Source organism: Pseudomonas mucidolens (assembly GCF_900106045.1).
In the GTDB taxonomy this organism is placed as follows: domain Bacteria; phylum Pseudomonadota; class Gammaproteobacteria; order Pseudomonadales; family Pseudomonadaceae; genus Aquipseudomonas; species Aquipseudomonas mucidolens.
The window spans coordinates 225847-456532 of record NZ_LT629802.1 but is presented as its reverse complement, the minus strand read 5'-3'; the positions used below and the strand labels follow the sequence as shown (position 1 = coordinate 456532).

Genomic DNA, 230686 nt, shown 5'->3' with positions numbered 1-230686 from the left:
AGGGCACCGGCGTCACACTGCTATCCAACAACGCCACCGAGGATTTGTTCAGCCTATTGCTGCGCTATTTCCCCCAGGCGCTGGTCGCGCTCGCGGCCTTGATCCTTCTGGGCCTGTGGAAGGTGGGCATGCGCCTGGGGCCGACCCGGGCGCCCGCACCCAAGGCACGGCGGCAATTGCAGGAGCATTTGAAAGCCAGTGCCGACTTCCTGCTGCGCCGCAGTGGGCAGAACAGCTTGTTGCTGGCCCTGCAGCGCGACATTTTGCGTAGCGCCCGACGCCGGCACCCAGGATTCGAACACCTCAATATTGACGAGCAGACGCAAGCCCTCGAACGCCTGACCCACCATCCAGCCGCCATCATCAGCCAGGCCTTGGGCCCACTCCCGGCAAAACGGCTCTCCAACGTCGACTTCAGCCGTCAGGTGGCCTACCTGCAAACCCTCAGGAATGCCTTATGATCGAACATCCAATTGACCCATCCCGGACAGCCGACGACGCGTCGACAAGACAGCGCGCAAGCCACTTGGCCCAGGCTCTGCGCACCGAGTTGCGCAAAGCGGTGATCGGTCAGGACCAGGTGATTGACGACGTCTTGGTGGCGTTGATCGCCGGCGGTCATGTACTGCTCGAAGGAGTTCCCGGCCTGGGCAAGACCTTGCTGGTCCGCGCCCTGGCCCGCTGCTTTGATGGCGACTTCGCACGCATCCAGTTCACTCCGGACCTGATGCCCAGCGACGTCACCGGGCATGCGGTGTACGACTTGCACAGCGAGCAGTTCAAACTGCGCAAAGGGCCGCTGTTCACCCATCTGCTACTGGCCGACGAAATCAACCGGGCACCGGCGAAAACCCAGGCCGCATTGCTGGAGGCCATGCAGGAACGCCAGGTCACCCTGGAGGGGGAAGCCTTGCCCATCGGGCAGCCTTTCATGGTGCTGGCCACCCAGAACCCTATTGAACAGGAAGGCACCTATCCGCTACCGGAGGCCGAACTCGATCGTTTCATGCTCAAAGTGCGAATGGATTACCCCGAGGCACAGCAAGAACTCAACATGGTCCGTGAGGTGACACGCTCATCCCGCGCCGACATGCTCGATGTGCAGCCACTGCGCACCGTGCTGCAGGCCGAAGACGTGCTGCTGTTGCAACACGTCGCCAGTGAGCTGGCACTGGACGAACAAGTGCTCGACTACGCCGTGCGTCTGGCCCGCACCACACGCAGTTGGCCCGGTCTGAGCATCGGGGCCGGACCCAGGGCCTCCATCGCCCTGGTTCAAGGTGCACGTGCGCGCGCTTTGCTGCGCGGCAGCGCGTTCGTGACCCCGGACGACGTCAAGGACGGCGCCCTGGCGGTGCTACGCCATCGAGTACGTATCGCCCCTGAGCTGGACATCGACGGACTCGACGTGGATCAGGTGCTCAAACAGCTGCTGGACCAAGTACCGGCGCCACGACAATGACACGCCCATGAGACCCACTCGTCTGCTATTGACCTGGCTCGCGGTGCTGCTAGGCCTGGGCATCGTGCTCGGCACCTGTGCCGCCCTGCAGTTCCAGCTGCCGGCGGCTCTGCACTCATTAGCCTGGGGCCTGCTCCTGGCCCTGTTATTGTTGGCGCTGCTGGACGCCGGCCGCCTGAAACGCCGCCCGTCACCCCACATTCAACGGCACATACCCGGCAGCCTGGCACTGGGCCGTTGGGGCGACGTGCGAATCATTCTGAAACATGACTACCCAGATGCGTTGACCCTCAACGTGTTCGACCATGTGCCGGATGGCCTGAGCGTGGAAAACCTGCCTCAGGCCATCGTGCTGCGACCCGGTGAGCACAGTGAACTGGGCTATCGCCTGCGCCCCCTGCGGCGCGGCCACTTCAATTTCGAACGCTGCGAAATCCACCTGCCCAGCCCCCTGGGCTTGTGGTCGGCGCGCCGTCATATCCCCGTCAGCGATGTCACGCGGGTCTACCCGGACTTCGCTCGCCTGTATGGGGCGCAATTATTGGCGGTGGACAACTGGCTCAGCCAGCTTGGTGTGCGCCAGCGCCAACGGCGTGGACAAGGTCTGGAGTTTCATCAGTTGCGCGAATTTCGCGAGGGCGACAGCCTGCGACAGATTGACTGGAAAGCCACGGCTCGCCAACGCACGCCGATTGCCCGGGAATACCAGGACGAGCGTGATCAACAGATTGTATTAATGCTCGATTGCGGTCGGCGTATGCGTAGCCAGGATGGCGAGTTATCGCATTTCGATCACGCCCTCAACGCCTGCCTGCTGCTCAGCTATGTGGCCTTGCGCCAGGGCGACGCGGTAGGCCTGTGCACCTTTGCTGGCGAGCAGCCGCGCTACCTGGCGCCGGTCAAGGGCAGCGGCCAACTGAACCAGTTGCTCAACGCCGTGTATGACCTCGATACCACGCGCCGCACTGCCGACTATCAAACAGCCGCCAGTCAGTTGTTGGCACGCCAAAAGCGGCGTGCCCTGGTGATCATCGTGACCAATTTGCGCGATGAGGACGATGACGCGTTACTGACCGCCGTCAAGCAGATCAACCGTCAGCATCGGGTGCTGGTCGCCAGTCTGCGCGAAGAAGTATTCGACCACCTGCGCCAGGGCCCGGTGCAGACCCTGACAGAAGCCTTGGCCTACTGTGGGGCCGTCGATTACCTCAATGCCAGGGAAGAACTCCACGACCGTTTGAAAGCCCAGCGCCTGGCGCTGCTGGATGTCCACCCCGCGCAATTGGGCGCCGCCCTGGTGACACGTTACATGGACTGGAAAAAAGCCGGCGCCCTCTAGGCGAGAGGTATTGCACCTCTGCTGCTAGGCTGACGCCTGCAAGGGGTCAAAACTGAAGTAGTACGACAACGCCTTGATCAACTGCCGATACTCAGGGCCGGCCTGCACCACACCAAACCCCGAATCATAATGCAAGGGGTTGATATCTTCATGGCTCCACAGACATCTGGCGGTGAGATCAATGGCGAATACATCGCCCCCGGGTCCCGGGATTTTCAGGCGCAACTCAAAATCCACTTCGACCATCATCGGCAATTCGCTGATCAACATCAGCCCATCCTCCGAGACATTCCCCAAATAGCCTATGGGCTTGTCCGTGAGGCGGTTGAAAACTTGCAAAAAGCACGACAACTGGTGTCGTTCAATCCGTCGGTGGTTAAGCATGCTGAGGTCGCCATCCAATGGCCATGAATCTGGCCGTTCCAGTGGTTCGGAACAGGCCGTTGTCGCCAACAGCCCTCTCGTCCTTGGATCTCGGTGCGACAACAAAAGTGCTTTGTCACTTTACATCTGCCGAATCCGGGTTCTGCATTCGCTTGAGTGAATACTTGTACAAAGACACATCCAGAGAATAGCCCTACTGCGGCAAGAGGCCAGCACTTAATCGACAAATAATCTCATAAGGTCGTCGGCTTGGCCTGGGCGGCTCTGCCAGCAGGGTAATGCCCCAGTTGCGCGAGCGTATCCAGGCGGGCTCGGGCTCTGAACGCGTATTCACTGGCCGGGTATTGGCTGATGATGAATTGATAGGTTTGCACGGCGTCGACAAACAGTTTCTGCCGCTCCAGGCATTGCCCGCGCAACATCGAGACTTCCGGCTGCACATAGCGACGGGAGCGGCTTTGCCGGTCGACCTGCGACAGTTCAAGGGTGACCCGTGCGCAGTCGCCTACATTGTAGGCACGGTAGGCATTGTTCAAATGATGGTCCATCGACCAGCGGGTACAGCCAACAACACTCACGGCCAAAGCCGCGATAATCAAAATTCTCATGAGGGTCCTCCTGTCTTGAGCAGTGTATCGACCCCGGCGCGAAAATCTTCAAGGTTGTTCACCTGCGCAATAGAGTGAAAACAAGCGAATCGGCGATAAGTAGTGCACACGAACAATGACTACAGCCAAAGAGCATAGTAGCCTTCCTCAGCGCTAGAACTCAGGAGTCCGTGCATGTCCGTCCGTCGTACCAAAATCGTCGCCACCCTTGGCCCGGCCAGTAACTCGCCGGAAGTCCTCGAACAGCTGATTCTGGCTGGCCTGGACGTTGCCCGTCTGAACTTCTCCCATGGCACCCCGGACGAGCACAAGGCTCGCGCCAAGCTGGTGCGTGACCTCGCGGCCAAGCATGGTCGCTTCGTTGCCCTGCTGGGTGACCTGCAAGGCCCGAAGATTCGTATTGCCAAGTTCGCCAACAAACGGATCGAACTGAAGATTGGTGACAAGTTCACGTTCTCCACCAGCCACCCGCTGACCGAAGGCAACCAGCAAGTCGTGGGTATCGACTACCCGGATCTGGTCAAGGACTGCGGTGTGGGTGACGAATTGCTGCTGGACGACGGTCGTGTGGTCATGCGCGTCGACACCGCCACCGTGACCGAACTGAACTGCACCGTGATCATCGGAGGCCCGCTGTCGGATCACAAAGGTATCAACCGTCGCGGCGGTGGCCTGACCGCGCCAGCCCTGACTGAGAAAGACAAGGCCGACATCAAGCTCGCCGCCGAAATGCAAGTCGATTACCTCGCCGTGTCCTTCCCGCGCGACGCCGCCGACATGGAGTACGCCCGTCAACTGCGCGACGAAGCCGGCGGTACCGCCTGGCTGGTGGCAAAGATCGAACGCGCCGAGGCCGTGGCCGATGACGATACCCTCGATGGTCTGATCAAGGCATCCGACGCCGTGATGGTTGCCCGTGGCGATCTGGGTGTGGAAATCGGTGACGCCGAGCTGATCGGCATCCAGAAAAAAATCATTCTGCACGCTCGCCGTCACAATAAAGCGGTGATCGTGGCGACCCAGATGATGGAGTCGATGATCCAGAATCCGATGCCGACCCGCGCCGAAGTGTCCGACGTGGCCAACGCCGTGCTCGACTACACCGACGCCGTGATGCTCTCGGCTGAAAGTGCCGCAGGCCCTTACCCGCTGGAAGCCGTGCAGGCAATGGCGCGTATCTGCGTCGGTGCCGAAAAGCACCCGACCAGCAAAACCTCCAGCCACCGCATCGGCAAGGTTTTCGAAAGCTGCGACCAGAGCATCGCCCTGGCCGCCATGTACACCGCCAACCACTTCCCGGGCGTGAAGGCGATCATCGCCTTGACCGAAAGTGGCTACACGCCGTTGATCATGTCGCGCATTCGTTCCTCGATACCGATCTATGCGTTCTCCCCGCACCGCGAAACCCAGGCTCGCGCCGCCATGTTCCGCGGTGTCTACACCGTACCGTTCGACCCGGCTTCGCTGCCGCCTGAGCAAGTCAGCCAGGCTGCCATCGACGAGCTGCTCAAACGCGGCGCTGTAGAGAAAGGTGACTGGGTCATCCTGACCAAGGGCGACAGCTACCACACCATTGGTGGCACCAACGGCATGAAGATCCTGCACGTTGGCGACCCGATGGTCTGAATGATCAGCTGAAAAACCATGTGGGAGGGGGCTTTCTCCCTCCCACATTTGATTAGCGTCGGTTGATGAACCCCGACAACGCCGCAATCGCTTCCGGCGACCTCAACCGCTGGGTAAACAACGCCCCCTCCTCCTCGATCACCTGCCGCAACTGCTCGCGATCAAGGCTTTTCATCAATTGCTTGGTCACCTGCACCGCACCCGGTGCCAAGGTTTCAAAGCGCTGGGCAATTTCCCGCGCCTTGGCCAAGGCCGCTTCGCCACTACCCAGCGCCTCGGTAGCAATGCCCCACTCAGCCGCCTGCGCGCCCGAAAAACCTTCACCCAACAGCAACAATTGCGCCGCTTTTGCATGTCCGAGCAAACGAGGCAGGATCAGGCTCGAACCAAACTCCGGGCACAGCCCCAGATTCACGAACGGCATACGCAACCGCGCATTATCGCTGACATACACCAGGTCGCAATGCAGCAGCAGGGTTGTCCCAATCCCGACCGCCGCACCGGCCACGCCCGCGATCACCGGCTTGCGACAGTTGAGCAGGCTCTTCATAAAGTGAAACGGTGGGCTGTCGAGGTCCGTGGGTGGCTGTTCAAGAAAGTCGCCAATGTCGTTACCGGCGGTAAAACACTCGTTGCTGCCCTGGATCAGCACGGCATTGATAGTCGAATCGGCATCGGCCTGCTCCAGCGCCTCGGCCAGTTGACTGTACATCGCGCGGGTCAGGGCGTTTTTCTTGTCGGGGCGATTAAGTTGCAGAATCAGCAGCCCACGCTCGCGTTGCAATAGGATGACGTCGGTCATGGTCACTCTCGCAGATAAGAATCAGCGCTCAACCACGAGGCAAAAACACATCCGCCAACAGTTGATTACGCGGCAACCCAGCCAGGAACAGGCGCTTGGAAAACGCCTCGACGTGGACAGGATGCCCGCAGAGTAAGGCCAGCGTTTGCCGGGATACAAGCCGCAGTTGCGCCAAAGCCTGGGCCAGCTCCGCCGCCGTCCAAAGCTCGACAGTCAGGTGCGGATGGCTGGCGGCCAGCGCCGCCAGCGGTTCAGCCAAGTAATGCGCGGTGTCATCATGGGCCAAGTGAATCACCCGGATGGGGCCTTGGTGATCCTGGCGCAACGCCTCCCTTAATACGCCCCAAAGCGGCGCGATGCCAGTACCTGAGCCGATCAGCCACAGCGGCCGTGCCTGCCAGTCCGGGTCGTACTGCAACGCTGCGCCGCGCAATTCCCCCAGACGCAGGCTGTCGCCGGTTTTGAGCGCGCGTGCGGCATCGCTGAATTTGCCGGGCAGACGGCAATCGAGGTGAAACTCCAGGAACGCGTCGACCTGAGGCAGGCTGGCCAACGAATAGGGCCGCGCGACGTTGCCCGCCCACAGCACCAGATGCTGCCCCGCCTGATAACGCAGGCCGCGCGCTGGCTCCAGGCGCAGGCGCAATACTGAAGAAGTGAGCCAATCGGCCCGCAACACCCGTGCCGCCTGGCCATCTTTCAGCGGATCGAACGTTTCAACTCGCACGTCACCCATGACCTGGCATTGACAGGCCAGGCGCCAGCCCTCCTGACGTTGTGCCGCGCTCAACGCATCGGGTTGTTTGTCCTGAACCTCGCCCTGGCAACGCACCAGGCAGGCATGGCAACTACCGGCTCGGCAACTGGAGGGCACGGCCACCCCGGCCTGGTTCAGGGCATCCAGTAGGTTGCTGCCGGTGGATACCGGCCAATGGCGTTCGCCGACGTACAGTTCAGGCATGGAAAGTCTCGGATCAAAAAAGCCTACACAGGGAATCACGCGCGACAGAGTTTGACCATCGTCGGGTGTATCGGCCACCGCGCCGGGTTATACTGCCACGCCTTTTTAGCGTCGCGCCTGCACCACTTTGGCGTGCCTTGGAAAGGTGCCTTCAGCGACCGATACACTCATCTGAAGACACCTTTATTAAATGTTCCCGTCTTATAGAGGAGCGCGACTCATGACCGTGATCAAGCAAGACGACCTGATTCAGAGCGTTGCCGACGCCCTGCAGTTCATTTCCTATTACCACCCCGTTGACTTCATCCAAGCCATGCACGAAGCCTACCTGCGCGAAGAATCGCCAGCGGCGCGCGATTCCATGGCGCAGATCCTGATCAACTCGCGCATGTGCGCCACCGGCCATCGCCCGATCTGCCAGGACACCGGCATCGTCACCGTGTTCGTGCGTGTAGGCATGGACGTGCGCTGGGATGGCGCCACCATGGGCCTGGACGATATGATCAACGAAGGTGTGCGTCGCGCCTACAATTTGCCGGAAAACGTTCTGCGGGCCTCGATCCTCGCCGACCCGGCTGGTGCGCGCAAGAATACCAAGGACAACACCCCGGCCGTGATCCACTACTCCATCGTTCCGGGCAACACCGTGGAAGTGGACGTGGCGGCCAAGGGCGGCGGTTCCGAAAACAAGTCGAAAATGGCCATGCTCAACCCGTCCGACTCCATTGTCGATTGGGTACTCAAGACCGTTCCGACCATGGGCGCCGGCTGGTGCCCACCCGGCATGCTCGGCATCGGCATCGGCGGTACCGCCGAGAAAGCCGCCGTCATGGCCAAGGAAGTGTTGATGGAATCCATCGACATCCACGAGCTGAAAAAGCGCGGCCCGTCCAACCGTATCGAAGAGATGCGCCTGGAGCTGTTCGAAAAGGTCAACCAACTGGGCATCGGCGCCCAGGGCCTCGGTGGCCTGACCACCGTGCTCGACGTGAAGATCATGGATTACCCGACCCACGCCGCCTCGCTGCCGGTGTGCATGATCCCCAACTGCGCCGCCACCCGTCACGCCCACTTCGTGCTCGACGGTTCGGGCCCGGCATCTCTGGAAGCGCCATCGTTGGACGCCTACCCGGAAATCGTCTGGGAAGCGGGTCCATCGGCACGTCGTGTAAATCTCGACAGCCTGACGCCGGAAGACGTGCAAAGCTGGAAGCCGGGCGAAACTGTGTTGCTCAACGGCAAGATGCTCACCGGTCGCGACGCGGCGCACAAGCGCATGGTCGAAATGCTGAACAAGGGCGAAGCCTTGCCAGTGGACCTCAAGGGTCGCTTTATCTACTACGTCGGCCCGGTTGATCCGGTGCGCGAAGAAGTGGTTGGCCCGGCTGGCCCGACCACCGCGACGCGGATGGACAAATTCACCCGGCAGATCCTCGAGCAAACCGGCCTGCTGGGCATGATCGGCAAATCCGAGCGTGGTCCGACCGCTATCGAAGCGATCAAGGACAACAAGGCGGTGTACCTGATGGCGGTGGGTGGTGCGGCTTACCTGGTGGCACAAGCGATCAAGAAGTCGCGCGTTGTCGCATTCGCCGAACTGGGCATGGAAGCGATCTACGAGTTTGACGTCAAGGACATGCCTGTCACCGTGGCGGTCGACAGCCTGGGCGAATCGGTACACATCACCGGTCCTGCGATCTGGCAGAAAAAGATCAGTGAAAGCCTGGCGGTAGAAGTGCAATAAGCCGTTCTCAGTTGCACTGAGAGCGCTGAAGGGCCTCCTGTAGTAATGAGACCTCCTGTAGTGAGGGGGCTTCCTGTGGCGAGGGGGCTTGTCCCCCGTTGGAGTGCGTAGCGCTCCCGTTCTTTCGGGGCTGCTGCGCAGCCCAACGGGGGACAAGCCCCCTCGCCACAAGAAGCTCCCCCGCCACAACAGCTACTTGCCCCAACATCTCTCTGCCCACAATACGGTGGCGCGCATGCTATCGTGCTCGCCCCTTATTGCAGCTGTTCATCCTCGTATGATCGCGATCCCTCGCCCATTGCGTTTGACCTTCTACGCCCTGCTGATTATTGCCGGCGCCGTGGTGGCCGCCGCGCTTGCCACTCGCGAAGCTGAACGCCAGTCCCTGGTGAATGATGCCGGCCGCGCCAGCCAGCAACTGGCGCTGTATGCCAACTCTCTGCAAACCCTGATTGAACGTTACCGCGCCCTGCCCGCCGTGCTGGCGCTGGATTCGGAAATGATCAACGCTTTGAAAGGCCCCTTGGATCAAGCCACTCAGGACATGCTCAACCGCAAACTGGAGCGAATCAACAGCGCCGCACAGTCATCCACCCTTGAATTGTTGGACCACACCGGCCTGGCCGTGGCGGCCAGCAACTGGCGCTTGCCCAGCAGTTACGTCGGCCACAATTACGCGTTCCGCCCCTATTTCAGTCAGACCCGCAGCCAGGGCACAGGGCGCTTCTATGCGGTGGGCGTGACCACCGGGATTCCAGGTTACTTCCTGTCCAGCGCGGTACTTGACGAGCATCAGCAATTTCTCGGCGCCATGGTGGTGAAACTGGAGTTCCCGGAACTGGAGCGCGAATGGGCCCAGGGCAACGACCTGCTACTCGTCAGCGATGCGCGGGGCATCGTGTTTATTGCCAATCAGCCCGGCTGGCGCTATCGCAATTTGCGCCCGCTGTCAGCGAGTGATCACGCGGAGCTCAATGCCACCCGCCAATACGACAAAAAACCCCTGCTGGCGCTGAACACCCAAACCTTGCAACGCTTTGACCAGAACAGTCATTTGATGCAAGTCGACGGCCCTGACGGCAGCGCCAATTACATTTGGGAATCCCTGCCGCTGAAAGCCGAAGGCTGGACCTTGCACCTGTTGCGCAAACCCCAGGTTGCCGCCGAGGATCAACGGAACGCCGGTCTCGCGGCGGCGAGTCTGTGGCTGACGTTGGTGTTTCTGCTGCTGTTCCTGACCCAGCGCTGGCGCCTGGCACGCCTGCGTCAGCGCAGTCGCGAAGAACTTGAACAACTGGTGCAGGAGCGTACCCGCGCCCTGCGCACTGCCCAGGATGGTCTGGTGCAATCGGCCAAGCTGGCGGCGCTGGGGCAGATGTCCGCGGCCCTGGCCCACGAAATCAACCAACCGCTGACCGCCCAACGCATGCAACTGGCGACCTTGCGCCTGTTGCTTGATCACGGTCGCGTTGACGACGCCTACCAGGCCCTGACGCCACTGGACGAGATGCTCACGCGCATGGCGGCCCTCACCGGCCACCTCAAGACTTTCGCGCGCAAAAGCCCCAGCGGTCTGCGCGAACGCCTGGACCTGGCGACCGTGGTGGATCAAGCCCTGCAGTTGCTGGATGCGCGGTTGCGCGACGAATCCATCGCTACGGTGTTAGAGCTGACCCGCCCGGCCTGGGTACGTGGCGACGCGATCAGACTTGAACAAGTCCTGATCAACCTGCTGCGCAACGCCCTCGACGCCATGCTCGACAAGCCGCGCAAACGCCTGAGAATCCGTCTGCAAGCCGACCAGCAGCTATGGCAGCTGACCGTCAGTGACAGCGGCGGCGGCATTGCCGAGGAACACCTCGGCAGCGTGTTTGACCCGTTTTTCACCACTAAGCCGGTGGGCGACGGACTCGGCCTTGGGCTGGCGGTGTCGTACGCGATCGTGCATGAACTGGGCGGACGCCTGAGCGCTGCGAACCAGGATGACGGCGCCATTTTCACCCTGACCCTGCCCATTGCATTGGAGGCGCCAGACCTATGCTGAATGCCGTGATCATCGTCGATGACGAAGCCAGCATCCGCACCGCGGTGGAGCAGTGGTTAAGCCTGGCGGGGTTCGAGGTGCAACTGTTCAGCCGTGCCGACGACTGCCTGGCCCAACTGCCCCGGGACTTTGCCGGGGTAATTCTCAGCGATGTACGCATGCCGGGACTCAGTGGCCTGGAGCTGCTGGCCGAGGTGCAACGCCGCGATCCTGACCTGCCGGTGATCCTGCTGACCGGTCACGGTGACGTACCGATGGCCGTCGAAGCCATGCGTGACGGCGCCTATGACTTTCTGGAAAAACCCTTCAGCCCCGACGCGCTGCTCAACGGCCTGCGCCGAGCCCTGGACAAGCGCGGCCTGATCCTGGAGAACCGTCGGTTGCATCAGCAAGCCGATCATCGGGCCAAGCTGGAGTCGAGTCTGCTGGGGGTGTCGCGTGGCTTGCAGAATCTGCGCCGCCAAGTGCTGGACCTCGCGGCCTTGCCGGTCAATGTACTGATCCGTGGCGAAACCGGCAGCGGCAAGGAACTGGTCGCCCGCTGCCTGCATGACTTCGGACCGCGGGCGAAGAAGCCGTTTGTCGCGCTGAACTGTGCAGCGATTCCCGAGCAGTTGTTTGAGGCCGAGCTATTCGGCCATGAAAGCGGCGCGTTCACCGGCGCCCAGGGCAAGCGCATCGGCAAACTGGAATATGCCGACGGCGGCACCTTGTTTCTCGATGAGATCGAAAGCATGCCACTGGCCCAGCAGGTGAAATTACTGCGGGTATTGCAGGAGCAGAAACTCGAACGCCTGGGCTCCAACCAGAGCATCAAGGTGGATCTGCGGATCATTGCCGCGACCAAACCGGATCTGCTGGACGAAGCACGGGCCGGACGCTTTCGTGAGGATCTGGCTTACCGGCTGACCGTCGCGCAACTGCGCCTGCCACCGCTGCGCGAACGTCGCGAAGACATTCCGTTGTTGTTCGAGCACTTCGCCCAAAGCGCCGCCGAACGCATGGGCCGCAGTTTTGCGCCGCTTAGCGGGCCGCAACTGGGACGTCTGCTCAGTCATGACTGGCCAGGCAATGTGCGCGAACTGGCCAACGCTGCCGAACGCCAGGTACTCGGCCTGGATGACCCGGAGCCGGACGCGATCGAAGCCGGGCAATCCCTCGCGGCTCAGCAGGAAGCCTTCGAGGCACATTGCCTGAAAGCCGCGCTGAGCCGGCACAAGGGCGATATCAAGGCAGTGCTGGCCGAGCTGCAACTGCCGCGGCGCACGCTGAACGAAAAGATGCAGCGCCATGGCTTGGCGCGTGAGATGTTTCTTTAAGCAGCACCACCGCTCAGACCGGGTGCGCCCTGTGTAGGAGCGAGCGTGCTCGCGAAAAACCTGAGAACGCCTCGGGCTGCCAGATTTCCTGCGTCATCGTTAACAATCTTCGCGAGCAAGCTCGCTCCTACCGTAGACGCTTCAATGGTCGTAAGCGGATTTCCGCTCACTACCCACAAAACATCAGCGACTTTTCGCTCAGAAAAATCCCATACCCCTTCTAGACCGGGCCTTCAGCCGTTTGGCACAGCTCCTGCTATAGCTCCGGCAGGCTGCGCTCAAACGCGCTCCACAAAAACAATTAAATGAAGGATCCTTCAATGGATAACTCCAATACCTTGCCTTTGGGGTCGGCGGCCGCGCCGGCGCAAGCACGCACCACCACCAGCCGCATCAAATCGATTTTCAGCGGTTCGGTCGGCAACATGGTCGAGTGGTACGATTGGTACGTCTACGCCGCTTTCTCGCTGTACTTCGCCAAGGCCTTCTTCCCGAAAGGCGATACCACCGCGCAATTGCTCAACACCGCCGCCATCTTCGCCGTGGGTTTCCTGATGCGTCCGATCGGCGGCTGGCTGATGGGGCTCTACGCCGACCGCGTCGGCCGTAAAGCCGCGCTGATGGCCTCGGTACTGCTGATGTGCTTCGGCTCGCTGATCATCGCCCTGAGTCCCGGCTATGAAACCATTGGTGTCGGCGCGCCGATCCTGCTGGTCTTCGCCCGACTGCTGCAAGGTTTGTCGGTGGGTGGCGAATACGGCACCTCGGCCACTTACCTGAGTGAAATGGCGACCAAGGAACGTCGTGGTTTCTTCTCCAGCTTCCAGTACGTAACCCTGATCTCCGGCCAGCTCATCGCGCTGGCGGTGCTGATCGTGCTGCAACAGGTTCTAACCACCGAGCAGTTGTACGCCTGGGGCTGGCGTATCCCGTTTGCCATCGGCGCCCTGTGCGCGGTCGTAGCGTTGTATCTGCGTCGCGGCATGGAAGAAACCGCGTCGTTCACCAAAAAAGAAAAATCCAAGGAAAGCGCCATGCGCACCTTGATGCGTCACCCCAAGGAACTGATGACCGTGGTCGGCCTGACCATGGGCGGCACGCTGGCGTTCTACACCTACACCACCTACATGCAGAAATACCTGGTGAACACCGTCGGCATGAGTATTTCCGACTCCACCACTATCTCGGCCGCCACGCTGTTTCTGTTTATGTGCCTGCAGCCGATCATCGGCGGACTCTCGGACAAGGTCGGTCGCCGGCCGATCCTGATTGCCTTCGGCGTCCTCGGTACCCTGTTCACCGTGCCGATCCTGACTACCCTGCACACTATCCAGAGCTGGTGGGGCGCGTTCTTCCTGATCATGGCGGCGCTGATCATCGTCAGCGGCTACACCTCGATCAACGCGGTGGTGAAGGCCGAACTGTTCCCCACCGAAATCCGAGCCCTCGGCGTTGGCCTGCCTTATGCGCTGACGGTGTCGATCTTCGGCGGTACCGCTGAATACATCGCACTGTGGTTCAAGAGCATCGGCATGGAAACCGGCTACTACTGGTACGTCACCGCCTGTATTGCGGTGTCGCTGGTGGTTTACTTGACCATGAAGGACACCCGCAAGCATTCGCGGATCACCACAGACTGAGGCAGTTCGGGGGCACACACAAAGCGCCCCTGAAGAAGCCCGAAAACATGCACACAAGAGCGCCGGTTTGATCGAGTTTATTCGTGCAAGCGAACACACCCGACAAACCGGCGTTCTGGCTTTCAATCCCTCTTATTTCCCTTCCTGCCTGGGCAGGCTGGCTCAATAACTATGCACGCCCCCTCGGCTCGACGGGTCAAGTAAAACTGACACGTCCCGCTAGTGCCCCATACCGAGGAGCTGTCATGTTATTGCGCTACGTCACCCTAATCCTACTTCTGGCGCTGCTGTGCATTGCTGGCCAAATCCGCGCCAGGGACCTTGCAGAAGGACTGACCGATCAGTCCCCATCCGTAGCACTCCAGAACCACAATCAACGTTATGCGTTGTGGACCGGTATCGGTCGTTTGAAAAATTCTATCGGTCAAACCTGTAACGCGGTGCTGCTCGATACCCGCAACCGGCAAGACAGAGCCGTCGGTCCGGCCTACGTGCTGACCAGTGGGCATTGCGTGTTGTTCAGCTACGGCATCGCTCACATCGGCCAAGCCATAGACGCGAGCATCACCTTCAACTATTTCTACGACGCTCCTGAACAACAGCGCACTTTGCGCATTAATACCGCCCACTGGAGCAGCATGGCCGGCACTGACCTGGCGATCCTCGAGCTAGACATATCACTGGCTGGACTCATCGCCGAAGGCATCATGCCGCTCAAACTTGCCGAGCATTATCCGTATTCGGGAGCGCGCGAGGTGATCAACGTCGGATCGCCGAGCGGATTTCGCCAGAAAGGCTTGCGCATGAGTGCCTGCAAGGAGTCCACAACAGACAGTTTTGTCGAGCATCCCGGGGTCTTTCCCAACGCCATGAAAAACCGCTGTAACGACCTTCAGTTCGGCAGTTCCGGCAGCCCGATGCTGGATCGTCACACCAACGAGATCACCGGCATCGTCAGCAAGGTCGCCTCCGTCATCAAAAAGGAGATCCTTAACAACTGCAAAAACACCTCCGCGTGTGAAGCTGCCAGGTTCAACTACAGCTATCCGGCGCACACCTTGCGGCACTGTTTTGTCGACGGACTGTTCCTAAATAACACCGAGAGTTGTCAACTCAAACCCGTCGAGATAACCCTGGAAGAGCCCTGGAGCCTGCCACCCTTTGTGCACATACAACAAGGTGCGCCCGGGCAACATAGCTTGCCTACCTGGAATCTCAGGTTTTCCATCGAGGCCCCCTTTTATCGTTTCAAAACAGTGCGCAACGTCAAGGACTGTAGCGTCCCGTCTGACTACAACAGCGCGACAACATCGACCGATGCCTATATCAATCAGGCGATCGGCCCAGCTCTGGGCGCTCATGTGCTGTGCATCATCGGAGTGACCACACGCAACCAATCCCTGACCCCGGCCTTGCTGCACAATACGTTTACCCACGCTGTATTCTTGATGCCGGCAACGCCGAGACCGCAAATCAGCCTGAATTACCAGTTAGCCTGGGAAGACCAACACACAGGTTTTATCCACTATTACGCCTATGTCATACCGTCGCCCGCCGCGTCCTGCGCCGACAGCAGCGACGCCCGCTACGCCCCCATCACCGGTGTCGTTACCGTTCAGGCATCCCAGTTACCCGTCACTGTTTGCAGCTATGCACGCAACGCTGCGGGGCAACCCTCAGCCACGCGCAAGGATGTGATCGATGGATCAATCTCAGGCTCCTGAACGCAGGCATGGGTGGAAATCCGGCGCCACGGCTTGCACTATGACGCCTTCTTTTTAGCGCGCATCAGGAACCCCGGTCATGTCCGACGAGATCCACTTCTACGAACCTGCCAAAGGCCACGGCCTGCCTCACGATCCGTTCAATGCGATCGTCGGGCCACGGCCGATTGGCTGGATTTCCTCCCAGGACCGCGAGGGTCGCCTGAACCTGGCGCCTTACAGCTTCTTCAATGCGTTTAACTACATTCCGCCAATCATTGGTTTTTCCAGTGTCGGACGTAAAGACAGCCTGAATAACATCGAACAGACCGGCGAGTTTGTCTGGAACCTGGCCACGCGCCCGCTGGCCGAGCAGATGAACCAGAGCTGCGCCGCCGTTTCGCCTGAGGTCGATGAGTTTGAATTGTCCGGGCTGACGCCGGTGGCTTCCAACGTGATCGCCGTGCCTCGCGTGGGCGAAAGCCCGGTGTCATTCGAATGCAAGGTCACGCAGATCATTCAACTGCAGCGCGCCGACCAGGCGTTGGTGCCCAGCTGGCTGGTGCTCGGCGAAGTGGTCGCGGTGCACATCGCCAAATGGCTGCTCAAGGACGGCATCTACGACACTGCTGCCGCCGAACCGATTCTGCGCGGCGGCGGCCCAGCGGATTACTTCCAGCTCGGGCCTGAAGCCCTGTTCAAGATGCATCGCCCTTAGCAGCGAAGGGAGTCGCGGTCCAGGCCAACAGGCCTTCTGCGTCGATGTCGATCAAGCGTTCGAGCTGCTGCGCGGCCGCTTGATCGGCGTCGTCGGCGGTCTTGAATTTCTGGCCTTCGAGGATTTTGTGAAAGCGCGGGGCGCCCATGCCATCCAGCGCCTTGACGGCGATGGCGGCGCTGTAACCGCCTTCGTCCTCGCGAACCAGAGCGGAAACAGCTTCGTGATGGGCAAACTCTTTACGTGCCATGTTGCGGGTCCTGGCCAATGGAAAGTTGGCCATTCTAGACGTTCAGCCAGCCAGTTGCAGGTATTCGCCATCGGCATTCACGGCAGAGGTGTCAGTGAACGTCTGGAAGTCCATGCTGCGCACCACCATGTCGTTCAGCAGCTCGGTGAAGATCAGCAACGCCGGAGAATTGAAGTAGACATTCATCGCCTGCTCACTGCTCCAGAAACCCGACACCAGCCATACGTCCGGGTCGATTTGGGAACGCTGCAACGAAAACTGCAAACAACCCGGCGCCTGGCGGCCCGGCTCGATCAGACAGCTCAAACGTGCACCCAACTCGGTGCTGCACCCGGCATGGGCACGGATAAAGGCCATATGGCTTGCGGGAATGGGGGTGGACATGTTCGACTCTCCCGTTGAGAAGTGATGCTCGGCAAGTACGGTGAAAGCGTGTTGCCACGTCACCCAAGATACGGGCCCGAGCACAAAAGCGGTTAGTCGATTCCTGCAGGCTTATTGCACAATCCTGCGAAAAGCGTAAAGACAGCCATCACGCATGACGGATATTTGCCCTACGAAGGCTTTGTTTCAGGCGCGTGACTTGCCTGATTCACGCTGTTTCGCAGGATCAGGCAAGGATTGTGCAGAATTGGCGTAACACAGTTTGTCGGCCCGCCGTTAAGCTGCGCACCATCAACACAGCTTGCCGAGGTCGCCCCATGTCGTTGCCCGACTATCACGCCACGCCTCTCGATGCCGAGATGGAAAAGCAACGAGCTGAACTGGCCGGTATCGTGCGTCGCCACACCTGGGAGGACGGCTCCTACGGTACGGCGATCACGTCGCTGTTCCTCAACCGCCATAACGCTCCCCGTGACTTTATGCCGGTGCTGGTGGAGCCCGCGTTGTGCATCCTGGCCCACGGCAGCAAGGAAGTCCGCCTGGCCAACGAGACCTTCGCCTACGACCCGCTCAATTACCTGGTGTTTTCGGTAGCGATGCCAGTGGCGGGTCGGATCATCGATGCCACGCCGCAGGACCCCAACCTGTCGATCCGCATAAACATCGACCCGGCGCAACTCACCGCATTGATTGCCGAAGCCGGCCCGATGGGCGTGCCCACGCGCCCGACGTCGCGCGGGATGTATGTCGACCGTGTCGACCAACAACTGCTCGATGCCGTGTTGCGCCTGACGCGCCTGCTGGACAGCCCCAAAGACATCGCAATGCTCGCGCCGCTGATCAACCGCGAAATCCTCTACCGGCTATTGCGTAGCCCGCAGGGTTACCGGCTGTACGAAATCGCGGTCACCAACAGTCAGAGCCATCGTGTCAGCCAAGCCATCATCTGGCTCAACAGCAATTACGAACAGCCGCTGCGCATCGATGACTTGGCCAAGGAGGTGAACCTGAGCGTCTCGACCCTGCATCATCGCTTCAAGGCGATCACCGCCATGAGCCCGTTGCAGTATCAAAAGCAATTGCGCCTGCAGGAAGCGCGACGCTTGATGCTCGCCGAAGGCCTGGAAGCTTCGGCGGCAGGTTATCGGGTGGGATATGAAAGCCCCTCGCAGTTCAGCCGCGAGTACAGCCGTCTGTTTGGCGCACCGCCGTTGCGCGATCTGGCGCGCTTGCGCCAGAGTGTTTAATCCAGGCTGCGGGGCAACTGCAACGTGACCCGCAGGCCACCTTCGCGCAGATTCTGCAAACTCACTTCGCCGCCATGACTGTGGGCGATATTACGCGCGATGCCTAGGCCTAACCCGTAGCCCTGCTGCTGCCCGGCGAGTCGGAAGTGCGGTTCGAAGATTTGCTCCAGTCGCTGCTCCGGCACACCGGGACCTTCGTCATCGACGTGAAGGATGAACTCTGCGCCGTTGTCCTCAATGTGCAAATGGGCGTTCTGCCCGTACTTCAAGGCATTGTCGATCAAGTTGCCAATACAGCGCTTGAGCGCCAGCGGCTTGCCCGGGAACGCCGTCAGCGCCCGACCGTCCTGAGTGATACGCCCGTTGCCGTTGGGTGCCAGGTACGGCTCCACCAGACAGTCGAGCACGTGATTGAGGTCCACCGGCTCGATGTTCTCGTGAATATCGGTGTCTTTGACGCACTGAAGCGCGCCTTTGACCAACAGTTCCAGCTCATCCAGGTCGCGGCCAAACTTGGCTTGCAGCTTCTCATCCTCCAACAACTCCACCCGCAACCGCAGGCGCGTGATTGGAGTGCGCAAGTCGTGGGAAATAGCGCTGAACAACTGACTACGCTCGGTAAGGTAGCGACTGATGCGATCACGCATGGCATTGAACGCACGCCCCACTTCCACCACTTCGCTGCCGCCGCCTTCGGCAACCGGCTCTACATCGGCGCCCAGCGACATATCCCGCGCCGCGCGCGCCAGGCGCTTGAGCGGGCGGCTTTGCCAATGCACCAGCAGGCCGATAAACAGCAACAGGAAACCGCTGGTCAGCACGATAAACCACATCTGCTGGGACGGCAGGCCTTGCTCTTCAAGGCTGGTATAGGGCTCAGGCAACAACGATGCGATATACAACCACTCGCCGGCCGCCAACTGGATCTGTGTGACCAGCACCGGCGGGTTGACCGGTTCGAGGGTCAACGCGTAATGCGCCCAGGAACGTGGCAATTCGTCCAGTTTCAAGCCGGCATTGAAAATGCGCAGGTCTTCGGCACTGACAAACTCGATCGAAATATGCACGTCGCGACCCAACGTCTCGTGCAACACGTCTTCCACCGCTTCCAGCACCGCCGCCTTGCGCGGGGTTTGCGACAACACCTCCATGTCCAGCGGTTTGTCGTTGAGTGTCACCACAAAACGCGTGCCGCCCATGCTGCGCAACTGGTCCAGCACCAACGGGCGATAAGCCACCGGCAGAGAGCGGAAATAGCTGACGCTGGCGGTCATCGAATGGGCCAGACTGCGGGCGCTGGTGACCAGTCCTTCGAGCTGGGTAGCGCGCAACTGCGAAACCCAGATCACGCTGGACAGCGTCTGGGCAAACAATACCGCCAGCAAGGTCAGCAGCAGCATTCGCCCTAACAGCGAACGCGGTACCGGAATCCGCCGTCGCAGTTCGTTCAGCCGCTTAATGGGCATTGCTGGCAACCACATTGGCCGCCAATTGATAGCCGCTGCCGCGCACGGTGCGGATCAGCCGTGGAGGTTTTTCGGTGTCACGCAGGCGCTGTCGCAGACGACTGACGGCCATGTCGACAATCCGGTCCAACGGCATCAGGTCACGGCCACGGGTGGCATTGCCGATCGTATCGCGGTCAAGGATTTGCTGGGGATGATCGAGAAACAGTTTTAGCAAGGCAAAGTCGGCGCCGGAAAGGATGACTTCCTCGCCGTCCAGATGAAACAGCCGGTGGCTGATCATGTCCAGGCGCCACTCATCAAACACCAGGACATCGCCGCCGCGCTCCTGGCCAAACTGGCAACGACGCAACAGGGCCTTGATCCGCGCCTGCAGTTCGCGTGGGCTGAAGGGTTTGCCGATGTAATCATCCGCGCCCAGTTCCAGACCGATAACCCGGTCGGCTTCATCTGAACTGGCAGTCAGCATGATGATCGGCACCTGCGCCTGGCGCGGGTGCTGGCGCACCCAGCGACAAAGACTGAAACCGTCTTCGTCGGGCAGCATCACGTCGAGGATCACCAAATCGCACGGTGCATCGTTCATTGCCTCGCGAAACCCCGCGCCATTCGGCACGCCCCGCACCTGGAAGCCGGCGCGACTGAGGTAGGTTTGCAGCAGTTCGCGGATTTCCTCGTCGTCATCGACGAGAAGAATGGACTTACTGATTACGCTCACGGGTTCCTCCTTGTTGTTATGGGTGGAGCCGGTCAGGCAAACGCTTGCTCCAATGCCACGCCCGCACCGGTCAAGCCGGAATACGGTGCCGTCACCAGCCACACCGGGATGCCCTTGAAGTAGTCACTCATGCAGCCTTTGTCGCCAAAACTCCTGGCAAACCCACTACGCACAAAGAAGTCGGCAAATCGCGGGATAACCCCGCCGACGATGTACACACCGCCACGGGCACCGGTGGTCAACACGTTGTTGCCGGCCACGCGACCCAGCCAAATGCTGAACTGGTCCAGCACTTCGATGGCCACCGGATCCCCGGCAAGCCCCGCCGTCGTAATGGCTTCGGGGGTTTCCAGCACCGGCACATGCCCGTCGACTGCGCAAATCGCCCGGTAAAGACGCGGCAGGCCGCCACCGCTCAATACGGTTTCAGCGCTGACATGCCCGATTTCGCTGTAGATGTGCTGCCACAACTGGGTTTCCCGCGGGCTGCTCAACGGCAGGTCGACATGGCCACCCTCGCCCGGCAAGGCCGCCCAGCGTCCGGCGCCCAGGTCCAGCAGGGTGCCGACCCCCAGGCCAGTACCCGGCCCGATCACCACCGCCGGGCGCAACGGCTCCGACGTGCCTTCGCAGACCACGCGAAACTCATCGGCCTGCAAGCGCGTCATGCCCAGCGCCATGGCCGAGAAATCATTCACCAGCAACAACTCGTCCACCTGCAAGGTTTGGCAAAAAGCCGTTTTGCTCAAGCGCCAGTGGTTGTTGGTGAACTTGAATTCGTCACCGCTCACCGGCCCGGCCACCGAGAGGCAGACCGCACCGATGGCACCGATTTCCAGGCCTTGCTCCTTGAGGTAGACCTTGATTGCCTCTTCCGGGCTTTCGTGGTCCTCGGTGGCCTGTACCTGGATCGCGTGCAACTGCTGATCCCGCCACAACGCAAAACGGGCGTTGGTACCGCCGATGTCACCAACCAGCGCAAGCTTCACTTAAGTGTCTCCAAGGCAGAGGTAAAGGCGCTGGCGCCCTGCTCTGCGGAGCTTGCGGCCAGACGCATGAACGCAAACAACTCACGCCCGGCCCCCAGGTTATTGCCCAGCAGGCCCGAGGCAGGTGTGCGCGCAGCAAATTCGTCGGCGTCCACCTTAATCTGCAAGGTGCCTTCGACGCCATCCACACGAATGATATCGCCATCCTTGACCCGCGCCAGCGCACCGCCGCTATGCGCTTCGGGGTTGACATGAATCGCGGCGGGGATCTTACCCGAGGCGCCGGACATACGCCCGTCTGTCACCAGCGCCACCTTGAAGCCACGGTCCTGCAACACGCCAAGGAACGGCGTCATCTTGTGCAGCTCCGGCATGCCATTGGAGCGCGGGCCCTGGAAGCGCATCACGGCGACGAAGTCTTTCTCCAATTGACCCGCCTTGAAGGCATCGGCCAAATCCTGCTGGTCCTGGAACACCACCGCCGGCGCTTCGACGATCTGATGTTCAAGCGCCACGGCGGACACTTTCATCACGCCACGGCCGAGGTTGCCTTCCATCACGCGCAAACCGCCTTCCGGGGAGAAGGCACGGGCTACCGGGCGCAGAATGCTTTCGTCGAGGCTATCAATCGGGCCATCGCGCCAGACCAACTCGCCGTCCACCAGGAAAGGTTCCTGGATGTAGCGGCTCAAGCCGTGGCCGGCGACGGTGTTGACGTCTTCGTGCAGCAAGCCGGCGCCGAGCAGTTCGCGGATCAAGAATGACATACCGCCCGCAGCCTGGAAGTGGTTGATGTCGGCTTTACCATTCGGATAGACGTGGGACAGGGTCGGGACCACTTCGGAGAGGTCAGCCATGTCTTGCCAGGTCAAGATGATGCCCGCCGACATGGCGATGGCCGGCATGTGCAAGGTGTGGTTGGTGGAACCGCCGGTGGCGTTGAGGGCAACGATGGAGTTGACCAGGGATTTTTCGTCGACGATCTCGCCAATCGGCATGAACGCGCCGTTTTGCTTGGTCAGGCGCGTGACCTGATGCGCCGCCTCACGGGTCAACGCATCGCGCAGCGGCGTGTACGGGTTGACGAAGGACGCGCCCGGCAAGTGCAGGCCCATGACTTCCATCAGCAACTGGTTGGTGTTGGCGGTGCCGTAGAACGTGCAGGTGCCGGGGCTGTGGTAGGACTTCATTTCCGATTCCAGCAGCTCTTCGCGGGTGGCCTTGCCTTCGGCATAACGCTGGCGCACGTCGGCCTTCTGCTTGTTGGAGATACCCGACGGCATCGGCCCGCCCGGGACAAAAATCATCGGCAGGTGGCCGTAACGCAGGGCCCCCATCATCAGACCCGGGACGATCTTGTCGCAGATCCCCAGCATCAGCGCGGCGTCGAACATGTTGTGGGACAGCGCTACCGCCGTGGACATCGCAATCACTTCGCGACTCAGCAGGCTCAACTCCATGCCGGGCTCGCCCTGGGTCACACCGTCGCACATGGCTGGGGTGCCGCCCGCAAACTGACCGACCGAACCGATCTCACGCAGGGCCTTTTTGATTTGCTCGGGAAAATGTTCGTAGGGTTGGTGCGCCGAGAGCATGTCGTTATATGACGAAACAATTGCCACGTTGGCAGCGTTCATCATGCGCAGGCTGTTCTTGTCTTCGGTGCCGCAACCGGCCACGCCATGGGCGAAGTTGGCGCATTGCAGCTTGCCGCGCATCGGACCGTCGCTGGCAGCGCCGCGAATCAACGCAAGGTAAGCCTCACGGGTTGCACGGCTGCGGGCGACTAAGCGTTCGGTGACCTCAAGTACGCGGGGATGCATGTGTAGAACTCCAGGCTAACGGATGTGGCGACCTGAGTGTCTATGCTGATCAAAAGCCCGCCGCAAAGAGGTTGGCAGACAGTTACTTGATCAATCGGACCAGTTGATTCAGGTCACTCGTTGTAGATTGAACAAAATATTGCCACTAAAAAGGCTTGTTTTCTATTTTTATGCGAATAATCTTGTAATTCTTACAACAAATCGACGACAGGCGCTTTCAAATGACTCTTCGAATTGCAATCAATGGTTTTGGCCGTATCGGCCGCAACGTCCTGCGCGCACTTTATACCCAAGGTTACCGCCAGGATTTGCAGATCGTCGCCATCAACGATCTGGGCGACAGTTCAATCAATGCCCACCTGCTCAAATACGACACCGTCCACGGCACGTTCGATGCCGAGGTCGCCCACGATCAGGAAAGCCTGACCGTCAATGGTGACCGGATTGCGGTCAGTGCCATTCGCAACCCGGCCGACTTGCCTTGGGCCGCGGAAAAAATCGACGTGGTGTTTGAATGCACCGGTCTGTTCACCGACCGCGCCAAGGCCGCCGCCCATATCAGCGCCGGCGCCCGCAAGGTCATCATCTCGGCACCGGCCAAAGGCGCGGACGCCACCGTGGTGTATGGCGTGAACCATGACATTCTGCGCCAATCCCACCAGATCATCTCCAACGCTTCCTGCACCACTAACTGCCTGGCCCCGGTGGCCCAGGTGCTGCACCGCGAACTGGGCATCGAAAGCGGCCTGATGACCACGATTCATGCCTACACCAATGACCAGAATCTGACCGACGTTTACCACACCGACCCGTACCGTGCGCGCTCTGCCACTCAAAACATGATCCCGAGCAAGACCGGGGCTGCCGAAGCCGTGGGCCTGGTGTTGCCGGAATTGGCGGGCAAGCTGACGGGCATGGCCGTGCGTGTACCGGTGATCAACGTGTCGTTGGTGGATCTGACCGTACAGCTCAAGCGCGAGGCCAGTGCAGATGAGGTTAATGCCTTGCTCAAGGAGGCCAGCCAGCATTCGAAGATTCTCGGCTACAACACCCTGCCGCTGGTTTCCAGCGACTTCAACCATAACCCGTTGTCGTCGATTTTTGATGCCAATCACACCAAGTCCAGCGGCAAGCTGTTGAAGGTCCTGGCTTGGTATGACAACGAGTGGGGGTTCTCCAATCGCATGCTGGATAACTGCTTGGCGTTGTGTAACGCCGAATAAGTAGAGCTTGGTTGTCTGTGGGGTTGGGTTGGGGTACATATCCGTTTTTTTTGGGGTACGGCCACTATTGGTTTCGCTCTTACAGCGAGTCACTTTGGAAAAGCCGGAATGCCGGCCCAGCCCAAAGTAACCAAAGGGCTCTTGCCCCACCACTCGGTGCCTCGCCTAGGCTCGGCATGCCCGTAGTCCGACATTGATTCGGGGGGCCGCCGCGACGGGCCATCCATGCCGGGGATCTTTTGCGAGCGTGCCTCTTCTCTGTAGGAGCGAGCTTGCTCGCGAAGATCGTTAACGATGACGCGGAAAATCTGACACCCCGAGGCGATCTCAAGTTTTTCGCGAGCAAGCTCGCTCCTACAGAAAGCGGCTCTGTTTTTGATCTTGATCTTAGGCGCCCCGTTAACCACGCTGGCCGAACGCAGGCATTGCGCAGTGGGCATCCCGGCATGAATGCCGGGATAGCCGCGTTGGGCCATGGATGGCCCGTCGCGGCGGCCCACGGAGCAATGCCGGAGAGAGGGCACACCGAGCCTGAGCGAGGTGCCGAGTGGTGGGGCAAGAGCGTTTTGCTTACTTTTGCGCTGTTCAAAAGTGAGTCGCTGTAAGAGCGAAACCAATAGCCGCCATAACCGCAGCAACGGATATGTACCCACCCCAGCCCAACCCCAGCCCAACCCCCTTGCCATTTGCGCTTATGATAAGCATTATCATTCGCTACCAATCGGTCTGGTATCACTGTGAGCCAATCTCGCTTCAATCATGTCTTCCTCACCCAACGGGTGATTCTGCTGCGCACCTTGCAACGAATGGTGAATAACCCCAGCACCGCCGAGGACCTGTTGCAGGAAACTTATCTGCGCGTCACCCGGGCCCTTGGTGAACGACGGATTGAGCACCTAGAACCTTTCGTTTTCCAGACGGCACGCAACCTGGCGCTGGATCATCTGCGCTCGCGCAAGATTCAATCCCGTACGTTGCAGGAAGATGTCCCGATGGACGTCCTGCAAAGCGTCGCCTCCCCCGTCAGCACTCCGGAAGACGCAACCCACGCCGAGCAATTGCTGGAACACCTGAGCATCAGCCTCGGGCAGTTGAGCCCCCGCCAACAGCGCATATTCATCCTCAGTCGCTTGCATGGCTGCAGCTATCAAGAGATCGCCGATCAGCTCGAGGTATCCCTGAGCACCGTGCAAAAGGAACTGAAATTGATCATGGCAATCTGTGTGGGTGTGGCTGAACGACTCGATCCCCCTTAAGCTTTGTCAGGACAAACCGACAAAAATGTCGCAAACCTTGTAAGACCTCGAATAAAACGTGGCGAAGACCCGAGGAACACCGTGACGGACCCGAAAAAACTGCTCCCCCATGAGCTTGCTCATGAGGTGTTGCAACATACGGCCATGGACCAAGCCCTCGATTGGCTGATCGCCTTGCAATGCCCGGCGCCCGGCCAGCAAGCCGAGTTCCAGGCCTGGCTGGCCGCCGATCCGGCCCACGCCCAAGCCTTCGCCAAAGCCCAGGCCACCTGGAGCGGAGCGCCCGTCCACAGCGCCGCCGTGGCCCTCAATGCGCCCCGCAGGCCCAGCGCCTGGCGTCGGATAAAACCACACTGGAGACCCTTGGCCACCGCTGCGGTGTTGCTGCTGGGACTGTTCAGCTTCAGCAACCTCCCGGTACGGCTGCAGGCCGATCACTTGACCGTGGTCGGCGAACGCCAGCGCGTGCAGCTCGATGATGGCTCCAGGGTGTTGCTCAACACCAACTCGGCGTTCTCCAGCACCATCAATGATCATCAACGCATTGCGCGGCTGTATCAGGGAGAAGCGTTTTTCGAAATCGCCGCCAACCGTGGCCTGCCGTTGCAAATCGATGCCGGCCCGGTGCGCGCCAGCGTCAGCGACACGGCCTTCGCCGTGCGTTACCTCAACGGTGAAGCCCAGGTCCAGGTGCAACGCGGCGATGTCGACCTGAGCACCAACTCCGGCAACAACCGGGTGCGTCTGAGCGCGGGGGAAAGTATCCGCATCGGACCCAATGGCTTTGGCCCGCCGGTCCGGCTCGACGTCTCCAAGGATCTGGCTTGGGTCAAGGGCCGCCTGATCTTTGAAAACTGCCCGATGAACGAAGTGCTGGCGGAACTGCGGCGTTACTACCCTGGCTGGATCGTCAACACCAATGACCGGCTGGCCAGCGTCGCCGTCACCGGCAACTACCGCCTGGACCAACCCCTGGATGTGGTGCGCTCCCTCGCCCACATCACCTCGGCCAAGCTCTCGGAATTCCCGGCGCTGGTCATTCTCAATTGAGAATAATTATTTTTACTCGATCGTGAGCGCTGGTACGTCTCGTCTTATCTAATGCAACTGATTCGCATTTGAATCAATTTCGCAATTATAAGATTCGTACCTTCCGGAGCGCTTTCGATGCCTTCTCGTTTCAACCGCCGGTCCTCTTCGCCCAGTCGTCAGCATGGCCTTTGCCTGCTGACCGTCGCCATCCTGTTGGCGAGCAGCCCGGCCATGACGGCCGTAGCCGCCGAGCCCGCTGCGCGTAGCCACGCCAATTACACTTTCAACATCGAGCAACAGTCGTTGGTGTCGGCATTGAACGCTTTTACCACCGTGACCGGCTGGCAAGTCGGCCTGCCGGCTGAACTGGGCGAAGGCGTTTCCTCTCCCGGCGCACGCGGTTCGCTGTCCGCGGAAAAGGCTCTGGACCGGCTGTTGGTGGGGACCAACCTGGGTTACCGCAAGCTGGGCAATAACAACATCGTCCTGGAAAAACGCGCGGCGGGCAGCGCCATCACGCTGCAACAAGTCACCATCAGCGCCACCCGCCAGGCGCAGGATGTGAACAGCGTTCCCAGCACGGTCAGCGTGCATGCGCGCGAGGAGCTGGATCGCCAGAACGTCAACACTATCCGTGAGCTGGTGCGCTACGAGCCGGGTGTTTCGGTCGGCGGGGCCGGCACCCGCTCGAGCAATTCCGGCTACAACATTCGCGGCATTGATGGCGACCGCATCCTGACCCAGGTGGATGGTGTCGAAGTACCGAACAACTTCTTCAACGGCCCCTACGCCAAGACCCGCCGCAACTACGTCGACCCGGAAATCGTCAAGCGTGTGGAAATCCTCCGCGGCCCGGCTTCGGCCCTTTACGGCAGCAGCGCCATCGGTGGCGCAGTGAGCTATTTCACCCTTGATCCAGACGACATCATCAAGCCTGGTCAGGACTACGGCGCGCGCCTGAAAACCGGCTACAGTTCCGCCGACGAAAGCTGGCTGACCTCTGGCACCGTGGCCGGTCGCGTGCAGGACTTCGACGGTTTGTTGCACCTGAGCCAGCGCAACGGTCATGAAACCGAATCCTACGATGGCAACAATGCCACCGGCCTGGCCCGTACCGGCGCCAACCCGGAAGACGCCCGAACCAGCAACGTACTGGCCAAGTTGGGCTGGAATTACGGCGATGAGAACCGTCTGGGCCTCACGTATGAGAAGTACAAGGACGATCGCGACATCAATATGAAGAATGCGGTCGGTGGCCCGTTTGTCGGCGGTCAAGGCTTCAACCTCTACCGAGACCGGCGAGGGAACGACACCATCACTCGCGAACGTTTCGGCATCGAAAACCGCTTCGCGCTCGATTCGCCGATTGCCGATCACATCAAGACCAGCCTCAATTACCAGATCGCCAAGACTGATCAGTCCACCGCCGAAATCTATCAGGCAGGTCGTCGCGTACTGCGTACCCGTGACACGCTTTACGAAGAAAAACAGTGGGTCTTCGATGCGCAATTGGACAAGGCCTTCGCCATGGGCGAAACCGATCACGTGGTGACCTACGGCACCACGCTCAAGCAGCAGAAAGTCACCGGGTCCCGTGAAGGCGCCGCCACCTGCCTGGCCGTAGGCGCCGGCTGCACGGCGATCGGCGCCCCCAGCCCGTCCGCCGGAGACAGCGTGAAAAAAGCCAGTGACTTCCCCGACCCGACCATCAACAGCTACGCGCTGTTCGTGCAGGATCAGATCAGTTGGAATGATTGGACCTTTCTGCCGAGCCTGCGCTACGACTACATCCATCTCAAACCCAAGCTGACCGAAGAATTCCTCAACACCGTCGATCCTCAGCGGCAATATGACCACAGCGACAAGGAAAAAAACTGGCACCGCGTCACCCCCCAAGTTCGGCCTGACCTACGCGCTGACCGAGCAGTACACCTGGTTTGGCCAGTACGCCGAAGGCTTCCGCACGCCATCGGCCAAAGCGCTGTTCGGACGCTTTGAAAACAGTCAGCAAGGCTACATCGTCGAGCCCAACCCCAACCTCAAGCCGGAAACCAGCAAAGGCATCGAAACCGGCATTCGCGGCAACTTCGACGCAGGTTCGTTTGAAGTGGCGGTGTTCTACAACAAGTTCCGCGATTTCATTGATGAAGACGCCGCTGTCGCCGGCGGCGACTTAGCGGCCTTCCAGGCGAAAAACATCAAGCGTGCGAGCACCAAGGGGATTGAGCTCAAAGGCCGCATGAATCTGGATGCGTTAGGTGCGCCGCAAGGCCTGTATACCCAGGGTGCAATTGGCTACACCTACGGCCGTAACGACGATTCCGGCGAGCCGCTGAACAGCGTCAACCCGCTCAAGGGCGTATTTGGCCTGGGTTATGACCAGGACCGCTACGGCGCCCTGGTCAGTTGGACGCTGGTCAAGAAACAGAACCGCGTCGACCGCAATACCTTCTTTTCTCCAGACGGCAACGCCGCCAACGGGCCGTTCAAGACCCCGGGCTTCGGCATCGTCGACCTGACCGGCTTCTACAAAGTCACCGACGACCTGACCGTCAACGGCGGCCTGTACAACCTGACCGACAAGAAATACTGGAACTGGGATGACGTACGCAGCTACGACGGCGTCGGCGAAGCGGGTGTGACCTCCCCCGCCAGCCTGGACCGCCTGACCCAGCCAGGTCGCAACGTCGCGATCAACCTGATCTGGGACATCTGATCCATGCCACCTCACCCGCCCGTTTTATCACGGGAGGGGTGAGGATTTTTTACTGTGCCGCGTCTTCTTGTTCGTCTAGTCATTACAGCACTGCCACGTTCAAGCGTCACACGGCGCTTGCGCTCTTTTCAAGGACACACCATGACTGTTTCCTCCACCGCAGAACGCCCAAGCCTGCGCTCCCAGCGCCTGAACCAAATCACTCACCAGCCCCACACCAAGCTCGACGCACTGGTCAAGGCTCACGCGCCGTTTGAAACCCGCGCCAACTTTGCCCGCTTCGTGGTCGCGCAATACCTGTTCCAGTCGGAACTGGTGTCGCTGTACAACGACGCCGAACTGATCAAGATCGTTCCGGATCTGGCCCAGCGTTGCCGCGCCGACGCCGCCAAGCTGGACCTGGCCGACCTCGAGACCGAGGTTCCGGCACCGGTCGCCGGGGCCGTGAAAAACCCGAGCAAGGCCGAGGCCCTGGGCTGGCTGTTCGTCTCCGAAGGCTCCAAGTTGGGCGCGGCTTTCCTGATCAAACGTGCTGTCGGCCTGGGCCTGAGCGAGACCTTCGGGGCCCGTCACCTGGGTGAACCGGCTGGCGGTCGCGCCGAAGGCTGGAAGCGCTACACCCGCACCCTTGACGGCCTGGAGTTCAGCCCCGAAGAAGAAGCCGATGTGGAAAAAGGCGCGATTGAGGCGTTTGTGCGCTTCACCGTGCTGCTGGAACAGGCGTACGCTACGACCCCTGAACTGGCCTGAGCTTGACGTCATAAATTAACCCGTAGATGCCGTCTTGAACTTGGCCGGGCAAGCTCACATTGTGCTCCCGTAGCAGCTGGCTGCGTCAGCTGCTACGGGATGCTCAGGTCAACCTGGCGCTTGCTCGGCGAGATTCAAAACGCTATCTACCCAAGTTTGCTTCATCCTTTAATCACGCAAGCCCCTTTCATGACCGGCAAACCTCAATCCTCCTCCAAGATCGCCCGAATCCTGTTCGGCCTGCTGGCCTATGTCAGCCTGGGGATAGGTTTGATCGCCATTGTCGTGCCGGGCCTGCCCACCACCGAATTCATCCTGCTGGCCGCCTGGGCCGCCACCAAAAGCTCGCCACGCCTCAGCGCCTGGCTGGAAAACCATCGACTGTTCGGCCCCATCCTCTTCAACTGGCGCAACGGCAAGATCATCGCCCGCCGGGCCAAGATCAGCGCCACCGCGAGCATGCTGCTGTGCGCGGTGTTGATGCTGGTAATGCTGGATCACGGCTGGCCGATCTACCTGGCGATTGTCGGGATGAGCCTGGGCAATCTGTGGATCTGGTCACGGCCGGAACGCCAGGTGCAAACACCGCTGTAGCCCGCGACCACACATCACCTGCCACTCATGAGTTACCCGCCGATGCCGATGTTCGGGACATAACGCTGAATGGACTTGGCCTGTAGAGTTATCCCCCGACTCAGCTTGCCTACCACTCAGTCTAAACCTTGCCGGTAGCGCGTTTTAATGAGCAGGCCAGGCGCTGACAAAGGCTGTCAGGTCTTCTTTCGGCGCGGTGCGTGGCGGGTTTTGCGGAGCGCCCAGGTACAGGAAGCCGATCACTTCTTCGCCTGCTTTCAAGCCCAGGCCTTGAGCGACGTGGGGCGAATAGGACAGTTCCCCCGTGCGCCACACCGCACCGATCCCCTGGGCATACGCCGCCAGCAGAATAGCGTGCGCCGCACACGCCGCCGCCAGTCGTTGCTCGGATTTCGGCACCTTGAAATGCTCCTGCAGACGGGCAATCACCACCACCACCAACGGCGCGCGCAAGGGGCCGTTCTGCGCTTTGTCGATCATCGCTTGCGGCGTCTTGGGGTCCTGCAGGCGGGCCGCTTCGGCGAGCAGTGTGCCCATCTGTTCGCGGGCCGCGCCTTCCACGGTCAGGAAGCGCCAAGGTCGCAGTTGACCGTGGTCTGGCGCACGCATGGCGGCGGCAAACAGCACTTCGCGCTGTGCAACGGTCGGTGCCGGTTCCAGCAGTCGCGGTACGGATACACGGTTAAGCAAAGCGTCGAGAGCCTGCATTGGCCACCTCCAGAAAAATGTGCCGCCATTCTAACGGGAATGAAACGGATGCAAGCAAACGATAATTGCTCTTATTCAATTCGCCCTGCCCTGTTAGACTTTGCCCCCGAATTTCATCCACCCTTGCTCGTTTTCCAGGATTACCGATGCCCCGTTTGCTGCTTCGCGCGTCTGCAGTCTTGATGGCCGTGAGCCTGAGTGCCTGCGATGACGCTCCGCCTGCGGTTTTTACCCAGGCAGAGCCAGGTGAGGCGCGCTCGGGAGGCAGCGCGACGGTACGCAAGGCTGACCATAATGCTTTCTCGCTACCCTCGGCCAACCTGGCACCGACCCGACGCCTGGACTTCAGCGTGGGCAACAGTTTTTTCCGCAATCCCTGGGTGATTGCACCGGCCACCACCACCGCACGGGACGGCCTGGGGCCACTGTTCAACACCAATGCCTGCCAGAACTGCCATATCAAGGACGGCCGAGGTCATCCGCCCGCTCCCGACGCCAACAACGCCGTGTCGATGCTGGTGCGCCTGTCGATCCCCGACGCGCCGCCTTACGCCAAGCTCATCGAGCAGATTGGCGTCGTTCCCGAACCGGTCTATGGCGGACAGTTGCAGGACATGGCTGTGCCCGGCGTGGTCCCCGAAGGCAAGGTGCGCGTCGACTACACACCGGTAAACGTCAGGTTCAAGGACGGTAGCGTGGTTGAACTGCGCAAGCCGACGCTGCACATCACCCAGCTCGGCTACGGGCCCATGCACCCGGACACACGTTTTTCCGCGCGTGTAGCGCCGCCGATGATTGGTCTCGGTTTACTCGAAGCGATTGCCGATGCCGACATCCTGCAAAACGCCAGCAAGCAGCCGGATAAAAATGGTGTACTCGGACGTCCGAATTGGGTCTGGGACGACGCCCAGCAGAAAACCGTCCTCGGCCGTTTCGGCTGGAAAGCCGGGCAACCGAACCTAAATCAACAGAACGTTCACGCGTTTTCCGGCGATATGGGCCTGACCACCACGCTGCGACCTTTCGATGACTGCACCGACGCGCAAGTGGCCTGCAAGCAGGCGCCGAATGGCAATGGCGAGGATGGCGAGCAGGAAGTCAGTGAGAACATCCTGCGCCTGGTGCTGTTTTACAGCCGCAACCTCGCCGTGCCGGCCCGCCGCAATGTGAATGCGCAACAGGTGCTGGCCGGCAAGAGCTTGTTCTATCAGGCCGGCTGCCAGTCGTGTCACACCCCAAGCTTCACCACCTCGAGCACCGCCGCTGAACCTGAGCTGGCCAATCAAGTGATCCGCCCCTACAGCGACTTGCTGCTGCACGATATGGGCGAAGGCCTGGCCGACAACCGTACCGAATTCAAGGCCGGTGGCCGCGACTGGCGTACCCCGCCGCTGTGGGGCATCGGTTTGACGCAAAACGTCAGTGGACACACCCAGTTCCTGCATGACGGCCGCGCCCGCAACCTGCTCGAAGCCGTGCTGTGGCACGGCGGTGAAGCACAGGCGGCGCAGCAACAGGTGCTGTCTTTCAACGCCGAACAGCGCGCCGCGTTGCTCGCGTTCCTGAATTCTCTATAAGCTTTGCCCCAATTATTGAAGGGAGCTCGACATGTTCCGTCCCAAGTTGTTGTTCACCAGCCTGGCCGCGCTCGCCCTCGGCGCTTGCTCGCCTCAGGACCCGCAAGCCGTCACCTCGGCCGCCATCGCCAAACAAGTGATCCTGCCGACATACAGCCGCTGGGTCGAAGCTGACCGGCAATTGGCGGTCAGCGCCCTGGCCTACTGCCAGGGCAAGGAAACACTGGAGACCGCGCGTGCAGATTTCCTGCATGCACAAAAAGCCTGGGCCGAGTTGCAACCGCTGCTGATCGGTCCGCTGGCCGAAGGCAACCGTCCATGGCAGGTGCAGTTCTGGCCGGACAAGAAAAACCTGGTCGGGCGCCAGGTCGAGCAACTGGTCACCGCCCAGCCGCAGATCGATGCCGCCGCCCTGGCCAAAGCAAGCGTGGTCGTACAAGGCCTGTCGGCTTACGAGTACATCCTGTATGACGCCAAGCCCGCCCTCGCCGATGAGGCTCAGAAAGCCCGTTACTGCCCGTTGCTGATTGCCATTGGCGAACACCAGAAGCTGCTGGCAGAAGAAATCCTCGCAAACTGGAACAGCACCGACGGCATGCTGGCGCAGATGAGCAAGTTTCCTAATCAGCGCTACGCCGATTCCCACGAAGCCATCGCTGAACTGCTGCGTGTCCAGGTCACCGCCCTCGACACCTTGAAGAAAAAACTCGGCACGCCAATGGGTCGCCAGACCAAAGGCATCCCGCAGCCATTCCAGGCCGATGCGTGGCGCAGCCAGTCTTCCCTGCGCAGCCTGCACGCCAGCCTCGCGGCGGCCCAGACCGTGTGGGTCGGGGTCGACAACAAAGGCTTGCGCGGCCTGTTGCCGGCGGATCAAAAAACCCTGGCCGACAAGATCGATGCGGCCTACGCCAACTCGCTGAAGCTGTTAACCAGTAATCAGCGTTCCCTCGATGAGCTGCTGGCCGATGAAGCCGGGCGCCAGCAACTCGACGAGATCTACGCCAGCCTCAACGTCGTCCATCGCCTGCACGAAGGCGAACTGGCCAAGGCGCTCGGCATCCAACTCGGCTTTAATGCCAACGACGGTGACTGATGATGCTCAGGCGACAGGCTTTGGCCATCGGTAGTGTGCTGCTCAGTGCGATCACCCTGGGTGGCTGGACGCTGTTCAAAAACAAAGGCAACAGCCCGCTGTTGCTTTCGGCACGGGATGACGCCGACGGCAAGCATTACGCGGTTGGTTATCGCCTGGACGGCACCCTGGTGTTTGCAACCCAGGTCGGTCAGCGCTGCCACGACATCATCAACCACCCCACGTTGCCAATCGCCCTGTTCGTCGCCCGTCGCCCAGGCACCGAAAGCTATCTGCTGGACCTGCGTGACGGTGCGTTGCTGCAAACCGTTACCTCCCGGGCCAACCGGCATTTCTACGGCCACGCGGTGATCCACAAGAACGGCGACTGGCTGTACGCCACGGAAAACGACACCACCGACCCCGGTCGTGGCCTGCTCGGCGTGTATAAGTTCGAGGGTGAGCGCCTGGTACACAGCGGCGAGCTCTCGACCCATGGCATCGGCCCGCACCAAGTGTCGTGGATGCCTGATGGTGAAACCCTGATCGTGGCCAACGGCGGGATTCGCACCGAAGCCGAAAGCCGGGTCGAGATGAACCTGGAAGCCATGGAACCGAGCCTGGTATTGATGCAGCGCGACGGTACGCTGTTGAGCAAGGAAACCCTGAGCCAACAAATGAACAGCGTGCGTCACATGGGGATTGCCAGCGACGGCACCATCCTCACCGGGCAGCAGTTCATGGGGCCGTCACAGGAGCGTTCCGAACTGTTGGCAATCAAGCGTCCAGGCCAACCCTTCGTGGCGTTTCCAGTGGCTGACGAGCAGTTGCAAGCCATGGGGCACTACACCGCCAGCGTCGCTGTGCACAGCGAGCTGCGCCTGGTGGCGCTGACCGCGCCGCGGGGCAATCGGTTCTTTATCTGGGACATGGACAGCGGCGAGCTGCGCCTGGACGGACCGTTGCCGGACTGCGCCGGTGTCGGCGCGGTGGCGGATGGATTTGTCGTGAGCTCGGGCCAGGGCCGCTGCCGTTTCTATGATTGCCGGCAGAAACAATTGCTCGCTAAACCTCTGGAATTGCCCGCAGGGCTCTGGGACAACCATTTACACCTGATCTGACGGCGTGGGTCGGCTTGCCGGCCCTTGCCCGGCTTTCCCACTGTCAGGATTGGCAGTTGGAAACCTCCCGGTACTCGGAGTAATGTGCCGTTTTGTTTGTCTTCGTCTGTCCCAGATTTTCCAAGGAACCGGAATATGCTGCGTCGTCGCATGCTCATCATGTTGGCTGTTGTGCTGTCGATCATCCTGCTGCTGGGGGGCTACAAGGCCTTCTCTATCTACCAGCAGATCCAGGTCTTTTCAGCGCCCAAACCGCCGATCAGCGTGGCCGTCGCCACGGCGCTCGAACAGCCCTGGCAACAGCGCCTGCCGGCGGTGGGCACGCTCAAGGCGCTGCAAGGAGTCAGCCTGAGCCTGGAGATCGCCGGCACCGTCAAAGAGCTGCAGTTCGAGTCAGGACAGAAGGTCAAGGCCGGACAACCGCTGGTGCAACTCGACAGCGCGGTGGAAAGTGCCCTGCTGCAAACCGCCCAGGCCGACCTGGGATTGGCCCAACTCGATTATGGCCGCGGCAGCCAACTGGTGGGCAGCCGGGCCATCTCCAAAGGCGAGTTCGACCGCCTTTCGGCGCAGTTGCAAAAGAACCAGGCCACGGTCAATCAGCTCAAGGCATCCCTGGCCAAGAAACACATGGTTGCACCCTTCAGCGGCACCATCGGCATCCGCCAGGTGGACGTTGGCGATTACCTCGCCAGTGGCACGGTGATCGCCACGTTGCAGGACCTCAGTAGCCTCTACGTCGACTTCTACGTGCCAGAACAGGTGCTGCCTAAAGTCGCCGTTGGGCAAACCGTGCAGGTAGAAGTCTCGGCCTATCCCCAGCAGACCTTCCCCGGCACCATCAGCGCCATCAACCCCAAGGTCGAAGACAGCACCCGTAACGTGCTGGTACGTGCCACCCTGGCCAACCCCGATAGCCAATTGTTGCCGGGCATGTTCGCCAGCCTGCAAGTCCTGTTGCCCGACCCGGCACCCCAGGTCGTCATACCGGAAAGCGCAATTACCTACACCCTCTACGGTAACTCGGCCTACGTCGTCGCGCAGAAAAAGACGCAAGACGGCAATCTCGAAAAAGACCCCGACGGCCAGCCGATCTTGATTGCCGAACGACGCTTTATCGAGACCGGTGAACGTCGCGACGGGCTGGTGCTGGTGACCAAGGGCCTGAGCAGCGGCGAGCAAGTGGTCAGCGCCGGCCAGATCAAGCTGGACACAGGCGCCCATATCGCCATTACCCCGGACAAAAACCTGCCGGCCGCGCCTGGGCAGGCTCCGCGCACCGACGGTTCAAGGAACTGAGCCATGGCGTTCACCGACACGTTCATCCGCCGCCCGGTATTGGCCATGGTGGTCAGCCTGCTGATTGTGCTACTGGGTTTCCAGGCCTACAGCAAACTGCCGCTGCGCCAATACCCTTCCATGGAAAACGCCCTGATCACGGTCACTACCGCTTACCCCGGGGCCAATGCCGAAACCATCCAGGGCTACATCACACAGCCGTTGCAGCAAAGTCTGGCCAGCGCCGAAGGTATCGACTACATGACCTCGGTCAGTCGACAGAACTTTTCGGTGATTTCAATCTATGCCCGCATCGGCTCCAACAGCGATCGCCTGTTCACCGAACTGCTGGCCAAGGCCAATGAGGTCAAGAACAAGCTGCCACAAGATGCCGAAGACCCGGTACTGAGCAAAGAAGCCGCGGACGCCTCGGCGCTGATGTACATCAGCTTTTCCAGCCAGGAACTGAGCAACCCACAGATCACCGACTATCTGTCACGGGTCATCCAACCCAAACTGGCGACGCTACCCGGCATGGCCGAAGCCGAAATTCTCGGCAATCAGGTATTCGCCATGCGCCTGTGGCTGGACCCGGTAAAACTCGCAGGCTTCGGCCTGAGCGCCAGCGACGTCACCGATGCGGTGCGCCAGTACAACTACCTTTCCGCAGCTGGCGAGGTGAAAGGCGAGTACGTGGTCACCAGCGTTAACGCCAACACCGACCTCAAGACCGCCGAGGCCTTCGCCGCCATCACCGTGAAGACCGATGGCGACAGCCGGGTCCTGCTCGGCGATGTGGCCCGGGTCGAAATGGGCGCGGAAAATTACAACGCCATCAGTTCCTTTGGCGGCACGCCCTCGGTGTATATCGGCATCAAGGCTACACCCAGCGCCAACCCGCTGGACGTGATCAAGGAAGTGCGCAAGATCATGCCGGAGCTGGAGTCGCAGCTGCCGCCCAACCTCAAGGCGGAAATAGCCTACGACGCCACGCTGTTTATCCAGGCCTCGATCAACGAGGTAGTGAAAACCCTGTTTGAAGCGGTACTGATCGTGATCGTCGTGGTGTTCCTGTTCCTGGGGGCGCTGCGTTCGGTGGTGATCCCGGTGATCACCATCCCGCTGTCGATGATCGGCGTGCTGTTTTTCATGCAACTGATGGGCTATTCCATCAACCTGCTGACCTTGTTGGCAATGGTCCTGGCAATCGGCCTGGTGGTGGACGATGCGATTGTGGTGGTGGAGAACATCCACCGACATATCGAGGAAGGCAAGACACCTCTGGATGCCGCCCTGGAAGGCGCCCGGGAGATCGCCATGCCGGTGGTGTCGATGACCATCACCCTGGCGGCGGTCTACGCGCCCATCGGCTTCCTTGAAGGACTGACGGGCGCGCTGTTCAAGGAGTTCGCCCTGACCCTGGCCGGCGCGGTGGTGATTTCCGGCATCGTTGCGCTGACCCTGTCACCGATGATGTGCGCGCTGTTGCTGCGCCACGATGAGAACCCCACGGGCCTGGCCCATCGCCTGGACCGGATCTTCGAAGGCCTCAAGCGTCGCTACCAGACAATGTTGCACGGCACCCTGAGCACCCGGCCGGTGGTGATCGTGTTCGCGCTAATCGTACTTTGCCTGATTCCAGTGTTCCTCAAGTTCACCCAGTCACAACTGGCGCCGGACGAGGACCAGGGCATCATTTTCATGATGGCCAGCGCACCGCAGCCCACCAACCTGGACTACCTGAACAGTTACACCGACGAGTTCATCACGATCTTCAAGGACTTCCCGGAGTACTACTCTTCGTTCCAGATCAACGGTTTCAACGGCGTGCAGTCCGGCATCGGCGGGTTCCTGCTCAAACCCTGGAACGAGCGAAACCGGACTCAGATGGAGATCCTGCCCGAGGTCCAGAAACGCCTGGAGCAGATCCCGGGCCTGCAAGTGTTCGGCTTCAACCTGCCCTCCCTGCCCGGCACTGGCGAAGGCCTGCCCTTTGGTTTCGTGATCAACACGCCCAACGATTACGAGTCCCTGTTGCAAGTGGCCGACCGGGTGAAAAAGCGCGCCATGGAATCCGGCAAGTTTGCCTTTGTCGATATCGACCTGGCTTTCGACAAGCCGGAAGTGGTGGTCGACATCGACCGCGCCAAGGCAGCGCAGATGGGTGTGTCGATGCAGGACCTGGGCGGTACGCTGGCGACGCTGCTGGCGGAAGCCGAGATCAACCGTTTCACCATCGATGGCCGCAGCTACAAGGTGATCGCCCAGGTAGAACGCGCCTACCGCGACAACCCCGAGTGGCTGAACAATTACTACGTGAAAAACACCCAGGGCGAACTGTTGCCGCTGTCGACCTTGATCAGCATCACCGACCGCGCCCGCCCTCGACAACTGAACCAGTTCCAGCAACTCAACTCGGCGCTGATCTCCGGTTTCCCGATTGTCAGCATGGGCGAAGCCATCAATACCGTGCGCCAAATCGCGATTGAAGAAACCCCTGCCGGCTACGCATTCGACTACAGCGGTGCGTCACGCCAGTTTATCCAGGAAGGCAGTGCGCTGTGGGTCACGTTCGGGCTGGCGCTGGCGATTATTTTCCTGGTGCTGGCGGCGCAATTCGAGAGTTTCCGTGATCCCTTGGTGATTCTGGTGACCGTGCCGCTGTCGATCTGCGGGGCATTGATTCCGCTGTTCCTGGGTTGGTCGAGCTTGAACATCTACACCCAGGTGGGGCTGGTGACGTTGATCGGGTTGATCAGCAAGCATGGGATTCTGATCGTCGAATTTGCCAACCAGTTACGCAAGGACAAGGGCTTGACGCCGCGAGAAGCTGTGGAAGAGGCAGCGGCGATTCGTCTGCGCCCGGTGTTGATGACCACGGCGGCGATGGTGTTTGGCATGGTGCCATTGATCTTCGCCACGGGCGCTGGCGCGGTGAGTCGGTATGACATAGGGATGGTGATTGCCACCGGGATGTCGATTGGGACGCTGTTTACGTTGTTTGTGCTGCCTTGTGTTTATACGTTACTGGCGCGGGGAGAGCGGGAGTGATTTGAGGGCTGGTGGGTGTACATATCCGTTGCTGCGGTCATGGCTGATCTGGGCTTCGCGCTTACGGCGGGTCACTTTCGAAAAGCGCGAAAGTAACCAAAACGCTCTGCCCCAAGATCAAAAGCCAGAACAAAGCCGTCTTCCGTAGGCGCGAGCTTGCTCGCGAAAAACCTGAGGACGCCTCGGGGTGTCAGGCTTCCCGGGGCATCGTTAACGATTTTCGCGAGCGAGCTCGCTCCTACGATGTTCACAAAATAGATCATCCACTAAGATCAAACGCCAGAACAAAGCCATCTTCCGTAGGAGCAAGCTTGCTCGCGAAAAACCTGAGGACACCTCGGGGTGTCAGGCTTCCCGGGTCATCGTTAACGATTTTCGCGAGCGAGCTCGCTCCTACGATGTAAAATAGATCATCCACTAAGATCAAACGCCAAAACAAAGCCATCTTTCGTAGGAGCAAGCTTGCTCGCGAAAAACCTGAGGACGCCTCGGGGTGTCAGGCTTCCCGGGTCATCGTTAACGATTTTCGCGAGCGAGCTCGCTCCTACGATGTAAAATAGATCATCCACTAAGATCAAACGCCAAAACAAAGCCGTCTTCCGTAGGAGCGAGCTTGCTCGCGAAAAACCTGAGGACACCTCGGGGTGTCAGGCTTCCCGGGGCATCGTTAACGATTTTCGCGAGCGAGCTCGCGCCTACGATGTTCACAAAATAGATCATCCACTAAGATCAAACGCCAGAACAAAGCCGTCTTCCGTAGGCGCGAGCTTACTCGCGAAAAACCTGAGGACACCTCGGGGTGTCAGGCTTCCCGGGGCATCGTTAACGATTTTCGCGAGCGAGCTCGCTCCTACAATGTTCACAAAAATAGATCATCCACTAAGATCAAACGCCAGAACAAAGCCATCTTCCGTAGGAGCAAGCTTGCTCGCGAAAAACCTGAGGACACCTCGGGGTGTCAGGCTTCCCGGGTCATCGTTAACGATTTTCGCGAGCGAGCTCGCTCCTACGATGTTCACAAAATAGATCATCCACTAAGATCAAACGCCAGAACAAAGCCATCTTCCGTAGGAGCAAGCTTGCTCGCGAAAAACCTGAGGACACCTCGGGGTGTCAGGCTTCCCGGGTCATCGTTAACGATTTTCGCGAGCGAGCTCGCTCCTACGATGTTCACAAAATAGATCATCCACTAAGATCAAACGCCAGAACAAAGCCGTCTTCCGTAGGAGCGAGCTTGCTCGCGAAAAACCTGAGGACGCCTCGGGGTGTCAGGCTTCCCGGGTCATCGTTAACGATTTTCGCGAGCGAGCTCGCGCCTACAAAGCTCAAAGTCCAAGATCCAAGGTTCACAAAAAACAGGTCGGCTGTCCGGCCGCCTCGCTCTGCTTTTGATTTTGATTCTCGGCGCCCCGAATCAATGTCGGACTGTGTGCAAGCCGAGCCTAGGCGAGGCACCAAGTGGTGCGGCACGAACCCTTTGATTACTTTGGGCTCGTGATGAACCAAAAAAAAGGCCTCGCAACAACACGAGGCCTTCTAATCGATCATAAAACTATTCAACTCGCTGGCCTCATCCCTTGGGACATTCCAAACATAAACAACAAAAGTTGATGATCAGGCTGGGTCACACCCGTCACCTTCGCGATCCGTGGCAACGGACATTGCCCGCTACCCTGTACCGCACTGAGAACTTCTGTACGTGGCTGCTCCCAGGCAGCCACAGCCAAGGACGCAACGCCTAAGGCCGCCAACAGAAACAAACCTCGTGCTATTTCTAGCTTCATCAGCTTAAACCTTTGATAGCGCTGCCAAACGCCGTCTCGTAAAAGTAGCTGAGTTTTTGCCAGTCGGAAGCATTCCACGACGAATGGCGCCGCAGTTGCAGCATGTCATGGGAAGCAGCCTGACGAGCGGTCAGGCGTAGGCGGCATTTCTCGAAGTCCAGCAGAGCCACTTCAACAGTGACCGCATCGCCCTCGCCGCTGACCCTGACGAAAATGTGCTTGATGTAGAGGCAACCGTGCTGCCAGCGACCTTTGTGCATACGCGCCAGGGTTTGCGCCAACTCTTGAAGCAGACGCTCATGCACCTCTTCGCCGTATTGCTCACGGCCGCCCGCGGCGTACCAGTTTTCGATTTCATCGAAGCCGTCCAGCGACGCGGTCACCAGCAAGGCTTTCCACTGATGCTCAGGGTCGCGGCGGGCTTCGCAGAACACCAGTTCCGGCACACGCACATTCAATTGGTGCAGGCTCATCAGCGCATCACGCTCACGCAGTACGGTAGGACGACCAAAAGGGTGCAGCCAACTGCGGTAGATGTGGCCGGTCTGGCGTTTGCAATAGAGCAAGCATCCATTGGCACCGATCACGCGCTGCACGCCACTTTCACCGCCTCGGCGACGATTGGGTTCCTCGACCCACTCGCCCTTCTGGCGCCAGAAATAATCAAATCGCTCCTCGGGAGCTACCTCACTACCTACCACGCACTCAACTGCCATCCTCTTACCTCTTACGCAATACATACACTCGCCACATGGCGTACAGCGGTATGAAATCCAGGTATTCCTGAACACGGAAACCGGCCTGCTCAAATTCTGCCTCGACAGTAGCGGCCGGTAACACAAACCGATTTTGGTAACCTTCTTGCTTGCCCTTGGTGCGACGTCTTACTTCGGAACGCTTGCGTTTCCAGGCCTTGAAATTGCCATCCACCCACAACGAAATGATCACGCTATCGCGCGTAACCCGCTGAAACTCACGCAATATCGCCAGCCTGTGCGCAGGATCACCGATATGGTGCATAAGGCGCATGCAGAAGATGCTGTCGACAGCATTATCTGGCAAATCGATATCAAAGGCCGACGTCTGCAAAGGTCGTACCCGTTTCACCACTTCGGCCGGCTGAGCCACCGTGGCAACCTTGAGCATCGACTCGGAATTGTCGGCACCGATAATCACGCGGTTGGGTTTCTCTGCCAGCAACGGCCAGAAACGCCCCGCACCACAAGGTAGATCCAGCACCAGACCGGGCTCGCCGGCCATGGCCAGCGCACCTCGGGCCAATTGTTCATCACGTTTGTGGGACAACCGACGCGCCAGATTGTCCTGATGCTTGAGCAAATAACTCTGCGCATGCTCGTCGTCGTACTTTTCGGAAAATTCGAGCTTGATCGGGGTAGCCATCAACGGTCTCCTATTACTGATGCCTACAACCGTAAACAGCTACGTGTCATCCTCAGGTCAATCAATTGTGAAAAAAACATCCCGTCCAAACATAAAGCATTACAAAGCTTTACAGCTAACAGGCATAGCATGGGGCCATCTTCGGCGAACGTGCTGAGATCCACCGCCGCGCCCCACGGCAGGAAAAACCTCAGGACTTGACCTGGCTCAACTCCACATGGAACCGGCAGCCATGGGGTTCCATCGGAGTGAGACTGACCACCCAACCCTGGTTCTCGCAGATTCGTTGCACCAGTGACAACCCCAGGCCTAGGCCGTCGCCACGTTTTTCGTTACCGCGCACGAAAGGTTCGAACATGGCTTCGCGCTTGTCTTCAGGAATCCCCACGCCTGTGTCTTCCACCACAAAACCGCTGGGTTCCAGAGTCAGGCGGATAAATCCTTGTTCGGTGTAATGCAAAGCGTTGCGCAGCAGATTGCCCATTACCGCATGCACAAAGGTGGCGTTATAGCGGGTATCCAATGGATTGCCCGGCCGGTAGAACAGCTCGATACCTTTGCGCTCGATCGGATCACGCCAGATACCCAGCAAGTCCTCAGCCACTTGTGCCAGGTCGACTTGCGGCGACATCGTGGTGTCGTCGTGTTGCGCGCGAGCCAGCATCAGGAACGTTTGCACCAGTTCGCGCATTTCTTCGCAGGCCCGGGCGATACGCTCGACTTGCTTGCGCCCGCGGGAGTCGATGGCCGGATTTTCCAGCAGCAATTCGCAGGAGCTGGCCAGCACCATCAATGGCGTGCGCAGTTCATGGCTTACATCGCTGGTGAACAAACGTTCGCGGTTGAGGGCCTGGCGCAGACGGCCCAAGGTCGCGTCGAACGCCACCGCCAACTCGCCGACCTCGTCGGCCGCGTAGTCGGGGGCCAACGGTGGGGCCAGGCCGAGCAATTGATCGCGATGACGAACCTGGCGGGCCAGGCGTACCACCGGCGCCATCACTTTGCGGGCCAGGACCCAGCCGAGGAACACCGCCAGCGCCAGACTCAGGACAAAACCCACCAGCACCACCGCAAACAGTACCCGTTCACGCTCTTCGAAATCGCTCTGGTCTTGCAGCAGGACATACCGTCGACCGTCCACAATCTCGACTATCGCGTGGTAAGAAAGCTGCTCGCGAAAGACTTCGTGAAAGCCCGAATCCAAGTGCCGCAAATCCTTGGGCAACTCAAAATCCCCGTGCCCGCCACTGAAGTAGAACAATTGGTCGGGCTCGGGCCGGTGGCGCCAATCCTCGACGCTGTCCATCAACAGCAATCGTTGCAGGTCGCCGCCCAGGCCGGCCGAGATAAGTTTCTCTTCCACCAGATGCACAGTGGCGACGATACCCATGGCAAACGCCCCCGCCACCAGCGCGCTCATCAGCGCAAAGGCGATGATGATCCGCTGGGCAAGGCTTTGCTTAAACTCCATCTCGACCCTCGGCCAAGCGATATCCCACGCCATGCACCGTCTGCAACAGCGGCTTGGCAAAGGGCTTGTCGATCACCTGGCGCAATTGGTGAACGTGGCTGCGCAGACTGTCGCTGTCCGGACAGTCATCACCCCACAACGCTTCTTCGAGAATCTCGCGACGCAGCACATGCGGACTTTTCTGCATCAGCACCGCCAGCAGCTTCAGGCCCACCGGGTTGAGTTTGAGCAGGCGCCCTTCGCGGGTCACTTCCAGGGTGTCTAGGTCGTAAGTCAGGTCGCCGACTTGCAGCGCGCGACGACCGCCGCCCTGCGCACGGCGCATCACCGCCTCGATGCGTGCGGCCAGCTCCGACAGCGCGAACGGTTTGAGCAGATAGTCGTCGGCGCCGGATTTGAAGCCTTGCAGGCGGTCGTCCAATTGATCACGCGCCGTCAGCATGATGACCGGCGTATCCCGCCGCGCATCTTCGCGCAGGCGTTTGCACAGGGTGTAGCCATCGATGCCCGGCAGCATGATGTCGAGAACGATCAAGTCGTAATGTTCGGTGGCCGCCAGATGCAGCCCTGACAAACCGTCCTGCGCACAATCGACGGTATACCCCTTCATCCCCAGGTAATCGGCCAGGTTGGCCAGAATATCGCGGTTGTCTTCAACCAGTAGAATTCGCATGGGCATTGTCTCCGTACGCGGTAACGGCCGTGTTGGCTCGCGCAGCTTAAGGCCAAGTGGGGTTTGCGGCTAGGGCTGGCGCAAGACTCTATGCACTTTTTCAACCGATTGCCGTGACTCACAAGTTTTTCACTATCAGTTAACGCAACCTGCACGTTGCAGGTGTCAGGCTTGTGTACCGCTGTGTCGATAACAACGGCCACCGAATTACCAATGCCGGACATAAAAAAGCCCCGCCTGATCGCTCAGGCGGGGCTTTTTCAGTACGGGGGTAAGGCTGGCTTACATCATGCCGCCCATGCCACCCATGCCGCCCATGTCTGGCATACCGCCGCCAGCCGAGCCTTCTTTCTTCGGTGCTTCGGCAATGGCAGCCTCGGTGGTCAGGATCAGACCGCCGATGGAAGATGCCGCTTGCAGAGCCGAACGAGTCACCTTGGTTGGGTCCAGGATGCCCATTTCGATCATGTCGCCGTACACGCCAGTCGCAGCGTTGTAACCGTAGTTACCTTTGCCGTTCTTGACTTCGTTGACCACAACGCTTGGCTCGTCGCCGCTGTTGGCGGAGATTTGACGCAGTGGCGCTTCAACGGCACGACGCAGAACCGCGATACCCACGTCCTGGTCAGCGTTTTCGCCTTTCAGGTCGACAATGGCTTCCAGGGCACGAATCAGCGCCACGCCACCGCCAGGTACCACGCCTTCTTCGACGGCTGCGCGGGTTGCGTGCAGGGCGTCTTCAACGCGGGCTTTCTTCTCTTTCATTTCAACTTCGGAACCAGCGCCAACCTTGATCACCGCTACGCCGCCCGACAGCTTGGCCAGACGCTCTTGCAGTTTTTCACGGTCGTAGTCCGAGGAAGTTTCGGCAACCTGGGCACGGATCTGAGCGATACGGCTTTCGATGTCGCCTTGTACGCCAGCACCGTCAACGATGATGGTGTTTTCCTTGGAGATGGTCACGCGCTTGGCGCTACCCAGGTTTTCCAGGGTAGCGCTTTCCAGGCTCAGACCGATCTCTTCGGAAATCACGGTACCGCCGGTCAGGACAGCGATGTCCTGCAGCATGGCCTTGCGACGGTCGCCGAAGCCCGGAGCCTTGACGGCTGCGACCTTAACGATGCCGCGCATGTTGTTCACGACCAGAGTCGCCAGGGCTTCGCCTTCAACGTCTTCGGACACGATCAGCAGTGGGCGACCGGCCTTGGCCACGGCTTCCAGTACTGGCAGCATCTCGCGGATGTTCGAGATCTTTTTGTCGACCAGCAGGATCAGCGGGCTGTCGAGTTCGGCAACCATGGTTTCCGGCTTGTTGACGAAGTACGGGGACAGGTAGCCACGGTCGAACTGCATGCCTTCTACAACCGACAGTTCGTTTTCCAGGCCCGAGCCTTCTTCAACGGTGATCACGCCTTCTTTACCGACCTTTTCCATGGCTTCGGCAATGATGTCGCCGATGGAGCTGTCGGAGTTGGCGGAGATGGTGCCGACCTGAGCGATGGCCTTGGTGTCGGCGCATGGCTTGGACAGGTTCTTCAGCTCTTTGACGATGGCGATGGTCGCCTTGTCGATACCGCGCTTGATGTCCATCGGGTTCATACCGGCAGCGACGGCTTTCAGGCCTTCGTTGACGATCGACTGAGCCAGGACGGTCGCGGTGGTGGTGCCGTCGCCTGCGTCATCGTTGGCACGGGAGGCAACGTCTTTGACCAGCTGCGCGCCCATGTTCTCGAAACGGTCGTCGAGTTCGATTTCTTTAGCGACGGAAACGCCGTCCTTGGTGATGGTCGGAGCGCCGAAGCTCTTCTCGATCACTACGTTACGGCCTTTCGGGCCCAGGGTCGCTTTTACTGCATCAGCCAGAATGTTGACACCGGTGAGCATTTTCTTGCGGGCGGAATCGCCGAATTTAACTTCTTTAGCAGCCATGATCGATATTCCTTAAATACTTTGTAGTAACGGGAAAATGAGCGGGGAATCAGCCTTCCAGAACAGCGAGAATTTCGTTCTCGCTCATTACCAGCAGGTCTTCGCCGTCGACTTTCACAGTGTTGCTGCCGGAGTAAGGGCCAAATACAACCTTGTCACCCACTTTCACGGCCAGCGCACGTACTTCGCCGTTGTCCAGCACTTTACCGGTACCGACAGCGATCACTTCGCCGTGGTTGGCTTTTTCAGCAGCCGAACCTGGCAGAACGATACCGCCGGCGGTTTTCTTTTCTTCTTCGCTGCGACGGATGACGACGCGGTCATGTAGAGGACGAAGCTTCATTGTCGATCTCTCCTAATTGTGTTGTTCATCGGCCGGTATCAATTCCGGCAGGTTAAGTTCCGGCAGTGCCGGTCGCGGTTTGCCAAGCAAAACGCGGAAGTCTGTCTGGTGTCGCCACCAGAAACCTTGCGGTGACCGTTACATAAGGGCGAATAAGCTTATTACAAGGGCGCCGGATGAAAATTTTTGTGTCTGGCACCCCACGCAAAAACAACACGGCGCCTGCAGGAGGCGCCGTGTTGGTCGAGCGATTATTTGGAGTCGCGGTGTTCGAACTCGCCTTCGATCACGTCCCCCTCGCGTTCAAGCGGTTGACGAGGCGCCGGGCCGCCGCGGGGTTGCAAATCATCGGCAAACGCCCGCTGGCGGATCGCCGCTTCTTCGGCCCGTTGACGCATCTTGCCGGCCAGAAAGCGGCGGGTAACAGGCAACAGCAGAATCAGGCCGAGCACATCGCTGACGAAACCCGGCAGGATCAACAGACCGCCACCCAAGGCCATCATCAGGCCTTCGAGCATGGTCTGGGCAGGCAACTCGCCACGGTTCAAGCTTTCACGGGCGCGCAGTGCGGTGGCCAGGCCGGCGATACGCAATACGAACACGCCGAGCATCGAGCCCAGAATAACCAGCAGCAGCGCCGGGAAAAACCCGATAGCCCCGCTGACCTTGACGAATACGAACAGCTCCAACACTGGGAACAGCAGAAAGAGCAATAAAAAAGGGCGCATCAAATGGTTCCTCAACGCAAGAATGCCTTGCTACTAGACCTTAGATGACGTCGCCCTTGCATTAATTCAAGCTTAAACCGTGGCTTTTTTCGGCCATGTCTCGGCGTGAGCCAGGAAAACCAAGGCTTCTCGCACTTGTGTCGGCGTATTGCAAGTGTCGGCAAAAGGTAGCCAGTGCAGGCCTTGGCCAATGCGCAGGTGCATGCCTTCGCTGTCGATACCGACCAGCCGGGCTGGCTCGAACGTCGGTAAACCGGCCAACGCGACGTAGTGGGCGATGGCCTTGGCGTGATCGCTGTTCATGTGTTCAATCATGCTCGACTCGGCTTTACCGGCGAACGGATTGGCCAGGGTCAATTGATCGAGCCAGTGGATCGCGCCGAAGCCGCCGATATAGCGGTGACGGACTGGCTTGAGGAGCCAGAAGTCGAAATCGTGGGCCTTGTGGTAATTCGCCGACTCCGGGAAATAGCGGTAGTACCGTTCTGCAGCAGCGGCGATGGCAGCCTCACCCTCAAGTTTCTCGGCTTCGGCGAGGTAGGTCAGGCGCCCCACGGCCTGCACATCCTCGGCTTCGCGCTCACCGATCAGCAATGAGCATTTGGGGTCCTTTTGCAAGTTGTGGGTGTGCTGGGCAATCCGGCTGATCAGGATCAATGGCCGCCCTTCTTCGTCCAGGCAGTACGGCACTACCGAGCCAAAGGGAAAGCCGGGCATGGCCTTGGACAGCGTGGAGAGCGCTCCACGATACTCCTTGAGCAGTAGTTCTCGGGCATTCTTGGCAACGTGCGCGCTCAACTTATGACTCCTTCGATAAATTCCGTCAAAAAAACAGGCTTGGGCAACCGCTTAACGTTGCTCACGGGACATGCGAATGCATCTCAACGACAAAGTAATCATTATCACCGGCGGTTGCCAGGGTTTGGGCCGTTCCATGGCCGAGTATTTTGCCGGCAAAGACGCACACCTGCCGCTGATCGACCTCAATCAGGAAAGGCTCGATGCGGCCGTCGCGGCGCCACGGCACGCGCCTACGTGTGCAACGTGACCCGCGCCAGGGAGCTGGCAGGCTACGGTATCCGCGTGGCGGGCATAGCACCGGGTTTTATCGAGACCGAAATGACCTTGGGCATGAAGCCCGACGCATTGGAAAAGATGACCTCGGGAATTCCCCTCAAGCGCAGGGGGCGGCCGGAAGAGATCGCCCATTCGGCGGTGTATAGCTTCGAGAACGACTATTACACCGGGCGGATTCTGGAATTGAATGGAGGGTTACGCTCGTAACCCCGCCCGTGACCTCGCGCGCAAGCTGATTACCAGGCCACACCAAAACCTGCGGTGTAGCGGGTCTTGCTCAAATCGCTGTCCGAGCCGCCACTGACAATATCGCGCTCGGCCTTGAGGTTGAGCGAGGCCCACTCGGTGACTTTATAGCGCAAGCCCATTTCCGCATCGAGGGAGTAGTGAGCGGGGCCGTCCAGGGGTTTGCCCAATTCGCCATTGGTGAAGAACTCCACCGTCTTGCCGATCAGGTAACGGTTGTAATCCCACTTCATCGCCAGGGAATAGAAGTTGTCCTTGCCGCCATCCTGGTATTCATAGTCGGTGCGATTGAGCAGCGATCCGAGGGAGAAGGCCCCCAGTTCGTCATCCCAGAATTGATAACCCGGACCGGTACCGACCGTGCGCTGGCGACTCAGGTCCTCGACCTTGTCGCGCTTGTAGGTCAAACGACCCTGCCAGAACCATTGATCGGTGATAAAGCGGTCCAGGGCGTACTCGGCGCTCCAGTTATCGGTGGTGACCACGTCATTCTGGAACACACGGTTGTATTCGCCTTCAGCGGTATGCCGCCATTTGCCGTGACGCGCCGACGTCTTGAAGTCCACGTCGTAGTCGTCGGTGTCTTTTTCCGCACGCTTGTAGTCCAGCGCCACATCGACATTGCCCTTCCACACCAGGTCTTCGATCACCGGTTTGGGCTTGATAATCTGCTGGATGCTCGCCAACTCCACCGTTTTTGGGACCTCACCATTGGCCAGGATCACCTTGCCATCCTCGGCCGCCTGCAGCGACTTGGCTTTCTCACCGATGTAGGCGTCTTGCTTGACCAACAATTCCTGGTCGCTTTCAAGAGTTTTTACCTGTTCCCAGTCCACCGGGATGGCGCCGGCGTATTCGGTCTGGATCAGGAGTTTGCCGCCGTCGAAAACCTTGATCTTGCCGGTCAGGCGATCTCCGTTTTTCAACCAGACGGTATCAGCCAGCAAGGGTGTAGAAGCAGCGAATACAGCGACGCAAAGCAGGGTTCTGGACAACATAAGCGAATCAGGGGCTCAAGTTTAGCGGAAAAAAGGGGCATTATCGGGGCAGTTGCCGTCTTAGCAAGGACTGACTCAAGGATTTGTATTGAGTTCAATTCTCAACACCACTTTACAGACGTTTCGTACAATGAGACGACGCCTTTCAACTGGATCAACCTACAGTGAACGAACCTGCCGAAACCCCGCAAACCCCCGCCGAGATGCGTCGAACCGCGCTGTACTTGACCCTGGCCCAAGTGCCCGAGGGATGTGTGGTGAGTTATGGCGAACTGGCCCACCTGGCGGGACTTGGCCGGGCCGCCCGCTGGGTCGGGCGCACCCTCAGCCAGCTTCCCGACGGCTCGAAACTGCCCTGGCACCGGGTGGTGGCCGCCGGCGGTCGGATAAGTCTGCCAGTGGGCAGCCCGTCGGGCGATGAGCAACGTGCACGTTTACGCAGCGAAGGTGTGCGTATCCTGAACAATCGCGTTGATATTCAGCGCCATGGCTGGCGCCCGGTAGAGCACAGCGGTTAGAGTGCGCGCTTTGTTTCCGTAATCTGAGGCAGACTTCAGCCCATGCCCCGTAAAACCTGGCGCGCCGCGCTCGCTGCCTATGCCAGCCCCTCGACATTAGTGCTGCTTCTGCTCGGCTTTGCTGCCGGTCTGCCTTACATGTTGGTGTTCTCGACACTGTCGGTGTGGTTGCGCGAAGCCGGTGTGGCCCGCGAAACCATCGGCTATGCCAGCCTGATCGGCCTGGCGTATGCGTTCAAATGGGTCTGGTCACCGCTGCTTGACCAATGGCGCCTGCCGCTGCTCGGCAAGCTAGGGCGTCGCCGTTCCTGGCTGGTATTGTCCCAAGTGCTGGTGATTCTCGGATTGATCGGCATGGGCTTTTGCGACCCGCAAAAACACTTGTCCTGGTTGATTGCCATTGCCGTCGTCGTCGCCTTCGCCTCCGCCACCCAGGACATCGCGGTCGACGCCTATCGCCTGGAAATCGCCGACGACAGCCGCCAGGCTGCCCTCGCGGCCAGCTATATGTCCGGCTACCGCATCGCCGCCCTGCTGGCCACCGCCGGAGCACTGTTCTTCGCCGAAGGTTTCGGCTCCACCGGCTTCAACTATAAACACTCGGCATGGACCGGCACCTACGTGCTGTTCGGCGTCTTGATGATCCCGGCCCTGCTGACCAGCTTGTTCATGCGTGAGCCCGATGTGCCACTGCGCACCCAGTTGCAGGCGGGGCGCTACAGCTTCGCGCACCAACTGATGTCAGTGTTCGTGCTGATCATCTTGCTGGTATCGGTGCCCGCGATGTTCACCCAGCTGTACAACACCGACTTCGCCAGCGTGCTGTTCGAGGGTGTCAGCCTTCTCGACCTGCTGCTGGAGGATCGCGCATTCCTGCGGGCCATCCTCTATATCACGCTGACCGCGCTGTGCCTCTCGGCCATGGGTCGCCGCGGGCTTGCTCCGGTGCTGACACCGGTCAATGATTTTATTCTGCGCTACCGCTGGCAAGCGCTGTTGCTGCTGGGTCTGATTGCAACCTATCGCATGTCGGACACGGTAATGGGCGTGATGGCCAATGTGTTCTACATCGACCAGGGTTTTACCAAGGACCAGATCGCCAGCGTCAGCAAGATTTTCGGCCTGATCATGACGCTGGTCGGTGCCGGCATGGGCGGGCTGTTGATCGTGCGTTTCGGCATCCTACCCATCCTCTTTATCGGCGGCATCACCTCGGCCGGCACCAACCTGCTGTTCCTGATGCTCGCCGGCATGGGCGCCGACCTGCAGATGCTGATCTTCACCATTTCCCTGGACAACTTCAGCTCCGGCCTGGCGACTTCGGCCTTTGTCGCCTACCTGTCGAGCCTGACCAACCTGAAGTTCTCCGCCACCCAATACGCTTTGCTCAGCTCGATCATGTTGCTGTTGCCGCGTCTGATCGGGGGTTACTCAGGTGTGATGGTGGAGAAGTTCGGCTATCACAATTTTTTCCTGATCACGGCGTTGCTGGGCGTGCCGACCTTGCTGCTGATTGCCCTGCATTGGTATCAGGAAAGCCGGCGGCTGCGGCTGAATCCGCCCGCCTCGGACTGAAACCTATCCTGTGGGAGAAATAGGTATGTCTTGGTTGGGTTGGGTACATATCCATTGCTGCGGTAACGGCGGCTATTGGTTTCGCTTTTACAGCGAGTCACTTTTGAAAAGCCGGAATGCCGGCCCAGCCCAAAGTAACCAAAGGGCTCTTGCCCCACCACTCGGTGCCTCGCCTAGGCTCGGCATGCCCGTAGTCCGACATTGATTCGGGGGGCCGCCGCGACGGGCCATCCATGGCCCAACGCGGCTATCCCGGCATCCATGCCGGGATGCCATCGGACTCCGGCCAGCGTGGTTTAACGGGGCGCCAAGATCAAAATCAAAAACAGAGCGAGGCGGCCTAGTAGCCGACCTGATCTTTTGCGAACGTGCCTCCTCTCTGTAGGAGCGAGCTTGCTCGCGAAGATCGTTAACGATGACGCGGAAAATCTGACACCCCGAGGCGATCTCAATTTTTTCGCGAGCAAGCTCGCTCCTACAGAAAGCGGCTCTGATTTTGATCTTAGGCACCCCGTTAAACCACGCGGGCCGAATCAATGTCGGACTACGGGCATACCGAGCCTAGGCAAGACACCAAGTGGTGAGGCAAAAGCCCTTTGGTTACTTTGGGCTGGGCCGGCATTCCGGCTTTTCCAAAGTGACTTGCTGTAAGAGCGAAACCAATAGTGGCCGTACCAAAAAAACGGATATGTACCCAACCCCCGGCCCGCCTTGAGGCCCTTCGCGCGCAAGCTCGCTCCTGCAGCCTGTACTCCAGCCGCTGCCGCCCGTACAATCCCAGGTCACTCAAAGTCCAAGCAACCGACAACGGCCTACCATGCGCACCAGTCAATATTTGCTCGCCACACAGAAAGAAACGCCTTCCGATGCGGTCGTGATCAGCCACCAGCTGATGCTGCGTGCCGGCATGATCCGCAAACTGGCCTCTGGCCTGTACACCTGGCTGCCCATGGGCTTGAAGGTGATGCGCAAGGTCGAAGCGATCGTTCGTGAAGAAATGAACGCCGCCGGCTCTCTGGAAGTGTTGATGCCGAGCACTCAGCCGGCTGAGCTGTGGCAGGAATCCGGGCGCTGGGAAGAGTATGGCCCTGAGTTGCTGCGCTTCAAGGATCGTCATGGCCGCGATTTCTGCGCCGGCCCGACCCATGAAGAAGTGATCACCGATCTGATGCGCAACGAGTTGAGCAGCTACAAACAGTTGCCACTCAACCTGTACCAGATCCAGACCAAATTCCGTGACGAAATCCGCCCACGCTTCGGTTTGATGCGCGGCCGCGAATTCATCATGAAGGACGCCTATTCGTTTCACGCCGACCAACCTTCGCTGCAGATCACTTACGAGCGCATGCACCAGGCTTACTGCAACGTATTCACGCGGCTGGGCTTGAAGTTCCGTGCGGTCGAAGCCGACAACGGCTCCATCGGCGGCGCTGGCTCCCATGAGTTCCATGTACTGGCCGAGTCCGGCGAAGACGATATCGCTTTCAGCAACGGTTCCGACTACGCGGCGAATATCGAAAAAGCCGAAGCCGTGCCACGGGAAACTTCCCGTCCTGCGCCGTCTGAAGAGCTGCGCCTGGTAGACACGCCAGAAACCAAGACCATCGCGGCCCTGGTGGAAAAATTCAATCTGCCGATTGAAAAGACCATCAAGACCCTGATCGTGCACGCCGAAGAAGAAGGTAAGCTGATCGCCCTGGTGATCCGTGGCGACCACGAACTCAATGAAATCAAGGCCGCCCAACAACCGGGCGTAGCCAACCCGCTAGTCATGGCCAGCGATGCCGAACTGCGCGACGCCATTGGCGCCGGTGCTGGCTCCCTGGGCCCGCTGAATCTGCCTTTGCCAATCATCATCGACCGCTCGGTCGAACTGATGAGCGACTTCGGCATCGGCGCCAATATCGACGACAAACACTATTTCGGCGTGAACTGGGAACGCGACCTGCCAGTTCCGACCGTGGCCGACCTGCGCAACGTGGTTGCCGGTGATCCGAGCCCGGACGGCAAGGGCACCCTGGAAATCAAGCGCGGCATCGAAGTCGGGCACATTTTCCAGCTGGGCAACAAGTACAGCAAAGCGATGAAGTGCGAAGTGCTGGGCGAAAACGGCAAGCCGATCACCCTGGAAATGGGCTGCTACGGTATTGGCGTTTCCCGCGTGGTGGCTGCGGCCATCGAACAGAACAACGACGAAAAAGGCATCATCTGGAGCGACACATTGGCGCCGTTCCAGGTTGCCCTGGTACCGCTGCGCTATGAAACCGAGCTGGTTCGCGAAGCCACCGACAAACTGTATGCCGAATTGACGGCCGCGGGTTTCGAGGTGCTGCTGGATGATCGCGACAAGAAAACCAGTCCGGGTATCAAGTTTGCCGACATGGAACTGATTGGCATCCCGCACCGGATCGTGGTCAGCGACCGCGGCCTGGCCGATGGCAATCTGGAATACAAGAGCCGGACCGAAGCCGAAGCCCAACCGTTGCCGGTGGCGGACGTGCTGTCTTTCCTTCAGGCGCGTATTCGTCGCTGAAAACCAGATCAAGAGAAGTCATGTTCAAGCGAAACACCAGAGTCCTGGGGGGCGCCGCCTTGTGCGGTGCCCTGCTGGTCAGCGGCTGCGCCAATCAAATGTCGCAACGTAGCGAGCACGAGGAACGTGTCGAGCGCAAATTGCTCGACCATAGCCTGCAGATCGATGTCGGCGAACCCAAAGTCCTTGAACTGCCGCAACGTCGAGTGCGCATTCATGAGCAGCGGACCTTCGAGGTCACTGAGTTTGAAGTCACGCGCCATTACGATCGCTATACGCCTTACCAGCCATGGCGGGAAATCTATGAGATCCCGCTCGGCGCGGTGGCGGTGGTGGCAGGAGCCGGCGCCAATGTGGCCAATATCTTCGCCCTCGGCCACCTGCCGGACAGCATGACCCACGACTGGATCAATTACGGCGTGGCCGGGCTCAACCCGTTCATGAACGTGCCATCCCACGGCCGCGCGCAACAAAACCTGGCGGGTATCGATGAAGTCCAGCGCGACAGGCGCCTGGAGTATTCCAGCCTGCCGTGGAGCGAGCGACCGGTCCAGGTAAAAGCCGGCCGGCAGACTCACGAGATGACCACTGACCGCAACGGCGTATTGCGCCTGAACCTGCTGGACAGCCCGTTTGCCGAACAAGACCTGAGTCAGGTCCGCACCTTGCAGATCAGTATCGAGGATGCCCAGGACGAGGTTCACTCGGACTCATCCCTGGCCATCAGCAAGACGCTGCGCGGAAAATTGCTTGAAGCCCACGACTTGATCTACGACGACCTCGAGGATGATGAAGTCAGCCAATGGGTGCACCGGGTCAAACGCTTGTCGGAACTGGGCCTGGAAGAAGAAGCCAGCGAACTGGAACAGAGCTTGATCGAACTGACCCGCAATGATCCCGAATTGCAGCAGGAATTCCTCAAGGCCTTGACCCGGGACGGTGGGCGGCTGGTCGCGGATCCAGGCGCCAAGTGACTGTATTTCATGCTATCGGGTGAACAGCTCCAGCTGTTCATTGCCGCCGCTCAAGTCCAGCAAACGCACGCCAATTCCCAGTAACCGTACCGGTTTTGCGCCGCGATTGAATGCCTGGCTCAGCAATTGCTGATAACTCTCCAGGTCGCGCCCGGCCCCGGCCTGTTCCAGCGTGGTCTGGGTAAAATCGTGAAACTTCACTTTGACAAATGGCTTGTCGGGTCGATAGCTGCTGTCGATACGCTGCATGCGCCTGGCCAGGGTTTCCATGAGTTCGGGGAGTTTTTCCAGACAACTGGCAAGGTCCGGCAGATCAATGTCGTAGGTATTCTCGACACTGATGGATTGCCGGCGACTGTCATTCTGTACGAGCCGCTCATCAATCCCACGCGCCAGACTCCACAACCGCTCACCGAAGCTGCCGAATTCTCGCACCAGCGCCAGCTTGTTCCATTCCCGCAACTGTAAACAGTCTTCAATCCCAAGCCGCGCCAGCTTGTCAGCTGTCACCTTGCCGACACCATGCAACTTTTTCACCGGCAACCCGCAAACAAAGTCCTCCACTTGGTCCGGAGTGATCACAAACAGCCCGTTCGGCTTTTTCCAGTCACTGGCGATCTTGGCCAGGAACTTGTTCGGCGCGACCCCCGCGGAAACCGTGATGTGCAGTTGATTGGACACCCGCCGGCGAATGTCCTGGGCAATGCGTGTGGCGCTGCCGCCAAAATGCGCGCAGTCGGAGACATCCAAATAGGCCTCGTCCAGGGACAGCGGCTCAATCAGGTCAGTGTAATCACGGAAGATTGCCTGGATTTCCTTCGAGGCTTCTTTATAGGCATCCATGCGCGGCTTGACGATGGTCAAGTCAGGACACAGCTTCAAGGCGTGGCGTGAGGACATCGCCGAGCGCACACCGTAGGCCCGCGCTTCATAGTTACAGGTTGCGATCACGCCACGCCGGTCCGCCGAGCCACCCACTGCGAGGGGCTTTTGCGCCAGGGTCGGATCGTCACGCATCTCGATGGCGGCGTAGAAGCAATCACAGTCGACGTGGATGATTTTGCGCTGTGTCATAAAAAAGAAAGAGCTGGCCAGCCAACGGAAGAAACGGAATGCCAGTATCGCACTCACAACTGTATATAGCACCAGTACTTTGAATCTTCTGATAAAGCGGTAGGAAAATGCCGTACTGAATTTATTTCTTCAATCAAAGCGCAGGCCCCAATAGAGCTGGAAGCCTTGTCCTGGCTGGGCCCGAATACCCGAGGCAGGTACCGTTGACGAGCTAACCAATTGAACCACAAGCGCTTTTCTTCGAATCAACGATTGACACGGCCGCGATCCTCTGTAGAATGCCGACACACAGACGCGGGATGGAGCAGTCTGGTAGCTCGTCGGGCTCATAACCCGAAGGTCGTCGGTTCAAATCCGGCTCCCGCAACCAAACATCAAAAAAGGCTACTCGAAAGAGTGGCCTTTTTTGTGCGCGATGGTTTTTGCCCCTCCCCAAGATTGTCTGACAAAAAAACCTTCCCCTCCGGGCACTTAGCGCTCGGCGATGACAAATACCGGTTTATTTACATTTATTTGACCTAATGCCCGTTTAACGGTTGACACCTTGGCGCTGGGCTGTAGAATGCCGCCCACAGACGCGGGATGGAGCAGTCTGGTAGCTCGTCGGGCTCATAACCCGAAGGTCGTCGGTTCAAATCCGGCTCCCGCAACCAAACATCAAAAAAGGCTACTCGAAAGAGTGGCCTTTTTTGTATCCGCTGAAAAAGTTTTTGTTAAACAACGGCATGGCATCTTTCATGAAACCGCGATGGGTTTATGGAGTCCATTGCATCACACGCTGTCCCGCCTACTCAGGCACGTCTTTCGCAGCCAACGGGCGCTGTCGCCGGCCCGGTGATTCGCGCTAAAATTTGTAATTATTTTTGTCCGTAGGGATTGGTAACTTGACCGGATGCCTGCATCCTGTCGCGCACAATCCTCGAGGTGATTGATGCGCGCCACCCCACCGAAGCCACAAGACACGTCCACAACCCCACAATCGATCACACCCTCGCGCTTGCGTTGGCTGAATCTGTTAAGCAAATACCGGCAACCCATCGGGCTGGCGGTCACTTTATTGTTGTTTGCAATCGCGCTGATTGCCTGCCGGCACCTGCTGCTCGAGCTGGACCTGCATGCCCTTCATGATTCGATCCTCGAAGTGCCGATACCTTCCCTGCTGGGCGCATGCGCCGCTGCTGTCGTCGGTTTCATCATTATGCTGGGCTACGAATTTTCCGGTGCACGCTATACCGGTGTGAAACTGCCCGCCAAGACCTTGGCCTACGGCGGCTTTACCGCGTTTGCCATCGGCAATGCGATAGGCCTGTCGATGCTGTCGGGCGGCTCGGTACGCTATCGCCTGTATGCACGACAGGGTATCGGCGCCCCCGAAGTGGCCCGCATGACCGTGTTTGCCAGCCTGGCCCTGGGTTGCGCCCTGCCCCCACTGGCCGCACTGGCAACCCTGAGCAACTTGCCCGCCGCCGCCAGCGCACTGCATTTACCCGCCAGCCTGCTGGGAGGTATTGCCGGCGCGGTGCTGCTGTTGACGGTCGCGCTGTGCATCGGCATTTATCGACGTCGCCTGCCGGAGCAACCCTCCCCGGACAACCTGCTGGTCAGGGTCGGCCGCCGTACTTTGCGTCTGCCGGGCAGTCGCCTGACCTTAATCCAGTTGATCATCACCGCCCTGGACGTCGCCGCGGCCGCCACCGTGCTTTATATGTTGCTGCCCGATGCACCGCCTTTTGGCACGTTTCTGCTGGTGTACCTGCTGGCGCTCGCCGCTGGCGTGCTCAGCCATGTGCCGGGGGGCGTCGGCGTGTTTGAAGCGATCCTGCTGGCCGCCTTTGCCAACAAACTCGGGGCTGCGCCGCTGGCGGCAGCCCTCTTGTTGTACCGGATGATCTATGTGGTACTGCCATTGTTGATCGCCTGTGTTTTCCTGTTGATCCACGAAGCCCAGCGCCTGTTCCAGGCCCAGCGAAGCCTGCGGGTTGCTTCTGGCCTGGCAGCGCCAGTACTGGCGGTGCTGGTTTTTTTGTCCGGTGTGGTGCTGTTGTTTTCCGGCGCCACCCCGGAAATCGACTCCCGCCTGGAAAGCATCGGCTTCCTGATTCCCCACCGCCTGATTGACGCCTCGCACTTTGGCGCCAGCCTGATCGGCGTGCTCTGCCTGTTGCTCGCCCAAGGCCTGCGCCGTCGTTTGTCAGCCGCGTGGATGCTGACCATTGTCCTGCTGCTGGTGGGCGCACTGTTGTCACTGCTCAAGGGTTTCGACTGGGAAGAAGCCAGCTTGTTGACGGTGACCGCCACCTTGCTGGCCATCTTCCGTCGCTCGTTCTACCGCCCAAGTCGCTTGACCGAACTGCCCTTCTCACCGCTGTATCTGGTGGCCAGTCTGTGTGTACTCGGCGCGTCGATCTGGCTGTTGCTGTTCGCCTATCAGGACGTGCCCTACAGTCATGAACTATGGTGGCAGTTCACGCTCGACGCCAATGCTCCACGAGGCCTGCGCTCGCTGCTGGGAGCCGCCGTGGTGCTGGTGATTGTGTCTCTGACCTGGCTGTTGCGCACGGCTCGTCCGGTGATTCACTTGCCGACACCCGAAGAACTGGAGCGCGCCAGCAAAATCCTGATGGCTTCGGCACAACCCGATGGTGGACTGGCGCTGACCGGCGACAAGGCGCTGTTGTTCCACCCCAACGATGACGCATTTTTGATGTATGCCCGTCGCGGGCGCAGCCTGGTGGCACTGTACGATCCGATTGGTCCGATGCAGCAGCGCGCCGAAATGATCTGGCAGTTCCGTGACCTGTGTGACATCCATCACGCCCGCCCGGTGTTCTATCAGGTGCGCGCCGAAAACCTACCCTTTTATATGGACATCGGCCTGACCGCGATCAAATTGGGTGAAGAAGCCAGGGTCGACCTCAAGCGCTTTGACCTGGAGGTCAAGGGCAAGGAAATGAAGGATTTGCGCTACACCTGGAATCGTGGCACCCGGGACGGTCTGTGCCTGGAAATCCACGAACCGGGCCAGGCCCAGATGGACGAACTCAAAGTCATTTCCGATGCCTGGCTGACCGGTAAGAACGTGCGGGAAAAAGGCTTCTCCCTTGGGCGTTTCAGCCACGACTACCTCAAGCACTTTCGTATCGCGGTGATTCGCTTTGAGGGTCGCCCGGTGGCCTTCGCCAACCTGCTTGAGACCTACAGCCATGATCTGGCCAGCCTCGACCTGATGCGCGCGCACCCCGAAGCGCCCAAGTTGACCATGGAATACATGATGATCGGTCTGATTCAACACTATAAAAGTCACGGTTACGCCCGCTTCAGCCTGGGCATGGTGCCGTTGTCGGGCCTGCTGCCACGACGCGGCGCACCGTTGACTCAGCGCCTGGGCTCAATCGTGTTCCGCCGTGGCGAGCAACTGTATAACTTCCAGGGCCTGCGCCGCTTCAAAGACAAGTTCCAGCCCGACTGGGAACCTCGCTACATGGCTGTGCCCGCCGGACTTAATCCACTGGTGGCACTGGCCGATACCGCCGCCCTGATCGCGGGCGGCTTGACTGGATTGGTGAAACGCTGATGATTCGACGCGCCTGGCGGTATGTATTGGCATTGGTGCTGCTGGTCCTGATTCTGGCTGGCGGCTACTGGTACTGGAATCGCCCCGCGCCACTGCCGGTCCTGGAGCAACTGCCCCAGGCCGATGGTTCGGTGCTGACACGCGTCACTCCCGGCAACACGGTCAAAGCCCGGGTGGCCGTAGCGGTAATGCCTGACGTGCCGTTGAGCGACAATCAATTGATTGCCCTCAGCCAGGGCGCTGCCGCGCAAATCGTGCAGGTGATTCTGCCCAAGGGCGATTGCAAACTGCAGGAGCAAGCCTTGCACACCGCCCTTGGCCAACTCGAAAGTCCGGCCACCCTCGTCAGCGGTATCGGCGCCGGCGCCACGCTGGCCTGGCGCTGGCTGGCGGCGCAAACCGACGACAACGCCACCGCGATCTCGGTCGGTTTCACCCTGGCGCAGGAAGGCTGCGCGGACCCTTTGCCAAAAACCGCAGCCCACGGCCATTGGCTGGTGGCGTGGAACGATAACCCTGACGACGAAAGTGCCAGCTTCGTACGGGATACGCCGGGCGCAACCACCAGCATCAGCGACTATGACATTCACTATCCGCAGGTGCTGAACAACGAGTTGCGCAAACAATTGCTCGGTTCGGACAACGGCGGCCTGGCGATCCCGGTGGTGGAAGTGCCAGCGGGCGAAGCCAGGGACACCGTGACCCTGTTTCTTTCCGGCGACGGTGGCTGGCGTGACCTGGACCGCGACGTGGCCGGGGAAATGGCCAAGATTGGCTACCCGGTCGTCGGCATCGACACCCTGCGCTATTACTGGCAGCACAAGTCCCCGGAACAAAGCGCGAAAGACCTGACCGAACTGATGCAACACTATCGGCAGAAATGGGGCACCAAACGCTTCGTACTGACCGGTTATTCGTTCGGTGCCGACGTTCTGCCGGCCATCTACAACCGCCTGCCGGAAACCGAACAGCAGCGCGTCAATGCAATCATCCTACTGGCCTTTGCCCGCACCGGCAGCTTTGAGATCGAAGTCGAAGGCTGGCTGGGCAACGCCGGCAAGGAAGCCGCCACCGGTCCGGAAATGGCCAAGCTGCCGGCGACCAAAGTGGTGTGCATCTATGGCGCGGAAGAAGCCGACGAGAGCGGTTGCACCGACACGACTGTGGTGGGCGAAACCCTGAAGCTGCCCGGCGGCCATCACTTCGATGAAAATTACCCGGCGCTGGCCAAGCGGCTCGTGGACATTATCGAAAAAAGGCAGTGAAGCAGCGGCAAGCAGAGAAGAGCATCTCTGCGCTTGCCGCTTGAGGCTGCTCCCTACATTTCTACCTGCGTACCCAACTCGATCACCCGATTCACCGGCAACTTGAAGAAACGCAGGTTGCCGTTGGCATTCTTGAGCATGAACCCGAACAACCCTTCCCGCCAGCGCGCCATGCCTTCGAGCTTGGAAGCGATGACCGTCTCGCGGCTGAGGAAGTAGGTGGTACGCATCGGTGTGAAATCCAGCTCGTCCAGATGACACAATTTCAGCGCTTGCGGCACATCCGGCTCATCGGTAAAACCAAAGTGCAGGACCACCCGGAAGAAACCTTCACCGTACGCGTCGACCTCGAAACACCGCTCGGCGGGGACGCGCGGAATGTCTTCGTAGACCACCGTCAGCAACACGACTTGCTCGTGCAGCACCTGGTTATGCAACAAGTTGTGCAACAAGGCATGGGGCACCGCATCCGGCCGTGCGGTGAGGAATACAGCAGTACCCTGCACACGGTGCGGAGGCTGTAGACGGATGCTGCCGATAAAGACCAGCAACGGTAGGCCACCTTCATCCAGACGGTCCACCAATAACTGTTTGCCGCGCTTCCAGGTGGTCATCAATACAAACAGTACAATCCCCGCCAGCACTGGAAAGGCGCCACCCTGCACAACCTTTGGTGCGTTGGCGGCGAAAAACAGCGCATCCACCAGCAGGAAACCCAGCAGCACCGGCACCGCCAGTACCGGAGGCCATTTCCACAACAGCAACATCACGGCCGAAACCAGAATAGTCGTCATCAGCATGGTCCCGGTTACCGCCACGCCGTAGGCCGACGCCAGCGCGCCCGAGGACTCGAAACCCAGCACCAGCAGAATCACGCCGACCATCAGCGACCAGTTCACCGCGCCGATATAGATCTGGCCCTGCTCGGCACTGGAGGTGTGCTGAATGTGCATACGCGGGATGTAACCGAGCTGGATTGCCTGGCGGGTCAGCGAGAACGCACCGGAGATCACGGCCTGAGAGGCGATCACCGTCGCCAGCGTCGACAGCACCACCAATGGCAGCAGCGCCCAGCTCGGCGCCAGCAGGTAGAACGGGTTGCGCGCAGCTTGCGGGTCTCCCAGCAACAGCGCGCCCTGCCCGAAGTAATTGAGCATCAATGCCGGTAACACCAGCAGGAACCAGGCACGGGCGATCGGCTTGCGGCCGAAGTGCCCCATGTCCGCGTACAGCGCCTCGGCACCGGTCAGCGCGAGCACCACGGCACCGAGGATGGCCACGCCGATCCCCGGGTGCACCACGAAGAAACGCACCGCCCAGACCGGGTTAACCGCGCTCAACACTTCGGGATGCGCGAGGATGCCGCGAACCCCGAGCCCAGCCAGCACCAGGAACCAGATCACCATCACGGGCCCGAACAACTTGCCGATATTGTCAGTGCCGTGCTTCTGGATCAGGAACAGCGCCACCAGCACTACCAGCGCCACGGGCACCACCCAACGCTCCAGGCCGTCGAACGCCAGCTCCAGGCCTTCAATCGCCGACAACACGGAAATCGCCGGGGTGATCATGCTGTCGCCGTAAAACAGCGCCGCTCCGCACAAACCGCAGACCACCAGAAAACCCCGCAAACGCGGGTGATTGCCCGCCGCCCTGCGGGCCAGCGCTGTCAGGGCCATGATGCCGCCTTCGCCCTGGTTATCAGCACGCAGCACGAACAGCATGTATTTGATCGAGACCACCCAGATCAATGACCAGAAGATCAGCGCCAGGATCCCCAGCACGCCGTCATGGTTGACCTGAACCCCGTAACCACCGGAAAACACCTCTTTGAGGGTGTAGAGCGGGCTGGTGCCGATATCGCCGTAGACCACCCCGACGGCTGCCACCAGCATGCCGATCGGCCTTGCACTGGAATGCTCGGCACTTGTTGCCTGACTGCTTGCCTGACCCATCTACCACTCCCGCCCTTTGCCCTGAGGCCCGATATACACAACGCGTCCGCGAACGAGCGCCGGAGCGGTCCACAGCATGCACTGCTTTACTTCTAGTAACAGTTGAACTGTTGACCAATAGCATTCGCCTGGTACCGCGGCGCGAAGCATAACGCAGCATTCGTCGTTTTTCCCTGCATAAAGCTGGTCAAGTACGGCTGCCGTCGCTAGAATTGCGCACTTTTTGATCAGAGGCACGCCAAGTGCCCGTCCGCCGCCTGTTCGTGCACGACAGGCGGCGTCATTCAATACCGAGGTTAGACATGTCCACCACCATCGCAAAAGCCAACCCCAAGGTTGGCTTTGTATCCCTGGGTTGCCCGAAGGCTCTGGTCGACTCCGAACGCATCCTGACGCAACTGCGCATGGAAGGGTATGACGTCGTGTCCACCTACCAGGACGCCGATGTGGTGGTGGTCAACACCTGCGGTTTCATCGATTCGGCCAAGGCGGAGTCGCTGGAAGTGATCGGCGAAGCCATCAAGGAAAACGGCAAGGTCATCGTGACCGGCTGCATGGGCGTGGAGGAAGGCAATATCCGCAACGTACACCCCAGCGTGCTGGCCGTCACCGGCCCGCAGCAGTACGAGCAAGTGGTCAATGCCGTGCACGAAGTGGTGCCACCACGCCAGGATCACAACCCGTTGATCGATCTGGTGCCGCCACAAGGCATCAAGCTGACGCCGCGCCATTATGCGTACCTGAAGATTTCCGAAGGCTGCAACCACAGCTGCAGCTTCTGCATCATTCCGTCGATGCGCGGCAAGCTGGTCAGCCGCCCGGTGGGCGACGTGCTGGACGAGGCCCAGCGCCTGGTCAAGTCCGGCGTCAAAGAGCTGTTGGTGATTTCCCAGGACGCCAGCGCCTATGGCGTCGACGTCAAATACCGCACCGGCTTCTGGAACGGCGCGCCGGTGAAAACCCGTATGACCGAACTCTGCGAAGCCCTGAGCAGCCTCGGTGTGTGGGTACGTCTGCACTACGTTTACCCGTACCCGCACGTCGACGAACTGATCCCGTTGATGGCCGCTGGCAAGATCCTGCCGTACCTGGACATTCCGTTCCAGCATGCCAGCCCGAAAGTGCTCAAGGCGATGAAACGCCCGGCCTTCGAAGACAAAACCCTGGCGCGGATCAAGAACTGGCGCCAGATCTGCCCGGAGCTGATCATCCGTTCGACCTTCATCGTCGGCTTCCCCGGCGAAACCGAAGAAGACTTCCAGTACCTGCTGGACTGGCTGACCGAAGCCCAGTTGGACCGTGTTGGCTGCTTCCAGTACTCGCCGGTGGAAGGCGCCCCGGCCAACCTGCTGGACGCCGCGGTGGTCCCGGATGACGTCAAGCAAGAGCGTTGGGAGCGTTTCATGGCCCATCAACAAGCCATCAGCTCGGCACGCCTGCAACTGCGCATCGGCAAGGAAATCGAAGTGCTGATCGATGAAATCGATGAGCAAGGCGCGGTGGGCCGTTGCTTCTTTGATGCCCCGGAGATTGACGGTAACGTGTTTATCGACGACGCCAGCGGTCTCAAGCCCGGCGACAAGGTCTGGTGTACGGTGACTGACGCCGATGAATACGACCTCTGGGCGCAAAAACGCGATTAAGCGGTAAAAAACTGGAAAAGCCCTGCTTCCGAACAAGATGCGGGGCTTTTTTAGGTCTATCGTTTGCCCAGCAGCAGCAAGGAGCCGCGGACATGGAACAGCATTCGGTTATCCACACCCCCAAAAGCAGCGATTATCCGGAATTGACCCGCATCTGGGAGACCTCGGTCCGGGCCACCCATGACTTTTTGCCAGAAAGTTACATCGAGTTGTTGAGAAACCGGGTGCTGACCCGCTATCTGGACGCGGTGATGCTGATTTGTACCAAGGACTCACGCCAACGTATTACCGGGTTTGCCGGCGTCGCCGCGGGCAAGGTCGAAATGTTGTTCATCGACCCGCAACACCGGGGCCAGGGCCTGGGGCGGCAGTTGCTGCGTTATGCGGTTGACTGCATGAACGCCGACGAACTGGACGTCAACGAACAGAACCCGCAAGCCCTGGGTTTCTATCTCAAGCAAGGTTTTGAAGTGATCGGGCGTACGGAGCATGACGGCATGGGTCAACCTTATCCGTTATTGCACATGCGCTTGCGCCAGGAGCGGGTGCAAACGCAACGCGGCTAAACGAAATGGAGCCGGGCTTAACCGACTCCACACAGGTACAATAGCTGCCCCCTTTTTGTTACGGCCCTTGTCATGACTGACCCCATACGCCTTTCCAAACGCCTCATCGAGCTGGTCGGCTGCTCCCGTCGGGAGGCCGAGCTGTTCATCGAAGGTGGCTGGGTCTCGGTGGATGGAGAAGTGATCGACGAGCCACAGTTCAAGGTCTCGACACAAAAAGTCGAACTTGATCCAGACGCCAAGGCCACGCCTCCCGAACCTGTGACTATCCTGTTGAATGCACCCGCAGGAATGGATATCGAGAGCGCGATGCAATCCTTGAGCGCCGAAACCTTGTCGCCGGAACATCGCTTCAGCAAGCGCCCGCTCAAAGGCCATTTCCTGCGACTGACCGCCAGCGCCGACCTGCAAGCCAAGGCCAGCGGGTTGTTGGTGTTTACCCAGGACTGGAAAATCCTGCGCAAGCTGACGGCCGACGCCGCCAAGATCGAGCAGGAATACATCGTCGAAGTGTCCGGCGATGTGGCGGAACACGGCCTCAACCGTCTCGCCCACGGCCTGATGTACAAAGGCCGCGAGCTGCCGGCGGTGAAAGCCAGCTGGCAAAACGAGAACCGCCTGCGCTTTGCCTTGAAAAATCCGCAGCCGGGTGTGATTGCCCTGTTCTGTGAAGCCATTGGCTTGAAGGTCGTTGCCATTCGACGCATCCGCATTGGCGGCGTCTCCATCGGGAAAGTGCCGCTGGGCCAATGGCGTTATCTGTCCGGCAAAGAAAAGTTCTAACTCGCTCTATCTCTCGACATCGCCTCTTCGGGCGGTGTCCACAGCTGAATACCAGGATTGCCCAAATGATTCACAACGACGTACTGCGCAGCGTGCGCTACATGCTCGACATCAGTGACAACAAGATGGTCGAGATCATCAAGCTCGGCGGCATGGAAGTCACCAAGGACGACCTGCTGACCTACCTCAAGAAGGACGAGGAAGAAGGTTTTGTATTTTGCCCTGACGACGTCATGGCGCATTTCCTCGATGGCCTGGTGATCTTCAAGCGCGGCAAGGACGAAAGCCGTCCACCGCAGCCGATTGAAACGCCCGTGACCAACAACATCATCCTCAAGAAACTGCGGGTGGCCTTCGAACTCAAGGAAGACGACATGCACGCCATCCTCAAGGCAGCCGAGTTCCCGGTGTCCAAGCCTGAACTGAGCGCGCTGTTTCGAAAGTTCGGCCACACCAACTACCGCACCTGTGGCGACCAGTTGCTGCGTAACTTCCTCAAGGGGCTGACGCTGCGGGTTCGTGCGTAAGCCATGAGTTACAACGTTTCCCCCATCGGCTTCGTGCGCTCCTGCTTCAAGGAGAAGTTCGCCATCCCGCGCCAGCCGCAACTGGCGCCCGCTGCCCGTGGCGTGCTGGAACTGGTGGCACCGTTCGATCAAAGCGAGGCGGTCGAGGGCCTGGAGCAGGTCAGCCATGTGTGGCTGCTGTTTCTGTTCCATCAGGCCTTGGAAGACAAACCGCGATTGAGGGTGCGTCCGCCGCGCCTGGGCGGCAACCAGTCCATGGGTGTGTTTGCCACCCGCGCCACCCATCGCCCGAACGGCATTGGCCAATCGGTGGTGAAGCTGGACAAGGTAGAAGCCGGCCGGCTGTGGGTTTCCGGGATCGATTTGCTCGATGGCACGCCGATTCTCGATATCAAGCCGTATGTGCCGTACGCCGATATCATCGATAGCGCGACCAATCGCATTGCCAGCGCCGCGCCGACACGGATTCCCGTGCAGTGGCTGAAGACCGCCCTGAAACAGGCTCACACCCATGCTCAGCGTCTTGGCGAGCCGTTGGTGGAGCTGATTGAACAGTGCCTGGCACAGGATCCGCGGCCGGCGTACCAGACGCCCGGGCCTGAACGCGAATATGGCGCGCAGTTCTGGGATGTAGATGTGCGTTGGCATTATCCCGAGGCTGGGATGATTTGTGTGCTGGAAGTGATCGCTGCGCGGCGTTGAACTGTAGGAGCGAGCTTGCTCGCGAAAAATATCAAGTTGCCGCGTTCATCCTGGACACCCGCGTCAACGTTGGCGTTCTTCGCGAGCAAGCTCGCGCCTACAAAATACCGATGTTATTTCTCGACGAACGCTCGCTCGATCAGGTAATCACCCGGCTCACGCATCCGCGGCGAAACCTTCAGGCCGAAGCTGTTCAACACTTCACTGGTTTCATCGAGCATGCTCGGACTGCCGCACAGCATGGCGCGGTCATCCTCGGGATTGATCGGCGGCAGGCCGATATCGCTGAACAGCTTGCCGCTGCGCATCAGGTCGGTCAGCCGGCCTTCGTTCTCGAACGGTTCACGCGTCACGGTCGGGTAGTAGATCAACTTGTCACGCAGGGCCTCGCCGAAGAACTCGTTCTGCGGCAGGTGCTCGGTGATGAACTCGCGGTAGGCGACTTCGTTGACGTAACGCACGCCGTGGCACAGGATCACCTTTTCGAAACGCTCGTAGGTTTCCGGATCCTGGATCACGCTCATGAACGGCGCCAGGCCGGTACCGGTGCTGAGCAGGTACAGATGTTTGCCCGGCTTCAGATCGTCCAGCACCAGAGTACCGGTCGGTTTTTTGCTGATGATGATCTCGTCGCCTTCCTTCAAGTGCTGCAATTGGGAAGTCAGCGGGCCATCCGGCACCTTGATGCTGAAAAACTCCAGATGCTCTTCCCAGTTAGGGCTGGCAATGGAGTAGGCGCGCATGAGCGGGCGGCCGTTGGGCTGCTGCAGGCCGATCATCACGAACTGACCGTTCTCAAAGCGCAGGCCCGGATCGCGGGTGCACTTGAAGCTGAACAGAGTGTCGTTCCAGTGATGAACACTGAGGACACGCTCGTGGTTCATGTTGCTCATGTACGTGGGACTCCTGGAAATGGGTCTGCGCCAAATGATAGGTACGCAATTGCACAGCATTCTAATGGCGGAGATAATATCTGTTAACTGAATTATTAAGATAAGGGTTATCGGTTATATAGATATGCGATTTACTCTCCGTCAACTTCAAGTCTTCGTCGCCGTCGCCCAGCAGGAAAGCGTCTCGCGCGCTGCTGGTCTTCTGGCCTTATCGCAATCCGCCGCCAGCACCTCGATTACCGAGCTGGAGCGTCAATCCAGCTGCCAATTGTTCGACCGTGCCGGCAAACGCCTGAGCCTCAATGCGCTCGGTCGCCAGCTGCTGCCTCAAGCAGTGGCACTGCTGGACCAGGCCAAGGAAATCGAAGACTTGCTCAACGGCAAGTCTGGCTTCGGCTCCCTGGCGGTCGGGGCGACCTTGACCATCGGCAATTATCTGGCCACGTTGCTGATCGGCAGCTTTATGCAGCAGCATCCCGAGAGCCAGGTGAAGCTGCACGTGCAGAACACTGCGCATATCGTGCATCAGGTGGCGCACTACGAAATTGATCTGGGTCTAATCGAAGGCGACTGCAGCCACCCGGATATCGAGGTGCAAACCTGGGTCGAAGATGAATTGGTGGTGTTTTGCGCGCCGCAGCACCCGCTGGCCCAGCGTGGCCAGGCAACCATGGAAGAATTGACCCATGAAGCCTGGATCCTGCGAGAACAAGGTTCCGGCACCCGCCTGACGTTCGATCAAGCCATGCGTCATCATCGCAGCGCACTGAATATCCGCCTGGAACTGGAACACACCGAAGCGATCAAGCGCGCAGTGGAGTCCGGATTGGGGATTGGCTGCATTTCCCGGCTGGCGCTACGGGATGCATTTCGGCGTGGCAGCCTGGTGCCCGTGGAAACGCCGGACCTGGACCTGGCCCGGCAGTTTTACTTCATCTGGCACAAACAGAAATACCAGACCTCGGCCATGCGCGAATTCCTCGAGCTGTGCCGCACGTTCACCGCCGGGGTGCAGCGCAGCGACGAGATCGTGCTGCCGAACATTGCCTAGATCAGGATCACCGCCCACACCAGGGTAATCATGGTCAATGCCACAAACTGCGCGGCGCTGCCCATGTCCTTGGCGTTTTTCGACAAGGGATGACGATCCAGGGAAATGCGGTCAATTGCCGCTTCCACTGCCGAATTGAGCAACTCGACAATCAACGCCAACAGGCATACGGCAATCAGCAAGGCGCGCTCTACGCGACTGACATTCAGGAAAAAGCTCAACGGAATCAAGATTGCGTTGAGCAACACCAATTGACGAAAAGCCGCCTCGCCGGTGAAAGCCGCACGCAGGCCATCCAGAGAATAGCCCCCCGCGTTGAAAATACGTTTGATACCGGTTTGACCTTTGAAAGGCGACATAGAGTAGGCAACTGAGCAAAAAGGTGTGGGGAAACTAGAGCAATCACAGTCAAAAAAACGTGAACGAATACCGTCCTATTGCTGCGAAATTGACTCAAGCTGTTGCAGGAGCAGTGCAGCCTGGGTACGTGTACGCACCCCGAGCTTGCGGAAAATGGCTGTCACGTGAGCCTTGATAGTGGCTTCAGACACGCTCAGTTCATAGGCAATCTGCTTGTTCAACAAGCCTTCGCAGACCATGGTCAGCACCCGGAACTGCTGGGGCGTCAGGCTGGCCAGGCCGTCACGTGCAGCCTTGGCTTCATCGGAGACATTGATCTCTTCAAAGGCCTGGGGCGGCCAGGAAACATCTCCATCCAGCACCGTACGCACGGCTTTCTGGATGTCTTCCATGGCACTCGATTTTGGAATGAAACCACTCGCGCCGAATTCCCTGGAGCGCACCACCACCGACGCTTCCTCCTGAGCTGAAACCATCACCACCGGAATCTGCGGGTATTGCCCTCTCAACAGCACCAGGCCCGAGAAGCCGTAGGCGCCGGGCATATTCAGATCCAGCAAGACCAGGTCCCAATCAGGTTTTTCGGTAAGACGGGTTTCCAGTTCAGCGATGCTGGCGACTTCAACCAGTCGAACGTCCGCGCCCAGCCCCAGCGTGACGGCCTGATGCAAAGCGCTGCGAAACAGGGGATGGTCATCGGCAATCAGGATTTCGTATGTGGCCATTTATTAAATGATCCTGTTTTTATGGGAGTACCGATGGGTTCAGTACTCACCAACGCACAAGGTGTCAGCCAGGAGGTTGTCACCAAAGAGCACGTTAACTAGCAAAAGCGCAAAAAAGACGTCTCAAATCTGCGACGGCGCCCTAATCGGCGCCAAGCATGCCCACCATGACCTGGGCGGTCAAGCGCTCCACCTAAGAGCATTTTAGCGGGCTGAGGGCCTACAGTGCCATCATGCAAACGTCGTCTGGTCATAAGCGCTATAGATAAGGCGTCAGGCGGGCATGGACAGCGTCGTCCGGGTCCAAAGGCAACAGGAACTTGGCCGCCAGGTAATGAGTGCTGAAAACATCCAGATAGGCATCCAATACTTCACTGGCCGGTTGATCACTGGCCAACTCCAGACACAGGGCCGCCACTTCGGCGGTGCAGAAATGATCGTCCCGCTTCGAGCGACGCAGTTTATAACGAGACAATTGCTCGGGTGCCAGGCTCAGTACGGGCAAGTGCGCAAGGTACGGACTCTTGCGAAACATCTTGCGCGCCTCGCTCCAGGTGCCGTCCAGCAGAATAAACAGCGCCCGTTTGTCCTGTGCAAGGTTGACCTCGCTGACCACTCGTTCAGGCGCGACAAATTCTCCGGGAAAGACGATATACGGCTGCCATTGCGGGTCGGCCAGCAAGGTCAGCAACTCGGGGTCGACTTCCGTCCGCGACCAGGCAAACGCCGTGGTATCACCAATCACATCGGCAATCAGCCAGCCGGTATTGCTCGGTTTCATCGGTTCGACATCGTGCATCAGCAGACACACAGCGGATTTTGCCTGGACCTTGGGACGCCAGGCGCACAGGCAGTATTCAGGAATGACCCGGCATCCCGCGCAGCGCTCGGCGCGGGATCCGCGGGCGACAAAGGGTCTGATGGCACGCGCCAGACGCTGGGCGCGTAAACGGGAGACCGCGTGGCTCATCGGATACGCCGTTGCAAAAAGCTGGAAATCGACACGGGCAGAACTCGGGAAGGGCAAAAGTTGCGGCAGTTTACCAGAGCGGCCTGCGAGCAATCACACTGGCGGCCGATACGCCTGGCTGTACAGGCCTGGGGTCACCTATAATCTCGCGTCACTGAACGCACAGCGCAGTGACGGGTCTATGGATCAGTAACCGAATCAGGAGAGTTTCATGCTGCGTCTTATGTTGCGCCTTGCCGCCCCAACCGCCGCCTTGGCGCTGGTTTTGCCTTTGGGCGCCCAGGCAGCTTCCTTGCTGGAGCTGCAAATGAACAAGAAACTGCAAAGCGTGGCGACGGAAAGTAATAAAGACCTGCCCAGGGAAATTGACGAGAAAACCCTGGAAGTGGCCTACACCGTCGAAGGCATGCAGTTGATTGATCACTTGAGCGTGATGCCCGACCGTGCCGAGCAAATGCGCGCCAACCCCAAGGCCGTGTATTTCCAGCTGGGCCAGAGCGTTTGCCTGAACAAGGGCTACCGCGAACTGATGGCCAAGGGCGCAGTGATGCGTTATGAAATCACTGAAAACAAGACCAATCGTCCAGTGGCGTCGGTCAAGTTTCAGGAGTCTGATTGCCCGGCACCGGCGAAGAAAAAGTAACCGTTGTTTACCGCACGCCGCTGACCAGCGGCGCTACCGCCCTCCCCTTGCCAAGCTCAATAAGCGATTGCCAGGCATGAGTTTTTGGGCTCATGATCAAGTCATCCAGTAACAATTCCAGGGCAAAAGAGGCTTGCCCTCGCGTTACTTGCAGTGCAAAGGTTTTTAAACATAAGGAACATACAGAACCGGTTTCGTCGCCCTCGACTGCCAGAGGTCCGACGAACTTTCATGTCCTGTCCGACGACACGTCGAGGCAGGCAGCGACACATGAGTGTCGGGGTCCCGATGAATCTCTCGTCGTCACCCAAGGTTCTGTGAAGAAGGAGAAGTTGAATGCCTGACCAACCGAATGACCTCCTGCTCCGTCATTTTCAAGAAAACGGGACCGATCTCACTCAGCAGATCGACGCGCAACTCAACCTGATTGCCCCCGACAGCCCGAACATCCCTCTTTACCGTGACATGATCCTCACCGTGCTACGCATGGCCCGTGACGACCGTGACCACTGGAACGCCAAAATCACCTTGAAGGCCATACACGAACTGGACCATGCGTTTCGCGTGCTGGAGCAGTTCAAGGGACGCCGCAAGGTCACCGTGTTCGGCTCCGCACGCACGCCGGTGGAGAGCCCACTCTATGCCTTGGCCAGGGAAGTGGGGGCAGCCCTTGCGCGTTCAGACCTGATGGTCATTACCGGCGGCGGCGGCGGCATCATGGCGGCGGCTCACGAAGGCGCGGGTCTGGAGCACAGCCTGGGATTCAATATCACGCTGCCCTTTGAGCAACATGCCAACCCGACCATCGATGGCACGGACAACCTGCTCTCCTTTCACTTCTTCTTTACCCGCAAGCTGTTTTTCGTCAAAGAAGCCGATGGGCTGGTACTTTGCCCGGGAGGCTTCGGTACCCTGGACGAGGCGCTGGAAGTGCTGACCCTGATCCAGACCGGCAAGAGTCCGTTGGTGCCCGTGGTATTGCTGGACGCTCCCGGCGGCAGTTTCTGGCAAAGCGCCCTGGATTTTATTCGCAGCCAGTTGGAAGCCGACCGCTACATCTTGCCCACGGACCTCAAGTTGTTGCGCCTGGTGTATAGCGCGGAAGATGCGGTCAATGAAATCAATCAGTTCTATGCCAACTTCCACTCAACTCGCTGGTTGAAACGCCAGTTTGTGGTCCGCATGAATCACCCTCTCAGTGATCACGCATTGGCGCATATTCAGACGGCCTTCGCAGACCTGCGCCTCAGTGATGATTTCCATCAACTGGCCTACGCAGGGGAAGAACACGATGAACCCCACTTCAGCCATCTGACGCGGCTGGTATTCAACTTCAACGGCCGTAATCAGGGCCGACTGCGTGAGCTGGTGGATTACATCAACCTGCCGGAAAACTGGGCTGAAACCCAGGAAAAAACCCGATTACGAGCTACAGAAACGGCATGAGCCAAACGCAAAAAAGGCCCGCTATTTTCATAGCGGGCCTTTTTTGCGTGTGATGGCTAACCATATCAATCGTCCATCTCTCGGCCGCTCAACAAGCGACTGATCATCTCCATCGAGAATCCTCGATAACTCAGAAAACGTCCTTGCTTGGCACGTTCTCGAGCGTCAACAGGCAGATGGCCGGCAAACTTGCGGCGCCAGGTATCTTCCAGCTGCGCTTGCCAACTGATACCGCACTCACGCAGCGCAAGATCGATGTCGGCGCGTTGTAATCCGCGCTGGCTCAACTCTTCACGAATTCGCGCGGGGCCGTAGCCAGAGCGCGCTCGATAGGACACAAAACTTTCGAGATAGCGGGATTCTGACAGCAGTCCCTCTTCCGTCAAACGGTCGAGCGCCGTATCAATCATCTCGGGACAAGCGCCGCGCTGACGCAGTTTGCGCGTCAGCTCGACTCGACCATGCTCGCGTCGTGCGAGCAGGTCCATTGCGGTGCGCCTTACGGCGACGAGCGTATCCAGTACAACCGTCATCGTTTGACTCAGATATCAGCGTCTGCTTCTGCCATATCGTCAACCGGTTCACGATTGGCCGCAGCCTTGACGTCTGGCGCTGCAGTCAGCAGCTTGTCGCGAATCTGCTTCTCGAGAGCCGCCGCGATATCCGGGTTGTCTTGCAGGAACTTGGCCGAGTTGGCTTTGCCCTGACCGATCTTGCTGCCGTTATAGGCATACCAGGCACCGGACTTCTCGACAAAACCGTGCACCACACCCAGGTCGATCATCTCGCCATTCAGGTAGATGCCCTTGCCGTAGAGGATCTGGAATTCAGCCTGACGGAAAGGTGGAGCCACCTTGTTCTTCACAACCTTGACACGGGTCTCGCTACCCACGACCTCGTCGCCTTCCTTCACCGCGCCGGTACGACGGATGTCCAGACGGACCGAAGCGTAGAACTTCAGCGCGTTACCACCGGTGGTGGTTTCCGGGCTGCCGAACATCACGCCGATCTTCATCCGGATCTGGTTGATGAAGATCACCAGGCAGTTGGCGTTCTTGATGTTACCGGTGATTTTACGCAGCGCCTGGGACATCAGACGGGCTTGCAGGCCGACGTGCATGTCGCCCATTTCGCCTTCGATTTCAGCTTTTGGCACCAGAGCGGCCACGGAGTCGACAACGATCACGTCGATGGCGTTGGAGCGCACCAACATATCGGTGATTTCCAACGCTTGCTCACCGGTGTCCGGTTGCGAAACCAGCAGGTCGTCAACGTTGACACCCAATTTGCCGGCGTATTCAGGATCCAGGGCGTGCTCGGCATCGACGAACGCACAGGTGGCGCCCATCTTCTGTGCCTGGGCAATCACCGACAGGGTCAGGGTGGTCTTACCGGAAGATTCAGGACCGTAGATTTCAACGATACGGCCTTTTGGCAGGCCGCCAATGCCGAGTGCGATATCCAGACCCAGAGAGCCAGTGGAAATAGCCGGGATCGCCTGACGGTCATGATCGCCCATACGCATTACGGCACCCTTGCCGAATTGACGTTCGATCTGACCCAGGGCCGCAGCCAAGGCTTTCTTCTTGTTGTCGTCCATTAAAGTCCTCACGTAATCAATAAGGCCTGACGGCCAACACCTGTATAAGTAGACAGTATTGTTCCACAAACATCCGGGATCGCCTACCCCTGATTTTCTATTTCTGCTGCAGCTCGTCGCAATAACCCCTCAAGCGCGGCTTTTACCGTCTGTCGGCGGACTTCATCGCGGTCGCCCGTAAAGTGTGCCAGCTCGGCACTGACGCCATCGCCAACGCCCCAGGCCAGCCAAACCGTGCCCACCGGCTTATCCGGGGAACCACCGTCTGGACCCGCGACACCACTGACCGCCACCGAAAACCGCGCCAGGCTTTTTTCCTGGGCGCCCCTGGCCATGGCTTCGACCACTTCACGGCTCACCGCCCCGACCCTGGCAAACAACGCTTGCGGCACCTCGAGCTGGAGCGTTTTCTGTCGGTTGGAATACGTGACGTAACCCGCCTCGAACCAGGCAGAACTCCCCGGAATCCGGGTAATCGCTTCGGCGATACCGCCACCGGTACAGGACTCGGCCGTGGTGACGTGGGCATTGAGCACCTGCAAGCGCCGACCTAGTTCAGCGGCGAGTTGGGTAATTTCCTTCACGGTGGTCTCCTGGAATGGGCGGGTGTTTGCCTACCCTACAGGAGGCAGTTGCAGGCGCAAGTAACAGACTGGATCAGGACGCTAGCGAGCAATGGCACGCACATAGGCCTGGCATGCCCGCAGTGCAATCAATCCATTATCGCCACTGTCGGTGATGCCGATAATTCGTTGAGCATGCGCCGGGTCAAGTCCGGCTCTCTGGGTTCCATGAACCACGCTGCCGGAGGGGGCGGTGGCTCGCAGCGCACAGCCGCTGGCGGGAGCGGCGGCGTCGAGAAGGACTGACAAGCGCACATCAGCAGTGGCCAGGCGATCGCGCAAGCGCCCTTGATCACGTTGTGCATCACTTAACTCCCGGGCATGTTGTTGGTCGCTGGCGCTGAGTTGCCGCTCAAGGACCAGGCGTTTTTCCTGCTCGGCTTGCTGTCGCCGCAATGCCGCCTGACTGTGTTGATTAAGGGCGTCCATCTGCACCGCTGCCTGATGTTCAAGCCGCGCCGTATAGCGCCAGGCCTGGAGATGCCAGGCAAGAGCAAACGCAGCACCGAACACGCTGGCCAACAGCATCCGCCCGGCGATCAGCCGATAAACGACCGGGATCAACTCGAAGAAACGCACAGTACCGCCCTCGCCCGCGCCCACAATTGCAACCGGTGCTCCAGGCCGTTGACCCCGCCGTTGATACGGCGAGTGATCGTGGTGAACTGATCCTTGTCGGCCAGCTCATTCAGACCATTGCTTTTCCAGAACCAGGCGGCGGATTCGGCCGCCCATTGCGGCTGCTCCAGCAACTCTGGGAAAAACAGCAGGCGATCATCGCCAAACAACGCCTGGCTGCACACCCGATAATTACGCCGGCCGGTGATCTGAATCAGCCCACGACCACGATATTTCTGGCCGTCACCATCAGCTTCCGGGGTGTTGCCCAGACGCGCGGCCAAGGTCCCCGTGTCGTATTTGCTCAGGTAGCGATCGCCGCCCAGTTCACGCACATAGCGCAGCTCACCGGATTCGTGACCGATCTGGGCGACGAACGCAGCCATGCGCGGGGGCGCGGTGATCTGATAGTGCAGCATTGCCGCGTTCAGCGCGGATATGAAAACGCCCGCTTGGGAGCGGGCGTTGGGTAGAATCTGTTGCAGTTGCGCGAGTGTCATCATCCTCAATCTCCGTCTACTCAGGAAGCCAATCCCCTGGCCATGATCGAACTGCGATAGCCGGCCGTCGGGTCGCCGGAGTGCGTCACCTTGTCAATCGACCACCGCCCCTGCATATACCCCGGCCAGGTTTCATCCAGCAGCAACAGCCCTTCCGCAGACAACAACGGATTGCCAGGGCAATCAATCGCTATCGTCAGCCCTTCACGCCCCACGCGCCGCAGCTCACCCTCGGCTACGGCGCGTGCCTCGTCGGCATTCTGAGAACGCTGGCGCAAGGTCTTGAACGGCGCGATACCGACCTCGACCACCCGCTGCCGAGAAGCTGCCGCATCCCACCAACTGACACGGCAGCCCTGATATTTCGCGCGGGCTTGTTCATCGATTCTGGCGCTGATAAACGCCTGTTCGCTGGGGCGGTTATCGTCGGTTATCGACAGCCGCACATCCGGCAATTGCTGGCCCGAGAGCGACTTGACCTGACCACTTTCAGCCAGCACGTACAGCTCATTGACCGGTTTGGTCACCGCGTTGTAGCGCCTGGCGAGCCGGGTGATAAAGCCCATGTCGGTTTCGTTGGACTGGTCGATGTGAGGTATCGAAATCCCGTCCAGCGCAGGCGCTACGCGGGGCGAAAACCCGTGCCGCGTCGCCAGTTGGCGAAACAGCGCGCCCAGGGTCGTGGGCCCGTGGCTGGCGGAGCGGCGCTGCCGATAACCGCTTTGGTCAGCCACGCTGAACGGTGCTGCCGTCGCGACGATAGCGAGGCGCATGGGAAACAGGTAAGGGGTTCTTTGGGTAATGACGAATTCGCCTTTTTCCACCAGGCCCGATTCCAGGTAACCCACGCGCAAGCCGATTTTGCCACCCAGGCTGGGCAGGCCTTCGAGTCCCTCAATATTGATGGTCAATTCCAGCCGATCGGACTCGATCCCGGCCGCGTCAGTGTGCTTCCACTGCATCAATCGTGGATTGATCAACGCCCCGTTGGCCCCGTAGATTTCCACGGTCGGGGTAAATCCCATTGCCATGACGCCTCCTTAATCCCAGGCCGAAACCGGACGCGCAGCGCCGGGCCGCGCCTCCATTTCGGGCACAATCACCCAGATCCCCGCCGGCAACACCGGACCGTGCTCGGCGAGGCCAGGATTCAGCCGCCAGAGGGTTTCCTCGGCAGCGTCATCACAACGACCCAGCTCGCGGTAAAGCAGCAGGTTGACCGAATCACCGGCAATACTCCGAACTCTACGCATTGACGAACTCCTCCAGCACCAAGCTCCACTTGATCAGCATGGCGGTGCCGTCATCGATCACATTGGCCTGACTCTCTGTCACCGCGACGATGCGCCACAACCCCCAGTTACGCCCAATGCCATCCACCAGCGGCAACGGTGCCCGCGCGTCCTGCAGGGCACGCAATTCATCCAGCCGCTGCATGCCCACCGCGGCCATGGCGCCGCCACCAAAGGTCAGCTTTTCCAGTTTCTGGCCGTTCTGTCGCGACTGGGGTTTGCTGGCGACAATCTCCAGATTGGCCCAGCCCCCATCACTGCTGCGCTGGAGCGTGGAATAAGCAAAACCTCGCGACAGCCCGAAAATGAAACTGCCCAATACCATCTGCTGCCGCATTAATCACCTCCATCGGTCAGTGCTGCATTGCGCCGGACCGCCAGTGAATCGGTCAGCATCGGCATACATTGGTTCTGCAGGGTTTGAATCACCAGATTCGCCAGCTCCTGGGCGCTCGCCGGGGCCTGGCCGCTGATCTGGATAACCGGCGCGAAGTTGATCTGCCGGTTATCCGCTGGCGCGCTGGTCAGCTGTGTGCCGACCTCTTCGGGGGAGCGCAGGCGATCAACCAGGCCGCCGAGTTGGTCGCCCATCCATGCGCCGGCCTCACTGCCCAGCAGCCCGCCCAACGCGCCACCCACAGCGGTGCCGACGCCGGGGAAAATCAACGTGCCGAGCGCCGCACCGGCAGACGCGCCGGCCCAGGCGCCACCCGCCGTGCCAAGGCCGCTACTGACAGCGCGCATGTCGCCGTCGCGCACGCCCTGTACGGCCTCCATCGTCGCCGTCGCGACGCGCAACGGGGTAAACCGCCGCGTAGCGACGGATTCCAAGCGGCTCATGGCACCCGACAATCCCGTTGCCAGTCCCTTAGCCCCACGGCGGGCCACCACGTTGCTCGCAGGTGGCGCCATGGACGGCGCGAATGCACTGCCAGGCAAACCGCCCGCGGCCCGAGCGGCGGACGTTTGCGAAAACGGCGGCAACGGCTCGCCCTTGATAGTGAGCGCAGGTGCACGCTCGACTCGCTCCATGCGCGGATACAGGTTCAGGTCGGATCGTTTACCGGTGCGCGCAGGCTGTGCGGCCTGCGCAGGCAGCCGCGACTGTGCCGGCCTGTTCGGCTTGGGCAGCCCGACGCGCCGGGGTTGCAGCTTGCCAGGGGAACGCGCCTTGCCCTTCTTCCTGACGGTGTCGCCAACGCTCTCGGGCAACCGCGCAGTTGCGCTATCCAGCGCGCTACGCTTAGTGCTATCCGGGCAGCAACACGACGCATCCTTACCCTTATTCTCCTTGAGCAGCTCGCCGAGCGGCCCGCCCAGTTTGGCGGCAGCCCTGTCGATGAGGTTGCCCGAGACCCGTGATTTGATCGTGTCCCACAGCCCAGAGACGGCTTCGGAAGCGAGAAAGGTGACAGAGGGCGCCACCGCGCCAACGGTTTTGACCGCGTCAGCCGCTGCCGGCGACCGGCTTGCCAGGGTGTTGATACCTTCGACCACAGCAGTCTTCACGGTGAGCGAAGGCGCTTCCAGCCATACCGATGCAGCCCCAAGGGTGTTGGAAAGGCGTGTCTTGCTCTCGCTGTATTCGTCTCGCTTGAGCTTAATCGACGACTCGGAAGTGTTGGCCTCGCTAAGAGACAGCTTGGCGTCTGAATGCCGAAGCGCACCTGCCAGATCAAAAATCGGTCCATCACCCAGGGTCATGGCTTCGCGGGTCAGACGCAGGTCCACCGCGACGACCGGCGATTCTCCGGTGTTGTCCTTATGCTCGTCTGAAAGCCTGCTGTCGGCACGCTCTTCGGCTTTCACAGGACGGGCATCGAATGCGTTGAGCACTGACAGCCGTGTGTTGAGCGCATCCAGATGACTGCGCAGCAGCCCCAGGGACAGCGTCAATCCATTCAGTTCGAGCCCCACATTCCGCAGGTTCAGCCCCGACGGTGCTGGCTGAACCGGGTCCAAAGCCGAGACCCCGGTGAGCGGTTGTGACGAGCCAATGTGACTGATATCGGCATTCTCACCACTGCCGAGCCGGCCATCCCTGGCCGCGACATAGATGAGCGAATAGTTTTCTTGCATCCCGCTCTACTCCTGTTTGACGCCAAGGCGAGTGATCGCAATGTCGTAGCGGCGCAATGCTTTACCGGCGTCCCAATCAAGGATTTCCGTTTCGCTGACTGAATAAATCAGCGGCACGACGTCGAGGATTACGTCGATGTCGCGCTCCGAAAGAAGGCCGCCGGCTGGTTTAAAAAATCGTCGATCCGCTCCTGCAATTCGGTCCAGTCGGGCACGCTCAAGCCTGCAAGATCGGGAATCATCAGGCCGCTGCAGTGGGAGGTGATGAACTCGGCGCGTTCCTTGGCCGTGGTGAGTTTTTTCATCACTTTGGTGGCGCGCAGGGCGGGCATTTCCAGGGACAACTCGGTCAGCGTGCGGCCGGCGACTTCGAGCGGCAGCAGCAATTGCACCTGTTCGCGGGTCAGGGACTCGCGACCTTCACCCGCGTCCTCCAGGAAGAACGATGCCGGACGCGTTGACATGTCATGTACGTACTGGGCAATGCTCACGTAGTCCGGACGCTTGAGTTGGTCGAGTTCCTTTTCCGACAGACCGGTCGCGAGTTTCGCCAGCTCGAAGAACTGCTCGTCTTCATCGTCACCGGCACGGGCAAGGGCTTCTTTTTGCGGCGCGTAGAACATCGGTTTGAGTTGAATCTGCTCGATCGTGACGCCGCTGTCGGCGGTGATCGGGGACAGCAAAAGGTGAAGTGGAGGCATCCAGGCCATAAGGTCAATTCCTTGATAAACGACAATCCAAAACGTCAAAAAACCAGTGCGGGCAGCCACATTGGCGGTGCCCGCACTGGATCTTCGGCAGCCTTACGGCATCAGCACCGCACGCCGGGCATCACCAAGGATGTCGACGCCGTTGAGCATGAATTTCTGCGTGCGCACGTCGATGTCGATCACCGGCACGCCATTGTCCAGGCGGTTGTAGGTGCGGCAGGAAAGCTCCAGGGTGGTGGTGGCCTTGTCGCCCATCTTCAGCTTGGCTTCGGTCAGGGATTTGAGCTTGCCGCCGACGGTGTGATAGGTGAAGAAGGTCTTGCCATCCTGGTCCTGGCCCGCTTCACGCACGTTCAGCAGGATGTCTTCACCCAAGCGAACGCCCAGGGCCAGCATGATTTCCGGACCGGCGCCTTGCAACACCAGGGTAGCCCCGAGCACCTTGCCGCTCTTGGCCATTTCCTCGGCGATGAAACGCCCGCCGGACATGGGTTCCATGTCGAACTCGATCTTCGGTGGAGTGAATTCTTCCACCGTCGCCGACAACGGCAGGCCTTGGAGGGTGGCCGCAATGGCCTGTCTGACTCGGTTGGTAAACATTAGAGAACGTCCTCCAGGAACTGCTCGATGATTTCATCGCGGGCGTTGAGTTGATAAACCATGTGTTCGTTCGGCGCATAGCGGCCGTAGTCGATGACGATGAACCAGGTGCCGTTCTTGTACTTCTCGACGCTGTTGAGTTCCGGGTGCAAGTACACGCTGCCGCCAGGAATGGTTTCGTCGGCGACCAGGGTTTGCAGCCAGTCGTTGATACGCTTGACCTCCTGATCCATGAACGACTTGGTCAGGTTATGCGCCATGGCCTTCTGGCCGGCCTTGACCAGTTTGCGGCTGATGGCGTCTTCCAGGCCGATGTAGCTGATGAACTTACCGGTGATGGAGCGGTTGCCCAGCAGCGAGAAGCCTCCCAGGATGGTGCGGGCGTAATAGCTCACGCCGTAGCGGTTGAGCAAGTCGCCTTCGGTGGAGGTGTCGAGGATGTTGTACTCGACCACGCGGGACACATCCTCGGCGAAGGTCACTTGATTGCCCGGGCTTTCCCATTGCTTGACCTTGGCCAACGCGGCGATGGCCAGCGACGACGGCGCCAGGAACACGTTTTTCTTGGCCGCCTTGGAGTACACCGACGGCATGTTGTGCACCAGCAGGCAACGGTCGAAACCGAGGTCCGCGCCGCCCAACTCACCGCTGTAAGTCACTTGGTCGGCGACCGCGGCATCTTTGCCATCCAGTACCACACGAGCCTTGATGCGCTTGCCGAAGGACGCGAACTCACCGGCCACCGCCTTGCTGCCGGTAAAGCCTGGAGCGCCGATGATGGTCAGGTCCTCGGGGACGCTGCTCAGGGCGGCGAGGCCCAGTTTGCGGCCGGTGACCGGCTCGTTGCCGCCGATCACATTGTTGATCGTGTCGGCCGGAGTGGCGCCTTCTTCGACGATCACCACGTAAACCGGCACCTTGACCACTTTGAGGATCTGGTACACCGCCTGAAACAGTGTGCCGGCCTCGGCACCGCTCGGGTCCAGCAACGCCTGGGTGGTAAAACTGTTGATGCGGAATGGCGCATTTTTCGGGATCGACGCATGCGCATTGGGTGCGGTGCCGACCAGACCGATCACGTTGTCACCCAGGCCACCCATGGCCTCGGGGGATTCAGTGGCATTGACGGTGATGCCGTTATGCTCGAAGTTCAAAACCTCAGCCATGATTATTCAGCCTTCTCGGTGGTGGCCTGCGTGGCCGGGTGGGTGTCGTTGGCGGCATCCAGGACGCTGGTCAGCTGCAGACGACCGGCGGTGCGCAAGGCAGATGCTTCGACGTCCAGCAGATCGAGTTCCTGACCGACGGTGGACCAATGGCCACCTCCGGTGGGGAACGGGATGAGGACGGTGTAGGTTTGGCGATTGGCCATGATGGAAATTCTCCGGGTGTAAAAACGCCAAAGCCCCTGCAGGAGGGGCTTTGGGGAGGCGAAAAAAAACCGCTTTCGCGGTGGGTTTCAAATGCGCTCAGGCAACGGATAAAGAGCTTTGATTTCAGCAACCTTGTCCCGCCAAGCCTTCTCTTTTTCAGGGGACTCGTCGTACTGCCATTCGAGGAAAAGCGGATCGGCCTCGGTCACGTAAAGGGTTCGGCGCGCCGCGAGAGAATTTTCCAGCTGTGTGGTTCTTGCGGCGTCGACACAGAGTTGCGCTGCTTGCTCAGTCGAAAAGCCAAGGGTTTTGAGAATCACAGTATCCGCTGGGATATTGATCAATTGCTCACCATCAGGCGTTGTCGCCGTATGAATCAAAATTGTCATTCAGACCCCCTTCTTGGCGTAAATGTTATCGTTGTCGTAAGCGTACGCCATTCGTCTCTCCGGTAATGTTTTACCCAGCACATCATCAGCATCAGCTAAACGATAGGGTCGGACGCACCAACGAATCTCCCAATCACCTTGAGAGCTCTCCCCAATGGGAACCTCTTTATCCAAGCGGCTATGATCCACGCTCGCGGCAAAAGACTTATTAACCGTATAGCTCAATCCACCTCGAAGATAGACTCCGGAATAAGACGACGCTTGAGTAACTTGCCCATCCTTCAGACCTGAATATAAAGGTTTGACACCTGAAACAGATCGAGCAATACAGATCATACCCAAACTAACACCACGGGCCGTTTCACGGTAAGTTTGAGAGATTCGTTTCACTGTAAGGAAACTACTATCGCCACTCCATAGATGCCCACACCCTTCCATTTGCAAATTGAGACCTGCAATATGAACAATTCCTTGTCCAAACGGGGCCAAGCCAGCGTCGCGGTTGTAAACACGAGAGACCGTCACCTCTGTCTCACCATTGTCATTACCCGGCATTCTCCACCAAACAGGATAAAACGTGTCAGTGGGCAGATCAGTTAGATCGATTTCCTGGCTATATAGCGCACGACCATTAATATCCTTGGCTTGCACGCTGTTTCGCCACGTTGCGAACTGACTGAATGCGGTGTCTACACGCGCATCAATCTTACCAATCTGGTTAGTAACCGTTTCCGTCAGTTTGTTACATGCTTCCACAACTTTCGTGATAGTCGTTTCAATCCCCATCATCAACTCCCTGTCAATTTTTATTCCCGGCACTTTTGTAAGTACCACTACTTCGCTTCAAGGTCCATGACCCGCAACATCAAATCCATATGACGCGACATACTGCCAACCGATGCCGCCGCCATAATCGCGATCTCCTCCACCCACAACACATTCAAATTCTCATTCCCCACCACAATCGTCACGCTATCCGCCGGCAACGGCGAAACATCCAGCGTGAACTTTTGCAGTACCCGTGCCGCCGCCGCTTTATACGTCAGCAACTTCCCTGCAACGGAATACACCGCCAACAAGGTCCCGCTGGCGAGATAGAAACCAAACTCGCCAATTTCATATTCCCCTTCGCCATCAAACAGCGCGGCCATCCTGAGTTGTCGGTTACCCAAATCCTCGTAATCCACAATGGCTACCCGCTGGCGCTCGTTGCGCAGGGCGGTTTCGGTGCCGGTGGGGGTATAGCGACCGGTGCCGGCGCCGATGTGGGTGATTTCGCCTTTCAAGCCTTGGTTCTTTGCCTGTAGCACTTCATCCAAACCCTTGGAGGTGAAGCGCACCAGGCGCGTGATGTCATCTGTCATGGCTGCGCCCTGAGGTCGTAGTCGTTAATGGTGTAGTACTGGGCCACGCCAGCACTGTTAAGCCGAGTGCCCAGCACCAGTTCAGGCAGCGCGCCCCCAAGCGATAGCTCGCCCTCGCACAACGGGGCATGAACCGCACTGCTCAGGGAAAGACCACCTGCCAACGGATAAACGATGGTGATGGTGGCCTGATCCCGCTCGCTCTTGGCGGCGTTGATGCGGCGGATCAAACGGTTGTGGTCGCCGCTGGACCAACTGGCGCCGACGATCGCCTGCACGTCGAAGGTGTAAGGCAGGGCCTGCGGTCGTTGCTGATACCAGGCCATGATGTTGGGGGTGAACCCCAGGGATTCGACGGCATGGCTCAACGCCTTGGGTGTGCCAGCCTGACGCTGGATCTGCCAGGACAATTCCACCGTGAGACGCTTTTCGGCCTCGCTGGCGTCGGCGTTCCATTCGCTGACACCACGGTCGGCCGCCAGGTAAGGCAGGAACTCCACAGGTGTCCGCAACGGATTCATCAACCCCGGAAAGGGTGGAGCGACCCGGTCGAGCAAGCGCCCCAGACCCAGGTCCAATGCCTTTTCCAGCGGCGAACTGTTGGCCGGCAACAGGCTCGGTGCGTAGCGACTCATAGCGTGCGTACCTCGACCTCGACGTCCGTGCAATACGGAGCCTGGAAGGCCGTGGTGATAATCGGCTCCAGCGGTTCAAGAATCTCCAGTTGCACGGCGCCAGCGGTATGGATGGTGTAGTCGATCCAACTTGGATCCACGCGCCCTTCCAGACGATGACAAGACTCGGCATAGGTTTGCAGCAGTTGCTCGGCCGCCACCTGGGTCAACCCGGAATCCGGGCCAGCATTGATCTTGGCGACTACGCGAATCTTGTAAGGCAGGATTTGCGCACCCTGCACGCTCACTCGATCGGTTTCCGGTCGTACGTCCGGCCGCGCGAAATGTCGACGCACACCGTCAAGCAACGCCGTCGAGGGCTGCCCGTTGCCTTCCCGGGACAACACCGTGACCATCACTTCACCGGGCGCGGTGCGGCGACCGTTGCCATCCTTGACCTGCGCTGCGTAACCATCCGGGTCGAAGGTATAGACGACGGTCACAACACCTGGCGTCGCACTTTGCACCTTCACCACGGGTCGCTCGCCGAGGGTGAACACTTCCCGCCGATACTGCATCCGCGAACCCGCCGCCGGCGCGTGGGGCGCCAGGTAATAGCGCAGGCGTGCGTCATCGTCGCTTTCCAGGATCGGTGGCACGGGCGGAAACGCTGCTGGATCACCGGCATCCAGCACCTGGCGCTCCAAGCCCATGTCGGCCAGGCGCGCGTCGAGGTTACTGCCGGTGGCCCACCAGGCCAGCATCTGCTGGATGCGGGCGTTGTACTTGCGTTCATGGGTTTGCAGACGAACGCAAAAAGCCTCCAGGGCCAGCGTCAGCAATTCGCTCTGGTTTTCCAGGCTGACCTTGAGTTTTGCTGCATTGTGCGGCGAACGCTCGGCGACGTAACCCACGACGAATGCCTTGAACTCAGCCAGTAACAGCTCGAACTCGTCGACGGCAACCATCGCCGGAGGAGCCAACTGATTCTGCCCCGGTATCAACATGCTCATGTCACCACCTCGAAGGATTGCTTGCGGTTTTTCCAGGTACCGGCGAAACGCAACAGCAAACCGGCGCCCTGGCGATTGGCGACAATGACCTCAGGGGCAAAATCAGCAATGCCGTTGTGGGGGTTGTAGAACGCCTGGGCGGCGTGGCTTTGGGCGAGGATCAACAGATCATCCCCCAGGTTCTGTCCAAGCAATTGCGGGACCATCGAGCCGTAAAGCGGACGCTTTTGCCGGGTGCCCAATGGCGTGGTCAGCGCCCGGGTAGCGCGCTGGACGAATTGCAACCAATCGTCCACCGCGACCCCGGTATTTCTATCAATTCCGATCATGGCAAATCCTTATGCCGTGCTGATGACTCGGCCCTGGTGATCCACCACCGGGCCACTCAAGTGAACCCCGGAAGCATTCAGCAGCATGCCGACCGCGCCGACTTGCAGGCTGATGGTCTCGGGAGTCACGGTCAAACTGGCGGCGCCCAAGCTCAATACCACCTGTTCGCGCGAGCCGGTGAAAGCCGTGGGACCGTTAATCCAGTTAAGGACGTGGCCGGCGGCGTCGTAGTCGCTTTGTGTACCGTCCTGATGCCGTCGACGGGTCAGCGTCGCGACGCTGGACACCGGCGGGAAACGATCACTGTTCAGGCCAAACAGCGCCACCGACTGCGCTCCACCCTCGCCGCCGCCATAGTTGAGCAACAGGCATTGTTCACCGACCGTGGGGATGCGTGTTTCGGTCTGCGCCCCGGCGCTGGGATTGAAAAAACGAATGGCCGGGGTGAGCAGTTCGCCGTGGCTGACCTTGCAGGTATTGCTAGGCGCATCGACTTCCTGGCACACGCCGATCCGACAAAAACTCTCGGCGCGCCGGTACAGGTCTTCAAGCTGAGTTTCCATTTGCGCCAGACGCTCGATGATGGGCGTCAATTGCAGGCGTAATAATGCGTCAAACATGGGCTACCCCTGCAATGGCTGGTATTGATCGGGATCGTCGATATCCGAAACGTCCCATGTCCAGGCAAAAAGCGGCGTGCCTGTGGGGTCGTCGAGCAGCGGTGGGCCGAGATACAGGGTCTGGGTGAAGGAAACGGTCCAGGCGTCATAATCGGTTTCAGCTCCCGCCAACGTCGACGGCACGGCGACAATACCCATCGGCACGTCGCACTGGACCGGTGGCAGATTCCAACGGTTATCCAGTACCAGATCCATCAGCCGGCTCGCCAGATCACAGGCTTCAAAGGGCGGCGCCCCTCGGGCTACCACGACCTTGAGCGAGACCGACAACTCATGGGCTTTGCGTCCTTCAAGGGAGCGCACAGCCGGGCCATTGCGTTCAAGCGTGATCAACACGCCGGTTTTATCTGTCGCCAGAAAGTCCTGCGGGCTGCCCACCCACAGATCGGGGAACGCGGCGCGCAGCGTTTCACCGACAGCAATCGGCAGCTGTGAAGGTTTTTCAATCAGTGTCATGGTGTGGCTTCCTTGCAACGGTCACGGCTGGTCCGGGCGGGAACCTGGCGGCTCGTTCACCCCGATCCGCTTCGCCGCCCAACGTTCATAAAGGCCAATGGCGACGTCGGCGCCGGCCATCGCGGTCAAGCAACCGAGGGCCCCGGCGGTCCAGATCGACATGCCGGCGGCGTACAGCAACATCAGTGCCGATACCCCGCACACCATGCACGCCCCGGAACGCAAAGCCAGCCGCCGCACCAGTGACCAACCGCGAGCGCCCTCCTTGTCGGCTCGCCACATTTCGCCTGAAACCCCGCCGATCAGGGCCAATATAACGACCAGCCAGATAGGCATTTCCGCTAACGCTTGCTGCTCGTCTGTCATGTCACGCCTCCTGGAATGAGTAAAACCGGCAAGTCGCCGGTGTTGTGATGAATGGGTGGATGGTTTAGCGGTAAGCATTCCAAAAAGCCCGGTTGCCCAGGCTTTTCAGTAATGCAGTCCTCGATCTTTCGGCGCTACTGGCGCGGTACGGATCTTTCCTCGATGTTTTTCCGACCACGATCCCTGTCCGCCGGATAACTGCTTTTGGTGCTTTACGCTGCACACCCGGGTCAGTTGCCAACCCTCTGAACCGTCAAGGCCGGTTCATCGCTGCCTGTGGTAAAACCGTGAAACTAAAGAGCGTCGGCGTCCTGCCGGTATTGCTTGGCATCCTTGCCACCGCTCGGTGGCGTCCATGCCGGTATTGCGTGACATCCTTGTCTTTCCTGGCGGCATCCTTGCCGCCTCCACCAGCGTTTCCGGCTGGCTTGAGACACAGAATATGCATGTATGCATATACAGTCAATGCATAAATGCATTTATTTTTTGCGCCTCAATGCGCAAACGCATAAAGCCCTTGTCGGTCAGTCACTTATCGGGTTTCTTACAGGCGAAAAAAAGCCCGCGTGGGAGCGGGCTGATTTCTTACAGGCTGCGGTTACCGGGCGTACATGCCCCACCAGAAAACGTGACCGAGGATGCTGATCTGCTCTTCCTGGATTTCCTGGAAGCTGTAGTCCTCATCCGGGTGTTCATCGCGATTAAAACTACGCAGACGAATGCCCGTAGGCAGGCGATAGAGCTGTTTGACCCGCAACTGACCGTTGTGATTGATGGCATACAGATCACCATCGACAATGTCACCAACTCCGCTCTTGCCAGCATTGACGCCCACCGTCGCGCCATCACGCAACACTGGCAGCATGCTGTTGCCACGTACCGTTACACATTTGGCCTGATCGAACTGCACACCATTGTGACGCAGGCTGCGCTTGCCGAAACGCAAGCTGGCCTTCTCGCTTTCCTCGATGACGAATCTTCCTGATCCAGCAGCCAATTCAACCTCGCGCAGAAAGGGGATCGAGACCTCGTCATCATTGACGGGGGTATCGTCGTCCCACAGGCTTATGTCCTTGAGTTCCGAATGCATCGGATCACGCTCATCCTGCCACACCGCGGCCGCGCGCCCGCGCAATTGGTCGGTGCTGACGCGAAAATAATCGGCAATGCGCGAGATATGTTTGTCCGACGGATCAACGATCTTGCCGCTGAGGATCCGGGACAGAGTGGATTGAGGCACACCGGTGCGTCGATGCAGCTCCGTGGGGGAGATTGCGTCGCGATCCAGCAGCTCTCTTAATACGATAGAAACGTTGCGTTTTTGCATAGCGCGGATATTGAGGCCAGTTTCAGGCGATGGCAAATGCTATTTTGCATATTTAATGCATAAAAGCCGTTTTGACACTTGGCCCTCTGCGCACTGCGAAGCACTGACCTTGCGTGTTAACCTTGCGTCCATCGCAAAAAATGCTGGGCCAAGCGCCAAATGCCGGTCAGTTAAGGGAACGCCGACTACTGTAGAAGCCAGCTTGCTCGCGAAAAACGTCAACGATAACGCGTGCATTCTGGATAAACGCGGTGTCTTGGAGTTCTTCGGGAGCAAGCTCGCTCCTACTGAAAAAGGCTTAACTGATCGGCATTAGGGCCAAGCGCCCCTTTGCCCCATCACTTTCAACGAGTCCGCTAAGTATCTGATGAGTAAAAACACTTCCGATCTGTCCTCCCACACCCCGATGATGCAACAGTACTGGCGCCTGAAAAACCAGCACCCGGACCAGTTGATGTTCTATCGCATGGGCGACTTCTACGAGATCTTCTATGAGGACGCGAAGAAGGCCGCCAAGTTGCTGGACATCACCCTGACCGCGCGTGGACAGTCGGCCGGGCAGTCGATTCCGATGTGCGGGATTCCCTACCACTCGTTGGAAGGTTATCTGGTCAAGCTGGTGAAGCTGGGCGAGTCGGTGGTGATCTGCGAACAGGTCGGCGATCCGGCGACCAGCAAGGGGCCGGTGGAACGCCAGGTGGTGCGCATCATTACGCCGGGCACGGTGAGTGACGAGGCGTTGCTGGATGAACGTCGTGACAACCTGATCGCCGCGGTGCTGGGGGATGAGCGCTTGTTTGGCCTGGCGGTGCTGGATATCACCAGCGGTAACTTCAGCGTGCTGGAGACCAAGGGCTGGGAGAACCTGCTGGCGGAGCTTGAGCGTATCAATCCGGTGGAGCTGATGATTCCGGATGACTGGCCAAAGGACTTACCGGCGGAAAAACGCCGTGGGGCCAAGCGTCGTGCTCCGTGGGATTTCGAGCGTGATTCGGCGCTGAAAAGCCTGTGCCAGCATTCTCGGTGCAAGACCTCAAGGGCTTCGGCTGTGAAACACTGACCCTGGCGATTGGCGCTGCCGGTTGCCTGCTCAGTTATGCCAAAGAAACCCAACGCACCGCCCTGCCGCACTTGCGCAGCCTGCGCCATGAACGCCTGGACGACACCGTGGTGCTGGACGGCGCCAGCCGTCGCAACCTGGAACTGGACACCAACCTCGCCGGCGGCCGCGATAACACCCTGCAATCGGTGGTCGATCGCTGCCAGACCGCGATGGGCAGCCGCTTGCTGACCCGCTGGTTGAACCGCCCGCTGCGGGACCTGACGGTGCTGCAAGCACGTCAGTCGTCCATTACCTGCCTGCTGGATGGTTATCGCTTTGAAAAGCTGCAGCCGCAGCTCAAGGAAATCGGTGACATCGAGCGCATCCTGGCGCGGATCGGCTTGCGTAACGCGCGCCCCCGTGACTTGGCGCGACTGCGTGATGCCCTCGGCGCCCTGCCGCAATTGCAGATGGCGATGACCGAACTGGACACCCCGCACCTGCAGCAACTGGCCGTCACCACCGGCACCTATCCGGACCTCGCGGCCCTGCTGGAAAAAGCCATCATCGACAACCCGCCGGCGATCATCCGTGATGGCGGCGTGTTGAAAACCGGGTACGACAGCGAACTGGATGAGCTGCAATCGCTGAGCGAAAACGCCGGGCAGTTCCTGATTGACCTGGAAGCCCGCGAGAAAGCCCGCACCGGCCTGGCCAACCTGAAGGTCGGTTATAACCGCGTCCACGGTTACTTTATTGAGTTGCCAAGCAAGCAAGCCGAGCAAGCGCCTATCGATTATCAGCGACGTCAGACGCTTAAAGGTGCCGAGCGTTTTATTACGCCGGAACTGAAAGAATTCGAAGACAAGGCGCTGTCGGCCAAAAGTCGCGCCCTCGCGCGGGAAAAGATGCTCTATGAAGCCTTGCTCGAAGACTTGATCAGCCGCCTCGCGCCACTGCAAGACACCGCCGCCGCCTTGGCGGAACTGGATGTGTTGAGCAACCTCGCCGAACGTGCGCTGAACCTTGACCTGAACTGCCCGCGTTTTGTCAGCGAGCCGTGCATGCGTATCGTCCAGGGCCGCCATCCGGTGGTGGAGCAGGTGCTGACCACGCCATTCGTGGCCAACGACCTGTCGCTGGACGACGATACTCGCATGCTGGTGATTACCGGTCCGAACATGGGCGGTAAATCCACCTATATGCGTCAGACCGCCTTGATCGTGCTGCTGGCGCACATCGGCAGCTTCGTGCCGGCGGCCAGTTGCGAACTGTCGCTGGTGGACCGCATCTTCACCCGTATCGGTTCCAGCGATGACCTGGCCGGTGGCCGTTCGACCTTTATGGTGGAAATGAGCGAAACCGCCAATATCCTGCACAACGCCACCGAACGCAGCCTGGTGCTGATGGATGAAGTCGGCCGCGGCACCAGCACCTTCGACGGCCTGTCCCTGGCCTGGGCGGCGGCCGAACGCCTGGCCCAACTGCGGGCCTATACGTTGTTCGCCACCCACTACTTCGAACTGACGGTGTTGCCGGAAAACGAGCCGCTGGTAGCCAACGTGCATCTCAATGCCACCGAGCACAACGAACGCATCGTGTTCCTGCACCACGTGCTACCGGGCCCGGCCAGCCAGAGCTATGGCTTGGCCGTGGCCCAACTGGCCGGGGTCCCGACGCCCGTCATCACTCGCGCCCGCGAGCATCTGAGCCGTCTGGAAACCACCGCGCTGCCTCACGAGTCGGTGGTCGCCAGCCCTGCCAAAACCACCAGCAAACCGGGCGTGCCGCAGCAAAGCGATATGTTCGCCAGCCTGCCGCATCCGGTGCTGGATGAGTTGGCAAAGCTTGACCTGGACGACTTGACTCCGCGAAAAGCGTTGGAATTGCTATATGCACTGAAGACACGGGTCTAACGCAGACGCTTGCAAGCTGATATTATCTCGCGCGGTTTGGGATGCTGCGGGCTTTTAGCCCGGTTCGCAGACTATCGCTCCCAAACCTCGCGAGCCCTGCCATAAGGGGTTTCGCTGCCGCCGCCTGAGGAGAAAATTAGAAATGACCTTCGTCGTCACCGACAACTGCATCAAGTGCAAGTACACCGACTGCGTAGAAGTGTGTCCGGTGGACTGCTTTTACGAAGGCCCGAACTTCCTGGTCATCCACCCGGACGAGTGCATTGACTGCGCCCTGTGTGAGCCAGAATGCCCGGCCGTTGCGATCTTCTCCGAAGATGAAGTACCGGAGGATATGCAGGAGTTTATTCAGTTGAACGTCGAGCTGGCGGAAATCTGGCCGAATATCACCGAGAAGAAAGAATCGCTGCCTGACGCAGAAGAGTGGGATGGCGTGAAAGGCAAGATCAAAGACCTCGCACGTTAATTGCGTCGTTGTTCTTCAAAGGCCCCTTGCGGGCCTTTTTGCGTTTATGGTTTTCTACTTTTCTACAGGCAAAAAAAAGGGGCGGTTTGACCCGCCCACATTTTTTCCTTAGTCCCTGTGTTCCTTTTCATCATCCTGATGAATCGCATCCTGCGAGGTTCCCTGAGCCATCGTTCCTTGATGACTGTGTCAATCCGTGGACACAGGACTGATGTTAGAGACTTCCCGATTAAGTTCAAACGGAACCAATCGCAATCACTGCGTGCTGACTCACTTGAAACAGAATAAATAGTTGTTATTTTTCAAATGGATATAAAAATCAGCTAGCTCGTCGAGACGCGTCGGGAGAGCAAATAGACCGAACGCTTACGAAAAAGTAAGCGAATGCTTACACCAGCAACCGGGTAAAAGCGTAATCGACACCGTCCAGGGCTTGCGCCACACACGAAAAAGCCCCGACAACCTCGAGGCCTGGTTACTTTCAGTCCGATCAGTCGTCGCTGACAGTAATGGTCGGCATTGCCTGTGAACCCGCTTCCTGCAAGACAATCCGCGCACCCACATGACGGGCCAGTTCCTGATAGACCATGGCGATCTGGCCGTCGGGCTCGGCAATCACAGTTGGCTTGCCGCCGTCGGCCTGTTCACGAATGCCCATCGACAGCGGCAACGACGCCAGCAGTTCGACACCATATTGCGTGGCCAATTTCTCACCGCCGCCCTCACCGAACAAATGCTCGGCATGACCACAGTTGGAGCAGATGTGCACCGCCATGTTTTCCACGACACCCAGCACCGGGATGCTGACTTTACGGAACATTTCCACACCTTTGCGGGCATCCAGCAGCGCCAGGTCCTGCGGCGTGGTCACGATCACCGAGCCCGCGACCGGGACCTTTTGCGCCAGGGTCAGCTGGATATCGCCCGTGCCCGGCGGCATGTCGATCACCAGGTAGTCCAGATTGCCCCAATCGGTCTGCGTGACCAGTTGCAGCAAGGCGCCGGAGACCATCGGCCCGCGCCAGACCATCGGCGTGTTCTCGTCGGTCAGAAACGCCATGGACATCACTTCCACACCATGGGCCTCGATCGGCACGAACCATTTCTGGTCCTTGATTTTGGGGCGAGTACCTTCGGCAATACCGAACATCACGCCTTGGCTGGGACCATAAATGTCGGCGTCGAGAATCCCCACCCGCGCGCCTTCACGGGCGAGGGCCAGCGCCAGGTTGGCTGCTGTCGTGGACTTGCCCACGCCACCCTTGCCCGACGCCACGGCTACCACGTTCTTGACGTTGGCCATGCCCGGAATCTGTGCCTGCGCCTTATGTGGCGCAATCACACACTGGATATCAACCTTCGCGGCGCTGACACCGTCCAGGCCTTCAATCGCCATTTGCAGCATCTGCGCCCAGCCACTTTTGAACAGCCCCGCGGCGTAGCCCAACTCGAGCTGGACCGTGACCTGATCGCCCCGTACGTCAATGGTCCGGACACAGCCGGCGCTGACCGGGTCCTGGTTCAGATAGGGGTCGGTGTACTGGCGAAGGACGGCTTCCACCGCTGCACGATTAACGGCGCTCATGGGCTACTCCCGAAAAGACAGACTAAAACAGGCGGCTATCCTAACCGTTCCCGCGGCGAAGGGCATGTTTCACGACGTTGGAAAACGCTGAAACAGCCGCACGGGGTGAAATATATTTCCCGGCGCTTTATAGTGGCCGACCTCCGTTTCATCAAGTAGCCGAGCCCCATGTCCGAGCCACGCAAGATCCTCGTCACCAGCGCCCTGCCCTATGCCAATGGTTCGATCCACCTTGGCCATATGCTTGAGTACATCCAGACCGATATGTGGGTGCGCTTCCAGAAGCATCGCGGCAATCAGTGCATTTATGTCTGCGCGGACGACGCCCATGGTTCGGCCATCATGTTGCGCGCCGAAAAGGAAGGCATCACCCCGGAACAACTGATCGCCAACGTGCAGGCTGAACACAGCGCCGACTTTGCCGAGTTCCTGGTCGAATTCGACAACTTCCACTCGACCCACTCCGAAGAAAACCGCGAGCTGTCGAGCCAGATCTACCTGAAGCTGCGTGACGCCGGGCACATTGCCACGCGTTCGATCACCCAGTATTTCGACCCGGAAAAGAAAATGTTCCTGGCCGACCGTTTCATCAAGGGCACCTGCCCGAAATGCGGTACGGCAGACCAGTACGGCGATAACTGCGAAAAATGCGGCGCGACGTATGCACCTACCGACCTGAAGGACCCGAAGTCGGCCATCTCTGGCGCCACTCCGGTGCTCAAGGATTCCCAGCACTTTTTCTTCAAGCTCCCGGATTTCCAGCAGATGCTGCAGACCTGGACCCGCAGCGGCACCCTGCAAGATGCGGTGGCGAACAAGCTCGCCGAGTGGCTGGACGCCGGCCTGCAACAGTGGGACATTTCTCGGGACGCGCCGTACTTCGGCTTCGAAATCCCCGACGAACCGGGCAAGTATTTCTACGTATGGCTGGACGCGCCGATTGGCTACATGGCGAGTTTCAAAAACCTCTGCGCCCGCACGCCGGAGCTGGATTTCGACGCGTTCTGGGGCAAGGATTCCACGGCCGAGCTGTACCACTTCATTGGCAAGGACATCGTCAACTTCCACGCGCTGTTCTGGCCTGCGATGCTCGAAGGTTCGGGCTACCGCAAACCGACCGGCATCAACGTGCACGGTTATCTGACGGTCAACGGCCAGAAGATGTCCAAATCCCGTGGCACCTTTATCAAGGCGCGCACCTACCTGGATCACCTGTCACCGGAATACCTGCGTTATTACTACGCCTCCAAGCTGGGCCGTGGGGTCGACGACCTGGACCTGAACCTGGAAGACTTCGTACAGAAGGTCAACTCCGACCTGGTCGGCAAAGTCGTCAATATCGCCAGCCGCTGCTCCGGTTTTATCCACAAGGGCAACGCCGGCATCATGGTCCCGGTGAATGCCGCGCCAGAGCTGACCGAGGCCTTCCTGGCTGCCGCGCCAAGCATCGCCGAGGCGTATGAAGCCCGCGATTTTGCCCGCGCCATGCGCGAGATCATGGGCCTGGCCGACCGCGCCAATGCCTGGATCGCCGACAAGGCGCCGTGGTCGCTGAATAAACTCGAAGGCAAGCAGGATGAAGTCCAGGCGATTTGCGCCACCGGTATCAACCTGTTCCGCCAACTGGTGATTTTCCTCAAGCCGGTCCTGCCGTTGCTGGCGGCCGATGCCGAGGCGTTTCTGAATGTCGCGCCGTTGACCTGGAACGACCACGCCCGCCTGTTGAGCAACCATCAGCTCAACGCCTTCAAACCGCTGATGACCCGCATTGATCCAGTAAAAGTCCAGGCCATGACCGACGCGTCGAAAGAAGACCTCGCCGCCAGCCAGACCGACACCGGTGAAGCAGCACCCGCGGGCAATGGCGAACTGACCAAAGACCCGCTGTCCCCGGAAATCGAGTTTGACGCGTTCGCCGCCGTCGACTTGCGCGTCGCGCTGATCCTCAAGGCCGAAGCGGTTGAAGGGGCTGACAAACTGTTGCGCCTGACCCTGGACATCGGTGACGAGCAACGCAACGTGTTCTCCGGAATCAAGAGCGCCTACCCCGATCCGGCCAAGCTGGAAGGCCGTCTGACCATGATGATTGCCAACCTCAAGCCACGGAAGATGCGCTTCGGCATCTCCGAAGGCATGGTGATGGCCGCAGGCCCGGGCGGTGAGGAAATCTACCTGCTGAGCCCCGACAGCGGCGCCAAGCCTGGCCAGCGCATCAAGTAACACTGAAACCGCCCGATAGTCGCGACGATGACTCGCTATCGGGCGGTTTCAGCTAGTGCCCTCCCCGTGCTTGCCGGATAATCAGGCCCTGTTCGCTTAACCGGCCCCACCATGACCGATATGCTTGTCCCTCTTGCCAGCGCCGCCCTGATCAGCCACTTCGTGCTGCGCATGCCGCTGCCCGGCGATCAGGTTCTGGAGCGTCGACGGGTGCATGCCCTGGGACTCGCAACCCTGTTGCTGATGGTACTCAGCGGCGTATCGGGCTACCTGCTGCATCACTATTTGCTGCTACCGTCTACGCTGGTTTCGCTGCGACTGTTTGTGTGGCTGGCGATGACCGCGTTGCTGATTCAACCTTTGCTGCGCGCCCTGTCGAGGTGGGCACCAAGGCTGCCGTTCGACGGACTATGGCCGCTGCTACTGGGCAACGCCGGTGTACTCGGGGTAGTGCTGAGCGGTGTTCGAGACGATCAGGGCCTGGTTGACATGACACTCCTGAGTCTGGGAACCGGTCTCGGTTTCTGGCTGGCGCTCGGTCTGTTCAGCGATCTGTGCCAACGTGTCGCCGGCAACGATATTCCCCAGCCCTTCAAAGGCCTGCCGCTGGAGCTGATCGGTGCCGGGTTGATGAGCGTGGCTTTCCTGGGTTTCAACGCAATGATCAAACCATGAGCCTGATTCAACGTATCGACGCTTTGCTGCCACAAACCCAATGCGGCAAATGTGGGCATCCTGGCTGCAAACCCTATGCTGAAGGGATCGCTCAAGGCGAAGCCATCAACAAGTGCCCACCGGGCGGTCAAGAGACCCTCGCCGGCCTCGCACAGCTGTTGAACGTGGCGCTAGTGGAACTGGATACCTCACGGGGCGAAGCGCCGGCGCAAGTGGCGTTTATTCGTGAAGCCGAGTGCATCGGTTGCACCAAGTGCATCCAGGCCTGCCCGGTGGATGCCATCCTCGGCGCGGCCAAGCTGATGCACACGGTGATCGTTGATGAATGCACCGGTTGCGACCTGTGTGTCGCGCCTTGCCCGGTGGACTGCATTGAAATGCACCCGCTGTCACCGGGTAAGACGCTGCCAATTGTCGGTGGCCTGGCAACCAGCGCCCAGGAGTACCAAGCCCGCGCGACCAAACGCGAGCGTGCCCGACGTCGTTTCGAACAGCGCAATGCGCGCCTGCAGCGTGAAGAAGCGCTGCGGATTGCCGAACGCCTGGCTCGCACCCAGCGCGCCGCGCCCAGCGAAGAAGTGCAGAGCAATCCGCTGCAGGCAGCGATTGAACGCGTCCGCGCACAAAAAACCGCAGAAATGGACGCTGCGGTAAAAAAGGCCAAGATCACCCTCGCGATGAGCCGAGCCCAACTCAATAGGTCCCTGAAAGCCTTTGGCCATCCGCCGACCTTTGAGCAGCAGTCGCAGTTGATTCATCTGCAGCAGCAGTTTGAAGCTGCCGAGCAGGCGCTGGCGTTGCTCGAAGCGAATAACCCCGTCGTGCCGCCCCTCGCGGCGGATCAGGGTCCCGACCTCAAGCGTGCAAAAATCCAGCTGGCGATGCACCGTGCCGAACTGAGCAAACTGCAGCGTCAGCCGGGCACCAGCGAGGCCGAGTTGACCGTCGCCCGACAGCGGCTCGATGACGCTCAACGTCTGGTGGATAAGCATGTCAGCACTTGAGACCTTCGACCATCAGCAACAGGCAATGAAACGAGTGCTGCTGGCGACAGGTCCTGGGGTGCTCGTGCTGTTCTGGTTTTACGGTTGGGGCGTGTTGATCAATCTGATCCTGGCAGGCGCTTGCGCATGGATCGTGGAAGCCAGCATTTGTCGTCTACGCAGGCGCCAGCTGGGTTTGCCGTCCGGTGATCTCAGCGGCCTGGTCAGCGCAACTTTGCTGGCCTTGGCCCTGCCACCTTACTGCCCGTGGTGGTTATGCTTGGCCGCGGTCGCCAGTGCATTGTTGCTGGGAAAACACCTGTATGGCGGCAACCGGAATCCGTTTAACCCGGCCATGCTCGGTTATGCACTGATGCTAGTGCTCTTCCCGCAACCGATGACGCACTGGCCTGCTCCCCATGGCATGGAGCTGTTGGCGAGTCTGCAACAGGTATTGGGCATACAGGGCGACGCACCTGATGCCTGGTCCCAGGCCACGGCCCTCGATACGTTGCGAATCAATAAAAGCCTGACCATGGACGAACTGTTTGCGAATAACCCGGCTTTTGGCCACATCGCCGGCAAAAGCAGCGAATGGGTCAATCTGGCGTTTCTCGCTGGCGGTGTCTTTTTGCTTCAACAACGGGTTTTCAGTTGGCACGCTCCGGTGGGCATGCTCGCCAGCCTGTTCGTCATCAGCCTGCTGTGCTGGAACGGCTCAGGATCGGATTCCCATGGCGCCCCGCTGTTTCATCTGCTGACCGGCGCAACCATGCTCGGGGCATTTTTTATTGTTACCGAGCCGGTATCCGGAGCTAAAAACCCACGTGCGCGTTTGCTGTTTGGTATCGGCGTGGGGTTGCTCATCTACCTGATCCGCACATGGGGCAGCTACGCCGATGGCGTAGCGTTTGCGGTATTGATGATGAACCTGGCGGTGCCCGCGCTTGAACGCCTGGCAGAACCCAAGCCACAGGCGGTGGATGGATGAAGCCCACACGAGAAATAATCATCGTGATGCTGGTGGCTATCGCCGGCGCTGGCCTGACCGTGGCCCTGCAACAACTGACCACCCAGCCCATCGCCGCCCAGCAACGCGATCTGCAAAACCGTACGTTGCTGGATCTCTTGCCGCTGGCTGGCTACGACATTCAGCCATTGGCACATCCGCTGCTCGCAAGTCCCGTAGCGCTGAACCACAGTCGACTGCTCAATGGTTATCTCGCGACGCTGTCAGGGCAACCAAGTGCCGTGGTCCTGCACTCACAAACCATCGGTTACAACGACAGTATTGAATTGTTGATCGCAATCGCCGGCAATGGAAAAGTACTGGGGGTAAAAACCCTTAAGCAGTCGGAAACACCTGGTCTGGGCGGGCACATTACCGAGCCCGGTCATCCCTGGCTTGCCGCCTTCAAGGGACTGTCGCCAAACACTCCGCAAGAGCCAGCCTGGGCCCTGAGAAAAGACGGCGGGCAATTCGATCAAATGGCCGGCGCCACTGTCACCTCGCGCGCCGTGCTCAACGCAATCCATGACGCCCTAGGCTATTTTGACGAGCACCGTCAGCACTTGCTGGAGCGGCCTGTCGATGAGTAAGTCCGTCTGGCTGGCAGGTGCGTTGATACTGCCACCGGTGCTTGGCGTCAGTGACACCTTGGTGAAAGCCTTGGTTTTCTGGATGGTCTCGACAGTGATTGTGACGATCTACAGTGTGAGCATGAAGCTGATTCGTCATCACCTCAGTGGCCACCGTTTGGGTGTGGCAAGCGTGTTGCTGGCGGCGACCTGGATCAGTTGCGGCGACTTGGCGATACAGGTCCTGGTGCTGGAGATGTCCGCAGGCCTGAGCGCTTATCTGTTGTTGCTCGGAGTTCAATGTGTGTTGCTCGAACAAGGCGGGTTCTTCCAACCCGGCCAGGGTAAGCTGCGGTTTCGCCTGTTTGTCGTATTCAGTCTGCTGCTGTGGGCAATGACGCTGTCACGCATCCTGATCGATAGCCACTTCGCCACATTCGCCCCGTGGGGGTTTATCCTGCTCGGCCTGCTGCTCGCAGGATGGCAGGCCTGGGCCCACCGTTCAAAACCCCACTGACCGCTTGCAAGGAACCGTTCGCGCCATGAATGCCGCAAAACGCCTGGAAATTTTCCGTCGGCTGCACGAAGACAACCCGGAACCGAAAACCGAACTGGCTTACTCCTCAGCGTTCGAGCTACTGATCGCAGTGATTTTGTCCGCACAATCGACAGACGTCGGCGTCAACAAGGCCACCGCCAAATTGTTCCCCGTGGCCAATACACCGGCAGCGATCCATGCGCTTGGGGTTGAAGGGTTGTCGCATTACATCAAGACCATTGGCCTGTACAACAGCAAGGCAAAAAACGTCATCGAGACCTGCCGCTTGCTGGTGGAACGTCACAACGGCGAAGTACCGCAAACCCGTGAGGCACTCGAGGCCCTGCCAGGAGTAGGTCGCAAGACCGCCAACGTGGTGCTCAATACTGCGTTTCGCCAATTGACCATGGCGGTGGACACGCACATTTTCCGCGTCAGTAACCGCACCGGGCTAGCGCCTGGAAAAAATGTGGTGGAGGTGGAAAAACAGCTGATGAAGTTTGTACCCAAACCTTACCTGCTTGACTCCCACCACTGGTTGATCCTGCATGGGCGCTACGTATGCCAGGCTCGAAAGCCCCGCTGCGGCAGCTGCCGGATCGAAGATCTGTGCGAATACAAGGAAAAGACGTCCGACGATTGAGCAACCAAGGGTTTTATTGATCAGTCGATTGAAAAAATCTTTTTTACCCGGCCGACGTTTGTCGATATAAGGAGCGCCAATGGCAGTCTTAGCCTGGAGTTAACCTTATGAGCACTGGCAAAGAACAACTGGATGTGGATGTAGAGGATGACTTTGTTGCCACGGACTCGGATGAGGCGACTGAAGCACCTATAGAAGTGGCCAAGACCAATTTGAGCAAACGCCGCACAATCGACAACCTTCTGGAAGAGCGACGCTTGCAAAAACAGTTGGCCGATTACGATTTCGACCTTTAATCCAGCGGGCCACATCCAGAAGCCTCCGCCGGGAGGCTTTTTCTGTGCGGACGTCGACGGCGCCCGACACTGCACCTGACGTTTATACCAGCCCGTTACGCTGCGCGAGCTCTATCAAATCCACCAGCGATCGAGCATTGAGCTTGAGCAGCAAGCGAGTCTTGTAGGTACTCACGGTTTTGTTGCTAAGGAACATGCCATCGGCAATCTCCTTGTTGGTTTTCCCGCGTGCCAGTTGCTGTAATACCATCATCTCCCGACCCGAGAGCCGCTCGACCATGTCCGCTTCACTGGCATTCCCCTGCGTGGACCGCACCGAATTGAGCGCCTGGTTGGGGAAGTAGCTGTAACCGGACAACACGGCCTTTATCGCACTCAGCAACTCGGTAAGGTCCTGTTGCTTGCAGACGTAGCCCGCCGCCCCCGCCTGCATGCAGCGCATGGAAAAGTGGCCAGGTGCCTGGGACGTCAGCACCAGCACTTTGAACGGTTGCACCTGTTTGGTTGACGATAGCCGGCAAATAACTTCCAGACCATCGAGTTTAGGAATTCCAATATCCAGAATGACAATGTCCGGCATGTGCTCCCGAGCGAGTTGCAATGCATCGACACCGTTATCGGTCTCCGCAACAACCTCGTATCCATGACGCTCCATTAGCATCCGTACAGCAAGGCGAATGACGGGATGATCATCCACGATCAGCACTTTATTCATGGGCAAGTCCAATTTCGCTGTTCGAATTATTCAGAGCCCGCACAATAGCCTAGTCGTTTCCCTCTTGGCATAGCACTCCCCCCCAAGTAACAGCAAGCAGAGACCGGCCCCACAAAGCTATAGGAATCACCCTACAAAAAAACGCCTCTAAGGATGTGTCATATTCCATTCGAGCTTTCAGAACTTTCCGCCGGAAAACATATTTCGAATGAAAATAGCCATACTCTGCGGCCAATATAAACGCGCCGCACACAGGTTTCAGGAAATGTCCCTTGCAAAAGTTAAACCTGCAGTTATCCACGCACAGAAAAATCCCTTGGAGAAAAGTTCCCAGAAACATCTCGCCGCCAGCAGCAATTTGGCTAAAAAATACGTTAAAACCTACAGGACTCTCGACGTTTATAGCAACTCAAAGAGAAAGTACTTGCCACACTAAAAATAGCACAGCAAAAATAGATATATCGTACGCGGTCAACTTCTGCCGAATCTTCGGCAGCATCTTAAACAACTATAAACATCTTGAACGCTTACAGGTTTTCCGGACATAAAAAATGGCCCCTCGATAGAGGGACCACTTTTTATGGTCATTCAAACAGCTTAGAACAACTTACGACCTTTGTTGGCCGCGATACGCATGCGCAGTGCATTGAGCTTGATGAAACCTGCGGCATCTTCCTGATTGTAAGCGCCGCCATCTTCTTCAAAGGTGGCAATATTGGCGTCGAACAGCGACTCATCGGATTTGCGACCGGTGACGATCACATTGCCCTTGTACAGTTTCAGGCGCACAACGCCGTTCACATGGGCCTGGGAGGCGTCGATCATCTGCTGCAACATCAGGCGCTCCGGGCTCCACCAGTAGCCGGTGTAGATCAGGCTGGCGTACTTAGGCATCAGTTCGTCTTTGAGGTGAGCGACTTCACGGTCCAGGGTGATGGACTCGATCGCGCGGTGGGCGCGCAGCATGATGGTTCCGCCCGGGGTCTCGTAGCAGCCACGGGACTTCATGCCCACGTAACGGTTCTCGACGATATCCAGACGACCGATGCCGTGCTCGCCGCCGATACGGTTCAGCGTCGCCAGTACGGTAGCCGGGCTCATTTCGACGCCGTCCAACGCGACGATATCGCCGTTACGGTAGGTCAGCTCCAGATATTGCGGCTTGTCAGGCGCGTTCTCTGGAGAGACGGTCCAGCGCCACATGTCTTCTTCGTGCTCGGTCCAGGTGTCTTCCAGCACGCCGCCTTCATAGGAGATGTGCAGCAAGTTGGCATCCATCGAGTACGGGGATTTTTTCTTGCCGTGACGCTCGATCGGGATGGCATGCTTTTCAGCGTAATCCATCAGCTTCTCACGGGACAGCAGATCCCATTCACGCCAAGGGGCAATCACTTTCACGCCCGGCTTCAGCGCATAGGCGCCCAATTCGAAACGGACCTGGTCGTTGCCCTTGCCGGTGGCACCGTGGGAGATGGCGTCGGCGCCGGTTTCGTTGGCGATTTCGATCAGGCGCTTGGCGATCAGCGGACGTGCGATGGAGGTACCCAGCAGGTACTCGCCTTCGTAGACAGTGTTGGCGCGAAACATCGGGAAAACGAAATCGCGGACGAACTCTTCGCGCAGGTCGTCAATGTAGATCTCCTTCACGCCCATGGCTTGCGCCTTGGCACGTGCAGGTTCGACCTCTTCGCCCTGACCCAGGTCAGCGGTGAAGGTCACCACTTCACAGTTATAAGTATCCTGCAGCCACTTGAGGATCACCGAAGTGTCCAGGCCGCCGGAATACGCGAGAACGACCTTGTTTACGTCGGCCATGCCATCACTCCACGGGGTTTTACGGAAAGCCGATGATTCTACCGTTCAAAACCGTGAAATTACAGGGGCGCGACAGCAAATGAAGATAAAGCGACAGATTATGTCGGACTAGCGACGAATGGCCGCACCTCAGGAGGTGGCGGCCGCGTTCGCCGGGGCGGTGGCCTGGGGCGCCGGTTTCTCGGGAACAGGCACCCGGTCCAGGTGAATATTGACACGCCGGTTCTGCGCCCGGTTGGCGGGGCTGGTATTGGGCACCAGCGGATAACGTTCGCCATGGAAGCGCAGGACAATCTGCGACTCGGGAACCCCGTTGGCCTTGAGGAAATCCATCACCGCCAGGCCACGGCGACGGGAAAGGTCGCGGTTGGACAGGCGATTGCCGCTGTTGTCCGAGTGGCCGTCCAGTTCGATATGGTTGACGGTGGGGTCGGCCTTGATGAACTCCAGCATGACCATCAGCTTGGCCTTGGCGGCCGCGTCCAGATCGATGCCGCCTCCCGGAAAGCCCACTTGGGTCTGCTTGATCTGATCGAAGTTCATCGGCAGCAGTTTTGCCGTACACAGTTGATAGTCGCTGTAGGCCTTGTTGAACTTCACCGGTAACAGGCGGATTTCGGAATAGCCGCCATCCCGTGAATAGTGGCGTACCGTTGGGCTACGCCCCTCCAACAGACCATTGAACAAGCGCCCGGCCTGGGCCTGGGAACTGTTGAACAGCACATCACCACTGCCGGCGCGCACCGCACCGAGATTGATATCACCGCGTCCCGGCTGCCACGGCGCCGCGGCCGCGAGTAATGTCGCGGAACCACCGCCCAGCGAACCGTTGTAGGCTTTGAGGCGAAATGTCGCCTGCTCCCCGGCGCGGCGCAAGAACTCGCCAGAACCAAAATCGGCAATCGGCTGGCTCAAGCGGCATTCGAACTTGTCGCCTTCCACCTTCCACTCGACATTCTCCAGGCGCGTCTGGAACGTCAGGGCCATCGCGGGCAAGCTGGCGAATAGGCTGAGCAGGGCTAGATAATGCTGGCGCACGGGCGGCTCCACTGGTTTCTACAACACATCAAGGCGTCATACGTCGTTAAGGCATACCCAGGGATATCGGTAGCATTCAGCAAAACTTGATAGCGGGTGCCTGCGAGTGTCTTTTCCGGTAGCATTCCCACCAGATTGACCCGCCTGGAATCCCCAATGTCCGACCGCCTGACCCTGCTGCGTCCCGACGACTGGCATATTCATCTTCGCGATGGTGCTGCGTTGCCCCACACCGTGGCCGATGTAGCGCGCACGTTTGGCCGTGCCATCATCATGCCTAACCTGGTACCTCCGGTGCGAAATGCCGCTGAAGCCGACGCCTATCGCCAGCGCATCCTCGCTGCGCGACCCGCCGGTAGCCGCTTTGAACCGTTGATGGTGCTGTACCTGACCGACCGTACCCAGCCCGAAGAAATTCGCCAGGCCCGCGCCAGCGGTTTTGTGCATGCCGCCAAGCTGTACCCGGCCGGCGCGACCACCAACTCCGACTCCGGCGTGACCAGCATCGACAAGATCCTGCCGGCGATCGAAGCCATGGCCGAAGTCGGCATGCCGCTGCTGATCCACGGTGAAGTCACCCGTGGCGATGTCGATGTATTCGATCGCGAAAAGATCTTCATCGACGAGCACATGCGTCGCGTGGTCGAACTGTTCCCGACCTTGAAAGTGGTGTTTGAACACATCACCACCGCCGACGCCGTGCAATTCGTCACCGAAGCCTCGGCCAACGTCGCCGCGACCATTACCGCGCACCACCTGCTGTACAACCGCAACCACATGCTGGTAGGCGGGATTCGACCGCACTTCTATTGCCTGCCGATCCTCAAGCGCAATACCCACCAGGTTGCACTGCTCGATGCCGCCACCAGCGGCAGCGAAAAGTTCTTCCTCGGCACCGACTCGGCGCCCCACGCCCAGCACGCCAAGGAAGCTGCGTGCGGTTGTGCTGGTTGCTATACCGCCTATGCGGCGATCGAGCTGTATGCCGAAGCGTTCGAGCAACGTAACGCGCTGGACCAGCTTGAAGGGTTTGCCAGCCTGAACGGCCCGCGTTTCTACGGGCTGCCGGCGAACACCGAGCGCATTACCCTGGTTCGTGAAGACTGGACCGCCCCTGCCAGCCTGCCATTTGGCGAGCTGACCGTTATCCCGCTGCGCGCCGGTGAAACACTGCGCTGGCGCCTGCTGGAGGAACACGCGTGAGTGAAGACCATTTCGACGACGAACACGAAGGTCATGGCGGCGGTTCACGCCACCCGATGGCTGAACGCTTTCGTGGCTACCTGCCGGTGGTCATTGACGTAGAAACCGGCGGGTTCAACTGTGCCACTGATGCGTTGCTGGAAATCGCCGCCACCACCATCGGCATGGATGAACAGGGTTTCGTGTATCCGGAACACACCCATTTCTTCCGCGTCGAACCCTTCGAAGGCGCCAACATCGAAGCAGCGGCCCTGGAGTTTACCGGGATCAAACTCGACCACCCGCTGCGCATGGCGGTCAGTGAAGAAACGGCACTCACCGATATCTTCCGAGGTGTGCGCAAAGCCTTGAAGGCCAACGGCTGCAAACGCGCGATCCTGGTCGGTCACAACAGCAGCTTCGACCTCGGTTTCCTGAATGCCGCCGTGGCGCGACTGGACATGAAACGCAACCCGTTTCACCCCTTCTCCAGCTTCGACACCGCGACCCTGGCCGGCTTGGCCTATGGCCAGACCGTGCTGGCAAAAGCCTGCCAGGCTGCCGGTATCGACTTCGACGGACGCGAAGCCCACTCGGCCCGCTACGACACCGAGAAGACCGCCGACCTGTTCTGTGGCATCGTCAACCGCTGGAAACAAATGGGCGGCTGGGAAGACTTCAACGACTGAGGTCAAATCCCGCGCATAAAAAACCGGCCTTTTCAGGCCGGTTTTTTTGTACCTCGACGCGGGCTTACAGCTTGCCAGCGTTCTCGGTCAGGTAAGCCGCAACGCCTTCTGGCGAAGCGTTCATGCCTTTGTCGCCTTTTTTCCAGTTGGCCGGGCAGACTTCGCCGTGCTCTTCGTGGAATTGCAGGGCGTCAACCAGGCGGATCAGCTCTTCCATGTTACGGCCCAGCGGCAGGTCGTTGATGATCTGCGAGCGGACAACGCCCTTGTCGTCGATCAGGAACGCGCCACGGAAAGCCACGCCGCCTTCGGACTCTACGTCGTAGGCCTTGGCGATGTCGTGCTTCATGTCGGCAGCCATGGTGTATTTGACTTTGCCGATACCGCCATCATTGATGGCGGTGTTGCGCCAGGCGTTGTGGGTGAAGTGGGAGTCAATGGAAACAGCTACCACTTCAACGTTACGCGCCTTGAAATCGTCCATGCGGTGATCCAGGGCGATCAGCTCCGACGGGCAGACGAAGGTGAAGTCCAGCGGGTAGAAGAACACCAGGCCATATTTGCCTTTGATGGCTTCAGACAGTTTGAAGCTGTCTACGATTTCGCCGTTGCCGAGGACGGCAGGTACGTCGAAATCCGGGGCTTGTTTGCCGACGAGTACGCTCATTGGATATCTCCTGATGTAGGGGTGACGATGAAGTAAAAGGACCGACCTCAAGTCTGCCGCGTATAAACGACAGGCCTGTGACGCAGTCACGCTTCGTGAAGACCGATCATCATACACTGAAAAAACCGTTCGTCAGTGCGCAGGCGTCCAGACGCAAAGGCTTGAGAAACTACTTTGACAATCATTCTCGTTAACATTAAGATCCATCGCACTTAAGCCTAAACCGCGACGGTTCTCCCTTATGTATGTCTGCCTCTGCACTGGCGTCACCGACGGACAAATCCGCGAAGCAATCTACGAAGGTTGCTGCAGCTACAAGGAAGTGCGTGAAACCACCGGCGTTGCCAGCCAATGCGGCAAATGCGCCTGCCTGGCCAAGCAAGTGGTACGGGAAACCCTGACGCAATTGCAAACGGCTCAGGCGGCGATCCCCTACTCGGCAGAATTTACACACGCTTAAATCAACGTATTTTAAAGAACCGGACTTAGGGTCCGGTTTTTTTATGCCCGTAATTCAAACAGTTAGCGCCAAGACGCGGAACACAAACATTCTTATTCCGATTAATTTTCATTTATTATTCAATAACTTAGGTTTGACAGTAGTCAGCGTGCAGCTCAAACTCCGCCTTATATACAGCGAATACAGGGCAGGACCCCAGTCATGAAAGGCGACATCTCAGTCATCCAGCAACTCAACAAAATCCTTGCCAATGAACTGGTCGCGATCAATCAGTACTTTCTGCATGCGCGCATGTATGAAGATTGGGGCCTGGAAAAGCTCGGCAAGCATGAATACAAGGAATCGATCCAGGCCATGAAGGATGCGGACAAGCTGATCAAACGCATCCTGTTCCTCGAAGGCCTGCCGAACGTGCAGGACCTGGGTAAGTTGAACATCGGCGAGCACACCGAAGAAATGCTCAGCTGCGACCTCACCTTCGAGCGCAAGAGCCTGACCGATCTCAAGGCCGCCATCGCTCACTGCGAAAAGGCCAGTGACTTCGGCAGTCGTGAACTGCTGGAAGATATCCTCGAGGACCAGGAAGAGCATATCGACTGGCTGGAAACCCAGGTCGGCCTGATCGGCAAAGTGACGCTGGAAAACTATCTGCAATCGCAGATGGGTGAATAACCCTTAGTTCGCGCCCACTAAAAAGCCCCGCTCTCTTTAAAGAGAAGCGGGGCTTTTTATTGACCGGTTTTCTGTAGGAGCCGGCTTGCCAGCGAAAAACGCTAACGATAACGCTGCTTTCCTGGTGGAACGCGGCGCTTTCAAGTCCTTCGCTGGCAAGCCAGCACCTGCAAGATCAGGCTTCGGTCTTTGCAGCAGCTTTGTCCGCAGCTTCTTTGATCAGTGCTTGCAACGAGCCATCAGCCGCCATCTCGGTGATGATGTCGCTACCGCCGACCAGTTCACCGGCCACCCACAATTGCGGGAAGGTTGGCCAGTTGGCGTACTTCGGCAGGTTGGCGCGGATTTCCGGATTTTGCAGGATATCCACGTAAGCGAATTTCTCGCCACACGCCATGATGGCCTGGGACGCTTTCGCGGAAAAGCCGCACTGAGGAGCGTTAGGTGCGCCCTTCATGTAAAGCAGAATAGTGTTGTTGGCAATCTGCTCTTTAATCGTTTCGATGATATCCATGGAACACCTCGGCTGGAACTTTCCGACTCATGGGCCGGCACGGTGGCGCATTGTAACGCAAAGCCCGACACGACGCTCGGACTCCCCGACAGACTCGCTGCGTCACGCCGCCGCTACCTTGACCGGCACCCCATTGAGTGCCGCGTTCCCCGACAGTTCGTCCAACTGCCGCTCATCCGTCAGGTCGTTGGCACTCGCCCCGGGCTGCGCGCTGGCAATGCTCATTTGCACGCCAGGGCGACCATGGCCCCAGCCATGGGGCAAGCTGACCACGCCAGGCATCATCTCCAGGCTGGCCAGCACTTGGACTTCAATCACGCCGATCCGCGAGCTGACCCGCACACGCTGGCCGTCGCTCAACTGGCGGCTGGCAAGGTCATCGGGGTGCATCAGCAGTTGATGCCGGGGCTTGCCCTTCACCAGGCGATGATAGTTATGCATCCACGAGTTATTGCTGCGCACGTGACGGCGACCAATCAACAGCAATTCGTCCACCTGCGCCAGCGGCTGGGCGACAAAACGTGCCAAGTCCGCCAGGATCACCGCGGGCGCGGCCTGCACACGAGCATTTGCGGTTTTCAAGCGCCCTGCCAGATTGGCTTTGAGCGGGCCGAGGTCCAACCCATGGGGATAATCAGCCAAGGCCGCTACCGACAACTTGTGACTGGATGCATCCCCATAAGCCCCGGCCCGCAGGCCCAAGTCAATCATCTGCGCAGGCGGCAGCGTCGGCTTCAGCACCGCGCCGGTCTGCGCCGCGAATGCCCGCGCCAGCCCGACAAAGATCTCCCAGTCATGCAACGCACCTTCGGGCTTGGGCAGAATGGCCCGGTTGAACCGCGTGACATTCCGCACCGCGAACATATTGAAAGTGGTGTCGTAGTGATCGTTTTCCAGGGCCGAGGTCGACGGCAGGATCAAATCGGCGTAGCGCGTGGTTTCGTTGATATAGAGATCGATACTGAGCATGAACTCCAGACCATCCAGCGCCTGCTCCAATTGCCGTCCATTGGGTGTAGACAACACTGGATTACCCGCCACCGTCACCAAGGCACGGATTTGTCCCTCACCTTCGGTGAGCATTTCTTCAGCCAGAGCCGATACCGGCAACTCTCCACTGTACTCAGGGCGCCCGGAAACCCGACTCTGCCAACGATTGAAATGCCCGCCGGAGGTCGCCGCCACCAGATCCACCGCCGGCTCCGTGCATAACGCACCACCGACTCGGTCGAGATTACCCGTCACCAGATTGATCAACTGCACCAACCAGTGACACAGCGTGCCGAACACCTGGGTCGATACACCCATCCGCCCGTAACACACCGCCTTGTCCGCCGCCGCAAAATCCCGCGCAAGCTGACGTATCTGCTCGGCCGGAACCGCGCATTGGCGACTCATGGCCTCGGCGCTGAACCCGACGACGGCTTCTCGCACCTCATCCAGCCCGTCCACTGGCAAGTGACTGGCGCGGGTCAGGTTCTCACTGAATAACGTGTTGAGCAGCCCGAACAGCAATGCCGCATCGCCGCCAGGGCGCACGAACAGGTGCTGATCGGCGATGGCCGCCGTTTCGCTGCGCCGTGGATCGACCACCACCACTTTGCCGCCTCGGGCCTGAATGGCTTTCAGGCGTTTCTCCACATCCGGCACGGTCATGATGCTGCCGTTGGATGCCAGCGGGTTACCACCGAGGATCAGCATGAAATCAGTGCAGTCAATATCCGGGATCGGCAACAACAGACCATGGCCGTACATCAAGTGGCTGGTGAGGTGATGGGGCAATTGATCCACGGAGGTGGCGGAAAAGCGATTGCGCGTTTTCAACTGCCCGAGAAAATAGTTGCTGTGAGTCATCAAGCCATAGTTGTGTACGCTGGGATTGCCCTGGTAAACGGCCACCGCATTTTGTCCGTGACGCGCCTGGATACCCGCCAGCCGCTCGGCCGCCAGCGCAAAGGCCGCGTCCCAAGGGATCGGCTGCCACTCGTCGCCCACCCGTAACATGGGCTGGTGCAGCCGATCCGGATCGTTCTGGATATCTTGCAGGGCTACCGCCTTGGGGCAGATATGACCGCGACTGAAAGTGTCGAGGGGATCACCCTTGATCGACGTAATCGTCATACCCCCCTCGTCCGAGGTCGTGGTTTCCAGGGTCAGGCCGCAGATGGCTTCGCACAGATGGCAGGCACGGTGATGGAGAGTCTTGGTCATGGCCAGTCTCTTTTATGGAATGCAGCGTCATCGGAATAAGCACGTGCGCAAAACTATGGCCTGCCACCGAACAAGGCGCCAGCAATGTTCGTCGCATGAATCGGCAGGCATCAGGAGGAGCCATGGGCAAACATTAGAAAATGTTTCAGCGCTCCCCGCAGCCCCCCAAAACACCTGCTGAAACCGATACAGGCCGGCCTGCATCCGCCCTCACGCATTGCAAAGGGACTCGACGCCAGTGTACAAATGACCCGCTGCCGTTAGGAAACAGGCTTCAAAAGTGCTTTTCCCGCCCCTTTGAACACCCCAAAAAAACCGTAGCCTATTGGTAAGACGCGACATTTAATGTCAATATCGCGCCTTCCCCTATTTCGTCGCCCCGTGCGGCTTTCGCCGCAGGTCTCGCCCGTTGTCACAATAAACAAGGCTTTGAGTATCTGCGGTCTGTTGCAAAAAGGTAGTTAATGATGAGCGCAAGGCACTTTCTCTCCCTGATGGATTGCACGCCCGAAGAGCTGGTCAGCGTGATCCGTCGAGGCATTGAGCTTAAAGACCTGCGTAATCGCGGCGTACTGTTCGAGCCTCTGAAAAACCGCGTTCTCGGGATGATTTTCGAGAAATCGTCAACCCGCACCCGTTTGTCTTTCGAAGCCGGCATGATCCAGCTCGGTGGCCAAGCCATCTTTCTCTCGCCACGGGATACCCAACTGGGCCGTGGCGAACCGATCAGCGATTGCGCCATTGTCATGTCGCGTATGCTCGATGCGGTAATGATCCGTACCTTCGCCCATAGCACCCTTACCGAATTCGCCGCCAACTCCCGCGTACCGGTAATCAACGGCCTGTCCGATGACTTGCATCCCTGCCAGTTGCTCGCCGATATGCAGACATTCCTCGAACATCGCGGCTCGATCCAAGGCAAGACCGTGGCCTGGATCGGCGATGGCAACAACATGTGCAACAGCTATATAGAAGCGGCGACCCAGTTCGACTTCAACCTGCGCATTGCCTGCCCCGAGGGCTACGAGCCCAGCGCCGAATTTCTCGCCAAAGCCGGTGGTCGCGCGCAGTTGTTCCGCGACCCACGGGACGCCGTGATCGGTGCCCACCTAGTGAGCACCGACGTCTGGACCTCCATGGGCCAGGAAGACGAAAGCGCCAAGCGCCTGGCCACGTTCGCACCGTTCCAGGTCACCCGCGCCTTGCTCGATCTGGCCGCGCCGGACGTGCTGTTCATGCATTGCCTGCCCGCGCATCGCGGCGAAGAAATCAGCCTCGACTTGCTGGACGATCAACGCTCGGTGGCCTGGGATCAGGCGGAAAACCGTCTGCACGCGCAAAAAGCGCTGTTGGAGTTTCTGGTTCCGCCAGCGTACCACCACGCATGAGTCAGCCACTTCTGCTGAATCTGCGCAACCTGGCATGCGGTTATCAGGATCAACGGGTGGTGCAGAACCTCAATCTGCACCTCAATGCCGGCGACATCGGCTGCCTGCTGGGTTCCTCGGGATGTGGCAAGACCACCACCTTGCGGGCGATTGCCGGGTTTGAGCCGATACATGAAGGGGAAATCACCCTCGCCGGTGAAACCCTCTCCAGCGCAGGTTTTACCCTGGCTCCCGAGAAACGCCGAATTGGCATGGTGTTCCAGGACTACGCACTGTTCCCGCACCTCAGCGTGGTCGAAAACATTGCCTTCGGTATTCGCAAACATCCGCAAAAAGACCATGTCGTGGGTGAGTTGCTGGAACTGGTCAACCTGAAAAGCCTTGGCAAGCGCTTCCCTCATGAGCTATCGGGCGGCCAGCAACAACGTGTGGCCTTGGCCCGTGCGTTGGCACCCGAACCACAATTGCTATTGTTGGACGAGCCCTTCTCGAACCTCGACGGCGAACTGCGGCGCAAGCTGAGCCATGAGGTGCGTGACATTCTCAAGGCGCGGGGCACCAGTGCGATTCTGGTGACTCACGACCAGGAAGAAGCCTTCGCGGTAAGTGACCACGTCGGCGTCTTCAAGGAGGGTCGCCTGGAACAATGGGATACGCCCTACAACCTCTACCACGAACCGCTGACACCTTACGTCGCCAGCTTTATTGGTCAGGGTTACTTCATCCGTGGTCAGTTGAATACCCCGGAGTCGGTCAGTACCGAACTGGGTGAACTGCGCGGCAACCGCGCCTATACCTGGCCGATCGGCGGAGCGGTAGATGTATTGCTGCGTCCGGATGATATTGTCTATGCCCCGGACAGTCCCTTGAAAGCCCGGATCGTCGGCAAGACGTTCCTCGGCGCTTCGACCTTGTACCGTTTGTTGTTGCCCACCGGCGCTCAGTTGGAATCCATCTTCCCCAGCCATGCCGATCATCAGATCGATACCGAGGTTGGCATTCGCGTGGCGGCAGAACATCTGGTGCTGTTCCAGGCCTCGGGAAGTACAGCGGCACACCTTCCGCAGGTTGACTCAGGCGTGCGGCGCTACAGCACGACCCACTGACGCACCTACCCTCTGCAGGAGCCAGGTTTCTGCCTGCTCCTACCGGTTTTTTCACGCCCGCCCAATCGGCGCAAAGCGGGCTTGGGTATGCTCGGCCAATACTGACGCCGCCAACTCCACTTCCAGCCCTCTTCTCCCCGCGCTGACAAAAATTGTCGCAAAAGGCTGCGCCGTGACATCGATAAAGGTGCGCAGACGCTTTTTCTGTCCCAGCGGGCTGATCCCACCCAGCAAATAACCGGTAGCCCGTTGCGCCGCTGCCGGGTCGGCCATCTCGACTTTCTTGACCTCGGCGGCGTGCGCCAGCGCCTTCAAGTCCAGACTTCCGACGACCGGTACCACAGCCACCAATAACTCGCCCTTCTCGCTGCTGGCCAGCAAGGTCTTGAATACCTGTGCCGGATCAAGACTCAACTTTTCCGCGGCCTCCAGGCCATAGGACGGTGCTTTTGGGTCATGTTCGTAACTGTGAATGCGATGTTCGGCGCGAACTTTTTTCAACAGCTCCAATGCGGGCGTCATGCAGGCTCCAAGCTTGGGATACATGTGGAAATACCAAACCTCGATTCTAGGTCAAGCCAAAGCAAAACGCTCTATTACCGGCGCTTACGCGGCAAATACGCGCAGCCGTTTATCACGTGCAAGCCGAGGTTTTGTACGGATGCGCCGCGATCATTCACGAGACCAATAGTTGCAAAATGACCAATAGTTCACTTTCGACCTTTGACAGCGGTGTTTCTTGTCTATATTTTTTCGTTTCCGAATACCGTAGGAATTATCCTTAAGTGTCCGAGCAGTAAGCCGCGAACAGGATGGGGATCCTGGAACGCTGAAAATCGCGCATTTGCCCATTTTGGCAGAGCGCCAAACAAAAAAAAGAACTGGGGTTTTCAATGACAACTGCTTTTCAACAGCCGTCGCTTTCAAGCCAATGCATGGCCGAGTTCCTCGGCACAGCGTTGCTGATTTTCTTCGGCACCGGCTGTGTTGCCGCGCTCAAGGTCGCGGGTGCCAGCTTCGGCCTGTGGGAAATCAGCATTATCTGGGGGATCGGCGTCAGCATGGCGATCTACCTGAGCGCCGGCATTTCCGGTGCTCATCTCAACCCGGCGGTCAGCATCGCCTTGTGCATTTTTGCCGATTTCGACAAGCGCAAACTGCCGTTCTACATCATCGCCCAGATCGCTGGCGCATTCTGCTCGGCAGCATTGGTGTATACGCTGTACAGCAATCTGTTTTTCGATTACGAACAAACCCACCATATGATCCGTGGTTCAGAAGCCAGCCTGGAATTGGCGTCGGTGTTTTCCACCTATCCTCATGCATTGCTGAACACAGCCCAGGCATTCCTGGTCGAGATGGTCATCACGGCAATCCTGATGGGTGTCATCATGGCCCTGACCGACGACAACAACGGCCTGCCCCGTGGCCCGTTGGCGCCACTGCTGATCGGCCTGTTGATCGCCGTGATCGGCAGCGCCATGGGGCCGCTGACCGGATTTGCGATGAATCCGGCCCGCGACTTCGGACCCAAGCTGATGACCTTTTTTGCCGGCTGGGGTGAAATGGCTTTCACCGGCGGGCGTGACATTCCTTATTTCCTGATTCCGATCTTTGCACCGATTGTCGGTGCCTGCCTCGGCGCTGCAGCGTATCGCGGGCTGATTGCCCGTCACCTGCCCAACGCCGCACCTGCTACAACTGATGCAATTGAACCTGCCGCCAGCGGCAACCGCCGAACCTCTTGAACGCGCCAACCTGGAACCTGCTGTTTTTTTACCTCCCAGGCTACGTACCCACTCCTTTTTTCCGTCCAAGGCAATCGACATGACCGACACACAGAATAAGAACTACATCATTGCCCTCGATCAGGGCACGACCAGTTCCCGAGCGATCATCTTCGATCGCGACGCCAACGTGGTCTGTACAGCCCAGCGCGAATTCGTCCAACACTACCCGCAAGCCGGCTGGGTCGAACACGACCCGATGGAGATCTTCGCGACCCAGAGCGCCGTGATGGTCGAGGCCCTGGCACAAGCCGGCCTGCACCATGACCAGGTCGCCGCCATCGGCATCACCAACCAGCGTGAAACCACAGTGGTCTGGGACAAAGTCAGCGGCCGCCCGATCTACAACGCGATTGTCTGGCAGTGCCGACGCAGTACCGAAATCTGCCAGCAGCTCAAGCGCGACGGCCATGAGCAATACATCAGCGAAACCACCGGCCTGGTGACCGACCCGTACTTCTCGGGGACCAAGCTCAAGTGGATCCTCGATAACGTCGAAGGCAGTCGCGAACGGGCGCGCAACGGCGAACTGCTGTTCGGCACCGTAGACAGCTGGCTGATCTGGAAATTTACCGGCGGCAAGACCCACGTTACTGACTACACCAACGCCTCGCGCACCATGCTTTTCAACATCCACACCCTGGAGTGGGACGCGAAGATGCTGGATATCCTGGATATCCCGCGGGAAATGCTGCCGGAAGTGAAGTCGTCCTCGGAAATCTACGGCCGCACCAAAAGCGGCATCGCCATCGGCGGCATTGCCGGTGACCAACAGGCAGCGCTGTTCGGCCAGATGTGCGTGGAGCCAGGCCAGGCAAAAAATACCTACGGCACTGGCTGCTTCCTGCTGATGAACACCGGGGACAAGGCGGTCAAATCCCGGCACGGCATGCTCACCACCATCGCCTGCGGTCCCCGTGGCGAAGTGGCCTACGCCCTGGAAGGCGCAGTCTTCAACGGCGGCTCCACCGTGCAATGGCTGCGCGACGAACTGAAAATCATCAATGACGCCCACGACACCGAGTACTTTGCCAGCAAGGTCAAAGACAGCAACGGCGTGTACCTGGTGCCCGCCTTCACCGGCCTCGGCGCCCCGTACTGGGACCCGTACGCCCGTGGCGCGCTGTTTGGCCTGACCCGCGGCGTCCGCGTGGATCACATCATTCGTGCAGCGCTCGAGTCGATTGCCTACCAGACTCGCGACGTACTCGACGCCATGCAGCAGGATTCCGGCGAACGCCTGAAATCCCTACGGGTGGATGGCGGCGCCGTGGCCAACAACTTCCTGATGCAGTTCCAGGCCGATATCCTCGGCACCCAGGTGGAGCGCCCGCAAATGCGCGAAACCACGGCGTTGGGTGCGGCGTATCTGGCAGGCCTGGCGTGCGGCTTCTGGAGCAGCCTGGACGAGTTGCGCGGCAAGGCAGTGATCGAGCGCGAATTCGAACCGCAACTGGACGAGCCCGCCAAGGAAAAGCTCTACGCCGGCTGGAAAAAAGCGGTCAGCCGCACCCGCGACTGGGAACCCCACGAGAGCGCTGAATAAGCCAGGCGCGGGACCCACATAGGGTTGTAACTGGCAGGGAGCAGATTCCTGCGTCATTATGGGCCACTTTTTGTACGGCAGCCCAAAGGACGCCCATGAATCTGCCTCCCCGTCAGCAACAAATCCTCGAACTGGTCCGCGAACGCGGCTATGTCAGCATCGAGGAAATGGCGCAGTTGTTCGTTGTGACCCCGCAAACCATCCGCCGTGATATCAATCAACTGGCGGAAGCCAACCTGCTGCGCCGCTACCACGGCGGCGCCGCGTATGACTCCAGCGTCGAAAACACTGAGTACGCCATGCGTGCCGACCAGATGCGCGACGAAAAACAGCGCATCGGCGAAGCCATCGCCGCACAGATCCCCGATCATGCCTCGCTGTTCATCAATATCGGTACCACCACCGAATCGATCGCGCGCGCGCTGCTCAATCACAGCCACCTGAAGATCATCACCAACAACCTCAACGTCGCGATGATGCTCAGCGCCAAGGACGACTTCGACGTGCTGCTGACCGGCGGCAACGTGCGCCGCGACGGCGGCGTGGTGGGCCAGGCGAGCGTGGACTTCATCAACCAGTTCAAGGTCGACTTTGCCTTGGTGGGCATCAGCGGCATTGACGAGGACGGCAGCTTGCTCGACTTCGATTACCAGGAAGTGCGGGTTTCCCAAGCGATCATTGCCAATGCGCGCAAAGTCATTCCGGCGGCAGACTCAAGCAAATTCGGGCGCAACGCCATGATTCGCCTGGGACCGATCAGTTTGATCGATTGTTTGGTCACCGACCAGCAGCCGGTCCCGGCGCTGGCGCAATTGCTCAGTCAGCACAAAATTCGCCTGGAAGTCGTGTAACCCTGTGGCGAGCGGGCTTGCCCCGCGCTGGGCTGCGTAGCAGCCCCATCACAGACCACCGAGATTCTCCAGTCAGGCCGGGACACTCGGTTTTAGGGCGGCTTCGCCACCCAACGCGGGGCAAGCCCGCTCGCCACATAGATAGATCTATCCGCCCGAAGATGTTCACAAATTTTCCTTTCTCGCCCCTTCGATCAGTATTTTCAATCGAAGTCGACTGGCTGTACCCGCGTTTATGCGCTACCATTTTCGCAAATGAACATTAATGTTCGATTTCCAATACGAAAAGAAAATCGCGAGGCCAGCCGATGCCCCTTTCTACCTTGCCTGCTCCACCCCTTGCCGAAGTCTATGACGTCGCCGTTATCGGTGGTGGGATCAACGGCGTGGGCATCGCGGCAGATGCGGCCGGTCGCGGTCTGTCGGTATTCCTTTGCGAAAAAGACGACTTGGCCAGCCATACCTCGTCCGCCAGCAGCAAACTGATTCATGGTGGCCTGCGCTACCTTGAACACTACGAATTCCGCCTGGTGCGCGAAGCCCTGGCCGAACGCGAAGTGCTGTTGGCCAAGGCGCCGCACATCGTCAAGCAGATGCGCTTTGTCTTGCCTCATCGTCCGCACCTGCGTCCCGCCTGGATGATTCGCGCCGGATTGTTCCTCTATGACCACCTCGGCAAGCGGGAGAAACTGCAGGGCCCCAAAAGCCTCAAGTTCGGTCCGGACAGCCCGTTGAAAAGCGAAATCACCAAAGGCTTCGAATACTCCGATTGCTGGGTCGATGACGCACGCCTGGTCGTGCTCAACGCCATGGCCGCACGGGAAAACGGTGCCCACGTTCACACCCAGACCCGTTGCGTCAGCGCCCGGCGCAGCAAAGGCCTGTGGCATATGCACCTGGAACGTGCCGATGGCAGCCGGTTCTCGATCCGCGCCAAGGCGCTGGTGAATGCTGCGGGACCGTGGGTCGCCAAATTCATCAAGGACGACCTGAAGCTGGAATCGCCTTACGGCATCCGCCTGATCCAGGGCAGCCACCTGATCGTGCCGAAACTGTATGAAGGTGCCCACGCGCATATCCTGCAGAACGAAGACCAACGCATCGTCTTCACCATTCCATACCTGAACCACCTGACCATCATCGGCACCACCGACCGCGAATACACTGGCGATCCGGCGAACGTCGCGATTACCGAAGGTGAAACCGACTACATGCTCAATGTGGTCAATGCTCACTTCAAGAAACAGTTGAGCCGCGACGATATCGTCCACACTTATTCCGGTGTTCGCCCACTGTGCAACGACGAGTCCGACAACCCGTCAGCCGTGACCCGTGACTACACCCTCGCCCTGTCCGGCGCGGCCGATGAAGCGCCATTGCTCTCGGTATTCGGCGGCAAGCTGACCACGTATCGCAAACTCGCGGAATCGGCGCTGGCGCAACTCGCCCCGTACTTCAAGGACATCAAGCCAAGCTGGACCGCCAAGGCGACCCTGCCCGGCGGCGAAGACATGAGCACGCCGGAAGCGCTGGCCCAGGCCATTCGCAACACGTTCGACTGGATCCCCAGCGAAATTGCCCGGCGCTGGTCCACCACCTACGGCAGCCGCACCTGGCGCCTGCTTGAAGGCGTGCAATCGCTGGCCGACTTGGGTGACCATTTGGGCGGCGGCTTGTACACCCGCGAAGTCGACTACCTGTGCACCGAAGAATGGGCCCTGCACCCGCAAGACATTCTCTGGCGCCGCAGCAAGCTGGGTCTGTTCACCACGCCCGCCGAACAGGACAACCTGCAACGCTACCTGACCCAACTGAAGCAGGCCCGCAGCAAGATAGAAGCGGCCTGATCGACCCAAGCCCCTGCACCCGTAGGTGTCTACACAACTTTGCCTCAACGCTTAAATCCAAGCAGATAGGGCTGTTGTGGCGAGCGGGCTTGCCCCGCGTTGGGCTGCGAAGCAGCCCAGTAACCCAAATGCGGTGTATCAGATACTCCGTAGCCGCTGGTTTTGGGGCTGCTTCGCAGCCCAACGCGGGGCAAGCCCGCTCGCCACAGGGAAAGTCGTCAGCTTCTGAAAATTGTGTAAATACCTATGCCCTGCACCGAAAGGTCCAGGGGCTTTTTTTCGAATGCCGCGCCGCCGCTTCAAAGCCCGCATACAGAACAGTCGGTTTTCCGAACGCTGCGCAGCAGACGATTCGGTTTGCCGGATCTCGCTCTCACAAAAAACCCGCCACATAAACTTAATACCTTTATAAATCATATAGTTAACCTTTTATTTATGGTTTGGCACGACTCATGCTCTACACTTCGTAGCGATTGCCTGAGACGCTTTGAGCGGTTTCACAGATATCGCGGTATCAAGGGCCGTCCAGGCTTCATAAAAAAAACAAATGTCGAGGAAGTACTGATGCGCATCGTTCCCCATATTTTGGGCGCAGCTATCGCTGCCGCTCTGATTAGCACTCCAGTTTTCGCTGCCGAACTCACCGGCACACTGAAGAAAATCAAAGAGTCCGGCACCATCACCCTGGGCCACCGCGACGGTTCGATCCCGTTCTCCTACATTGCGGATGCTTCCGGCAAGCCAGTGGGTTACTCCCACGACATCCAAATGCAAGTGGTCGAGGCCCTCAAGAAGGACCTGGACATGCCTGACCTGAAGGTCCGGTACAACCTGGTGACTTCGCAGACCCGTATCCCGCTGGTGCAGAATGGCACCGTGGATCTGGAGTGCGGCTCTACCACCAACAATGCCGAGCGCGGGCAACAGGTCGACTTCTCGGTCGGCATCTTTGAAGTCGGCACACGTCTGCTGGCCAAAAAAGACTCGTCCTACAAGGATTTCGCGGACCTGAAAGGCAAGAACGTGGTGACCACCGCTGGCACCACCTCCGAGCGCATCCTCAAGTCGATGAACGCCGACAAGCAAATGGGCATGAACATCATCTCCGCCAAGGACCACGGCGAGTCCTACAACATGCTCGAGAGCGGTCGCGCAGTGGCGTTCATGATGGACGACGCACTGCTCGCCGGTGAAATGGCCAAGGCCAAGAAGCCAGGTGACTGGACCGTGACCGGCACGCCGCAATCCTTCGAGATCTACGGTTGCATGGTCCGCAAAGGCGACGCGCCGTTCAAGAAGGCCGTGGATGACGCCATCGTCGCCACCTACAAGTCCGGCGAAATCACCAAGATCTACGACAAGTGGTTCACCCAGCCAATTCCACCAAAAGGCCTGAACCTGCAATTCCCGATGAGCGATGAGCTCAAGGCGCTGATTGCCAATCCGACCGACAAGCCGGCCGAAGATAAAAAATCCTGATTCCTGACTAACCTTATCGCTTGAGGGAGCCAACCTCCCTCAAGCGTCTGTTACTACCTGCTGGCTTTATCAGGAACACTCGACCGGGCGGTTTTCGAGCCGATCGCGTGTGCCTGGCGATCAACGTCAGGCGGGAATGGATTTTCCCCAAGCGGGTGCTTGTACATCGATCGATTTCGGGGGAGACCCTAATGAATTACAACTGGGACTGGGGCGTGTTCTTCAAGTCCACCGGCGTGGGCAGCGAGACCTATCTCGACTGGTTCATCTCCGGTTTGGGCTGGACCATCGCCATCGCCATCGTGGCGTGGATCATCGCCTTGCTGCTGGGCTCGATATTGGGCGTGATGCGCACCGTACCTAACCGCATCGTATCGGGCATCGCCACTTGCTACGTGGAGCTGTTTCGCAACGTACCGCTGCTGGTTCAGCTGTTCATCTGGTACTTCCTGATACCCGACCTGCTGCCGCAAAACCTGCAAGACTGGTACAAACAAGACCTCGACCCGACCACCTCGGCCTACTTGAGCGTTGTCGTGTGTCTGGGCCTGTTCACTGCCGCGCGTGTGTGTGAACAAGTGCGTACCGGCATCCAGGCCCTGCCGCGTGGCCAGGAAGCTGCCGCGCGCGCCATGGGCTTCAAGCTGCCACAGATCTACTGGAACGTGCTGCTGCCCCAGGCCTACCGGATCATCATTCCGCCCCTTACCTCGGAATTCCTCAACGTCTTCAAGAACTCCTCGGTGGCGTCGCTGATCGGCCTGATGGAACTGCTGGCACAAACCAAGCAGACCGCAGAGTTCTCGGCGAACCTGTTCGAGGCCTTCACCCTGGCGACGCTGATCTACTTCACCCTCAACATGAGCCTCATGCTGCTGATGCGCCTGGTCGAGAAGAAAGTCGCGGTGCCCGGCCTGATCTCCGTGGGGGGTAAATAATGGAACTCGATTTCAGCGGTATCATCCCGGCCATTCCAGGCTTGTGGAACGGCATGGTCATGACCTTGAAGCTGATGGTCATGGGCGTGATCGGCGGCATCATCCTCGGCACGATCCTGGCGCTGATGCGCCTGTCCTCCAGCAAGCTGCTGTCCAGTGTGGCCGGCGCCTATGTGAACTACTTCCGCTCGATCCCGCTGCTGCTGGTGATCACCTGGTTCTACCTGGCGGTGCCGTTCGTGTTGCGCTGGATCACTGGGGAAGACACGCCGATCGGTGCCTTCACCTCCTGCGTCGTGGCCTTCATGATGTTCGAAGCCGCGTACTTCTGCGAAATCGTCCGCGCCGGCGTGCAGTCGATTCCCAAGGGCCAGATGGCCGCGGCGCAAGCCATGGGCATGACCTACGGCCAGACCATGCGCCTGATCATCCTGCCCCAGGCATTTCGCAAGATGACCCCGCTGTTGCTGCAACAGAGCATCATTCTGTTCCAGGACACCTCGCTGGTGTACACCGTGGGTCTGGTGGACTTCCTCAACTCCGCCCGTGCCAACGGCGACATCATCGGACGCTCCCACGAGTTCCTGATCTTTGCCGGTGTCGTCTACTTCATCATCAGCTTCGCCGCCTCGGTGCTGGTCAAGCGTCTGCAAAAAAGGTTTGCCGTATGATCTCTATCAAGAATATCAACAAGTGGTATGGCGACTTCCAAGTGCTGACTGACTGCAGCACCGAAGTTAAAAAGGGCGAAGTGATCGTAGTGTGCGGGCCGTCCGGTTCTGGCAAGTCCACGCTGATCAAGTGCGTCAACGCGCTGGAACCGTTTCAGAAAGGCGACGTCGTGGTCGACGGCACCTCCATCGCCGATCCGAAGACCAACCTGCCGAAACTGCGCTCGCGCGTGGGCATGGTGTTCCAGCACTTCGAGCTGTTCCCGCACCTGACCATCACCGAGAACCTGACCATCGCTCAGATCAAGGTGTTGGGGCGCAGCAAGGAAGAAGCCACCAAGAAAGGCCTGCAACTGCTCGACCGCGTAGGCCTGTCGGAACATGCCCACAAGCATCCGGGCCAGCTTTCCGGCGGCCAACAGCAGCGTGTGGCGATTGCCCGTGCGCTGGCCATGGACCCGATCGTCATGCTGTTCGACGAACCGACCTCGGCCCTCGACCCGGAAATGGTCAACGAAGTACTGGACGTCATGGTGCAACTGGCCCACGAAGGCATGACCATGATGTGCGTGACCCACGAAATGGGCTTTGCGCGCAAAGTGGCCGACCGCGTGATCTTCATGGACAAAGGCCAGATCATCGAAGACTGCGAGAAAGAAGAGTTCTTCGGCGACGTCAGCGCCCGCTCCGAACGTGCTCAGCACTTCCTCGAGAAAATCCTGCAGCACTAAAAGCGCAACTCGCTCCTCTCCCGTAGGAGCGAGCTTGCTCGCGAAGCACTCAAGGGCGCTGCGTTCATTCAGGATGCACGCGTCATCGTTGGCGTTTTTCGCGAGCAAGCTCGCTCCTACAGGAAGCAGCCGAGCTCTGGTTGACCCAAGGCATCTGTGATGAAATGCGACCCCAATCTCTATCGCGCCGCACCGCCATCACTTGCCGTGAAGCCTCGTCTGATTCGCCAATTGTTTCTGCCGCCACTGATCATTCTGTTGATGGTCGGCCTGGGCTTTATCGGCTTCTGGACCAGCGAGTACTACGGGATACGCACTCTGAGCGAAAACGGCGAGCGTCAGTTGGAACTGCATGCGCGTACCGTCGAGAGTGAGATCAGCAAATACACCTACCTGCCGAGTCTGCTAGAGCTGGAGTCCAGCGTTTCCAAACTGCTCGCCGCACCCGACGCGGAACACCGGCAGACGGTCAATGATTACCTCGAAGGCCTGAACCGGCGCAGCCGCAGTCGGGCTGTTTATGTGATGGACACCACCGGCCGCGTCCAGGCCACCAGTAACTGGCGCGACGTCGACAGCTACCTGGGTGAAGACCTGTCCTTTCGCGCCTACTTCCAGAACGCCGTGCGCGGCCAGCCCGGGCGTTTCTATGGCATCGGCAGCACCAGCGGCGAACCCGGTTATTACCTGGCCCATGGCCTGGAAGAACACGGCAAGATCATCGGCGTCGCGGTGGTCAAGGTGCGCCTGGAAGCCTTGGAAGAACGCTGGCAGCGAGCGCGCCTGGAAGCCTTCGTCAGCGACGAGAACGGCATCATCATCCTCTCCAGCGACCCCGCCCGCAGGCTCAAAGCAGTGCTGCCCCTGAGCGACGAAACCAAGGAACGCCTGGCCCGCAGCCTGCAGTATTACTGGGCAACCCTTAATGAGCTGGAACCCCTGGCTCGCGAACGGCTTAACGAAGGCACGGAAAAACTGACGTTTCCGGCCAACAGCGAAGTGGTGGCTGACGACAACGAAGTCAGCTATCTGGCCCAGACGCGCCCGCTGAACGATACACCGTGGAATTTCACCCTGCTCACCCCACTCAATGACCTGCGCCAGGCCGCCATCAATCAGGGCATCCTGGTGGCCGTGGCCTTTGCTCTGGTGGCCTTCCTGCTGATCGCCTGGAACGAGCGGCGCAAAGTCATTGCCACGCGCCTTGCCGCCCGGGAAGCCTTGCAGGAAGCCAACAACCAGTTGGAGCGACGGATTGCCGAACGCACCACCGATCTACGGGCCAGTAACGAACGGCTCAAGGCGCAGATCCGTGAACGCCGCCAGGCCGAAGAAACCCTGCGTCGGGCCCAGGACGAGTTGGTCCAGGCCGGCAAGCTGGCCGCCATCGGTCAGATGTCCACCAGCATCGCCCACGAATTGAACCAGCCGTTGGCCGCCCTGCGGACCTTGTCCGGCAACACCGTACGCTTTCTGGAACGTGGCGCCCTCGATACCGCCAGCGCCAACCTCAAGACCATCAATGAACTGATCGACCGCATGGGCCGTATCACTGCCAGCCTGCGCTCCTTCGCCCGGCGCGGCGATGATCAGGGCCAGGCCAGCCTGGACAAGGCGGTGGACGCAGCGTTCCAAATCCTGGCCGGAGGCCTCGACAGCCTGCCACTGACCCTGCATCGCAGCTTCCCGCCCGCTCACCTGCAGATCGACCAGACCCGCCTGGAGCAGATCCTGGTCAACCTGATCGGCAATGCCCTGGATGCGATGCAGGCGCAACCGGCTCCCGAGCTGTGGCTGGAAGGCGACAGCATCGATGGCAAATATCGCCTGCGGGTGCGTGACAACGGTCATGGGATCGATCCCGAGGCCCGCAAGCATTTGTTCGAACCCTTTTTCACCACCAAGCCCGGCGAGCAAGGGCTGGGCCTGGGGCTGACCCTTTCGGCCAGCCTCGCGGCGGCCACTGGCGGCAACCTCGCCGTCGAGCACCCGGCCGATGGTGGTACAGCCTTTGTCTTGAGCCTGCCGCTGACAGGCCCCTTACCCGGCGAGTCGACATGAACACCGAACCCAGAACCGACCTGACCGTCCTGATCGTAGAAGATGACCCGCATGTATTGCTCGGCTGTCAGCAGGCCCTGGCGCTGGAAGATATCCCCAGCGTTGGCGTGGGTAGCGCCGAAGAGGCCCTGAAGCAGGTCGGCGAGAATTTCGCCGGCATCGTCATCAGTGATATCCGCCTGCCCGGCATGGACGGCCTGGAGCTGCTGACCCACCTCAAGACCCTGGATAAAAGCCTGCCCGTGGTGCTGATCACCGGCCACGGCGACATTTCCATGGCGGTGAGCGCAATGCGCAACGGCGCTTATGACTTCATGGAAAAACCCTTTTCTCCCGAGCGCCTGGTAGACGCTGCCCGTCGTGCCCTGGAGCAACGCGCACTGGCCCGGGAAGTCTGGTCGCTGCGCCGGCAACTGGCCGAACGCGACTCTCTGGAAGGCCGGATCATCGGTCGTTCACCGGCCATGCAGAACCTGCGCGAACTGATCGCCAACGTTGCCGATACCTCGGCCAACGTGCTGATCGAAGGCGAAACCGGCACCGGCAAGGAACTGGTCGCGCGCTGCCTGCATGACTTCAGCCGACGCCACACCCACCAGTTTGTCGCCTTGAACTGCGGTGGCCTACCGGAAAACCTCTTCGAAAGCGAAATTTTCGGCCACGAGGCCAACGCATTCACTGGTGCCGGTAAACGGCGTATCGGCAAGATCGAGCATGCCCACGAAGGCACGCTATTTCTCGATGAAGTGGAAAGCATGCCGATGAACCTGCAGATCAAGCTGCTGCGGGTCTTGCAGGAGCGCACCCTGGAGCGCCTCGGTTCCAACCAGAGCGTGGCCGTGGATTGCCGGGTGATCGCCGCCACCAAATCCGACCTCGACGAATTGAGCCGCGCCAACCAGTTCCGCAGCGACTTGTACTACCGCTTGAACGTCGTGACCCTGGAACTGCCGCCCCTGCGCGAGCGTCGGGAAGATATCCTGCAACTCTTCGAACACTTCCTGCAGCAGTCATCCCTGCGCTTCGACCGCACCGCACCGGACCTGGACCACCAGACCCTGTCCAACCTGATGAGCCACGACTGGCCGGGCAACGTGCGCGAGCTGCGCAACGTCGCCGAACGCTTTGCCCTGGGACTGCCGGCTTTCAAGAAAAGCGGCGCCAGCAGCGGCAGTCACGGCCTGGCCTTTACCGAGGCGGTGGAAGCCTTCGAACGCAACCTGCTCAGCGACGCCCTGCAACGCAGCGGCGGCAACCTGACCCAGGCCAGCCAGGAACTGGGAATGGCCAAGACCACTTTGTTCGACAAGGTCAAGAAATACGGCTTGAGCCACTAAGGAGCGCAGCGTGGATTTAGTCTTCAAGGCCGCCCTCGGCGCGGCGGTGGTGCTGATTCTGGCGATGCTGGCCAAGACCAGAAACTATTACATCGCGGGCCTGGTGCCGCTGTTTCCGACTTTTGCGCTGATCGCCCATTACATCGTGGGCAAGGGCCGCTCGGTGGAGGATCTGAAGACCACCATCGTGTTCGGGATGTGGTCGATCATTCCGTACTTTGTGTACCTGGCGACGTTGTATGTGATGGTCGACCGGATGCGCCTGGAGGCGTCGCTGGCCGTGGCGGCGGTGGCGTGGCTGATGGCCGCGACGCTGCTAGTGAGTGTTTGGGTGCGGATGCACGCCTGAACGCGCGCCCTGTAGGAGCGAGCTTGCTCGCGAAGGTCGTCAACGATAACGCGGGAAACCTGACACTCCGTAGCGGCCTCGGTTTTTTCGCGAGCAAGCTCGCTCCTACAGGGTAACGAAAACTTGCGTCGCCGCGCGATTACCCTGCGCTACCGCGCTTCGCGGATGATCTGGCGAATCGCACCCACAAAGGCTTCGGCCGGCTGGCCGCCGCTGACCGCGTACTGATCGTTAAATACGATCGTCGGCACCGAACTTACCCCACGTGAAACCCACAACTGCTCTTGCTCGCGCACCTCGGCGGCGTATTCATCAGAAGCCAGGATCTCGGCCGCGCGCTTGAGGTCCAGGCCGACACTTTCGGCGATGATCGCCAGAGTCGCGTGATCGGACGGGTCCTGGCCGTCGCTGAAATACGCCTTGAACAACGCCTCCTTGAGGTTGTATTGCAACCCCTCGAGACCGGCCCAGTGCAACAGCCGATGAGCATCGAAGGTGTTGTAGATACGGCTCTGCCCGTCGGTGCGAAACGCAAAGCCCAGCTCGGCGCCCATGTCGCGGATGCGCGCGCGGGTGGCTTGGGATTCTTGCGCGCTGGAACCGTATTTTTCACTGATGTGTTCGGTGATGTTCTGCCCTTCGGAAGGCATGTCCGGGTTCAGCTCGAAAGGCTGGAAGTGGATCTCGGCCTGCACCTCGGCACCCAACTGGTCCAGGGCCTCGGTCAGGCCGCGCAGGCCGATGATGCACCAGGGGCAGGACACATCACTGACGAAATCGATTTTCAGGGGAGTACTCATTTAGGCAACCTCGCAGGCATCACACGCCGGAAAGTTCGCACCATACACCCCTGCCCTGCCTTCACAAAAGCTTGGAGGGCAGCACTGGATCAATCCGCGCCCAATGCGCCACATCTTCCCGGTGTGATTGCAGGTAGGGCAACACAGCTGCCAGCAACGGTGCCTTGAACGCCTCCTGAAAACGATGCGCCAGACCGGGAATCAGGCGCAACTGGCTGCCCTGGATATGCGCCGCCAGGTGTACGCCGTGCATCACCGGCAGCAACGGATCGGCCGTGCCGTGGACCACCAGCGTCGGGACACGCAACTGATTGAGCAGCGGCACTCGGCTCGGCTCAGCGAGGATTGCCATGATCTGGCGCTTCACGCCTTCGGGGTTGAAGGCGCGGTCGTAGGACAACGCCGCCTGCTGCAGCAACGCCTGGCGATCATCCTCGATCTGCGGACTGCCCAGCGCAGCCAGCAGGTCGGCCTGCTGCTCCAGCGCGATTGCACGGTTGGGCGCGCTGCGTCGCGACAACAATTGCACCAGCGCGGCATTCGGCGCCGGCAGGCCTTCGGCCCCCGAACTGGTCATGATCAGGGTCAGGCTTTCCACGCGCTGCGGCGCCATGGCCGCCATGTGCTGGGCGATCATCCCACCCATGCTCGCGCCCAATACGTGAAATTGCCGGACCTGCAACGCGTCCATCAGCCCGAGGCCATCGTCGGCCATATCGGTCAAGGTATAAGGCGCCGCCACCGGCAGGCCCAGCTTGTAGCGCAACACCTCGAACGTCAGGTTGGCGCTGGCGGGCACCTGGCGCCACGTGGACAGGCCGACATCGCGATTGTCGTAGCGAATCACCCGAAAACCTTGTTCGCACAGGGCGACCACCACGTCGTCCGGCCAGTGGATCAATTGTCCGCCCAGGCCCATCACCAGCAGTAACGCCGGATCGGAGGCACGCCCAATACTCTGGTACGCCAGGCTCACCTGGTCCAGGTCGACCCGCTCGGTCGGGACATTGACATCACATCGAGAAGCCGCAAAAGACGGCAGGCCGAACAATAAAGCGGCCAGCAAAAGCAACACACGCATGAAAACACCGAAACACAGAACCCCAGTAGAGCGCGAGTCTGATGAAGTTTGTTCAAGCGCGCTGCCACAGTTGCATGACAGTTTAATGAATGGCGCCCAGCGGTCATTTGCACCCGGTCGGGTCGACAGTTGGAGCAACATGAGACAAACTCACTCTATTCTAACTTTCCACAAATTATTTTCACGGAGACGCCGTGCTCGAAATCCGTCATCTCAAGACCCTGCACGCCCTGCGCGAAGCCGACAGCCTGGTGGAAGCCGCCGAGCGCCTGCACCTGACCCAGTCCGCGCTGTCCCATCAGTTCAAGGAACTGGAAGAACGCATGGGCATGCCGCTGTTCGTGCGCAAGACCAAACCAGTGCGTTTCACCAGCGCTGGCCTGCGTCTATTGCAACTGGCGGATGCGACGCTGCCCTTGTTGCGCGGCGCCGAACGCGACATCGCGCGCCTGGCCGGCGGCACCGCCGGGCGCCTGCACATGGCGATCGAATGCCACAGTTGTTTCCAATGGCTGATGCCGACCATCGACCAGTTCCGCGATGCGTGGCCAGAGGTTGAACTGGACCTGGCCTCGGGATTTGCTTTCGCCCCGCTGCCGGCCCTGGCCCGTGGCGACCTGGACCTGGTGGTGACCTCCGATCCGCTGGAGCTGGCGGGCATCACTTATGTGCCGCTGTTCACTTACGAAGCCATGCTCGCCGTGGCCAATCAGCATGCGCTGGCGGGCAAGCCCTACATCGTGCCCACGGATCTGCTCAACGAAACCCTGATCACCTACCCGGTGGAGCGCGATCGCCTGGACATTTTCACGCGGTTCCTGGAACCGGCTGACGTTGAACCGGCCCAGGTCCGCACCTCTGAACTGACGGTGATGATGATGCAACTGGTGGCCAGCGGCCGTGGCGTGTGCGGCATGCCCCATTGGGCGCTGCACGAGTACAGTTCACGGGGCTATGTGAAAGCCAAGCGGCTGGGGGAGAAAGGTCTGTTCGCCACGCTGTATGCCGGGATTCGCGCGGACATGCTGGATGCGCCCTATATGCGCGACTTCCTGCTGACCGCCAAGGACACCTCATTCTCGACCCTGGATGGGGTCAGCGCGGTGCGTTAGGTGTTCACTGACAGGCCGGACTTCCCTTGAGTTCGCGCCACATGTGGATTTTATCGAAATACTCCAGGCCCACACGTACCGCCAGCGGTTCCAGGCCGTACTGCACAAACCCACACCGTCGGTAAAGCGCAAGCGCTGCGTCATTACCGGCGGTGACCGTGAGTTGGATCAGCTTCACTCCGGGTTGCCCGCGCGCCTCATCCAGCGCTGCGTGTACCAACTGACGTCCCCAACCACGTTGCTGACATGCCTGGGCGACATACATGCCGAACAACGTCACCTTGTGTCGGGCCTTTTCCCGAGGTTCGTACGCCAGGCCGACAATACCTGTCAGTTGCTCCCCGGAAAACCCACCGAGCACCCGGTCCAGCGGGTTGTCCAGGCGTTTCTCCCACCAGCTCAAGGGCAGCGCGGCCCGTTCCGCAACGCTTGAGGTAAAGGCTTGGGGATAAGTGTCATAGGCTTGCAGCATCAACGCCCGATAGGCCGCCGCGTCGCTGCTGGCCAACGCCCGGATCATCATGCGCGGCGTTGCTCAAACATCAGGCGTACCGCCAGGGCCGCGAGCACAAAGCCCATGAAATAGCGCTGTACCGACAGCCACGCGGGGTTGTTGATAAACCACCCGGCGATGCTCGCAGCGAACAGTGAGATCAACAGATTGACCATAAAACTGACACTGATCTGGGTAAAACCAAGCATCAGGCTCTGGGTGAACACCGAACCGTGTTCCGGGGTGATGAACTGCGGAAAGACCGAAAGATAGAACACCGCAATTTTCGGGTTCAAGGCGCTGGTGAGAAAGCCCATCGTCACCAGCTTGCGCGTCGAGTCGACGGGCAGTTGCTGGGCCTCGAACGGCGAGCGGGCGCCAGGTTTCAGCGCCTGCCAGGCGAGCCACAGCAAGTACAGCGCACCCGCCCATTTCAGCGCCTCGTACGCCATGGGTACGGCGAGGAATACCGCCGTCAAACCGGCTGCCGCCGCAAACAGGTGGACAAAAAAACCCGCGACCACCCCCAACAATGAGGTAATTCCAGCCTTGCGCCCCTGACAAATCGAACGGGAGATCAGGTAGATCATGTTCGGGCCCGGTGTCAGCACCAGCAACAATGAGGCGGCGGCGAAGATCAATAATTCATGCACAGGGATCATGCTCAGTCCTTTGAGCCCGACAGGTCAGGCGGTGGCCAGTGATGAGCGATAAAACGGCAGGATCAGGTCGCGTGTCAAGGGTGCCAACTGCAGGCCACCGTCGCCAGCGGGGTCGATCCAGCGCACTTCTTCAATCTCGGCAGCGGGCGTCACGGCCACGTCGATGTAGACTTGAAACAACTCGGCTTGCACGGTAAACCCCGGTTCATTGGCTGCCGGTGCCGAGAAGTGCCCAAGGTAGCGAGCGTGGGCCGGATCAATCCGCAAGCCAAGCTCTTCATGCAGTTCACGGGCCAGCGCCTGCACCGGTTGCTCACCGGCATCGATCTTGCCGCCCGGTTGCATGAACGCCTGGGTGCCGCGCTTGCGCACCAGCAAAGTTTGGCCGTCGCTGCCGATTAACAATGCCGCAGCAATCCGAATAGTCGTGGACATGAAATAAACGCCTTGGATTAAAAGGCGTCAGGATCACACGCGGGTCAAAAGGAGGCAACCGAACCGCGCCGGTCAGGACGGCAGCGCTACCTCGTCAGGCTCTTTGATGAATACGCTGTATTTGGCGCCCTCCATGGCCTCGAACGCGATCAACTTGTCCACCAGCGGCAGGGTCAAGACCTTGCCGGCGTTGAGCAGCAACATGCCGTTGTCGGCGTTGAGGTTGCGCGCCAGGACCATGCCGTCGGCCAGCTCGCGGGTGGTGAGGACCTTGACGTTCGGGTCGCCCAGGGTCACGTCGCTGAGGAACGCCGCGCAGGCCTGGACGAAGTCCTCCACCATGTCCGGATCGTAAAGACGGCCGGCGTACTTGCGGATGTACAGCAGCGCCTCATCGCTGTTCATGTGCCGCTCAAGGATCAAGCCGCGCTGCAGCTCGATAAAGTCCACCGCCAGCTTCAACAAACGTGAACCAAAGGGGATGGCCTCGCCCTTGAGGTGGTCGGGGTGACCGTTGCCATCCCAGCGTTCCTGATGATGACGGATGATCCGGGCGGCATCCTTCATCGGTTCCAGGGTCATCAGCAGTGATTCGCTTTGCGTGGGGTAGGCCCGATACAACTCACGCTCAGTACTGTGCAACAGATCCGAGGGCGCCATCATCATTGCGTCGGTCCAACTCAGCTTGCCGACGTTATACAAGGCAGCGGCCATGCTCAGGTCACGCACACTGCTTTCGTCAATCGCCCGATCCCTGCAGTAGACCCGGATCAGCTCGATCAACGCTCGGTTGGTCTGCTTTTCCTTGGGTAGGCGCAGGTTAGCCAGCAGTGAAAACACCTCGGTGCTGGTCACGTAGCTGTGCTTGAGTTCATCGTAGGCCAGGTCGAGCATGTCGGCGGTCTGTTGCAGCTCACCGGTTCGCGATTCCACGCGTTTTTCCAGTGTGGCGTTGAGTGCTTTTAATTGATCATTCTGCTCACGGGTCAATTGTTCCAGGCGTAACCGTTCGCGCTCGGAATATTGGTGCGCCAGGGACTGACGCACCGTCAGGAGCATATCTTCGTCGTTCCAGGGCTTGCTGACGTAACGGTGGATCTGCCCTTCGTTGATCGCCTTGATGATCAGCGCCAGGTCGGCGTAGCCGGTCAGCAGAATGCGCGAGGTGTTTGGATACAGCCGATGGGCCTCGGCCAGCAGTGTGGCGCCATCCATGACGGGCATGCGCGCATCACTGATGATCAGGTCGATGGGCTGGGCAGCCATGATGTCCAGGGCCTGGGCGCCGCTGCCGGCCAGTACCACGTCATAGGGTTGAGCACGCAGCAGTCGACGCAGGCTGTTAAGGATCGACTCTTCATCGTCGACCAGCAAAACCGTAGGTCTGTAGGCGGAAGTCGTAGCGAGCTGCTCATCCATGGCGACACCTGCTGAAAGCCAAAACACCCTTGCCCGCCGGGGCCAATCAGACACTGTAGGGACCTCGGCGGTTGGCGCGACATAACCAAGGGGGAACTGACACTGATTTGACGTCAAGTGGCCGACTATTTCAAGGGAGACGGCTATGCTTAAGCGTAGTCGGCGACTATCCCACCACCCAAGCCAAACAACCGAGGAAAGGAAGCACTATGTGCTCATCCATGCCGCCGCCTCTGAGGCACACAGCGTGATTCCTCAGTCAGGGCAGGCGAACCGCCGGATCCTGATCGTCGACGATACAGCGTCCATCCATGAAGACTTTCGCAAGATTCTCTGCGCGCAAGCGATGGCCGATCAGACGCTGGAGGGCTTCGAGCAAGCCCTGTTCGGCACGGCGCCTGTCGCGCGTCAAACCTATACCCTGGACTCGGCCTATCAGGGCCAGGAAGCCCTGGAACTGGTGAGCCAGGCCCAGGCCGATAACGCACCGTACGCGCTGGCGTTCATCGACATGCGTATGCCGCCGGGATGGGATGGCCTGGAGACCATCGAACACCTGTGGGAGGTTGACCCCGACCTGCAGATCGCGCTGTGTACGGCGTACTCCGATTACTCCTTCGAAGCGATTGAAGCGCGCCTGAAGTACAACGATCAGTTGCTGATCCTGAAAAAACCCTTCGATAACATCGAAGTCCAGCAGATGGCCAACACCCTCGCCGCCAAATGGGACATGGCTCGTCGCGCCAGCTTGAAAACCATTCACCTGGAACAGTTGGTGGAGCAGCGCACCCAGGCACTCACCCTCGCGGGTCAGGCGCTGCAAGAGGAAATCGATGAACGCAAGCAATTGGAAAGCCAATTGGTGCAGTCGGAAAAACTTGCCTCCCTTGGACAACTGGCCGCCGGCGTCGCCCATGAAATCAACAACCCCGTGGGGTTTATCTCCTCGAACCTCGGCACCCTCGAAGGCTACGTCAAGCAGTTGCAACAGATGCTCGACGCTTATCAGCAAGCTGAAGAGGCGTTACCGAGCGGAGAGTGCCTTGAACAGTTGATCACACTGCGCAAAGGCATGGATCTGGATTTCCTCAAGGAAGACATTCCGCTGCTGATCCGCGAATCCAAGGATGGCATTGGTCGTGTGATCCAGATCGTCAAGGACCTGAAAAATTTCTCCCGGGTCGACAACAACGAAAAATGGCAATGGACGAACCTGCAGCAGGGGATCGATTCAACCCTGAACATCGTGGCCAACGAACTCAAGTACAAGGCCGATGTAATCAAGCACTACCAGCCGTTGCCGGAAATCGAATGCCTGGCCTCACAAATCAACCAAGTGGTGATGAACCTCGTGATCAACGCGACCCAGGCCATGGGCCCGGCGCGCGGCACGATTACCATCAGCAACGGGGTCGAAGGCGATCAGGTGTGGCTGGAAGTCGCCGATAACGGCTGCGGCATCGGGGCCGACAGCCTGCAGAAAATCTTCGATCCGTTCTTCACCACCAAGCCGGTAGGCGAAGGCACCGGGCTGGGACTGTCGCTGTCCTATGGCATCGTCAAGAAACACCACGGGGATATTTCGGTGCGTAGCGAACCTGGCAAGGGCAGCACCTTTCGGGTGGTGCTGCCGATACGGCAGACGGATAAACCGCAGTAGATGCCTGCGGCCCCGCGCGGTTTAACGGGGCGAGCAGTTTGTAGCAGTGAGGGGGGTTGTACTCAACCCTGTTTTTTTACTCAACCTCGACTTTTTTCCCCGAAGACCCAAACGCCGCAAACCGCTTGTTGAAGCCGGCAATCCGGCCCTCGGCCTGGGTCTTGCGCTGCTGGCCGGTGTAGATCGGATGGGATGCGCTGGACACGTCGAGGGCAAAATACGGGTAGGTATTGCCATCCGTGTGTTTATGGGTACGGTCGGTGTCGGCGGTGGAACCGATCAGGAAAAACACATCGGCGGCAGTGTCGTGAAACAGCACGGTGCGGTACTCAGGATGGATACCAGCTTTCATAAGGCCTCCGGGGCACTGGGTGAATTAATTACGTTATACCGTAACACAATAAATCCAGTCAAACGAGAACCAATTGCAATAAGCGCACTGCTCAATGCTATTGCTGTTGCCCCTGTCGAGAGTTCGCCCTTAAGCTGGATGCCTGCGTTAACCGTGAAAAACATAACAAGACACAGACGCACAACCCTGACGACCCAGGTCCTAATGAGTCCGAACCCAAGGAATACGTATGAGTTTGTCCTTGCTTAGCCGTTATGCATTTTTTGCCGTGTGCGTCATTTTCACCCTCGCCAGCCTGCCCTTTATCGAACACGAATGGTTGTGGCCCATCACGCTGATCACCGGCGTGCTGAGCCTGATTGGCCTGTTCGACTTGCTGCAGAGTCCTCACGCGGTGCGTCGCAACTATCCGGTCCTGGGCAACATCCGTTACCTGGTCGAGGGCATTCGCCCGGAAATCCGCCAATACCTGCTGGAGTCCGACAGCGACGCCCTGCCCTTCTCCCGTGCCCAACGTTCGCTGGTCTACTCCAGGGCCAAGAATGAAACCGCCGACAAGCCTTTCGGCACCCTGATCGATGTGTATCAGTCCGGTTTCGAGTTCATCGGCCACTCCATGCGCCCCGCGCCGTTGAGTGATCCGAGCGCCTTTCGGGTGATGGTCGGCGGCCCGCAGTGCACCCAGCCATATTCGGCCTCGGTGTTCAACATCTCGGCCATGAGCTTCGGCTCGCTGAGCGCCAACGCCATCCGCGCGCTCAACCACGGCGCCAAACTGGGCAACTTCGCCCATGACACCGGCGAAGGCAGCATCAGCCCCTACCACCGGGAAAACGGCGGCGACCTGACCTGGGAACTCGGCAGCGGCTATTTCGGCTGCCGGACCAGCGACGGCCGTTTCGACCCGGAGCGCTTTGCCGTGCAAGCGCAGAATCCGCAAGTGCGGATGATCGAAATCAAGATGAGCCAAGGCGCCAAGCCTGGTCATGGCGGGATCCTGCCCAAACACAAGGTCACCCAGGAAATCGCCGACACCCGCGGCATCATGATGGGCGAAGATTGCATTTCACCGTCGCGCCACAGCGCTTTTTCGACGCCGATCGAACTGATGCAGTTCATCGGCCAACTGCGCGAACTGTCCGGCGGTAAACCGGTGGGCTTCAAGTTCTGCCTGGGGCATCCGTGGGAATTCATGGGCATTGCCAAGGCCATGCTGGAGACCGGAATCCTGCCGGACTTTATCGTCGTCGATGGCAAGGAAGGCGGCACGGGCGCCGCGCCCGTAGAGTTCACCGATCATATCGGCGTGCCGTTGCGTGAAGGTTTGCTGTTTGTCCACAACACCCTGGTCGGCCTGAACCTGCGGGACAAGATCAAGCTGGGCGCCAGCGGCAAGATTGTCAGCGCCTTCGACATCGCCAGCGTCCTGGCCATCGGCGCCGACTGGGCCAACTCGGCGCGGGGCTTCATGTTCGCTATCGGCTGCATCCAGTCGCAAAGCTGCCACACCAACAAATGCCCGACCGGTGTGGCCACCCAGGATCCTTTGCGCCAACGTGCGCTGGTGGTCCCGGACAAGGCCCAGCGCGTATTCAACTTCCACCGCAACACCCTCAAGGCGCTGGCGGAAATGCTCGCCGCGGCCGGGCTCGATCATCCCTCGCAGCTGTCGGCCAAGCACTTGGTGCGACGCATGTCGGCCACCGAGATCAAGCTGTTCTCGCAGTTGCATGTGTTTCTCAAGCCTGGGGAATTGCTCACGGGTGAAGTGAACGGCGAGTTTTATTCGCGGATGTGGCAGATGGCGCGGGCCGACAGTTTCGAGCCTCACGAAGTGGCAGCGGCCTAAATACTCATGCGGCGCCGTGCAGGGCGCGCTCCAAGGACTGATCTCATGCTGAAAGTCATTGCTGAAGACTTCATCAAGCCCGAACACCTGGACACCGTACTCCCCTGGTACGCCGAACTGGTGGAAAAAACCCGGCAAGAACCGCTGTGCATTGCCTACGACCTGTATGTCGACCAGAAAGACCCCGGGCACTTTATCTTTGTCGAGCAATGGCCCGACCAGGCAGCACTGGATGCTCATTGCCAGACCGCGCACTTCACACGGTTGGTGCCACAGATCAATGCGTATCAAGCCAAGCCCAGCAGAGTGCTGTTGATGGATGCGTTCTAGGCGTCGATCCAGCGCCCTGAATGTCACAAAAAAGCCCCACCTCATAAAAAATGAGGCGGGGCTTTTTTTGTCATCGCCGCGGGTTTCAGGACGCTGAAGACGCCGATCCGTCAGTGGCGTTGGTCGGCTGCAGTTTGAACACGTAGAACAGCACCGTCAGCAACACCAGGAACGCCGGCCCGATGTACAACGCCACGCGCGTGTCCGGGAAGTACGCCATCAGGCCTACCACCAGCACCAGGAACGCCAGCGCCAGGTAAGAGCTAATCGGGTACAGCCACATCCGGTATTTCAGGGCTTTCTGTTGCGTCGGACTCAGGCTCTTACGGAACTTGAGCTGCGCCAGCAGGATCATCACCCAGGTCCAGATCGCACCGAAAGTGGCAATCGAGGTCACCCAGACAAAGACTTTTTCCGGCACCAGGTAATTGAGCAGCACACCCAGCAGCAACGCGAAAATCGACAACAACAGCGCCCGACGTGGTACGCCGTTGCTGGAGGTCTTGCCGAACTGCGCCGGGGCCTGGCCGTTTTGCGCCAGGCTGTAGAGCATGCGCCCGGTGCTGAAAATCCCGCCGTTGCAGGACGACAGTGCCGCAGTGATCACCACAAAGTTGATGATACCGGCCGCAGTCTTGATCCCCAGTCGCTCGAAGGTCATCACGAACGGGCTGCCCTGAGTGCCGATTTCATTCCACGGGTAGATCGACAGGATCACGAATAAGGCACCGACATAGAACAGCAGAATGCGCCAGAACACCGAGCCGATGGCGTTGGGAATGGTCTTCTGCGGGTTGCGTGCTTCGCCGGCGGTGAGGCCGATCATCTCGACGCCAAGGTACGCGAACATCACCATTTGCAGGGACATCAACACACCGGTCACGCCATTGGGCATGAATCCGCCATGGGTCCACAGGTTGGAAATTCCCAGGGCCACGCCGTCATTGCCAAAGCCGAACGCAATGATGCCGATGCCGCCCAACACCATCGCAATGATGGTGACGATCTTGATCAGCGCAAACCAGAACTCGAACTCGCCAAATGCCTTGACCGCGATCAGGTTGATGCTGCCCATGCTGATCAGCGCCGCCAGGGCCCAGATCCAGCGCGGCACATCGGGGAACCAGACGCCCATGTACACCGCCACGGCGGTAATTTCCGCGACACAGGTCACCAGCCACAGGAACCAGTAGTTCCAGCCAGTCAGAAACCCCGCCAACGGGCCGAGGTAATCTTGCGCATAGCGCCCGAACGACCCGGCGACCGGGTTATGCACCGCCATCTCGCCCAAGGCGCGCATGATCACCAGGATCGCCAGGCCGCCCAGGATGTACGACAGCATGATCGCCGGGCCGGCCATTTCGATGGCCTTGGCCGAGCCAAGAAACAGGCCGACACCGATACAGGCGCCAAGGGCCATGAGACGAATGTGGCGCTCGCCCAGTTCGCGTTTGAGCGGGCCGCCTTGAGCGGTCTCCTCAAGGGGCAGTGGTTTGCCGACAGGCATAGGAATACAACCTCATTTTGTTATTGGATATAGCCACCGAGTCTCAGGCATATCAGCCGATAGGCGCATATGTCGACTTGACCGGGTCAACCTTGTGGGGAGACCCGTCTGGCAAAAGCAACTGGCCAGCTCAGCGGGGCGTGCAGTGTAGAAAACTCCCGACAGGGCTTTTCACTCAATAAACAGCAAAATTTGGCGATAAGCCCCGATAAAAAGCGTTTCGACGGATGCAGCAGCAACCGTCTAAACCGGCCTTCCCGGCGCAAAACGCGGCAAGTATTACATAACATGTCCGGCACCGGGATGACTCGCTCAAACCTCTGCGACAAAGCTCGTGGCATGGGCAATCAGCGTCTACGCTTCAGACAAGTCCGATCAATCTGTACGAATGGATCAATCGACTATGGGCGCTCTGTGGCACACCGATTCTCCCCACACTGAATCAGACAGCCCGTCACCCGTGCCTTTGCCGAAAAAAACCACGCCATCCCGAGCCTGGCGGCTGTGCTGGCTGATCCTGCTGATGGTATTGATCGCCCTGGGTTGGGCCGCAAGACGAGAACTGCAGACTGCTCACTGGCAAGCGCGAACATTCAGTCAGTGGGCAGAACAACTGACCTACACCCTGGGGCCCGGCGCCAGCGATGCGATTGTCTATCCCGGCGCCGGCCCGTTTGACCAGCGCCTGGGCTACAGCGCCCTCGGAGAATTCCTGCCGCGCCTGCTGAATCGCAATTACGTGATCGAGTCGCAGGCACGTTTCTCCGATGCGCTGATGGCGTACAGCCGCCAAGGCATGTTCATTCCCTACGTCGAGAAAATCCAGGCAGGTTTGTCCATCACCGACTGCCGCGCCACGCCGTTGTATCGGTTCGACTACCCGCCCCAGCTATATACGCGCTTCAGCGACGTGCCGCCGCTGGTGGTGCACAGCCTGTTGTTTATCGAAAACCGTGAGCTGCTCGACCCGTCCCAACCCCAGGCCAACCCGGCGGTGGACTGGCCGCGCTTCGCCAAGGCTGCATGGTCACAAGTCGCACGCCAGTTGCACTTGCCGGGACAAACGGCAGGCGGCAGCACCCTGGCGACTCAGTTGGAAAAATACCGTCACTCGCCGGATGGCCTGACCCTTTCAGGCAGCGAAAAAATCCGCCAGATGCTGTCCGCCAGTGTGCGGGCTTACCAGAGCGGTCCCGACACGCTCCTCGCCCGGCAGAACGTGGTGCGCGACTATCTCAACAGCGTGCCGTTGTCGGCAGTTCCGGGGCATGGCGAAGTCCATGGCATGGCCGAAGGGTTAAGAGCGTGGTACGGCGCAGACTTCAATCAAGTCAATCAAGCCCTCGGTAGCCACGCGGACGACCCGGTCAGCCTGGCGGCGCGCGGCCTGGCGTTGCGTCAGGTGCTGTCATTGATGATCGCCCAGCGCCGCCCTTCGTACTACCTGACCAAGGGCCGCGCAGCATTGGCCAATCTGACCGACAGCCACCTGCGGCTCCTGCGACAACACGCGGTCATCGACACTACCCTCGCCGCCGCCGCCCTGGAAAGCCGCGTCACCTACCGCGACTGGCAACAGCAACCCGCCGTTCAACCGATCGACAGCAATAAAGCCATCAGTGTCGCCCGCAGCCGACTGGCGGTGTTGCTGGATCGCTCCTTGTACGACCTTGACCGTCTCGATCTTTCGGCTACCAGCACCTTGCAGGGCGAGCTGCAAAACCAGATAACCGACTACCTCAAGCAGCTGGCAGACCCGACTTTCGCCGGACAAATCGGCTTGCTGGGCCACCGCTTGCTGACCCCCGCGTCCACCGCCCAGGTGCGCTATAGCTTTACCCTGTTTGAACGAACTGCGGATGGCGCACGCGTACGGGTCCAGACCGATAACACCGACCAGCCCTTCGATATCAACCAGAGCAGCAAGCTGGAGCTGGGCTCTACCGCCAAACTGCGCGTGCTCACCACCTACCTGCAAATCGTCGCGGAACTGCATGAACGCTATGCGCCGCTGACGCCCGCTGCGTTGAAGAATGTTGAGGTCGACAGCCAGGACCGTTTGAGCCGCTGGGCCATTGATTACCTGATCCGTCACCCGGAGCAGCGCCTGGACAACATGCTCGGTGCCGCCCTCGATCGCACCTACTCGGCGAGTCCCGGCGAAGCCTTTTTCACTGGCGGCGGCCTGCACCGCTTCAATAATTTCCGTATCCAGGACAATGGCCGCACGCCGAGCCTGCGCGACGCGCTGCGCGAATCCATCAACCTGCCGTTCATTCGCCTGATGCGCGACCTGGTGCGCTACAGCATCTATTCAGGCGCCAACAACAGCGCGCAATTACTCAAGGACGACAGCGATCCGCGTCGCCAGGAATACCTGGCCCGGTTCGCGGATCGCGAAGGCAGCACGTTTTTGCTCAAGTTCTGGAAGAAGTATCAGAAAAAAGATACCCAGGCGCGCCTCGAGACATTCCTCGACGGCGTGCGCCCCACACCCGTTCGCCTCGCGGCGGTGCATCGTTACTTGCTGCCCGAGGCCAACCCGGACACCTTCAAGCGTTTTGTGCGGGCACACCTGAAAACCACCCAAGGCCAGAAAGCGCTGAGCGACGCGCGCCTGGAAACACTCTATGCGCGCTACGGTCCCGGGGCTTTTGACTTGCCCGACCAAGGCTACATCGCCAAGGTTCATCCACTGGACCTGTGGCTGATGGGCTACCTGCTCAATCACCCCGAGGCGACGTTCAGCCAAATCGTCGAGGCCAGTCAGTTCGAGCGCCAGGAAGTCTATGGCTGGCTGTTCAAGAGCCGTCATCAAAGTGCACGGGACAAGCGCATTCGCACACTGCTCGAGGTCGAGGCGTTCCTGGATATCCACCAACGCTGGCAGGCCGTGGGCTATCCCTTCGATCATCTGGTGCCCTCGCTGGCCACCGCCATCGGCAGCTCGGGCGACCGCCCCGCCGCCCTGGCCGAACTGATCGGGATCATCCTCAACGACGGCGTACGTTTGCCGGTGCTGCGCATCGACCGTCTGCGTTTTGCCGCCGACACACCTTACGAGACACGGTTGATCAACAACCCGGATCGTGCTCGACGCGTCATGCCCAGCGAAGTGGCAGCGGCGCTGCGCGAGGTGTTGTCGCAGGTGGTGGACGCCGGCACGGCAAAACGCGTGGCGGGCAGTTTCACCCTGGCCGACGGTACGCCGCTGGCAATGGGCGGCAAGACCGGCACGGGGGACAACCGCATCCAGACATTTGGTGCGGGCGGTCGCGTACTCAGCTCCAAATCGATCAACCGCACCGCCACGTTCGTGTTCTACCTCGGCGAGCAGCACTTCGGCACCTTGACAGCGTTCGTACCGGGTCATTCGGCACAGCACTTCACCTTTACCTCAGCGCTGCCGGTGCAAGTGCTCAAGGGCATGACACCGCTGTTGATGCCCTATCTGGAACAGACGGCAGCGATGCGCTGCCAGCCGGACTGAGGTGGGTCAGGGCAATGCCGTTCAGTTAAAGAAGTCGCGCGCCAACCACCACCTGTGGCGAGGGGGCTTGTCCCCCGTTGGGCTGCGCAGCAGCCCCCAAACCTGTCCCACGTTTGGACTGAAGGACCGCGGCGGCTTTTTTGGGGCTGCTGCGCAGCCCAACGGGGGACAAGCCCCCTCGCCACAGGACAAGCCACTTTCAACCACAGGACATGCCCCTCTTCAACCACAGGACATGCCCCTCTTCAGCCACAGGACATGACCCTCTTCAGCCACAGGACAAGCCCCCCTAGCCACAGGATGGTGTTTGCCTCAGGCTTTTCTCGACACACACGGACATGATCCGCCGCACGCTTCGCCCGGCGCCGCTGCTAGCGTCAAAGGTTCAGTGCGTCGTATCAAAAGGAGCCATGGATTGGCACATCATCCTCAGTCACACCTGCTGCGCCGCGGGCGATATTCCGAGTCCGGCCGTGCTTATCTGATTACTGCGGTGGTGCATGAGCGACAGCCCTTGTTCCGAGATTTCCGCCTGGGCAGGCTGTTGGTCGCCGAGTTTAAACAGGCTCATGAACTGAACCTGATCAACTCCCTGGCATGGGTCGTGATGCCTGATCACTTTCACTGGTTGTTCGAGCTCAAGGACGCCACCTTGCCCCAGGTGGTGGGGCGTACCAAGTCGTTGAGCACACGAAGCATCAACCGCGCCCGTGGCAGCAAGGAACGCTTCTGGCAACGTGGCTACCATGACCGCGCCATTCGTACTGATGAAGACCTGCGTAAAGTCGCACGCTATATCATCGCCAACCCCCTACGCGCCGGCCTGGTCGAACACATCGGCGACTACCCACTGTGGGATGCCGCCTGGCTTTGATCAATGAGAAGTGGCGAGGGGGCTTGCCCTCTGGCTGAAGAGGGGTTTGTTTTGTGGCGAGGGGGCTTGTCCCCCGTTGGGCTGCGCAGCAGCCCCAAAACCTGCCCCCCCAGTTTGGACTGAAGGACCGCGGAGGCTTTTTTTGGGGCTGCTGCGCAGCCCAACGGGGGACAAGCCCCCTCGCCACAGAACAAGCCCCCATCTCAGCTGCAGGACAAACCTCACCGCGCCCGTGGCATTCAGACTTCAGAATCCCAGATCACGGTCGCCACACCCGTGTAGGTGCTGCCGGGGTTTTTCAGCATTTGGCTGACGTGGGCCTTCTCGACTTCAAAGTGCAGGGAGGCCGGGCGGTTGTTCACATAGGACACGGGCTGGAACAGTTCGGTGCCGCTGCCGTCCAGGCGTAACGGACGTTTGGTGACGGCCTGGCCGTATTGGTCGATCAAGCTATGGGGCAAGGTGACCCCCACTTGCAACGGCACTTCATCACCCTCTTCATTGCGCAGACCGCAGGTGTTGCCAATCACCAGGCCGCACTCGAGTTGCATCTTGAAACGTGAGCTGGCGTGTAAAGTGAAGGTCTGGTCGCGAAACAGTCTGGAGGGCGGTCGCCCTTGATGCAGCCAGGCTTGCCAGCCACCCTGGGGCAGCAATTCGACGCGGTTGCCACCGGCGGGTAGCACGACGCGCAGGATATGCTCCACCGTCAGGCTGAAATTCAGGCTCAGGGCCGAGTCAAGGGGCAGCATTACATCACCGAAGTCGAAATCCTGAAGCGGCCCAAGGCCATACGTCAGGGTCCCGGAATAGAGCCCCGCCGACATCTGCAAAGGGTTGGGGGTCCGTAACTCATAAACGATATCCAGGTAATCGTAGGCCATGAAGGGAATGGGGTATTTAGGCAGCTTTACACACCGCTCCTCCACTGGGGTTTTCCACATAAACCCATAGTGGGCGTCGCCGTAGAAACCCACGCCGCTGTATTGACAGGGTTTTGGAGCGCTCACCCAACTCAGTCCCCATAGTTTATTGTGCGCGGTGACAGACGGTATTCCGCCGCCTACAAGTTCGGCAGCCGGGCGATCCAAGCGATACGTCGAGCCAATACCGCTGATGCGCATCTCCACGGTTTCCTCTTCGCCAAGCGAGTTGACCACCGTGAACGTGCGCCACTGAGCCGGGGCTTTCCAGTACGCCGCCTGACGCCAGTCGCTCGGGTTGGCGGCCATCGGGCCGTTGGCTCGTATCTCGAGAGGCAAGCGAATACTGAAGCGTCCACGGCACTGATCGGGCCAGGTCGCACAGTACCCACTCACCGGCGTGGTGTTGATGAATTGATTGTGGTCCGGCCTGACCGGATCCGGCCGGAAAACCGCCGTAACTTCCTGGACCAGCGCCATCGCCGAGCCGGCCCACAGCACACAGCCCAACGCGAGCCAGTACTTACTGAAACACTTGATGGTGACGCGCATGTTCATTGCCTCTTCAAGGAGCCAGAAAGTCAAAAACAATATGGACCGTGCCGTAGTAGTCACCGCCCTTGTAACCGCCCTCGGGCTCTATCGCGGCGATGTCCAGCTCGGCCCTGCGTCCGATGCGGGCCTCGTTGGCATTGATTACCTCGGTGCTGCTCAGGTTCAGCGGCACCTTGTTGAACAACACCTGCAAGTCGATCCGGTCCGCTCCGCTGAGCAGATAGGGTGTATCGCCCAACCGCGCGGCAACGCCGCCGTTGAGGTTTTTCACATCGAAGTCTTTGCGCAACGGGCTGAGCCGGGACTTCACCAGGTCCCACGCCAGTGTTTGCTCGCGCCCCATCCAGTCCGACTCGGAGGGCAGCACATACGCCTCGATCTCTGGAATAGTCACCGAGACGTCGAAGGCGTAACGCTCCTGAAGCGCCAGGACCTGTGGGCTCAACAGCAGCGGTGCCAACCATGCACCGAGCAGCATCAGCGGCTTGTTCATGTCGATCACCCGTTGGTATTGAATGTCATTGGTTTTTTGACCCGGCCTTCAATCATCTGAAAGCTGTATTGGCGGTCTGGTTTTTTCTCGAAGGTCACCTGGCGCCCCGGAAGAATGTGGTGCTTGGTGGTGGGTTCGCATTCGGTTTTTTTGCCCTTGGCGCAATTTCTGAACTCATCGAGTACCACCACGCTGTTACCCGCGTTGAGCAATTGGTACTGGGTGGGCGTGTCCTTGACCTGCGTGTCGAAGCGCGTGTCTTTCGGGCGTACGAAGAACACCGTGCCGTAGCCCGCCATCACGTTGACGCCCGCCGCCAAGGCACTTTTGTATTCGGCACGGTCTTCATCGGTGATGGCAAAATCATCTTCCTTTTCGGGAACCACCGGGATGAAGCGCACGCGAAAGTAGCGCTCCTTATCGCGCTCGCCCATGTACAACAGGCGAGTGCCCTGGCGTCCCTTGGCCGGGATGATCATGCGCGCGGGACTGGCCATCAGGCCGTCACGGCTGGTGGCGCTGCCCGTTTTGTCAGTCAGCGAACCCACCGCGACTTCGCGTGAAGTGCCGTCGGCGTTGTAGAGGATTTCCAGTACGTTGATCTTCACGAACGCGGTGTTGGTGCCGCCGTTGAAAACCCGTTTCAGATAGGAGCTGCGATCACCTTCCAGGTAGTCGTACACCACGCCGACGTTGATTGCCGGACCGGCCTGGGCCGTCAGCGACAAGAGGGACAAGCCGATCCATAACACTGCCTGTTTCATTTTTACCGTGCCTCAGAGGAATAAACGGGATGGGTTTGGGTTGCGGCCGTCAACCGGCGGTTTCGGCACTGGAGGTGGTGTCGGCCAGGGTGTCTGGCGTGCAGCGCAAATCACCGATCATCAGCACGTCGTTTTCGTTGGGCACATTGGCCGTGTCCAGGCGGAACTGGCAGAGCAATTGGTTGCGATAGCGCACCTCCAGGGTCGGTGCACTGGCACTCATTTCCATCGAGAAGAAACCGTCGACCTCGCTGACCCCACGGCTGGCGTGGTTGATGAGGTGATGACCGCGCAGCGGTTCGCCCTGCTCATCGAGCAAGCGACCGAGCACGGTGACCGTCTTCATCACCGTGACTTTGCGGTAGTCCACCCCGCCTTTGTTCAGGTGGTAATTGGATCGGGCCGGCTGGATGTTCGCTGCGGGCGGGTAATTGCCCTCGAAATCGAAGCTCACAGTGCTGCTCTTGTACGCCGACAGCGGCAGGTAATTACGGCCCGGGTGCAGCAGCGTGCTGCTGCCGCCGAGGTCGTCGGCCCGCAGGGTGATGGCGTCCAGGTCGGTTTCAAGGTCAACGATCATGCCCGCGCCATCGCCGTGGTATTGGCTGGTGAGGAGCATTTTGTCGGCACCGGCGACGAAGGTGCTGTTGAGGTTCAAACCGCCGGTGAGATTGCCGTTATAGGAGCTGCGCTGCACAAAGCCGTCACCGTTGACCGTGTCGGTACTGAAGCTGGCGGTGCCGGACAAGCCGACGCCGTAGGTGTCGGTAATCGCCGTCGCGGAGACGCTTTGCAGGACGTGATGACTGAGGTCCTGGCGGTAAGTGACAGAGGCATTGTTGTCGCGTCCGCCATCGCGTGCAGTACGGCTGCCGACACTGCCGGAAATCTGCCGGCCATCGCTGCCCAGTGCCAGGCTCAGGGATACATCGATACCACGGTTGCGCTGATTGTCGGTGCCGCTGGTGGCGGGCCGGTCAAAGACCGAGAAACGCCAGTTGGCGTCACTGCCGAACAACCTGTCGCGACGGCTCCAGCTCATATCAATGCCGGCCCCTTGCACATTGCCTTCGCTGTGGAAAATCCGCGTGTTCCAGGAGTTCTTCGCATCGACCCGGTGGTTGATCGACAGTGCGGTGCTGCTGTTCTGGCCGACAAAAGTATTGCGCCGCAAGCGGGTGCCGTCGGGCAGGGTTTCGTAGGTGTCGCGAGTGTCGAGCCAACTGCGGTTGTGGCTGAACACCAGGTTGGTGGCACCGAAGCTGTACAAGCCTTGCAGGTCCATACCGGTGCCGTGTTCCTTGGTTTGATAGACGTTGGCAAACACACTGGCGTTGTTCGCCACGGTCCAGTCCACCGAACCGCCGTATTGCAGTTGTTCGCGAACCTGACGCGCGGACAGGCCGAGGATCACCCTGGGGTGCACCAAGTAGTTCAACGAAGCCCCGGCGGTGATTGCCCCGGAAGCCTGGTCATCCCAGTTACTGAATAGTTTGGTTTCACGCCCGGCGAACAGGTTGTAGCGCCATGGATCCTCGGAGTTACGCCAATTACTGGGCTTGTATACCAACTCCTGAGTGGTGGCGACGGTCTGGCCGTCTTCCACCAGACGCACTTCGACTTCATAGATGCCGCCGGGCAAAGGGCGCGTGTCGAGGGTCTGCAGGCCGGCCGCCACCGCTTGAGTGTTGATCAACAAACCATTGCGGTAGATCTCGACCGCCGCCTGGCGGTTGGCGGTGACATAAATCGGGTACACGCTGGGCTTGCTGTTGTTGATCGCCAGTGTGTCGGAACTGCCGTACATGACACCCAACGCCGTATCGGGGCTGGCGCCGAAGCTGCGTAGCTGACGGGTCAGGCCATCGGAGTTGGGAGTGAAATGGCCCAGGCGCAGAAATTGCCCTTCCAGTTCACGCTGGGTATACAGCTCGTGGATCGCGTGGCGCAGTTGCTCTGCATCGCCACTCTGGCGCGCCAGTTGCAAATTCAACACCTGACTCCAGTTGCCCAGACTGGCACTGGCTTGCAGGCCGTAACGACCGCCAAGGTCTTCTTGCTGGCCACCATTGAGGTTGAGCTGATTGTTGATAATCAGGCCGCGACTGCCGCCTTCGGGTAGTTCGTGAAAGCGCGGGGCATCGCCGCCGCGTTCGACGTTTTGGGTGATGATCGACAGCTGGGAGTTTTCCAGGTTGTAGAACGCCGATACCAGCTCTTCGGGACAGGACTGCGTGCAGGCACCCAGCGCCAAGCCTTTTTCCAGCAAGGCTTGCCACGTGTCGCGGGTGGCGGCGGGGACTTTGCTGTCGCCGGTATCAGTGAATTCGATCAGGGTTACGCGATCATCCCGGGACAGGACGATCAGCGCCTCCCCCAGGGGTTGTTCGTCAAGATCCACGCGTACCGCCAGCGGTACATCGAAGAAGTGATCGGTAAACCCGGCGGGCAAACCTTTGGCTTGAGCAAGCAGATTGCTGGCGCCCGGCGCACCGGCAGTCGGCGCTGCCAGGGCACTCGTGCAAATCAACAGTGCAAGCGCAGCCGCGATGGGCGTCATCGGGAACATGAACAGATACTCTGAATGCCAAGGGACAGGGACAAAAAACAGGTCGGCGGACCTGGGATTTAATCCGGCCGACCTGTAAACACCTGCCCGCGAACACTTGGTTCAACGGGCAATGATCACCATCAAGGCTTTAGCGGTACGGGCGGCAGGACCGCGTCGAATACCAGTGGCAGGACCGCGGTGTAGCTACCACGCTGGGTCGCAGTAGGCTTGGCGGCAGCGATGACCATCTGTGCGCCAACCCCTGGAGTGGAATCGGCTTCGTTAACCACTTCCTGCGGGGTGCCGGTCAGGGTGACGCCATTGAGGGTGGTGGTCAGCGCAATGTTTTGAGCCGCGTCACCATTGAACAACGCCGCCGGGCCGCCTTCGATGTAGGCGTTGATGGAACCGTTGGTGTTTTTCATGTCGTAAATCGCGCTCAATTGGGCCAATTCACCAGAAACCAGGTTGTAGTTCATGGTTTCATCCTGGCCCCAGTTCGGGTCACGCGGCTGGACATGGAACACTTGCGTCGGGATATTTGCCTTGAGGTTTACGGTGTGGCTGGCTTCACCGGCGGCAAATGCCATCGAGGAATTCAGCGCCATAACAGCCAGTGGTGCAACAATCGCGAACTTTTTGAACATGTTAGATACCTGTTTTTTGACGTTGAATAGAGCGTCGTAAGTTGAATCAAGAGTCTTAACTCCCGATGAGTTACAACCAGACACGTTGCAGCAAGTTGTACTGCTGCAACGCCGGACAATGATCTACCGAATCAAAAAAGCCGTATGCAAGTTAGTTCGCTCTGACGTGTAGCCCTTTGGAATCAGGGGCCAACGGAAAAATATGGCATTTTGCCAAAACTTTTAAATCAGCTGTAATACACGGACTACATTCCATTAGAGTAAATAACTTAATAAGAACTGTCAGAACGGTACTACAAAAAAACAACATCTAACAGGCACAAAACGTATCAGCAAAAGTTTGAGCAACCACTCTAAATCTATTTATACCCTGCGCTTAAAAGCCCCCCCAGAAACATGTTTTCCGAGCGGGTTAATCGATCAACGGCAAGGCACGCGGGTGAAGAAAATTACACAATCTCGGCCGTCAAACGTCGTTATAAAGCAGGTGCACTGCGGGCCTGCGCAATGACTTCGTCGACGGCCCGTCCGTCCCACCTGTACAGGGGAAACCCCATGGATACGCCAGCCATTCACCGCGTCACCCACGAGATCAAACGCCGTCGCCTGGACGTACTGCGTGTTGTCGACATCACGCCACGCATGCGCCGCATCACCTTGGGCGGCGAGCAACTGGCCGGTTTTATCAGCCTGGGCAGCGATGACCATATCAAGCTGTTATTCCCGCAGAACGCCGCCGAACGGGCCGCGCTGGAGAGTCCGGCATTCAGCATCAAGGGTGACGGGCCGCAGCCGCCGATGCGCGACTACACGCCGCGCCGCTTCGACCTGGACAGCGGCGAGTTGGACATCGATTTCGTGCTGCACGGTGATGGCCCTGCGGCCACCTGGGCCGAACAGGCCCAGCCCGGCCAGCACCTGTATATCGGCGGACCACGGGGCTCGATGATCGTGCCGGACATCTTCGACAGCTACCTGCTGATCGGCGATGAAACCGCCCTGCCCGCCATCGCCCGACGCCTGGAAGAACTGCCAGCCGGACGTAAGGTACTGGCGGTGATTGAAGTGGCCGATGCGGCGGAGAAACAGACGCTGCCAAGCGCGGCGGATCTGGAGGTGAAGTGGGTGGTGCGCGGCGAGGCTGATCTGTTGACCACCGTTCAGCACCTGCGCGTACCCAGCGGATCGTTATATGCGTGGGTAGCGACCGAAACCAAAGTCTCCCGCCAGGTTCGACGGCTGCTATTGGATGTGCATAAGTTGAATGAAGAATTCGTCAAGGCCGTCGGCTACTGGCGTGCCGAGGGCAGTGATACGGAGTGAAGCGGCAGTCGCCTGGCCGTCTTGCCCCCCAAGGGACAACGCCGCTCAGTTAAGACTGAAAATTTCCCTGTGGCGAGCGGGCTCGCCCCGCGTCGGGCTGCGAAGCAGCCCCCGTAAGCCGAATACGGTGTATCAGATACTCCGTAGCGGCTGGTTTTGGGGGCTGCTTCGCAGCCCAGCGCGGGCGATGCGGCGCTCCGACAAGCCCTAATGCCGTTCAGTTAAGGTTTTTGTGGGAGCAGGAGGGCGCCTAGCTCTTGCTCGCGAAGAACTCATAGGCACCGCGTTTATCCAGAATGCACGCGTTATCGTTGACGTTTTTCGCGAGCAAGCTCGCTCCTACAGTGGACGCTATTTGCTTAACTGAACGGTATTAGGCCAAGCCCGCTCGCCACAACAGCCCGACCTGCTTGGATTTAAGCGTGGAGGCAAAGCTGTGTAGATACCTATGCCCTCCGGGAGAGGGGTAAAACCAAAACATCTGACAGTCCCAAACAGCTCTTCAATTTGCTGCGTTGATTGTGGATTCAAAGCTGAATGTCCAGGTCACCCTAAACCGCCAATATCCCCCAATCAGTCCCCTCTCCCTCCGGGAGAGGGTTAGGGTGAGGGGCGGCCCTCACGCCAAGCACCCAAAAACCATTCACCGCAAATCAAAACAGCTGTTCAATTTGCCGCATGGGCGCACCCAGCACACATCCGCCTACGAAGCCCTGGCCACTCTATCCAACCCCACAATCGCCAAGGCAATCCCCACGAATCCCGCCAGTATTCCACCGGCATTCACCAACACCTGTGGATAACCCAACGTATCAACATCTAGGAACGGGTATTGATACTGCCCCACCACATGCCCACGCAGCAGCAGGTAGACGAAGTACAGCAATGGATAAATCACCCACAGCCCGATGTGTTTAGCGCGCAAAGTGCCCTTGGGCACACACAGCCACCAGTAGCCGAAAAACAACAATGGCATCACGTCATGAAGCAGTTCATCGGCGATGAATTGAAGCCCCTGAGGGCTCCACAAATGCCGCAGTAACAGGTTGTAGGCGACGCCCACCAGCACAATGCTCACGGCAATCCCACTGCTGACCACAGGCTGCTGGAAAAACGCTCGCCCGGCGGAAGAACGCTTCACCCACGCATAGCTCAGTACTACCGCCGCCAGGGTATTGGTGAGCACCGTGAAGAAGCTGAAAAAACCCACCAACCCGCCCAGCAGGCTGGCGTCCACGCTCCAGCGCGAATAGAAAACCAGGTACTGCTGAATCACCAACCCTGCCCAACCGGCCAGCGCGGCCCCCGCGATATACGCTCGCATGCGGTCAGTCCCGAGGACGTTTGGTGCGCATCAGCTTGACGTACAGCCCCTCGACTTTCTCCCGCGCCCACGGCGTCTTGCGCAAGAACGACAGGCTCGACTTGATGCTCGGATCGCTGGAGAAACAGCGGATATTGATACGCTCGGCCAGCCCTTCCCATTGATAGTGAGCCACCAGGGCGGTAAGCACCTGTTCCAGGGTGACGCCGTGCAGTGGGTCCTGCGATTGAGTCGGGTGCTGTGGGGACATGCCAAGCCTTTTGGTCAAAATAAAAATTAAGCCGCGCACCTTAGCCGAGGGATCCGGCGGGTGGAAGCAGGGCCTTTACTATAACCGCACAGGTGCTTTAGCAGGATCGCCAGGCCCGCGTAGCGTTCACTATTACCAAATACGAAACGCTCCATCTTGCGAATGACGCTTTCTCTTGAGAAGCCGGCGCATTATCCTTGTCGTTACACCCTGAAACGTTTCACTCCTCGGCCGGCCCGATCTTGCCGCACTCCCCTTACCGCACAGACAGCGCTGTCTTGAAAAGACCTGCGCGCGGGGATTGCTCGGGCTGCCCGTAGCCGAAGCGCCTTCGCGGAAAAACAACAGTTTTAAAGCTGAACCAACGCCCGCGCCGTATCGTCATCTACAGTGAACAACGCGGACTACATTTTTTAAACGTCACGGAGAACAACACTATGAGCACTGACAGTGCTTCGAGTCCAAGCCGCCTACTGCCAAGGCTGCTGGGGATCTTGCTGCTGATCATGGGCCTTGCCCTGTTGGCCGGGGGGATCAAGCTGAGCATGCTCGGCGGGTCGCTGTACTACCTGCTAGCCGGTATTGGCATCACCCTCACCGGCATCCTGCTGCTGGCCACGCGCAGCGCGGCGCTGGGCTTGTACGCACTGGTGCTGTTCGCCAGTACCGCCTGGGCGCTGTGGGAAGTCGGCCTGGACTGGTGGCAACTGGTGCCACGCCTGGCGCTGCTGTTCGGCCTGGGCATCGTCATGCTGCTGCCGTGGTTCCGGCGTCCGTTGCTGCGTGGTCAACCCGCGCCGCTGGGCACGGGCGCACTGAGCATTGCCGTGGTGTTGGCCGGTGCAACCGCCGTCGCCAGCCAGTTCACCAACCCCGGTGAAATCAAGGGTCAACTGGATCGCGATGCGGTGCCGGGCATGACCAATACCGCCCCGGCCCAACCCGATGGCGACTGGAACTCCTACGGCCGTTCGGCGTTCGGTGACCGTTACTCGCCCCTGGCGCAGATCACCCCGGAAAACGCCCACACGCTCGAGCCGGCGTGGACCTATCGCACCGGCGACATTCCTGGTCCTGGCGATCCCGGTGAAACCACCGCGGAAAACACCCCGCTGAAAGTCAACGGCATGCTTTACGTGTGCACACCGCACAGCCAGGTGATCGCGCTTGATCCGGACACCGGCAAGGAAATCTGGCGTTTCGATCCGAAGCTCTCGACGCAAAAAGCCGAGAACTTCAAGGGTTGGGCGCACATGACGTGCCGTGGCGTGACGTATCATGATGACGCAGCCTATGCGGCCACTGAGCAGAGCCCGGTCACTGACGCTGCCGCCCCCGCGACCAACGTCTGCCCGCGCCGGATCTTCCTGCCGACCGCCGACACCCGCCTGATCGCGCTGAACGCCGACACCGGCAAGATGTGCGAGGACTTCGGTGACAAAGGTCAGGTCGACCTGAGCGCCAACATTGGTGCTTTCGCTCCCGGTGGTTACTACTCCACCTCGCCGCCAGCGGTCACCAAGAACCTGGTGGTCATCGGTGGTCACGTGACCGACAACGTCTCCGTCGACGAACCTAGCGGTGTGATCCGCGCGTTCGACGTGCACACCGGCAAGCTGGTGTGGAACTGGGACAGCGGCAACCCGGACGACACCACGCCGATCGCCGAAGGCGAGACTTACACCCGCAATTCGCCCAATATGTGGTCGATGTTCGCGGTGGATGAAAAGCTCGGCATGCTGTACCTGCCGATGGGCAACCAGACCCCGGACCAGTTCGGTGGCAACCGTACGCCTGAGTCGGAGCTGCACGCAGCCGGCCTGACCGCGCTGGACATCGACACCGGGAAAGTACGCTGGCACTACCAGTTCACTCACCATGACCTGTGGGACATGGACGTGGGTGGCCAGCCAACCCTGATCGATATCAAGACCGCCGACGGCGTGAAGCAAGCGGTGATGGCGTCGACCAAGCAAGGCAGCATCTACGTGCTGGACCGTGCGACCGGCGAGCCTGTGGTACCGATCAATGAAATCCCGGCGCCACAAGGCGCGGTGGCCGGCGATCACACTTCGCCCACCCAGCCGAAGTCCGACCTCAACTTCATGCCACCGCCCCTCAAGGAACGTGACATGTGGGGCGTGACTCCGTTCGACCAACTGCTGTGCCGGATCGACTTCAAGTCCCTGCGCTACGACGGCCCGTTCACGCCGCCATCGCTGCAAGGCTCGATTGTCTACCCAGGCAACTTCGGCGTGTTCGACTGGGGCGGCATTTCGGTTGACCCGGTGCGTCAGATTGCCTTCGTCAACCCAAGCTACATGGCGTTCAAGTCGACCATGATCCCGGCGGAAAAAATCGCCGAACAAGGTCCGCGCATCAGCGAAACCGAAGGCGTGCAGCCGAACAAAGGCGCACCGTATGGGGTGATTCTGGAAGCCATGCTGTCGCCAATGGGCTTGCCTTGCCAGGCACCGGCCTGGGGCTACGTCGCCGCAGTCGACCTGACCAACCACAAGACCATCTGGATGCACAAAAACGGTACCGTGCGTGACAGCTCGCCGGTTCCGATCCCGCTGTCCATGGGTGTGCCAAGCCTTGGTGGGCCTTTCACCACCGCCGGTGGCGTAGCGTTCCTCAGCGGCACCCTGGACCAGTACCTGCGTGCCTATGATGTGAAAAACGGCAAACAGTTGTGGGAAGGTCGCCTGCCAGCAGGCGCACAAACCACGCCAATGACCTACACCGGCAAGGACGGCAAGCAATACGTGCTAGTCATGGCGGGTGGTCATGGATCCCTGGGTACCAAGCAGGGTGACTATGTAATGGCGTTCAAACTGCCGGACTAAGCGTTCTCGGCGCAACGGTAGGAGCGAGGGGGCGCCCAGCCTTTGCTCGCTCCTACACGGGTGAACGTTCGGGGCGATCCCGGCGCATCCACCTCTCGAACGCCATGGCGCTCAACGGCCGGCTGATCAGATAGCCCTGGGCCGTATCGCAGCGCCATTGTTTGAGCAGCGCCAGGCTGGGTTCAAACTCCACGCCTTCGGCCACCACCTTCAGCCCCAGGTTGTGACTCATTTCGATGGTCGAACGCACGATCACCCCGTCGCCGCTGGTGCTATCGAGGTTGCGCACGAAAGATTGGTCGATCTTCAACTCCTGCACCGGCAGGCGTTGCAGCTGGGCCAGGGACGAGTAGCCGGTGCCGAAATCATCCACGGACAGACTGATGCCACAACCGCGCAGTTGCTCAAGGATGCGCAGGGCCTGTTCCGGGTTGTGCATGATCGCGCTTTCGGTGATTTCGAAAATCAACTGTTGCGCCGAAACCGTGTACTGCTGCAGCAACTCGGTGACGCGCAGCGCCAACCCTTCGTCGCTCAGATCATCCACCGAGATATTCACCGATAACTGCACCTCCAGGCCTTGCGCGCGCCATGCGGCGAGTTGACGGATCGCGTCTTCGATCACCCACTGCGTCAAGCTGCTCATGCTCCCGGTACGTTCGGCCAGGGGAATGAACTCAGCGGGCGAAATCAGGCCCAGTGTCGGATGCTGCCAACGCAACAACGCTTCGGCCTGACACACATGCCCATGATAGAGGTCGAGTTTGGGCTGGTAACACAGGAACAACTCGCCCTCGACGGCGGCGCGGCGCAGGTCTCGGATCAGGTTGATCTGACGCTGGTGAGCCAGGTCGCGGTCCTGCTGATAAATCTGCAAATACCCGGGCAACGCCGCCGCATCATGGCGGGCAATGGCCGCACGACTGATCAGTTCCTCGACCTGCAGGCCATCGTCGGGATAGGCGGCGATACCCATGCTCACTTCATGCTTGAGTTCATCCTCGCCCACCCGCTGCGGTTCCGTCAGCAGGCCATACAAGCGATCCGCACGAGCCACAGCACTGTCGATCGCGGTGTTTTCCAGCAACAACAGAAACTCGCTGCCGGTGATGCGCGCCGCCGTATCACCGGCCGACAGGCTCGACAGCAAGCAACGGCTGGCTTCGCGGAGCATTTGCTCCACCCCCCTGGGGACCAAAACCCTCGTTGATGGCCCGGTAGTTTTCAATCCCCACGTACAGCAATACTACCGGCCGCCGGGCGCTGATGGCGCTGCCCAGGCGCTCCATCGCCAATGCGCGGTTGGGCAGGCCGGTCAGCGCATCATGCAGGGCGTTATGGGCAAGTTGCCGTTCACGCACGGCAATGTAAAAGGCACGGGCCAGCAGGCTGAACTCATCGTTGCCGCGCACCTGCACCGGGGTGCGGTAATCACCGGCGCCGATGCGCTCGGCGGCCTGCACCAATGCATCCAGCGGGCGCGAGACCCGTCGCGCCATCAGCAGAGCGCCCAGCAGCGACACGATCAATGCCGCCAGGGCAATACCGAGAAATTGCTGGTCAAGCGGCGCGAAGGACTGCAATGCGTGGTCCAGAGGACTTTGCAACAATGCCATGACCTGTCCGCCCTCCCCGCTATTGTCCAGCGACATGGCCTGACTGAGAAAACGCTGGCCGTGGAACTCGATCATCTGGGTGCGGGTGTCTTGCAGAGCGCGGATGATCGCCGGACGATCGGTCATCGGCTGAGTGCTGAACAACGTGCCGGGGACGGCGTCGTCCACCGTCATGAACGACACTTCCAGGTTGCTCAGCGCGCGCAATTCCCCGGCAAAGGTTTCATCCATGGAAAAACCCATGACGACCCGCGCGACCAGCAGAGGATCGAGAACCTCTTTCTGGACCAGCAGGTAAGGTTCTCCCGCGAGGGCGACGATCAGCATTTGCATGGCGTTGCGCCTGGCATGCCGCAGCGCATCGGCATAGGGAAAGGCCTGGCCCGCAGGCACACCTTTCAGGGTGCTGACGATCACCTGCCCGTCCAGGCCCAGCACAAACACCTCGCTGGCGCGGATGCCCGTGCCATGGCGCTGCAGCGCCGCCTGAATCTCTGGGATGCGACCGGCGGCAACGGCCTGGCGAAAGGGCAGGTCCACGGTCAACCAATCCAGTCCGTATTGCAGACGGCGCCCGCGCAGATCGAGCAAGCGCTCGAATACCCGGCTGCCGGTTTCCAACTGCACCTTGGCCTGGTTTTCCACGGCGCGGGTGGTCGCCCCTTTCACGGCAAAATACACCGCACCGACCACCACCAGCAGCAGCAACGCCAACACCCCGGCAAGTCGCGTCTGGAACGAGTGGCCCCATCTCATCTGCGTGCCTTGCGGCCGCCCGGGGCCCCTGTGGCTCACACGCTCCTTCGTCATACGCGTCCCTCGCGACTGCCGACCTGGTGTCAGATAAATGTCCTTTTATCCAGAACACGTTTGAATCACCCAGATTAGCCCTCAACGAGCAGAAGTAAACCTAATAAACACGGACGTCCGGTGTCATTAAATTGGCGACAACTGAGCGTCTCCGCGACAAGGATTCAGGACCTGGCCCGCATGAAATCGCCCCAGCGCCGCACCAGATAATTGTGCTCATCCATCACCGAATTCCACACTGCAACATGCCCCATGCGTTGCTCGTAGGAGCCGCCATCGCGTACCTCTCCAACCTCGATCAACGGCAAGCCATCGCTGCCCGGCAACACTTCACGGGCGGGCAGACCGGCGTACCAGTAATCCCATTCGGCACTGCTCAAGTAGTCGCGGCTGCGGGCCGGATTACCGATGTAGTAACCCTGGCGAGCCATCATCGCTCCGGGCCAGCCGGACAGCCACCAGTTGAGGTAGGCATAGGCGGCATCCAGCACCGGGCCCGTGGCGTGGCGCGATAGGGACAGCCCGCCAAACCAGGCGCGATAACCTTCGCGGGGGACCGCCAGACGGTATTTGACCCCGGCGCGATGCAGCCACATCAAGGTCGGCGACCACAGACTCTGGATATCGATGCTGGGGCTGAGCATCAATTGCGCCGCTTCTTCATCATCGGACCAGAACGCGGCGAAGTGACCTTCCTTCTGTTTACGCACGAGGATATCGGCCAGCACATCGATCTCCTCGATGCTCATATTGCCGATGTCACTGAAGCGCGCCAGTCCGGCGCCCTGCACCGCCAGCGCGGCGTCGAGTGCGCCAATCGCCGCGTCACTTTGCAAGGCGGTGCGGGCGCTCCAGGCCGGGTCCAACAGCCAGCCCCAGCTTTCATTGGCGCGGGAGAAACCTGCCGGCAACCGCTCGGGACGGTAAGCGAAACTGTCGGCATTGTGGGTCAGGGGCAACATGCTGATGCGCTCGGTGACGGTGCTGCCGAGGCTGCCATCGTGCTGCACGAACAAACGCTCGCTGGGCACACTGCCGCTGCCCAGGCGATCCTTGGGGGACAAACGCCCGCGCTTGGGCAGGTCGTTGATTTCATGCCACAGGGCAATCCGCCGGGTGTCGATCGGCTGGATCGCCCGCGCCGGCCAGACAAAATCGACGTTGTGAAACCACTGATCGTAAAGGTCGTAGCTGTCGGGCTGCATCACCGCAATGCGCTGCGCCTGCTCGACATCGTGAACCTGATACACCAGGCGGATGCCCAGTTCTTGTTCGGCGCGCAGGCGCAAGGTTTCCAGCAAGGTCACTGAAGTGCCCAGTACACGCAAGGTGATCATGCCGCGAACCGCCGTGAGAAGACTTCAAAGGAACGACGCAGCAACTCCGGGTCGAGACCACGCAGGATAAATACCAGCCGCGATTGCCGCTCCGTGCCCGGCCAGGCGGGCAAATGGACGGGGGCATGCAGGCAATGCTGCACGCCATGAATGGCGATTGGGGCCGAGCTTGCGTTCACGTTGAGCAGTCCTTTGACGCGAAGAATGCGTTCGCCGTGGCATCTTAACAGCATCGATAGCCAGACCCCGAAACCGACCCAATCCAGGGGCTGATCGAAGCTCAGGCAACAGACCTGCGCCGCGCCGTGGGTGGACGGCGTCGATTCTGCCTGGTGCAGCTTCCAGCGCGTGACTTCCGCAGTCGGTGTCGCGCTGCGCAAGCCCTCGCCCAACAGCAACTGCTCGCCGCTGTCGATGTCCTCGGTATCGAGGATCGGCGTACCGGCATTCAGCGCCTGCAAGTGCTCGCGCAAGGCGTCGCAGTTCTCCACCAGGTCGGTCTTGCTCAACAGCAAGCGATCCGCCGCCGCCACCTGCGCCAGCCATTCCGGGTGCAGGCGTTCCTGCAAGGCCGCGTGACTGGCGTCCACCAGCGTGATCACCAGACCGATGTGAAAACGCCCACGCAATTGCACGTCGTTGTTCAGGGTGGCGAGGATCGGCGCCGGGTCGGCCAGGCCGGTGGTTTCCAGGATCACCCGTTTGAAAGCCGGAATCTCACCGCGCTCACGGCGCTGCAACAGTCCGAGCAAGGCGTCTTTCAACTCGCCGCGAATCGAACAGCAGATGCAACCGCTGGGCAGTAATACCGTGTCCGGCGCCACCTCTTCCATCAACAGATGATCGATGCCGACATCGCCGAACTCATTGATCAGCAGCGCCGTGTCGCCGAGGCTTTCGCCGTGCAGCAGGCGCTTGAGCAAGGTGGTCTTGCCGCTGCCGAGGAAACCGGTGATGACGTTGAGAGCGATGCTCATTTCTTCTACCTCCACCCGCTCCTGTAGGAGCGAGCTTGCTCGCGAAAAACCTGAGAGCGCCACACTAATCCAGGTAGCACGCGTTATCGTTGACGGTTTTCGCGGGCAAGCCCGCTCCTACAGTGGGTTGTATTCTGTAGGAGCGAGCTTGCTCGCGAAAAACCTGAGAACGCCACATTAATCCAGACAGTACGCGCTATCGTTGACGGTTTTCGCGGGCAAGCCCGCTCCTACAGTGGGTTGTATTCCAAGTGGTCGAGCAATTTGGGATCGAGGGGGTCCAACGGCCGCCCGAGCATGTCTTCGGCAGCCTGCCAAAGTTGATCCAGCCCGCTGGCCAATGCCTGTTTGCCGGTGGCGCCGAGCAGCAGATAGGACGCGCCCTGGAAGTCTTCGACCTTGAGCCGGAACACCGCGAGCACCTGATTGATCGCGGCGATCCGGCGCAGGCGCTCGCGGCGCCGGGGCAGTTCATCGCCGAGAGGATCGCTCCAGTGCAAGTCTTCGCCCAGCAGTCCACAGAGTCCACACATGCTTAGTCCTCGCTCATGGCATGACATCGCCGGAGTTCGGGCCCAGTGTCTGGCCGACAAACAGGTTGCCGCCCGGTTCGCTGGCCAGCAGCACCGCGGTGGGCGCCACCTCATCGGCCTGACCGAAGCGGCCCAGGGGCAACTCGGCGGCCTTGGCACGCTTCCAGGTGTCGCTGATGCCGCCCACCAAAGGGGTTTCAATCGGGCCGGGGGCGATGGCGTTGACCAGCACATTGTCCTTGGCCACTTCCAGCGCCAGGGACTTGGTGAACCCGATCACCCCGGCCTTGGCCGCCGCGTAATGGGTCAGTTCGGCGCCGCCCTTGATCCCCAGTTGTGAGGCGACGTTGATGATCCGTCCCCAGCGCTGCGCCAGCATATGCGGCAAGGCGCGCTGGCTGGCGATGAACACGCTGCTGAGGTCGACGCGCAGCATGTCGTTCCACATCTCGATACTCAGGTCGACACAACGCGCCTGGGTCAGCATGCCGGCGTTGTTGACCAGAATGTCGATGCCGCCGTAATGCGCGACGCAGTTGTCGACACTGGCTTGCGCACCTTCGACGGTGCCGACGTCGGCGACGCACTCGACGACTTCCGCACCGAGGTTGCGGCAGGTGATGGCGGTTTCGGCCAAGCTGGCGGCATCACGGTCGGCGAGCAACAGGCGTGCGCCTTCTATGGCATAGGCACGCGCGATGGCGGCGCCGATGCCGCTGCCGGCGCCGGTAATGACGGCGCGGCGGTGGGTGAGTTGGGGCATATGTGGGGCTCCTGGGTTTTAGTGGGTGTCTGGGAGATCAACCCCTCACCCCAACCCTCTCCCCAGAGGGGAGAGGGGCCGATTGGGGGATATTGGAGGTTTACATCGACCTGAAAGATCGGTGTTGAATCCATAATCGACTCGGTTTTTCAGGTCGCAGATTTTTTCAGCACACTTCGGTCAGTCCCCTCTCCCCTCTGGGGCGGTCCGACGTTTCGGGAGGGGTAGGGTGAGGGGTGGCCTTCAGTCAGGCCAGCGTACGGTCAGGCCACCGTCGATAACGATGCTCTGCCCAGTCAGGTAGCTCGAAGCCTCACTGGTCAAGAACTGCACCAGCGACGCCACCTCGTCCGCCCGCCCGACCCGCCCCAGCGGAATCGCCCGCGCAGCTTTGGCCAGGCCCTCGGGCCCAAGGGAATTCTTCGCATCCAGCGACTGCGGGGTCTCGATCAACCCCGGAATCACCGCATTGCAACGGATCCCCAGCGGCGCCAATTCCACCGCCAGTGAACGGCACAACCCTGGTACGCCGGCCTTGGCCGCCGCGTAGTGCGCATGGTCTTGCCAGCCATACACACCGCCGGCAATCGATGAGATAGCCACCAGCGCCCCACCCTCGCCCATATGCCGGGTCGCCGCACGGAAGGTGCGCATCACCCCCGTCAGGTCGACGTTGAGCATCTCGTTCCACAGCGCGTCGGTCATCTCCAGCAACGGTGCGCGGCGCAACAGGCCGGCGTTGGCCACCGCGTAGTCGAGGCGTCCGAAGTGCTGGACGGCCTGGGCGGCCAGGTTATCCACCGACGCGGTATCGCCTACGTCCAGCGGCAACATCAGGCACTCGCCAGCGGCTTTTTGCACCAGGTCCAGGGTTTCCTGCGGATCATGCGGATCAGCCGGGTAATACCCGCCCACCACCGCCACGCCGTGACGCGCGTACGCCACGGCGAGGGCTTGGCCGATGCCGCTGGCGGCACCGGTAATCAGGGCAACTTTACGTAGCATCGAACTGACTCCTTACTGGACGGTTTCCGGACGCACATGACGCGCGGCAAACATCAGCGCGCCGGAGAGGAAGCACGGCAAAGCGCCGAAATACGGGGCCGCGGTCTGCCAGTCACTGCCGGCGGACAACACCTGGGTCGCACCAAAGCCCGCGACCACCGCACCCAACGGCCCCATGGCATGGATGATCGCGCCGCCGGTGGCACGGATGCTGGTGGGGAAACTTTCACTGATGAAAAACAGCGCCGCCGAATACGGACCGATCAGGAAGAACAGACCCAGGCTGTACAAACCGACGACCACCGGCATAGTGCTCGGCCCGTAGAGCATTCCGGCAAACGCCAGGCCACCGAGCATCCAGCCCAGGCCGATGACATTGCGCCGTCCGATCTTGTCGCCCATCCAGCCGTGGCACAGGTAACCGCAGTAGCCCACCAGGTTCGACAGCACGAGGATGATCAGCGAGTTCTCGAACGAGATGTGATGCACGCTGATGATCACTGACGTACCCAGCACGCTGAACACCTGGATGGCTGCCCAGTTGAGCAGGATCGCCGCGCCGATCACCAGTGTCACCCGCCGCGCGGGCCCACGGAATGCGGCCTTGAGGCCGGCCTTGCTGTGTTCGTCGTAGTCCACGCCGTAGGTCTGTGCGACGTTCTGCGCCTCGCTCACCGCGCCGCTCTTGCGCAGTTGGGTGATGCGCTGGTGAATCTGGAACTGCGGGCTTTCCTTGAGTTTGCGCGCCATGACCGCGATCACGATCGCAGGAATCGCGGCGAAGATGAAGCAGCCCTGCCAACCAATGATCGGCAGCAACAGCGCGGTCAAGCCCGCGGCGATCAGCGCGCCCACCGGCCAACCGCCCTGCACCAGGCTGTAGATGAAGCCGCGCCGCTTGGCGAGTTTCGGGTCATCCGAGGCGGCGTACAGCTCGCTCAAATACGTGGCATTCACCGTTTCCTCGGCATAACCCAGGCCGCCCAGCGAACGGATCAGGATCAACGGTCCCTTGCCCCACGCACCGCCGATGGCGGTCAGCGCCGAGCACACGGCAGAGCCGGCGACGGTGAAGATAATCCCGGTGCGCCGTCCCAGCTTGTCCACCAGCGGACCGATGGCCAGCGCCACCACTGCGGTGCCCACCGCCACCCAGGTCGCGATCTCGGCTTGCTCCACTTCACCCCAGCCGAAATGCCGGCCGATTTCCGGCAGCAAAGTGCCGAACAGAATGAAGTCGTACACCGCAAACACCCAGGCGAAAAACGCAATCCAGGTGGCGAAGCGAACTTCCCTGGGCGTCAGTTGCCGGGGTTTCCAGCCAGTCAGGTCGAGTTTGTTATAGATAGACATGGATCGCGCCTCGATGGGGGCAAAGGGTCAGGTACGCGTGTTGCCTTAACCTGTAGGAGCCGGCTTGCCGGCGAAAAACCTGAGAGCGCCGCGTTAAACCAGAAACGCTGCGTCACCGTTGACGATTTTCGCGGGCAAGCTCCTACAGGGTCAGGTACGGGGTTGGCGGCGGATGAAATCGTCGGCGATTTCGTCAAAGGTGACGAAGCGCACGCCGGCATGGCTCTGGATATGTTCGATCAGCCGTTCGAGCATCAGCAGCACTTGCGGGCGGCCAGACACATCGGGGTGGATGGTCATGGTGAAGACCGCGTGTTCGTGTTCGCGGTAGACCCAGTCGAACTGATCGCGCCACATTTCCTCCAGATGACGCGGGTTGACGAAGCCATGGCTGTTGGGGGCCTTCTTGATGAACATCATCGGCGGCAGATCGTCGAGGTACCAGTTGGCCGGGATCTCGACCAGGTCGGTTTCTTCACCGCGCACCAGGGGTTTCATCCAGGTATCGGGGTGCTGGCTGTAATCGATCTTGGTCCAGCTGTCGCCCTTGCGTACGTAGTAGGGATGGAAGTCGTTGTGCATCAGGCTGTGGTCGTACTTGATGCCTTTTTTCAACAACAGCTCGTTGGTCACCTTGCTGAATTCCCACCATGGCGCGACGTAGCCGGTCGGGCGTTTGCCGGTGACTTGGGTGATCAACTCGATGGACTTGTCGAGGACGATTTCTTCCTGCTCGGCGGTCATGGCGATGGGGTTTTCGTGGCTGTAACCGTGCACGCCGATTTCGTGACCGGCATCGGCCACCGCCTTCATCTGCTCGGGGAAGGTTTCCATCGAATGCCCGGGGATAAACCAGGTGGTGCGCAGGCCGTAACGCTCGAACAGTTTGAGCAGACGTGGCGCGCCGATTTCACCGGCGAACAGGCCCCGGGAAATATCGTCCGGCGAGTCTTCGCCGCCGTAGGAGCCGAGCCAGCCGGCGACAGCGTCAACGTCGACGCCAAATGCACAGAGAATGTCTTTAGCCATGGTGTGTCTCCTTAGTGAGTCAATGCGTTTTCCACCGACAACGCCGCCCGCAGCAAGCGTGCGTCTTCCCCCATCGGGGCGCTGAGCAGCAGCCCGGTGGGCAGGCCCAGGGCATCGCGACCGCTCGGCAATGTGACGCCGGGCATGTCCAGCAAACTGCCGGGCATGGTCAGGCGCAGGGTGGCGAGGTTGGTGTTGACGAACAGTTCGTCGTCGGTTTCCAGTGGTGCCAGGGCTGGCGCGACATGCGCGACAGTGGGGGTGATAAGGAACGCGCCGTCGAGTTCGTCGATCAGTTGCTGCTGCAGGCGCTCGCGGGCGTCGTACAGCGCGATCAGTTGGCTGGCCGGCAACGTGCGCGCCGCTTCAAGGCGGCGACGTACGCGTGGGTCGAGTTGCCGGGCATCGGCGCTGTCGAGCAGCGCTTCGTGGAGCGCGAAGGCTTCGAAGGAACCGATCCAGCCTTGCTGCCGGATCAGCTCAAGGGTGGCCTGGAACGTCGCGCTGGTGCGCGCCTCAATCAACGCCCCCGCGGCCTTCAACTGCTCCACGGCATGCAGCAGGTTGTCGCGCACGGCCGGTTCGACGCGGGGGTCTTCCAGCACCGCGTGTTCAAGTACGAAGCGCTGCCCCTTGAGACTGCGTGGAATGTGGCGCTGCGTACGACCGTGGAGCAGGTCATCGATGACCAGCACATCGCGCACGCTGCGGGCCAGCGGACCGAGACTGTCAAGGGTGTGGGCCAACGGGAATACACCGTCACGGCTGTAGCGCCGGCAACTGCCACGGTACCCCACCAAACCATTGAGCGCGGCGGGAATGCGGATCGACCCGGCGGTGTCGGTGCCCATGGCGATGGGCACGATACCGGCGGCGACAGCCACCGCCGAACCGGACGATGATCCACCCGGAATGCGCGGCTGATCGCTGCCGTGGGGATTATGCGGGGTACCGAAATGTGGGTTCAGGCCCAGCCCGGAATAGGCCAGTTCGCTCAGGTTGGTCTTACCCAGATTGACCATCCCGGCCCTGCACAACCTGCCAACAACCGGCGCATCCAGCGACGCGGCCGGGGCCTGACGGCGAAACCCGGCCCCTGCGGTGGTGACACTACCGGCCATGTCAAACAGGTCTTTCCAGGCCAGCGGCACCCCATCGAACCCGCTCAAGGGTTGCCCATCCCGCCAGCGCGCGGCGGCGGCTTCGGCCTCACGACGGGCACGCGCAGCGGTCAGGCAGATAAATACACCCGGCAGCGTGTTCGCGTGCTCGAGTGCCTGTTCGAAGGCTTGCACCGGGTCGCTGCGACCGCTGGCAAAATCCTCGGCCATGGAAGTGGCATCTGACATCGGACCGCCCTCTATAAATGTATCAATTAATAAAATATACATTTTACAAAGGCATCTTTCGTGCCAGTCATCTGCATGGCGTCCATCACCGCACTGGGTTTTCGCCGCAGAGTTACGGAGTAGATAGCGTGGGCAAGGGCGAAAAAAAACCACAGCCCACGACAAGCTGCTGCAAATGAAATAATGTATCTTTTATTAATAAATACGTTTTGGTGCAGAAACGTAACACTCACCCGCGCGCAGCCCCAAAAAAGTGCCACCGACGTGGTGCAGAGTGACAGGCGCATCTATGAGAGAATCCACGGCCCGCTCCCATGGTCCAGAGAACCCGATGAAAGCAGCGTCCGCCTCGGCTTCCCGCTACGCGATGATCCACCAGGTACTGCGTGATGCCATTCTCCACGGCACCGCACGCCATGGCCTGGTATTGCTGGAAGCGCCGCTGGCCGAGCTGTTTGGCACCAGCCGGGTGCCGGTGCGCAAGGCGCTGAACCTGCTGCATGCAGAAGGCCTGATCTGCCGTTTCGACGGCCGGGGCTACCTGATCAACCCCGACGGGCTCGACATGCAGCCGTTGCGCTTGCCGTTGAATCACGGGCACCTGGGCCTCAACGGCGAAGATGAACTGGTCGACACGCGGCCGCTGGGCGAGCGTGTGGTCGATGAAATCGGCGTGGCGCTGTCGACCTGCATCGCTTTCGGCCACTACCGTCTCGATGAACAGGCTGCTGCCGACCACTATGGCGTCAGCCGGGCGGTAGTGCGTGAGGCGCTGATGCGCCTGCGCGATCGCGGCCTGGTGGAAAAGGAACCCTATTCCCAGTGGTTGGCCGGGCCGCTGACCGCACGGGAGGTCACCGAGGACTACGAATTACGCGCCTGCCTTGAACCCGAAGCCCTGCGCCAGAGTGCGCCAGGACTTGCCCGCGAGACGCTGGAAGCCATGCTGCAGCGGGTGATCGACGCACAAAACAGCGCGCATTGCAGTTTCGAGGACATCAAACAACTGGAAGAAGACCTGCACCAACGCTGCCTGGCGGGCCTGCAAAACCGCAAGATCGCCGCGCTGATCCGCCAGGGCCAGAGTCCGATGATCATCAGCCGGATTTTCTATCGTTTGCTGGGCATCGGCGCCGATCCGGCGATGCTCGCCGAACATCGCCTGATCCTCGAACTACTCCTGCACGGGGCCTTTGATGCGGCGGCGTTGAACCTGCGCGAACACCTGCAACGCGCACGCCAGCGCATGTTGCAGCGTTTGAAGGTGTTGTCGGTGTTGCCCGAGCAACCGCTGCCCGCTTACCTGCACAAAATCAGCTAGTCAACTTGCTCAGTGTGGTTCAGGCCGATATCCACGCCGAGGAATACCCAGCAATTTGTTGCTAGCCACGCCTCCCCATTGAAACCACCGCTTACCCGCCCCATCTAACCTGCATACTTCCCTGTGCAGGTGCCCCATGAGCGACCAGCAAGAATTCCCTGATATCGATCTCAACGACTACGCCGACCCCGAAAACGCTGAAAGCAACTCGTCCCACACCGGCCTGGCTCTGCCGGGGCAAAACCTGCCGGACAAGGTTTACATCATCCCGATCCACAACCGGCCGTTTTTCCCGGCGCAAGTACTGCCGGTGATCGTCAATGAAGAACCCTGGGCGGAAACCCTGGAGCTGGTGAGCAAATCCGAACACCATTCCCTTGCGCTGTTCTTCATGGACACGCCCCCCGAAGATCCACGGCACTTCGACACCTCCGCCCTGCCGCTGTACGGCACCCTGGTGAAGGTCCACCACGCCAGTCGCGAAAACGGCAAACTGCAATTCGTCGCCCAGGGCCTGACCCGCGTGCGGATTCGTACCTGGCTCAAGCATCACCACCCACCGTACCTGGTGGAAGTCGAATACCCACACCAACCGACCGAACCGACGGATGAGGTCAAGGCTTACGGCATGGCCCTGATCAATGCGATCAAGGAGCTGCTGCCGCTCAACCCGCTGTACAGCGAAGAGTTGAAGAACTACCTCAATCGCTTCAGCCCCAACGATCCGTCGCCATTGACCGACTTCGCCGCGGCGTTGACCTCGGCCACCGGCAACGAATTGCAGGAAGTGCTGGACTGCGTGCCGATGCTCAAGCGCATGGAAAAAGTCCTGCCGATGCTGCGCAAGGAGGTCGAAGTCGCGCGCCTGCAAAAAGAAATTTCCGCCGAAGTGAACCGCAAGATCGGCGAGCACCAGCGCGAGTTCTTTCTCAAAGAACAACTCAAGGTCATCCAGCAGGAACTGGGGCTGACCAAGGATGATCGCAGCGCCGACGTCGAGCAGTTCGAGCAACGTCTGGAAGGCAAGGTGTTGCCGCCCCAGGCGCAAAAACGCATCACTGATGAAATGAACAAGCTGTCGATCCTGGAAACCGGCTCACCGGAATACGCCGTGACCCGCAACTACCTGGACTGGGCCACGTCGGTGCCGTGGGGCGTGTATGGCGAGGACAAGCTCGACCTCAAGCACGCCCGCAAGGTACTGGACGAGCATCACGCCGGCCTGGACGACATCAAGAACCGTATCCTCGAGTTTCTCGCCGTAGGCGCCTACAAGGGCGAAGTCGCCGGTTCCATCGTACTGTTGGTGGGCCCGCCGGGCGTGGGCAAGACCAGCATCGGCAAATCGATTGCCGAATCCCTGGGCCGGCCGTTCTACCGCTTCAGTGTCGGCGGCATGCGCGACGAGGCCGAGATCAAGGGTCATCGCCGCACCTACATTGGCGCCCTGCCGGGCAAACTGGTGCAGGCGCTTAAAGATGTCGAAGTGATGAACCCGGTGATCATGCTCGATGAGATCGACAAGATGGGCCAGAGCTTCCAGGGCGACCCGGCGTCCGCACTCCTGGAAACCCTCGACCCGGAACAGAACGTCGAATTCCTCGACCATTACCTGGACCTGCGCCTGGACCTGTCGAAAGTGCTGTTCGTCTGCACCGCCAACACCCTGGACTCGATCCCCGGTCCGCTGCTGGACCGCATGGAAGTGATTCGCCTGTCGGGTTACATCACCGAAGAAAAAGTCGCCATCGCCAAGCGTCACCTGTGGCCAAAACAGCTGAAAAAAGCCGGCGTGGCGAAAAGCAGCCTGAGCATCAGCGACGGTGCCCTGCGCGCATTGATCGACGGTTACGCCCGGGAAGCCGGCGTACGTCAATTGGAGAAGCAACTGGGCAAACTGGTACGCAAGGCGGTGGTCAAGTTACTGGATGAACCGAAGTCGGTCATCAAAATCGGCAACAAGGACCTGGAAAGCTCCCTGGGTATGCCGGTATTTCGTAACGAGCGTGTGCTGTCGGGCACCGGAGTCATCACCGGGCTCGCCTGGACCAGCATGGGCGGCGCGACGTTGCCGATCGAGGCGACACGCATCCACACGCTCAATCGCGGCTTCAAACTCACCGGGCAACTGGGCGACGTGATGAAGGAATCCGCGGAGATCGCCTACAGCTATGTCAGCTCGAACCTGAAGTCGTTTGGCGGTGACCCGAAGTTTTTCGATGAAGCCTTCGTTCACCTGCACGTGCCGGAAGGCGCCACACCCAAGGACGGCCCGAGCGCCGGGGTGACCATGGCCAGCGCGTTACTGTCGCTGGCGCGTAACCAGCCACCGAAAAAAGGCGTGGCGATGACCGGCGAACTGACGCTGACCGGGCATGTATTGCCGATTGGCGGGGTGCGCGAAAAAGTGATCGCGGCGCGGCGCCAGAAGATTCATGAGCTGATCTTGCCGGAGCCCAATCGGGGGAGTTATGAGGAGTTGCCGGACTACCTGAAAGAGGGCATGACGGTGCACTTTGCCAAGCGCTTTGCGGATGTGGCTAAAGTGCTCTTCTGATAATTATGCAGTGCCGAGGTGGGCCTCTTCGCGAGCAAGTCGAAGGGGCCCGCCCAGTCACCACCAGCTCCCTCTCGGCCCACCCTGCCTCATCTTCGGTTATGCTCGCCCTTCGTCGTAAACAAACGGAGCCCTCATGACCGCTGCCCGCCTGCTTCTCCCGTTGAGCCTCGCCGTGCTCGCCGCCTGCGCCAGTGCGCCCAAGCAAAACATCACCGTGGAAAACCAGAGCGCTTGCCCGCTCCAGCTTAAAACCGGACAAAACCTGACCCTGACCTTGCCCAGCAATCCCACCACTGGTTACCGCTGGGCGATCCAGGACTCTGCCGGCGGCGTGCTGCGCAGTCTGAGTCCCGAGGTCTATAGCAACCCCGAGGACTCCGGCCTGGTCGGCGCGGGCGGCAAATCCACCTGGCGCTTCAAGGCCTTTGCACCAGGCCAGGGCCGCTTGCGCCTGACCTCGCAACAGCCTTGGGCGCCGGAAGTGAACCCAGCGGAAACCTTCGACTGCACCATCACGGTGAATTGATACGTCATGACTGGGGCAACGGGGCCTCACTGCTGTGGCGAGGGGGCTTGTCCCAATGCTTTGTAGGAGCGAGCTTGCTCGCGAAGAACTCATAGGCGCCGCGTTTATCCAGGAAACACGCATTATCGTTGACGTTTTTCGCGAGCAAGCTCGCTCCTACAAGGAGTTAGGGCAAGCACCCTCGCCACAGGTGGTTGTTGGGTGGAGTCTTATCTTCTCAGCACAGACAATCCGCGCACTCGTTGGCCAACTTGGCTAAAATGCCGGCCTTTCCCCTTTTCGTCGCCGGAACAACCGTGAGCAAAGAATCCGACCGCCTATTCGCCCAGCCCTTGCCCAAGGTGCCGGACTTCGCCTTCAACGAGGACGTGGTGCGGGTGTTCCCGGACATGATCAAGCGCTCGGTGCCGGGCTACCCGACCATTGTCGAGAACCTTGGCGTACTTGCCGCGCAGTTTGCACAGCCCAATAGCGTGCTCTACGACCTCGGCTCGTCCCTCGGCGCGGTGACGCAGGCCTTGCGCCGTCATGTGCGTACCGACGGTTGCCGGGTGATCGCGGTGGATAACTCGGCGGCGATGGTCGAGCGCTGCCGGGAGTACCTCAACGGCCAGGACTCAATGTTCCAGGAGTTACTGCCGGTGGAGGTGATTGAGGGCGATATCCTCGCGTTGCAATTTCAACCAGCCTCGGTGGTGGCGCTGAACTTCACCCTGCAATTCATCGCTCCCGAGCAACGCCTGGCGCTGCTCGGGCGGATTCGCCAATCGCTGCTGCCGGGTGGCGCGTTGATCCTTTCGGAAAAGCTGCGCTTCAACGATCCCGAAGAGCACGTCCTGCTCAACGACCTGCACATCGCGTTCAAGCGCGCCAACGGCTACAGCGAACTGGAAATCGCCCAGAAACGCAGCGCCATCGAAAACGTCATGAAGCCCGACAGCCTCGAAGAACACCGCGAACGCCTGCTGGCGGCCGGTTTTTCGAGCGTCGTGCCGTGGTTCCAGTGTCTTAACTTTGCCTCGTTGATTGCCCTGCCATGATTGATTTGTCTCCCCTCGCCCGGCATCTGGTCGGTACTCCCCTGGCTGTCTGGGCCCAAGGCCTGCAAGCACAACTCGATGCGAAGATGGAAAAGGGTCATGGCGACCTGGAACGCTGGCAGAGTGCGTTGGATGCCTTGCCCGCCATCATGCCGAACCAAATCGACCTGCTCAACGGCCTGCTGCTGGACACCGATTGCGACGAGGCAACCCGCGTGCAGATGCGCAGCGCGCTGATGGGCCTGAGCCCGTGGCGCAAAGGCCCGTTCGACTTGTTCGGGGTGCATGTGGACACCGAATGGCGCTCGGACTGGAAATGGTCGCGGGTCGCGCCACACCTGGACCTCAACGGCAAGCGCATCCTCGATGTCGGTTGCGGCAACGGTTATTACATGTGGCGCATGCTCGGCGCCGGCGCCGACAGCGTGATCGGCGTCGACCCGAACTGGCTGTTTTTCTGCCAGTTCCAGGCGGTGCAGCGTTATCTGTCAGCACCGAATGCCTGGCACTTGCCCTTCCCATTTGAAGACCTGCCGCCGCACATGGAAGGCTTCGACACGGTGTTTTCCATGGGCGTGTTCTACCACCGTCGCTCGCCCATCGAACATCTGCTGGCGCTCAAGGACTGTCTGGTCAAGGGCGGCGAACTGGTCCTGGAGACGCTGGTGATCGAAGGTGATCAACAGCAAGTGTTGGTACCGGAAGACCGCTACGCGCAGATGCGTAACGTGTGGTTCCTGCCATCGGTGCCGGCGTTGATGCTGTGGCTGCGCCGCGCCGGGTTCAGCAACGTGCGTTGCGTGGACGTCAGCGTGACCACGGTCGAGGAACAGCGCGGCACGGAGTGGATGAAGTATCAGTCACTCAGCGACTTCCTGGACCCTGAAGACCACAGCAAGACCATTGAAGGGCTACCCGCGCCGATGCGCGCGGTGATTATCGCCAAGAAGTAACCTTCACGCCTCCTGCCAAATAGAGATCAAACATGTGGGAGGGGGCTTGCCCCCTCCCACATTTGCGCCTCAGTGTTCTTTAGAGTGGGGGTTTTGCTCGGCGCGCCTTGAAGAACGCGCTCAACACCGTCCCGCACTCCTCGGCCAACACCCCGCCTTCAAACAGCACCCGATGATTGAGAAAGCCCTGGGTAAAAAACTGCCCCTGACTTTGCACAATTCCGGCCTTGGGCTCCAGCGCACCGTAGACCACCCGGGCAATTCGCGAGTGGACAATCAAACCGGCGCACATGCTGCACGGCTCGAGGGTCACGTAAAGCGTGCTGCCCGGCAGGCGATAGTTACTGAGCGCCTGGGCCGCGGCGCGGATGGCGACCATCTCAGCATGGGCGCTCGGATCGTTGCCGCTGATCGGGCAATTGAAGCCTCGGCCGATGATTTCACCGTCCTGCACCAGCACCGCACCGACCGGCACTTCACCCAGCGCCGCGCCTTGCGCGGCGAGCGCCAGGGCTTCGCGCATAAAGTCCTGGTCACGGCTGCGATCAATGATCGCCGTCGGGCGAATCTGACGCATCACGCTACCTCAATGGCGGCCATCAGGCCGGTTTCCATGTGGTCGATCACATGGCAATGGAACATCCACACCCCGGGATTATCCGCCACCAGCGCCACACGGGCACGCTCGTTCTTGCCCAATAGGTAAGTGTCGGTGAAGTACGGCGTGACCTTGTGCCGGTTCGAAGCGATCACCTTGAAACTCATGCCATGCAGGTGGATCGGATGCTGGTACTGCGTCATGTTCTTCAATTCGAAAATGTAACTCTTACCCAGTTCGAGCTTGGCAATCGGGCGGTCGGCACAGGTCTTGTCGGTGATGTCCCAGGCTTGGCCGTTGATCTGCCACAGGCTCGGCGGCTTGCCATTGTCGAGGTTGACCGAGACCGCTCCCACCCACTCGAAATTGAAGTTGAGTTTCTCGGCGTTGGCCAGGTCCGGCTCGGCAACCGGGTTAGCCGGCAGCGCGGGCGGCCATTCGGTGGGCGCATCGGTATTGGCCACCGAACGGAACGTGCCCAGGCGCACCGGGCCGTTGCGGATCGAGAGTTCTTCGCCGACCGGCGGGGCCTTGACCGCCAGGCAAATACGCATCCCCGGACCCAGCCAGTAGTCCTTGCCCAGCGGCCGAGGCTGAATGGGATTGCCGTCCAGCGCATAGATCTGCGCTTCGATACCGGGAATATTCAGGCGATAGGTCAGGGTGTTGTCGAGGTTGAGCAGGCGCACCCGGGTGATTTGCCCGGCCGGCAAGTCGATCACCGCCTGGGGCACGCCGTTGATGCTCGACAAGCGCCCGGCGGTACCGCCACGGGCCGCTTCGCGCGGGATGCTGAAATCGACAAAGGCGCCCTCCTCATCGATATGCCAGTTTTTCAGGCTCAACGTACGTTCGTATTTGAAGCCGGTGGGCTCGCGCTCTTCGACAATCAGCGGACCGACCAGGCCGCGACCCAGCTCTTCGCTGCTGCTGACGTGAGGGTGGTACCAGTAGCTGCCGGCATCCGGTACGCGGAACTTGTAGTCGAAGTATTCACCGGGCAGCACCGGCAATTGCGAGACGTAGGGCACGCCGTCCATTTCCAGCGGCAGGCGGATGCCGTGCCAGTGGATGGTGGTGGCGACCGGCAGATGGTTGATGAATCGCACCCGCAGCCATTCGCCTTGGCGTACGCGCAACTCGGTGCCGGGCGCCGAAGGGCCAAACGCCCAGGCTTGGGTCTTGTGTCCGGGCACCAGTTCCACATCCAAGGGCGCAGCGATCAGCTCGTAATCGTGCCCAGCCTCCGCCTCGGCGACTTTCCCCAGCCAGTAGCGGTAGGCGCCACCGGCACCAACGCCCACTACGGCCAAGCCTGCAAGACCACCCAGGATTTGTCGACGGGAAAAGGATCGGGACACAACAACCTCACGTATCTGCCGCAGGCCAGGAGCCTGCAAAGGGCAGATACGATACACCTGCACCACCTAAACAGTAAGGCTTCGCATTGCCGCATGGCGAAATGGTAGAGGCCAATGAAGATCAAATGTGGGCGCGAGCACGCCCGCTCCTACATTTTTGATCTTCAGTATTTCAGACTGTGTTTAGCCTCTGGCGGCGGCCAGGATCAACGCCTTCATCTCGGCAACCGCGCCCTTGAAGCCGACGAACAGCGCGTGGGCCACCAGGGCGTGGCCGATGTTCAGCTCGTTGATACCCTTGATCGCAGCCACGGCTTCGACGTTGTGGTAGTGCAGGCCGTGTCCGGCGTTGACGATCAAGCCTTCGCGCAAACCGCAGGCCACGCCGTCGACAATGCGCTGCAATTCATCAGCGACTTCGGTCGGGGTGGTCGCGTCGGCGTAGCGGCCGGTATGCAATTCAATGGCCGGTGCACCGACACGATGCGAGGCTTCGATCTGCCGCTCATCGGCGTCGATAAACAGCGAGACCTCACTGCCGATCTGTGACAGGCGTTGCACTGCGGCTTTGATCCGCGCTTCCTGCCCGGCCACATCCAGGCCGCCTTCGGTAGTCAGTTCCTGGCGGGTTTCCGGTACCAGGCAGATATGCGCCGGACGAATGCGCTCGGCAAACGCCATCATTGCTTCGGTGACGCCCATTTCGAAGTTCATGCGGGTCTGCAGCACGTCCTTGAGCAGCAGCACATCACGCTCCTGGATGTGCCGGCGGTCTTCGCGCAGGTGCACGGTGATGCCGTCGGCGCCCGCTTCTTCGGCGTCCAGCGCGGCCTTGACCGGGTCAGGGTAACGGGTGCCCCGGGCCTGACGCAGGGTAGCGACGTGGTCGATGTTGACGCCGAGAAGAATGCGATTGCTGGTGGTCACGGAAGCGCTCCTGAATAGGGAAAGAAACGCTGCACAGCATACACGGGGATGTCAGGGCTTTCGAAACAACTCGCGACTGACCAGCGGTCGACCGCCCAAGTGTACGGCCAGGGCTTGGCGCATCAGGCGTTTGGCGGCGGACAAGGCGCCGGGAGCGTTCCAGTCGGCCTCGCTCATGGCCAGCAACTCGGCGCCCTGGAACAACCCCGGTTGCAGCAGGTAAACCCGCTCCAGACCCGCGTCCACTTGCAGACGGTACATGCCGTCGGCGGCGATGGGCTCGCCGTGCAGATCATTGCTGAGTTCAAACCCGTAGCCCAGGTCGTCCAGCAGGCGCCACTCGAAAGCACGCAGCAGCGGTTCCAGCGGACGGCCTTCCGCCAGGGCCAACAGGGTCGCGGCGTAGTGATCGAAAACCGCTGGGTGCGGGTCTTCGGCGGGCAGCAGGCGGATCAGCAACTCATTGAGGTAGAGGCCACTGAACAGCGCCTCGCCGTTAAGCCAGCTGGAGGTACCGATACTTTCCAGGCGGCCGACATTTTTCAGTTCGCCCTTGCCACGAAACTCCACATCCAGCGCTACAAATGGCCGCGCCAACGTCCCCGTCTTGCCCCGCGCACTGCGCAATACCGCGCGCAGCCGGCCTTGGGGCGTGAGGAAGTCCACCAACGCGCTGGTCTCGCGATAGGCGCGGCTGTGCAGGACGTAGGCGGGTTGGCTGGGGGGCGGGGATGCGGACATGGAGAGCTCGCTGAGGGAACAGGGTCTTCAAAGCGACGTGATTACTGTAGGAGCGAGCTTGCTCGCGAAGAACCTGAGAACGACTGGTTTAATCAGAATAATCGCGTCATCGTTAACGTTCTTCGCGAGCAAGCTCGGTCCTACAGGGGTTGCGGCGCTTTAGAGGTCGCCGTAGCCCAGGGAGCGCAATGCACGCTCATCATCGGACCAGCCGCCCTTGACCTTGACCCACAGGTTGAGCATGACCTTGGAGTCGAACAACACTTCCATGTCCTTGCGCGCTTCGGTGCCGATACGCTTGATGCGCTCGCCCTTGTCGCCAATGATGATTTTCTTCTGGCCGTCACGCTCGACGAGAATCAACGCATGGATGTGCAGGGTTTTCCCCTGTTGCTTGAACTCTTCGATTTCGACAGTGATCTGGTACGGCAGCTCGGCCCCCATCTGGCGCATGATTTTCTCACGCACCAGTTCGGCGGCCAGGAAACGGCTGCTGCGATCGGTGATCTGGTCTTCGGGGAAGAAGTGCTCGTTCTCCGGCAGGTAATCAGCGATCACCCGCTCCAGCGCATCCAGATTGTGCCCGTGCTGCGCCGAGATCGGCATGATCTGCGCATTCGGCAACTGCGCCTGCAACCAGCTCAGGTGCGGCATCAGCTCGGCCTTGTCTTCAATCCGGTCGGTCTTGTTCAGCGCCACGATCAACGGGCCGGTGACGTACTGCACACGCTCGAGGACCATCTGGTCTTCGTCGGTCCACTTGGTGCGGTCGACCACAAAAATCACCACGTCGACGTCTTTCAACGCTGCCGAAGCGGTCTTGTTCATGTAGCGGTTCAGGGCTTTCTCGCCGTCCTTGTGCATGCCCGGGGTATCAACGTAGACCGCCTGGACATGGCCTTCGGTCTTGATCCCCAGCATGTTGTGACGGGTGGTCTGCGGCTTGCGCGAGGTGATCGCCAGCTTCTGCCCCAGGATATGGTTCAGCAGCGTGGACTTGCCCACGTTGGGACGGCCGACGATGGCAACATAGCCACAGCGAGTTGCGGTTGAATCAGTCATGGCCATTCTCCACGCCCAGGGCAATCAGTGCTGCGGCGGCCGCTACCTGCTCGGCAATACGACGGCTCACACCCTGACCTCGGCTTTTTTCATTCAATAAGGTGATTTCACATTCGACGAAGAACACTCGGCAATGCGGCTCACCCTGGATATCCACCACTTCGTAACGTGGCAGGTCACACCCACGAGACTGCAGGAATTCCTGCAGGCGGGTCTTGGGATCTTTATTGGTGTCCACCAGCGTCAGGCCTTCGAACTCCGAGGCCAGCCAGGCCAGCACGCGCTCCTTGGCCACGTCCATCCCGGCATCGAGGTAAATGGCGCCGATCAGCGCTTCCAGGGCGTCCGCCAGAATCGATTCACGGCGAAAACCGCCGCTTTTCAGTTCACCCGATCCCAGGCGCAGGTATTCACCCAGGCCGAAGCCTCGAGCCAGTACGGCCAGGGTCTCGCCTTTCACCAGCCGCGCGCGCAGGCGCGACAACTGGCCTTCACGGGCCAGCGGGAAGCGATCGAACAGGGCTTCACCGGCGACAAAGTTGAGGATGGCATCACCGAGGAATTCCAGGCGCTCGTTGTTGCGCCCGGCAAAACTACGGTGTGTCAGGGCAAGGACCATCAATTCCTGGTCCTTGAAGGTGTATCCGAGCTGACGCTCGAGACGACTTAAAGAAACGCTCACGGTTTACCCACTTTCAGTACGTGGCGCCAAAGGCCATCGACGATTAACGCTGTGTTCAAATTCAAATCCTGGCAATGCTGCGTATTGCTCGAGACCGGACAATTGTCCTGGCCCCAGAAAAGCATTCGGCGCTGTGTTCACAGCGCCGCATGGATTACTTGATCAACCCGACCCGCGAGAAGTTCGGCAGGTGGCTGAGTTTGGGTTCCGGCCAGCTCATCCAGACCGCGAAGGCCTTGCCGACGATATTTTTGTCGGGGACCATGCCCAGCAGTTCCTTGGGAATGCTCGGATCATCCCAGTAGCGGCTGTCATTGGAGTTGTCGCGATTGTCACCCATCATGAAGTAATGCCCGGCGGGCACCGTCCATTGGTTATCGGGCGGCGAACGGTAGCGGCTCATTTCCTTGCGGATTTCATGCTCCACCGCTCCGAGTTTCTCCTGATACAGCTGGGCGCTGCCCAGGGTGTTGGGTTCGGAACCCAGCAGTTTTTCCGCCACTGATTCGCCGTTGACGAACAGCCGCTTGTCGCTGGTGTAACGAATCACGTCACCCGGCAGGCCGACTACACGCTTGATGTAGTTGACGCTCGGATCGCTCGGGTAGCGGAGCACCATCACATCGCCGCGCTGCGGATCACCGACTTCGATGATTTTCTTGTCGATCACCGGCAAACGAATCCCGTAGGAAAACTTGTTCACCAGGATGAAGTCGCCCACATCCAGGGTCGGCTTCATCGATCCCGAGGGGATCTGGAACGGCTCTACCAGGAACGAACGCAGCACCAGCACGATAAACAGAACCGGGAAAAACGACTTGCCGTATTCAACCAGCAGCGGTTCCTTGTTCAGTTTCTCGATCACGGCCACATCAGGCTGGCTGACGCTGCCCTGATAGGACGCAATCGCCGTGCGTCGACGCGGAGCGAAGAACACCAGATCAAGCAACGCCAGGAAACCACAAACGGCAACGGCGATGACCAGCAACAGCGGGAAATTTAGTGACATAGGACCTAACTATCCAACCTGAGCACCGCAAGGAAGGCTTCTTGTGGAATTTCCACGTTGCCCACTTGCTTCATGCGTTTTTTACCGGCCTTTTGCTTCTCAAGCAGCTTGCGCTTACGGCTGACGTCGCCACCGTAGCATTTGGCCAGTACGTTCTTTCTGAGTGCCTTGACGGAGGTCCGCGCAATGATCTGCCCGCCAATGGCGGCCTGGATCGCAACGTCGAACATCTGGCGCGGAATCAGTTCCTTCATTTTCTCGGTCAACTGGCGACCTTTGTAGTGCGCGTTGTCCTTGTGCACGATCAGCGCCAGAGCGTCGACCTTGTCACCGTTGATCAACACATCCAACTTCACCAGATTGGCCGATTGATAACGGTCGAAATGGTAGTCCAGCGAAGCATAGCCGCGACTGGTGGATTTGAGACGGTCGAAGAAGTCCAGGACCACTTCGTTCATCGGCAAATCGTAGGTCACTTGCACCTGGGAACCGAGGAATAGCATGTCGTGCTGCACGCCACGCTTTTCGATACACAGGGTAATGACGTTACCCAAGTGCTCTTGCGGCACAAGAATATTGGCCCGCACGATCGGTTCGCGCATGTCTTCGATGGAAGACAGGTCCGGAAGCTTGGACGGGTTGTCGACGTAGATCGTTTCACCGGTTTTCAGCGCCAGCTCGAAAATAACCGTTGGCGCGGTGGTGATCAGGTCCAGGTCGTATTCACGCTCGAGGCGCTCCTGGATGATTTCCATGTGCAGCATGCCAAGGAACCCGCAACGGAAGCCGAAGCCCAGCGCGTCGGAACTTTCCGGGGTGTACTGCAACGACGAGTCATTGAGGGTGAGCTTTTGCAGGGCTTCGCGGAAGTCTTCGAAGTCGTCGGAGCTGACCGGGAACAGACCGGCATACACCTGCGGCTGGATGCGCTTGAAGCCCGGCAGCACGTCGACGTCAGGCGTCGAGCTCAACGTCAGGGTGTCACCCACCGGAGCACCGTGAATGTCCTTGATACCGGCGATGATGAAACCTACTTCGCCGGCTTTCAGGTCGGTGGTGGCGGTGTGTTTGGGGTTGAACACGCCAACGCTGTCCACCAGGTGAATCTTGCCGGTGGACTTGACCAGGATCTTGTCGCCCTTTTTCACCCGGCCATGGCGCACGCGGACCAGGGACACAACGCCCAGGTAGTTGTCGAACCAGGAGTCGATGATCAACGCTTGCAGCGGATCTTCGATATTGCCGGTGGGCGCGGGAATGGTTTTCACCAGGCGCTCGAGTACTTCGTCGACGCCCAGGCCGGTCTTGGCGCTGCACTCGACGGCGTCGGTGGCGTCAATCCCGATGATTTTTTCGATTTCGTCTTTGACACGGTCCGGATCGGCCTGCGGCAGGTCGATCTTGTTCAGCACCGGCATGACCTCCAGGCCTTGCTCGATCGCGGTGTAGCAGTTGGCGACGGACTGGGCTTCAACGCCCTGCCCCGCGTCCACCACCAGCAACGCACCTTCACAGGCCGCCAACGAGCGGCTGACTTCGTAGGTGAAGTCAACGTGGCCGGGGGTGTCAATGAAGTTCAGCTGGTACTTGATACCGTCTTTGGCGGTGTAGTACAGGGTAACGCTGTGGGCCTTGATGGTGATCCCGCGTTCGCGCTCCAGGTCCATGGAGTCCAGCACCTGGGCTTCCATTTCACGCGCGGCAAGGCCGCCGCACATCTGGATGAACCGATCGGCCAGCGTCGACTTGCCATGGTCAATGTGGGCGATGATGGAGAAATTGCGGATATGACTCAAATCACTCACGGGTCAACACTCAAAAAGGCTGCAGGCAGACTGCCCGCTGAAAAATAGCCGGGAATTGTACCTGATGCTCGGGTCAGACGTCATCCTTGCCGACCAATAACAAAAATGCCCCGATCTGGCGAACGGGGCACTTTTTGTTCACAGGCGGCGGTTCAACCGGCTCGACGCAACAGCCACAACCCGGCCAACGCGCAGATAGTGGTCGGCACCAGCACGGCAAACAGCGGCGAGAAACCGAACACCAGGCTCGACGGCCCCAGCAGGTCCTGAGCGATGCGGAAGGTGAACCCCACCAACACGCCGGTAAATACCCGCTGTCCCAGGGTCACCGAACGCAAAGGTCCGAAAATGAACGAAATCGCCATCAGCACCAGCGCGGCCGTCACCACCGGCTGCAACAACTTGACCCAGAAGGCCAGCCAATAGCGACCGTTGTTCAGGCCCTGGTCCTTGAGATAGTGGATGTAGCTCCACAAACCGGAGATCGGCAGGCTTTCCGGGATCATCACCACGGTGTTCAGCAGCTCGGGCTTGAGGGCGATGTCCCAGGTTTGCGTGGGCTCATTGATCACCTCGGTGCTCGCCTCGGTGCCTTTGCCCGGGTTGTGGAAGTGCGTGGTGGTGACCTCGCTCAACTGCCACTGATTGTCCGTAAACTGCGCACGCTTGGCGAAGCTGGAAGACAACATGTGCCGCTCGTTATCGAAGCGATAACGCGTAACACCGATCAACAGGCCGCCCGGTTGCACCGCGTTGATGTGGATAAATTCATCGCCCTGGCGGTGCCACAGGCCATGCCGCGAACTCTGCGCGTCGCCGGAACCCTGGGCCAGCGCACGATTGGCCTGGGCCGTGGTTTCGGCCGGTGGCGCCACGTACTCACCGATCAGCACACTGGCGGCCATCAGCAGCAGCATGGGCTTCATTACCGCCCAGACGATGCGGCCAATGGAAACACCCGCCGCGCGCATGATGGTCAGCTCGCTGTTGCTGGCCAGGCTCCCCAGGCCGATCAGGCAACCGATCAGCGCCGCCATCGGCATCATGTCGTAGAGGCGACGCGGCGCCGTCAGCGCTACATAACTCAGGACGTCGGTCACCGTGTAGGTGTTGCTGACGTTGCCCACCTCATCAATAAACGCAAACAACGAGGCCAGGCCCAGGATAATGCCCAACACCGCCAGAATGGCGATCAGTACGCTGCTACCGATGTAGCGATCCAACTTACCCACGAGCCAGCTCCTTCGTGCCGCGACGGCTCTGCATTTTCAAGCGAATCGGTTCCCAGTAAAGCAAGCCCAGGCCAATCATCAGAAAGATAGCGTGAACCCACCACAACCCCAGGATTGGCGAGATCTTGCCTTTCTCGAGGGAGCCTCGCGCCGAAATCAGGATGGTCAGGTAGGCCATGTACAGCAGGATCGCCGGCAGCAACTTGAGGAACCGCCCTTGGCGCGGATTGACGCGGGACAGCGGAACGGCCATCAGCGTGACGATAAATACCAGCAGCGGCAGCGAGAGCCTCCATTGCAGCTCGGCGATGGAGCGCAACTCCTTGCTGCCGAACAGGTCCATGGTCGGAATCGCGTCGCGGTCGGTGACCTCATTGCTGACCTCCGGGCGCTGCAACATCACCCCATAAGTGTCGTATTTGATGGCTCGATAGTCAGCCTGGCCGGGACTGCCGTCGTAGCGATAGCCGTTTTCCAGGATCAGGTAACGCGTGCCGTCCGCACGCACTTCCTGACGGCCACCGTCGGCCACCAGCACGGAAATGCCTCGGTCTTTCTTGTCCTGGCCCAGGCGCTTCTCGGAAATGAACACGCCGCTCAGATTGGCCCGGTCATCGGACAGCTTTTCGGTGTACGTCACCCGCGTGCCGTCGTTGAGTGCCTGGAAGCGGCCCGGTTCAAGGGTATCGAACTCGGTCATCGCGTCCTGCTTGTTGAGTACCAGTTGAAACTGCATGGCGCCCTGGGGCGCCAGGCTCAAGCTCAACCACGCCACCAGCAAAGCGACGCCCGCGGCCGGAATCATGGTCATGCCGAGCAATCGTTGCTGGCTCATGCCGGTGGCCGACAGCACGGTCATCTCGCTTTCAAGGTACAGCCGCCCATACGCCAGCAAAATCCCCAGAAACAGACCCAACGGCAGGATCAGTTGCAGGAATCCCGGCAGGCGAAAGCCCATGATCAGGAACAACGATCCCGGATCCAAGGCACCGGAGGCCGCCTGGGCGAGGTATTTGACGAAACGACCACTCATGATGATGACCAGCAATACCGCACTTACGGCACTCAGGGTCAGCAGGACTTCGCGGGACAGATAACGGAAGACAATCAAACCAGACACTCCAGGGTTGTCAGGCTAAAGTGGCCAAACAAGCAAGCAGATCAAGCCGAACCTATTGCAGGGGTCGACTAAAAAGATGGCGCATTATCCTGTGATTGGGCGCGCCTGTCACGGAGCTTGCTCATACGCATGTGCAAAGCTGCCGGCAAGGGTTGTCAGGCTCGGGCGGCGGGGTTCAAACTGCGGCCTTTGTCGCGGGCTGCCCACAGGTGGCTTCGCTTACAAGCCGGAGTACAGACACCCGGCTCTTTGACCTTATATAAGGGACCCGAACATGGAACTGGTTGTAAAAAGCGCTAGCCCCGAAACGTTGAAAACCGCCACCCTCGTAGTCGCTGTCGGCGAAGGCCGCAAGCTCGGCACCGCCGCCAGACAAGTCGACGAACTGAGCGGTGGCGCCCTCAGCGCGGTGCTCAAGCGTGGCGACCTGGCCGGCAAGGTCGGCCAAAGCCTGTTGCTGCACAGCCTGCCCAACCTCAAGGCCGACCGCATATTGCTGGTAGGCGTGGGCAAGGACGCCGAACTGGGCGACCGTCCTTTCCGCAAGATCATCAGCGGCATCCTCAGCACCCTCAAAGGCCTGGGCGGCAGTGATGCCACGCTGGCGCTCGATGAAATCGTGGTCAAGGGCCGTGACAGCTACAGCAAGACGCGCCTGCTGGCGGAAACCCTGGCCGATGGCGAATACACCTTCGACCAGTTCAAGAGCCAGAAAGCCGAACCCCGCGCCCTGAAGAAAATCACCCTGCTGACCATCAAGGCCGCCCAGGCGGAAGTCGAGCGCGCCGTGACCCACGCCCAGGCAATCGCTGGCGGCATGGCGTTCACCCGCGACCTGGGCAACCTGCCACCGAATATCTGCCACCCGATCTTCCTCGGCGAGCAAGCCAAGGCGTTGGGCAAGGAATTCAAGGGCCTGAAAGTCGAAGTCCTGGATGAGAAAAAGATCAAGGAACTGGGCATGGGCTCGTTCTATGCCGTGGGCCAGGGCAGCGACCAGCCGCCCCGCTTGATCGTGATGCAGTACAACGGCGGCAAGAAGTCCGAGAAACCCTTTGCCCTGGTGGGTAAAGGCATCACCTTCGACACCGGCGGCATCAGCCTCAAGCCGGGCGCCGGCATGGATGAGATGAAATACGACATGGGCGGCGCCGCCAGCGTCTTCGGTACCCTGCGCGCCGTGCTCGAACTCAAGTTGCCGATCAACCTGGTGTGCATCCTCGCCTGCGCCGAGAACATGCCAAGCGGCGGCGCTGCGCGTCCGGGCGACATCGTGACGACAATGAGCGGGCAGACCGTGGAAATCCTCAACACCGACGCCGAAGGCCGCCTGGTGCTGTGCGACGCCCTGACCTACGCCGAACGCTTCAAGCCGCAGGCCGTGATCGACATCGCGACCCTGACCGGTGCCTGCATCGTCGCACTGGGCTCTCACACCTCGGGCCTGCTGGGCAACAACGACGAGCTGATCGAGCAACTGCTCAGCGCCGGCCAGCAAGCCGACGACCGTGCCTGGCAACTGCCGCTGTTCGATGAGTACCAGGAACAGCTGGACAGCCCGTTCGCCGACATCGCCAACATCGGCGGCCCGAAAGCCGGCACCATCACGGCGGCCTGCTTCCTGTCGCGTTTTGCCAAGAACTTCAACTGGGCCCACCTGGATATCGCGGGCACGGCCTGGACCAGTGGTGGTAAAGATAAGGGCGCGACCGGCCGTCCGGTGCCCCTGCTGACCCAGTACCTGCTGGATCGCGCCAACGCCTAAATAGCGCCCATTACCCGCCACCCATCACCCGCTACTGTAGGAGCGAGCTTGCTCGCGAAGAACCCGAGAACGCCGCGTTCATCCAGCATGAACGCGCCATCGTTGACGATTTTCGCGAGCAAGTTCGCGCCTACACCTAGTGGGCGGAGGGCAGGCCGGGCTCAGGAACCGTCATGACCCAAGTCGACTTTTATATCCTGCCCAGCGCCGATCCGTCGGCACGCCTGGACTTTGCCTGCAAACTCAGCGAAAAAGCCTGGCGCATGGGCCATCGCATCTATCTGCATTGCAGCGATGCCGCCCAGCGTGATGACCTCGACGCCCGCCTGTGGCGCTTCAAGGGTGAAAGTTTCGTGCCCCACGGCCCTGCCGAATCGGAACCTGACGGCCTGGTGGTGTTGGGCTTGGGCGACAGTTGTGGCGACCATCACGACCTGCTGGTCAACCTCGATCTGAAAGTGCCGCCCTTCGCCAAGGGTTTCGCCCGCGTAGCCGAAGTGGTGGTGGAGGATCCGGCTATTCGTCAGGCCGCGCGGGAGAGTTTCCGTTTCTACCGCGAACAGGGCTATTCTTTGCAAGATCACCGATTACAGCGACTTTGAGCACACGATGGACACTCCAAACCCGATCAAAACGTCTGATCACCTGCTGGATGACCTTGAGTCGATCCGCCAGTTACTGGGCGATGAAAACCTGCAACCGCCGCTGTTGACCGATACCGTCACTGGCGATGAGCAGATTCCCCTGCTGTTCGATAAAGTCGGCGACCCGCCTGCCGCGCCCTCCGAACCGCCTGCGGTAAAGACCGCGCTGGCACAACCCGTCGCAGAAAAGTCCCCGGACGCCTTGTTGTTGCACCTGGACAACGAGCTGCGCGCCGCCGCGCAATTGATCATGCAAGACGTGATCGACGACTTTGCCCCGCATATCGAAACCGAAATCAAACGCCGGTTGGATGCACGGATGGAACGGTTGCTCAATCAATACCAATCGTAGACGCCCCCTCTGTAGGAGCGAGCTTGCTCGCGAAAAATCGTCAACGATGGCGCGTTCATTCTGGATAAACGCGGCGCCCTCAGGCTCTTCGCGAGCAAGCTCGCTCCTACCCCTCGGCCCTATCCCTCGCTATACTTGCCGGCTTTCCTGAATTAATGCCAACTAGGGTCCCGCCGCGCATGGATAAGACCTACCAGCCGCACGCCATTGAAACTTCCTGGTACCAGACCTGGGAGTCCGAGAACTATTTTGCTCCGCAAGGTGCGGGCGACTCCTACACCATCATGATCCCACCGCCGAACGTCACCGGCAGCCTGCACATGGGTCACGGTTTCAACAACGCGATCATGGACGCCCTGATCCGTTTCCGTCGCATGCAGGGTCGCGACACCTTGTGGCAACCGGGCACCGACCACGCCGGTATCGCCACCCAGATGCTGGTCGAGCGCCAACTCGAAGCCACCGGCCAGAGCCGTCATGACCTGGGTCGCGAGAAATTCCTGGAGAAGATCTGGGAATGGAAGGACCAATCCGGCGGTAACATCAGCCGTCAGATCCGCCGCCTCGGCTCGTCCGTCGACTGGAGCCGCGAGCGCTTCACCATGGACGACGGCCTGTCGGAAGCGGTGAAAGAAGCCTTCGTGCGCCTGCATGAAGACGGCCTGATCTACCGCGGCAAACGCCTGGTCAACTGGGACACCAAGTTGCACACGGCAATTTCCGACCTCGAAGTGGAGAACCACGACGAGAAAGGTTTCCTGTGGAACCTCAAGTACCCGCTGGCTGACGGCGCCAAGACCGCTGATGGCAAGGACTACCTGATCGTCGCCACCACGCGTCCGGAAACCATGCTCGGCGACTCGGCTGTTGCAGTGAACCCGCAAGATGAACGCTACCAGGCGCTGATCGGCAAGTTCGTCGAATTGCCGCTGGTCGGCCGTCGCATTCCGATCATCGCCGATGACTACTGCGACCCTGAATTCGGCACCGGCTGCGTGAAAATCACGCCGGCCCACGATTTCAACGACTATGAAGTCGGCAAGCGCCACAACCTGCCGTTGTTGAATATCTTCGACAAGAACGCCGCCGTGTTGCCGGCCTGCCAGGTGTTCAACCTCGACGGCACACTGAACGACAGCATCGACGGCAAGATCCCGGCAGAGTTCGTCGGCCTCGACCGTTTTGCAGCGCGCAAGCAGATCGTGGCCGCATTCGACGCCGCCGGCCTGCTGGTCAGCGTCGACGACCATAATCTGAAAGTGCCGAAAGGCGACCGTTCCGGCACCGTGATCGAGCCTTGGCTGACCGACCAGTGGTACGTCTCCACCAAGCCCTTGGCCGAGCCGGCAATTGCCGCCGTGGAAGACGGTCGCATCCAGTTCGTGCCAAAGCAGTACGAAAACATGTACTTCTCGTGGATGCGCGACATCCAGGATTGGTGCATCAGCCGTCAGCTGTGGTGGGGCCATCGGATTCCGGCCTGGTACGACGAGTCGGGCAAGGTCTACGTCGGCCGCGACGAAACCGAAGTACGCGCCAAGCACAACCTCGGCCCGGACGTCGCGCTGCAACAGGACAACGACGTACTGGACACCTGGTTCAGTTCGGGCCTGTGGACCTTCTCGACCCTGGGCTGGCCGCAACAGACCGAATTCCTGAAAAAATTCCACTCCACCGACGTGCTGGTGACCGGCTTCGACATCATTTTCTTCTGGGTCGCCCGGATGATCATGCTGACTATGCATTTGGTGAAGAACGAGGACGGCACGCCGCAGGTACCCTTCAAGACCGTGTACGTGCACGGCCTGGTGCGTGATGGCCAGGGCCAGAAGATGTCCAAGTCCAAGGGCAACGTCCTGGATCCGCTGGATATCATCGACGGCATCGACCTCGAAACCCTGGTGCAGAAACGCACCTCGGGCCTGATGCAGCCAAAACTGGCGAAAAAGATCGAGAAGCAGACCCGCGACGAGTTCGCCGACGGCATCGCCAGCTACGGCACCGACGCCCTACGTTTCACGTTCTGCTCGCTGGCGTCCACCGGTCGCGACATCAAGTTCGACATGGGCCGCGTCGAAGGCTATCGCAACTTCTGCAACAAGATCTGGAACGCCGCGCGCTACGTGCTGGATAAAGGCGAAGACTGCGGTCAGAACGGCGAAGCCTATGAGCTGACCCTGGCCGATCGCTGGATCATCTCCCAGTTGCAACGCACCGAAGCCGAAGTCACCCGCCAACTCGAGCAGTTCCGTTTCGATCTGGCGGCGCAGGCCTTGTACGAATTCATCTGGAACCAGTATTGCGACTGGTACCTGGAGCTGTCCAAGCCAGTGCTGTGGGACGAAAACGCGCCGATCGAGCGTCAGCGTGGCACCCGTCGCACCCTGGTGCGGGTGCTGGAAGTCGCGCTGCGCCTGGCGCATCCGTTCATGCCGTTCATCACCGAAGAAATCTGGCAGCGCCTGGCGCCGCTGGCCGGTATCGAAGGCAAGACCATCATGCTGCAACCTTGGCCGGTGGCCAACGAAGCGCGCATCGATGAGGCGGCCGAGAGCGACATCGAATGGCTCAAGACCCTGATGCTCGGCACGCGCAACATCCGCGCCGAGATGAACATCGGGCCAGGCAAGCCGCTGGCGGTATTCGTGAAGAACGCCAGTGTCGAAGACCAACGTCGCCTCAGCGAGAACGACGCGCTGCTGAAGAAGCTGGCCAAGCTGGAATCGATCACCGTGTTGGCGGCCGACGCCGAAGCACCGCTGTCCGCGACCGCACTGGTCGGCGAGATGGAAGTGCTGGTGCCGATGGCCGGGCTGATCGACAAGGGCGCGGAATTGGCCCGTCTCGATAAGGAAATCCTGCGCCTGCAAGGCGAAGTGCAGCGGGTCGGCGGCAAGCTGTCCAACGCCGCGTTCGTGGACAAGGCCCCGGCCGAAGTCATCGACAAGGAGCGCGCCAAACTGGCCGAGGCTGAACAGGCCTTGGGCAAGCTGGCGGAGCAACATGCGCGGATTTCCAGCCTGTAAGGCTTGAGCCGTGTAAAAAAGAGACCTTCGGGTCTCTTTTTTTGGCCTGCAAACCACACTGGTCCTGTTGACAATAATCAGTGTGGGAGCGGGCTTGCTCCCACATTTGACCGAGTCTGCCCCATTAATGTGTGACAATGGTCGCCACTTTGAGCCAACACCAGAATCATCATGACCGCCCCCAGCACACCGAAACCTGCGCGCAAGAAGCCTAAGACCGCTACCCCGGCCAAGCCCGTGGTTCCCCGCAAAGAAGCCAGCCTGCACCCGCGTAACCGCCATCAGGGCCGTTACGACTTCCCCGCGCTGATCAAGACCACGCCGGAACTGGCGCAGTTCGTGATCATCAACCCGTATGGCAAGGAAAGCATCGACTTCGCCAGCCCCGACGCGGTGCGGGTGTTCAATCGGGCGTTGCTCAAGGCTTTCTATGGCATCCAGCATTGGGATATCCCGGCGGATTACCTGTGCCCTCCCGTGCCGGGCCGGGCCGATTACGTGCATTTCCTGGCCGACCTGCTGGCCAGCGTCAACGAAGGCAAAATCCCGCGTGGCTCGGTGGTCAAGGTGCTGGACATCGGCATGGGCGCCAACTGCGTTTACCCGCTGATTGGCTACATGGACTACCGCTGGAATTTCCTGGGCTCCGAGGTCGACCCTACCGCCGTGGCGGCCGCCAAAGCTATCGTGCAGTCCAACGGGCTGAACAAGGTCATCCAACTGCGCCAGCAGAACAACCCCAAGCATATCCTGCTGGGCTTGCTGGAGCCGGGCGAACGGTTTGACCTGACCATGTGTAACCCGCCATTCCATACCTCCATGGATGAAGCGACCAAAGGCAGCGAGCGTAAATGGCGCGCCCTGGGCAAAGCCGATCCCAAGCGCAAGTTGCCGGTGCTGAACTTCGGGGGCCAGTCGGCTGAGTTGTGGTGTGAAGGTGGCGAAGCGCGATTTGTCACGCAATTGATCGCCGAAAGCGCGCACTTTCAACATAAGGTGCTGTGGTTCAGCACCTTGGTGTCCAAGGCCTCGAACCTGCCCGCGATCCAGACCGCCTTGAAAAAGGCCGGCGTGCTGGAGAGCCAAGTGGTCGAGATGTCCCAGGGCCAAAAGCAGAGCCGCTTCGTTGCCTGGACGTTCCAGACCAAGAACGAGCAACAGATGTGGCGCCAGCGCTGGGTCCACAAGGCCTGAACAACCCGCCCGCTCCTACAAACACCACAAACCCTGAACAACCTACGCGCCCCACTGTAGGAGCGGGCTTGCCCGCGAAAACCCTAGAAGCACCGCGCTCATTCAGAATACCCGCGTCTTCGTTGACGACTTTCGCGGGCAAGCTCCGCTCCTACAACAATGGCGCCACAAACCCTGAACACCCGCCCGCCCCACTGTAGGAGCGGGCTTGCCCGCGAAAACCCTAGAAGCACCGCGCTCATTCAGAATACCCGCGTCTTCGTTGACGACTTTCGCGGGCAAGCTCCGCTCCTACAACAATGGCGCCACAAACCCTGAACACCCGCCCGCCCCACTGTAGGAGCGGGCTTGCCCGCGAAAAACCCACGAACACCGCGTTCATTCAGAATGCCCGCGTCTTCGTTGACGATTTTCGCGGGCAAGCTCCGCTCCTACAACAATGGCGCCACAAATCCTGAACACCCGCCCGCCCCACTGTAGGAGCGGGCTTGCCCGCGAAAAACCCACGAACACCGCGTTCATTCAGAATGCCCGCGTCTTCGTTGACGATTTTCGCGGGCCAGCCCGCTCCTACAAATCGCAGACAACAAAAAACCGTGCCCGGATCGCTCCGAAGCACGGTTTTTTTTGCTGCGTCTTACTTGTTGATCGAGTCGGTCAGGCCTTTGGCCACAACCAGCTTGATCACTTTCTTGGCAGCGATTTCGATGGCAGCGCCAGTCGAAGGGTTACGGCCAGTACGGGCAGGACGCTCGGTCACTTTCAGCTTGCCAACGCCTGGCAGAGTGATTTCGCCGCCATTTTCCAGCTGATCAGCAACGATCTGGCCCAGTTGGTCCAGCAGAGCACGCACGGTGGTTTTAGGTGCGTCTACAGCTTCAGCCAAGTCAGCGATCAGTTGGTCTTTAGTAATAGCCATTGTGGTGTTCCTTCCCTATCAAATTCATTTGGATTGCAGAGTGCAGTGTCAGCCATCGAGCCCGACCGTCATGGTCTGGCAGCCCCGACTATAACCACGAGAGATCGGGGTTATAGATACCTGAAACGGGGTTTGGTTCGACCTGACAAATGCTGAATGCACGCTTAACGCTGAGACTTAGCGTAAGACCGGGCAAAACTAGCACAGAGACGGGGAAATATCCGCCTCTAGCTACCCATTTGGTCAGCTTTATCGCTCTAAACCGTGAAAAAACCTCTCAAGCAGCGTCGGAAGGCCTCCAAAATGCCCTTCAGACCCTCCGCACCCAGCGGGTGCGGTACACTGGCGACTTTTTCCGGGGAGTTGCCCCGCTCCCATTCAACCAGCCGAGAAGCCCATGCCGATCCGTCATTGCATCGTCCACCTGATCGACAAAAAACCCGACGGCACACCCGCAGTTCTGCATGCCCGCGACTCCGAACTTGCCGAGTCGGCCGCCATCGAGAACATGCTTGCCGACCTCAACGAGAGCTACAACGCCAAACAAGGCAAGGCCTGGGGGTTTTTCCATGCCGAGTCCGGCGCGCACCCGTTCAGCGGCTGGTTGAAGGAGTATTTCGACGGTGGCAAGGATTTCACGGCGTTCAGCCGGATTGCCGTTGAGCACCTGCAAAAGCTGATGGAAGAATCCAACCTCTCCGTCGGCGGCCACGTGCTGTTTGCGCATTATCAGCAAGGCATGACCGATTACCTGGCGATCGCCCTGCTGCACCACAGTGAAGGCGTGGCGGTGACCGATCAACTGGACGTGACGCCCTCGCGCCACCTGGACCTGGGCCAACTGCACCTGGCGGCACGGATCAACGTTTCCGAGTGGCAGAACAACCAACAGTCGAAACAGTACATCTCGTTTATCAAGGGCAAGAACGGCAAGAAAGTCTCAGAGTACTTCCGCGACTTTATCGGCTGCCAGGAAGGCGTCGATGGCCCGGGCGAGACGCGCACCCTGCTCAAGGCCTTCAGTGACTTCGTGGAAAGCGAAGACCTGCCGGACGAATCAGCCCGCGAGAAAACCAAAACCCTGGTCGACTACGCCAGCAGCCAGGCCAAACTGGGCGAACCCATGGGTCTCGAAGAGCTGTCGGGACTGATTGACGAAGAACGCCCGAAAGCCTTCTACGATCATATCCGCAACAAGGATTACGGCCTGTCGCCAGAAATCCCGGCGGATAAACGCACCCTCAACCAATTCCGACGTTTCACCGGGCGCGCCGAAGGTCTGTCGATCAGCTTTGAAGCGCACTTGCTGGGCGACAAGATCGAATACGACGAAGCCGCCGGGACGTTGATCATCAAGGGCCTGCCGACGCAACTGACCGATCAGCTCAAGCGGCGCAACTGATGCTCGGTGGGGTGCTGAAGAAAGTCCTGCTGGTGCTGCTGGTGGTGGTGGTTTTCCAGAATTGGGGCAAGCTCGAACGGCTGTTCAATCCTTCCGGGATGGCGACCGAGCAGGTCCGGGCGAATGCTCGCGTGACGTTGTACACCACCGACTGGTGCGCGTACTGCAAACAGATCCAGCGCTTTCTCGACCAGCAAGGCGTGCCCTACACCACCATCGATATCGAAAAGGATGCCGTGGGCCGCAAGGCTTACACGGCATTGGGCGGTGGAGGGATCCCGTTCGTGGACGTGAACGGCACGCTGCTGCGCGATTACAACCCGGACGCCATCAACAAAGCCCTAACCCCGTAGGAGCGAGCTCGCTCGCGAAAAACCTCAACGATGACACGCCCCTCCTGACCCATCGCAATGTCATGGCGTCTCTCGCGAGCGCTCGCATCAGCCGATACGAAAGCCCAGCCGCGGAAAATGCACATGCAGCGTGCCGCCGCGCTCATCGCTACGACGCAGGATCAGCTCTTCGCGACCGGCAAACAGCAACTCGCCCGTGACCGCATCGGTGCCGTAGTCACTCGCGGCAATCGACACCTGCTGCCCCACCTTGAAGCCATTCGGGTCTTCGAAAACCTCCTCGGGCAACGCCGCTGGCGTAGCGTTGCGCGCCACCTCCAGCGCTTCCTCGGCGCTCATTTCACTGGCATCGCCGTGGCCAAAGTCGAGCACCCGAGCCAACCAGGCCGTCACCCCAGGATAAGCATCCACCAACGGCGCCGTCACGGGCGTGGCCTTGAGGAACCACAGGGAATGTGCCAGGGCAACGTCGGCAATCGACGCTGCGCCAAACAGAAAACCGCCTGCCTGCGCCTGCACCTGTTGCTCCAGGCGCGCCATGATCGTCGGCCATTGGTGCTGTGCCAGCTCCAGCGGTACACGCGTCGCGCTGCCACCGCTGAACAGCCCCGCACGGTCGGCGATAAACGCCTTCAGCACTTCCGGGGGGAGCTTGGCAAAACGCACCGCCACCGACTCGGGTTGAAACACCAGGCTGACCGCATGACTGAACACCACCGAATCGGCCCAAGCGGCAAAGGCCTGCACAGTCATCGCCTGCTGGGCGGGAAACAACGCCGGCGTGGGTTTGTGCTGTTCCAGGCGCCGCGCGATCAATGCGGTGTCGCAATAGATGTCGGCGCCAATCTGCAATACCGGCGTCTTGCGGTAACCGCCGGTCAGGGCAGTCAGGTCCGGCTTTGGCATCATCGGCGGGATATGCACCGAACGCCAGGACAAGCCTTTGAAGCCCAGCAGCAGACGGGCCTTTTCCGCGAACGGTGAGGCAGGGTAATGGTGAAGAATCAGCTCTGACATGCTGGAGTCCGCTTGAAAAATGAGCTTGCAGCTTAGCCCGCCAACACGCTACGGCCTACCGGTGCCGCCTGATGAGGCTTTATCAATCAGCGTGATAATGCACTCGCTACCAAGCATTCCTTCGCGCTTTTCTTCAATTTTTTGATCAGGCGCTCCTGGCGCAGGGCTTCACTTTTGCTCGAGCAGGCTTCCGTGTAGACCAGTGCGACCGCGGGACTTGAAAGAAAAAACCGCGCGCCCTTACCGCTCTGGTGAGAGGCAAAGCGGCGCACCGGGTCGTTGCTGACCCCGCAATACAAGGAGCCATTGGCGGCGCGAACCAGATAGACAAACCAAGATCTGGGCTCAATGGAGTCAGACGAACTGTTCACAAGATGTTCTGGCAAACGGAAAGAGCCTCAATATTATCAGCGACTGGCCTGAAACGCCCGCAGCCCCTTGAGCGCCTGGGCCCGCACCGCGTTGCGCACCAGCGGCGTCCAGCCCAGCAACAGGCCTTTGGTGCCCAGGGCCTGACGGGACCAGCGCCACAGGTCGAAACGGTCATGGTGTTCGCAGATCTTGCCATCGCGAAACACGAAGCGCGCCTGGATGTCGTTGACCACGATGTTGCCGGTCTGGCTGAACAGATAAGTCGCCACCCAATGGGCACCGCCGGAGCGTTCGTCGCTGCGCACGTTATCGAACGTCAGGGAAAAATCCTTGGCCCGCGTGGTGAGCATGCGCCACATGTCGCCGGCGTCGCGCCCGCGCAACTCACCGAAGGCCGGGTCGCTGAACAGCACATCGTCGCTGTAGCAGGCGCTCATGGCCTCGGCATCCAGGCGCTGAAAGGCCTCGTAGAACCGAGTGATCAGGGCACTGTGGGCATCACGCATGGGACAGACTCCGAAAATCGCTTGAATAGACCTGCACGATAATCCGCCATCGCGGCGAAGACTATCGTCATTCGCCTTGCAAATGACATCAGCGAAGCTCAGTGACCCTTTCGCTGCTGACCTCGACATACAACGCCCTGCCCGCACCGAGGCCGGCAATGATTGCGCCCAGACCCAGCACCGCGAAGATCCAGCCGACTGCGTTCCAGCCACCGGTCCAGTCATGCACCAGGCCGACCGCGAGGGGGCCCAGCGATGCCAGGGTGTAACCGACCCCCTGGGCCATACTCGACAGATTGGCCGCGACATGCGAATCCCGCGAGCGCAGCACAATCAAGGTCAGCGCGAGGCTGAACGTGCCGCCCTGTCCCAGCCCCAGGAGAATCGCCCAGCCCCACAAGCCGTCCAGCGGTGCATACAGGCAGCCGAACAGGCCGCCAAGGGTCAACAGCATCACGATCACAATCGCCAGGCGCTGGTCCTTGCCGCGCGTGGCCAGCCAAGGTGCGGCAAGGGAGCTGGCGAGTTGCACCAGCACCGAACCGGACAACACCAGCCCCGCCTGGGTCGCCGTCAATCCACGGCCGATAAGGATCGACGGCAGCCAGCCGAAGACGATATAGGCCAGGGAGGATTGCAGGCCCATGTACAAGGTCACTTGCCAGGCCAGTCGATCCCGCAACAACCCGCGCACGCGATAGGCCACTTGATGCGCAGCGTGTCTGCGTCCGAGTTGCGGCAGCCAGCACAGGCTTGCCAGCAAGGCCGGCAGCATCCAGAACCCCAGGCCGATATTCCAGCTGTCACCGAAATAGTCGCTCAAGGGCACCGTAGAACCCGCTGCGAGCGCCGCGCCCAGGCACAGCGCCATGGTGTAGACGCCGGTCATGGTGCCGGCGTGTTGGGCGAAGTCACGCTTGACGATACCGGGTAGCAGTACGCCGATAATGCCGATACTGGCGCCGGCCAACAGGCTGCCGGCAAATAACCCGACTTCACCGAAAGAACTGCGCAGGATGATGCCGCAGGCTAAGGTCAGCAAGATCCCCAGCACCACCCGTTCGGCACCGAAGCGCCGGGCCAGGATCGGCGCCAGCGGCGCGAACAGGCCCAGGCACAGCACCGGCAACGTCGTCAGCAGACCCGCCCGGGCCGCCGAAAGACCGAGGCTGGCGGACACTTCACTGAGCAACGGCGCCATGCTCGACAGCGCCGGACGCAAGTTCAGCGCGACCAGGATCAAGCTCAGCAGCAACAGCCATGGGCGACTCACCGCCGGCGGGCTGCGCTGGACCTGATCGTCATCGACCTCGGCATCGATCAGCAACTCTTCAAGGGCACTTTGTACCTGGGGCGATGGTTTACGCAGCATGCGGTGCTCGGGTTCAAGGTTCATTGATCAACTGCCGACAAAGGCGCTTGGCGCGTTCCGGATCCTGCTGCTCCACGGCATCCAGCAGCGCGTCGTGCAGGTCGAACACGGCTTGGCGACGTGGTTGGACATTCAGGGTTTGACGCAATTGGGCAGCGACGATGCTCGAAAAATAATGGTACAGCTCGCTCAAGGCCGGATTATGCGCGGCATCCACCAGGCGTTGATGGAAAATCAGGTCGGCGCGGATATAGCTTTCCAACTCGCCATGAAAGCGCTGGGCGCTCTCGGCGAGGGCCTCGCGCAAGGTCTGCAAATCCTCTTCAGTACGGCGCAACGCGGCCAGGCCAATGGCTTCGACTTCGAGAATCTGTCGGGTCTCCTGGGCCTGCCCCAGGGAACATTGGGACATGGCTTTCATCGCCCCCAGCGGATCAGTCATCGAACGCAGGTAACTGCCGTCGCCCTGGCGAATCTCGATCAACCCGGAAAACGCCAGTACGCGCATGGCTTCGCGCACGGTGTTGCGGCTGATGCCCAGTTCGGCAGACAGTTCGGGCTCGGTGGGCAAACGCTCGCCCACCGCCCATTTGCCTTGGGTGATACGTTGGCGCAGTTGCTCGAGGGCCAAGTCGACCAGGGAGCGTTTGATAAGGGGGGCGATGTCGATCATGAACTTATTGCTTTCGTCCAATCATAGGATGAATTTGTCCGCAGCATATTCGGACTTGCCCATCAAGGCAACCGGTGGCGAGGGGGGCTTGTCTGAATGCCGTTCAATTAAGCAAATAGCGATGACTGTAGGAGCGAGATTGCTCGCGAAGAACTCATCGGCACCGCGTTTATCCAGGAAACACGCAGTATCGTTGACGTTTTTCGCGAGCAAGCTCGCTCCTACAAAAAACCTTCGTAGTTCAGCCTTGACTGAACAGTCTCCTCAGGCTGGGTTTATGCCGACATCACCTGTCGATCAATGCAGAATCTGGCTCAAGAACAGCTTGGTCCGATCATTCTGTGGGTTATCGAAGAAGTCATTCGGCGCCGCCTGTTCAACGATCTCGCCCTTGTCCATGAAGATCACACGGTTGGCCACGGTCCGCGCAAAACCCATTTCGTGGGTCACGCAGAGCATGGTCATGCCGTCTTCGGCGAGGCCGATCATGGTGTCGAGTACTTCCTTGACCATTTCCGGATCGAGGGCCGAGGTCGGTTCATCGAACAGCATGATTTTCGGCTTCATGCACAACGCCCGGGCAATCGCCACGCGCTGTTGCTGACCGCCGGACAGTTGCCCCGGATACTTGTGAGCCTGCTCCGGAATACGCACCCGCTCCAGATAGTGCATGGCGATTTCCTCGGCCTTGCGCTTGGGCATCTTGCGCACCCACATTGGCGCCAGCGTGCAGTTCTGCAGGATGGTCAGGTGCGGGAACAGATTGAAGTGCTGAAACACCATGCCGACTTCACGGCGGACCGTTTCGATCTGCTTGAGGTCGTTGGTCAGTTCCACGCCATCCACCACAATGCGCCCTTGCTGGTGTTCTTCCAGGCGGTTGAGGCAGCGGATGGTGGTGGACTTGCCGGAACCCGACGGGCCGCACAGCACGATACGCTCGCCCTGTTTGACGTCGAGGTTGATGTCTTTCAACACGTGGAACTGGCCGTACCACTTGTTCACGCCCTGCATCTGGATAATGCCTTCAGGGCTCACAGGCTGTTTGTTTGCTTCGCTCATCGATAGAACTCCTAACGCTTGTGGCCTGTGTCGAGCTTGCGTTCCAGATGCATGGAATAGCGCGACATACCAAAACAGAAAATCCAGAACACCAGGGCCGCGAATACATAGCCTTCAGTGGCCATGCCCAGCCATTTGGGGTCGGCGGCAGCTTGCTTGACGCTGTTGAGCAGGTCGAACAGGCCGATGATGATCACAAGGCTGGTGTCCTTGAACAGCGCGATGAAAGTGTTGACGATCCCCGGGATCACCATCTTCAAGGCTTGCGGCAAAATCACCAGGCCCATGCTGCGCCAGTAACCCAGGCCCATCGCCGCAGCGGCTTCGTACTGCCCTTTGGGGATCGCCTGCAAACCACCGCGCACCACTTCGGCCACATAGGCCGACTGGAACAGAATCACCCCGATCAGTGCCCGCAGCAGCTTGTCGAAGTTCATGCCTTCAGGCAGGAACAGCGGCAACATCACCGACGACATGAACAGCACCGTGATCAACGGCACACCGCGCCAGAACTCGATGAAGGTCACGCACACCACACGAATCGCCGGCATGTCCGAACGTCGACCCAATGCCAGCACGATACCCAACGGCAAGGCGCCGGCGATGCCGACGGTAGCGATCACCAGGGTCAGCATCAGGCCGCCCCAGCGACTGGTGGGGACATTGGTCATGCCGAAAATCCCGCCGTGCAGCAGGTAGAAGGCAATGATCGGGTACAGCACCAGGAACCCCAGGCCGTAGACGGCCTTGCGCGGGAAACGCGAGATGAACAGCGGCGCGGCGCCGATGACCGCCAACCACACGGTCAGGTCGACGCGCCAGCGCAGGTCCACCGGGTAGTAGCCGTACATGAACTGGCCGAAGCGCTGCTGGATGAACACCCGGCAGGCGCCCTCCTTGGTGCAGTCGGCCTGGGTGGTGCCGACCCAGTTGGCGTCAATGACCGCCCAACTGAGAATCGGCGGGATCACCAGGTAGATCAGGTAGAACGCGAACAGCGTCAGCAGGGTGTTAAGCCAGCTGGAGAACATGTTCGCGCGCATCCATGCCACCACGCCGATACTGCTGTTCGGCGGGGGCATGTCAGGTTTGAAAGTATGGGATGTCATGCGCGTTTCCTCACCGCTCGATCAGCGCAATGCGCTTGTTGTACCAGTTCATCAGCAGGGAAATGCTGATACTGATCGCCAGGTACACGCTCATGGTGATGGCAATGACTTCGATCGCCTGCCCGGTCTGGTTCAGCACCGTACCGGCAAACAACGAGACCATTTCCGGGTAACCGATGCCGGCTGCCAACGAAGAGTTTTTTGCCAGGTTCAGGTATTGGCTGGTGAGCGGAGGAATGATCACCCGCAGGGCTTGCGGGATGATCACCTTGCGCAGGGTCGGCCCGTTGCGCATGCCCAGCGAGTGGGCCGCTTCCGTTTGGCCGTGGCTGACCGACTTGATCCCGGAACGCACGATTTCAGCGATAAACGCCGCCGTGTACACCGTCAACGCCAGGGTCAAGGCCAGCAGCTCTGGAATCAGCACCCAGCCACCCACGAAGTTGAACCCCTTGAGCTCCGGCATTTCCCAGTGCACCGGCGCGCCGAACAGTAGCGCGCACAGCGCCGGGATCGCCAGGAACAGCGCCAGCCCGACCCAGAACTTGTGGAACGGCTGCCCGGTGGCCTCAAAGCGTTTGGTGGCCCAGCGGCTCATCAGTACGATCGCGACAATCGCCAGCACGACGCTGACCACGAACGGCCAGAACCCTTCGGTCACCAAGGCGCCAGGCATGTTCACGCCGCGGCTGCTGACAAAGAAGATGTCACCGACGTTATGCGCGCCGCGCGGCCCCGGCAGGGTCAGGAACACCGCGAAGTACCAGAACAAAATCTGTAGCAAGGGCGGGATGTTACGGAAAACCTCCACGTACACCGTTGCCAGTTTGGCGATGATCCAGTTCTTCGACAGACGCGCCACGCCGATAATGAAACCGAGAATGGTCGCCAGGATCACGCCGATAAAGGTCACCAACAGGGTGTTAAGCAAGCCGATGACAAAGACGCGGGCATAACTGTCCGCTTCGGTGTAGTCGATCAGGGTTTGGGCGATGCCGAAACCGGCACTGCGCTCCAGAAAGCTGAACCCGGAGGTAATGCCCCGGTGTTCAAGGTTGGTTTGCGTGTTATCGAACAGAAACCAGCCCAATGAGACGACCGCCACAATCGTGACGATCTGAAAGACCCAGGCACGCACGCGTGGATCGCTGAGGCTGAGCCTCTGCTTGGGTGCGCCGATTGAATTTTGCATGAAGTGCCCCGCAAGGAATGGAACAGAACATCACCCGGTGGTTGGCCCACCGGGTGATAGAACCATCAGCGCACTGGTGGTGCGTATTGAATGCCGCCGTTGGTCCACAACGCGTTCAGGCCGCGGTCGATTTCCAGCGGGGTGCTTTTGCCCAGGTTTTTCTCGAACACTTCACCGTAGTTGCCGACTTGCTTGACGATCTGCACGACCCAGTCTTTCGGCAGTTTCAGGTCTTTACCGTATTCACCGTCAGCGCCGAGCATACGGGCGACGTCCGGGTTCTTGGTGGACTTGGCTTGGGCTTCGACGTTCTTCGAGGTGATGCCGGCTTCTTCGGCGTTGAGCATGGCGTAGCCAGTCCAGCGCACGATTGCCAGCCATTCGTCGTCACCGTTACGCACGACCGGGCCCAGCGGCTCCTTGGAAATGGTTTCCGGCAGAACCACGTAGTCCTTCGGCGCGGCCAGCTTGCTGCGCTGGGCGAACAGTTGGGACTTGTCGGAGGTCAGTACGTCGCAACGGCCGGACTCCAGCGACTTGGCGCTTTCATCGGAGGTATCGAACGTAATCGGGGTGTACTTCAGGCCGTTGCCGCGGAAGTAGTCGGACACGTTCAGCTCGGTGGTGGTACCGGCCTGGATGCAGATGGTTGCACCGTCCAGTTCCTTGGCGCTCTTGACGCCCAGCTTGTTGTTTACCAGGAAGCCGATGCCGTCGTAGTAAGTAATGAAGCCCGGGAATTTCAGGCCCATGCCCGCGTCACGGGAGCTGGTCATGGTGGTGTTGCGCGACAGGATGTCGATTTCGCCGGACTGCAGCGCGGTGAAACGCTCCTTGGCGTTCAGTTGACTGAATTTGACTTTGGTCGCGTCGCCGAATACCGCGGCGGCTACGGCACGGCAGAAGTCAGCATCGATGCCGAGGATCTTGCCGGTGGCGTCCGGTACCGAGAAACCCGGCAAACCGTCACTCACACCACATTGCACAAAACCTTTCTTCTGTACGGCGTCCAGGGTTGCGCCCGCCTGGGCGAAACTGCTGACACCCAGTGCCGCGGCCGCGCAAACGATGGCCAGGGTGGATTTCAATACCTTCATTCAAACCTCCAGTTGCTCTTGTTGTGTCGGAGCTTGAGCCGTGCCGCACCCTTATGAGGCGAAATTGACCTGTGTTGGCTTTTTTTGAGGTCAATCGGCATGAAGCTGTCGCTGTAAGTCCAATTGCTATCCCACAAGCGGCAGTCACTGCTAGTGTTACCGCCCGGGTTCAGCGATGACATCAGGGTTCTTATAGCAAGCGCCGTACCAGACTGGCGGCTGAGTCGATTCAGTCAGAGGTCAATAGAAAAAGTTTCAACCTTGCGACATCTTGTTAACAGATAACCCCGTCGCGCACCGACCCGACGCACTTCATCGGAGCACACGCACATTTATGGAGCAGACATGACCCAGCCCTTGATTCTTCAGCCCTCCAAGCCCGCAGATGCCTGCGTTATCTGGTTGCATGGCCTGGGTGCCGATCGCTACGACTTCCTGCCAGTCGCCGAAGCGCTGCAGGAAACGTTGTTGTCCACCCGCTTTGTTTTGCCCCAGGCGCCGACCCGCCCGGTGACGATTAATGGCGGCTACGAGATGCCCAGCTGGTACGACATCAAGGCCATGAGCCCGGCGCGCTCCATCAGCCTGGAAGAGTTGGAAGTGTCGGCAAAAAACCTCACCGATTTAATCGACCAGCAAAAAAGCAGCGGAATAGACGCCTCGCGCATTTTTCTCGCGGGTTTCTCCCAAGGTGGCGCCGTGGTCTTGCACACAGCGTTTCTGAACTGGCAGGGCCCGTTGGGTGGCGTGATCGCCCTCTCCACTTACGCGCCGACCTTCGACGACGAGCTTGAGTTATCCGCCAGTCAGCAGCGGATTCCGACCCTGTGCCTGCACGGCCAATACGATGAAGTGGTGCACAACGCCATGGGGCGTAGCGCTTATGAGCATTTGAAGACCCGTGGTGTCACCGTGACATGGCAGGAATACCCAATGGGTCACGAAGTGTTACCCCAGGAGATACGCGATATCGGCACCTGGTTGAGCGCTCGCCTGGACTGAAAAACACTGTTTGTGTAGCCGTATGACAGACGCACTACGCCGCGCCCGATTCTTGCATTACACTGGCCGGCGTATATTCCTTAACCAATTGATGAGATGACCGTGCTCAAAGCACTCAAGAAGATGTTCGGTAAAAGCGAGGCTGAGCCGCTCGCCCCTGTTGCCAGCGTACCCGTCCAAGCTTCCGGTAGCCGCCACGAGGCTAAACAGCCTGGCCGCACCGCTGCCGTTGCTTCGCCAAAAAAGCCGCCAACCCCACCCTCGGTTCCAGCGACCAACGCCGCGCCTGAAAAAGCCCGCCGCGAGCGTGCGCCCAAGCCGGTGGTGAAGCCGTGGAAACTGGAAGACTTCGTGGTCGAACCCCAGGAAGGCAAAACCCGCTTTCATGATTTCAAGCTCGCCCCGGAACTGATGCACGCGATTCAGGACCTGGGTTTCCCGTACTGCACGCCGATCCAGGCCCAAGTGCTGGGCTTTACCCTGGCGGGCAAAGACGCCATCGGCCGCGCCCAGACTGGCACCGGCAAGACGGCTGCGTTCCTGATTTCGATCATCACCCAACTGCTGCAAACCCCGCCGCCCAAAGAGCGCTACATGGGCGAGCCACGGGCGCTGATCATCGCCCCGACCCGGGAACTGGTCGTACAGATCGCCAAGGACGCCGCCGACCTGACCAAATACACCGGCCTCAACGTCATGACCTTCGTCGGCGGTATGGACTTCGATAAACAGCTCAAGCACCTGGAAGCGCGCCACTGCGACATCCTGGTCGCCACGCCGGGCCGTTTGCTGGACTTCAACCAGCGCGGCGACGTGCACCTGGACATGGTCGAAGTGATGGTGCTCGACGAAGCCGACCGCATGCTCGACATGGGCTTCATCCCGCAAGTGCGCCAGATCATTCGCCAGACCCCGCCGAAAAACGAACGCCAGACGTTGCTGTTCTCCGCGACCTTCACTGAAGACGTGATGAACCTCGCCAAACAGTGGACCACCGACCCCTCTATCGTCGAGATCGAGGCGCTGAACGTCGCCAGCGAAAACGTCGAACAGCATATCTATGCCGTGGCCGGCGCCGACAAATACAAACTGCTCTACAACCTGGTCAACGATAACGGCTGGGAGCGGGTGATGGTGTTTGCCAACCGCAAGGATGAAGTGCGGCGCATCGAAGAGCGCCTGGTGCGCGATGGCGTCAACGCTGCGCAGTTGTCCGGCGACGTGCCACAGCACAAGCGCATCAAGACGCTGGAAGGCTTTCGCGAAGGCAAGATCCGGGTACTAGTGGCCACCGACGTGGCGGGCCGCGGGATTCATATCGACGGCATCAGCCACGTGATCAACTTCACCCTGCCGGAAGTGCCGGACGACTACGTACACCGTATCGGCCGTACGAGTCGTGCCGGGGCGGCGGGCGTGTCCATCAGCTTTGCCGGTGAGGACGATTCGTATCAGTTGCCCTCGATCGAAACGCTGCTGGGTCGCAAGATCAGTTGCGAAACACCGCCAACGCACCTGTTGCGTGCGGTTGAGCGCAAACGCCCATAATCAGCCCGTAGCAGCTGTCGAGCCTTGGCGAGGCTCGACAGCTGCTAAGCAATACCGCGTCAGAGATGGGTCGAAACAAGGGAGATGTTCAAGGAGGCAGGGATGAACCAGGTCGACTACATCATCATCGGTGGGGGCATCGCCGGTGCATCCGCCGGTTACTGGCTGTCGCAGCACGCCCGCGTGATCGTGCTGGAACGTGAGTCGATGCTGGGTTATCACTCAACCGGCCGTTCGGCCGCGCTGTACATCGCGGCCTATGGCACTCCGCAAGTCCGCGCCCTGACGCTGGGCAGCCGCGCCTTCTTTGATCATCCTCCCGCAGAATTTGCAGAACATCCGTTACTGACGCCCCGCGCCGAACTGCTGGTGGATTTTATCGGTGACCCTGACGAACTGCAGCGCCAATACCTGAGCGCCAAGGCGCTGGTCGCGCAAACCCGCTTGCTCGACGTCGAGCAAGCCATGGCCATGATGCCGATCCTGCGCCGTGAAAAAGTGCATGGCGCCCTCTACGATCCAACGGTCTGCGATATCGATACGGATGCGCTGTATCAAGGTTATCTGCGCGGCATCCGGCGCAACGGCGGCGTCATCTATACCGACCACGACGTCCAGAAGCTGAGCCGTGACCCGCAGGGCCAATGGCAGGTGCGCACCTCGCAGCAGCGCTTTTGTGCGCCGGTGATTATCAATGCGGCGGGCGCCTGGGCCGATCACATCGCAGAACTGGCCGGCGCCCAAAAAATCGGCTTGCAGCCCAAGCGCCGCAGCGCGTTTGTCTTCGCCCCGCCCGACGGACTGGATATACACGCCTGGCCGGAACTGGCCGCCCTCGACGGCTCGTTCTACATGAAGCCCGACGCCGGCATGTTCCTCGGCTCACCGGCCAATGCCGATCCGGTTGCGCCCCACGATGTGCAGCCTGAAGAACTGGATATCGCCATGGGCATCTTCCAGATAGAGGAAGCCACCACCCTGACCATCCGCCGCCCAACGCGGACGTGGGCGGGGTTGCGCAGCTTTGTCCACGATGGCGATTTGGTGTGTGGGTTTGATCCGCAGGTGGAAGGCTTGTTCTGGATTGCCGCGCAAGGTGGTTACGGGATTCAGACGTCACCGGCCATGGGCCAGGCGAGCGCGGCGTTAGTGCGCGGTGAACCGTTACCCAATACATTGGCCGGGTTTGGATTGACTGAAGCATTGCTGTCACCCAAACGCCTTCTCCAACCCCACATTTGAATCTCGGTTGATTCCAAAACTGCTATCAGGCGTGCTATTTCCAGCGATCCGCTGCTGCATGGTCGCTGTCCCGGCCGTCAACCCAGCGCGGCCCTTCGGCTGTCTGTTCCTTCTTCCAGAACGGCGCGCGCGTCTTCAAGTAGTCCATGACAAATGCGCAGGCATCAAACGCTGCCTGGCGGTGGGCGCTGGCAGCGGCCACGAACACGATGGGCTCGCCCGGCTCAAGGGCGCCGATGCGGTGCAGCACTTCCAGCTTGAGCAGCGGCCAGCGTTGCCCGGCCTCCACAGCAATCTTGCCGAGGGCCTTCTCGGTCATGCCCGGGTAGTGTTCCAGGAACATTCCCGCCACCTCGCGGCCCTCATTGAAATCACGCACATAACCGACAAAGCTCACGACCGCGCCCACACCGACGTTGGCAGCGTGCATGGCGTTGACTTCAGCGCCGGGGTCGAAGGGTTGGGCCTGCACACGGATGGCCATGCTCAACCTCCAGTCACGGGAGGAAAAAAGGCCACTTCATCGCCGTCGACCAGCGGCTCGTCAAGCGCGCACAGCTCTTCGTTACGGGCGCACATCAAGCCGCTCTCGTTGAGCACCGCAAACGCGGGATCCTTCAGCAAGTCCTGGCGCAAAGCGTCGATTGTGGCGAACTCGCCCTCGACCTCCAGCGAGTCCAAATCCAGCGCTTCCCGGTAACGGGCAAAAAACAACACCTGAATACTCATTGCGCATCCGCCTTGAAATGCCCGCTCTTGCCGCCGAGTTTTTCCAGCAGGCGAATGCATTCGATGGTCATGCCTCGATCTACCGCCTTGCACATGTCGTAGATAGTCAACGCGGCAACGCTGGCGGCGGTCAGCGCTTCCATCTCCACACCGGTCTGTCCGGAGAGTTTGCAGCGGGCAACGATATGCACCGCATCATGGCCTTCGGCGCTGAGTTCGACCTTGACGCCGGTCAACATCAGCGGGTGGCAGAGCGGGATCAAGTCACTGGTCTTTTTCGCCGCCTGGATCCCGGCGATCCGTGCCACGGCAAACACATCGCCCTTGGGATGGGCGCCGTCGACAATCATTTGCAGGGTCTCGGGCAGCATGCGCACCCGCGCTTCGGCCACGGCTTCACGGAACGTCACGGACTTTTCGGTGACGTCGACCATGTGGGCGCGACCTTGGGAATCGAGATGAGTCAGCACAGGGATACTCCTGATCAGGAGCAGGGATTGTAAACCTAACGCACAATAAATGTGGGAGGGAGCAAGCCCCCTCCCACATTGACCGCATTTACAAGTGAGATTCTGCGTATTCGGCCAGAATCGAACGTGGGACGCCCTGCAGGGCGATGTGCACGCCGTTGGGGAAGTCCTTGAAGCGTTCCGTCAGGTAAGTCAGCCCGGAGCTGGTCGCGGACAGGTAAGGGGTGTCGATCTGTGCCAGGTTGCCCAGGCACACCACTTTGGAACCGGCGCCGGCACGGGTGATGATGGTTTTTATCTGGTGCGGCGTGAGGTTCTGACATTCATCGATCAGAATCAGGCTCTGCTGGAAGCTACGACCTCGAATGTAGTTGAGGGATTTGAACTGCAACGGCACTTTGCTGAGGATGTAATCGACGCTGCCATGGGTGTTTTCGTCATCCATGTGCAAGGCTTCGAGGTTGTCGGTAATCGCCCCCAGCCACGGCTCCATTTTCTCCGCCTCGGTGCCCGGCAGGAAGCCGATTTCCTGGTCCAGGCCCTGCACGCTGCGGGTGGCGATGATGCGCCGATAACGCTTGGTGACCATGGTCTGCTCGATGGCGGCGGCCAAGGCGAGGATGGTTTTCCCCGAACCGGCAGCGCCGGTCAGGTTGACCAGGTGGATATCCGGATCGAGCAACGCGTACAACGCCAGGCTCTGGTAGATATCACGCGGTTTCAGGCCTCAGGCCTCCTGGTGCAACAGGGGTTCCTGATGCAGGTCGAGGATCAGTAGCTTGTCGACCTGGATTTCTTTGATCCAGCCGACAAAGCCCTGTTCGTCGACAATGAATTCGTTGATATGCACGGCTGGCAGATTGTCGGTCAGTTGCACCTGATGCCAGGTGCGACCGTGATCCTGGCGGGTCTCGACCTTGCTGACACGGTCCCAGAACGACCCGGTCATCATGTGATAACCACGGGACAGCATCGACACATCGTCGACCAACTGATCGGTACTGTAGTCCTCGGCGGCGATCCCACACGCCCGCGCCTTGAGGCGCATGTTGATGTCTTTGGTCACCAGCACCAGGCGCAGCTCCTTGTCACGCGCGTGCAGGTCGATCAATTGGTTGATGATTTTGTTGTCGTTGAGGTTTTCCGGAAGCAGGCTGTTGGGCTCGCTGCGCTTACTCATCAGAATCGACAGCAACCCCTTGGGCTCGCCTTTGCCACGCTGGATCGGTACACCGATCTCGACATCTTCAGGCGAGGCCTCGCCCAGGGTCTTGTCGATCAGGCGGATGGCTTGGCGGCATTCGGCGGCAACGCTGTGGTGCCCGCTCTTGAGCTTGTCGAGTTCCTCGAGCACGATCATCGGGATGGCGACGTGGTGTTCTTCGAAATTGAGCAGCGCGTTTGGGTCGTGGATCAATACGTTGGTATCAAGCACATAAAGGATTGGCTGGTTGGAAGAAGTGTTACGTCCATGATCATCCATACTCGGTCACCTTTGTGGGAGCCAGTCGACGCAATACCACGACAGTGCTGCGCCTCGATTCGACCGCCGAACACACCACGGAGGGAGTCCTGGAAGACGCCACCTGTGTTGCAGGTTTCGGCGATCTGACTTCGTAATACCGCAAAACCCATGACAGGAAAAAGCACTTTGACGCTTTTTTGAAGTTTATTTTTCAGGATGACGAATAGCACTAGGCGCGGGGGCATGACCCCGTTAAAGTCGGAAGTCCGCCTGTATCAAATTTCAACGCATTTTCGCCCCGGAAAAGCCTCAGCCCCAACAGGGCCGGGCCTCCAGTCATTTCAGCGAAACGCTTGCCGGCAATCCTGCCAGCCCAGCCCACTTTGCGCTGTCGCGTGCAACAACCAGAGTAGCGCCGCCTGGGCTGTGTCCTGCGAGTCGTGAAACAGGATCACCCCGCGCCGCCACAGCAGCATCAAGGTCAGCACCCGATTGGCCGACTCCTGCGCCTTGAGCAACCCCGGCTCATCCTGCGAATCGATATCCCATAACGCCACCTGCAACCCCTGCGACTGGAAAAAACCCTGGCTGTCAGAACGCCGCTGGCCGTAGGGCGGGCGGAACAACGGCAGGTAGTTTTCGGGCAACAGGTTCTGGGTCAGCGACGCGCTGCGGGTAATCGACGACTGCCAGTCGACCCAATGGCTGTGGGAGCGATACTGCCACCCCTGAATACCGACGCATTGCCCTTGATACAACGCCTGCACGTCCGTCGAGGGGTTCTTCTCGACCCGCGTCTGCAGGCTGTTGCCCAAGACGAAGAAGATCGCGTTCATCTTTTGCTTGCGCAGGTAGTCGGTGAGCCAATCGGTAGGGCCACCGCTCGCGGTCGGGCCGCTGTCGAAAGTCAGGAGGAACATACGGTCATTGAGTTCATCACCGTTGCGCTCGTGCTCGCCGAAACGGGCGACCTCGCTGCTGATCTGCGGGAACAGCGCGGCCTTGCGCAGTAATTCGTCCAGGTAGCGTTCATGGAAATCACGGCTGGGGCCGGCCCAGCCTATATAGAAAGAATTGTCGCTGACTTCGAACTTGCCGGCTTGTTCACGCAGGTCCTCGAGGTTTTCCACCAGGTAGCAGAATGAGGCGTCTTGCTCGCAGCTTTGCTGAGCGAAATTGTAGTTTTCCAGCAAGCGTTTCCACAGTTGCCGGCGCAGTTCGGCGATAGCGGCCTGGTTGATGATTTTCAGGCCCAGCCGCTGCTTGAGGGTGGACTCGTCGAGGGTTTCGGTGGTCAGCAACGCGTGGGCGAACATCAGGATTTCCGCGCGGGAAGCGACGTCGAACAGTGCGGGACTGGTGAATTGTTCGGGCCAGGTAGTGCGGTCCAGGCTGGCTACGTTCAGCGGGGCGGCCTGGGTGGCCAGGCTGAACAGGCAGGCGGATAACAGGAGTGCGATGCGCACGGGGTGGTCTCCATCGTCAGGGGCGCCGGGGACTATAGCTGATTGGGTCGGGAGGATGGGGCCGGGCGAATAGCGCCTATCACCATCATAGGTGGAGTCAAACCGCCCAACCCCCTAGAATCGCGCCCACGCTACACGCCATGATTCCAGGAGACAACTTCATGCTGATGGTGATTTCCCCCGCCAAAACCCTCGATTTTGAGACCCCGCCGGCCACCGCACGTTTCACCCAGCCGCAATACCTCGATCACTCCCAGGAACTGATCGAACAACTGCGCGAGCTGACTCCGGCGCAAATCAGCCAACTGATGCATGTTTCCGACAAGATTGGCGGCCTCAACGCCGCGCGTTTTGGCAGCTGGACACCTGCATTCACGCCGGCCAACGCCAAACAGGCGCTGCTGGCCTTCAAGGGCGACGTCTACACGGGCCTGAATGCCCAGACCTTCACCGACGCCGACTTCAGCTACGCCCAACAACACCTGCGGATGCTCTCGGGCCTGTATGGCTTGCTGCGCCCGTTGGACCTGATGATGCCGTATCGCCTGGAGATGGGCACCAGATTGGCGAATGCCCGTGGCAAGGACCTGTACGCCTTCTGGGGCAGCCGTATCAGCGAATGGTTGAACGAAGCGCTCGCCGAACAAGGCGACGACGTACTGCTTAACCTGGCCTCCAACGAGTACTTTTCGGCCGTCAAGCGACCGAGCCTGAAGGCGCGGATCATCAACACCGAGTTCAAGGACCTGAAAAACGGCCAGTACAAGATCATCAGCTTCTACGCCAAGAAAGCCCGGGGCATGATGAGCCGGTTTGTGATTGAAGAACGCATCAATGATCCGGCCCAGCTCACACAGTTCAATGTGCAGGGCTATCGCTTCAATGCCGAGCAGTCCAAGCCGGATAATCTGGTGTTCCTGCGCGATCACGCACCGCAATAAAGCGCCGCCTTTCCTGTCGACGCTGCCCCAGTGCAAGTGTCGAGTCGTGGTTATCCTGGACCTCCCGTAGCAGCTGTCGAGCGCCAGCGAGGCTGCGTCGGGAGCGACTCGGATTTACCCCCGACGCCGTGCAAATCGTCAGCAATTTGACGCCAAAAATAATTATTCAGATTTGACGACTATTCCTTCACTGGACATTCGTCAGTTTTTTCATAGTGGCACCATTTTTTTCAAACAGTAGTGGCACAAAACTATAACTCCCGCTGAACCCCCTATAACTACACGTTAAAATAACAAGTGCTATCAATATAGCACTAGTGCCATCTAGCCTAATATTTCAAGAATTTTCTGAAAACAGGATGAGCGGCTAGGAACTATGTCCCCAGGTGCCGCTCATACCACCCGTAACGATTATCTCTGTGTTCGTACGAGATGACTTACACGGTGACCACCGGTCAGTAACTAAGTTGCCATATCAACTTTTACTCCGCGGTCAAAACATCAGCGTTTAGTTGAGGGCAGGCGATAACAGTTTATTGCTATCTCCTATAAGGCCAAGGCTGAGCCCCCCCCTAAATGGGTCAGTGATTTAATTCAAGCAATTGATTTTCATGATTTTTTAGTGAATTCAAAGTCCTTGCAACACTGGCGCCAGGTTCTTCCCTCCAGGAAGGCCGGCTGCATTTCAGGGCAGGCCCCAATAATAAGGCCACGTTGCGCACAACTTGAGTGCATTAGTTAGTCACTCGACTTTAAGTATGCCTGCACAGGGTAGATCGGCGTTTATTCGCTGAACTTTCCGGTGCCTGAGTGACGCTTTAAAACATGAACTCCGCCTTCTAATGGCATGATTTAATACAGAGGTAAATGCGATGCGCATCAGCATATTTGGTTTGGGTTACGTTGGCGCAGTCTGTGCCGGTTGCTTGTCTGCACGGGGCCACGACGTGGTCGGCGTGGACATCTCCAAGGAAAAAATCGACCTGATCAATGCGGGTAAATCCCCCATCGTTGAACCGGGCCTGGGTGAGCTGTTGAGCCAGGGTATTCAGACCGGCCGACTGCGCGGCACCACCAACTTCGCCGAAGCGATTCGTGACACCGACCTGTCGATGATTTGCGTCGGCACGCCGAGCAAGAAGAACGGCGACCTGGAACTCAACTACATCGAATCGGTGTGTCGCGAGATTGGTTTTGTGTTGCGCGACAAGGCCACTCGCCACACCATCGTGGTGCGCAGCACCGTATTGCCCGGCACCGTGGCCAATGTGGTCATCCCGATTCTCGAAGACTGCTCCGGCAAGAAAGCCGGTGTCGATTTCGGCGTCGCGGTCAACCCCGAATTCCTGCGCGAAAGCACCGCCATCGCCGACTATGATTTGCCACCGATGACCGTTATCGGCGAGTTCGACAGCGCTTCCGGCGATGTACTGCAATCGCTGTACGAAGAGCTCGACGCGCCAATCATCCGCAAGGACATCGCCGTCGCCGAGATGATCAAGTACACCTGCAACGTCTGGCACGCTACCAAAGTGACGTTCGCCAACGAGATCGGCAACATTGCCAAGGCTGTCGGCGTCGACGGTCGTGAAGTGATGGACGTGGTATGCCAGGACAAGACCCTCAACCTGTCCCAGTACTACATGCGCCCAGGTTTTGCCTTCGGGGGTTCCTGCCTGCCCAAGGACGTGCGTGCCCTGACTTACCGCGCCGGTTCCCTGGACGTCGAAGCCCCACTGCTGAACTCGCTGATGCGCAGTAACGAGTCCCAGGTGCAAAACGCCTTCGATATCGTTTCCAGCCACGACAAACGCAAAGTCGCCCTGCTGGGCCTGAGTTTCAAGGCCGGTACCGATGACCTGCGCGAAAGCCCGCTGGTGGAGTTGGCGGAAATGCTGATCGGCAAGGGCTTCGACCTGAGCATCTACGACAGCAACGTCGAATACGCTCGTGTCCACGGCGCAAACAAGGATTACATCGAAGGGAAAATCCCCCACGTGTCGTCCCTGCTCAATTCGGACTTCGACGCCGTGATCAATCACTCCGACGTGATCATTCTCGGCAACCGCGACGAGAAGTTCCGTGCCCTGGCGCAAAACGCACCGCACGGCAAGCAAGTGATCGACCTGGTGGGCTTCATGACCAAGGCCACCAACGTCAACGGCCGTACCGAAGGTATTTGCTGGTAACGCAAGAGCAGCGGCAAGTTTCAAGCTGCAAGCGGCAAGTTAGAAGCGCTTATCTTGCCGCTTGAAGCTTGCAACTTGCAGCCCCTCTCCACTGCGATGGATGCAAATATGCAAAGGCTAAACCAAGCGACTGGCTGGCTACTGTTTCTGGGGCTTTTGATGTGCCTTGCCCTGATGTTGCCGGCGAGTACATTCGACTCCGAATCGAAGCATTTCATTTTCCTGATTGGCGCCGTCGGCATCTGGCGCTACTCGATGGGTGCCATCCATTTTGTGCGCGGCATGCTGTTCCTGTACGTGGTTTACCCGCACCTGCGGCGCAAAGTGCGCAAGCTGGGCAAGACAGCCGACCCGTCTCATGTGTTCCTGATGGTCACCAGCTTCCGTATCGACGCGCTGACCACCGCCCAGGTCTACAGCTCGGTGATTCGCGAGGCGATCGAATGTGGTTTCCCCACCACCGTGGTCTGCTCGCTGGTGGAAATGTCCGATGAGCTGCTGGTCAAGAGCCTCTGGGAAAAGCTCAACCCTCCAGATCACGTGAAGCTGGACTTTGTGCGCATCGCCGGCACCGGCAAGCGCGACGGCCTGGCCTTCGGTTTCCGTGCCATCTCGCGCCACTTGCCGGACGACCGCGCCGTCGTGGCGGTGATCGATGGCGACACCGTGCTCGCCGAAGGCGTGGTGCGCAAGACCGTGCCGTGGTTCCAACTGTTCGGTAATGTCGGCGGGCTGACAACCAACGAGTTCTGCGAAGTGCGCGGTGGCTACATCATGAGCGAATGGCACAAACTGCGCTTCGCCCAACGCCACATCAACATGTGCTCCATGGCCCTGTCCAAGCGCGTATTGACCATGACCGGACGCATGTCGGTGTTCCGCGCCAGTGTGGTCACCGACCCCGGCTTTATCGCCGACGTGGAAAGCGACTCGCTGCAGCACTGGCGCCTGGGCCGTTTCAAGTTCCTCACCGGGGATGACAAGTCCAGTTGGTTCAGCCTGATGCGGCTGGGCTACGACACGTTCTACGTGCCGGACGCGGCGATCCACACCGTCGAACACCCACCGGAAAAGAGCTTTATCAAAGCCAGCCGCAAGCTGATGTTCCGCTGGTACGGCAACAACCTGCGCCAGAACTCCCGAGCCCTGGGCCTGGGCGTCAAACGCCTCGGCGCCTTCACCAGCGTGGTGCTGTTCGATCAGCGCGTGTCGATGTGGACGTCGCTGCTGGGCCTGACGGTCGCGATCATCGCCACCTTCAAATACGGCGGTGCGTTCATCCTCGTCTACCTGCTGTGGATCGGCATCACACGCTTGATTCTGACCCTGTTGCTGTCGTGTTCCGGCCACACGATCGGCCCGGCCTACCCGATGATTCTCTATTACAACCAGATCATGGGCGCGCTGGTGAAAATCTACGTGTTCTTCCGTCTTGATCAACAGTCCTGGACCCGCCAGGACACCAAACTGACCCGCGATTTGGCCAGCTTTCAACGTTGGTTCAACACCTGGTCGTCTCGGACCATGACCTTCTCCGCCGGCAGCATTTTTGTCGCCGTGTTGCTGATGATGGTCTGACCCTGCCAAGCCTGAATTAACTGAGGAATTACACCGCCATGAATAGCCCAATGAACCCTCCTGTAAACGCCAACGTCGTCCACGAATCCGAAGCCCAGCGCCAACACGCCCGGGTCAAGATCCCAGCCAGACTGCGCTTCTTCGGCGCCGACCGCACGCCCATGGAAGTCCGGGTCATCGACCTGTCCGCTGGCGGCCTGGCCTTTAACGCTGCCCAGCAACCGCTGAAGGTCGGCGATGTGCATAAGGCTCGGTTGCAGTTTGTGATCGACAACCTGGGCCTGGCCATGGACGTCGAGTTGATGGTGCGCTCCCACGACCGCCAGACCGGCCGTACCGGTTGCCAGTTCCAGAACCTCGACGCCCAGGACATCTCCACCCTGCGCCACCTGATCACCTCGCACCTGTCCGGCGACATCGTGACCATGGGCGACGTGCTGGCGACGCTGCAGCGGGATAACTTCACCAAGGCGCGCAAGGTCAAGGACGGCGGCAGCGGCATGAGCGTGTTCGGTCGCCTGCGCGCAGTGACGTTCAGCCTGGCGATCTTCCTGGTAGGCCTGGCGGCGTTCGGTTTCATCTTCAAATCAGTGTATGGCATGTACTTCGTCAGTCACGCCCAAGCCGGCCTGGTGAGCGTACCCGGAATGAACGTGACCATGCCCCGCGACGGCACGGTGCAAAGCCTGATCAAAGACAACGGCGTCGCGGCCAAGGGCGCGCCGCTGGCGACCTTCAGCACCAGCATGCTCGACGTGCTCAAGGGCCATCTGGACGAGGATCAGTTGCAGCCGGCCAAGGTTGAAGAGTTGTTCGGCAAGCAAATGACCGGCACCCTGACTTCGCCCTGCGATTGCGTCGTGGCGCAGCAACTGGTGGCTGACGGTCAATACGCCAGCAAAGGCGACGTGATCTTCCAACTGGTGCCACGCGGCAGCCAGGCCAATGTCGAGGCACGCTTCACCTATCGCCAGTTTGCCGATGTCCGTCCGGGTACTGCCGTGAGCTTCCAGGTAGCGGATGAAGATCAGGTACGCACCGGCACCATCGTCAGCAGCACCAGCCTCAACAGCGCTGACCTGTCCTCCGACATCCGCGTGCAGATCAAGCCCGATGCACCGCTGGATAGCGTTTACGCCGGGCGCCCGGTGGAAGTCACCAGCGACCGTGGCCCGTCCCTGAACTGGCTGATCGATAAAGCCATGGCTGCAGGTCTGTAACCATGGAAAATCTAAAATCACCACAATCCCTGTGGGAGCCCGATTCTGTAGGAGCCGGGCTTGCCCGCGATTGCATCGACTCGGTACCTCAGCCAAACCGAGTCGCCCGCATCGCAGGCAAGCCAGCGCCCACAAAGGCCCGCTCCCACATCAGACCTGTAGCGTTGCTGGCCCTTGCGGTCAGCCTGGCCGGTTGCGCCGGCCTGCCTGATCAACGCCTGGCCAATGAAGCGCTCAAGCGTGGCGACACCGCCACCGCCGCGCAGAACTACCAGCAATTGGCGGAGCTGGGTTACAGCGAAGCCCAGGTCGGCATGGCAGACATCCAGGTCGGCAGCCGCGACCCGGCGCAGATCAAGCAGGCCGAAGCCACCTACCGCGCGGCCGCCGATATCTCGCCCCGCGCCCAGGCACGCCTGGGTCGCCTGCTGGTGGCCAAGCCCGGCGCCACCGAAGCCGAACACCATGAAGCCGAAAACCTGTTGAAAAAGGCTTTTGCCAATGGCCAAGGCAACACCCTGATCCCGCTGGCAATGCTGTATCTGCAATACCCGCATAATTTCCCGAGCATCAACGCCCAGCAGCAGATCGACACCTGGCGCAACGCCGGTTATCCGGAAGCGGGCCTGGCGCAAGTGCTGCTGTACCGCACCCAGGGCACCTACGATCAACACCTGGATGACGTCGAGAAAATCTGCAAGGCGGCGCTGAACAGCACTGATATCTGCTACGTCGAGCTGGCCACCGTCTACCAGAAACGCCAGCAGCCGGAGCAGCAAGCCGAGCTGCTCAAGCAACTGGACGCCGGCTACAGCCGTGGCACCGTCACCGCACAGCGGGTGGACAGTGTGGCCCGTGTGCTGGCCGACGCGAACGTGGGCACACCTGACGAAAAAACCGCCCAGGCGCTGCTGGAAAAAATTGCTCCCGGCTACCCGGCCGCCTGGGTCAGCCTCGCGCAGTTGCTCTACGACTTCCCCGAAATGGGCGACGTCGACCAGATGATGAAGTACCTGGACAACGGCCGCGCCGCCGACCAACCGCGCGCCGAACTGTTGCTCGGCAAGCTCTACTACGAAGGCAAGTGGGTCCCGGCCGATGCCAAGGCCGCCGAGGCGCACTTCCAGAAGGCCCAGGGCCAGGAAGTGGCCGCCGATTACTACCTCGGCCAGATCTACCGCCGTGGCTACCTGGGCCAGGTCTACTCGCAGAAGGCACTCGATCATTTGCTGACCGCCGCACGCAACGGCCAGAACAGCGCCGACTTCGCCATCGCCCAGCTGTTTTCCCAAGGCAAGGGCACCAAGCCCGACCCACTGAATGCCTATGTGTTCAGTCAATTGGCGAAAACCCAAAACACACCACAAGCCAATGAACTGGCCGCGCAGTTGGAAGCACAATTGCCGCCGGCCCAGCGCGCCGAAGGCCAGCGCCTGCTGCAACAGGAACTCGCGGCCCGTGGTGCCTTGACGCAAAACACGCAGCAACTGCACGCCCTGCAAGAAGAAGGCGAGGACTCCCTATGAAACTCAATCCATTCGTCAAGGCCGGTATCGGCCTGACCTTCGCCCTGCTGTGGTCGTGCCCGACCCTGGCGGCATTGACTGAAGACCAGAACTTCGGCCTGGACGTGAAAATTACCGGCCAGTCCGAAGACGACCGCGACCTCGGCACCCAAGATGACGGCGACGTCAACGGTATCGGCCTGGACGTACGCCCCTGGATCTACGGTGAGCGCGGTAACTGGAGCGCCTTCGCCATGGGCCAGGCCGTGACGTCCAGCGACATCATCGAGACCGACACCCTGCAACAGTCGGATGGCGACAGCACGGAACAATCGAGCAATGACGACCGCAAGACCAAGAAAAACTACCTGGCCCTGCGTGAGTTCTGGGTCGGCTACAGCGGTTTCACGCCCTACCCCGGCGAGGTCCTCAAGTTCGGCCGCCAGCGCCTGCGCAACGACGATGGTCAATGGCGCGACACCAATATCGAAGCGCTGAACTGGACCTTCGACACCACATTGCTCAAGGCCAATATCGGCGCCGCCGAGCGTTTCAGCGAATACCGCACCGACCTCAAGGAGCTGTCCCCCGAGGACAAGGATCGCCAGCACTTCTACGCCGATGCGGCCTACCAGTGGACACCCGGTCATTGGGTTGGCCTGCGCGCCCATCACTCCCACGACAATGGCAAGCTCGACTACCCGCAACCGGGTGTGGCCGCCGATTCGCTGGACAAGCGCGAAAATGGCGATCTGACCTGGCTCGGCATCGAAGCCAACAGTGATGCCTATAACTGGCGCAACACCAACACGCTCAACTACTGGGCGAGCGTCACCGGCATGCAGGGCGAGCGCAGTAATGTCAACGCGCTGAACGCCGACGGCTCCCGCCCCACCAATGCCAAGCGCAACACCGATGTCGACGGCTGGGCCACCGACCTCGGGGTACGCCTGCGCCTTGATCCGCAGTGGCAAGTGGGTGCGGCCTATGCCCGTGCCAGCGCGGACTATGAGCAGAACGGCCTGCAAAGCAACCGTTCGAACTTCACCGGCACACGCTCACGCCTCCACCGTTTCGGCGAGGCATTTCGTGGCGAGATGAACAACCTGCAGTCCATGAGTCTGTTCGGTTCATGGCAACTGAACCACGAGTACGACGCCAGCCTGGTGTATCACAAGTTCTGGCGTGTCGACGGCAACAAGCCCGTCGGCAGCAACGGCATCGATGCGATCGAAAACACCACAGACCCGACCGGCGCGATCCTGTCCAGCACCTCCCTGCCCCTTGAAGACGGCAAGAAGGACCTCGGTCAGGAAATGGATCTGGTGGTGACCAAGTACTTCAAGAACGGCCTGCTACCCGCCGCCCTCAGCCAGTCGATTGACGAGCCTTCGGCCCTGGTGCGTTTGCGTGGTGGTGTGTTCAAACCGGGCGATGCCTACGGCAAGCAAGTCGACTCGTACATGCACCGCGCCTTTGTCGACGTGATCTGGCGCTTCTGATGGGAGCCTGCGCAATGAATTCTCCAGCCCTCAAAGGCTCGGTCAGCCTGCTGGTCGCAGCGATGCTGCTCGCCAGCACTTCGGCCATGGCCAATGTTGAGCCAGCAGTCAAAGCGCCGATCACCGCCAAAGAGCTGCAACACGCCAAGACCTACACCATCACCAGCCCGCCCACCGCGCCGCTGGAGATGGCCAAGCCGGCGCTGCCGGACTTGTCGGGTTATACCGCCGAGGCCGCCGCGGCAAAAATTGTCCGCAGCAAGCCCGGCAAGGTCAGCGTGCGCCGGATGATGCAGGAGTCTGCCCTCAAGGACTTTATCGGTGGCGACAACAAAATGGCCGAATGGGTGGTGCGCCAACATGGCATTCCCCAAGCGATTTTTATCGACGACGGCTACCTGAACCTCAAGGATCTGGCCAAGAAAGTGCCCAAGCAATACCTGAGCGAAACCTCGCCCGGCGTATTTCTGGCCAGGTTGCCGATCGTGGTCGGCGAGAAAGGCATCCTCGAAATCGACAAGCAGACCCAGGAACTGCGCCTGTCCCAGGAAGCCGGTTCGTTCCTGGTCAACGATGGCCAGTTGTTTGTGAGTGACACCAAAATCACGGGCTGGCGCGAGAAAAGCAATGGCCCGGCGACCTTCCGCTCACCGAAGGAATTCCGTCCGTTCCTGCTGGCCTGGGGCGGCACCGAGACCTATATCGTCAACAGCAAGATGGCCAGCTTCGGCTACGCCAACAGTAAATCCTACGGCGTGAGTATTTCCCAATACACGCCGAACATGGCCAAGGTGCTGAAGCGTGCGGAGCCCACCGGCTGGATTATCGACTCCGAATTCTCGGACATGTGGTACGGCTTCTACTGCTACGAGACCGAAGGTTTTGTGATCAAGGGCAGCACCTACAAGGACAACATCGTCTACGGCATCGACCCCCATGACCGCTCCCACGGCCTGATCATCGCCGACAACACCGTCTACGGGACGAAGAAGAAGCACGGCATCATCATTTCCCGGGAAGTGAACGACAGCTTCATCTTCAACAACCGCAGCTACGACAACAAGCTTTCGGGCCTGGTGATCGACCGTAACAGCGTGAACAACCTGATCGCCGACAACGAGATCTACCGCAACCATACCGACGGCATCACGCTCTATGAGAGCGGCGACAACCTGCTGTGGGGCAACAAGGTGATCAGCAACCGGCGCCACGGTATCCGCGTGCGTAACAGCGTGAATATTCGCCTGTACGAAAACATCGCCATGTCCAACGGACTGACCGGCGTCTACGGCCACATCAAGGACTTGACCAACACCGACCGCGACATCGCCCTGGACCCCTTCGATGCCCAGGTGTCGCTGATCGTGGTCGGCGGCGAACTGGCCGCCAATGGCAGCGGACCGCTGTCCATCGACTCGCCGCTGAGCATCGAGCTGTACCGCGTATCCATGCTCGCCCCAACCAAATCCAGCGGCATCAGCTTTTCGGGGATTCTCGGCGAACGCCAGGATGAAATTCTCGACCTGCTGGTGCGCCAGCAGAAAGCCGTGCTGATCGACCCTGTCGAACGCCAGACCCAATTGCAGGACTGAGGATGACTTTTATGCACCCACACATGATCAAGCTGCTCAGCCTCTCGGGTTTGACCCTCGGCATTCTGGCTGCCAGCAGCGGCGCGCGCGCCGACACCGTCGCGGCGCCGACGTTTACCGCCGAGCCGTGCTGCAACCTGTGCCCGGCCGCCCATGACGCGAAAAACTACACCACGCGCTACCAGCAAAACTTCACCACCCTGGTGCAAGCCCAGGGCGACTGGTTGTTCCGTACCCAGGAAGACCTGCGCACTCAGTTCGAGACCACACCCGCCGGCTACAAACGCTTGCAGCAGTTGCACGACGCGTTCAAGAGTAAAGGTGTGGAACTGGTGCTGGTCTATCAGCCAACCCGTGGCCTGGTGAACCGCAACAAGCTCAATCCAGAGGAAAAAGCCAAGTTCGATTTCGACACGGCGCTGGGCAACTACAAATCCATGCTTGGCCGCTTTGCGAAGATGGGCTATGTGGTGCCGGACCTGTCGCCATTGACCAACGAGCAACTGCCCGATGAGTTGCCGGCGCATGATTTCTATTTCCGCGGCGACCAACACTGGACCCCGTATGGCGCCCAGCGCACGGCAAAAATTGTCGCGGCCAAGGTCAAACAGTTGCCTGAGTTTGCCGACATTCCCAAGCGCGAGTTCGAGACCAAAAAGTCCGGGCGCATGGGCAAGACCGGCACCCTGCACAACATGGCCGGACAGTTGTGCGGCACCAGCTATGCGATCCAGTACATGGACCAATTCACCACCGAACCCAAGGGGGAAGCGGGCGACGGCGACCTGTTCGGCGACTCGGGCAACCCGCAGATCACCCTGGTGGGCACCAGTCACAGCGGCAAGAACTACAACTTCGCCGGCTTTCTTCAGGAAGAAATCGGTGCCGACATTTTGAACGTCGCGTTTCCCGGCGGTGGCCTGGAAGGCTCGATGTTGCAGTACCTGGGCAGCGATGAGTTCCAGAAGAGCCCGCCGAAAATCCTGATCTGGGAGTTTTCGCCGTTGTATCGCCTCGACCAGGAGACCATCTATCGCCAGATGATGTCGCTGCTGGACAACGACTGTGAAGGCAAGCCGGCGCAGATGAGCGCCAGCACCACCCTCAAGCCCGGCAAGAATGAGTTGATGGTCAACAGCAAGAACATGGACCTGCGCAACCGCAATCATCAGGTCGACATTCGCTTCGCCGATCCGTCGGTAAAAACCCTGCAAGCCACCCTCTGGTACATGAACGGGCGCCACGAGGACATCAAGATCGATAAACCCGAAACATCCGAGACAGACGGGCGTTTCGCCTTTGAACTGCGCACCGATGAAGACTGGGCCTCGCAAAACCTGCTGGCTGTGGAAGTCCAGGGCCCTGAAGCGGGCGGTGCCGCGCAGAAAGTCGAAGCGAAAATTTGCACACGCAACGTATTCCCCGCCGGTGGTCAACAGACCGCATCGGTCGGGCAATGAGATTACTTATGCACAAGCTATTGACTCCAACACTGCTGGGCCTGGCGATATTTGCCGGCTCGGTGAACGCCGCCGCGCCACTGCGCCCGCCCCAGGGCTACGCCGCGCCGATCGAGGCGTTCAAGACCGGCGACTTCAAGGACGGCTGCGATGCAATGCCGACGCCTTACACCGGCCCACTGCAGTTTCGCAGCAAGTATGAAGGTTCCGACAAGGCGCGTTCGACCCTGAATCTGCAGTCGGAAAAAGCCTTTCGCGACAGCACCGCCGACATCACCAAGCTGGAAAAAGACACCAGCAAACGCGTGATGCAATTCATGCGCGATGGCCGCCCGGAGCAGTTGGAGTGCACCTTGAACTGGCTGGTGTCATGGGCCAAGGCGGATGCGTTGATGTCCAAGGACTTCAACCACACCGGCAAGTCGATGCGTAAATGGGCGCTGGGCAGCATGGCGTCGGCCTATCTGCGCTTGAAGTTTTCCGAGTCGCGTCCGCTGGCCAATCACCAGCAGGAATCACAACTGATCGAGGCCTGGTTCAACAAACTAGCGGATCAAGTGGTCAGCGACTGGAGCAATCTGCCGCTGAAAAAAATCAACAACCACTCGTACTGGGCCGCCTGGTCAGTGATGGCGACTTCCGTCGCCACCAACCGCCGTGACCTGTTTGACTGGGCGGTGAAGGAATACAAGATCGGCGCCAATCAGGTGGATGCGCAAGGCTTCCTGCCCAACGAATTGAAGCGCCAGCAACGGGCCTTGTCGTATCACAACTACGCCCTGCCGCCGTTGTCGATGATCGCCAGCTTTGCCCTGGTCAATGGCGTGGATCTGCGTCAGGAAAACAACGGCGCACTCAAACGTCTCGGCGAAAACGTGCTGGCCGGTGTTGAAGACCCGGAGATCTTCGAGCAGAAGAACGGCGAGGAACAGGACATGAAAGACCTTAAGAAGGACTCGAAATTCGCCTGGCTCGAACCATTTTGCACCCTCTACACCTGCGCGCCGGATGTGTTGGAGCGCAAGCATGAAATGCAGCCGTTCAAGACATTTCGCCTGGGTGGAGACCTGACCAAGGTCTATGACCCGGCACATGAGAAAGGTGGCAAGGGATCGTGATTTGCGGGGTGGCTGAAAACCGCCCCTCACCCTAACCCTCTCCCCGGAGGGGAGAGGGGACTGACCGAGGTGAAGGATCAAGGTACGGCGACCTGAAATACCGAGTCGGACTCAGGTTCGAAAGCGAGCAGAAATACCGAGCCGAACCCAGCTTTCGCAAGCGACCAGGATCGGCTCCCTCTCCCCTCCGGGGAGAGGGCGGGGGGTGAGGGGTGGATTTCACTGACACTCACCCCTCCGCCAGCTACACCACCGCCCGTTTCGACGGGGGGTTTGGGGGGGCCGTTGGCCCTTGACTGTTGGTTATAACGTGGAGAGATCGGGATGGTTTTCTCGTCCAATGTGTTCCTGTTTCTGTTCTTGCCGATCTTTCTCGGCTTGTACTATTTGAGCGGGCAACGCTATCGCAATCTGCTGTTGCTGATTGCCAGTTACGTGTTCTACGCCTGGTGGCGAGTGGACTTCCTGGCGCTGTTCGCCGCGGTGACCCTGTGGAACTACTGGATCGGCCTCAAGGTCGGTGCCGCCGGGGTTCGCACCAAACCCGCGCAACGCTGGCTGCTGCTCGGTGTGGCGGTTGACTTGTGCATCCTCGGCTACTTCAAGTACGCCAACTTCGGCGTCGACAGCATCAACGTGATGATGAAGTCGGCGGGCCTGGAGCCGTTTATCCTGACCCATGTGCTGTTGCCGATCGGCATCTCGTTCTACATTTTCGAGTCCATCAGCTACATCATCGACGTCTACCGTGGCGACACACCTGCGACCCGCAACCTGATCGACTTCGCGGCGTTCGTGGCGATCTTCCCGCACCTGATCGCCGGCCCCGTCCTGCGTTTTCGCGACCTCGCCGACCAGTTCAACAACCGCACCCACACCCTCGACAAATTCTCCGAGGGCTGTACGCGGTTCATGCAGGGGTTCATCAAGAAGGTATTCATTGCCGACACCCTCGCGGTGGTCGCCGACCATTGCTTCGCCCTGCAAAACCCGACAACCGGCGATGCCTGGCTCGGCGCGCTGGCGTACACCGCGCAGCTGTATTTCGACTTCTCCGGCTATAGCGACATGGCCATCGGCCTGGGCCTGATGATGGGTTTCCGCTTCATGGAGAACTTCAAGCAGCCCTATATAAGCCAATCGATCACCGAGTTCTGGCGGCGCTGGCACATCAGCCTCTCGACCTGGCTGCGCGATTACCTCTACATCACCCTGGGTGGCAACCGCAAAGGCACCCTGACCACCTACCGCAACCTGTTCCTGACCATGTTGCTCGGTGGCCTGTGGCATGGCGCGAACATCACCTACATCGTCTGGGGTGCGTGGCACGGCATGTGGCTGGCGATTGAAAAAGCCATCGGCCTCAACACCTCGCCACGCAGTTTCAATCCAGTGCGCTGGGCCTTTACCTTCCTGCTGGTGGTGATGGGCTGGGTGATCTTCCGTGCCGAAAACCTGCACGTCGCCGGTCGCATGTACGGCGCAATGTTCAGCTTTGGCGAGTGGTCGCTGTCGGAACTCAACCGCGCGAACCTCACCGGTCTGCAAGTGGCAACCATGGTGGTGGCGTACGCCACGCTGGCGTTCTTCGGGCTGCGCGACTTTTACCGCAATCGTCCGGCTGAAAAGACCCGGCCTGCCGACCCGAGCCTGATCAAGGCAGTCCCGGGCGACAACCCCGGCAGCATCCAGGAGCCCGGTTTCAGCGTCGGCAGCAACGCCGCCGTGCAACCGGCCTACTGGACGGCCGACTGGCCCCGCTACGCCATGCGCGCGCTGATCCTGCTGCTGTTCGTTGCTTCGATTCTCAAACTTTCGGCGCAAAGCTTCTCGCCGTTCCTTTACTTCCAATTCTGAGGGAGCCGACCATGACCCGTTCATTACGCATCCTCTACACCGCGCTGTTCATGGCCTTGCTGCTGGCATTGGGCGCCTGGTCGATACGCAGTTTCTTCGGCTTCAGCACCAACGCCGAGGCCACCGTACTCAATGGTCGCTGGGCCAAGGCCGTCGAAACTCATTACGACGATGAATTCCCGATCAAGCGCCTCGGCACCAACCTCTGGGCCGCGCTGGACTACAAGCTGTTCAACGAAGGTCGCCCCGGCGTGGTGCTGGGTCGCGATCACTGGCTGTACAGCGATGAGGAGTTCAACCCCACCGCCAACGCCGAGCAGAACCTGCAAGGCAACTACGCGTTGGTCGAAGGCGTACGCCAGACCCTCAAGGCGCGTGGCGTGCAACTGGTGATGGCGATTGTCCCGGCCAAGGTGCGCCTGTACCCGGAGCATCTGGGTGAAGTGCGCCCAGCGCGTATTCATGCCGGTCTTTACCAGGATTTCCACGCCCGACTCGCCGCCGACAAGATCATCGCTCCCGACCTGCTTAGCCCGCTGCAACAAGCCAAGCTCCACGGTCAGCAAGTGTTCCTGCGCACCGATACGCACTGGACCCCGGACGGCGCCGAAGTGGCCGCCAGACAACTGGCCAAGGTGATCAATGCCAAGACCCTGCTCAGCGGCGAACCCCAGCGGTTTGTGACCGAAGCCGAGTCCACCACACCACACAAGGGCGACCTGCGGCTGTTTCTGCCGCTGGACCCGCTGTTCGAAAACCTGATGCCGCCCAAGGAGCCGCTGCAAAAACGCGTGACCCACGCGGTGCAATCCCAGGCAGCCGGTGATGCCGCGTTGTTCGCCGACAGCGAAATGCCGGTCGCCCTGGTGGGCACCAGCTACAGCGCCAATCCTAACTGGAACTTCGTCGGCGCCCTGAAGCAGGCCTTGGGCAGCGAGGTGGTGAACTACTCCGAAGACGGCCACGGCCCGATCCTGCCGATGCTCAGCTACCTGAAAAGCGACGACTTCAAGAACAGCCCGCCGCAGGTGCTGGTCTGGGAGTTTCCTGAACGTTATCTGCCTGTGAACAACGAAATCGGCGATGCCGACCCGCAGTGGGTCGCGCAACTCAAACAAGCCGGTACCCGCCAACAGAACATGGCAATCAACACCACAAAATCCGAGACGCCCGACCGGGCGCAAAACTGAAAGAGAGGTACACCATGACTTTCACTAAAACTCCTCGTCGTCTCGCCAAGACCCTTGCCCTGGTTGCAGGCATGAGTGTTGTGTCGATGTCCGCCTTCGCCGGTGGCGACGCCGCCCTCTATGGCCCTGTCGCGCCGAAAGGTTCAAGCTTCGTGCGCCTGTTCAACGCCAGCAATCAGGAAGTCAGCGCCACGGTCGGCAATACCGCCCTGAACGACGTTGCCCCCCTGGGCAGCAGTGAGTTCAGCTTCCTGCCAGGCGGCGACTACAGCGCCAAGGTCGGCAGCCAGGCCGTGACGGTCAAGCTGGCCGCCGATCATTACTACACCCTGGTCAACAGCGGCAGCGGTCAGCCACAATTGATCGAAGAACCACCGTTCAAGAACAAACAGAAATCCCTGGTACGCGTGCAGAACCTCAGTGACAAGTCCCTGACCCTGAAGACCGCCGATGGCAAGACCGAAGTGGTCAAGGCAGTGGCCGCCAAGGGCCGCGGCGAGCGTGAAATCAACCCGGTAAAGGTCAGCCTGGCGCTGTTCGACGGCGACAAGAAAGTCGGTGACCTGAAGCCTGTGGCCCTGGAGCGCGGTGAAGCGGCGGTGCTCTATGTCACCGGCCAAGGCTCCAACCTGTCGCCAGTATGGGTCAAGCGCCCGGTGTCGACGCGCTAACCATTTCCCGGACTGACCGCAACCCACTGTAAGAGCGAGCGTGCTCGCGAAGACCGTTAACGATGACGCAGCGCCCGGGATTCATCGCGCCGCTCTCAGGTTTTTCGCGAGCCAGCTCACGCCTACAGAGGGCCGAGGGGGCAGTCCGGAACGAGACCAAAAACAAGAGTGAAACGACAGAACGCAGTAGCTCTAACCCATACAGATTCAAGGAGAAACACCATGATCCCAGTAATCCTTTCCGGTGGTAGCGGCTCACGTCTTTGGCCGCTTTCGCGTAAACAGTTTCCCAAGCAGTTCCTGGCGCTGACCGGCGAACACACGCTGTTCCAGCAAACCCTCGAACGCCTGGTGTTCGAGGGCATGGACGCGCCTATCGTGGTCTGCAACAAAGACCACCGTTTCATCGTCAACGAGCAACTGAGCGCACGTAAACTCGACACCCAGCGCATCCTCATGGAACCCTTCGGTCGCAACACCGCGCCGGCCGTAGCGCTGACCGCGATGATGCTGGTCAACGAAGGCCGTGACGAACTGATGCTGGTGCTGCCAGCCGATCACGTACTGGACGATCAAAAAGCCCTGCAACGCGCCCTGGCCCTGGCTACCGTAGCGGCCGAGCGTGGCGAGATGGTGTTGTTCGGTGTACCGGCCACGCGTCCGGAAACCGGTTATGGCTACATCAAGTCGACCAACGATTCGCTGCTGCCAGAAGGCGTCAGCCGCGTGCAGCAGTTCGTCGAAAAGCCTGACGAAAAGCGCGCGGTGGAGTTTGTCAAAAGTGGCGGTTATTTCTGGAACAGCGGCATGTTCCTGTTCCGCGCCAGCCGCTTCCTGGAAGAACTGAAAAAGCACGATCCGGACATCTACGACACCTGCATGCTGACCCTGGAGCGCAGCCAGCAAGACGCCGACACCGTGACCTTCGACGAGGCCACGTTCGCCTGCTGCCCGGACAATTCCATCGACTACGCCGTGATGGAAAAGACCCAGCGCGCCTGCGTTGTACCACTGAGCGCCGGCTGGAGCGATGTAGGTTGCTGGGCTTCGCTATGGAGCGTCAACGAGAAAGATGCCGACGGTAACGTCAGCAAAGGCGACGTGGTGATCCAGGACAGCCGCAACTGCATGATCCACGGCAATGGCAAGCTGGTGTCGGTTATCGGCCTGGACAATATCGTGGTGGTGGAAACCAAAGACGCAATGATGATTGCTCACAAGGACAAGGTCCAGGGCGTCAAGCAGATGGTCAACACCCTCAACGAACAGGGCCGTAGCGAGACCCAGAATCACTGCGAAGTCTACCGTCCGTGGGGCTCCTACGATTCGGTGGACATGGGCGGGCGCTTCCAGGTCAAGCACATCTCGGTCAAGCCCGGCGCGTGTCTGTCGCTGCAGATGCACCACCACCGCGCCGAACACTGGATTGTGGTCAGCGGCACCGCCGAAGTGACCTGCGACGAGAACGTGTTCCTGCTCACGGAAAACCAATCCACGTACATCCCGATTGCCTCGGTACACCGCCTGCGCAACCCGGGTAAAATTCCGTTGGAGATCATTGAAGTACAGTCGGGCAGCTACCTGGGCGAAGACGATATCGAACGGTTTGAAGATATCTATGGTCGCTCGACGCCGATCGAACGCGGGGTTTCGGTGAAAACTATCGCGCAGTAACAGTGTCGTACAACAAGCCCCCGTCAGTCCGACTGCGTCCCCTATCCGCAACCGGCTGAACGGGGGCTTGCTGCTTAAAGCGCGGCGTTATTTCTTTGAACCGAAGTACGTCGACATGCCTTGACCAATCCCGACCATAGCCGCTCCGGCAACTTTCACTTTGTTATTAGCTGAATGCATACCGAACTCGCCGGCAGTTTTCATCGCCGTTCCGAATTTTGACATGTTCGAGTTAAAGCCGCTGCTGGAGCCCGATTGAGGCTTATGGTTCCTGTCCCCCGCCTGCATGATGAACGGTGTTCGGGTATTGCACACACCCATCAAGAACTGGGCGACGGGCCCTGAGAAGCTGCTCGGCGTTCTGAATTGCAGGGTGTTGATAGACGAAAGCGGCGCACCGCTCGTTGCTGAAATTGTCATAAAAACCTCTTGATTCCTGATCAGTCAGGCTCGGCATTCCCTGGTCATAGTGCTTCCTTTTACTCCGTGGCAGAAACTCATGCATCGGTTCCACGCCTGTGCACACGCCTGAAAGCGCTCGGCGCCAATACCTCACAGATGGTCAACATCGCCTCTGCACAGGTACGATGGTTCATCCATCCGCGAGGTTGCCTGCATGTTCTTCGGCGTTCTACTGATCATTACCTGGCTGATTCTGCTGCTGCGCTATCCCGCCAAGGCATTGCCAGTATCGCTCGCCGCCGCTGTTGGCCTGGCTTTCGTCGCGATGTGGGTGGTGTGGCTGGACAACCGCGAAGCCTCGCAACTGGCACGCCTGGAACTGCGCATCAATTACGCACCTGAAGAATGCCCCGCCGACCGCCCGCTGAAACTGACCCTCAACAACGGCACCGATGTGCCCCTGACCGAACTGCGCTGGCGCGTCGCAGCCTATGCACCGGGCGATACGGTGAACCTGGCGGAAAATGTCTATTCTGCGCCCCGTTATCGCGGCCCCGGCGAGTTGCAGGCCGGGTCCAACTGGCAAGACTGCCTGCCGGTACCGCCGCTGCGTCCCGGCTATCGCCCGCAAACCCTGGCGTTTCGCGCCGAGCATTTGCAAGGCAGCTTCTCCAACTGACATCGACAAAGGACGGCTTCATGCCCAACGTACTGATCACCGGTTGCTCCAGCGGTATTGGCCGCGCCCTGGCCGATACCTTCAAGTCCGCCGGTTATGACGTCTGGGCCAGCGCCCGACGTGACGACGACGTCGCCGCGCTGACCGCGGCCGGTTTTACCGCGGTGCAGTTGGACGTCAACGACAGCGTCGCGCTGCGCCAACTGGCGGAACAACTCGGCGAGCTGGACGTACTGATCAATAACGCCGGTTATGGCGCGATGGGCCCGTTGCTCGACGGCGGCACGCAGGCCATGCAGCAACAGTTCGAGACCAACGTGTTTGCCATCGTCGGCGTGACCCAGGCGCTGTTCCCCGCCCTGCGCCAACGCCAGGGATTGGTGGTGAATATCGGCAGCGTTTCCGGAGTGCTGGTAACCCCGTTTGCCGGCGCATACTGCGCGTCCAAGGCCGCCGTGCATGCGTTGAGCGATGCGCTGCGCATGGAGCTGGCCCCCTTTGGCGTGCGGGTGATGGAAGTGCAGCCTGGCGCTATCGATACCCACTTCGCGAAAAACGCCGGCACCCAGGCTGAATTGTTGATCAATCCACAATCACCATGGTGGCCAATGCGCGAAAGCATCCGCGCACGCAGTCAGGCTTCCCAGGACAAGCCGACGCCAGCCGTGGTGTTTGCCGCAGAAGTGCTCAAGGCCGTGCAGCAGCAATCGCCACCGCGCCTGCTGCGCTCGGGCAACGGCAGCTGGGCATTGCCATTGATGGCCGCGCTGCTGCCCAAGGGTGTGCTGGAAAAAGTGCTGATGAAACGCTTTGGGCTGAATAAAACGTTGTAATGCTCTCGAGCAGGAGGTTACTTCTTCATGAAATCAATCAACGCCCGCACCTTCATCGGTAAGTCTCGGGTGTCCGGGTACATCGCATAAACGCCCAGTTTACCTGGGCGCGGCGCTGCTCAGTGCGCGGTTCTCGACCTTGGACTCCTTTGCCATAACCTTCAAGATAGCGGCAGCCCTGACACGGCTGCCACTCTTTGCGGTGCTCCACCTGGATGCTTCCAGCGTACGGACACTGCTACACCCAGCCTGTGAGCCTCACCGATGATTGATTACCGTGATTTTTTTGAGGAAGTGATTCAGACCCACGTCGAGATCGAACAATGGTTTGCCGGTGTTGCGCCCGAGGGCACGCTGGAAAATCTACTGGCGCGCTTCTCGCCGGACTTCAGCATGGTCGCACCGTCCAGCGGAGCACGAGTGGATGCGACTGGGGTGCAGGCGTTGTTCAGGCGCCTGGGCGGCCAGCGGCCGGGGCTGAAAATCACTCTGAGTGAAATGACCGGTATCGACCGCCATGCGCGAGGCGCTAGCGTGACTTACCGAGAACATCAGATTGATGACACTGGGACCCAGACGGATCGTCGCGCTACTGTGGTGTTCGAGAAGCAAGCCAGTGGTGGATTGTTGTGGCGGCATTTGCATGAGACGTATTGCCAAGGGTGATTTGGGGTGTGGAGTACCTATCCATTGCTGCGGTGATGGCCGCTATGGACGCCAATCCTTTTGGCACTGTTCTCTGTAGGAGCGAGCTTGCTCGCGAAAAACGTACATTCAACGCAGCGATGCGCCTGCAATACCTTCGCGAGCAAGCTCGCTCCTACAGGGGACGGAGTGCTCACGAAAAACGTACATTCAACGCAGCGATGCGTCTGGAATAT

Annotated in this window: 208 protein-coding genes, 2 tRNA genes and 5 pseudogenes (1 of these 215 cut by a window edge); 105 read left to right on the top strand and 110 right to left on the bottom strand. The window is 59.7% G+C overall.

The annotated features are described in order from the left end of the window. The 3 genes in view from BLU75_RS02240 to BLU75_RS02230 are tightly spaced (at most 7 nt apart) and all read left to right on the top strand, a layout consistent with a single transcriptional unit that may run on beyond the window. Positions 1-461: the end of a DUF4350 domain-containing protein gene (locus tag BLU75_RS02240; protein WP_084380436.1), read on the top strand. The gene continues 697 nt to the left of window position 1, outside the view; 461 of the gene's 1158 nt are visible here — the last part of the coding sequence; its start codon lies off the left edge, out of view; its stop codon occupies positions 459-461. Then, positions 458-1462, top strand: a complete 1005-nt coding sequence (locus BLU75_RS02235; protein WP_084380438.1) for an AAA family ATPase — start codon at positions 458-460, stop codon at positions 1460-1462. The genes BLU75_RS02240 and BLU75_RS02235 overlap by 4 nt, the downstream gene beginning before the upstream one ends. Before the next feature lie 7 nt (positions 1463-1469). Further along, positions 1470-2801, top strand: a complete 1332-nt coding sequence (locus BLU75_RS02230; RefSeq protein ID WP_084380440.1) for a DUF58 domain-containing protein — start codon at positions 1470-1472, stop codon at positions 2799-2801. 24 nt (positions 2802-2825) lie between these two features. Here BLU75_RS02230 and BLU75_RS02225 read toward each other — a convergent pair whose 3' ends face one another. Further along, a complete protein-coding gene (locus BLU75_RS02225; protein WP_084380442.1) occupies positions 2826-3185 on the bottom strand; it encodes a PilZ domain-containing protein in 360 nt (119 codons plus the stop codon). Positions 3186-3418: 233 nt separating this feature from the next. Beyond that, a complete protein-coding gene (locus BLU75_RS02220; protein ID WP_084380444.1) occupies positions 3419-3793 on the bottom strand; it encodes a hypothetical protein in 375 nt (124 codons plus the stop codon). A 174-nt stretch (positions 3794-3967) separates the two neighbouring features. On the opposite strand from BLU75_RS02220, the gene pyk reads away from it, so the two are divergent. After that, a complete protein-coding gene (gene pyk / locus BLU75_RS02215) occupies positions 3968-5419 on the top strand; it encodes a pyruvate kinase (protein ID WP_084380446.1) in 1452 nt (483 codons plus the stop codon). Positions 5420-5471: 52 nt separating this feature from the next. Here pyk and BLU75_RS02210 read toward each other — a convergent pair whose 3' ends face one another. Beyond that, positions 5472-6221 carry an enoyl-CoA hydratase gene (locus BLU75_RS02210; protein WP_084380448.1) on the bottom strand — a complete coding sequence of 250 codons (750 nt, stop codon included), beginning with the start codon at positions 6219-6221 and terminating at the stop codon, positions 5472-5474. A gap of 28 nt (positions 6222-6249) precedes the next feature. Beyond that, the gene (locus tag BLU75_RS02205; protein ID WP_084380450.1) at positions 6250-7182 is read right to left on the bottom strand and encodes an iron-sulfur-binding ferredoxin reductase; all 933 of its coding nucleotides are present in this window, start codon (positions 7180-7182) and stop codon (positions 6250-6252) included. A 220-nt stretch (positions 7183-7402) separates the two neighbouring features. Here BLU75_RS02205 and BLU75_RS02200 point away from each other — a divergent pair, with 220 nt between their 5' ends. The 6 genes from BLU75_RS02200 to BLU75_RS02175 all read left to right on the top strand — a co-directional run bounded on the left by BLU75_RS02200 (position 7403) and on the right by BLU75_RS02175 (position 16350). Beyond that, positions 7403-8926 carry a fumarate hydratase gene (locus BLU75_RS02200; protein ID WP_084380452.1) on the top strand — a complete coding sequence of 508 codons (1524 nt, stop codon included), beginning with the start codon at positions 7403-7405 and terminating at the stop codon, positions 8924-8926. Between the two features lie 277 nt (positions 8927-9203). Next, the gene (locus BLU75_RS02195; protein WP_084380454.1) at positions 9204-10970 is read left to right on the top strand and encodes a sensor histidine kinase; all 1767 of its coding nucleotides are present in this window, start codon (positions 9204-9206) and stop codon (positions 10968-10970) included. After that, positions 10964-12289 (top strand): sigma-54-dependent transcriptional regulator, encoded by a 1326-nt coding sequence (locus tag BLU75_RS02190; RefSeq protein WP_084380456.1) that lies wholly within the window; start codon positions 10964-10966, stop codon positions 12287-12289. The genes BLU75_RS02195 and BLU75_RS02190 overlap by 7 nt, the downstream gene beginning before the upstream one ends. Before the next feature lie 320 nt (positions 12290-12609). Further along, positions 12610-13929: an MFS transporter gene (locus tag BLU75_RS02185; protein WP_084380458.1), complete on the top strand. Its 1320-nt coding sequence runs from the start codon at positions 12610-12612 to the stop codon at positions 13927-13929. 245 nt (positions 13930-14174) lie between these two features. After that, complete coding sequence (locus tag BLU75_RS02180) at positions 14175-15653, top strand: trypsin-like serine peptidase (protein WP_084380460.1); 1479 nt, start codon at positions 14175-14177, stop codon at positions 15651-15653. A 79-nt stretch (positions 15654-15732) separates the two neighbouring features. Then, positions 15733-16350 carry a flavin reductase family protein gene (locus tag BLU75_RS02175; RefSeq protein ID WP_084380462.1) on the top strand — a complete coding sequence of 206 codons (618 nt, stop codon included), beginning with the start codon at positions 15733-15735 and terminating at the stop codon, positions 16348-16350. Here the strand turns inward: BLU75_RS02175 and BLU75_RS02170 are convergent. Beyond that, on the bottom strand, positions 16331-16633 hold the full coding sequence (locus BLU75_RS02170; protein ID WP_084380464.1) for a hypothetical protein: 303 nt from the start codon (positions 16631-16633) through the stop codon (positions 16331-16333). The two genes, BLU75_RS02175 and BLU75_RS02170, sit on opposite strands and share 20 nt — an antisense overlap. Positions 16634-16642: 9 nt before the next feature. Next, positions 16643-16984, bottom strand: coding sequence for an antibiotic biosynthesis monooxygenase family protein (locus BLU75_RS02165; protein WP_084380466.1), 342 nt, complete (start codon positions 16982-16984; stop codon positions 16643-16645). A 317-nt stretch (positions 16985-17301) separates the two neighbouring features. On the opposite strand from BLU75_RS02165, the gene BLU75_RS02160 reads away from it, so the two are divergent. After that, the gene (locus BLU75_RS02160) at positions 17302-18231 is read left to right on the top strand and encodes an AraC family transcriptional regulator (RefSeq protein WP_084380468.1); all 930 of its coding nucleotides are present in this window, start codon (positions 17302-17304) and stop codon (positions 18229-18231) included. On the opposite strand, the gene BLU75_RS02155 is transcribed toward BLU75_RS02160, so the two are convergent. Genes BLU75_RS02155 through edd form a run of 4 tightly spaced genes read right to left on the bottom strand, consistent with a single transcriptional unit; the run spans position 18228 to position 23227 of the window. Then, positions 18228-19697, bottom strand: coding sequence for an ATP-binding protein (locus BLU75_RS02155; RefSeq protein ID WP_084380470.1), 1470 nt, complete (start codon positions 19695-19697; stop codon positions 18228-18230). The two genes, BLU75_RS02160 and BLU75_RS02155, sit on opposite strands and share 4 nt — an antisense overlap. Next, on the bottom strand, positions 19687-20415 hold the full coding sequence (locus tag BLU75_RS02150) for a response regulator (protein WP_084380472.1): 729 nt from the start codon (positions 20413-20415) through the stop codon (positions 19687-19689). The genes BLU75_RS02155 and BLU75_RS02150 overlap by 11 nt, the downstream gene beginning before the upstream one ends. A gap of 32 nt (positions 20416-20447) precedes the next feature. After that, entirely contained in the window at positions 20448-21404 is a 957-nt protein-coding gene (locus BLU75_RS02145; RefSeq protein WP_084380474.1) for a glucokinase, read from the bottom strand. Next, positions 21401-23227: a phosphogluconate dehydratase gene (edd, locus tag BLU75_RS02140; RefSeq protein ID WP_084380476.1), complete on the bottom strand. Its 1827-nt coding sequence runs from the start codon at positions 23225-23227 to the stop codon at positions 21401-21403. The genes BLU75_RS02145 and edd overlap by 4 nt, the downstream gene beginning before the upstream one ends. Positions 23228-23448: 221 nt before the next feature. Between edd and gap the strand changes: the two genes are divergently transcribed. After that, positions 23449-24450, top strand: a complete 1002-nt coding sequence (gene gap, locus BLU75_RS02135) for a type I glyceraldehyde-3-phosphate dehydrogenase (protein ID WP_084380478.1) — start codon at positions 23449-23451, stop codon at positions 24448-24450. A gap of 89 nt (positions 24451-24539) precedes the next feature. On the opposite strand, the gene BLU75_RS28200 is transcribed toward gap, so the two are convergent. Next, on the bottom strand, positions 24540-24926 hold the full coding sequence (locus tag BLU75_RS28200) for a hypothetical protein (protein ID WP_157720748.1): 387 nt from the start codon (positions 24924-24926) through the stop codon (positions 24540-24542). A gap of 261 nt (positions 24927-25187) precedes the next feature. Between BLU75_RS28200 and BLU75_RS02125 the strand changes: the two genes are divergently transcribed. From BLU75_RS02125 to BLU75_RS02105, 5 genes and pseudogenes are all read left to right on the top strand, one after another. Then, a complete protein-coding gene (locus BLU75_RS02125) occupies positions 25188-25706 on the top strand; it encodes an RNA polymerase sigma factor (protein WP_084380480.1) in 519 nt (172 codons plus the stop codon). 81 nt (positions 25707-25787) lie between these two features. Then, a complete protein-coding gene (locus BLU75_RS02120; protein ID WP_084380482.1) occupies positions 25788-26756 on the top strand; it encodes a FecR family protein in 969 nt (322 codons plus the stop codon). 117 nt (positions 26757-26873) lie between these two features. Next, positions 26874-29454: pseudogene (locus tag BLU75_RS02115) on the top strand (TonB-dependent receptor). Positions 29455-29595: 141 nt separating this feature from the next. Continuing rightward, a complete protein-coding gene (locus BLU75_RS02110) occupies positions 29596-30204 on the top strand; it encodes a biliverdin-producing heme oxygenase (RefSeq protein ID WP_084380486.1) in 609 nt (202 codons plus the stop codon). Positions 30205-30393: 189 nt separating this feature from the next. After that, positions 30394-30798: a YbaN family protein gene (locus BLU75_RS02105; RefSeq protein WP_084380488.1), complete on the top strand. Its 405-nt coding sequence runs from the start codon at positions 30394-30396 to the stop codon at positions 30796-30798. 144 nt (positions 30799-30942) lie between these two features. Here BLU75_RS02105 and BLU75_RS02100 read toward each other — a convergent pair whose 3' ends face one another. Beyond that, complete coding sequence (locus BLU75_RS02100) at positions 30943-31506, bottom strand: nitroreductase family protein (RefSeq protein ID WP_084380490.1); 564 nt, start codon at positions 31504-31506, stop codon at positions 30943-30945. Positions 31507-31652: 146 nt separating this feature from the next. Here BLU75_RS02100 and BLU75_RS02095 point away from each other — a divergent pair, with 146 nt between their 5' ends. The 5 genes from BLU75_RS02095 to BLU75_RS02075 all read left to right on the top strand — a co-directional run bounded on the left by BLU75_RS02095 (position 31653) and on the right by BLU75_RS02075 (position 39608). Beyond that, the gene (locus tag BLU75_RS02095) at positions 31653-33083 is read left to right on the top strand and encodes a di-heme oxidoreductase family protein (protein WP_084380492.1); all 1431 of its coding nucleotides are present in this window, start codon (positions 31653-31655) and stop codon (positions 33081-33083) included. 31 nt (positions 33084-33114) lie between these two features. After that, a complete protein-coding gene (locus BLU75_RS02090; RefSeq protein WP_084380494.1) occupies positions 33115-34179 on the top strand; it encodes an imelysin family protein in 1065 nt (354 codons plus the stop codon). Positions 34180-34181: 2 nt separating this feature from the next. Next, positions 34182-35279, top strand: a complete 1098-nt coding sequence (locus BLU75_RS02085) for a DUF1513 domain-containing protein (RefSeq protein ID WP_084380496.1) — start codon at positions 34182-34184, stop codon at positions 35277-35279. 135 nt (positions 35280-35414) lie between these two features. Further along, positions 35415-36578: an efflux RND transporter periplasmic adaptor subunit gene (locus tag BLU75_RS02080; RefSeq protein ID WP_084380498.1), complete on the top strand. Its 1164-nt coding sequence runs from the start codon at positions 35415-35417 to the stop codon at positions 36576-36578. A 3-nt stretch (positions 36579-36581) separates the two neighbouring features. Then, positions 36582-39608, top strand: coding sequence for a multidrug efflux RND transporter permease subunit (locus BLU75_RS02075; RefSeq protein ID WP_084380500.1), 3027 nt, complete (start codon positions 36582-36584; stop codon positions 39606-39608). A gap of 1556 nt (positions 39609-41164) precedes the next feature. On the opposite strand, the gene BLU75_RS02060 is transcribed toward BLU75_RS02075, so the two are convergent. The 9 genes from BLU75_RS02060 to BLU75_RS02020 all read right to left on the bottom strand — a co-directional run bounded on the left by BLU75_RS02060 (position 41165) and on the right by BLU75_RS02020 (position 48735). Beyond that, positions 41165-41392 carry a hypothetical protein gene (locus BLU75_RS02060; protein WP_084381866.1) on the bottom strand — a complete coding sequence of 76 codons (228 nt, stop codon included), beginning with the start codon at positions 41390-41392 and terminating at the stop codon, positions 41165-41167. Continuing rightward, positions 41392-42108: a lipopolysaccharide kinase InaA family protein gene (locus BLU75_RS02055; RefSeq protein ID WP_084381865.1), complete on the bottom strand. Its 717-nt coding sequence runs from the start codon at positions 42106-42108 to the stop codon at positions 41392-41394. Before BLU75_RS02055 ends, BLU75_RS02060 begins: the two co-directional genes overlap by 1 nt. 4 nt (positions 42109-42112) lie before the next feature. Then, positions 42113-42793, bottom strand: coding sequence for a class I SAM-dependent methyltransferase (locus BLU75_RS02050; RefSeq protein WP_084381864.1), 681 nt, complete (start codon positions 42791-42793; stop codon positions 42113-42115). A 190-nt stretch (positions 42794-42983) separates the two neighbouring features. Then, positions 42984-44264 (bottom strand): sensor histidine kinase, encoded by a 1281-nt coding sequence (locus BLU75_RS02045; protein ID WP_084381863.1) that lies wholly within the window; start codon positions 44262-44264, stop codon positions 42984-42986. Then, positions 44254-44937 (bottom strand): two-component system response regulator ColR, encoded by a 684-nt coding sequence (gene colR / locus BLU75_RS02040; protein ID WP_084381862.1) that lies wholly within the window; start codon positions 44935-44937, stop codon positions 44254-44256. The genes BLU75_RS02045 and colR overlap by 11 nt, the downstream gene beginning before the upstream one ends. A gap of 282 nt (positions 44938-45219) precedes the next feature. Beyond that, a complete protein-coding gene (gene groL / locus BLU75_RS02035) occupies positions 45220-46866 on the bottom strand; it encodes a chaperonin GroEL (protein ID WP_084381861.1) in 1647 nt (548 codons plus the stop codon). 49 nt (positions 46867-46915) lie between these two features. Beyond that, positions 46916-47209 carry a co-chaperone GroES gene (locus BLU75_RS02030; RefSeq protein WP_084381860.1) on the bottom strand — a complete coding sequence of 98 codons (294 nt, stop codon included), beginning with the start codon at positions 47207-47209 and terminating at the stop codon, positions 46916-46918. A 251-nt stretch (positions 47210-47460) separates the two neighbouring features. Continuing rightward, positions 47461-47937 carry an FxsA family protein gene (locus BLU75_RS02025; protein ID WP_084381859.1) on the bottom strand — a complete coding sequence of 159 codons (477 nt, stop codon included), beginning with the start codon at positions 47935-47937 and terminating at the stop codon, positions 47461-47463. 72 nt (positions 47938-48009) lie between these two features. Next, the gene (locus BLU75_RS02020; RefSeq protein WP_084381858.1) at positions 48010-48735 is read right to left on the bottom strand and encodes a HugZ family pyridoxamine 5'-phosphate oxidase; all 726 of its coding nucleotides are present in this window, start codon (positions 48733-48735) and stop codon (positions 48010-48012) included. Positions 48736-48811: 76 nt separating this feature from the next. On the opposite strand from BLU75_RS02020, the pseudogene BLU75_RS02015 reads away from it, so the two are divergent. Beyond that, a pseudogene (locus BLU75_RS02015) lies at positions 48812-49221 on the top strand (SDR family oxidoreductase). Positions 49222-49250: 29 nt separating this feature from the next. Here the strand turns inward: BLU75_RS02015 and BLU75_RS02010 are convergent. Then, positions 49251-50258 (bottom strand): DUF481 domain-containing protein, encoded by a 1008-nt coding sequence (locus tag BLU75_RS02010; RefSeq protein WP_084381857.1) that lies wholly within the window; start codon positions 50256-50258, stop codon positions 49251-49253. A 203-nt stretch (positions 50259-50461) separates the two neighbouring features. Here BLU75_RS02010 and BLU75_RS02005 point away from each other — a divergent pair, with 203 nt between their 5' ends. The 4 genes from BLU75_RS02005 to BLU75_RS01980 all read left to right on the top strand — a co-directional run bounded on the left by BLU75_RS02005 (position 50462) and on the right by BLU75_RS01980 (position 55858). After that, entirely contained in the window at positions 50462-50776 is a 315-nt protein-coding gene (locus tag BLU75_RS02005; RefSeq protein ID WP_373863678.1) for an MGMT family protein, read from the top strand. Positions 50777-50818: 42 nt separating this feature from the next. Then, positions 50819-52351, top strand: a complete 1533-nt coding sequence (locus tag BLU75_RS02000) for an AmpG family muropeptide MFS transporter (protein WP_084381855.1) — start codon at positions 50819-50821, stop codon at positions 52349-52351. A gap of 817 nt (positions 52352-53168) precedes the next feature. Next, the gene (locus BLU75_RS01985) at positions 53169-54884 is read left to right on the top strand and encodes a proline--tRNA ligase (RefSeq protein WP_084381853.1); all 1716 of its coding nucleotides are present in this window, start codon (positions 53169-53171) and stop codon (positions 54882-54884) included. A gap of 20 nt (positions 54885-54904) precedes the next feature. Beyond that, positions 54905-55858: a hypothetical protein gene (locus BLU75_RS01980; protein ID WP_084381852.1), complete on the top strand. Its 954-nt coding sequence runs from the start codon at positions 54905-54907 to the stop codon at positions 55856-55858. A 12-nt stretch (positions 55859-55870) separates the two neighbouring features. On the opposite strand, the gene dinB is transcribed toward BLU75_RS01980, so the two are convergent. Next, positions 55871-56932 carry a DNA polymerase IV gene (gene dinB / locus BLU75_RS01975; RefSeq protein ID WP_084381867.1) on the bottom strand — a complete coding sequence of 354 codons (1062 nt, stop codon included), beginning with the start codon at positions 56930-56932 and terminating at the stop codon, positions 55871-55873. 293 nt (positions 56933-57225) lie between these two features. Here dinB and BLU75_RS01970 point away from each other — a divergent pair. From BLU75_RS01970 to BLU75_RS01955, 4 genes are all read left to right on the top strand, one after another. After that, positions 57226-57302, top strand: a tRNA-Met gene (locus BLU75_RS01970). Between the two features lie 206 nt (positions 57303-57508). Next, a tRNA-Met gene (locus tag BLU75_RS01965) sits at positions 57509-57585 on the top strand. Positions 57586-57863: 278 nt separating this feature from the next. Next, positions 57864-60506, top strand: coding sequence for a bifunctional lysylphosphatidylglycerol flippase/synthetase MprF (gene mprF / locus BLU75_RS01960; RefSeq protein WP_084381851.1), 2643 nt, complete (start codon positions 57864-57866; stop codon positions 60504-60506). Further along, entirely contained in the window at positions 60506-61771 is a 1266-nt protein-coding gene (locus tag BLU75_RS01955) for a virulence factor family protein (RefSeq protein WP_084381850.1), read from the top strand. The genes mprF and BLU75_RS01955 overlap by 1 nt, the downstream gene beginning before the upstream one ends. 53 nt (positions 61772-61824) lie before the next feature. On the opposite strand, the gene BLU75_RS01950 is transcribed toward BLU75_RS01955, so the two are convergent. Beyond that, on the bottom strand, positions 61825-63726 hold the full coding sequence (locus BLU75_RS01950; protein ID WP_090221356.1) for a potassium transporter Kup: 1902 nt from the start codon (positions 63724-63726) through the stop codon (positions 61825-61827). Between the two features lie 302 nt (positions 63727-64028). Between BLU75_RS01950 and rimO the strand changes: the two genes are divergently transcribed. The 5 genes from rimO to tsaA all read left to right on the top strand — a co-directional run bounded on the left by rimO (position 64029) and on the right by tsaA (position 67947). Continuing rightward, entirely contained in the window at positions 64029-65369 is a 1341-nt protein-coding gene (gene rimO / locus BLU75_RS01940) for a 30S ribosomal protein S12 methylthiotransferase RimO (protein WP_090221355.1), read from the top strand. Between the two features lie 92 nt (positions 65370-65461). Next, on the top strand, positions 65462-65935 hold the full coding sequence (locus BLU75_RS01935; protein ID WP_084381330.1) for a GNAT family N-acetyltransferase: 474 nt from the start codon (positions 65462-65464) through the stop codon (positions 65933-65935). A 72-nt stretch (positions 65936-66007) separates the two neighbouring features. After that, positions 66008-66718 carry an rRNA pseudouridine synthase gene (locus BLU75_RS01930; RefSeq protein ID WP_084381331.1) on the top strand — a complete coding sequence of 237 codons (711 nt, stop codon included), beginning with the start codon at positions 66008-66010 and terminating at the stop codon, positions 66716-66718. 65 nt (positions 66719-66783) lie between these two features. Further along, positions 66784-67245 (top strand): YehS family protein, encoded by a 462-nt coding sequence (locus BLU75_RS01925; protein WP_084381332.1) that lies wholly within the window; start codon positions 66784-66786, stop codon positions 67243-67245. Between the two features lie 3 nt (positions 67246-67248). Next, positions 67249-67947: a tRNA (N6-threonylcarbamoyladenosine(37)-N6)-methyltransferase TrmO gene (tsaA, locus tag BLU75_RS01920; protein WP_084381333.1), complete on the top strand. Its 699-nt coding sequence runs from the start codon at positions 67249-67251 to the stop codon at positions 67945-67947. 113 nt (positions 67948-68060) lie between these two features. Here the strand turns inward: tsaA and fpr are convergent, their stop codons facing one another. Continuing rightward, complete coding sequence (fpr, locus tag BLU75_RS01915) at positions 68061-68840, bottom strand: ferredoxin-NADP reductase (protein ID WP_003189055.1); 780 nt, start codon at positions 68838-68840, stop codon at positions 68061-68063. Between the two features lie 124 nt (positions 68841-68964). Between fpr and BLU75_RS01910 the strand changes: the two genes are divergently transcribed. Beyond that, complete coding sequence (locus tag BLU75_RS01910; protein ID WP_084381334.1) at positions 68965-69891, top strand: LysR family transcriptional regulator; 927 nt, start codon at positions 68965-68967, stop codon at positions 69889-69891. On the opposite strand, the gene BLU75_RS01905 is transcribed toward BLU75_RS01910, so the two are convergent. The 3 genes from BLU75_RS01905 to BLU75_RS01895 all read right to left on the bottom strand — a co-directional run bounded on the left by BLU75_RS01905 (position 69888) and on the right by BLU75_RS01895 (position 71946). After that, positions 69888-70250, bottom strand: a complete 363-nt coding sequence (locus BLU75_RS01905; RefSeq protein ID WP_084381335.1) for a diacylglycerol kinase — start codon at positions 70248-70250, stop codon at positions 69888-69890. The two genes, BLU75_RS01910 and BLU75_RS01905, sit on opposite strands and share 4 nt — an antisense overlap. A 75-nt stretch (positions 70251-70325) precedes the next feature. Then, complete coding sequence (gene erdR, locus BLU75_RS01900) at positions 70326-70976, bottom strand: response regulator transcription factor ErdR (protein ID WP_084381336.1); 651 nt, start codon at positions 70974-70976, stop codon at positions 70326-70328. Positions 70977-71235: 259 nt separating this feature from the next. Beyond that, positions 71236-71946, bottom strand: a complete 711-nt coding sequence (locus tag BLU75_RS01895; protein WP_084381337.1) for a tRNA-uridine aminocarboxypropyltransferase — start codon at positions 71944-71946, stop codon at positions 71236-71238. A 211-nt stretch (positions 71947-72157) separates the two neighbouring features. Here BLU75_RS01895 and BLU75_RS01890 point away from each other — a divergent pair, with 211 nt between their 5' ends. Together BLU75_RS01890 and BLU75_RS01885 are read left to right on the top strand one after the other, a co-directional pair. Further along, a complete protein-coding gene (locus tag BLU75_RS01890; protein ID WP_084381338.1) occupies positions 72158-72589 on the top strand; it encodes a PA3611 family quorum-sensing-regulated virulence factor in 432 nt (143 codons plus the stop codon). 336 nt (positions 72590-72925) lie between these two features. Next, a complete protein-coding gene (locus BLU75_RS01885; RefSeq protein ID WP_084381339.1) occupies positions 72926-74035 on the top strand; it encodes an LOG family protein in 1110 nt (369 codons plus the stop codon). A gap of 65 nt (positions 74036-74100) precedes the next feature. On the opposite strand, the gene recX is transcribed toward BLU75_RS01885, so the two are convergent. The 23 genes from recX to BLU75_RS01770 form a co-directional block, all read right to left on the bottom strand. Continuing rightward, entirely contained in the window at positions 74101-74568 is a 468-nt protein-coding gene (recX, locus tag BLU75_RS01880; protein WP_084381340.1) for a recombination regulator RecX, read from the bottom strand. Between the two features lie 8 nt (positions 74569-74576). Next, positions 74577-75635 carry a recombinase RecA gene (gene recA, locus BLU75_RS01875; RefSeq protein ID WP_084381341.1) on the bottom strand — a complete coding sequence of 353 codons (1059 nt, stop codon included), beginning with the start codon at positions 75633-75635 and terminating at the stop codon, positions 74577-74579. 83 nt (positions 75636-75718) lie between these two features. Further along, on the bottom strand, positions 75719-76219 hold the full coding sequence (locus BLU75_RS01870; RefSeq protein ID WP_084381342.1) for a CinA family protein: 501 nt from the start codon (positions 76217-76219) through the stop codon (positions 75719-75721). 81 nt (positions 76220-76300) lie between these two features. Beyond that, a complete protein-coding gene (locus BLU75_RS01865) occupies positions 76301-76837 on the bottom strand; it encodes a lysis system i-spanin subunit Rz (RefSeq protein ID WP_084381386.1) in 537 nt (178 codons plus the stop codon). Then, on the bottom strand, positions 76819-77376 hold the full coding sequence (locus BLU75_RS01860) for a glycoside hydrolase family 19 protein (protein WP_084381387.1): 558 nt from the start codon (positions 77374-77376) through the stop codon (positions 76819-76821). Before BLU75_RS01860 ends, BLU75_RS01865 begins: the two co-directional genes overlap by 19 nt. Before the next feature lie 20 nt (positions 77377-77396). Continuing rightward, positions 77397-78407 (bottom strand): contractile injection system protein, VgrG/Pvc8 family, encoded by a 1011-nt coding sequence (locus BLU75_RS01855; RefSeq protein ID WP_084381343.1) that lies wholly within the window; start codon positions 78405-78407, stop codon positions 77397-77399. A 9-nt stretch (positions 78408-78416) separates the two neighbouring features. Beyond that, complete coding sequence (locus BLU75_RS01850) at positions 78417-78629, bottom strand: tail protein X (protein WP_084381344.1); 213 nt, start codon at positions 78627-78629, stop codon at positions 78417-78419. Continuing rightward, on the bottom strand, positions 78622-79005 hold the full coding sequence (locus tag BLU75_RS01845) for a phage tail protein (RefSeq protein ID WP_084381345.1): 384 nt from the start codon (positions 79003-79005) through the stop codon (positions 78622-78624). Before BLU75_RS01845 ends, BLU75_RS01850 begins: the two co-directional genes overlap by 8 nt. Further along, positions 79005-80747 (bottom strand): phage tail tape measure protein, encoded by a 1743-nt coding sequence (locus BLU75_RS27630; RefSeq protein ID WP_231982605.1) that lies wholly within the window; start codon positions 80745-80747, stop codon positions 79005-79007. The genes BLU75_RS01845 and BLU75_RS27630 overlap by 1 nt, the downstream gene beginning before the upstream one ends. Positions 80748-80875: 128 nt before the next feature. Beyond that, on the bottom strand, positions 80876-81457 hold the full coding sequence (locus tag BLU75_RS01835) for a phage tail assembly protein (protein WP_084381346.1): 582 nt from the start codon (positions 81455-81457) through the stop codon (positions 80876-80878). A 93-nt stretch (positions 81458-81550) separates the two neighbouring features. Further along, on the bottom strand, positions 81551-82057 hold the full coding sequence (locus BLU75_RS01830) for a phage major tail tube protein (protein ID WP_084381347.1): 507 nt from the start codon (positions 82055-82057) through the stop codon (positions 81551-81553). After that, positions 82057-83223, bottom strand: a complete 1167-nt coding sequence (locus BLU75_RS01825; protein ID WP_084381348.1) for a phage tail sheath protein — start codon at positions 83221-83223, stop codon at positions 82057-82059. Before BLU75_RS01825 ends, BLU75_RS01830 begins: the two co-directional genes overlap by 1 nt. 2 nt (positions 83224-83225) lie before the next feature. After that, positions 83226-83429 carry a hypothetical protein gene (locus BLU75_RS01820; protein WP_084381349.1) on the bottom strand — a complete coding sequence of 68 codons (204 nt, stop codon included), beginning with the start codon at positions 83427-83429 and terminating at the stop codon, positions 83226-83228. Between the two features lie 87 nt (positions 83430-83516). Further along, a complete protein-coding gene (locus BLU75_RS01815; protein ID WP_084381350.1) occupies positions 83517-83819 on the bottom strand; it encodes a hypothetical protein in 303 nt (100 codons plus the stop codon). Next, on the bottom strand, positions 83820-84653 hold the full coding sequence (locus BLU75_RS01810) for a phage tail protein (protein ID WP_231982604.1): 834 nt from the start codon (positions 84651-84653) through the stop codon (positions 83820-83822). After that, on the bottom strand, positions 84653-85183 hold the full coding sequence (locus BLU75_RS01805; RefSeq protein ID WP_084381351.1) for a phage tail-collar fiber domain-containing protein: 531 nt from the start codon (positions 85181-85183) through the stop codon (positions 84653-84655). Before BLU75_RS01805 ends, BLU75_RS01810 begins: the two co-directional genes overlap by 1 nt. Next, positions 85180-85818, bottom strand: coding sequence for a phage tail protein I (locus BLU75_RS01800; protein WP_084381352.1), 639 nt, complete (start codon positions 85816-85818; stop codon positions 85180-85182). The genes BLU75_RS01805 and BLU75_RS01800 overlap by 4 nt, the downstream gene beginning before the upstream one ends. Beyond that, a complete protein-coding gene (locus BLU75_RS01795) occupies positions 85815-86810 on the bottom strand; it encodes a baseplate J/gp47 family protein (RefSeq protein WP_084381353.1) in 996 nt (331 codons plus the stop codon). Before BLU75_RS01795 ends, BLU75_RS01800 begins: the two co-directional genes overlap by 4 nt. Further along, positions 86807-87139, bottom strand: a complete 333-nt coding sequence (locus tag BLU75_RS01790; protein WP_084381354.1) for a phage baseplate protein — start codon at positions 87137-87139, stop codon at positions 86807-86809. Before BLU75_RS01790 ends, BLU75_RS01795 begins: the two co-directional genes overlap by 4 nt. Before the next feature lie 9 nt (positions 87140-87148). Beyond that, a complete protein-coding gene (locus BLU75_RS01785) occupies positions 87149-87760 on the bottom strand; it encodes a phage baseplate assembly protein V (RefSeq protein ID WP_084381355.1) in 612 nt (203 codons plus the stop codon). Between the two features lie 3 nt (positions 87761-87763). Further along, positions 87764-88276 carry a hypothetical protein gene (locus BLU75_RS01780; RefSeq protein WP_084381356.1) on the bottom strand — a complete coding sequence of 171 codons (513 nt, stop codon included), beginning with the start codon at positions 88274-88276 and terminating at the stop codon, positions 87764-87766. 21 nt (positions 88277-88297) lie between these two features. Beyond that, entirely contained in the window at positions 88298-88642 is a 345-nt protein-coding gene (locus BLU75_RS01775) for a phage holin family protein (protein WP_084381357.1), read from the bottom strand. Between the two features lie 598 nt (positions 88643-89240). Next, positions 89241-89969, bottom strand: coding sequence for a LexA family transcriptional regulator (locus tag BLU75_RS01770; protein WP_084381358.1), 729 nt, complete (start codon positions 89967-89969; stop codon positions 89241-89243). Positions 89970-90336: 367 nt separating this feature from the next. Between BLU75_RS01770 and mutS the strand changes: the two are divergent. Together mutS and fdxA are read left to right on the top strand one after the other, a co-directional pair. Continuing rightward, positions 90337-92927: pseudogene (gene mutS / locus BLU75_RS01760) on the top strand (DNA mismatch repair protein MutS). Positions 92928-93069: 142 nt separating this feature from the next. Further along, the gene (gene fdxA / locus BLU75_RS01755; RefSeq protein ID WP_084381360.1) at positions 93070-93393 is read left to right on the top strand and encodes a ferredoxin FdxA; all 324 of its coding nucleotides are present in this window, start codon (positions 93070-93072) and stop codon (positions 93391-93393) included. A gap of 490 nt (positions 93394-93883) precedes the next feature. On the opposite strand, the gene apbC is transcribed toward fdxA, so the two are convergent. Then, entirely contained in the window at positions 93884-94978 is a 1095-nt protein-coding gene (apbC, locus tag BLU75_RS01750; RefSeq protein ID WP_084381361.1) for an iron-sulfur cluster carrier protein ApbC, read from the bottom strand. 168 nt (positions 94979-95146) lie between these two features. Between apbC and metG the strand changes: the two genes are divergently transcribed. The 8 genes from metG to BLU75_RS01710 all read left to right on the top strand — a co-directional run bounded on the left by metG (position 95147) and on the right by BLU75_RS01710 (position 101911). Beyond that, positions 95147-97198, top strand: coding sequence for a methionine--tRNA ligase (gene metG, locus BLU75_RS01745; RefSeq protein WP_084381362.1), 2052 nt, complete (start codon positions 95147-95149; stop codon positions 97196-97198). Positions 97199-97309: 111 nt separating this feature from the next. After that, positions 97310-97873: an Rnf-Nqr domain containing protein gene (locus BLU75_RS01740; protein ID WP_084381363.1), complete on the top strand. Its 564-nt coding sequence runs from the start codon at positions 97310-97312 to the stop codon at positions 97871-97873. After that, positions 97870-98877 carry an electron transport complex subunit RsxB gene (rsxB, locus tag BLU75_RS01735; RefSeq protein ID WP_084381364.1) on the top strand — a complete coding sequence of 336 codons (1008 nt, stop codon included), beginning with the start codon at positions 97870-97872 and terminating at the stop codon, positions 98875-98877. The genes BLU75_RS01740 and rsxB overlap by 4 nt, the downstream gene beginning before the upstream one ends. Beyond that, positions 98864-99847 (top strand): RnfABCDGE type electron transport complex subunit D, encoded by a 984-nt coding sequence (locus BLU75_RS01730; RefSeq protein WP_084381365.1) that lies wholly within the window; start codon positions 98864-98866, stop codon positions 99845-99847. The genes rsxB and BLU75_RS01730 overlap by 14 nt, the downstream gene beginning before the upstream one ends. Further along, entirely contained in the window at positions 99844-100455 is a 612-nt protein-coding gene (locus BLU75_RS01725; protein WP_084381366.1) for an RnfABCDGE type electron transport complex subunit G, read from the top strand. Before BLU75_RS01730 ends, BLU75_RS01725 begins: the two co-directional genes overlap by 4 nt. Further along, positions 100448-100951, top strand: coding sequence for an Rnf-Nqr domain containing protein (locus BLU75_RS01720; protein ID WP_084381367.1), 504 nt, complete (start codon positions 100448-100450; stop codon positions 100949-100951). Before BLU75_RS01725 ends, BLU75_RS01720 begins: the two co-directional genes overlap by 8 nt. A gap of 25 nt (positions 100952-100976) precedes the next feature. Next, a complete protein-coding gene (gene nth / locus BLU75_RS01715; protein ID WP_084381368.1) occupies positions 100977-101615 on the top strand; it encodes an endonuclease III in 639 nt (212 codons plus the stop codon). A 107-nt stretch (positions 101616-101722) separates the two neighbouring features. Then, positions 101723-101911, top strand: coding sequence for a PA3496 family putative envelope integrity protein (locus BLU75_RS01710; RefSeq protein WP_084381369.1), 189 nt, complete (start codon positions 101723-101725; stop codon positions 101909-101911). A gap of 82 nt (positions 101912-101993) precedes the next feature. Here BLU75_RS01710 and BLU75_RS01705 read toward each other — a convergent pair whose 3' ends face one another. The 3 genes from BLU75_RS01705 to BLU75_RS01690 form a co-directional block, all read right to left on the bottom strand. Continuing rightward, a complete protein-coding gene (locus BLU75_RS01705; protein WP_084381370.1) occupies positions 101994-102626 on the bottom strand; it encodes a response regulator transcription factor in 633 nt (210 codons plus the stop codon). Between the two features lie 597 nt (positions 102627-103223). After that, positions 103224-104441: an argininosuccinate synthase gene (locus tag BLU75_RS01695; RefSeq protein WP_084381372.1), complete on the bottom strand. Its 1218-nt coding sequence runs from the start codon at positions 104439-104441 to the stop codon at positions 103224-103226. Between the two features lie 129 nt (positions 104442-104570). Beyond that, complete coding sequence (locus tag BLU75_RS01690; protein WP_084381373.1) at positions 104571-105479, bottom strand: flagellar protein MotY; 909 nt, start codon at positions 105477-105479, stop codon at positions 104571-104573. A 156-nt stretch (positions 105480-105635) separates the two neighbouring features. Here BLU75_RS01690 and pyrC point away from each other — a divergent pair, with 156 nt between their 5' ends. Both pyrC and rnt read left to right on the top strand, forming a co-directional pair. Further along, the gene (gene pyrC / locus BLU75_RS01685) at positions 105636-106682 is read left to right on the top strand and encodes a dihydroorotase (protein WP_084381374.1); all 1047 of its coding nucleotides are present in this window, start codon (positions 105636-105638) and stop codon (positions 106680-106682) included. Next, complete coding sequence (rnt, locus tag BLU75_RS01680; protein ID WP_084381375.1) at positions 106679-107350, top strand: ribonuclease T; 672 nt, start codon at positions 106679-106681, stop codon at positions 107348-107350. The genes pyrC and rnt overlap by 4 nt, the downstream gene beginning before the upstream one ends. Before the next feature lie 64 nt (positions 107351-107414). Here the strand turns inward: rnt and BLU75_RS01675 are convergent, their stop codons facing one another. Continuing rightward, entirely contained in the window at positions 107415-108017 is a 603-nt protein-coding gene (locus BLU75_RS01675) for a peroxiredoxin (RefSeq protein ID WP_003172097.1), read from the bottom strand. Positions 108018-108258: 241 nt separating this feature from the next. On the opposite strand from BLU75_RS01675, the gene BLU75_RS01670 reads away from it, so the two are divergent. After that, on the top strand, positions 108259-108477 hold the full coding sequence (locus BLU75_RS01670; RefSeq protein ID WP_003208706.1) for a bacterioferritin-associated ferredoxin: 219 nt from the start codon (positions 108259-108261) through the stop codon (positions 108475-108477). 201 nt (positions 108478-108678) lie between these two features. Further along, positions 108679-109149, top strand: coding sequence for a bacterioferritin (gene bfr / locus BLU75_RS01665; protein WP_084381376.1), 471 nt, complete (start codon positions 108679-108681; stop codon positions 109147-109149). Positions 109150-109324: 175 nt separating this feature from the next. Here bfr and grxD read toward each other — a convergent pair whose 3' ends face one another. Further along, a complete protein-coding gene (grxD, locus tag BLU75_RS01660; RefSeq protein WP_084381377.1) occupies positions 109325-109663 on the bottom strand; it encodes a Grx4 family monothiol glutaredoxin in 339 nt (112 codons plus the stop codon). A 102-nt stretch (positions 109664-109765) separates the two neighbouring features. After that, a complete protein-coding gene (locus tag BLU75_RS01655) occupies positions 109766-111874 on the bottom strand; it encodes a molybdopterin oxidoreductase family protein (protein ID WP_084381378.1) in 2109 nt (702 codons plus the stop codon). Between the two features lie 467 nt (positions 111875-112341). Here BLU75_RS01655 and argF point away from each other — a divergent pair, with 467 nt between their 5' ends. Further along, positions 112342-113262, top strand: a complete 921-nt coding sequence (gene argF / locus BLU75_RS01650; protein ID WP_084381379.1) for an ornithine carbamoyltransferase — start codon at positions 112342-112344, stop codon at positions 113260-113262. After that, positions 113259-114368 (top strand): ABC transporter ATP-binding protein, encoded by a 1110-nt coding sequence (locus BLU75_RS01645; RefSeq protein WP_084381380.1) that lies wholly within the window; start codon positions 113259-113261, stop codon positions 114366-114368. The genes argF and BLU75_RS01645 overlap by 4 nt, the downstream gene beginning before the upstream one ends. Before the next feature lie 51 nt (positions 114369-114419). Here the strand turns inward: BLU75_RS01645 and ybaK are convergent, their stop codons facing one another. Next, the gene (gene ybaK / locus BLU75_RS01640; RefSeq protein ID WP_084381381.1) at positions 114420-114890 is read right to left on the bottom strand and encodes a Cys-tRNA(Pro) deacylase; all 471 of its coding nucleotides are present in this window, start codon (positions 114888-114890) and stop codon (positions 114420-114422) included. A 371-nt stretch (positions 114891-115261) separates the two neighbouring features. Here ybaK and BLU75_RS01635 point away from each other — a divergent pair, with 371 nt between their 5' ends. The 11 genes from BLU75_RS01635 to BLU75_RS01585 all read left to right on the top strand — a co-directional run bounded on the left by BLU75_RS01635 (position 115262) and on the right by BLU75_RS01585 (position 127965). Next, positions 115262-116116, top strand: a complete 855-nt coding sequence (locus BLU75_RS01635) for an MIP/aquaporin family protein (RefSeq protein WP_084381382.1) — start codon at positions 115262-115264, stop codon at positions 116114-116116. Between the two features lie 79 nt (positions 116117-116195). Continuing rightward, positions 116196-117701, top strand: a complete 1506-nt coding sequence (gene glpK / locus BLU75_RS01630; RefSeq protein ID WP_084381383.1) for a glycerol kinase GlpK — start codon at positions 116196-116198, stop codon at positions 117699-117701. A 95-nt stretch (positions 117702-117796) separates the two neighbouring features. Further along, positions 117797-118552 carry a DeoR family transcriptional regulator gene (locus BLU75_RS01625; protein WP_084381384.1) on the top strand — a complete coding sequence of 252 codons (756 nt, stop codon included), beginning with the start codon at positions 117797-117799 and terminating at the stop codon, positions 118550-118552. A 308-nt stretch (positions 118553-118860) separates the two neighbouring features. Next, a complete protein-coding gene (gene glpD, locus BLU75_RS01620; protein ID WP_084381385.1) occupies positions 118861-120399 on the top strand; it encodes a glycerol-3-phosphate dehydrogenase in 1539 nt (512 codons plus the stop codon). 564 nt (positions 120400-120963) lie between these two features. Beyond that, the gene (locus BLU75_RS01615) at positions 120964-121878 is read left to right on the top strand and encodes a glutamate/aspartate ABC transporter substrate-binding protein (RefSeq protein ID WP_084381807.1); all 915 of its coding nucleotides are present in this window, start codon (positions 120964-120966) and stop codon (positions 121876-121878) included. A gap of 191 nt (positions 121879-122069) precedes the next feature. Further along, positions 122070-122816, top strand: coding sequence for an amino acid ABC transporter permease (locus tag BLU75_RS01610; protein WP_084381808.1), 747 nt, complete (start codon positions 122070-122072; stop codon positions 122814-122816). After that, positions 122816-123487, top strand: coding sequence for an amino acid ABC transporter permease (locus tag BLU75_RS01605; RefSeq protein ID WP_084381809.1), 672 nt, complete (start codon positions 122816-122818; stop codon positions 123485-123487). The genes BLU75_RS01610 and BLU75_RS01605 overlap by 1 nt, the downstream gene beginning before the upstream one ends. Further along, entirely contained in the window at positions 123484-124218 is a 735-nt protein-coding gene (locus tag BLU75_RS01600) for an amino acid ABC transporter ATP-binding protein (RefSeq protein WP_084381810.1), read from the top strand. Before BLU75_RS01605 ends, BLU75_RS01600 begins: the two co-directional genes overlap by 4 nt. 159 nt (positions 124219-124377) lie before the next feature. Beyond that, positions 124378-126279 (top strand): two-component sensor histidine kinase AauS, encoded by a 1902-nt coding sequence (gene aauS / locus BLU75_RS01595; protein WP_090221354.1) that lies wholly within the window; start codon positions 124378-124380, stop codon positions 126277-126279. Positions 126280-126335: 56 nt separating this feature from the next. Then, a complete protein-coding gene (aauR, locus tag BLU75_RS01590; RefSeq protein WP_167413916.1) occupies positions 126336-127616 on the top strand; it encodes a two-component response regulator AauR in 1281 nt (426 codons plus the stop codon). A 64-nt stretch (positions 127617-127680) separates the two neighbouring features. Next, a complete protein-coding gene (locus BLU75_RS01585) occupies positions 127681-127965 on the top strand; it encodes a GlpM family protein (RefSeq protein ID WP_231982655.1) in 285 nt (94 codons plus the stop codon). 149 nt (positions 127966-128114) lie between these two features. Here BLU75_RS01585 and BLU75_RS01580 read toward each other — a convergent pair whose 3' ends face one another. Together BLU75_RS01580 and BLU75_RS01575 are read right to left on the bottom strand one after the other, a co-directional pair. Continuing rightward, positions 128115-128765, bottom strand: a complete 651-nt coding sequence (locus tag BLU75_RS01580) for a DsbA family oxidoreductase (RefSeq protein WP_084381813.1) — start codon at positions 128763-128765, stop codon at positions 128115-128117. A gap of 61 nt (positions 128766-128826) precedes the next feature. Beyond that, complete coding sequence (locus tag BLU75_RS01575) at positions 128827-129846, bottom strand: alpha/beta fold hydrolase (RefSeq protein WP_084381814.1); 1020 nt, start codon at positions 129844-129846, stop codon at positions 128827-128829. Between the two features lie 194 nt (positions 129847-130040). Between BLU75_RS01575 and metR the strand changes: the two genes are divergently transcribed. Then, positions 130041-130958, top strand: coding sequence for a transcriptional regulator MetR (gene metR / locus BLU75_RS01570; RefSeq protein WP_084381815.1), 918 nt, complete (start codon positions 130041-130043; stop codon positions 130956-130958). Between the two features lie 4 nt (positions 130959-130962). Here metR and BLU75_RS01565 read toward each other — a convergent pair whose 3' ends face one another. The 4 genes from BLU75_RS01565 to nosR all read right to left on the bottom strand — a co-directional run bounded on the left by BLU75_RS01565 (position 130963) and on the right by nosR (position 133967). Then, positions 130963-131481 (bottom strand): GNAT family N-acetyltransferase, encoded by a 519-nt coding sequence (locus BLU75_RS01565; protein WP_084381816.1) that lies wholly within the window; start codon positions 131479-131481, stop codon positions 130963-130965. Next, complete coding sequence (locus BLU75_RS01560) at positions 131478-132113, bottom strand: LysE family translocator (protein ID WP_084381817.1); 636 nt, start codon at positions 132111-132113, stop codon at positions 131478-131480. Before BLU75_RS01560 ends, BLU75_RS01565 begins: the two co-directional genes overlap by 4 nt. A 24-nt stretch (positions 132114-132137) precedes the next feature. Beyond that, positions 132138-132548, bottom strand: coding sequence for an NUDIX hydrolase (locus BLU75_RS01555; RefSeq protein WP_084381818.1), 411 nt, complete (start codon positions 132546-132548; stop codon positions 132138-132140). A 72-nt stretch (positions 132549-132620) separates the two neighbouring features. Beyond that, positions 132621-133967, bottom strand: a complete 1347-nt coding sequence (gene nosR / locus BLU75_RS01550; RefSeq protein WP_084381819.1) for a response regulator c-di-GMP phosphodiesterase, NosR family — start codon at positions 133965-133967, stop codon at positions 132621-132623. 217 nt (positions 133968-134184) lie between these two features. On the opposite strand from nosR, the gene BLU75_RS01545 reads away from it, so the two are divergent. Next, positions 134185-135627 carry an ATP-binding protein gene (locus tag BLU75_RS01545; RefSeq protein WP_373863677.1) on the top strand — a complete coding sequence of 481 codons (1443 nt, stop codon included), beginning with the start codon at positions 134185-134187 and terminating at the stop codon, positions 135625-135627. Between the two features lie 76 nt (positions 135628-135703). Here BLU75_RS01545 and BLU75_RS01540 read toward each other — a convergent pair whose 3' ends face one another. Beyond that, positions 135704-135979, bottom strand: coding sequence for a type B 50S ribosomal protein L31 (locus BLU75_RS01540; protein WP_084381821.1), 276 nt, complete (start codon positions 135977-135979; stop codon positions 135704-135706). Positions 135980-136208: 229 nt separating this feature from the next. Here BLU75_RS01540 and BLU75_RS01535 point away from each other — a divergent pair, with 229 nt between their 5' ends. Together BLU75_RS01535 and BLU75_RS01530 are read left to right on the top strand one after the other, a co-directional pair. Further along, entirely contained in the window at positions 136209-137828 is a 1620-nt protein-coding gene (locus BLU75_RS01535) for an FMN-binding glutamate synthase family protein (protein WP_084381822.1), read from the top strand. Between the two features lie 45 nt (positions 137829-137873). Further along, entirely contained in the window at positions 137874-138158 is a 285-nt protein-coding gene (locus BLU75_RS01530) for a putative quinol monooxygenase (RefSeq protein WP_084381823.1), read from the top strand. Positions 138159-138243: 85 nt separating this feature from the next. On the opposite strand, the gene BLU75_RS01525 is transcribed toward BLU75_RS01530, so the two are convergent. Continuing rightward, positions 138244-139665, bottom strand: coding sequence for an amino acid permease (locus BLU75_RS01525; protein WP_084381824.1), 1422 nt, complete (start codon positions 139663-139665; stop codon positions 138244-138246). Between the two features lie 403 nt (positions 139666-140068). On the opposite strand from BLU75_RS01525, the gene BLU75_RS01520 reads away from it, so the two are divergent. After that, positions 140069-143155, top strand: coding sequence for a transglycosylase domain-containing protein (locus tag BLU75_RS01520; RefSeq protein WP_084381825.1), 3087 nt, complete (start codon positions 140069-140071; stop codon positions 143153-143155). 415 nt (positions 143156-143570) lie between these two features. After that, a complete protein-coding gene (locus tag BLU75_RS01515) occupies positions 143571-144029 on the top strand; it encodes an REP-associated tyrosine transposase (protein WP_084381826.1) in 459 nt (152 codons plus the stop codon). 239 nt (positions 144030-144268) lie between these two features. Here the strand turns inward: BLU75_RS01515 and BLU75_RS01510 are convergent, their stop codons facing one another. From BLU75_RS01510 to BLU75_RS01490, 5 genes are all read right to left on the bottom strand, one after another. Next, complete coding sequence (locus BLU75_RS01510) at positions 144269-145504, bottom strand: hypothetical protein (protein WP_084376507.1); 1236 nt, start codon at positions 145502-145504, stop codon at positions 144269-144271. A 13-nt stretch (positions 145505-145517) separates the two neighbouring features. Next, positions 145518-146000: a CS1 type fimbrial major subunit gene (locus tag BLU75_RS01505; RefSeq protein WP_084376155.1), complete on the bottom strand. Its 483-nt coding sequence runs from the start codon at positions 145998-146000 to the stop codon at positions 145518-145520. A 5-nt stretch (positions 146001-146005) separates the two neighbouring features. Beyond that, positions 146006-146764: a pilus assembly protein gene (locus BLU75_RS01500; protein ID WP_084376156.1), complete on the bottom strand. Its 759-nt coding sequence runs from the start codon at positions 146762-146764 to the stop codon at positions 146006-146008. A gap of 49 nt (positions 146765-146813) precedes the next feature. Next, on the bottom strand, positions 146814-149333 hold the full coding sequence (locus BLU75_RS01495; RefSeq protein WP_084376157.1) for a TcfC E-set like domain-containing protein: 2520 nt from the start codon (positions 149331-149333) through the stop codon (positions 146814-146816). A gap of 122 nt (positions 149334-149455) precedes the next feature. Next, entirely contained in the window at positions 149456-149962 is a 507-nt protein-coding gene (locus tag BLU75_RS01490) for a CS1 type fimbrial major subunit (RefSeq protein WP_084376158.1), read from the bottom strand. 555 nt (positions 149963-150517) lie between these two features. Between BLU75_RS01490 and BLU75_RS01485 the strand changes: the two genes are divergently transcribed. Then, positions 150518-151285 (top strand): siderophore-interacting protein, encoded by a 768-nt coding sequence (locus tag BLU75_RS01485; protein WP_084376159.1) that lies wholly within the window; start codon positions 150518-150520, stop codon positions 151283-151285. Positions 151286-151988: 703 nt separating this feature from the next. On the opposite strand, the gene BLU75_RS01480 is transcribed toward BLU75_RS01485, so the two are convergent. Both BLU75_RS01480 and BLU75_RS01475 read right to left on the bottom strand, forming a co-directional pair. Beyond that, entirely contained in the window at positions 151989-152609 is a 621-nt protein-coding gene (locus tag BLU75_RS01480) for a Pr6Pr family membrane protein (RefSeq protein WP_084376160.1), read from the bottom strand. Between the two features lie 4 nt (positions 152610-152613). Continuing rightward, the gene (locus BLU75_RS01475) at positions 152614-152859 is read right to left on the bottom strand and encodes a VF530 family protein (protein WP_084376161.1); all 246 of its coding nucleotides are present in this window, start codon (positions 152857-152859) and stop codon (positions 152614-152616) included. A 437-nt stretch (positions 152860-153296) separates the two neighbouring features. Between BLU75_RS01475 and BLU75_RS01470 the strand changes: the two genes are divergently transcribed. Beyond that, positions 153297-155708: a glucose/quinate/shikimate family membrane-bound PQQ-dependent dehydrogenase gene (locus BLU75_RS01470; RefSeq protein ID WP_090221353.1), complete on the top strand. Its 2412-nt coding sequence runs from the start codon at positions 153297-153299 to the stop codon at positions 155706-155708. A 52-nt stretch (positions 155709-155760) separates the two neighbouring features. Here BLU75_RS01470 and BLU75_RS01465 read toward each other — a convergent pair. The 9 genes and pseudogenes from BLU75_RS01465 to BLU75_RS01425 all read right to left on the bottom strand — a co-directional run bounded on the left by BLU75_RS01465 (position 155761) and on the right by BLU75_RS01425 (position 166480). Beyond that, positions 155761-158080 (bottom strand): annotated as a pseudogene (locus tag BLU75_RS01465) (putative bifunctional diguanylate cyclase/phosphodiesterase). Positions 158081-158298: 218 nt separating this feature from the next. Next, positions 158299-159471, bottom strand: a complete 1173-nt coding sequence (locus BLU75_RS01460) for an ABC transporter substrate-binding protein (protein WP_084376162.1) — start codon at positions 159469-159471, stop codon at positions 158299-158301. Beyond that, positions 159468-160448 (bottom strand): CobW family GTP-binding protein, encoded by a 981-nt coding sequence (locus BLU75_RS01455; RefSeq protein ID WP_084376163.1) that lies wholly within the window; start codon positions 160446-160448, stop codon positions 159468-159470. The genes BLU75_RS01460 and BLU75_RS01455 overlap by 4 nt, the downstream gene beginning before the upstream one ends. A 230-nt stretch (positions 160449-160678) precedes the next feature. Then, on the bottom strand, positions 160679-160981 hold the full coding sequence (locus BLU75_RS01450) for a hypothetical protein (protein WP_084376164.1): 303 nt from the start codon (positions 160979-160981) through the stop codon (positions 160679-160681). 13 nt (positions 160982-160994) lie between these two features. Continuing rightward, positions 160995-161744, bottom strand: a complete 750-nt coding sequence (locus BLU75_RS01445; RefSeq protein ID WP_084376165.1) for an SDR family NAD(P)-dependent oxidoreductase — start codon at positions 161742-161744, stop codon at positions 160995-160997. Positions 161745-161987: 243 nt separating this feature from the next. Next, complete coding sequence (locus tag BLU75_RS01440) at positions 161988-162749, bottom strand: SDR family NAD(P)-dependent oxidoreductase (RefSeq protein WP_084376166.1); 762 nt, start codon at positions 162747-162749, stop codon at positions 161988-161990. Between the two features lie 12 nt (positions 162750-162761). After that, complete coding sequence (locus BLU75_RS01435) at positions 162762-164102, bottom strand: MFS transporter (protein WP_084376167.1); 1341 nt, start codon at positions 164100-164102, stop codon at positions 162762-162764. Positions 164103-164252: 150 nt separating this feature from the next. Beyond that, a complete protein-coding gene (locus BLU75_RS01430) occupies positions 164253-165131 on the bottom strand; it encodes a polysaccharide deacetylase family protein (protein WP_003234086.1) in 879 nt (292 codons plus the stop codon). An 11-nt stretch (positions 165132-165142) separates the two neighbouring features. Continuing rightward, positions 165143-166480 carry an amidase gene (locus BLU75_RS01425; protein ID WP_172832059.1) on the bottom strand — a complete coding sequence of 446 codons (1338 nt, stop codon included), beginning with the start codon at positions 166478-166480 and terminating at the stop codon, positions 165143-165145. A 331-nt stretch (positions 166481-166811) separates the two neighbouring features. Between BLU75_RS01425 and BLU75_RS01420 the strand changes: the two genes are divergently transcribed. From BLU75_RS01420 to cmoB, 5 genes are all read left to right on the top strand, one after another. After that, positions 166812-167801: a GntR family transcriptional regulator gene (locus BLU75_RS01420; protein ID WP_084376168.1), complete on the top strand. Its 990-nt coding sequence runs from the start codon at positions 166812-166814 to the stop codon at positions 167799-167801. A 136-nt stretch (positions 167802-167937) separates the two neighbouring features. Beyond that, the gene (gene lon / locus BLU75_RS01415) at positions 167938-170358 is read left to right on the top strand and encodes an endopeptidase La (RefSeq protein ID WP_084376169.1); all 2421 of its coding nucleotides are present in this window, start codon (positions 167938-167940) and stop codon (positions 170356-170358) included. Between the two features lie 136 nt (positions 170359-170494). Beyond that, the gene (locus BLU75_RS01410; protein ID WP_084376170.1) at positions 170495-170887 is read left to right on the top strand and encodes a protease inhibitor I42 family protein; all 393 of its coding nucleotides are present in this window, start codon (positions 170495-170497) and stop codon (positions 170885-170887) included. 260 nt (positions 170888-171147) lie between these two features. Then, on the top strand, positions 171148-171927 hold the full coding sequence (gene cmoA, locus BLU75_RS01405; protein WP_172832058.1) for a carboxy-S-adenosyl-L-methionine synthase CmoA: 780 nt from the start codon (positions 171148-171150) through the stop codon (positions 171925-171927). Continuing rightward, positions 171924-172880 carry a tRNA 5-methoxyuridine(34)/uridine 5-oxyacetic acid(34) synthase CmoB gene (gene cmoB / locus BLU75_RS01400; protein ID WP_084376172.1) on the top strand — a complete coding sequence of 319 codons (957 nt, stop codon included), beginning with the start codon at positions 171924-171926 and terminating at the stop codon, positions 172878-172880. Before cmoA ends, cmoB begins: the two co-directional genes overlap by 4 nt. Before the next feature lie 79 nt (positions 172881-172959). Here the strand turns inward: cmoB and tadA are convergent, their stop codons facing one another. The 10 genes from tadA to lptF all read right to left on the bottom strand — a co-directional run bounded on the left by tadA (position 172960) and on the right by lptF (position 183408). After that, on the bottom strand, positions 172960-173457 hold the full coding sequence (gene tadA, locus BLU75_RS01395) for a tRNA adenosine(34) deaminase TadA (protein WP_084376173.1): 498 nt from the start codon (positions 173455-173457) through the stop codon (positions 172960-172962). Beyond that, the gene (locus BLU75_RS01390) at positions 173457-174839 is read right to left on the bottom strand and encodes a multicopper oxidase family protein (RefSeq protein ID WP_084376174.1); all 1383 of its coding nucleotides are present in this window, start codon (positions 174837-174839) and stop codon (positions 173457-173459) included. Before BLU75_RS01390 ends, tadA begins: the two co-directional genes overlap by 1 nt. A gap of 183 nt (positions 174840-175022) precedes the next feature. After that, positions 175023-175766 (bottom strand): pyridoxine 5'-phosphate synthase, encoded by a 744-nt coding sequence (gene pdxJ / locus BLU75_RS01385; RefSeq protein ID WP_084376175.1) that lies wholly within the window; start codon positions 175764-175766, stop codon positions 175023-175025. A gap of 51 nt (positions 175767-175817) precedes the next feature. Next, the gene (recO, locus tag BLU75_RS01380) at positions 175818-176507 is read right to left on the bottom strand and encodes a DNA repair protein RecO (RefSeq protein ID WP_084376176.1); all 690 of its coding nucleotides are present in this window, start codon (positions 176505-176507) and stop codon (positions 175818-175820) included. Positions 176508-176666: 159 nt separating this feature from the next. Further along, positions 176667-177569: a GTPase Era gene (era, locus tag BLU75_RS01375; RefSeq protein ID WP_084376177.1), complete on the bottom strand. Its 903-nt coding sequence runs from the start codon at positions 177567-177569 to the stop codon at positions 176667-176669. Further along, positions 177562-178251, bottom strand: coding sequence for a ribonuclease III (gene rnc, locus BLU75_RS01370; RefSeq protein ID WP_084376178.1), 690 nt, complete (start codon positions 178249-178251; stop codon positions 177562-177564). The genes era and rnc overlap by 8 nt, the downstream gene beginning before the upstream one ends. Positions 178252-178405: 154 nt before the next feature. Beyond that, entirely contained in the window at positions 178406-179260 is an 855-nt protein-coding gene (gene lepB / locus BLU75_RS01365) for a signal peptidase I (RefSeq protein WP_084376179.1), read from the bottom strand. A gap of 5 nt (positions 179261-179265) precedes the next feature. Beyond that, complete coding sequence (lepA, locus tag BLU75_RS01360; RefSeq protein ID WP_084376180.1) at positions 179266-181065, bottom strand: translation elongation factor 4; 1800 nt, start codon at positions 181063-181065, stop codon at positions 179266-179268. Positions 181066-181217: 152 nt separating this feature from the next. Beyond that, positions 181218-182297 carry an LPS export ABC transporter permease LptG gene (lptG, locus tag BLU75_RS01355; RefSeq protein WP_084376181.1) on the bottom strand — a complete coding sequence of 360 codons (1080 nt, stop codon included), beginning with the start codon at positions 182295-182297 and terminating at the stop codon, positions 181218-181220. Continuing rightward, the gene (gene lptF / locus BLU75_RS01350; RefSeq protein WP_084376182.1) at positions 182290-183408 is read right to left on the bottom strand and encodes an LPS export ABC transporter permease LptF; all 1119 of its coding nucleotides are present in this window, start codon (positions 183406-183408) and stop codon (positions 182290-182292) included. Before lptF ends, lptG begins: the two co-directional genes overlap by 8 nt. A 283-nt stretch (positions 183409-183691) precedes the next feature. Here lptF and BLU75_RS01345 point away from each other — a divergent pair, with 283 nt between their 5' ends. The 5 genes from BLU75_RS01345 to rlmF all read left to right on the top strand — a co-directional run bounded on the left by BLU75_RS01345 (position 183692) and on the right by rlmF (position 190398). Continuing rightward, entirely contained in the window at positions 183692-185182 is a 1491-nt protein-coding gene (locus BLU75_RS01345) for a leucyl aminopeptidase (RefSeq protein WP_084376183.1), read from the top strand. Between the two features lie 173 nt (positions 185183-185355). Beyond that, positions 185356-185784, top strand: a complete 429-nt coding sequence (locus tag BLU75_RS01340; protein ID WP_084376184.1) for a DNA polymerase III subunit chi — start codon at positions 185356-185358, stop codon at positions 185782-185784. Positions 185785-185791: 7 nt separating this feature from the next. Then, the gene (locus tag BLU75_RS01335) at positions 185792-186178 is read left to right on the top strand and encodes a DNA polymerase III subunit chi (protein ID WP_084376185.1); all 387 of its coding nucleotides are present in this window, start codon (positions 185792-185794) and stop codon (positions 186176-186178) included. A 179-nt stretch (positions 186179-186357) separates the two neighbouring features. Continuing rightward, a complete protein-coding gene (locus tag BLU75_RS01330; RefSeq protein WP_084376186.1) occupies positions 186358-189204 on the top strand; it encodes a valine--tRNA ligase in 2847 nt (948 codons plus the stop codon). 171 nt (positions 189205-189375) lie between these two features. Further along, positions 189376-190398: a 23S rRNA (adenine(1618)-N(6))-methyltransferase RlmF gene (gene rlmF, locus BLU75_RS01325; protein ID WP_090221352.1), complete on the top strand. Its 1023-nt coding sequence runs from the start codon at positions 189376-189378 to the stop codon at positions 190396-190398. 637 nt (positions 190399-191035) lie between these two features. Here the strand turns inward: rlmF and BLU75_RS01315 are convergent. Further along, the gene (locus tag BLU75_RS01315) at positions 191036-191317 is read right to left on the bottom strand and encodes an HU family DNA-binding protein (protein WP_084376189.1); all 282 of its coding nucleotides are present in this window, start codon (positions 191315-191317) and stop codon (positions 191036-191038) included. A gap of 397 nt (positions 191318-191714) precedes the next feature. Between BLU75_RS01315 and yejK the strand changes: the two genes are divergently transcribed. Then, positions 191715-192719 carry a nucleoid-associated protein YejK gene (gene yejK / locus BLU75_RS01310; protein WP_084376190.1) on the top strand — a complete coding sequence of 335 codons (1005 nt, stop codon included), beginning with the start codon at positions 191715-191717 and terminating at the stop codon, positions 192717-192719. Next, the gene (locus BLU75_RS01305; RefSeq protein WP_084376191.1) at positions 192719-193072 is read left to right on the top strand and encodes a glutaredoxin family protein; all 354 of its coding nucleotides are present in this window, start codon (positions 192719-192721) and stop codon (positions 193070-193072) included. The genes yejK and BLU75_RS01305 overlap by 1 nt, the downstream gene beginning before the upstream one ends. An 87-nt stretch (positions 193073-193159) precedes the next feature. On the opposite strand, the gene BLU75_RS01300 is transcribed toward BLU75_RS01305, so the two are convergent. The 10 genes from BLU75_RS01300 to BLU75_RS01255 all read right to left on the bottom strand — a co-directional run bounded on the left by BLU75_RS01300 (position 193160) and on the right by BLU75_RS01255 (position 201472). Next, positions 193160-194089: a glutathione S-transferase family protein gene (locus tag BLU75_RS01300; RefSeq protein ID WP_084376192.1), complete on the bottom strand. Its 930-nt coding sequence runs from the start codon at positions 194087-194089 to the stop codon at positions 193160-193162. An 86-nt stretch (positions 194090-194175) separates the two neighbouring features. Then, a complete protein-coding gene (locus tag BLU75_RS01295) occupies positions 194176-194475 on the bottom strand; it encodes a GIY-YIG nuclease family protein (RefSeq protein WP_231982602.1) in 300 nt (99 codons plus the stop codon). Between the two features lie 21 nt (positions 194476-194496). Then, positions 194497-194967, bottom strand: a complete 471-nt coding sequence (locus BLU75_RS01290; protein ID WP_084376194.1) for a nuclear transport factor 2 family protein — start codon at positions 194965-194967, stop codon at positions 194497-194499. An 88-nt stretch (positions 194968-195055) separates the two neighbouring features. Then, a complete protein-coding gene (locus BLU75_RS01285; RefSeq protein ID WP_084376195.1) occupies positions 195056-196363 on the bottom strand; it encodes a CynX/NimT family MFS transporter in 1308 nt (435 codons plus the stop codon). Continuing rightward, entirely contained in the window at positions 196353-197012 is a 660-nt protein-coding gene (locus BLU75_RS01280; protein WP_084376196.1) for a FadR/GntR family transcriptional regulator, read from the bottom strand. Before BLU75_RS01280 ends, BLU75_RS01285 begins: the two co-directional genes overlap by 11 nt. A 21-nt stretch (positions 197013-197033) precedes the next feature. Further along, positions 197034-197225, bottom strand: a complete 192-nt coding sequence (locus BLU75_RS01275) for a hypothetical protein (RefSeq protein ID WP_084376197.1) — start codon at positions 197223-197225, stop codon at positions 197034-197036. A gap of 84 nt (positions 197226-197309) precedes the next feature. Further along, on the bottom strand, positions 197310-198074 hold the full coding sequence (locus BLU75_RS01270; RefSeq protein ID WP_084376198.1) for an amino acid ABC transporter ATP-binding protein: 765 nt from the start codon (positions 198072-198074) through the stop codon (positions 197310-197312). A gap of 11 nt (positions 198075-198085) precedes the next feature. Further along, positions 198086-199183, bottom strand: a complete 1098-nt coding sequence (locus tag BLU75_RS01265) for an amino acid ABC transporter permease (protein WP_090221351.1) — start codon at positions 199181-199183, stop codon at positions 198086-198088. Positions 199184-199193: 10 nt separating this feature from the next. After that, positions 199194-200375, bottom strand: a complete 1182-nt coding sequence (locus BLU75_RS01260; RefSeq protein ID WP_084376200.1) for an amino acid ABC transporter permease — start codon at positions 200373-200375, stop codon at positions 199194-199196. Between the two features lie 65 nt (positions 200376-200440). Continuing rightward, the gene (locus tag BLU75_RS01255) at positions 200441-201472 is read right to left on the bottom strand and encodes an amino acid ABC transporter substrate-binding protein (RefSeq protein WP_084376201.1); all 1032 of its coding nucleotides are present in this window, start codon (positions 201470-201472) and stop codon (positions 200441-200443) included. A 345-nt stretch (positions 201473-201817) separates the two neighbouring features. Between BLU75_RS01255 and BLU75_RS01250 the strand changes: the two genes are divergently transcribed. The 3 genes from BLU75_RS01250 to BLU75_RS01240 all read left to right on the top strand — a co-directional run bounded on the left by BLU75_RS01250 (position 201818) and on the right by BLU75_RS01240 (position 205264). Beyond that, positions 201818-202474, top strand: coding sequence for an alpha/beta hydrolase (locus BLU75_RS01250; RefSeq protein WP_084376202.1), 657 nt, complete (start codon positions 201818-201820; stop codon positions 202472-202474). 96 nt (positions 202475-202570) lie between these two features. Further along, a complete protein-coding gene (gene rhlB, locus BLU75_RS01245; RefSeq protein WP_084376203.1) occupies positions 202571-204022 on the top strand; it encodes an ATP-dependent RNA helicase RhlB in 1452 nt (483 codons plus the stop codon). A gap of 102 nt (positions 204023-204124) precedes the next feature. Beyond that, positions 204125-205264 carry an NAD(P)/FAD-dependent oxidoreductase gene (locus BLU75_RS01240; RefSeq protein WP_084376204.1) on the top strand — a complete coding sequence of 380 codons (1140 nt, stop codon included), beginning with the start codon at positions 204125-204127 and terminating at the stop codon, positions 205262-205264. A 34-nt stretch (positions 205265-205298) separates the two neighbouring features. Here the strand turns inward: BLU75_RS01240 and moaE are convergent, their stop codons facing one another. The 5 genes and pseudogenes from moaE to BLU75_RS01215 form a co-directional block, all read right to left on the bottom strand. Then, positions 205299-205748: a molybdopterin synthase catalytic subunit MoaE gene (gene moaE, locus BLU75_RS01235; protein WP_084376205.1), complete on the bottom strand. Its 450-nt coding sequence runs from the start codon at positions 205746-205748 to the stop codon at positions 205299-205301. Between the two features lie 2 nt (positions 205749-205750). Beyond that, positions 205751-205993, bottom strand: coding sequence for a molybdopterin converting factor subunit 1 (moaD, locus tag BLU75_RS01230; RefSeq protein WP_084376206.1), 243 nt, complete (start codon positions 205991-205993; stop codon positions 205751-205753). Beyond that, the gene (moaC, locus tag BLU75_RS01225) at positions 205990-206463 is read right to left on the bottom strand and encodes a cyclic pyranopterin monophosphate synthase MoaC (protein ID WP_084376207.1); all 474 of its coding nucleotides are present in this window, start codon (positions 206461-206463) and stop codon (positions 205990-205992) included. The genes moaD and moaC overlap by 4 nt, the downstream gene beginning before the upstream one ends. A gap of 88 nt (positions 206464-206551) precedes the next feature. Next, positions 206552-207946: pseudogene (locus tag BLU75_RS01220) on the bottom strand (PhoH family protein). Positions 207947-208269: 323 nt separating this feature from the next. Further along, positions 208270-209394, bottom strand: coding sequence for a polysaccharide deacetylase family protein (locus BLU75_RS01215; protein ID WP_084376208.1), 1125 nt, complete (start codon positions 209392-209394; stop codon positions 208270-208272). Positions 209395-209555: 161 nt separating this feature from the next. Here BLU75_RS01215 and yaaA point away from each other — a divergent pair, with 161 nt between their 5' ends. The 13 genes from yaaA to BLU75_RS01145 all read left to right on the top strand — a co-directional run bounded on the left by yaaA (position 209556) and on the right by BLU75_RS01145 (position 227891). Beyond that, complete coding sequence (gene yaaA, locus BLU75_RS01210) at positions 209556-210335, top strand: peroxide stress protein YaaA (RefSeq protein ID WP_084376209.1); 780 nt, start codon at positions 209556-209558, stop codon at positions 210333-210335. Between the two features lie 872 nt (positions 210336-211207). Beyond that, complete coding sequence (locus tag BLU75_RS01205) at positions 211208-212524, top strand: nucleotide sugar dehydrogenase (RefSeq protein WP_084376210.1); 1317 nt, start codon at positions 211208-211210, stop codon at positions 212522-212524. 108 nt (positions 212525-212632) lie between these two features. Beyond that, positions 212633-214102: a mannuronan synthase gene (alg8, locus tag BLU75_RS01200; RefSeq protein WP_084376211.1), complete on the top strand. Its 1470-nt coding sequence runs from the start codon at positions 212633-212635 to the stop codon at positions 214100-214102. A gap of 50 nt (positions 214103-214152) precedes the next feature. Then, entirely contained in the window at positions 214153-215322 is a 1170-nt protein-coding gene (locus BLU75_RS01190) for an alginate biosynthesis protein Alg44 (RefSeq protein WP_084376213.1), read from the top strand. Between the two features lie 149 nt (positions 215323-215471). Continuing rightward, entirely contained in the window at positions 215472-216848 is a 1377-nt protein-coding gene (gene algK / locus BLU75_RS01185) for an alginate biosynthesis TPR repeat lipoprotein AlgK (RefSeq protein WP_090221607.1), read from the top strand. Beyond that, positions 216845-218329 carry an alginate export family protein gene (locus BLU75_RS01180; protein WP_090221349.1) on the top strand — a complete coding sequence of 495 codons (1485 nt, stop codon included), beginning with the start codon at positions 216845-216847 and terminating at the stop codon, positions 218327-218329. The genes algK and BLU75_RS01180 overlap by 4 nt, the downstream gene beginning before the upstream one ends. Before the next feature lie 14 nt (positions 218330-218343). Further along, complete coding sequence (gene algG, locus BLU75_RS01175) at positions 218344-219921, top strand: mannuronan 5-epimerase AlgG (RefSeq protein ID WP_373863628.1); 1578 nt, start codon at positions 218344-218346, stop codon at positions 219919-219921. Between the two features lie 11 nt (positions 219922-219932). After that, positions 219933-221381 carry an alginate O-acetyltransferase gene (locus tag BLU75_RS01170; protein ID WP_084376510.1) on the top strand — a complete coding sequence of 483 codons (1449 nt, stop codon included), beginning with the start codon at positions 219933-219935 and terminating at the stop codon, positions 221379-221381. An 8-nt stretch (positions 221382-221389) separates the two neighbouring features. Next, the gene (locus tag BLU75_RS01165) at positions 221390-222499 is read left to right on the top strand and encodes a mannuronate-specific alginate lyase (RefSeq protein ID WP_084376216.1); all 1110 of its coding nucleotides are present in this window, start codon (positions 221390-221392) and stop codon (positions 222497-222499) included. Positions 222500-222823: 324 nt separating this feature from the next. Further along, positions 222824-224356: an MBOAT family O-acyltransferase gene (locus BLU75_RS01160; protein WP_084376217.1), complete on the top strand. Its 1533-nt coding sequence runs from the start codon at positions 222824-222826 to the stop codon at positions 224354-224356. An 11-nt stretch (positions 224357-224367) separates the two neighbouring features. Then, positions 224368-225546, top strand: coding sequence for an alginate O-acetyltransferase (locus BLU75_RS01155; RefSeq protein ID WP_084376218.1), 1179 nt, complete (start codon positions 224368-224370; stop codon positions 225544-225546). 14 nt (positions 225547-225560) lie between these two features. Continuing rightward, positions 225561-226217 (top strand): alginate O-acetyltransferase AlgF, encoded by a 657-nt coding sequence (locus tag BLU75_RS01150; RefSeq protein WP_084376219.1) that lies wholly within the window; start codon positions 225561-225563, stop codon positions 226215-226217. Between the two features lie 222 nt (positions 226218-226439). After that, positions 226440-227891: a mannose-1-phosphate guanylyltransferase/mannose-6-phosphate isomerase gene (locus BLU75_RS01145; protein WP_084376220.1), complete on the top strand. Its 1452-nt coding sequence runs from the start codon at positions 226440-226442 to the stop codon at positions 227889-227891. Positions 227892-227978: 87 nt separating this feature from the next. Here BLU75_RS01145 and BLU75_RS01140 read toward each other — a convergent pair whose 3' ends face one another. Next, on the bottom strand, positions 227979-228311 hold the full coding sequence (locus BLU75_RS01140; protein WP_084376221.1) for a hypothetical protein: 333 nt from the start codon (positions 228309-228311) through the stop codon (positions 227979-227981). A 196-nt stretch (positions 228312-228507) separates the two neighbouring features. Here BLU75_RS01140 and BLU75_RS01135 point away from each other — a divergent pair, with 196 nt between their 5' ends. The 3 genes from BLU75_RS01135 (at position 228508) to BLU75_RS01125 (ending at position 230471) form a co-directional block, all read left to right on the top strand. Beyond that, on the top strand, positions 228508-228972 hold the full coding sequence (locus BLU75_RS01135; protein WP_084376222.1) for a multidrug transporter: 465 nt from the start codon (positions 228508-228510) through the stop codon (positions 228970-228972). Between the two features lie 20 nt (positions 228973-228992). Next, complete coding sequence (locus tag BLU75_RS01130; protein WP_084376223.1) at positions 228993-229805, top strand: SDR family oxidoreductase; 813 nt, start codon at positions 228993-228995, stop codon at positions 229803-229805. Between the two features lie 264 nt (positions 229806-230069). Next, positions 230070-230471: a nuclear transport factor 2 family protein gene (locus tag BLU75_RS01125; RefSeq protein ID WP_084376224.1), complete on the top strand. Its 402-nt coding sequence runs from the start codon at positions 230070-230072 to the stop codon at positions 230469-230471. Positions 230472-230686 lie beyond the last annotated feature (215 nt).

Bases quoted from the DNA above. Each gene is read 5' to 3' on its own strand.
- BLU75_RS01345 (WP_084376183.1), top strand. From the start codon at position 183,692: ATGGAACTGGTTGTAAAAAGCGCTAGCCCCGAAACGTTGAAAACCGCC.
- BLU75_RS01450 (WP_084376164.1), bottom strand. From the start codon at position 160,981: ATGTGTGGACTCTGTGGACTGCTGGGCGAAGACTTGCACTGGAGCGAT.
- groL (WP_084381861.1), bottom strand. From the start codon at position 46,866: ATGGCTGCTAAAGAAGTTAAATTCGGCGATTCCGCCCGCAAGAAAATG.
- BLU75_RS01625 (WP_084381384.1), top strand. From the start codon at position 117,797: ATGAATCTGCCTCCCCGTCAGCAACAAATCCTCGAACTGGTCCGCGAA.
- BLU75_RS01130 (WP_084376223.1), top strand. From the start codon at position 228,993: ATGCCCAACGTACTGATCACCGGTTGCTCCAGCGGTATTGGCCGCGCC.
- lepB (WP_084376179.1), bottom strand. From the start codon at position 179,260: ATGTCACTAAATTTCCCGCTGTTGCTGGTCATCGCCGTTGCCGTTTGT.
- BLU75_RS01255 (WP_084376201.1), bottom strand. From the start codon at position 201,472: ATGAAGGTATTGAAATCCACCCTGGCCATCGTTTGCGCGGCCGCGGCA.
- yaaA (WP_084376209.1), top strand. From the start codon at position 209,556: ATGCTGATGGTGATTTCCCCCGCCAAAACCCTCGATTTTGAGACCCCG.
- BLU75_RS02230 (WP_084380440.1), top strand. From the start codon at position 1,470: ATGAGACCCACTCGTCTGCTATTGACCTGGCTCGCGGTGCTGCTAGGC.
- BLU75_RS01140 (WP_084376221.1), bottom strand. From the start codon at position 228,311: ATGACAATTTCAGCAACGAGCGGTGCGCCGCTTTCGTCTATCAACACC.
- rimO (WP_090221355.1), top strand. From the start codon at position 64,029: ATGTCCACCACCATCGCAAAAGCCAACCCCAAGGTTGGCTTTGTATCC.
- BLU75_RS01150 (WP_084376219.1), top strand. From the start codon at position 225,561: ATGACTTTCACTAAAACTCCTCGTCGTCTCGCCAAGACCCTTGCCCTG.
- BLU75_RS01800 (WP_084381352.1), bottom strand. From the start codon at position 85,818: ATGAGTCGCTACGCACCGAGCCTGTTGCCGGCCAACAGTTCGCCGCTG.
- BLU75_RS01895 (WP_084381337.1), bottom strand. From the start codon at position 71,946: ATGAGCCACGCGGTCTCCCGTTTACGCGCCCAGCGTCTGGCGCGTGCC.
- BLU75_RS01165 (WP_084376216.1), top strand. From the start codon at position 221,390: ATGCACAAGCTATTGACTCCAACACTGCTGGGCCTGGCGATATTTGCC.
- BLU75_RS02095 (WP_084380492.1), top strand. From the start codon at position 31,653: ATGCCCCGTTTGCTGCTTCGCGCGTCTGCAGTCTTGATGGCCGTGAGC.
- BLU75_RS01850 (WP_084381344.1), bottom strand. From the start codon at position 78,629: ATGCGTAGAGTTCGGAGTATTGCCGGTGATTCGGTCAACCTGCTGCTT.
- BLU75_RS01925 (WP_084381332.1), top strand. From the start codon at position 66,784: ATGATTCACAACGACGTACTGCGCAGCGTGCGCTACATGCTCGACATC.
- BLU75_RS01250 (WP_084376202.1), top strand. From the start codon at position 201,818: ATGACCCAGCCCTTGATTCTTCAGCCCTCCAAGCCCGCAGATGCCTGC.
- tadA (WP_084376173.1), bottom strand. From the start codon at position 173,457: ATGCGTCAGATTCGCCCGACGGCGATCATTGATCGCAGCCGTGACCAG.
- BLU75_RS01825 (WP_084381348.1), bottom strand. From the start codon at position 83,223: ATGGCTGAGGTTTTGAACTTCGAGCATAACGGCATCACCGTCAATGCC.
- BLU75_RS02235 (WP_084380438.1), top strand. From the start codon at position 458: ATGATCGAACATCCAATTGACCCATCCCGGACAGCCGACGACGCGTCG.
- BLU75_RS01730 (WP_084381365.1), top strand. From the start codon at position 98,864: ATGTCAGCACTTGAGACCTTCGACCATCAGCAACAGGCAATGAAACGA.
- BLU75_RS01645 (WP_084381380.1), top strand. From the start codon at position 113,259: ATGAGTCAGCCACTTCTGCTGAATCTGCGCAACCTGGCATGCGGTTAT.
- BLU75_RS01340 (WP_084376184.1), top strand. From the start codon at position 185,356: ATGACCCAAGTCGACTTTTATATCCTGCCCAGCGCCGATCCGTCGGCA.
- BLU75_RS01435 (WP_084376167.1), bottom strand. From the start codon at position 164,102: ATGTCTATCTATAACAAACTCGACCTGACTGGCTGGAAACCCCGGCAA.
- BLU75_RS01930 (WP_084381331.1), top strand. From the start codon at position 66,008: ATGACTGACCCCATACGCCTTTCCAAACGCCTCATCGAGCTGGTCGGC.
- BLU75_RS01330 (WP_084376186.1), top strand. From the start codon at position 186,358: ATGGATAAGACCTACCAGCCGCACGCCATTGAAACTTCCTGGTACCAG.
- BLU75_RS01780 (WP_084381356.1), bottom strand. From the start codon at position 88,276: ATGACACTGATTGAAAAACCTTCACAGCTGCCGATTGCTGTCGGTGAA.
- BLU75_RS01790 (WP_084381354.1), bottom strand. From the start codon at position 87,139: ATGATCGGAATTGATAGAAATACCGGGGTCGCGGTGGACGATTGGTTG.
- BLU75_RS01565 (WP_084381816.1), bottom strand. From the start codon at position 131,481: ATGATGATCCGGGCGTTGGCCAGCAGCGACGCGGCGGCCTATCGGGCG.
- rsxB (WP_084381364.1), top strand. From the start codon at position 97,870: ATGAGCCTGATTCAACGTATCGACGCTTTGCTGCCACAAACCCAATGC.
- BLU75_RS01725 (WP_084381366.1), top strand. From the start codon at position 99,844: ATGAAGCCCACACGAGAAATAATCATCGTGATGCTGGTGGCTATCGCC.
- gap (WP_084380478.1), top strand. From the start codon at position 23,449: ATGACTCTTCGAATTGCAATCAATGGTTTTGGCCGTATCGGCCGCAAC.
- tsaA (WP_084381333.1), top strand. From the start codon at position 67,249: ATGAGTTACAACGTTTCCCCCATCGGCTTCGTGCGCTCCTGCTTCAAG.
- rlmF (WP_090221352.1), top strand. From the start codon at position 189,376: ATGACCGCCCCCAGCACACCGAAACCTGCGCGCAAGAAGCCTAAGACC.
- BLU75_RS01485 (WP_084376159.1), top strand. From the start codon at position 150,518: ATGGATACGCCAGCCATTCACCGCGTCACCCACGAGATCAAACGCCGT.
- glpD (WP_084381385.1), top strand. From the start codon at position 118,861: ATGCCCCTTTCTACCTTGCCTGCTCCACCCCTTGCCGAAGTCTATGAC.
- BLU75_RS01955 (WP_084381850.1), top strand. From the start codon at position 60,506: ATGATTCGACGCGCCTGGCGGTATGTATTGGCATTGGTGCTGCTGGTC.
- BLU75_RS27630 (WP_231982605.1), bottom strand. From the start codon at position 80,747: ATGCAAGAAAACTATTCGCTCATCTATGTCGCGGCCAGGGATGGCCGG.
- grxD (WP_084381377.1), bottom strand. From the start codon at position 109,663: ATGGATATCATCGAAACGATTAAAGAGCAGATTGCCAACAACACTATT.
- rhlB (WP_084376203.1), top strand. From the start codon at position 202,571: ATGACCGTGCTCAAAGCACTCAAGAAGATGTTCGGTAAAAGCGAGGCT.
- dinB (WP_084381867.1), bottom strand. From the start codon at position 56,932: ATGACACAGCGCAAAATCATCCACGTCGACTGTGATTGCTTCTACGCC.
- recA (WP_084381341.1), bottom strand. From the start codon at position 75,635: ATGGACGACAACAAGAAGAAAGCCTTGGCTGCGGCCCTGGGTCAGATC.
- moaD (WP_084376206.1), bottom strand. From the start codon at position 205,993: ATGAGTATTCAGGTGTTGTTTTTTGCCCGTTACCGGGAAGCGCTGGAT.
- BLU75_RS01420 (WP_084376168.1), top strand. From the start codon at position 166,812: ATGAAAGCAGCGTCCGCCTCGGCTTCCCGCTACGCGATGATCCACCAG.
- BLU75_RS01935 (WP_084381330.1), top strand. From the start codon at position 65,462: ATGGAACAGCATTCGGTTATCCACACCCCCAAAAGCAGCGATTATCCG.
- BLU75_RS01305 (WP_084376191.1), top strand. From the start codon at position 192,719: ATGCTCGGTGGGGTGCTGAAGAAAGTCCTGCTGGTGCTGCTGGTGGTG.
- BLU75_RS01675 (WP_003172097.1), bottom strand. From the start codon at position 108,017: ATGAGCGTACTCGTCGGCAAACAAGCCCCGGATTTCGACGTACCTGCC.
- BLU75_RS01860 (WP_084381387.1), bottom strand. From the start codon at position 77,376: ATGACACTCGCGCAACTGCAACAGATTCTACCCAACGCCCGCTCCCAA.
- BLU75_RS01455 (WP_084376163.1), bottom strand. From the start codon at position 160,448: ATGAGCATCGCTCTCAACGTCATCACCGGTTTCCTCGGCAGCGGCAAG.
- BLU75_RS01445 (WP_084376165.1), bottom strand. From the start codon at position 161,744: ATGCCCCAACTCACCCACCGCCGCGCCGTCATTACCGGCGCCGGCAGC.
- BLU75_RS01530 (WP_084381823.1), top strand. From the start codon at position 137,874: ATGCTGAAAGTCATTGCTGAAGACTTCATCAAGCCCGAACACCTGGAC.
- BLU75_RS02085 (WP_084380496.1), top strand. From the start codon at position 34,182: ATGCTCAGGCGACAGGCTTTGGCCATCGGTAGTGTGCTGCTCAGTGCG.
- BLU75_RS01855 (WP_084381343.1), bottom strand. From the start codon at position 78,407: ATGGCAATGGGATTTACCCCGACCGTGGAAATCTACGGGGCCAACGGG.
- BLU75_RS02055 (WP_084381865.1), bottom strand. From the start codon at position 42,108: ATGGCAGTTGAGTGCGTGGTAGGTAGTGAGGTAGCTCCCGAGGAGCGA.
- BLU75_RS02080 (WP_084380498.1), top strand. From the start codon at position 35,415: ATGCTGCGTCGTCGCATGCTCATCATGTTGGCTGTTGTGCTGTCGATC.
- BLU75_RS01480 (WP_084376160.1), bottom strand. From the start codon at position 152,609: ATGCGAGCGTATATCGCGGGGGCCGCGCTGGCCGGTTGGGCAGGGTTG.
- BLU75_RS02220 (WP_084380444.1), bottom strand. From the start codon at position 3,793: ATGAGAATTTTGATTATCGCGGCTTTGGCCGTGAGTGTTGTTGGCTGT.
- BLU75_RS01265 (WP_090221351.1), bottom strand. From the start codon at position 199,183: ATGACATCCCATACTTTCAAACCTGACATGCCCCCGCCGAACAGCAGT.
- BLU75_RS01655 (WP_084381378.1), bottom strand. From the start codon at position 111,874: ATGACCAAGACTCTCCATCACCGTGCCTGCCATCTGTGCGAAGCCATC.
- BLU75_RS01740 (WP_084381363.1), top strand. From the start codon at position 97,310: ATGACCGATATGCTTGTCCCTCTTGCCAGCGCCGCCCTGATCAGCCAC.
- recO (WP_084376176.1), bottom strand. From the start codon at position 176,507: ATGTCCGCATCCCCGCCCCCCAGCCAACCCGCCTACGTCCTGCACAGC.
- BLU75_RS01535 (WP_084381822.1), top strand. From the start codon at position 136,209: ATGAGTTTGTCCTTGCTTAGCCGTTATGCATTTTTTGCCGTGTGCGTC.
- pyk (WP_084380446.1), top strand. From the start codon at position 3,968: ATGTCCGTCCGTCGTACCAAAATCGTCGCCACCCTTGGCCCGGCCAGT.
- metG (WP_084381362.1), top strand. From the start codon at position 95,147: ATGTCCGAGCCACGCAAGATCCTCGTCACCAGCGCCCTGCCCTATGCC.
- BLU75_RS02155 (WP_084380470.1), bottom strand. From the start codon at position 19,697: ATGCCCATTAAGCGGCTGAACGAACTGCGACGGCGGATTCCGGTACCG.
- BLU75_RS01815 (WP_084381350.1), bottom strand. From the start codon at position 83,819: ATGACAATTTTGATTCATACGGCGACAACGCCTGATGGTGAGCAATTG.
- BLU75_RS01950 (WP_090221356.1), bottom strand. From the start codon at position 63,726: ATGGGTCAGGCAAGCAGTCAGGCAACAAGTGCCGAGCATTCCAGTGCA.
- BLU75_RS01670 (WP_003208706.1), top strand. From the start codon at position 108,259: ATGTATGTCTGCCTCTGCACTGGCGTCACCGACGGACAAATCCGCGAA.
- BLU75_RS02025 (WP_084381859.1), bottom strand. From the start codon at position 47,937: ATGCGCCCTTTTTTATTGCTCTTTCTGCTGTTCCCAGTGTTGGAGCTG.
- BLU75_RS01580 (WP_084381813.1), bottom strand. From the start codon at position 128,765: ATGAGTACTCCCCTGAAAATCGATTTCGTCAGTGATGTGTCCTGCCCC.
- BLU75_RS02050 (WP_084381864.1), bottom strand. From the start codon at position 42,793: ATGGCTACCCCGATCAAGCTCGAATTTTCCGAAAAGTACGACGACGAG.
- BLU75_RS02060 (WP_084381866.1), bottom strand. From the start codon at position 41,392: ATGAAGCTAGAAATAGCACGAGGTTTGTTTCTGTTGGCGGCCTTAGGC.
- BLU75_RS01520 (WP_084381825.1), top strand. From the start codon at position 140,069: ATGGGCGCTCTGTGGCACACCGATTCTCCCCACACTGAATCAGACAGC.
- BLU75_RS02175 (WP_084380462.1), top strand. From the start codon at position 15,733: ATGTCCGACGAGATCCACTTCTACGAACCTGCCAAAGGCCACGGCCTG.
- BLU75_RS01785 (WP_084381355.1), bottom strand. From the start codon at position 87,760: ATGTTTGACGCATTATTACGCCTGCAATTGACGCCCATCATCGAGCGT.
- BLU75_RS01125 (WP_084376224.1), top strand. From the start codon at position 230,070: ATGATTGATTACCGTGATTTTTTTGAGGAAGTGATTCAGACCCACGTC.
- BLU75_RS01795 (WP_084381353.1), bottom strand. From the start codon at position 86,810: ATGAGCATGTTGATACCGGGGCAGAATCAGTTGGCTCCTCCGGCGATG.
- BLU75_RS01260 (WP_084376200.1), bottom strand. From the start codon at position 200,375: ATGCAAAATTCAATCGGCGCACCCAAGCAGAGGCTCAGCCTCAGCGAT.
- BLU75_RS01845 (WP_084381345.1), bottom strand. From the start codon at position 79,005: ATGCGGCAGCAGATGGTATTGGGCAGTTTCATTTTCGGGCTGTCGCGA.
- cmoB (WP_084376172.1), top strand. From the start codon at position 171,924: ATGATTGATTTGTCTCCCCTCGCCCGGCATCTGGTCGGTACTCCCCTG.
- BLU75_RS01820 (WP_084381349.1), bottom strand. From the start codon at position 83,429: ATGGCCAATCGCCAAACCTACACCGTCCTCATCCCGTTCCCCACCGGA.
- BLU75_RS01290 (WP_084376194.1), bottom strand. From the start codon at position 194,967: ATGCGTGATGCCCACAGTGCCCTGATCACTCGGTTCTACGAGGCCTTT.
- BLU75_RS01160 (WP_084376217.1), top strand. From the start codon at position 222,824: ATGGTTTTCTCGTCCAATGTGTTCCTGTTTCTGTTCTTGCCGATCTTT.
- BLU75_RS01830 (WP_084381347.1), bottom strand. From the start codon at position 82,057: ATGTTTACCAACCGAGTCAGACAGGCCATTGCGGCCACCCTCCAAGGC.
- BLU75_RS01525 (WP_084381824.1), bottom strand. From the start codon at position 139,665: ATGCCTGTCGGCAAACCACTGCCCCTTGAGGAGACCGCTCAAGGCGGC.
- BLU75_RS01135 (WP_084376222.1), top strand. From the start codon at position 228,508: ATGTTCTTCGGCGTTCTACTGATCATTACCTGGCTGATTCTGCTGCTG.
- BLU75_RS01885 (WP_084381339.1), top strand. From the start codon at position 72,926: ATGCCTGACCAACCGAATGACCTCCTGCTCCGTCATTTTCAAGAAAAC.
- BLU75_RS01425 (WP_172832059.1), bottom strand. From the start codon at position 166,480: ATGTCAGATGCCACTTCCATGGCCGAGGATTTTGCCAGCGGTCGCAGC.
- BLU75_RS01585 (WP_231982655.1), top strand. From the start codon at position 127,681: ATGCTGGCCAAGACCAGAAACTATTACATCGCGGGCCTGGTGCCGCTG.
- BLU75_RS01705 (WP_084381370.1), bottom strand. From the start codon at position 102,626: ATGAATAAAGTGCTGATCGTGGATGATCATCCCGTCATTCGCCTTGCT.
- BLU75_RS01495 (WP_084376157.1), bottom strand. From the start codon at position 149,333: ATGTTCCCGATGACGCCCATCGCGGCTGCGCTTGCACTGTTGATTTGC.
- BLU75_RS28200 (WP_157720748.1), bottom strand. From the start codon at position 24,926: ATGGCCCAACGCGGCTATCCCGGCATTCATGCCGGGATGCCCACTGCG.
- BLU75_RS01300 (WP_084376192.1), bottom strand. From the start codon at position 194,089: ATGTCAGAGCTGATTCTTCACCATTACCCTGCCTCACCGTTCGCGGAA.
- BLU75_RS01190 (WP_084376213.1), top strand. From the start codon at position 214,153: ATGAACCCTCCTGTAAACGCCAACGTCGTCCACGAATCCGAAGCCCAG.
- BLU75_RS02105 (WP_084380488.1), top strand. From the start codon at position 30,394: ATGACCGGCAAACCTCAATCCTCCTCCAAGATCGCCCGAATCCTGTTC.
- moaE (WP_084376205.1), bottom strand. From the start codon at position 205,748: ATGGCCATCCGTGTGCAGGCCCAACCCTTCGACCCCGGCGCTGAAGTC.
- mprF (WP_084381851.1), top strand. From the start codon at position 57,864: ATGCGCGCCACCCCACCGAAGCCACAAGACACGTCCACAACCCCACAA.
- BLU75_RS02170 (WP_084380464.1), bottom strand. From the start codon at position 16,633: ATGGCCAACTTTCCATTGGCCAGGACCCGCAACATGGCACGTAAAGAG.
- glpK (WP_084381383.1), top strand. From the start codon at position 116,196: ATGACCGACACACAGAATAAGAACTACATCATTGCCCTCGATCAGGGC.
- apbC (WP_084381361.1), bottom strand. From the start codon at position 94,978: ATGAGCGCCGTTAATCGTGCAGCGGTGGAAGCCGTCCTTCGCCAGTAC.
- BLU75_RS01575 (WP_084381814.1), bottom strand. From the start codon at position 129,846: ATGCGTGTGTTGCTTTTGCTGGCCGCTTTATTGTTCGGCCTGCCGTCT.
- nth (WP_084381368.1), top strand. From the start codon at position 100,977: ATGAATGCCGCAAAACGCCTGGAAATTTTCCGTCGGCTGCACGAAGAC.
- BLU75_RS01695 (WP_084381372.1), bottom strand. From the start codon at position 104,441: ATGGCCGACGTAAACAAGGTCGTTCTCGCGTATTCCGGCGGCCTGGAC.
- BLU75_RS01835 (WP_084381346.1), bottom strand. From the start codon at position 81,457: ATGGCCTGGATGCCTCCACTTCACCTTTTGCTGTCCCCGATCACCGCC.
- ybaK (WP_084381381.1), bottom strand. From the start codon at position 114,890: ATGACGCCCGCATTGGAGCTGTTGAAAAAAGTTCGCGCCGAACATCGC.
- BLU75_RS02225 (WP_084380442.1), bottom strand. From the start codon at position 3,185: ATGCTTAACCACCGACGGATTGAACGACACCAGTTGTCGTGCTTTTTG.
- BLU75_RS02205 (WP_084380450.1), bottom strand. From the start codon at position 7,182: ATGCCTGAACTGTACGTCGGCGAACGCCATTGGCCGGTATCCACCGGC.
- BLU75_RS01145 (WP_084376220.1), top strand. From the start codon at position 226,440: ATGATCCCAGTAATCCTTTCCGGTGGTAGCGGCTCACGTCTTTGGCCG.
- BLU75_RS01155 (WP_084376218.1), top strand. From the start codon at position 224,368: ATGACCCGTTCATTACGCATCCTCTACACCGCGCTGTTCATGGCCTTG.
- BLU75_RS02100 (WP_084380490.1), bottom strand. From the start codon at position 31,506: ATGCAGGCTCTCGACGCTTTGCTTAACCGTGTATCCGTACCGCGACTG.
- argF (WP_084381379.1), top strand. From the start codon at position 112,342: ATGAGCGCAAGGCACTTTCTCTCCCTGATGGATTGCACGCCCGAAGAG.
- nosR (WP_084381819.1), bottom strand. From the start codon at position 133,967: ATGGATGAGCAGCTCGCTACGACTTCCGCCTACAGACCTACGGTTTTG.
- alg8 (WP_084376211.1), top strand. From the start codon at position 212,633: ATGCAAAGGCTAAACCAAGCGACTGGCTGGCTACTGTTTCTGGGGCTT.
- cmoA (WP_172832058.1), top strand. From the start codon at position 171,148: ATGCCGGCCTTTCCCCTTTTCGTCGCCGGAACAACCGTGAGCAAAGAA.
- BLU75_RS02210 (WP_084380448.1), bottom strand. From the start codon at position 6,221: ATGACCGACGTCATCCTATTGCAACGCGAGCGTGGGCTGCTGATTCTG.
- BLU75_RS02185 (WP_084380458.1), top strand. From the start codon at position 12,610: ATGGATAACTCCAATACCTTGCCTTTGGGGTCGGCGGCCGCGCCGGCG.
- BLU75_RS01410 (WP_084376170.1), top strand. From the start codon at position 170,495: ATGACCGCTGCCCGCCTGCTTCTCCCGTTGAGCCTCGCCGTGCTCGCC.
- BLU75_RS01285 (WP_084376195.1), bottom strand. From the start codon at position 196,363: ATGAACCTTGAACCCGAGCACCGCATGCTGCGTAAACCATCGCCCCAG.
- BLU75_RS01270 (WP_084376198.1), bottom strand. From the start codon at position 198,074: ATGAGCGAAGCAAACAAACAGCCTGTGAGCCCTGAAGGCATTATCCAG.
- BLU75_RS02005 (WP_373863678.1), top strand. From the start codon at position 50,462: ATGCGTCGAACCGCGCTGTACTTGACCCTGGCCCAAGTGCCCGAGGGA.
- BLU75_RS01510 (WP_084376507.1), bottom strand. From the start codon at position 145,504: ATGCGCGTCACCATCAAGTGTTTCAGTAAGTACTGGCTCGCGTTGGGC.
- BLU75_RS01600 (WP_084381810.1), top strand. From the start codon at position 123,484: ATGATCTCTATCAAGAATATCAACAAGTGGTATGGCGACTTCCAAGTG.
- aauS (WP_090221354.1), top strand. From the start codon at position 124,378: ATGAAATGCGACCCCAATCTCTATCGCGCCGCACCGCCATCACTTGCC.
- BLU75_RS01440 (WP_084376166.1), bottom strand. From the start codon at position 162,749: ATGCTACGTAAAGTTGCCCTGATTACCGGTGCCGCCAGCGGCATCGGC.
- BLU75_RS01490 (WP_084376158.1), bottom strand. From the start codon at position 149,962: ATGTTCAAAAAGTTCGCGATTGTTGCACCACTGGCTGTTATGGCGCTG.
- BLU75_RS01905 (WP_084381335.1), bottom strand. From the start codon at position 70,250: ATGTCGCCTTTCAAAGGTCAAACCGGTATCAAACGTATTTTCAACGCG.
- bfr (WP_084381376.1), top strand. From the start codon at position 108,679: ATGAAAGGCGACATCTCAGTCATCCAGCAACTCAACAAAATCCTTGCC.
- edd (WP_084380476.1), bottom strand. From the start codon at position 23,227: ATGCATCCCCGCGTACTTGAGGTCACCGAACGCTTAGTCGCCCGCAGC.
- BLU75_RS01460 (WP_084376162.1), bottom strand. From the start codon at position 159,471: ATGATCACCTTGCGTGTACTGGGCACTTCAGTGACCTTGCTGGAAACC.
- BLU75_RS01240 (WP_084376204.1), top strand. From the start codon at position 204,125: ATGAACCAGGTCGACTACATCATCATCGGTGGGGGCATCGCCGGTGCA.
- fdxA (WP_084381360.1), top strand. From the start codon at position 93,070: ATGACCTTCGTCGTCACCGACAACTGCATCAAGTGCAAGTACACCGAC.
- BLU75_RS01555 (WP_084381818.1), bottom strand. From the start codon at position 132,548: ATGTCCACGACTATTCGGATTGCTGCGGCATTGTTAATCGGCAGCGAC.
- BLU75_RS02110 (WP_084380486.1), top strand. From the start codon at position 29,596: ATGACTGTTTCCTCCACCGCAGAACGCCCAAGCCTGCGCTCCCAGCGC.
- fpr (WP_003189055.1), bottom strand. From the start codon at position 68,840: ATGAGCAACATGAACCACGAGCGTGTCCTCAGTGTTCATCACTGGAAC.
- BLU75_RS01430 (WP_003234086.1), bottom strand. From the start codon at position 165,131: ATGGCTAAAGACATTCTCTGTGCATTTGGCGTCGACGTTGACGCTGTC.
- BLU75_RS01475 (WP_084376161.1), bottom strand. From the start codon at position 152,859: ATGTCCCCACAGCACCCGACTCAATCGCAGGACCCACTGCACGGCGTC.
- BLU75_RS01335 (WP_084376185.1), top strand. From the start codon at position 185,792: ATGGACACTCCAAACCCGATCAAAACGTCTGATCACCTGCTGGATGAC.
- BLU75_RS01910 (WP_084381334.1), top strand. From the start codon at position 68,965: ATGCGATTTACTCTCCGTCAACTTCAAGTCTTCGTCGCCGTCGCCCAG.
- BLU75_RS02090 (WP_084380494.1), top strand. From the start codon at position 33,115: ATGTTCCGTCCCAAGTTGTTGTTCACCAGCCTGGCCGCGCTCGCCCTC.
- lon (WP_084376169.1), top strand. From the start codon at position 167,938: ATGAGCGACCAGCAAGAATTCCCTGATATCGATCTCAACGACTACGCC.
- yejK (WP_084376190.1), top strand. From the start codon at position 191,715: ATGCCGATCCGTCATTGCATCGTCCACCTGATCGACAAAAAACCCGAC.
- erdR (WP_084381336.1), bottom strand. From the start codon at position 70,976: ATGGCCACATACGAAATCCTGATTGCCGATGACCATCCCCTGTTTCGC.
- BLU75_RS01635 (WP_084381382.1), top strand. From the start codon at position 115,262: ATGACAACTGCTTTTCAACAGCCGTCGCTTTCAAGCCAATGCATGGCC.
- BLU75_RS01540 (WP_084381821.1), bottom strand. From the start codon at position 135,979: ATGAAAGCTGGTATCCATCCTGAGTACCGCACCGTGCTGTTTCACGAC.
- BLU75_RS01770 (WP_084381358.1), bottom strand. From the start codon at position 89,969: ATGCAAAAACGCAACGTTTCTATCGTATTAAGAGAGCTGCTGGATCGC.
- BLU75_RS01500 (WP_084376156.1), bottom strand. From the start codon at position 146,764: ATGAAACAGGCAGTGTTATGGATCGGCTTGTCCCTCTTGTCGCTGACG.
- BLU75_RS02010 (WP_084381857.1), bottom strand. From the start codon at position 50,258: ATGTTGTCCAGAACCCTGCTTTGCGTCGCTGTATTCGCTGCTTCTACA.
- BLU75_RS01180 (WP_090221349.1), top strand. From the start codon at position 216,845: ATGAAACTCAATCCATTCGTCAAGGCCGGTATCGGCCTGACCTTCGCC.
- BLU75_RS01805 (WP_084381351.1), bottom strand. From the start codon at position 85,183: ATGACAGATGACATCACGCGCCTGGTGCGCTTCACCTCCAAGGGTTTG.
- BLU75_RS01890 (WP_084381338.1), top strand. From the start codon at position 72,158: ATGCTGCGTCTTATGTTGCGCCTTGCCGCCCCAACCGCCGCCTTGGCG.
- BLU75_RS01280 (WP_084376196.1), bottom strand. From the start codon at position 197,012: ATGATCGACATCGCCCCCCTTATCAAACGCTCCCTGGTCGACTTGGCC.
- BLU75_RS01205 (WP_084376210.1), top strand. From the start codon at position 211,208: ATGCGCATCAGCATATTTGGTTTGGGTTACGTTGGCGCAGTCTGTGCC.
- BLU75_RS02165 (WP_084380466.1), bottom strand. From the start codon at position 16,984: ATGTCCACCCCCATTCCCGCAAGCCATATGGCCTTTATCCGTGCCCAT.
- BLU75_RS01610 (WP_084381808.1), top strand. From the start codon at position 122,070: ATGAATTACAACTGGGACTGGGGCGTGTTCTTCAAGTCCACCGGCGTG.
- algG (WP_373863628.1), top strand. From the start codon at position 218,344: ATGAATTCTCCAGCCCTCAAAGGCTCGGTCAGCCTGCTGGTCGCAGCG.
- BLU75_RS02180 (WP_084380460.1), top strand. From the start codon at position 14,175: ATGTTATTGCGCTACGTCACCCTAATCCTACTTCTGGCGCTGCTGTGC.
- BLU75_RS01315 (WP_084376189.1), bottom strand. From the start codon at position 191,317: ATGGCTATTACTAAAGACCAACTGATCGCTGACTTGGCTGAAGCTGTA.
- BLU75_RS01470 (WP_090221353.1), top strand. From the start codon at position 153,297: ATGAGCACTGACAGTGCTTCGAGTCCAAGCCGCCTACTGCCAAGGCTG.
- BLU75_RS01775 (WP_084381357.1), bottom strand. From the start codon at position 88,642: ATGACAGACGAGCAGCAAGCGTTAGCGGAAATGCCTATCTGGCTGGTC.
- BLU75_RS02200 (WP_084380452.1), top strand. From the start codon at position 7,403: ATGACCGTGATCAAGCAAGACGACCTGATTCAGAGCGTTGCCGACGCC.
- recX (WP_084381340.1), bottom strand. From the start codon at position 74,568: ATGACGGTTGTACTGGATACGCTCGTCGCCGTAAGGCGCACCGCAATG.
- BLU75_RS02000 (WP_084381855.1), top strand. From the start codon at position 50,819: ATGCCCCGTAAAACCTGGCGCGCCGCGCTCGCTGCCTATGCCAGCCCC.
- BLU75_RS01720 (WP_084381367.1), top strand. From the start codon at position 100,448: ATGAGTAAGTCCGTCTGGCTGGCAGGTGCGTTGATACTGCCACCGGTG.
- BLU75_RS02195 (WP_084380454.1), top strand. From the start codon at position 9,204: ATGATCGCGATCCCTCGCCCATTGCGTTTGACCTTCTACGCCCTGCTG.
- colR (WP_084381862.1), bottom strand. From the start codon at position 44,937: ATGCGAATTCTACTGGTTGAAGACAACCGCGATATTCTGGCCAACCTG.
- BLU75_RS02190 (WP_084380456.1), top strand. From the start codon at position 10,964: ATGCTGAATGCCGTGATCATCGTCGATGACGAAGCCAGCATCCGCACC.
- era (WP_084376177.1), bottom strand. From the start codon at position 177,569: ATGACTGATTCAACCGCAACTCGCTGTGGCTATGTTGCCATCGTCGGC.
- BLU75_RS02030 (WP_084381860.1), bottom strand. From the start codon at position 47,209: ATGAAGCTTCGTCCTCTACATGACCGCGTCGTCATCCGTCGCAGCGAA.
- BLU75_RS02045 (WP_084381863.1), bottom strand. From the start codon at position 44,264: ATGGAGTTTAAGCAAAGCCTTGCCCAGCGGATCATCATCGCCTTTGCG.
- BLU75_RS01980 (WP_084381852.1), top strand. From the start codon at position 54,905: ATGTTCAAGCGAAACACCAGAGTCCTGGGGGGCGCCGCCTTGTGCGGT.
- BLU75_RS01615 (WP_084381807.1), top strand. From the start codon at position 120,964: ATGCGCATCGTTCCCCATATTTTGGGCGCAGCTATCGCTGCCGCTCTG.
- BLU75_RS01710 (WP_084381369.1), top strand. From the start codon at position 101,723: ATGAGCACTGGCAAAGAACAACTGGATGTGGATGTAGAGGATGACTTT.
- BLU75_RS01505 (WP_084376155.1), bottom strand. From the start codon at position 146,000: ATGAACAAGCCGCTGATGCTGCTCGGTGCATGGTTGGCACCGCTGCTG.
- BLU75_RS01170 (WP_084376510.1), top strand. From the start codon at position 219,933: ATGCACCCACACATGATCAAGCTGCTCAGCCTCTCGGGTTTGACCCTC.
- BLU75_RS01605 (WP_084381809.1), top strand. From the start codon at position 122,816: ATGGAACTCGATTTCAGCGGTATCATCCCGGCCATTCCAGGCTTGTGG.
- BLU75_RS02160 (WP_084380468.1), top strand. From the start codon at position 17,302: ATGTCGTTGCCCGACTATCACGCCACGCCTCTCGATGCCGAGATGGAA.
- BLU75_RS01560 (WP_084381817.1), bottom strand. From the start codon at position 132,113: ATGATCCCTGTGCATGAATTATTGATCTTCGCCGCCGCCTCATTGTTG.
- BLU75_RS01985 (WP_084381853.1), top strand. From the start codon at position 53,169: ATGCGCACCAGTCAATATTTGCTCGCCACACAGAAAGAAACGCCTTCC.
- BLU75_RS02075 (WP_084380500.1), top strand. From the start codon at position 36,582: ATGGCGTTCACCGACACGTTCATCCGCCGCCCGGTATTGGCCATGGTG.
- pyrC (WP_084381374.1), top strand. From the start codon at position 105,636: ATGTCCGACCGCCTGACCCTGCTGCGTCCCGACGACTGGCATATTCAT.